The sequence below is a fragment of the Roseburia lenta genome (assembly GCF_014287435.1).
GTDB lineage: Bacteria > Bacillota > Clostridia > Lachnospirales > Lachnospiraceae > Pararoseburia > Pararoseburia lenta.
In genome coordinates this window covers 229,734-460,419 of sequence record NZ_JACOPG010000001.1, presented here as the reverse complement: position 1 = coordinate 460,419, position 230,686 = coordinate 229,734, and the positions used below count along the sequence as shown (strand labels likewise).

Below are 230,686 nucleotides of genomic sequence, written 5' to 3'. Positions count from 1 at the left end.
TTGCCGCTGGAAATACGCGGTGGTAGAGGAACAGCGGCCGGGCGAGTATCTGCCGGTCTATGAGAATGAGAGAGGAACTTATATCTTTAATTCCAAAGATCTTTGCATGATCGAGCATATCCCGGAACTGATTGATGCGGGGATTGATAGTTTTAAGATCGAAGGTCGTATGAAGACAGCCCTTTATGTGGCGACGGTTGCGAGAACCTATCGCAAGGCGATCGACGATTATCTGGAATCCGAGGAAAAATACCATGCCAATATGCCATGGTATCAGGAGCAGATCTCAAATTGTACTTACCGCCAGTTTACCACAGGATTTTTCTTTGGAAAGCCTTCTGAGGAGGCACAGATCTATGATAGCAACACCTACATTAAGGAATATACTTATCTTGGCATTGTTGGGGAATGTAATGCCGAGGGCTTGTATGCAATCGAGCAGCGCAACAAGTTTTCTGTAGGAGAGACTATTGAAATTATGAAGCCAAATGGCGATAATATAGAAGTAGTCGTAAGACGTATTGTAAATGAGGATGGGGAAGATATGCCGAGCGCACCGCATCCAAAACAAAAATTATGGATTGACTTAGGACAGCCGTTAGATCAGTTTGACATCTTAAGGAGAAAAGAGGAGGACTAAGGATTATGGCACAGGAGAAGTATGTAGCATATGTAGGAACTTATACGCATGAGAATAGTATTGGTATTCATGTGTATGACATTGACATGGAAAAGGGAAAACTGACAGAGCGCAGTGTCGCACCGATCAGTAATCCATCCAATATTGCCGTTGCACACAGCGGCAAATATCTGTATTCCATTGAGGATGAGGGTGTTGCTTCCTTTTCTATTGATGAAAATGGGGATCTGACCAAGATCAATCAGGCATGGATCGGTGGCATGCGTGCCTGCTATGTAGAAATCGATTCCAATGACCGCTATCTGTTTTTGGCGGGATTTCATGATGGCAAGGTGACCATGATGCGCCTGAATGAGGATGGAAGCATTGCCGGTATCGCAGATGGTGTCTTTCATCAGGGCGTCGGTAAAAGTTCAGTAGAAAAGCGTATGGATCCGAGAGTGTCCTGCACCAAATTGACACCGGATGAGAAGTATCTTTGTGCAGTAGATTGGGGACTCAACCAGATCAAGATCTATGAGGTTGATTATGAAGAGGGCAAACTGCATTTATATGATATTTTGCGTTTCCCATTCAATAGTGCACCGCGTCGTATCCGTTTTTCCAAGGATGGCAAGTTTGCCTATGTATTGGAAGAGACAACGAATATGGTTGATATATATACCTATGACTTGCGTGAAGGCAAACCGGTATTTGAAAAGATCAAGACGACCTCCGTTCTGGAAAAAGAGGATTCACTGGCATCCGGTTCTGCGCTTGAGTTTGCACCGGATGGTAAGTATCTGTATGTATCTTTGGACGGAGCCAACGAGGTGGTCTGCCTTGCCGTAGGTGAGGATGGTCTGATTTCCATTGAGGAAACGACCAAGATCAGCGGGGATTATCCGAAGTGCATCACTATTTTGCCGGACAATAAGACACTGGTCTCTTTGAACCATGATTCCAATGAAATCCGTACCTTTACCGTAGATCATGAAAAGAAATGTGTTTTGATGAAAAATCCACCCGTTAAGGTAGATAAGCCGAATAGTATAGTGGTACACAAATTAGTATAGTTTTCGTCTGGTTATCCTGTGGAGAGTTCGCTTTTCATGGGATAATCTGGCATTGATAGGAGATAAAAGCGTATGGCTGGATCAAGTTTTGGTGAAGCATTTCGCATCAGCACCTGGGGGGAATCCCATGGCGCGGCACTTGGCGTTGTCGTGGATGGCGTTCCGGCAGGACTGAGGCTGGATACAAACAGAATACAGGAATTTATGGACAGAAGAAAACCGGGACAGTCCAAGTTTACAACGGCGCGAAAGGAAGCAGATGCCATTGAGATCTTATCCGGTGTTTTTGAGGGAAAGACAACAGGAACGCCGATCTCTATGATGGTAAGGAATGCAGACCAACATTCCAAGGATTATTCCAATATTGCGGAGATCTTCAGACCGGGGCATGCGGATTACACTTTTTATGAAAAATATGGAATCCGAGATTATCGCGGCGGCGGCAGATCCAGCGGCAGAGAGACGATTGGCAGGGTCGCGGCAGGGGCGATCGCCATACAGATTTTAGAGGAACTTGGCGTTGAGATGTGCGCATATACAAAGGCAATCGGACCGGTTGCTATCGCTTCTTTTGATGCAGATGAGATCAGAAAAAATCCACTTGCCATGCCGGATGCTGAGGCTGCAAAGAAAGCGCAGGCTTATCTGGAGGATTGCATCGGTAGACAGGATTCAGCAGGCGGTGTGATTGAGTGTCGGGTCAAGGGGATGCCGGCAGGCGTTGGTGAGCCTGTTTTTGATAAGTTAGATGCCTCTTTGGCGAAGGCAATGCTATCCATCGGAGCGGTAAAAGGCTTTGAGATCGGAGATGGTTTTGCGGTTGCAGCAAACAATGGATCTGTCAATAACGATGCTTTTTGTATGCAGGATGGGACTGTTAAAAAGGAGACCAATCATGCAGGCGGCGTGCTCGGTGGCATGAGCGATGGCGATGAGATTATCTTTCGTGTGGCAGTCAAACCGACACCATCGATCAGCCAGCCACAAAAGACCGTGAATGTGCATGGCGAGGAGCAGACAATTGAGATCCATGGCAGACATGATCCTGTCATCGTACCCCGGGCAGTGGTGGTTGTGGAGAGTATGGCAGCGATCACACTTGTCGATGCACTTTTTTCAAATATGAGTGCGCGCATGGATCGTATCGTTGATTTTTATCAGAAAAAATAATTGTTATTATATATAGAAAGAACAGGAAAATGTACAAAGTTTTAAAAACAGAAGGAAGAGCAAAAAGAGCGGTCATGGAGACCGTACATGGAACGATTCAGACACCGGTTTTTATGAATGTAGGAACGGTGGCTGCGATCAAAGGGGCTGTATCCACCGATGATCTGCATGATATCGGTACACAGGTGCAGTTGTCCAATACCTATCATCTGCATGTGAGAACGGGGGATAAGACAATCAAGGAACTTGGTGGTCTGCATAAGTTTATGGTATGGGATCGTCCGATCCTTACCGATTCCGGCGGATTTCAGGTGTTCTCCCTCAGAGGGCTGCGCAAGATCAAGGAAGAAGGTGTTTACTTCCAGTCACATATTGACGGGCATAAGATCTTTATGGGACCGGAAGAAAGTATGCAGATCCAGTCCAATCTGGGATCGACCATCGCCATGGCATTTGATGAGTGCCCAAGCAGTAAGGCAGACCGTAAGTATGTGACCGACTCTGTCAATCGTACCACGCGCTGGCTTGCCAGATGCAAGACAGAGATGGCAAGGCTGAATGGTCTGGAAGATACGATCAATAAGAACCAGTTGCTTTTTGGTATCAATCAGGGGGCGATTTATGAGGATATCCGTATTGAGCATGCCAAACGTATCGCTGAGATGGACTTGGATGGTTATGCCGTTGGTGGACTTGCTGTAGGCGAGAGCCACGAGGAGATGTATCATATCTTAGAGGAGACCGTTCCATATCTGCCGCAGGATAAGCCGACATATCTGATGGGAGTCGGAACTCCGGCGAATATCCTAGAGGGGGTAGAGCGAGGCATTGATTTCTTTGACTGTGTTTACCCTAGCAGAAACGGCAGACATGGTCATGTTTATACCGATCATGGAAAATTAAACCTCTTTAATCAAAAGTATGAAAAGGACATGCGACCGATCGAAGAAGGCTGTGGCTGTCCGGCATGCCGTACCTACTCCCGTGCCTATATCCGTCATCTGCTCAAGGCAAAAGAGATGCTGGGCATGCGTCTTTGCGTATTGCATAACCTGTATTTCTACAATCACATGATGGAAGAGATCAGGGATGCTTTGGATGCCGGAGATTTCGCCGGTTACAAGAAGCGCAAATTAGAGGGCATGGAAGCCGGAGAATAAATATTAAAGTTTTATAAACTGATGGGAAATTATGGACAAAACCTTGCGAAATGTATAGGGATTTAGTACAATAAATAGAGTTTGAGGCATAAAGTCTCATGATTAGGAGGAATTTTTATCATGAATATTTTAATGAGTTCATCAGCAGGCGGTAATGCTTTGATGCCAATCATCTGGATCGTAATCTTATTTGCATTTATGTATTTCTTTATGATCCGTCCACAGCAGAAGGAGACCAAGCAGAAAAATGCTATGATGTCATCCCTTGCTGTAGGAGATACCGTTCTTACCACAAGTGGTTTTTATGGTGTTGTCATCGACATCGCAGAGGATACTGTGATCGTTGAGTTCGGCAGCAACAAGAACTGCCGTATCCCAATGCAGAAGGCTGCTATCTCAGCAGTAGAAAAGCCGGAAGATGCTGTAGAAAAAGAATCTAAATAAGACATTTGTAAAGTATAAAGAGGTCAGGATGAAAAACATCCTGACCTCTTTTTTATGCCTCACTTTTCAATTGGATCAATGAATTTACATAGGTCTGTAAATGATCTAACTGCTGATTGGAAAGTGTCGAGACGAATTCGATTACTTTTTCCATATCTATGCCGGCATTTTTGTCTTCCGTGCCATACAAAAAATAATCTGCGGACTTGTCAAAGCATTTGCAAAGACTTGCCATCGTCAGTATTGACATATTCTTCTTTCCGTTTTCCAAATCGGAAACATAATTGATGGAGAGATCCATCTTTTCTGCAATCTCGGCCTGTGTCAGTCCAATGGACTTTCTACAGGATCGAATACGCTGTCCGATTTCTGTGGCAGATGTCATGTAATTCACAGGTCATTCCCCCTTTACATAAAATTTACTCGGTTCCCCACTTTCGGAAACACTAATGATTTCATACGTTTCCAGAAATTATCTTAATCATATTTTGTAGACCTCTAAATAGGAACAAACTAAGAGAAATACTAAATCGCTAATAGCGAAATAAATATAGACAAAAGGATGATAAAGGGGTATAATGAATATCCGAACAGGCGTATATTATAAGAAACCTTAATGAGTAATGGATAATATTGCCAGTTATGTATGATTGAAAAATTACAACTATAGTGTGAAACGAGAGTTATGAAGTGTATTAGCAAAGATTATGAAAAAGCAGAAAAAATTAAAACTAAACTTAAAAATTTCCTGGGGGTGTACTGAGTGCTCAACCCTTGTTTTATAGATCTTGGAGTTGTGGCGTGCGTAGGAAACTGTGACACGTCATTTGTTATGTATAGAAAGTTATTCAACAGGTAAGAGGAAATGAAGCAGGAAGCAAAGAAAAGAGTCATATATAAAATTGATATTTTTCTCATTGCATTACAGAGCATAGTGGCAGTCCTATTGGGGATACAACTGATCCGTATGTCTATTGTGCCGCCCCTGTATATGGTGCTGTATTTTGCCATCGTATTGGTAGTGGATCTGATGGGGGAGATGTCTTTTACAGGCAGACACGCTGTACGAAAGATATGCGAAATTTTGAGATCATTAAGTTTCGCAGCATGATCATGGGAGCGGAGGAAAAATCCGGACCACAGATTGCCGGCAAAAAGGATGAACGCATGACGCGCGTAGGATATGTCTTGCGTAAATTTAAGATTGATGAATTGCCGCAACTGATCAATATCTTCAGGGGAGATATGAGTTTTGTGGGACCGCGTCCGGAACGACCGGAGATCATTGCAGAGATTGTAGAAGATGTGCCGGAGTACACCTTCCGCGCGACAGTGCCAGCCGGGCTCACAGGCTATGCGCAGGTGCATGGAGATTATCATACAGAATTTTTAGATAAATTAAAATGGGATCTCATGTATATTGAAAATCATTCCCTGATGCTGGATCTCAAGATAATTTTGATGACGGTTCCGGTGGTGTTGCGGGGAAGCGATGATGTGTGATTGATAATAAATGCAAATATATGATATTGATAGAGAACTCACGAAATAGAACAGCCATACCAAATGCCTAGTAGCAGATGGTACGGCTATTCTTGTTTCTTGATCAGATCATTCCGATATTTTTCCTCGATTATAGCACGTTCCCTGAAGTAGCACATATCGTGGATGGTCTGGTCAGAGTTCATGGTTATAGATAGGATGTATGAATTATATCAAAGGATAAAAAAGTACATTTAATTATGTAAGAGGGACTAAAAGATGAAGAATGAAATTGTACTGTTTACAGATGGTGACGTGAATGGAGAATTGAATGAGACTTCTGTCGGTTTTTCCGACAAAAGTACAGGATGGAGAAAAGAGACTTAGTGATGGAATGTTAGTAGCAATTACATTGATGATTGCTGAATCAAAAGCCGAAGAGAAAGATGTGATGGTAAAATTGATAATGAATCTGTTGAAATTATAGAAAATAATCGAAAGAGATCACAAGCAAACCATGAATACCAACCCACGAAAATCCCACAAATATAAACCAACTGCATACCTCATCCTTTCCATCCTCTGGATACTCCTGATTTTTTCCTTCTCGGCGCAGCCGGCGACGGAATCGACCAAGACAAGTCTACGCGTCGGCATGACGGTAGGAAGTGTCTTAGTACCGGATTTTTCTTCCATGTCAGAAATTGACCGGACAAAGTATGCCGAGAGCATCGAGTTCCCGGTGCGAAAGACCGCCCATGCGACGGAGTATGCCATTCTTGGTATTTTACTTACAGCCACTTTGTCATCCTTTGAAAAAAGACATTATGGACTTTGGGGCTGGCTCCTTGGGACAGGCTATGCGGCAACCGATGAGATCCATCAGCTATTTGTCCCGGGACGGAGCGGGCAAGTGACGGATGTCATGTTAGATAGTGCGGGATGTCTGCTGGGATGTTTGTTACTTTGTACCATTTATCATCTTTCCAAACTCCGCAAATTATGATAAAATCATAAGGATTTACAACGTGTGTTCGAAACCATCCACACGTAAAACAAAACTAAGGAGAATTACATATGAAAAAAACAAGTGCGTTACGATTGACCCAGGCCGCAATGATTGCGGCTATTTATGTGGTACTGACTTATTTTATCAGTGCCTTTGGACTCGCAAACGGTGCGATCCAGGTAAGGATCTCAGAGGCTCTGACTATCTTACCGATCTTTACGCCGGCAGCGATTCCGGGACTTTTTGTTGGATGTTTGCTCAGCAACATCTTGACCGGATGCATGGCACTCGACGTGATATTTGGCAGTCTGGCAACCCTGATCGGTGCGATTGGCACTTATCTTTTAAGAAAGACCAAGTTTGCCTTTACCTTGCCGCCGGTGATCGCTAATACCATCATTGTACCGCTCGTACTCCGCAATGTGTACGGCTTAGAGGATGCGGTATGGTATCTGATGCTGACAGTCGGCATTGGTGAAGTGCTTTCTATCTGTGTTCTGGGCATGATCCTAAAGAAAGCCTTATGGAAACATCGCTTCAAGATCTTTAAGACAGAAGAGTAATCCGACACCTGTCTCGTACATGGATTTATAATTAGTAGGAAGGGATAAGAATATGAAAGAAATCTTGGACTTGATCCGAAAAGAAATTACAGATGCTTTCGTGGCGTGTGGCTACGATGAAAAATATGGCAGAGTATCTTTATCAAACAGATCGGATCTGTGTGAATACCAGTGTAATGGTGCTATGGCGGCAGCCAAGGAATACAAGAAGGCGCCGATCGCGATCGCTACAGAGGTCAGTGAGAAACTACAGGATAACCCGATGTTTGAAAGTGTCATCGCCTGCCCACCGGGATTTTTGAATCTTATCCTTGCACCTGGCTATGTGACAGACTATGTCAATGCCATGGCAGAAGATGACAGAAAAGGTGTAGATAAGGTTGCAGAGCCAAAGACCGTGATCGTTGATTACGGCGGACCAAATGTGGCAAAGCCACTGCATGTCGGACATCTTCGTTCTGCCGTGATTGGTGAGAGCGTGAAGCGCATCGGCAAGTTCATGGGTGATAATATGATCGGCGATGTGCATTTAGGAGACTGGGGCTTACAGATGGGACTTATCATCACAGAACTTCGTCTGCGCCAGCCGGATCTTTGCTATTTTGATCCGGATTATACAGGAGAGTATCCGAGCGAACCTCCATTTACGATTAGCGAGTTGGAAGAAATCTATCCGACCGCCAGTGCAAAGTCAAAAGAAGATGCTGCTTACAAAGAGGAAGCCATGACGGCTACCTTTGAATTACAGCAGGGAAATCGCGGATATCAGGCACTTTTAAAACATATTTTAGATGTGTCAGTCAGTGATCTGAAAAAGAATTATGAGAACCTGAATGTGTCCTTTGAGTTGTGGAAAGGGGAATCCGATGCACAGCCATACATTCCTGACATGGTAGAGAAGATGAAAAAAGATGGTTACGCCTATGTCAGTGATGGGGCACTGGTTGTTGATGTTAAGGAAGACACCGATACCAAGGAAATCCCGCCTTGCATGATCTTAAAATCAGACGGGGCATCCCTTTATGATACAACGGATCTTGCTACGTTGATCTGGCGTATGGAAGATTATCATCCGGCGAGTGTGATCTATCTGGCAGACAAGCGTCAGGAGTTACACTTTGTCCAGGTATTCCGCTGTGCAAGAAAGACCGGTATCGTACCGGATACGACAGAACTCAAGTTCATCGGTTTTGGTACCATGAACGGCAAGGACGGCAAGCCTTTCAAGACAAGAGAAGGCGGCGTTATGCGTCTGGAGACTCTGGTTTCTGAGATCAATGAAAAGATGTACGAAAAGATCATGGATAACAAGACCATGGAAGAGGACGAGGCGAGAAAGACAGCCCAGATCGTTGCACTTTCTGCGATCAAGTATGGAGATCTTTCCAACCAGGCGTCTAAGGATTATATTTTCGATATTGACCGCTTTACTTCTTTCGAGGGTAACACAGGTCCATACATCCTTTACACGATCGTTCGTATGAAGTCTATTTTGCACAAGTATGAGGAGAGTGGCAAAAAGGTTGCAGATGCAAAGATCCTGACCGCAGCATCCGAGAGTGAGAAGTCTTTGATGCTGGAACTTGCCAAGTTCAACAGTGCTATGCGTGGAGCATACGAAGAAAATGCACCACACAGGATCTGCGCATACATTTATGATCTTGCCAATGCATTTAATCACTTCTACCATGAGACCAAGATCATGACGGAGGAAGATGAGAAAAAGCAGGCAGGCTACATCCGCTTGTTGGAACTGACCAAGGAAGTCCTTGAAATCTGTATTGATCTGCTGGGATTTTCTGCACCGGAAAGAATGTAAGATGAAATATTATTCACTGAATGAGTACCTGCGCCATACCTTTGGCACAAAGGCATACAAGATCTCTTTGGATGCAGGCTGTTCCTGCCCCAACCGTGACGGACTTTTGGATACCAGAGGCTGTATCTTTTGCTCGGCATCCGGGAGTGGCGATTTCGCAGAGCATCTGGACATGCAAAAGATCCTGCAAAAGACCAGACGGGGAGAGATACTGACAGAGGCAGACCAAAGTGCCTTACGTCAGGCTGTGCAAAAGCAGTTGATCGCAGGCAAAGCGAGAGTGGAAAAAAAGAATAAAGCAGGCAAGTACATTGCCTATTTTCAGGCGTATACAGGCACGTATGCGCCTGTTTCTTATTTGCGCCCGATCTTTGAGGCAGCCATAGAGCCGGAAGATGTACTTGCCCTATCGGTGGCTACCCGGCCGGATTGTCTGGATGATGCGGTGCTGGATCTGTTAGAAGAACTTAATGCGAAAAAGCCGGTATGGGTGGAACTGGGACTGCAGACCATCCACCCGGCGACGGCGGAATACATCCGGCGCGGCTATCCGCTTTCTGTATATGATGCGGCGGTCGGCCGACTAAAAAAGAGAGGATTGGAAGTTATCGTGCATGTGATCTTAGGACTGCCGGGCGAGACCACAGATATGATGAAGGAGACGGTCTCTTATGTGGGAGTGTCTGGCGCTGATGGGATCAAGTTACAGTTACTTCATATATTAAAGGGGACAGATCTGGAAAAAGAATATGAGGCAGGAAGATGCCCGGTCTTTAGCATGGAAGAGTATGTTGGTTTAGTGGCAGATTGTATCAGTCTTTTGCCAAAAGGTATGGTTATCCACCGCATGACAGGCGATGGGGATAAGAAGACCCTGCTTGCACCTTTATGGAGTGCGGACAAGAAGCGCGTATGGAACGCCTTGCAGCGTGAGATCGCCAGCCGCTAGATCTGGCTACCTGTTAGTAAAAAAGACCAAAGGGGACGCTCCTTATGGCAAAAGGAACGTCCCTGACTTTAGACACATGGTGGGATGTGTATAAATTTTATGACACAGACAGACCTTTGTATATGCCAAAATATAAGTAAATATGTGGAAAAAATGAGAAATTTTTGTCAATTTTTTGACGAAAATTTTTTTTGCCCAGACCACCTCTTGTTTCAAGAAAAAAACAATGTGCAATTTGCACAAAAAGAGAGCGGAAAAATCCAAATGACAGGGGAAAGATACATGAAAAATAAGCAGGAAAAAGTCCTTTAAAGCCCGAAAAATCAATGATTGACATTAAATTTTTGCAAGACTAAAATCGTATCGTAAATAAGAAAATTATTACAAATTAAGAAAGGAGGTATACAGATGGATGCTCTGGTAAATGGTCTGATGGAAGAGTTGAATTGTGAGACTGTCTTTACCATTCCTCTCTTTGGTGGAATCCCCATTTATGAGTCTGTAGTCGTTACATGGATCATCATGGCGGCACTGGCGATCGTGTTCTTTCTCTTGGGCAGAAATTTAAGTGTAGAACACCCCGGACGCAGGCAGATCGTAGTGGAGACTGGTGTAAAGTTCTTACATGACTTCTTTGATGAGACCGTAGGAGAGAAGGGAAAAGCATATATTCCGTATCTCTCTGCTGTAGCCATCTACATTGGTGTGGCGAATCTGATAGGACTTCTGGGATTCAAGCCACCAACGAAGGATATGAATGTCACAGCGGCATTGGCACTGATGAGTATCGTATTGATCCAGGCTTCCAGCGTTCGTGCCAAGGGTACGAAAGGTTGGCTGAAAAGTTTTGCCGAACCTATGCCGGTCGTCTTACCGATCAATATCCTGGAACTTTTTATCAAGCCATTGTCCCTATGTATGCGACTGTTTGGTAACGTCTTAGGTTCCTTTGTTATCATGGAACTCTTAAAGATGGTCGTGCCGGCAGTGGTACCGGCAGTGTTTAGCTGCTACTTTGATATTTTTGATGGTCTGATACAAGCGTATGTATTTGTATTCCTGACCGGGTTGTTCATAAAGGAAGCAACCGAATAAACAAAATAAAATTTGAAAGAAAAAGGAGAAAACATTATGTCATCAACATTATTAGTAGCCATTGGAGCAGGTATTGCAGTATTAACAGGTATTGGAGCAGGTCTTGGTATTGGTAAGGCAACATCTTCCGCAGTAGATGCGATCGCAAGACAGCCGGAAGCAGAAAGCAAGATCTCTAAGTCACTTCTTTTAGGATGTGCCCTTGCCGAGGCAACCGCTATTTACGGTTTCGTTATCGCACTTTTGATCATTCTTTTCCTGAAATAATAAAGACGAAAGGAAGGCACAGTTATGCTGAGTATAGATCCATGGAACATCCTGTGGACGGTAGTCAATCTGTTAGTCCTTTATGCTATCTTTAAAAAGTTTTTATATCAGCCGGTCATGAATGTGATCAATGCCAGAGATGAAATGGTCAAGAGCCAGTTCGCAGATGCAAAAAAAGAGCAGGAAGATGCCAAGGCATTGAAGGCTGAATATCAGGATAAGTTGGAGAGTGCAAAGACAGAAGCAGACCAGATTATTCTGGAGGCAAGAGACCGTGCACAAAAGGAGCACGAGAGAACTTTGGAAAAGACCAGAGTTGAGGCAGATGCCATGCTTGAAAAAGCAAAAAGTGATATTGCAAATGAGCAGGAAAAGGCAACGAAGGCAGCGGAAGCAGACATTGCGAAGTTAGCGCTCATTGCAGCAAGAAAAATTGTAAAGACAGGTGATGCTCATGACGCAGGCAGCAGTAAATAATGCAAAAGTTTTGTACCAGTTGTCTGTAGAGCGTGCGGTTGTAGAAAAAACGGATGCACTCATCTTTTTGACACCGGAACTATTAGAGGTTCTGGAAAATCCGACCATTGACGAAAAGAAAAAGCAGGAGATCATCGAACGTGTATGTGCGCTGGAAGAGATCCCGCAGATCATGGTCAATTTCCTGAAAATGATGAGCCATCTGGGAAACTGTGATATGATGCGTCAGATCTTTGATGCTTATTACCAGTATTGGGATGAGCAGAATCACATCATGCGGGTGCAGATCATTTTTGCAGACCAGCCGGATGAGGCGACACGCCATGAGGCAGAACAACTGTTACAAGAGAAGTATCCAGATTATAAAATAGAAATGACGGAGAGTGTCGATGAGTCGCTTTTGGGCGGTTATCTGATCCGCGGCTTCCATGAGGAATTTGACAGAAGTTACGAGGGCAGACTCCGTCAACTAGAAAGAAAATTAACCGGGAGGTGACCCCTGTGGGCGCAATAAGTGCAACAGATATTATCTCCATTATTCAGGAAGAGATCGAAAATGCCAACTGGGATGACGAGAGCAAGGAAACAGGTCAAGTCATCTGGGTAGGCGACGGGATCGCAACGATCTACGGCATTGATCATGCAATGTATGGCGAGATCGTAATCTTTGATAATGGAGTCAAAGGAATGGTTCAGGATATCCGTGCAAATGAGATCGGCGTTATCTTATTTGGCAGAGATACCGGAATCAAAGAAGGAACAAAGGTTGTTAGAACCAAGAAAAAAGCAGGTATTCCTGTAGGCGATGCCTTTATCGGAAGAATCGTCAATGCTTTGGGTGAGCCGATCGACGGAAACGGCGAGATCAAGGCAGATGGCTATCGTCCGATGGAGGAAGATGCACCGGGAATCGTAGACAGAAAGTCCGTTGATACACCAATGGAAACAGGTATTCTTTCCATTGATTCCATGTTCCCGATCGGTCGTGGACAGCGTGAACTTATCATCGGAGACCGTCAGACCGGTAAGACATCTATCGCAACCGATACGATCATCAACCAGAAGGGGAAAGATGTCATCTGTATTTATGTTGCTATCGGTCAGAAAGCATCTACCGTAGCAAAGATCGTATCTACATTGACAAAACATGGTGCTATGGATTATTCCATCGTACTTTCATCTACCGCAAGTGATCCGGCATCTTTGCAGTATGTAGCACCTTATGCCGGAACAGCATTAGCAGAATATTTCATGCATCAGGGCAAAGATGTTCTGATCGTATATGATGATCTTTCCAAGCATGCGGTGGCTTACCGTGCCTTGTCCTTACTTTTGGAGCGTTCTCCGGGACGTGAGGCATATCCGGGTGATGTATTCTACTTACATTCCAGACTTTTGGAGCGAAGCAGTCGTTTGTCAGAGGAACTTGGCGGAGGTTCTATCACAGCACTTCCGATCATCGAGACACAGGCAGGCGATGTATCTGCATACATTCCTACCAACGTTATTTCCATCACTGATGGACAGATCTTTTTGGAGAGTAACCTTTTCAACTCCGGTATGAGACCGGCTGTCAATGTAGGTCTTTCCGTATCCCGTGTTGGTGGTGCTGCACAGACCAAGGCTATGAAGAAGGCATCCGGAAGTATCCGTATCGATCTGGCACAGTATCGTGAAATGGAAGTATTTACCCAGTTTGCATCTGATCTGGATGATGCGACCAAAGCACAACTTACCCATGGTAAGGCTTTGATGGAACTTTTGAAACAGCCACTTTGCCAGCCGCTTTCTCTGCATGAGCAGGTCATGACCTTATGTCTTGCCAACCACGGTTTCTTTGATACCGTAGAGACAAAGCAGGTAAAGCAGTATCAGAAGGATGTTCTTTCCTTTATGGACTTAAAGCATCCTGAGATTGGCGAGGAGATCGAGACAAGCAAAGCCATCAATGAGGAACTGGTAGAGAAGATGCTTGATGCAGCAAAAGAATTTGTAGGATAGTAGGTGTTGTTATGGCAAATACGAAGGAGATACAGGATCGTATCAAAAGTATCAATGATACATTAAAAATCACAAATGCCATGTATATGATATCTTCTTCCAAGTTGAAGAAGGCAAAGAAGATGCTGGCAGATACGGAACCCTATTTCTTTACGTTGCAGTCGGAAATGAGCCGAATCCTGCGACATCTTCCGGACATGGAGGATATCTACTTTAAGTCCAACGAAGATAAGCCGATGGAAGAAAGAAAGGTCGGTTATATCGTTATCACGGCGGATAAGGGTTTGGCAGGTTCCTATAATCACAATGTCTTGAAACTGGCAGAGGAGCATTTGCTTTCGTATCCAAACCACGAACTTTTCGTACTGGGAGAACTGGGACGTCATTATTTTGAACAGCGTGGGATTGAAATTGAAAAGCAGTTCCATTATACCGTGCAAAATCCAACGCTGAACCGTGCGAGAAATATTGCCGAAGAGATCATCGAGATGTATCAGGAAGAAAAGTTGGATGAGGTCTATATCATATACACGACCATGGTCAATGCAGTGCAGGAAGAAACCCAGATCCTGCAGCTTTTACCGCTGAAAAAGACGGACTTTAATATGAAGTTGCCGATCGATATCCCGCATGAGGAACTGGCACTTCGTCCTTCTGCTGAGGCAGTGATGGATCGTATTGTTCCTGACTATGTCGTTGGCTTCGTATATGGTGCGCTGGTAGAGTCCTATTCCTGCGAGCAGAATGCCCGTATGATGGCGATGGAAGCAGCATCTAAGAGTGCAAAGGATATGCTGCATGAATTGGATATCCTTTACAACAGAGCAAGACAGGCTGCAATTACACAAGAAATTACAGAAGTGATCGCTGGTGCAAAGTCACAGAAGCGAAAACGTAAAAAATAAGGGAAAAGCTAAGATTAAGGAGGCTTTTTGATGAAGACAGGAAAAATCGTTCAGGTGATGGGACCTGTTGTCGATGTAGAATTTCAGGATGAAGATCTGCCGGCAATCAGAGACGCACTTGAAGTACAAAATGGTGACAAGAAGTGTGTGATGGAAGTCGCACAGCATATTGGCAATAAAACTGTCCGCTGTATTATGCTAGCATCCAGCGAGGGACTTTCCCGTGATATGGAGGTTATTGCTACAGGCAGTGGCATTAAGACACCGGTTGGCGAGCAGACCTTGGGACGTTTGTTCAATGTCTTGGGCGAGACGATCGACGGTGGCGAGCAGTTAGATGGTGGCGAAAAATGGGAGATCCACAGAGAGCCGCCAACATTTGAAGAACAGAACCCGGCAGAGGAGATCTTAGAGACCGGTATCAAGGTCATTGACCTGCTTGCTCCTTATGCAAAGGGTGGTAAGATCGGTCTGTTCGGTGGCGCCGGTGTAGGTAAGACGGTACTGATCCAGGAGTTGATCAGCAATATCGCAACCGAGCATGGCGGATATTCTATCTTTACCGGTGTTGGAGAGCGTTCCCGTGAAGGTAACGATCTTTGGACAGAAATGAAGGAATCCGGTGTTCTGGAAAAGACAGCCCTAGTGTTCGGACAGATGAACGAACCACCTGGAGCACGTATGAGAGTTGCAGAGACAGGACTTACCATGGCAGAGTATTTCCGTGATGAAAAGCATCAGAATGTGCTTTTGTTCATTGATAATATCTTCCGTTTCACACAGGCTGGATCTGAGGTATCCGCCCTCTTAGGACGTATGCCGTCAGCCGTAGGTTATCAGCCGACATTGGCTACAGAAATGGGTGAATTACAGGAAAGAATCGCCTCTACCAAGAATGGTTCCGTTACATCCGTGCAGGCGGTCTATGTACCGGCAGATGACTTGACAGACCCGGCACCTGCAACTACATTCGCACACTTGGATGCAACGACCGTACTTTCCAGAAAGATCGTAGAGCAAGGTATTTATCCTGCCGTAGATCCATTGGAATCTACCTCTCGTATTCTGGAGCCGGATATTGTCGGTGAGGAGCATTATGAGGTAGCAAGAAAGGTACAGGAGATCTTACAGAAGTACAAGGAATTGCAGGATATCATTGCGATCCTTGGTATGGAAGAACTGGCAGACGAGGATAAACTTACGGTATTCCGTGCCAGAAAGATCCAGAAGTTCTTATCTCAGCCATTCCATGTAGCAGAGAACTTTACCGGTGTCAAGGGTGTTTATGTGCCTTTGAAAGAGACTGTTCGTGGTTTTAAGGCGATCATCGATGGCGAGATGGATGAGTATCCTGAGAATGCATTCTTCAATGTCGGTACGATCGAGGATGTCATTGAGAAAGCAAAGACAATGCAGTAGTTTTTCTGCTGGCAGAAAGGTGAAATGTTATGGCTGCAAGTAATACATTTTATTTAAAGATCATATCTGCAAACCGTGTTTTTTATTCGGGCAGATGCCGCTCTTTGATCGTGCCGGAATATGATGGACAAAAGGAAATCTTAGCCCATCATGAGGACATGGTCATCGCGATCGATGATGGCGAGATGCGTTTTCAGCCGGAGGGCAGTGAGAACTGGGAATATGCAGTTGTCGGCATGGGCTTTGTTGAGATCGTCAACAACCGTGTGACCCTTTTGGTGGAGACAGCAGAAAGACCGGAGGAGATCGATGTGGCAAGAGCCCGAGAAGCCAAGGAAAGAGCTGAGGAGCAACTTCGTCAGAAGCAGAGCATCCATGAGTATTATCACTCACGCGCATCTTTGGCAAGAGCCATGGCTCGTCTGAAAGCGACCGCCGGCAAATAGCATAGCAGATGATTTGAGGGACGTTCCTTTTGACACAAGGAGCGTCCCTTTTGGTTTGCCCATTTCTTAAGAAAATTTAAGAAATAATAAAGGATTTCTATATTTCGTTTGTACTTCTAAAACGTTATAATGAAAAACAAGAATAGGAAATGCGGGGCATTTTCAAAATTAGATTCATACATAAGGAGTGGGCTATGTTAGAGAAAATCAAAAAGCATAAGAAACTAATGATTGCGATTGTAGTGATCGTGATTATTGCCATCGTGATCGGGATTCTTGTGCACCGTATGAGACAGAGTGCCAGTGAGATCACGCAGGTGGACAGTGGCATACAGGCATTTACCCTGCAAAAGCAGGACATGTCAAGTTCCGTAAGTACCAGTGGAACGGTGGAGAGTAGCAACGTGACAGAGGTTACGACAGAGGTTTCCAGTGCCATCAAGGAACTCAACGTATCTCTGGGAGATCATGTGGAAAAGGGACAGGTGCTCTGCACCTTTGATGATGAGCAGATCCGCCAGCAGATTGCAGACTTGGAAAAGCAGAATTCCGCTGCAAAAAAAGCCAGTGACAGCACGAAGCAAAAAGCACAGCGTGCCGTAGAGACCGCGCAGGCACAGGCAAATGCAAAGGCAGCAGCGGTCGCAGTAGCACAAAATGATTATCAGACCATCCAGAATCTTTTGGGCTCATCAGACCAGTCAGCCGAGGAAAAGGCAAGTGCCTTAGCACAGGCACAGGCAAACTTACAAAGTGCCCAGAGTGAATATGATGCCGCACAGTCAGCCGTGGCATCTGCACAGGAGGCTTTGGAGGACGCGGCTGGCACAACAGCAGACACCGGATCCTCCGACCTGACCAAGTTATATCAGCAGTTGAACAATCTGACCGTAGTGGCAGAGCAGTCAGGTGTCATCACCCAGTTAAATGTATCCAAGGGAAGTATTCCGACCAACGGATCTTTGATGCGGATTGAGGATGACAGTTCTTTGATGGTCAATGTCAATATCAAGGAAAAAGACATTTTGAAACTGGCACAGGGTCAGAAGGCATCTATCACTTCGGATGCGATCGGCAGCGATCAGGTCTTTAGCGGTACAGTAGATAAGGTCGTCAATTTTGCCTCCAAGAATGCAGGAAGCGATGGATCTTCATCATCTTCCGGCGGCTACAGTGCGACGATCACGCTGGAGCCTGGAACACCACTTTTACTTGGAATGTCAGTCAATGTGGAGATCATGCTGAATGAAGAAGGAGAGCAGTTGGCGGTTCCTTATGATTCTATCGCAACAGACGATGACGGGAATTCTTATGTATTCGTTGGTAAAGAAGGAAAAGACGGAAAATATAAGATTAAGAAAGTGATCGTGACAACCGGTATCTCCAATGATTATTATACGGCTGTTTCTTCCGATGAACTAAAGGAAGGAGACAGTATTATCAATTATCCATATGATGTATCGGAAGGAGAATCTTATGATCTGTATTTCCCTGAGAAACAGACAGATCTTGGAATGTCCGATGATGGCGCAGTGACGACGTTCTCTACATCAAATTAGAAAGGGGCTGGCGTATTTATGGAAAGAACAAACGTCATTGATATGCAAGGCATCGTGAAACGTTATTATGAGGGGGAGCCCAATGAGTTGGAGATTCTGCATGGGATCGATCTGAAAGTCTTTCAGGGCGAATTTGTATCGATCGTCGGGGAATCCGGTTCCGGTAAATCCACTCTGATGAACATGATCGGTGCTTTGGATCGACCGACGGAAGGACAGTATTTTCTGGGCGGACGGGATATCAGCAAGTTACAGGATGAAGAACTGAGCGATATCCGCAATCAGGAGATCGGCTTTGTCTTTCAGAACTTTTGCCTGATTCCCCGCATGAGCGCGGTGCGCAATGTAGAGATTCCGCTCATGTATGCCAACATGCCGCCAAAGCAGCGCAGAGAGCGTGCGATGGAACTTTTGGCACTGGTTGGTATGGAAGAAAGAGCGGATCACAAACCCAATGAATTGTCCGGTGGACAGAACCAGCGTGTGGCAATCGCACGTGCTATGGCAAATGATCCCCATATACTTTTAGCAGATGAACCGACGGGAGCGCTGGATTCCAAGACCGGACATCTGGTCATGGATATTTTCCATCGTCTGCATGAGGAACAGGATAAGACGATCGTGCTCATCACCCACAGTCAGGAACTGGCACATGAAACAGAGCGGATGATTACGATTTCAGATGGCCGCATTATCGCAGATAAGGAACTGGGAGGTGAGATGGAATGAATATAACAGAAAGTATACGTCTTTCCTTTGAAAGTTTGAAATCCAACAAACTGCGTTCCTTTTTGACTATGCTGGGTATCATTATTGGCATCAGTGCCGTGATTACGATTACAACGATCGGAAACTCTTTGCAAAAAACGATTGCGTCAACGATGCGCGAACTTGGTGGTACGAATCTGATCTATGCATATGTCAATGCGATCACGCCGGAATTTGAAACGGATGCAGAGTGGGAAGCCTGGCAATATCCGGAAATGACGAAAGATGAGCAGTTGACATATGAAAGATTGTCAGAGTTTCAGACGGACTTTGCTGATAGGGTAGAGGCTGTGGTTGTGGAGGAAATGCTGATTTCTGCTGCCAGCAGTACAGGGGATAAGAGCAGTGCGAAAGTATCCGTCAACGGAGTGACACCGGGCTATCTTTCATCCTCCAAGTTGACTTTGATTGCCGGACGTGATATCAGTGACGCGGATAATAAACAGGCAAAAGCAACTGCTCTTGTATCAGATCTCTATGTCAAGTATGCCTGGGGCGGACAGAATCCCATCGGCAGACAGATCTTGGTGCAGTCCGATGAGGATGGTACGGTACAGAAGTTCTACGTTGTTGGCGTTTATCATTATGATGCCAGAAAGCAGGGCAGTGGAATCGATACCAAGACACCGGAAAAGGATACGGTCACGCCTATTTTAGTCCCTTATACCTATGCAGCCCAGACAAATCAGGCGAATGGTATGGAGAATGATCTGCAATCTTTTAATATCATGGCAAAAGATGGTGTAGATGCAACAGCCTTGTCACAGGATATCGCAACTTATTTCGACCAGAAGTATTTCAGCGCCAATGGTACCTTTGAACTGCAATGCTACGACATGGCATCGGAACTGGGACAGATCGATCAGGTCTTAAATGTACTGACGATCGCCATTTCTGTTATCGCTGCCATATCCCTTATCGTTGGCGGTGTCGGTGTTATGAATATCATGCTGGTCAGCGTGGTGGAAAGAACCAGAGAGATCGGTATCCGAAAGGCGCTGGGCGCCAAGAATAAGAGCATCCGCAGACAGTTTATGACGGAAGCGGTCGTGATCTGCCTTATGGGCGGTGTCATTGGTATCGTGATCGGTATTTTAAACGGATTTCTTTTGTCACAGGTGGCAGGTATGCTGGTATCTTCTTACGAGCAGGAATTGGGCAGCATGCTGCATGTGACGGTCAGTCCATCGATCACAGCCATTATCATATCGGTTGTATTCTCTATGCTGATCGGTGTAGTCTTTGGCTATTATCCGGCAAAGAGGGCAGCAAACATGTCGCCGATCGATGCACTCAGATACGAATAAATTTCACAGTGGGGACACTCCTTATGGAAAAAGGAACGTCCCTCATATAAAAAAGGATGTAAGCATTTCGCTTACATCCTTTTTGCTGTATTTGATCGGTTAAAGAAATTATAACTGAGGACCTGCAGAAACAAGTGCCTTACCAGCATCGTTACCTTCATACTTAGCAAAGTTCTTGTTAAATCTTGTAGCAAGGTCTTTTGCCTTTTCTTCCCATTCAGAAGCATCAGCGTATGTGTCTCTAGGATCTAAGATCGCTGGATCAACACCCGGAAGTTCTGTAGGTACTTCAAAGTTGAAGTAAGGAATTGTCTTTGTAGGAGCATCCTTGATGTCACCGTTTAAGATAGCATCGATGATACCACGAGTATCCTTGATAGAGATTCTCTTGCCTGTGCCGTTCCATCCTGTATTTACAAGATAAGCCTTAGCGCCGCTCTTTTCCATCTTCTTAACAAGTTCTTCTGCATACTTGGTTGGGTGTAACTCCAAGAAAGCCTGTCCGAAGCAAGCTGAGAATGTAGGAGTAGGCTCTGTGATACCACGCTCTGTACCGGCAAGTTTTGCAGTAAATCCTGATAAGAAGTAGTACTGTGTCTGCTCCGGAGTCAGGATAGATACTGGAGGAAGTACGCCAAATGCATCTGCTGACAGGAAGATAACATTCTTTGCTGCAGGAGCAGAAGAGATAGGACGTACAATGTTCTCAATGTGGTTGATCGGATAAGAAACACGAGTGTTCTCTGTAACGCTCTTGTCTGCGAAATCGATCTTTCCATCCGCATCCAGTGTTACGTTCTCAAGAAGAGCGTTACGCTTGATCGCATTGTAGATGTCCGGCTCAGATTCCTTGTCGAGGTTGATAACTTTTGCATAGCATCCGCCTTCAAAGTTGAATACACCGTTGTCATCCCAACCGTGCTCATCATCACCGATTAAAAGACGCTTAGGATCGGTAGAAAGTGTTGTCTTACCTGTTCCGGAAAGACCGAAGAAGATAGCAGTGTTTTCACCATTTAAGTCGGTGTTTGCTGAGCAATGCATAGAAGCCATGCCCTTAAGTGGAAGATAGTAGTTCATCATAGAGAACATACCCTTCTTCATTTCTCCGCCGTACCATGTGTTGATGATAACCTGCTCACGGCTTGTGATGTTGAAGGCTACACATGTCTCAGAGTTGAGTCCTAATTCTTTGTAGTTTGTAACCTTAGCCTTAGAAGCGTTGTAAACAACGAAATCAGGCTCGAAGTTTTCTAATTCTTCAGCGGTTGGCTTGATGAACATATTTGTAACAAAGTGAGCCTGCCAAGCAACCTCAACGATGAAACGGATAGCCATACGGGTGTCCTTGTTGGCACCGCAGAATGCATCTACAACAAATAATCTCTTGTTGCAAAGTTCCTTCTTAGCGATATCTTTAACAGCTTCCCATGTCTTTTCATCCATTGGATGGTTGTCGTTCTTGTACTCATCGCTTGTCCACCATACAGTGTCCTTAGAGTTCTCATCAACAACGATATATTTGTCTTTAGGAGAACGTCCGGTGTAAACACCTGTCATTACGTTTACAGCGCCAAGTTCGCTGACCTGACCCTTTTCGTAACCTTCCAATTCCGGCTTGGTCTCTTCTTTGAATAATTCTTCATAAGAAGGGTTGTGAACGATTTCTGTGGTTCCGGAAATACCATACTTGCTTAAATTGATTTCTGCCATTTCTTTTAACCTCTTTTCTGTATGATTTGAAAATAGTAGATGTACTTTGTTAAAAAATAGACATTTCAAAGTACCCTCATCATATTATACAATAATCCCTCACAAAATCAAGAAAAATGCACGTAAAAAACAATCCGTTTTTACGTGAAGATGCTTAAAGAGAATGGAAACCCTTTCCAAATACTTCACTGGTGCTGGAAACAGACATAAATGCCTGCAGATCCTGATCGTGGATGAAATTTCGCAGTTCCACAGCCTGGGTGCGGGAGAGGGAAGTAAAGATGATATATTTTTTTTCATTGGTATAAGCACCGACGCCTTCTGTGATGGTGGCACTGCGGTTGAGTTTAGCGGTGATGAAACTACAGATCGGCTCCTTGTCATCACAGACGATGGTAATGGATTTGCGCAGGTTGATCGTGGTGATGATGTCATCGATCATGAAGGACTTGACGGCAAGACCGACAAAAGAGTAAAGGGCGGTCTTTAGATCAAAGACAAAGCAGGCAACCAGGATCATGACGAGGTCTGTGGCAAAAAGGGCGATACCGATGTCTTTCATATTGGTATACTTTTTCAAAAGCATGGCGATCACATCCGTTCCACCGCTGGAAGCGCCGATATTAAAGAGAAGGGCAGATGCGATGGCGGGAAGGGCAATGGCAAAGATCAGATCCAGCATAGGCTCATTGGATAAGGGCTTTGTCAGAGGCATCCATTTTTCAAAAAAGACCAATAAGACGGATAAGAGCATACTGGCATAGGTCGTCTTTAGGGCAAAGGATTTTCCCAAAAAGATAAAGCCGATGACTAACAGGATGGTATTGGCGATAAAGGTAAAATTGGATGCGCTGATGGGCGTGACCTTGGCGACCACGGTAGCAAAACCTGTGATACCGCCAAAACAGAAATTGTCCGGGAATTTAAAAAAGTAAACGCCGACCGCCATGATAAAGGTACTCAGGGTGATCATGATAAGGCTTTGTATTTTGTGTTTCATGGTAAATCAAGAACTCCTTTTCTATATGTAACGCTTATATTTTATACACTTTTTCATTTTTTTTCCATAGTAGATGTGATAAACTATAGAAAAAAATTGCAGGATACGGGAGGTTTGGATGGAAGAGAGAAAAAACAAAAAGAAAAAGAAGAAAATGTCCTACAAAAAGCGGATCGCGATCATTGTGATCGCCCTCTTAGCAGCGATCACTCTTTTGATCGCCTATCTCTTTCTTGGCAACAGCGGAAAGGATGAAAAAACGGATGCCATGTTAGACGGCTATACGACCATTGCCTTTTTCGGCGTGGACAACCGTTCCAACGGCAATTTTGACAGCGGCAACAGCGATACGATCATGCTTTGCAACATCAATAATTATACCAAGCAGGTGGAACTGGTCTCAGTATATCGCGATACCTTGATGGATGTTGATGGCGAGGAGACCTTCCGCAAATGTAATTATGCTTTCAATCATGGCGGCATTGACAGTGCTCTTGCCATGTTAAACCGCAATCTGGATCTGAACATCACGGATTATGTAGCAGTCGATTTTATGGCGCTGGTAGCCGCGGTCGATGCGGTGGATGGCATTGATATCGAACTGACCGATGCAGAAGCGGAAGCCATGAACGGTGGCTATATCGGAGAAGTCGGAGCCATCGTGGGAAAGGACGCCAATCCGGTCTCTGCCGGAAGCCAGCATTTAGATGGTGTGCAGGCGACAGCATATTGCAGGATCCGTTCTACCGCAGGCGATGACTTTAGGCGTACGGAGCGGCAGCGTACTGTTTTGACCCAGATCATTGCCAAGGCAAAGAGCGCCAGTCCGACACAACTGGCATCTTTGATCACGGGTGTCTTCCCGGATGTCGATACCAGCATAGACATGGATCAACTCCTTTATCTTGCTAAGAATATGATGGATTACGATCTGGGCGAGACCAAGGGATTCCCATTTTCCAAGACTACAGACCGCTTTGGCGACAGCATAGGGGATGCAGTTGTTCCTTGCAGTTTAGAGTCCAATGTCGTGCTACTGCATCAGGAACTTTACGAAGACAGCGAGTATCAGGCACCGGACAGCCTCAAGAAGATCTCTGATGGTCTGATCGACTTTACCGGCTATGGGGCAGGCGACGGAGACGGATCGTGACTTTTGGATTGAAATACAGGGTAGAATGTGATAGAATAAATCGAATTTCATAGAGAAATAATTGGTGCCCTTCCAAGGATCTTTATGCTTGAGAAAGGGTTAAAAGGGAAACAGGTGTGATTCCTGTACGATCTCGTCACTGTGATTAGGGAGTGCGGCTTTTGTTTATGCCACTGATGCCTTGCATTGGGAAGGTAAAAGCCGTGTGATGATCTTTCAGCCAGGAAACCTGCCAGTTGTTTGGTACAGGAGTCATTCCGGATCACGAGTAATTGGTCGTACTGTTTTATGTAACGCAAGCAAGTTGCATATCTTTTTGTGTGCGGATTTATTTGTTTACATAATATTTGATGATTACTCTGTTCTTAATTATTAATAGGACAGAGTTTTTCTTTTAGTGTCGCTTTTTCAGATCTGTATGCCCTGCGTCCTACCTATGGAAAAGCGATAAAAATTAGGAGGAAGACAATGAAGAAAAAAGTAGTATCACTCGTGATGGTATGTATGCTGGCCTTTAGTATGATGACTGGCTGTGGTAACAAAGATACCGCAAAGACAGACAATACCACAAGCGATCAGGAAGCAGCAGATAAGGTTGCAGATCTGATCGATGCCATTTATGTGCAGGAGAGAACAGACAAGACAGACGAGCAGTGCGAGGCTGCCAAGAAGGCATGGGATGCTTTGACAGATGCACAGAAAGAACTTGTCAGTGGTGAGAATGCAGATCCGGATTATTTTGGAAGAGATACCGGGGATGCATCTAAGGATGATCCTTTGAACCAGGATGACATCGGCGCAAATGAAATCCTCGTTGTAAGTTTTGGTACATCCTTTAACGATAGCCGTGTCGCAGACATCGGTGGTGTAGAAAAGGCGATCGCAGAGGCAAATCCGGGCTGGTCAGTAAGACGTGCCTTTACAGCACAGATCATCATCAACCATGTGCAGGCAAGAGATGGCGAAAAGATCGACAATATGGATCAGGCATTAGAGCGTGCTGTAGACAATGGCGTTAAGAACTTAGTTGTTCAGCCGACACACCTTATGCATGGTGCAGAGTATGATGAGTTAGTAGAAGCAGTAAATGAATACAAGGATAAGTTTGATTCCGTAACGGTTGCAGAGCCACTTCTTGGTGAGGTTGGAGAGGATACAGCAACTGTCAATGCTGACAAGAAGGCAGTTGCAGAAGCAATCACAGCAGAGGCTGTAAAGACGGCTGAGTATGATTCTTTAGAGGCTGCAAAGGAAGACGGCGTTGCATTTGTATTTATGGGACATGGTACTTCTCATACAGCAAAGGTCTCTTATTCCCAGATGGCTTCTCAGATGGCAGACCTTGGTTATGATAATGTATTTATCGGAACCGTAGAGGGCGAGCCGGAAGAGACCGCTTGTGAAAGCGTGATCGAGGCTGTAAAGGAAGCAGGTTACAAGAAAGTTATCCTTCGCCCACTGATGGTGGTAGCCGGAGATCATGCAAATAACGATATGGCAGGGGATGATGATGATTCTTGGAAGAGCCAGTTTGAGGCTTCTAAGGCGTTTGATTCTGTAGAATGTCAGATCGCAGGACTGGGTGAGATCGAAGCCATCCAGCAGATCTATGTAGAGCATACTAAAGATGCCGTTACATCTTCAGGTGTAGTAGTTGAGCCAGCAGACAATGCGTCTGCCGGCACATCTGCGCTTGCTGACGGTACTTATCAGGTAAAGTTTACAACCGACAGCAGTATGTTTCATGTAAATGAAGCAAACAATGGTATGGGAGAACTTACCGTAAAAAATGGCAAGATGACCATTCACATTTCTTTGACATCAAAGAAGATTGTCAACCTGTATGAAGGTCTGGCAGCAGATGCCGAAAAAGACAGCAAGAACGTATTGCAGCCAACAAGTGATACCGTTACTTATAGCGACGGATCTACCGAAGAAGTTAATGGATTTGATGTTCCGGTACCATATCTGGACAAGGAATTTGATCTGGCACTTCTTGGAACCAAGGGTACCTGGTACGATCACAAGGTCAGCGTTGCAAGTCCACAGTAGACATTACTTGATATAAGGAAGTAAGACATCATGGAAGTACAGAGAAAACAAGGACATATAAAACAAGGACTGGCAGTCTCTCTCTTATCTGTCTTTTTACTGCTTTCCTTATGGGGATGTGGCACAAAAAAAGACGATAGCCTGGCGGATGGCACTTACAATGTGGAAGTGACATTAGAAGGCGGCACTGGACGGGCAACGGTCGTTTCCCCGACACAGATCACGGTCAAGAACGGTAAGATCACCGCAACGATCATCTGGAGCAGCAGTCATTATGACTATATGCTGGTCGGTGGAGAAAAGTATTTAAACGAGGCGGCAGACGGAGAGGGTTCAACCTTTACGATACCGGTAGACGATCTGGATCAGCCATTATCTGTTGTGGGTGATACGACGGCTATGAGCCAGCCACACGAGATTGAATATACCTTGAATTTTTCGTTAATAGACATTGAAGAATAGGAACCGTTGCAAGATGAGATTGAGATATAAAAGATGGATCAGTTTGCTGCTTGCTGTGGTTATGATGCTGACTCTGGGCGCATGTGGCGTGCAGAGTCAGTCTGATACTACGGACAAGATAGCCTTTGATAGTTTAGAGAAGACAGGTCAGATGACGCTGGCGTATGCGACCCAGTATCAGGTGGAATATTATGGAGATTATTCCCTGATCACCATAGGAGAGGACCAGCACTTTCTGTTGGTGCCGGAGGGCAAAGACCTACCAAAGAATCTGCCGGAAGATGTCGTGGCTTTGCAGCAGCCACTGGATAAGACCTATCTGGTGTCGACCTCGGTCATGGACCTGATCCGTCAGTTAGACTGCATATCTTATATCCGCTTGTCCGGCTCCAAGGCAAAGGACTGGTATATCACAGAGGCAAAAGAGGCGATCGAGGCAGGCAATATGATCTATGCCGGCAAGTACAGTGCCCCGGATTATGAGTGCATCTTAAATGAAGGCTGCAATCTTGCCATCGAAAATACCATGATCTATCACACACCGGAAGTAAAAGAAAAACTGGAAGAACTGGGCATTCCGGTGCTGGTCGAGCGGTCGTCCTATGAAACGCATCCTTTGGGAAGGTTGGAGTGGATCAAACTCTATGGTCTTTTGTTTGATGCTCTGGATGAGGCAAACGCTTATTTTGACAGCCAGGTGGAACAGATCACGCCACTGCTTGATCAGGCAAATACCGGTAAGACAGTCGCCTTTTTCTCGGTCAATTCCAGTGGAGCCATCAATGTCAGAAAGCCCGGAGATTACATTACCCAGATGATCACCATGGCGGGCGGCAATTATGCTTTGGCAGATGTGGTTCCCGAGGAAGAAAATGCACTTTCGACCATGAATATGCAGATGGAAGATTTTTATAATGCCGCACAGAGTGCAGATATTCTGATCTACAACAGTGCGATCGAAGGAGAGATCACAAGCATAGACGAACTTTTGGCAAAAAACAGCCTGTTTGCGCAGTTTGACGCCGTAAAAAAAGGCAATGTCTATTGCACCGGCAAGAACTTTTTCCAAGAGTCGACCGGTATGGCAGAGTTTGTGGAGGACATGCATAATGTCCTTGGGGATGCGGATGCAGACCTGACCTATTTAAAGAAATTGAACTGAGGAAAAGACAGATGAAACGATTTATCGTGACAATGACAGGTCTTATCATAGCCTTGCTTTTGCTGGTGATCTGGAATGTCACTTCCGGCAGTGTGTCGGTGGATGGCATGCAGATGTGGCAGGTATTGCTCCGCCAGACAAGAGAAGGCACCTTTTATCATATTGTGTGGGATATTCGCATGCCCCGCCTTCTGGCGGCTCTCTTTTTGGGAGGAGCCTTGGCGGTATCCGGCTTCCTGCTCCAGACCTTTTTCCAAAATCCTATTGCAGGTCCTTATGTGCTTGGTATTTCTTCCGGAGCGAAAATGTTGGTCGCCGTGGCAATGATCCTGTGTTTGGAAAGAGGCATGCAGATATCCTCCCTTGGCATGGTGGCGGCAGCCTTTATCGGCTCCTTGCTTGCCATGGGCTTTGTCCTGCTCTTATCCATGCGCGTACAGAAGATGTCGCTTTTGGTCGTGTGTGGTATTATGATCGGTTATATCTGTTCCGCTATCACAGACTTTATGGTGACTTTCGCGTCAGATTCCAATATCGTCAACCTCCACAACTGGTCTATGGGCAGTTTTTCCGGTACGGACTGGAAGGATGTAGGCATGATCGTCGTCTTAGTCACACTTACGGTCTTAGCCACCTTTTTTATGGCAAAACCGATCGGAGCTTATCAGATGGGAGAAGCATACGCCAGAAACATGGGCGTCAACATTCGTCTGCTCCGCATCCTTTTGATTCTTTTATCCAGCCTTTTGTCCGGCTGTGTGACAGCCTTTGCGGGACCTATCTCCTTTGTGGGGATTGCCGTTCCGCATCTGGTCAAGCAGGCGATGAAAACGGCAAGACCGCTTTATCTGATCCCGGGTTGTTTTTTGGGAGGAGCGGCCGTGACCCTTTTTTGTGATGGCATTGCCAGAAGCCTGTTCGCCCCGACAGAGATCAGTATCAGTTCGGTGACGGCTGTGCTTTTGGTGCCGGTCGTCATCGTCATGATGGTCAAAAGAGAGGATGCGCGGGCATAGAAACGAGGTATATATGGAAGAAAAAATGCAAGGCATCAGGGCCAGTGATCTGGTTGTCGGTTATGAGGGAAAGAGTGTCTTAAAAGATGTAAACTTTTGGGTGCGCCCGGGACAGATCCTGACTTTGATCGGACCCAATGGATCCGGCAAATCGACCCTTTTAAAAAGTATCACGAGACAATTAAAGACGATCGCAGGTCAGGTCTATCTGGCAGAGGGGACGATGGATGCCTATACAGATGCCGCGCTGGCAAAACAGATGGCCATGGTGACCACAGAGCGGATCTCGCCGGAACTGATGACCTGTCGTGATGTGGTCGCAACCGGACGCTATCCCTATACCGGCAGATTTGGGGTATTGGGAAAGGAAGACGAGGAAAAAGTCCAGAAAGCTTTGGAAAGTCTGCATGCACTTGAGGTGGCAGACCGGCTTTTTGCCAAGGTCAGCGACGGACAAAGACAGCGCGTCATGCTTGCCAGGGCGATCTGTCAGGAACCAAAGATATTGATTTTGGACGAGCCTACGTCTTATCTGGATATGCATTATAAATTAGAGATCCTGCAGTCCATACGAAATATGGTAAAAGAAGAAAACCTGGCGGTCGTTATGTCTTTGCATGAACTGGATCTGGCACAAAAAGTTTCAGATCTGGTTGCCTGTGTGGATGGAGAGACAATAGCAAAGATCGGCAGACCGGAGGAGATCTTTTGCGGAGATACCATTGCATGCCTATATGGGGTCAGCGCTCAGGCTTATGATGTCGTATCCGGCAGTATGTTTTTGCAGAAGGCAAAAGGAGAGCCAAAGGTCTTTGTGATCGGGGGCGGCGGCAGTGGGATTGCAGCCTACTATACCTTACAGCGAGACCAGATCCCCTTTGCGGCAGGCATCTTATCCGAGGGGGATGTCGAGTATAAGGCGGCAAAGGCACTGGCAAGTGCGCTTGTGACAACGCCTGCCTTTTATCCGATCGAGATCCGGCAGATGGCGCAGGCGCGCAAATGGATCGATGACTGCGACTATTGCATCTGTACGCTGGATGCTTTTGGACCACTCAATCAGGCAAATAAGGAGCTGCTTTCCTATGCAAAAGAGCAGGGCAAATGGATCAGAGAGGGAGAAAAACCATGGCAAAAGTAATTATGGTGCAGGGAACCATGTCAAATGCGGGAAAAAGTTTACTGGTCGCAGGGCTTTGCCGTGTCTTTGCCCAGGATGGCTACCGGGTAGCTCCCTTTAAGTCACAGAATATGGCACTCAATTCCTTTATTACCAAGGAGGGACTGGAGATGGGACGCGCCCAGGTCATGCAGGCGGAGGCAGCAGGCATAGAGCCGAGCGTAGACATGAATCCTATCCTCCTAAAGCCGACCAACGACCATGGCTCACAAGTCATCGTGGCGGGAAAAGTCCTTGGCAATATGGAAGCGAGAGACTATTTTTCTTACAAAAAAAATCTGGTGCCGGATATCGTGGCAGCCTTTGGACGTTTGGAAGAAAAGGCGGATATCATCGTGATCGAGGGTGCCGGAAGTCCGGCGGAGATCAATTTGAAAGAAAACGATATCGTCAATATGGGACTGGCACATCTGGTGGATGCTCCGGTACTTTTGGTGGGAGATATCGACCGGGGTGGTGTCTTTGCCCAGTTGCTTGGCACGATGATGCTTTTGACTGAGAAAGAAAAGAAGCGGGTCAAGGGACTGGTCATCAATAAATTTCGCGGGGATGTCACGATTCTGGAGCCGGGCATTACTATGCTGGAAGAAAAAGCAGAAGTGCCGGTGGTCGGTGTCGTTCCTTATATGTCAGTGACCTTGGATGACGAGGACAGCCTTGCAGAGAGCCTTTTACCAAAGGACATGGATCTGATCAATATCGGGGTTGTACGCCTGCCACGCCTGTCCAATTTTACAGATTTTTCAGCCTTAGACCAGATCGCAGGCGTCAGCGTTCATTATGTGCGAGATCCGTATGAGATCGAGAAGATGGATATGGTCATTTTGCCGGGAACCAAGAATACCATGGGAGATCTGGCATGGATGCGGGAAAGCGGCATGGAAAGTGCGGTCAAGAAATTTGCCCAGTACGGACCGGTCTTTGGCATCTGCGGCGGTTATCAGATGCTGGGACAAAGGATCGCTGATCCGGAGGGGATTGAGAATGTCATCAAAGCAGACGGATCAGAAGGACTGCGGGGCTTGGAACTGCTTCCGATGGAGACAGTCTTAAAGCCGGAAAAAGTCCGCACACAGACCAGCGGCAGTATGGAGATCACGGAAGGCGCGCTGGCAGGATTTTCTTCTCACCGGATCCATGGCTATGAGATCCATATGGGAGAGACCATGGCAGTCGATGCCATCAAGCCTTTATGCCATCTGGATCAGAAGAATGATGTGGTCTGCCAGGAAAGAGACGGCGGGCAGAGAGACAATGTCTACGGCACATATGTGCATGGTATTTTTGATGATAAGGATGTGGCATATGATTTGTGCAGGCTTTTGGCAGAGAAAAAGGGATTGACCCTTCAGGCAGAGGCTGACACGGATTATCAGTCATTTAAGGAGAGTCAGTATGATCTGCTGGCAGAGGGCATAAGAAAGAGCATGGATATGGATGCCGTCTATGCCATGTTACAGGATGCCGCTATTTAGAGAGAAAGAAAAGATGCAGACAGAAAAGGTAAGGATCGATGAGGTCTTAGAAAAAGAGTATAAATTGACGTCTTGGGATCATGACATCTTTCATAAGGTCATGGAGCATTGGGATGGCATTGCAAAGCCTTTGGATGGCATGGGACAGTTTGAACCCATGCTTGCAAAGATAGGCGCTATACAAAAGACGCTTGAGCCAAGGTTTGACATGGGACGCTTACTTGTCTTTTGCGCGGATAACGGCGTTGTTGCGGAGGGGATCAGCCAGTCCCCACAGGAAGTGACGGCGACCTGCGCTAAAAATATTGCCGCAGGGCAGACGGCGGTCGGTCGTATGGCAAGCCTTGCGGGCTGTCAGATCCGGGTCTATGATGTTGGGATCAATACAAGGGAGACGCTTTGCAATGTCATTGATGAAAAAGTAGCCCACGGCACAAGAGACTTTTACAAAGAGCCGGCGATGGATGAGACGCAGATGCGGCAGGCTCTGCAATGCGGATTGGATGCGGTCTATGCCTGCAAGTGCGATAATCTTGACTATGTCTGCATCGGGGAAATGGGCATCGGCAATACGACGACTTCCAGTGCGGTCGCAGCCGCCCTTTTACAGAAAAAGGCAGAGGAGGTGACAGGTCGCGGGGCAGGGCTGGATGATGTAAAGTTACAAAAAAAGATCCGGGTCATTCAGGAGACCATCGAAAGATGTGATCTTTATCAGGCGTCTGCTACAGAAGTCTTAGCCAAAGTGGGCGGATTTGACATTGCAGCCATGGCAGGAGCCTGTATGGGGGCAGCCATCTATGAGATCCCGCTGATCTTAGATGGTTTGATCAGCATGGTAGCCGCCCTGGCAGCAGAAAGGTTATTGCCCGGAAGTAAAGACTTTTTGATCGCGTCCCATGCCAGCCGGGAGCCGGCAACGATAGCGCTTATAAAAGAACTTGCCCTGGCACCGGTCATTTATGCGGATATGGCACTGGGAGAGGGCACCGGAGCCATGATGCTGTTACCTATGCTTGCCATGGCAAAGGCGGTCTATGATGAGACTAATTCTTTTTCGGATGCAGGGGTAGAGACCTATCATAGATACGGAGATAAGATATGATCGTATTCGTCATTGGTGGAAGCGGAAGCGGTAAGTCGGCATATGCCGAAAAGCGTCTGCTTGCAATGGAGGCAGAAAAGAAACATTATATTGCGACGATGCGCGTCTTTGACGAAGAAGGGAAAAAGCGTGTAGAAAAGCATCGGACCATGCGCAGGGAAAAGGGCTTTCTTACCATAGAAAAGCCGATAGACTTAGGAGAGATTGCTCTGGATGCGGGGGATGCCTGGATGCTGGAATGTGTCTCCAATCTTCTGGCAAATGAAATGTTTACGGAAGAGGGCATAAGGGATGAAAAAGAAACGGTAGACAAGATTTTAAAGGATATAGGCAGTCTGATAGAGCAGACTGCAGATGGCGTGATCGTCAGCAATAATATCTTTGAAGATGGAGAAAACTATGATGATGCCATGGCATCTTATATCAAGGCACTGGGGGGTATCAATCAGGCATTGGCAGCCATGGCAGATGAAGTCATAGAAGTGGTGGTCGGTATTCCGGTCACATTAAAGAGCCAGCAGGAGGAAAGTGAGGGCGGACAGATATGCGAAAAATAGCAAAAGCCATAGGTGTAGCCTTTTCCATGTATTCCAAGATACCCATGCCGCATTTCGTATGGGCGTCGGAAGATATGCGCTACCATCTGCTCTTTTTTCCTTGGATCGGTGCTGTGATCGGGGGACTGGAGATCGCCTGGTATCATCTGGCAGGCTATCTGGGAGTGGGAAAGATCCTTTCTGTGGCGCTGGCTGTTTTTTTGCCGCTCTTTGTGACCGGGGGCTTTCATATGGATGGCTTTATGGATACCAAGGATGCTCTAAGTTCCTATCAGGGAAAAGAGAAAAAACTGGAGATCTTAAAAGATCCTCATATCGGTGCCTTTGCCGTTATCCACTTGCTATCATATCTCTTGCTTGCCCTTGGATTTGCTTCTGTCATTGAGGGAACAAAGGCTGTGGTCGCAGTCAGTGCTGCCTTTTTTCTCAGCCGATGTCTCAGTGGGCTTTCCGTTATCCATTTTCCGGGAGCAAAAAAGGAGGGCAGCCTTTATACCGAGGCAGATACCTCCGGTGCAAAGGTCGTATCCATCGGGCTGGTGATACAGATGCTTCTTGTCGTGACCGCACTTTTTATCTATAGCGGTATGAATGGCATTTTGGTCACGGCAGCCTGTCTATTGATGTTTTTATATTATTATCTTATGAGCCGTCGACAGTTTGGCGGGATCACGGGAGATCTGGCGGGCTATTTTGTCTGTATGGCAGAATTGTGGTCCGTGATTGTGGTCGGCATCTATCTTGTGTTAAAGTAAAAGGAGAATGCAATGGAAGGAAGGCTGGAACTTGTCATTGGTGGCAGGGCGCAGGGAAAAAGTGCATATGTCAAAAAAAAGTACCCGCACGCCGTCTGTCTGGATGAAAAGGATCTTACAGAGGGTGGCAGACTGCCGGTCGGGGATCAGACGCAGGATATCATCCTATGGGATCATTTTCATCTGTGTGTCAGGAACTGGCAGCAGGCGGGCATGACGATGGATGAGATGCAGGATAGGATAGAGGCGATCTGCAGGGCATGCAGGCATCTTGTCATCATCAGCGATGAGGTGGGAAATGGCATCGTGCCATTGCAAAAAGGAGACCGCGTCTATCGGGATCTGGTCGGAAATCTTTTGATCGGGATTGCAAGTAAAGCAGAAAGGGTGGATAGAATCATATGTCAGATACCACAACAAATCAAGTAGAGATCGTATTGATCCGTCATGGAAAAACAGAAGGAAATAAGGAGAAGCGCTATATCGGCAGGACAGACCAGCCGCTTTCCGAGGAGGGAATCGCCGGTATCAAAGAGAACCTGGGGCGGTATCCATCCGTGGAAAAGGTCTATGCCAGCCCAATGAAGCGCACCAGACAGACCGCAGAACTGATCTATCCGGGACAGGCATCGGAACTCGTTGACGGTCTGCGCGAGATGGATATGGGTGTCTTTGAGGGAAAGAACCATGCCGAATTAAAGAACAGACCATCTTATATTTTATGGGTGGCGACCCGCGGAAAGATCAGCATACCGGGGGGCGAGTCCATGAAGGATTTTGGAAAACGTACCATGGATGCTTTCATACAGGTACTTGGCGATATGCAGGCAGAGGGGATCAAAAGATCGGCAGTCGTGGCTCATGGCGGTACGATCATGTCCATCGTTTCCCAACTGGCTGATGACGACTACTATAAATATATGGTAAACAATGGCGCAGGATTTCGTCTGACGCTGGATGACGACGGCAAACTGCTGGATCTCAAGCCGCTCTTAAAAGAAGATAACTGCATGCAGGATGCCTTAGAGGAGTTGGAAGATTGATCTATCATATGATTGCCTTTGTGGGTGGCTTTTTCCTCGACCTGATCATGGGAGATCCCTACAATTTTCCCCATCCGGTCCGCTGGATCGGCCGCCTGATCTCTGCCATCGAAAAGCATGATCTGGGCGAGGAAGATACCAAGGCTTTATCGGGAGAGCAAAAAAGAAGATGTGGGCGCAGACTGGTCCTACTAGTCTGTGGGACAACTATTCTGGTGACGGCTTTTGTTCTGCTTTTGGCATATGGGATCCATCCTATGGCAGGATGTCTGGTGGAAATGTTTTTGACCTATCAGACATTGGCACTCCGCTGTCTTTGCAAGGAGAGCAAAAAAGTATATATATGCCTGCGGGATAAAACCTTAGAAGATGCCAGATATGCAGTATCTATGATCGTTGGCAGGGATACCCAGAATTTAAGCCCGACCGGGGTTGCCAAGGCTGCCATTGAGACGGTTGCGGAGAATACTTCGGATGGAGAGATCGCACCGATGCTATATCTGGCATTGGGCGGTCCTATTCTGGGACTTACCTACAAGGCAATCAATACTATGGATTCCATGGTGGGCTATAAGAATGACCGCTATTCAGATTTTGGCAGATGCGCAGCAAAACTGGATGATCTGGTCAATTTTCTGCCGGCAAGGATCAGTGCTTTATGCCTCTGGGTGGCATCGGTTTTCTTAGGCAAGGACTATGATGCAAAAAGGGCATGGCGGATCTATCGACGAGACCGTTACCAGCACGCCAGTCCCAATTCGGCACAGACAGAAGCCATGGCAGCGGGATCCCTTGGTATCCGGCTTGCGGGAGACGCTTCTTATTTTGGAAAAATCGTAAATAAGCCAACACTTGGGGATGCGACACGCGCGATCGTCTATGAGGATATTCTGCGCATGAACCGGCTGGCATATGGGGCGGCTGTTTTTTGCCTGCTCCTGTGCCTTGGGATCATGGGACTGATCCTGGCATTTTAAGAACATAGCAGATGATAGGAAGGAACAGCATGCACGGAGGAGATTGTTATCGCAATGAAGTGAATATGGATTTTTCAATCAATGTCAATCCGCTGGGCATACCGGAGGAGATAGCAGATGCCATGCAGCAGTCGCTGACGCAAGCCATGGTCTATCCGGATCCTCAGTGTCAGGCACTGCGTCAGGCAATCGGCAGAGTCTATCAAAAGGACGCAGCATGTATTGTCTGTGGCAATGGGGCATCTGACCTGCTGCTTGCTTTTGCCCGTGCTTTTATGCCAAAGAAGGCACTCCTGCCGGTACCGGGATTTTCGGGCTATGCCTATGCCCTAAAAAGTATTGGATGTCATGTTGCATTATTTGATACCAAAGAGGACGAGGATTTTGCCCTGTCCGAGGCCTTTTTGGATCGCATTAGATCGGAAGCACCGGATCTGGTGATCCTGACCAATCCCGGCAATCCCAGTGGACATCTGCTGTCACAAGAATTTTTAACAAAAGTGGCATGGCTCTGCCGGCACATGAATATTCGGCTTTTGATCGATGAGTGCTTTATCGAACTGACCGGAGAAGGTAAAGACAATTCTTTCTTAAAGGCATCTTCCGGGACAAAGAATATCTTTATTTTACAGGCACTGACAAAGAGCATGGCGATCCCGGGTATCCGTTTGGGCTATCTGTTCTGTCCTAAGGAGCAGGATGCAAAAAAGGTGCAGGAACAGGTGAGTGAATGGAATGTTTCTGTTATTGCGCAGAGGGCGGGCATTGCGGGCATGCAGGTCTTGGCAGATGGAACTTATCTGTCGCAGACAAGGCAACTTCTGGAAAGGGAAAGAGCGTATCTTACGCAGAGTTTGCAGGAAATCGGCGCAAAAGTCTATCCGGGGACAGCCAATTTCCTTTTGTTTTATGAAGACAGCATAGACTGGTATGCCGCCTTATTAAAACAAAAGATACTGATCCGGGATTGCAGTGATTATGCCGGGCTCTCCAAGGGATTTTATCGCATAGCGATCCGCAGGCGGGAAGAAAACCAGGTCCTGGTGGAGACCATGCAGGCAGTCAAAAAGGGAGAGAAAGTCAGATGGAAATAGAAATCGTAAAACCGCAGGAGATCGAGAAGCGGAGTTTTGAGATCATTGAGGAAGAATTGAAGGAGCGGGGAATCGTTCTGCCGGAAAAAGAAGTGCCGATCACCAAACGTGTTATCCATACCAGTGCCGATTTTTCCTATGCCGAGACCATGACCTACTCGCCGGGAGCCATTGAGCAGGCGCTGGAACTGATCAAAGGTGGTGCACATATTGTGACCGATACCAATATGGCTAAGGCTGGCATCAATAAGAAGACTCTGGCTCGTTTGGGCGGACAGGTACACTGCTTTATGGCAGATGAAGCCGTGGCAAAAGAGGCAAAGGAACGCGGCGTGACGCGCGCGGTCGTCAGCATGGAGACGGCGGCAAGACTGCCCGGACCTGTCATTTTTGCTATAGGTAATGCGCCGACGGCATTGATCGAACTGCACGAGATGATTGAGCAGGGAGCCTATGTTCCGGCATTTATCATTGGAGTTCCGGTCGGCTTCGTCAATGTGGAGGCGGCAAAAGAATTGTTCCTTGACGGCGATGTGCCATATATCATTAACCGGGGGCGCAAGGGTGGAAGCAACATTGCGGCTGCCATCTGCAATGCCTTGCTTTATCTGGCAAGCAACAATATCAGAGATTAGAGGGTAGGTCTTTGGAAGAAAAACTGCGAAACGGATTTACAACAGGCTCCTGCGCGGCAGCCGCGGCGAAGGCGGCCTGCTATATGCTTTTGACCGGGAGAAAAAAAGAAAAGATCGATATCATTACGCCAAAGGGCATTACCTTTCATGCGAGTATTGTGGATATTTTGCGCGGTGAGAGGGCAGTGCAGTGTGCAGTCATAAAAGATGGTGGGGATGATCCCGACATTACGACCGGGGCACATGTGGTGGCAAAAGTTTCTTTTTTGGAGGGGCAAGAGGCAAGCACAGGGGGCAGGATACTGATCGATGGCGGGATCGGCGTCGGTCGTGTGACCAAGCCGGGACTGGATCAGCCGGTCGGAAATGCGGCGATCAATCATGTGCCAAGAGAGATGATCGAAAGGGAAATGCGTGAGGTCTGTCATGTTTTGGATTATCACGAAGACCTTGCGGTGGAAATCTCCGTGCCGGAGGGTCAGAAACTGGCAGAATCCACCTTTAATCCCAGACTGGGGATCCTAGGCGGTATATCTATCTTAGGAACCAGCGGTGTCGTAGAGCCTATGAGTGCGCAGGCACTCAAAGACACTATTGCGGTCGAACTGCGGCAGAAAAAGGCTTTGGGACAAAAAGCCGTGGCAGTCTCGCCGGGAAATTACGGTTTGGATTTTATGAAAAAGACCTATGACTATGATCTGGATCGCAGTGTCAAGTGCTCGAATTTTATCGGAGATACTATAGATATGGCAAAGCAGATGGGATTTGAGGCAATGCTTTTGACCGGGCACATCGGCAAACTCATTAAACTTTCCGGCGGCATGATGAATACCCATTCCAAAGAGGGCGACTGTCGTATGGAACTCTTAGCGGCGGCTGCCATTTATGCGGGCTGTCATGCCAAGACGGCAAAAGATCTTCTGGATGCAGTCACGACGGAGGAAGGCGTCAAACTCCTGTCGGAGGCAGGCATCTTGGAGGCGACCATGGAGCGTGCCATGGAGCGGATCTTATTTTACTTGAGAAAGCGTGCCGGTGATGGGATGCAGATCGAATGTATGATGTATGCGACAGATTATGGGCTCTTGGCAGAAAGTCCCGGAGCACAGAGTCTTTTACAGGAACTGAAAGGATAGAAGAATGGTTTATTTTGTGGGAGCAGGATGCGGTGCACCGGACCTGATCACGGTGCGCGGAAAAAATCTATTGGAGCAGGCAGATGTGATCATTTATGCCGGATCGCTTGTAAACCCGGAACTTTTAGGTTATGCCAGAAAAGACGCAAAGGTCTATAACAGCGCCTATATGACTTTAGAGGAAGTGCTTGCCGTGATCGAGGATGCCGAGAAAGAGGGGCTTAACACGGTGCGTCTGCACACCGGAGAACCCAGCATTTACGGCGCTGTGCGGGAGCAGATGGATCGATTGGATGATCTGGGGATTGCCTATGAGTCCTGTCCGGGAGTCAGTGCCTGCTTTGGAGCGGCGGCAGGTCTGAATCTGGAATTTACCCTGCCGGAAGTGTCTCAGACCCTCATTATCACAAGGCAGGAGGGAAAGACAGGCGTGCCGGACAAAGAAAAGATCCGGAGTCTTGCGGCGCATCAGGCGAGCATGGCAATCTATCTGAGTGCCGGTATGTTAGATACTCTGCGGGAAAATCTGATCGCCGGTGGCTATTCTGCAGATACGCCTGCGGCGCTGATCTATAAGGCGACCTGGCCGGAGGAAAGATCTTTTGTCTGTACCGTGGATACCCTGCCACTGGTAGCAAAGGAAAATCATATCTCAAAGACCGCCATGGTATTGGTGGGACAGGTCATTGCACACAGCAATTATGCCAGATCCCGCCTTTATGCGCCGGACTTTGAAACCGAATATCGGAGGAAAAAACAATGATCTTAGGGGTGATGACCTTTTCTAAGCGGGGGCAAAAGACGGCAGAAGATCTTTTTGAAAAATGCAAGGAGATCAGTCCTTTGTATTATGATGGGGATATGCCGCGGGAGGCATGGATCAGGGACAAGTTCTCCTATCACATACCGCTTCTTTTTGTGGGAGCCACGGGGATTGCCGTGCGTCTGATCGCGCCCTTTGTCGAGGATAAATTGCGGGACAGTGCGGTGATCGTCATGGATCAGAGAGGCAGACACGTCATTCCCCTCTTGTCCGGTCATATGGGCGGCGCCAATGAGATCGCGAGGAATTTAGCAGACCGGGTTGGGACAGAGGTTATTTTGACGACGGCGACCGACGTGGAAGATCTCTTTGCCGTGGATGTCTTTGCAAGGAGAAACGGTTTTTGCATTTGTGACCGGGCTGGCATCCGCCGGATCTCCCAAAGGCTGCTGGAAGGTGAAAAAATCCGGCTTGCCATTGATCCTGCGATTACCTTTTTCAAAGAGGATCTGCCGGAAGGGCTGCATCTGGTAGAGGCAAGTGATGGAAATGTTGATCTGTGGATCGGGTGCAATCCCTTGGACCAGGAAACAGACCTGCAACTGATCCATAAACCCTATGTCCTTGGCATGGGCTGTAAGAAGGGAAAGTCTTTTGAAGCCTTGCAGACGTTTGCCTTGGAAGAATTGCAAAAGGAAGGAATTGCCATGGATCAGGTGGCTGCCCTTGCAAGTATTGACTTAAAGCAGGGAGAAATGGGCTTGGAGACCTTGGCTTGTTTTTATCATCTGCCCTTTTATACCTATGGGGCAGATGACTTACAAGAGGTGGAAGGGCAGTTTTCCGAGTCTGCCTTTGTCTCACATGTGACAGGTGTATCCAATGTCTGTGAGCGGGCTGCACTGGCATGTGCAGGGCAGGGGGGACGGCTTTTGGTAAAAAAACAGGCAAAGGATGGTATGACTTTTGCTTTGGCAAAGCAGATCCCGCGGATCCAGACTTGGCAGACGAACGTATCAAAGTAAGAAGAAAGGCAAGACATGAGCGAGAATAAGAAAGTGATCTATATTGTAGGTATGGGACCGGGCAGTATCAGCGGCATGAGTGGTGACGCTGTGGAGGCATTGCACAAGAGCGACATGATTATCGGTTATACGGTCTATGTGGATCTGGTGCGCCAGCATTTCCCAGATAAGGAATTTAAGACGACCCCTATGCGTCAGGAGATCGAACGCTGTCGCATATGTTTCGACTATGCCATGGAAGAAAAGCAGGTAGCTATGATCTGTAGCGGGGATGCCGGTGTCTATGGGATGGCGGCACCTATGTTTGAAATGGCAGAAGGCTATCCTGAGGTTGAACTGGTGGTCATTCCGGGCGTGACAGCGGCAAACAGTGGGGCGGCGGTACTGGGAGCACCCTTAAACCATGACTATTGTGTGATCAGTCTGAGTGATCTTTTAACACCTTGGGAAAAGATCGAGGCAAGACTGGTGGCGGCGATCCAGGGGGATTTTGCCATTGCCATCTACAATCCGTCCAGTCATAAACGGAAAGATTATCTGAAACGTGCCTGCGATATCATGTTGGCGGCTGAAGCCGATCCTATGCGCGCTTGTGGCTATGTAGAAAATATTGGACGTGAGGGATGCCAGAGTCATGTATGTACGCTGGCGGAATTGCGGGAGTGTCAGGTCAATATGTTTACCACAGTCTTTGTGGGAAATGAAAAAACAAGGATAGATGGGGACCATTTGGTCACACCGAGAGGATATAGGCTATGAAGAATGTCTTGATTTTTTCCGGGACAACGGAAGGACGCCGGTTGGCAGAAACTTTAGTGAAAAATGGGATTTTTTGCCATGTCTGTGTGGCGACTGAATATGGTGTACAGGTCATGGAGTCATCGGAACTTATGCAGGTGCATATGGGGCGATTGGATGTCGATGCCATGAAGGAATTATACGCAGACATCAGACCGGATGTGGTGATCGATGCGACCCATCCTTTTGCAAAGATCGTTTCGGAAAACATAAGAGAGAGTCTGCAAAACCGTGGGATTCCTTATGTGCGTCTGGAGCGACGGCTGGATGCGGAGGAAGACTTTGGAAAGGAAGAAGTCTTTGCGGACAGTCAGGCGGTCTGTCAGGCACTGCTTGCTAGGCAAGGGAATATTTTGCTTACGACAGGAAGTAAAGAACTGCATATTTTTTGCCGGGATGAAAGGCTGAGAAAACGTTTGATCGTGCGTGTCCTGCCGGGGATGGAGAGTCTGTCCCTCTGCTATGAGAATGGTCTGGAGGGCAATCAGATCATCGCCATGCAGGGACCTTTTTCCGAGGAGATCAATACTGCCATTTATAGGCAGTACGACATTCGACATATGGTGACAAAGGAGAGTGGCTCTATTGGTGGCATGGAAGAGAAACTTTCGGCTGCTAGAAAAATGGGGATCAGGTCTTATGTGATCGCGCGTCCGAAAACTGATACAGGTAACTGGCAGATCTATGATGAGAAAGAAATCTTAGCAGCCTTGGAAGATTTGCTGGGCTGTAGGCTCCAAGCAGATGATGGTCTGACAGAGGAAAATGAGGCAGAGGTTTTGTCGGAAGCAGATAAGGCATACGGGCAAATGCATGTGGCTCTTGTCGGCATCGGGATGGGGGCAGAAGATTATCTGACCTGTCGCGGAAAAGGTGCGATTTTAAATGCAGATTATATTTTTGGTGCAAGCCGTATAATCGAGCCTTTTTCGGCAGGCGTGGAAAAATATCCTTATTATCTGGCTGCGGATATTGTGCCGAAAATAAAGGAACTTCTTGCAGAAAAAAAGAGGGGAAATATTGCAATCCTATTTTCCGGTGATACCGGATTTTACAGTGGCTGTAAGAAACTCTATGAGGCTTTGCAGAATATAGAGGGGCTTTCTGTGGAGATCATTCCGGGGATTTCCTCTTTGGTCTATCTGGCATCCAAGATCCCGACTTCATGGGAGGATGCCAAGATCATTTCTACCCATGGTGTCGCGGAAGATAAATGGATCAGCCGTCTTTTATGGATCGGTCTGCACGAGAAAAAAGTATTCTTTCTGACTTCGGGACTGGAAGATGTCAGAAAGATCGGAAGCCTTTTTATGCGCTACGCACCGCAGTTAAAGATATATCTGGGCTATCAGTTGTCCTATGCAGAGGAAGATGTCTTATGTCTGACACCGAGAGAGTGTCTGCTTCTGGAAAAAGAGGGACTTTATGTGGGCATGCTTTATAATGATATGCCGCAGACGATCTATTCGGGCGCAGGTCTTTCGGATGAGTGGATGCTGCGTACCAAGGTGCCTATGACAAAGGAGGAGATCCGGCATTTATCCGTGGCAAAATTGCGTCTGACACCGGAGGCAGTCTGCTACGATATCGGTTGTGGCAGTGGCAGCATTTCCGTGGAAATGGCAATGTTGTCGCCGGGGATCCGGGTCTATGCCATAGATTCGGTGGAAGAAGCGGTTGCTTTGACGAGGAAGAATTCGGATCGTTTTGGACTGAAAAACGTGCAGGTGGTGCAGGGTATGGCACCGGAAGGGATGGAGAATTTCCCGGAACCAACCCATGCTTTCATCGGGGGCAGTCGTGGAAATATGGCAGCCATCCTAAAAAACTTGTATGCAAAAAATCCATCTATGCGTGTTGTCATCAATGCTATCAGTCTGGAGACCTTGAGTGAGATTATGGGCTGTCTGAAGACATGGAAAGTGACGGATCTGGACATTACCCAGGTACAGATCAGCAAAGCCAAGACTCTGGGAGACTATCATATGATGATGGGACAGAATCCGGTCACTATAGTATCTTTTCAATTTACGAGTAATTAAAGGATGATTTAATATATGAAAGAAATACAAAACAATCCTCACAATCGTATTATGATCGCAGCCCCACACAGTGGCAGTGGTAAGACCCTGATCACCTGTGGACTTTTGCAGGCGCTTTTGGATAGCGGCAAGAGCGTGGCGGCTTTTAAGTGTGGACCGGATTATATCGATCCCCTGTTTCATGAGCGTGTCTTGGGTGTGCCATCCAAAAATCTGGATCTGTATTTTACGGATGAGAAGACAACACGGGGGCTTTTTCTGGCAGAAAATGAAAGCCAGATCTCTGTGGTGGAAGGTGTCATGGGGCTGTATGACGGACTGGGTGGCATTGAGGAAAGAGCAAGCGCCTATCATCTGGCAAAGGTCTTGCAGACACCCATTATTTTAGTCATTGATGTGCATGGCATGGGGAGGTCTGTTCTGGCAGAAGTGAAGGGGTTTCTGGCAATGGATACAGGCCACCTGATCCAAGGACTCATTTTAAACCGCTGTTCTGTAAACTTTTATGAGCAGTTGAAAGGGATGATTGAAAAAGAAGTGGGGCTGGCGGTATTGGGATACTTCCCTGTGCGGAAAGATCTGCAATTTCAGAGCCGGCACCTGGGCTTACAGTTGCCGGATGAAATCCGGGATCTGCAAGAGGTCTTAGAACGGATTGCAGATCAGATGAAAGAGACGATCGATCTGGAGACGTTACTGGGAATCGCAGGACAAGCCGCTGATCTGGAGGGAGAGAAAATAGGACATATCTGCATGGGAGGACAAGATACTGCTATTCCAAAAGTAAAGATCGGGGTTGCCCGAGACGCGGCGTTTTGTTTTTATTATGCCGACAACCTGCGTTTGTTAGAAGCCGCGGGTGCAGAACTTTGCTATTTTTCTCCAATGGATGATGGGCATCTGCCAAAGGGAATCCAAGGGCTGCTCTTGGGGGGAGGCTACCCGGAACTTTATGCTAAGGAATTATCGGAAAACCTTTCTATGCGTCAGGACATCCGACAGGCAGTGACGCAGGGTATGCCGATTCTGGCAGAATGTGGTGGATTTATGTATCTGCATAAGACATTGGAAACCAAGGAGGGGGAAAGATACAAGATGGTAGGAGTCGTAGACGGCGACTGCCATTATACAGGGCATCTGGTACGGTTTGGCTATGTGGGGATCACAGAAAAAGAGACCAATTTTTTGTCGGAAGCAGACCAGATCCGTGGACATGAATTTCACTATTATGATAGCAGTGATAATGGAAGGGATTGTATAGCAAAAAAACCGGTGGGCGGTCGTTCCTGGGAATGTGTGCATGAAAACCAAAAGCAGTTTTTAGGTTTTGCACATTTGTATTATCCATCTAATCCGGTCTTTGTGCAGCATTTTATAGAAGAGTGTCGAAGGGAAAAAGCATGGCAGGAATATTAGCTGGTGTGGGCGTCGGCCCGGGAGATCCGGAACTGTTAACGATAAAAGCATGTAGGGCATTAAAAGCATGTGATCTTTTGGTTTTGCCAGCAAAGACAAAGGAGAAATGCTATGCCTATCAGATCGCAGTGCAGGCAGTACCACAACTGGCAGAGAAAGCCTGTCTTTATATGGATTTTCCTATGATAAAAGATCAGAAGGCTCTGGATGCACAGATGGATCAAAATACCAAGGAAATTATATCGTGGTTAAAGAAAAATAAAAATATTGTCTTTGTCACGATCGGAGATCCAAGTATTTATGCGACCTATCATTATATCCACAGACGTGTGGTGGCGCAGGGCTATGAGGCGAAGATCATCAGCGGGATTCCTTCTTTTCTGGCAGTGGCGGCAAGACTTGGTATCTCACTGGCAGACCGGGATCAGCAGATCCATGTGATCCCGGGATCCTATGATACGGAAGATGCAAAAGATTATCCGGGTACCCGCATCTATATGAAAGCAGGAAAAAGTCTGGCTCACTTAAAGGCAGGACTGCAAAGAGAAGTGGAAAGCGGGAAAACTCTGGAGGTATATGCCGTGGCAAATTGTGGTATGGAAAACGAAAAGGTCATGATCGGTCTGGATGTCTTGGAGGGGGATGCAGGCTATCTTACCACAGTCATTGTGAAATAGGATGAGATTTTAGCAAAAAAGTGCTACAATACAAGACAGATATATTTTGTGTGGTTTATAGAAATAAACTTTAGATTTAATAAATACGAGGTGAGCATGATGAAAGAAGCATTTGTAGGTGGAGTTCTTTTGGATGGCAGACAGGACATGGCACCACAGAAAGATCGAGTGGTCTTGGTGGAGGATGGCAAGATCACAGGAATTGTAGATAAAGAGGATAAGGAAGCGTATCAGGACTTTCAGATCATTGATCTGCAAGGTGCATATCTTATGCCGGGACTGGTCAATCTGCATGTGCATTTAGCAGGATCAGGTAAACCCAAAAAGAAGCCGATCGACCCGGTCAAATCTGTCAAGCAGATCACATCCTCAGGGCTTATGCGTGCGGTCGGTCATGCTATGGTGGCAAATTTTGCCAAGACCCAACTCTTGAGTGGAACGACGACGATCCGTACCGTGGGAGGTATTGCTGATTTTGATACAAGGATCCGTGATGAGATTAATGCGGGTAAACGTATCGGACCGCGTATTCTTGCCAGTGGTATGGCGATTTCGGTTCCGGGCGGACATATGGCGGGATCGCTGGCATACATAGCGCATAGTGCCGAGGAGGCAAGAGATTATGTGGATGTGATTGCAAAGGATAAACCGGATCTGATCAAACTGATGATCACAGGTGGCGTCATGGATGCAGAAGTGGTCGGAGAACCGGGTGTACTTCGTATGCCACCGGAGTATGTAAAGGCTGCCTGTGACCGGGCACATGAACTGGGCTTTCAGGTGGCTGCCCATGTGGAGAGTCCAAAGGGCGTTGCCGTAGCACTGGAAAACGGTGTGGATTCGATCGAGCATGGGGCAAAACCGGATGCGCACATTGCAGCATTATTTAAAGAAAACGGTGCTTTTCAGGTGGCAACACTTTGTCCGGCTCTGCCATATGGTCTTTTTGATTGCCAGGTATCGCATGCGACCAAGGAACAGAAGGCAAATGGTAAGGTCGTCTTTGACGGTGTCATTGAAATGGCAAAAGAAAATCTGGCACAAGGGGTTCCGGTGGGACTTGGTACGGACACGGCTTGCCCGTTTGTGACCCAGTATGATATGTGGAGAGAACTGGATTTTTATGGAAAATATTGTGGGGTATCCAATGCCTTTGCTCTTTATACCGGAACACTTTTGAATGCGACACTTGCCGGGGTTGGTGATGTCACAGGTTCTATTGAGGTCGGCAAATGTGCAGATATGATCGTGACCAAGGGTAATCCGCTGGAGAATCTTTCTGTTCTGCGTCATGTAGAGATGGTAGTAAAAGATGGCGTTATCTACGACCATCCGCAGGTCAAGAAGATCCCGGAAGTGGAAGTTGAGATGGATAAATTCAATCGGGTAAAGTAAGGAGCAGCCATGCAGTCAGACAGAGAACTAAGAGAGCAATTACGAAATATCGATCACAAGTCCTATCCGCAGTATAAGTCTTTAAAGGGCAGTTATCGATTTCCAAAATACACCTTACATATCGATCATGTGCAGGGCGACCCTTTTGCGGCACCGTCCGATGTGCGTGTGACCATCGATGCAACAAAGGCAGGATTTCCCGATTTTGCCATGAAAGATGGCTTGACGAGAGATCGGCTGGCAGATCTTTTAGTGCGGGAGTTTGCAAGACAGGTCAATGCCTTTTCTTTTAAGGCAAAAGGATCCGGTAAGAGTGGGCTGATCTCGGTTTCTCATCCGGGACAGGAAGTTTTGCGACGGACGGCATGCCAAGTCAGGACCAATGAGATCATCGTGCGCTTTTCCATTGGTTTTCCGGCAAATGGCAGAACTATCAATGCCAGAGAACTGGATAAGATCCTCTTTGATTTTCTGCCGGTCTGCGTGGAAAAGGCTCTGTATTATGAAAATCTGGATGCGACGCGGATAAAAGAAGCGATTGACCTGGCAGAAGACCAGAGAGCAATCCGGCAGCAGTTAAAAGAGAAAGGTCTGGTTGCTTTTGTTGCCAATGGTTCTATTCTGCCAAGAGAAAGCGGAATTTCTTCACGCCCTATGAAGGGGGCTAAAGCATTTGTATCGCCGGAGTCTTTACAGGTCACCTTGGATTTACCACATAAAGGAAAGTTCAAGGGCATGGGCGTGAAAGAGGGAATCACCCTGATCGTCGGTGGCGGTTATCACGGCAAGTCCACTCTGTTAAATGCTTTGGAACTTGGTGTCTACGATCATATTGCAGGCGATGGCAGAGAGTATGTCATTGCAGATGATACGGCGCTCAAATTGTGTGCTGAAGATGGAAGATTCATCAAAAATGTAGATATCTCTATGTTTATCAATGATCTGCCAAATGGCAGGGATACCCATGATTTTTCTACAAAAGACGCCAGCGGCAGTACATCCCAGGCGGCAGGAATCGTAGAAGGAATCGAGGCAGGCAGTCAACTGTTTTTGCTGGATGAAGATACCTCTGCAACGAATTTTATGGTGCGGGATGCTTTTATGCAAAAGGTTGTTAGTCCGGATCAGGAGCCGATCACGCCATTTTTGGCAAGAGCAAGGGAACTCTATGAAAAGATGGATATTTCGACCATTCTGGTTGCCGGGAGTTCGGGAGCATTTTTCCATATTGCGGACACCGTGATCCAGATGGATCAGTATGAGCCGGTGGACATCACCCAAAAGGCAAAAGATTTGTGCAGGGAATTTCCGATAGCAGAGGATGTGGCAAAGCCTTTTGAAAATCCGGTGTTCCATCGTATCATGGAAAAAGATAAAAATGGAGCCGTCAAGCGCAGAGATTATCGGACCGGTGCGATCAAAGATGCCGGCGATCATCTTAAGGTAAAGATATTGGGTGTAGATGGTTTTGCACTGGGAAAACAAAACGTGGATCTGCGTTATTTAGAACAACTGATTGACAGCGAACAGACAGCGGCGCTGGGACAACTCTTAAAATATGCCGTAGAAAATCTGGTGGACGGGAAAAGAAGTATTGCGGATGTCGTGGAATATCTGCAAGTCAAACTGGAGCAGGAGGGCATGCAATTTACCGCAGGGCGCGGTACGCTTTCCGGAGGCTTGGCAATCCCAAGAAAACAGGAGATCTATGCCTGCTTTAACCGTTATCGCATATAGAAATAAATTTTACTCTGGATGAAAAAGCGGGGACTTCTGGGGATAGAATCATCGGATATGATAAAAAATGACATAAATAGGACGCTTTATGATATTTTCACGATAGAAGACAACAGATATAATACTTGTAAGATATGAAAATATACTAGCGTGAAAACAGAGGAAAAGAGGAGCGTCTATGAGAAAAATCGATTTTAACCGGGACTGGACGGTGCAAAAAGAAGGGCAGGAGAGGGTAGAACACGTTAATCTGCCGCATGATGCCATGCTCTATGAAAAAAGGGCGAAAGAAAATAAGACAGCCAGCGCCAGTGCTTATTTTGAGGGTGGCAAGTACATTTATAAGAAGATTTGGGATGTGGATGCCCAGACAGCAGAGCAGACCAATATCTTGGAGTTTGAGGGAGTTTACCAGAATGCGCGCATCAGCCTCAATGGAAAGCAGATCGCGGAAAGACCTTATGGTTATACGAATTTTTATGTAGATCTGACAGATCTTTTGACGGTCGGTCAGAATGAGATTCAGGTGATCGCGGATAATGCAGATGTGCCAAACAGCAGATGGTATTCCGGCAGTGGTATTTATCGCCCGGTGTCACTTTATACGGCGGGATCATCTTATATCAAGCCGGAAGGAATCAAGGTACAGGTATTGGATCAGGAATGTATCTGCCTGCGCCTTGCCTGTGTGGCGGAAAATGCCCAGGCAAAGATCACGATTCTGGATCAAAATGTGGTCGTGACGGATATGGTCGTGGAAGATCTGACACACTTGGAAACCGAGGGTATTACGATCATGATACCGAATGCGAAACCATGGTCTGCCGAAGATCCGCATCTTTACCGGGTAAGAGCAGAACTTGTGCAGGACGGCAGTGTGCTTGATTGTGATGAAAGTCATTTTGGTATGCGTACTCTTGCATGGGGAAAAGAGGGATTTCTTGTAAATGGAAAAGAAGTCCTCTTTCGCGGTGCATGTATCCACCACGACAATGGCGTGCTGGGCGCCTGTGGGTTTGCAGATGCTGAGACCCGGCGTGTGCGCATTTTAAAAGAAGCAGGATTTAATGCCATCCGGTCTGCACACAACCCGATCTCAAAGGCAATGTTAGATGCCTGCGATGTTATGGGTATGTATGTGATGGATGAGACTTTTGATATGTGGCTGATCCACAAAAATCCATATGACTATGCAGGTGATAAATTCAAGGAATGGTGGAAAGCGGATACGGAGGCTATGATCTCCAAAGACTACAACCATCCATCCGTTGTCATGTATTCGATCGGAAATGAGATCACAGAACTCGGTATGGAAGATGGACAGAAGCAGGCGAAAGTCATGGTAGATTTTTGCCATGAAAAAGATAAGACGCGTCCGGTGACCGCAGGTATCAACCTGATGCTTGCTATGATGGCTGGCGGCAAAAAGAGCATTTACGGAACGGATGACAAGGGACAGGTCAAGGACAGTGGAACTGGTGGCATGGATGCTATGCCAACCTCTGATTTCTTTAATCTGCTCATGAATAAGATGGGAAAACTGATGACTAAGGCTGCGTCTTCCAAAAAGGCAAATGCCGTGGCTGTCAAGATGCGTGAGATCTTTGATATTCCGGGATATAATTATGCGACCAGCCGCTATGAAAAAGATGCCAGAGATTGTCCAAATCAAGCAACGACCGGATCCGAGACCCTGCCACAATCTTTGTATGAAAACTGGCAACTGGTAAAGAAATTGCCAACCATGACAGGCGATTTCATGTGGACGGGCTGGGATTATCTGGGCGAGTCCGGTATAGGAACCGTGCGTTATGTTGATAAGAAGACAAAAGAAAACATTGATCCGGGTCTTATTATGACAGGCGGTCCCGGTATCATTGATATCTGCGGAAAGATGCGTCCGGAAGTGGGCTGGGGCAAGATCATCTGGGGCTTGCAGGATGTGCCGACGATTGGGGTAGATCCGCTGACCCATGCAGATCATTTCCAGTCGCTTTCCATGTGGCGTACCACGGATGCCGTGGAGAGTTGGTCCTGGGAAGGCTGTGAAGGAAAGCGCACGATGGCAACCGTCTATTCCGATGCGCCGGTGGTAGAACTTTTGGTAAACGGTCAGAGTCTGGGCAAGAAAAAGACCAAGCAGGATATGGCGAAGTTTAAGAAAGTGACCTATCAAGAGGGGCAGATCGAGGCAGTGGCATACGATGCTTCCGGCAAGGAGACAGGAAGAAGTAAATTGGTCTCTGCCAGCGGAAAGACAAAGATTTCTTTAAGACCGGAATGTCAGAGTCTACGGGCTAACGGGCAGGATCTTTGCTTTTTAAACATTGATCTGGTGGGCGAAAACGGTATTACCAAATCATCTGTCGATCAGGTCTTAAAGGTGGAAGTCACAGGTGCCGGGTGCTTGCAGGGATATGGCTCTGCGAGACCAAATATTGCAGATGATTTTGTGTCCGATCAGCACAAGACTTTCCTTGGCAAATCCCTTGCTGTTATCCGCGCTGGATATGAAACGGGCTGTATTCATGTGAAAGTTTCTGGAGAGGGCTTGGAACCGGTCGAGACGGACATAAGCGTTTCATAAAATAATCCGTTATTTTCTTATAAGAGTATGTTAAAATGACATTAGTTAGCATGTGCCGGCTAATGTCATTTTTAGTTGGCGCGAGAATAGACGAAAGAATATGCCGCTTTACGAGAAGGAGGGGGTAAAATGGGGGCATTACATATCTTACTTATCATTGTGATCGTGCTGGTCGTACTGCTGTTTTTGGTGTCTGTCGGTCTTTGTACCTATGCAGTTTTTCCGAAAAGGTTTGGTCTGGAAGAAACCAGGAAAATTGAACTGGGAAAGCCATATTTAAAGGGGATGGATTTTCCGGCAAAAGAAACCTACACGGTACGGTCTTATGATGATTATGTCTTGCATGCGGAGTATATTGAGACAGACCCGCAGTCGAAAAAATTTGTGATTATCAGTCATGGCTATACTTATACCAGATATGGATCTTATAAGTATGTCTATCTATTCCAGAAGTTGGGATTCAACTGCATTATCTATGATGACAGGGGGCATGGCGAGAACAAGAGGTGTCGCTGCATGTTTGGCATCCGTGAGTCCAAAGATCTTTTAGCAATGATCGATGATACTTACAAGCGGTTTGGGGATGACATTCTTTTGGGGCTGCATGGCGAATCTATGGGCTCAGGGTTGAGTCTTATGGCTTTGCAGTACAAGCCGAAAGTTAAGTTTTTGGTAGCGGACTGCGGTTACGGCAGATTGTTGGAGGTCTTGTGTGGAAAGGTCAAAGAAATCTTTCATTTGCCGGGGTTTTTTGCTTATCCGGCATCCTGGGTGTGCAGGATCTTGTATGGATTTTCTTTGGCAAAAGTCAGTCCGGAGGAGTCCTTGTATGACAATGAGATTCCGGTTTGTTTTATCCATGGGGAAGATGATAATTTCATTCCGTGCAGCCAGAGTCAAAGAATGTATAAGATAAATAAAGGCTATAGTGAACTACATACATTTCCAAAAGCGGATCATGCGCAGTCACTGGATTCCGATGTAGAACGTTATGAGGACATTTTGAGAGATTTTGTAGCAAAGGTATTGTAAGAAAATGGGGGTAAAATGATGAAAGAAGAGAAGGTAAGCGTAAGCAGTAAGTTTTGGTTGTGCAGTGCAGACTGTTTGTGTGGAACACTGTCCGGTCTGATCACAGGGGGAGGCATGACCTATTTTTATACCAAATATCTGGGATTGGATGAGGGACTGGCAAGTATCGTCTGGATGATCTTCGCTGTCTGGAATGCTTTGAATGATCCTTTATTTGGCTATATTTCGGACCGGACGAAATCAAAATTGGGACGACGGATCCCTTATATCCGTTATGGTGCGCTACTCTATGGCGTGATCTTTATCTTAAGTTGGTTCTTGTGGCCTCTGGGCGGCAGCCAGACGGCTCTCTTTGTGCAGATGTTAGTATCACTTTTCTTTTTTGATACGTTTTATACGGCAATCGCAACTTCTTTGTATGTGCTTCCTTATACAATGGCAGAGAGTAATCAGGCAAGGAGTGGGATCTTTGTCTGGAAGATCTTCTTTACGCTCTTGTCGCTGGCAGCACCGCTGGTACTCTTTCCTCTGGTCAGACCGGATGTAGGAGAGAGCGCAAGTCGTTTTCAGACCATTATGATCATGCTTGGCGTGGTTACGACTCTGGTAATCTTTTTTTCCACATTTTTTTATAAAGAAAAATATACGTCTGATGCTGAGGAAGCACCGGGACTCTGGGAGTCTATCTGTCAGTGCTTTAAAAACAGGGCATTTCTGGTGTATGAAGTCATTAGTTTTACGGTTATTTTTGTGCAGACCATTTTGATGCAGGGCGTGGTCTATTATTTTGATGAGTTCACGGTTCCGATGCCTTTGGCTTATGCCAGTCTTGGCGTTGGTGCGGTGTGCGGCATCATTCTTTGGATCAAGAGCATGGGAAAGATCGGTGTTGCCAAGTGTATTATCGTGATGAGTGTTGCCTTTGCGGCAGGTGCAACCTTGGTTATTTTTGCCGGACAATATGTCATTCCTGCCATGATCGCTTTCTTTATTATTGGTTTGGGCTTTTCCGGTGGTATGTATCTGGTGCCGCTGATGAACGGCGAAGTGATTGATTATGATGAAGCCAAGACCGGATTTCGTAGAGAGGGCATGTATGCAGGTGTGAATAGTCTGATCACGAAACCGGCGATCAGTTTTGCAAATGCAGCATTTGTCATGATCATTGGATGGTTTGGCTATGACAATGCCGTCAAGGCAGGGGCGCAGGATGCTATGGCAAAGTTTGGTGTTAAGGTTGCCTGGATGGCGCTGCCGGCATTGCTCTTTATCATTTCTGCCATTGCCATGAAAGCCTATCCGCTGGTGGGCGCGGAATGGAAGAAGTTGAAAGAGGAACTGAGCCGGAAGCATGAAGTGGAGAGGTAAGGATTGATTCTGAACGGCATTTAGGAAAATATTCGCATGAGGAGGATTTTGTCTTGCCATCCTAAACAAATGGGACTACAATCGATACTTTGCATCGGCATAGCATTGTCAAACAGATGTAAACTTCCAATCATACCAACAGATCTGTTTCCGAGAGATTTGGCAGAGATCATCCAAAAGCCATATGCAAGGGTAAAGATAACTTTTGATGTTACTTGTCTGCTTGTTACGGCGTGTCTGACCTATTTTGCACTGGGCAGGATTTTGGGACTTGGTATAGGAACCGTTGCTGCTGCGTTTATCATGGGAAAAGGTGTTGCTATTGCAGGAAGTTTTATCGATAAAAAGATGACTTTCATATCATTTTTACATAAAGCATCAGACAATGATAAAAATACTTTTCATCTGCCATGGCACTCCAGTTTTATGATAATGCATACCTTCGCAGACTGGGACAGAGTACGGCATAATAGGGCGGAAAGCCTTGGAATTACTACGGTTTAGACTACTAAGGCTCATGGCTGGAAGTGGGATAAAGGAAAAGGTGTTGGGAGGATTCCTTAGTAGTAAGGGACTACTAAGGAATAGTATATGAATGTTAATAGCCACAATTGTTTCAAGTCACAGAATTGCGGCTTTTTCATATAGAGTAACTATTATAAAGAGAAGATAGTTTGCTCAAAATCTAATTTTGCTTTATCCTTTAATTCTTTTGCTTCCTCGTAGAATTTATTTGAACCATCTTTTGTAGCGTTATAGAAATTAATTATGGTTTGCTGTTCAGGTATTGAAGGAACTGGAATGCGAATAGCACCAATTTCATCGCTGTTCAGATTATATTGCCCACCACCTTGTCTTCTCATTACTGCAATTTGTTCTCTGACGAGAGGTGTCATAAAAAGAATATTCACATATTCAGGAATAACAATACTTGGTTCAAAACGATAGCGGATTAAATATGAAGCATAGGTATACATTTCTGTTTCATGAAAAACAGCCGACTTCCCTACCAAATCTTTGCTTCCATTTGTTCTTGTAATCAGAAAATCACCATCTTTGAGTAACCATTTATCCGGTTCTTTGCTCGTTCCAACACATTTTTTAGGTAAATACTTTAATTCTGAAAAATCTAAATCTCCATTTATTATATTAGACATTCTCAAAACTGGAATCATGTCTTTTTTTTGTTTTACGGAGGCTTTTACAGATAAACCAAACAAGGATTTTGTTTGTAACTCTGAGATGCTATATTCCGTGAATTTAAAACTGTTGTAAATTCTTTCTAGACGTCCTTCTTTGAGAATATATCCAACTTCCCATCGTCTTGTTGACGAAAAAGGAATAGTTTGCATAATTGAAGAAGATGCTTTAAACTTTAAATCACTTATCTTTAAATCTGACACCCTTGATTGAATATCATAAAGAAGGCTTGCCCCAAAATTATCACCAGCTTGTACATTTTTTTCTGATTCATCTAAGGCATGGTGGTAATCCTTAAGTATTTCTTTTTGCTCAGGCAGAGATGGCAATGGGATTTCAAAGCTTCCAATGAAATCATATCCAGATTCATTTTTGATGCCATTTGCTTTTAATCCAGAAACCATTGATAGAAAAGAATCAGATCGTAATACTCGTAATAAATATTCTGGAATAACTTTGCTTTCGTCAATGGTAAATGTTTGATAATGCGTAGAGCATACGAAATCTCCAATTGTATTTAAGGCAACAGCACCCTGGTGAAAATTGATACTTGATACTAGTAAATCTCCCTGCTTAACTTGCAATAAATCCATCCCTGTTTTATTTTCTTTTCTGAAAACGATAGTACCCGTTTTAAATACTATTTTTGAGACCACAGGCAATTTGCCATCATAGTCTTTTTTCTTAATGCGTCTTTTTATAGGGGATATAAGTGTGCTGATTTTTTCCATTGTGTATTTTGAGTCTAATTCTTTAGAATTAAGATAAAACTCAACATACCATTTATCTAGTTTTCGAAAATGCATTGTTTTCAAAAGAGAAGGTGACTCATCCATTTAAATTCACCTCCCTATTAGCTTCGACTCTATAAAAGCCATCAACTTTTTTTACATATGAAAAATTAACAATCTTAGTATCCCATAACTGTTTATCTGAACAATATTCTCTATACTCAGTAACTAACGTAGGTAGTTGGTTCTCGTCAGATGCAGCTCCCGTAGTTGTGATTCCAGCATCATCTATTTTGGCAATAGGAATTTCATAATCAAATTTCTTCTTTATAACCGGCTTAACTTCTTCTGCGATGATCTTATGAAGTTCTTCAAGTTCCTTTATTGCTTTCTTTCGATTTTCCTTATTGTCTCTTTGCTCCTGTTGAATAGTGACTATTTCTTTTTCAATAGCTGATATGTTAGTATTAGCCTTTTTAGCTTTCTTAAGTCTTTCTCGGGCATCTTTCAAATCATCTTTTAAGGATTCTACAAGTGTATCACATTTTGAAATTTTATTTTCAAGTGCATCTATTTCAGATTGATGAAGTGCAGTAACTTCATTAATTGCCTCCTCCTTGCATTTTGCATACTGCTTCTCTTCTTCAGTAGTAAATTTCTTCATAAACACAAGACTAGGTTTAACTGTTGCTCCTGCAGCGATGAATACGTCTTGTGGGATTGAACAAATAAGAATAATTTTTGCTCTACCTTCAAAATATTCACGTACGGATTGAAGATTTTTATTATTTAATACACCTTCTGGAAGAACCATGCCCATGCGTCCACCTTTTTTTAGGAGTCGTAAGCATCGTTCCATAAATAAAACTTCTGTAAGAGTAGAGGATGAGCCTAAATCATATAAAGAAAGTAAAGATTCTCCTATGTGATCTTCAACTTGTCTTAATGCTTCGTCATAGGCACTACCATATTTTCCTTGATATTTTTTTTTCATTTCTTCGTTAGTAAATTTATCAGCTTCGGATACAAGTTGATTTCTGTCAATGTTCTGGCCGAATGGGGGATTTGTTAGAATTACGTCAAAACGTTCTTCAAAAATACCATTAACATTAAGTAATCCATCGTGATGGTGTACCCCACCATGACCGTCACCGTGCATAATCATATTCATTTTAGAAGTACGTGCCATTCGTGGATTCGCGTCCGTACCATATATGCAGTTCCTTGAAAGTTGATACATTCTGCTTCCTTCAACACTTGTATCGAGTTCAGTATTTAATGCAGCCTGCATATCATCGATAGCTTGGCTAATTTTTATCTGTTCATCTTCAGAAAGACTGTCATAGTCATCGCCTTCCATTTCCATTCTTAGTGCATCTTTATGAAATCGAACGTCTGATTCTATTTTTTCTCTTACATATTCGAAGGCTTTTATAAGAAATCCACCAGAACCGCAGGTGGGGTCACATATAACCTCACCTTCCTGGGGGTCAAGTATTTCTGTCATGAAATCAACTACAGTACGAGGAGTGAAGAATTGTCCCAATTCCCCTCTGAATGTTGTACCGAGAAATTCTTCAAATGCGATACCTTTAACATCGTCTTGAGTATCAGATAAATTAAATGCTTCTAACTTCTCAAGTATTTGAATAAAACTGTTTTCTCTAATATTAATTTCGTCCTTATCATCAAATAACTTATCATCTTTGAAGAACTCTTTTGTTGTTCTAAACAAAAACTGCATATAGGAAAGAGAATATAAATCAGTTCCCTTTAATCCTGGACGTACATTTTTTTCGTGATTTTGAGCAGCATCAATATATTCTTGCTTAGTAAAAACTTTCATACCCTTGTTATCGCGCTCAAATCTAATCTTCATAAAAAGCAGTTTACTTATTTCATCAAATGCTGCTTCAGGGGATAATTTATCGTTATTACGTATAATATTATGGCAAGCACGTAATGTTTTGGTGAATTCATCACGTGTAAATAATTTTGTTTGATTTTTTATCTGCTCAATTCTCACTGCATCGTTAACTTCTTTTGCAGTAGGTATAGCAACAACTTCTTCAAGTTTCTGTGGAAGATAAGCAGGGTCTACATTGAAATACTTTGTTTCTTTTTCATTGGTGGTAACAAAAAAATCCGCATGAGCCCATGATGCATAATTGAATCCTTGGTAATAGTCCTCGACTCTAACTTTAACATTTTCTGCCTTACATTCAACAACAATAAAAGCAGCCTTTCTGTCAATTTTGTCCTGTTCACTTTTCCAAATAACAATATCTGCACGAGCTTTACCTTGACCTCGCTTTGAATTATTTACCTTCAATTCTTGTTCCATTTGTTCAAGCGAATAACCGTACTTATTTGCCAGAATAGTAATATAATATTGGCGAACACGCTCCTCTGGAGTTGAAACATGCCATGCTTTTTTTAAAGGACAGTATATTTTTCCGTCTTTCTCTTGTATTTCTAAATCTGCCATTTTTCTTATCCTCCTTTATCCCCATGGGGGAGTAATTATCTCTGTTATCTTTTGCCCGGAGACCGATGCCACCTCAAACGCATATTTCCGCGAAATTGCATAGGGGGTATTCCGCCAGCCAAGATAAAAGGCTATTTTCTTATAATTCTCTATAACCACATACAAATAACTTATAGAGAATAATGCACATTAATCTGGTCTTGTGTCAGATTGTTTTGATTTTTGTCTCTTTTTCTGTGCCAAATGGGCCTTTTCAGATGCTTTTCGTTCTCGATAGGCTTTCTGCTTTCGAGCATTTCTGACTTTCTGACATTCTTCAGAATCACAAAATTCCTGTCTGTTACTTTTCCTTATTATAAATTTGCCACAGTTACGGCAGCATATCATAATGCCTTCTGGTCTTGAATCATTATTGGCTCTGTTTTCAAGAGTTGGATCTTCTGAAATCATTCTTGCGAGAGTGTACCATGCTATATCAAACACAGAATCAATATCAGCAGAAAATTCGTATTTTCCAGTAGCAGAATTTAGTTTTAATTTCATATTGAATTCCGGAATAAAGTCTGCAAGCGTTTTCCGAAGTTCGTCATAATCATCATAGTGATTATTATTAAAATCAAACGAACCTTCCGGTGGTTGTTCTACAGGATGATCTTCTATGTACTGATTAGTACGCATCATGCTTTCTAACAGTTCTTGCGGGGGGGTTGGTTCACCTACTATATCATCCGGAACTTCGGGAACTGCATGTTTGTATTTCTCAAAATAGGAGTAACCTTCAAAATATTTTCCTTCTCCATAAAGATTATATGCTATATCATCTTCGGCAAAGAGGATTCCTTCAAGTGCAACATAGAATCGGACGGCATTATAAAGCTTTCCTAAATCATCCATAAACCTGTCAATCTTAAAGATGCCATCATGCTCGACCATTTCTGCGTCAATGGTATTGATATCAAAATTTTCTACAAGTTCTGAGTAGATAAAGTCAATACTGTAAGGGTGCATATTTTCCATGCACCATCGGACTATAAGTTGTTCCTTAGGAATCTTGTTCTCAAAACTGTCTATTACCTTTGCAAGATTACACAGGGTTACAAGGATTCCTTTACCTGTCAGAGTATCATTATTAGGAAATATTGGCTCTTGCCCCTTCTTGCATACGGGATAGGCACAGTAATCTTTTCCGTCATAACTGATATCATAACTTGCAAATTTGAATGGGTGGTATATGAGTTGTCCGATACCACCTATTTCTTTTGAACCCAATATGTCGGTTGTCTTATCTGCCTTAGACGGAATATAGTCTCCGTTCCGATTAAATGGCATCTTCTCACCTCACAAACCTATCGTTAATCTGTAACTGTTATCGTTACCGTCAGTTTTTGGACTTCGGTTACATTATATACTAAAATACTCTTGAAAACAACAAAAATCTTTACAAAACAGTACAACAGATTTTTGAAATCGCACCTTGAAAACTTCATCCCGTTCCCACTTCGTAAGTCGGTGCTAACTGCCGGGACTGGTAACCTGCCAAGAGCGGTTGTATCGAAACTGCATTGTGATGAGACGGACACAAAAATAACTAAGATTGGAGGAATCGTAATGGAAAAGACAACCATGAGTGTTCAGGAATTGTCTGCACAGATGGGGATTTCGCTTCCGAAAGCATATGAGCTTGTAAAGGAACCGGGATTTCCAACTATCAGAATCGGAGCAAGAATCTTAATTCCGATTGAAGCCTATAAAGAATGGCTTGTCAGAAGTTCCTTAAATAAATAACAGGAGAATCAAGAAGAAGGAGGTGAACAGGATGGGAGATATGACAGTGGATGAATTAAAGGATAAAAAGCTGTGGTTTTTATGGTCAGCAAAACCCGGCAGGAATGGGAAAGTTACCAAAGTTCCATTCGCAGCAAACGGAGGAGCTACAGGAACAGATGATGCACATAAGGGTACATGGGTATCTTTTGATGATGCAGAATCAGCCAGAAATCAGTTTCAGGCATCGGGGCTTGGCTTGAAGATTCCGAAAGGCTTCTTCTTATTAGATATAGACCATAAGGATATTTCAGATCCATTTGCACGGCTTATGTTATCTCGGTTTTCTTCCTATGCAGAAGTATCTCCAAGTGGCAAAGGGATTCATATTATTGGTCAGTGTGATATTACAAAACTTCCGGTGCATTTTGATGACAGAAGGCAGAAATATGCGGAAGTTTCTAAAGTTTGTGCATGACGATGTGGTGTACTGTAAATACTATGAAGTGGTGTACATACTCTTTCATACGGGAATGCGAATATCGGAATTTTGTGGACTGACACTAAAGGATATTGATTTTGAGAACAGAACTGTGAATATCGACCATCAGTTGCAGAGAACATCAGATATGCGGTATATCGAAGATACGGAGAGACGCCTATGCGTTCCTGGACCATTTAGAGAGCCTTACCGAGGACGAGGACAACCATTTCAGCCGGGCAGATGTAAAAGACGCTCTCCGGGCATTGAAAGGGGACAGAAAAAGGCTGTCAACGATAGCAAGCCGGGAATGGATAGAGGACAACACAAAGGTTACGATACCAGCAAATAAGCGAAATTACAGAAAACAAGAGGCTCATTTATATCTTGCAAGGCGAAAAAAAGAGGATATGAAAGTTATAGGCGAAGTAGTAAAAGAGGGCAGACCAACAGCAGAGCGGACAGTCAGAGAATGGCAGGAGAGCCACCCGACAGGAAAGAAAGCGGACTGCATCCGAGAGACAGGACTTGCAAAGCATACCGTTTATAAGTGGTGGAAAGATATAAACAATGAAAATATATAGGGAAAAAGGAGTTATTTAATAACTCCTTTTTCCCTATTGTCTATTGCTGAAGATTTGAGGAAAAATGAAGGAATTTTGATAAAAAAAGATAATTTATCAAATATATTAAAGCCAAGGTTATTATTCCAATAATGATGCTAATAGGCAATATTTTTTTTATAAATAGTGTTGCAAGAGACGTTCCTAAAAGAAACGCAGATCCATATGGAATAACAATATTCAACATAAAAATTTTATTATGTTTTTTTCGTAAGGTTGATTGATTATGGATTAAAAAACAGAGGCGTTGAGGATATCCTGATTGCATGCGTTGATGGTTTAAATGGATTTCCACAGGCAATCGAGGCTGTTTATCCAAAAACAGAGATTCAGCAGTGTATCATCCATCAGATCCGTAATTCAACGAAGTTTGTTTCATACAAAGACATCAAAAAACTGATGGCTGATCTGAAGCTTGTATATGCAGCTCCGACGGAAGAAACCGCTTTAAATGAACTGGAACTGTTCAAGGATAAATGGGATTCCAAGTACCCAAAAATCTATAAATCCTGGCATGATAATTGGGCAACCCTGTCCACTTATTTCAAATATCCGGAGGCAGTAAGACGGCTGATTTATACCACAAATGCCATTGAAGGATTCAACCGCCAGCTCCGGAAAGTGACTAAAAGCAAGGCGGTATTTCCGTCGGATGACAGCCTTTTGAAAATGCTGTATCTGGCAACCATGGATATCACGAAAAAATGGACCGGACACAGGCAGGACTGGGGACAGATCCATTCCCAGCTTGAAATTTATTTTGAAGAACGTCTGGCAGGGCGGAACCTGTAAAGCAGTCAATTTTAGGCAGGTTTTATTGACATGCCTAAAAACTACTGTATAATGCAGATATGGGCAGAATCCGGAAAATCGGCTCTGCCCATTGTAACTATTCACAAATCTTATATCAGTTTTTAACGTTTACACAAAACTTGAAACGGTCTCTAAAATTTTGTATAATAGGAATTGAAGTTAAATTAGATGCTAAAAATTTGTAATTAAGAAGGAGGGATTCGTCATGTTGGTATTCCAAATGCGTAATGTAGATAAAACATCTACTGTTTTGAAACAGACTAAAAACAGTGATTACGCAGATAAATAAATACGTTAGATTAATTCCTACCAGTGACTAATCTTATGACTTTTTAAACAGATAACTAAAATTACAAACAAATCGTTTAACTTCTGTATTTATTTACAGATGTAATCACTTCAGGAGTGATTACATGAACAAAAATATAAAATATTCTCAAAACTTTTTAACGAGTGAAAAAGTACTCAACCAAATAATAAAACAATTGAATTTAAAAGAAACCGATACCGTTTACGAAATTGGAACAGGTAAAGGGCATTTAACGACGAAACTGGCTAAAATAAGTAAACAGGTAACGTCTATTGAATTAGACAGTCATCTATTCAACTTATCGTCAGAAAAATTAAAACTGAATACTCGTGTCACTTTAATTCACCAAGATATTCTACAGTTTCAATTCCCTAACAAACAGAGGTATAAAATTGTTGGGAATATTCCTTACCATTTAAGCACACAAATTATTAAAAAAGTGGTTTTTGAAAGCCGTGCGTCTGACATCTATCTGATTGTTGAAGAAGGATTCTACAAGCGTACCTTGGATATTCACCGAACACTAGGGTTGCTCTTGCACACTCAAGTCTCGATTCAGCAATTGCTTAAGCTGCCAGCGGAATGCTTTCATCCTAAACCAAAAGTAAACAGTGTCTTAATAAAACTTACCCGCCATACCACAGATGTTCCAGATAAATATTGGAAGCTATATACGTACTTTGTTTCAAAATGGGTCAATCGAGAATATCGTCAACTGTTTACTAAAAATCAATTTCATCAAGCAATGAAACACGCCAAAGTAAACAATTTAAGTACCATTACTTATGAGCAAGTATTGTCTATTTTTAATAGTTATCTATTATTTAACGGGAGGAAATAATTCTATGAGTCGCTTTTGTAAATTTGGAAAGTTACACGTTACTAAAGGGAATGGAGATAAATTATTAGATATAACAGCGACAACTAACCTAACGGAGGCTCAACCGTAAAATGAGAAGAACCCCCAGTAGTGGCTGCTACTGGGGGTTCGTTTTGTGTCTACGTGACACATTATATCTTTTCTTAGCTATTGCCATTATAGCATATGCTCTCAGGCAAATCAAGTTTACGCAATTATTATATTTTTTATACGTATCACTCTATTTTCTCCGCAATTTTTATTTTTGTGTATTTTATACAATTTTTTTTTTTTTAATTATTTATTCAGCATATTGATATTTATATGTTTCCTATCTCCGTCTAACCATTTGCAAATATAGTAGCCAACTACACTTGCCAGTACGGAAACAAGAAAAGATATAATTTCTGACACGTAGACACACCCCCTTTCTGTTGCCAGAATGGGCGCGACAACGCTAGATATTATATCACAGGGGCAGAAATGCCACAAGAAGCCATTTCCCCTTGTTTATCATCAAAGCCATAAGGAAAAGAGTGTCAAGGGCGGTCATAGACCGCAGCGTTTACCCTTGATACTCTTTTTTGTTGGCAATCATGCTGGAGGGGAAAACGGCTGTCCGTCCGTTCCGTTACTTCCCCCTGTGCTTCATTGTCCGTTCCGGCGGAAGAAAGTAAAGGGTGGTCTGCGACCATTTTTTATCTGCTGCATTCGCTGATCGGCAAGCCGAAGCTCATATTGCAGATAAAAAACAAGCCCTTGACTGTCTCCCTCCTACACTTCCAAAGCCGCCCAAGAGGAAGTAAGCTTCACTATATTCTTGGCAGAATATACGTACGAATATATCCGCTTGACAAAAGTGCTACCACCATACTATAATATGTGTAGCGGATATATTGCAAGTTCCCTAAAGTGTTACCACTTTAGAACTTGTGAGGGTGGCAAGCCCCCCTTCAATCCCCCTTGAAGCAGAGCCGAAAGGCTCATAATGTGACGGTGGTAGCACCGAAGAAAGTGAGGTCGCAAATGAAAATCAGCGGAGCAAAAACAATAGCGGAATACAAAGAAATCAGAGCCAAGAAAATTCAGAAATGGATTGATAGCCATTTTGTTGAAGGTTCTGTAAAGTGGGAATTTGACGGAGCAAATGCGATAAAGGTAACGGACAAGACCGGCGATAGCATGTTAGTACAGTTGTCCGAAATTGATTAACAGGAGGGAAACAAAAGTGACAGTAAGAAATTTTTTGAAATTGCATGAGGGCGGTGTGGCTTGCGTATCAATCCAGCAAGAACCATACGACCATGAAAAGCATGGATATGTAAAGACGTACTTCGAGGAAGCAGCACAAGAGGATATTCTTGCATCTGATACATTCAAGAAGATAGCAAACAAGCAAGTAGACCATTTTAATATCATTGGCGGTGGAATGTATAAAGTCGAGTTGTGCATTTATTTGGAGGAAGAATAATGGCGAATAAAAGCAGACCTAAGCAGTTATCATTCCGAGTAAGTGAAGAAGAATACCAGCAGTTACAGGAGAAGATTTCAAAGAGCGGAAAGAACCAGCAGGAGTATATCCTTTCCTGTGTGCTGGAGAAGCAGATTGTGAATACGGACGGTATCAAGGAACTTATCCCGGAACTGAAACGGATAGGGAACAACCTCAACCAAATAGCAAAGCGGTGTAATGAGGGGGGAATGTTGCCGAGTGAAGCGGAAGTGCGGAAGCATGGAGAGGAGCTGAACAAAGTATGGCAGTCATTAAGGCGGTATCTTCAAAGGCGGGCATAGGGCACGCCATAGATTATGTGACGAAAAAAGAAAAGACAGAGGAGAAGCTTGTCAGTGGTCTGCATTGTGAGCCGGAGACAGTCAAGGAAGAAATGCAAGCCACAAAGGAGCTGTGGGGCAAGACAGACGGAAGAACCTATAAGCATTATGTGCAGTCCTACCATGAGGACGAGGAAATAACCCCGGAGCAGGCTCACAAGAACGCTATCGAGCTGGCGGAGCATACAAAGGCATGGAAAGGGCATGAAGTTCTGATAGCCACGCATATAGACAAGGGGCATATACATACGCACTTTATAGTCAATTCCGTAAATTATGAGAACGGTCATAAGCTCCAATGGAGTAAGCACGACCTTAAAGACTTAAAGGAACGGTGCAACGAACAGAGCAGGGAACAGGGCTTGCATGTGCCGGAGAAAGGAAAGACATTTGCTGGAGAAGCCCGGGAAGAAATAGAAACTACAAAGACGGATGCCGGAACAAGAGTATTGCCAATCACAGAGGATGTGGCACAGATGTTTCAGGCAATCATCGAGGACAGAAATGCACCGAAAGTGGAGAAAACCATAGATGGATATAGTGGATTTCTATTTTACGATGATAATGGAATGCCACTTGTTGCAATGCATTGGCAACACCGCTTTAATCGTATGGTCGGCAGATACAATGACATTTACCGAGTACAGATGCCAAATATTACACCTCATGTATGCCGACACACCTATTGTTCGAATATGGCAAAATCGGGAATGAATCCTAAGACGTTGCAGTACCTCATGGGGCATTCGGATATATCAGTCACAATGAATGTGTACACGCATATCGGATTCGATGACGCTGAGGAAGAATTGAAACGAATGGAAGAGTTTAGGAAGGCACAGGCGGAGGTTGAGCAGAAGAAAGAGAAACTAATGTCGCAGAAAATGTTCAAAGTAGTTTAATATGGAAAAGAGATGACGCTCCGGCTTAGGCTGGGGCGCTTTTTGTGGAAAAATAGCAATTTTAATGGTAAAATATATAAAAAAGTATTAAATGGGAGATGTTGCCTTATGAAAGAAGAAATATTTCAAATACATAGATATTCTGTTGGCTACAAGATTGATAAACAACTACTGTTAAGTTTAAAAGATATATTTGAACAATATAGTGAAAAATCGGTTTTGGAAATTCGTGTAGGGTGTAATAACAATGCAAGTTATGTATTCGATAATGTTGATGAGTGTTTTGAGTTTTTTGATAAGAAACCTTATCGGATAATAAAAATGGAAATTTCAGTGATGTTTGGAACGGAATATAATAGTAACCAGATAAAATTATCTTTTGATAATGGAGATAAGCCGTTAACAGAATTGAGATTTCGGTTTGACAACGGAGATGACTATTTATTACTTAAAAACAAGATAGAACTATGTTTAAATAATTTTAAATTGAGTTATCGAATTTTATCTAGATTGCCAATCATGCCTATGCTACTAACAATTGTGTTTATATGTATTTGTGTGTACACGGATATAAAAAACATAATTTTTCCTGGGACTATACAATGGATGATAACTGGTATATGGATAGTGGGAAGTTTCAGCATTGTAGTATTTCCAGTATTTACACGAATTAAAAGAAATTTATTTCCGTGTATCGAATTTAAAATAGGGCAGAATGCACTTATTGAGGAGAAAAATGCTTCTAAAAGAAATTTTATAGTGGGAACAGTTGTTATTGGAACTGTTTTAGGTATTGTAGTGAATTACATAAGCAAATTCATTTTCTAACTGTGTTAGTAGCCCCTTCTTTTTTTACTACCAACTTTACAACTAACACTAACAAGTAGTAAAAACTTGCTCAATTCTGCCCTTATCTGCCGCAATTTGTAACTTTAGAGCAAAACCAAGATTACCACGAAATATTAGGAACTAAGGCATACTAGGACAAAAAGGAGAAACAGATAATGACTCAATACAGTGAAAAATCTTATAAAATGGCATCAGATAACACCAAGTATAATGATGACGGAAAAGCAGTAATATCAGAAAATGATGAGTGGCGTGACGAGAAAGAATGGGATGAAGTATTTGAGCAGATGCAGAAGGAACGGCAAAACCTTTAGTAGTAACTCTTTCCATTTTACTACCAATTTTACTACTAACAGGTAGTAACAACATGCTCAATTCTGCTCTGATTTGCCATAACCTGTAATTTCAGAGCATATCACAATACCCCCGGAAACCCTCGCAAAACAAGGGCATTCCAGGGCAATTCAAGGAGAAACAAAACAATGATAAAAGTACTATTCATCTGCCACGGCAACATCTGCCGCAGCACAATGGCCGAGAGTGTTTTTACCGACATGGTAGACAAGCTTGGCGTAGTATCACAATTTGAAATAGATTCGGCGGCTACCAGCCGAGAAGAGATAGGCAATGCACCACATTATGGTACGCGCGCGAAACTTGCGCAGGTGGGAATCCCAGTTGTGCCCCATCGTGCACGTCAGATGACACAAAAGGATTACGAGTATTATGACTATCTGATTGGAATGGATTCTGCAAATATCCGTAATATGAAGCGGATTGCAGGGAATGCAGTGAACGGTGAAAAAATTTATAAAATGCTTTCTTTTGCAGATTATAAGAATAATCAGTGTTTAAAGGAAGCAAATGATGTGGCAGATCCATGGTATACGGGAGACTTTGAAGCAACATATCGCGATATTGTGGCGGGGTGTGAAGGCCTCTTGGAATATTTAGGGTACAGATAATTCTTTTTTTAGAATCAGACTTTTTCAGTGCCCTTTAAAATCAAGCTTTGTGGATTAAGTTGACCACAGTGGTGTCAGGCACTGTTAATGGCAAAAACGAATCATGTCATCTGTATTGCGGTGCCGAACCAGCCGGCAGGTCTTGACAAAGCGCTTGCGGTTATCGAAGAAAATAATATTTCGATTGAGTACATGTATTCACTCAATTACATTATCGGAAACAAGGCGCTTATGGTGCTGCGGCTGAAATCCGATGAGATGGAAAGAGCGAAAATCGCGGAATTGCTTTGTGAAAATGAGATTGTGATGGTGACACAGAGCGACATCAATAAGTTATAATCCGGACAATGGCGAATCACATGGTTTGCCGGCAGCGGTATTCCTTTGGCGTGCATCCGTATTTTTCTTCAAATTTTTTGAAGAAGAACCCAGTATTCTCATATCCCACGGCAATGCTGATGTCGCAGGTCGGCAGCGTGGTGGTACGCAGCAGCATGGCGGCCTGTGATAACCGCTGGTTCTGGATGAGTTGTTTATATGTATAGTTTGTATGCTTTTTGATATACGAAGAGAGATAGTTCGGATGCATATGGAAGAAAGCCGCGGTCGATTCCAGCGTACAGTCTGCGCAGTTGGTTTCTATATAACGCAGGATGGAGTAAATATGGTTGGAGGAAGAGAGGCTTGCCAGCGCCATGTTGTGCTGGAAGTAATTGATTAACTCGCAAATCAATAAAGTCATCTGTGCGTCAAGGATGGCGACGGACGTAACGGAGGGCGAGTAGAATTCACACAGAAACTGGTTGGCAAATAATGTCAGCCGGTTTCTTTTTTGGGCGGAAAACAGGATATAGTTATCCCGTCGGGACTGGCTGTTGAGCGCCTCAATGAGAAATTGCGTGATAAAATTCTTTTTTGCGTGTTTCTCAAAGAAGTTGTTTAAATATTTTTTGGTAATCAAAAAATTAATCATAATATCTTCTTCATTACATTTTGTCGTGCGGTGAGGCGTATTCGGGCTGATTAAAAGAATCTCTCCGGCAGATAAAGTGAGGGATACGTCATTGAGCGTAAATGTACAGCTACCAGAATAGACATAGCAAAGCTCCAGCCATTTGTGAATATGCAGGGGAACCGTCTCAAAGCGGTCCTGCTTGATGACTGCAAAATTTTGGTAATTGGCCAGAACCTTGTTCTCCGAGAGCGCCATCTGCATACTGAGCGGGGTAGGCGTGAAACAGTAGCAGAGTTCCCCCGACGCCGTAGTGATTGTCTCGATACCGGGATAATCATTGGTAGCTCCCAAGAGATTCTGTTCTTCCTGTGCAGTGTGTTTTCGCAGATAAGTATCCAGTCCGGAATCCGTCAACATTGGTATATCCTCCCATATTTTTAAAAATATTTAAAAATCCGCCTTCATCGGCTACCTTCGCATGTTTTTCAGGTTTCAAAGTCATGGCTTTCATGCAAATGCAAAGGTATGCTCTTTGGCACTTTGCATTTTTATCATTATAGAAAACATTTGCGGATGTATCAATATAAATCTTAAGTTTGGTAGGTAAAATGATTAAATACCGTAAATGATTTTATTTGGGAAATCCATTATACTCAAATTACAGTGGACACAATGAAAAAAGGAAGGAGCTTGGAAAACGGCAATATGAATCAGATTTACGCAGCAAAAACAAATCATATCACGAATCCGGTGGGATTTTTACTGAATCCGGTGGTTTTTTCGTGGAAGGTCAGAGACTGCAGGGGAAAGAACCAGAGATGTGCCAGAATCCTTGTGGCAAAGGATGAAACCTTCGCGGATGTTCTTTGGGACACCGGGGAGGCAAAGCTCGACAGTCTGGCTGTAAAAGCGGAGATGAATCTGGAGCCTTGTACCAGATATTACTGGAAGGTAATCGTTACTACGGACGCAGACGAAGTGCTGGAGTCCGAAGTACAGTTCTTTGAGACGGCAAAGAGGGACGAGCCATGGGCGGGGAAATGGATTACCTGCGACAGCAGGGAGGCGCGCCATCCGATTTTTTCAAAGCAGATCACTCTCCGGAAGAAGGTGAAAAAAGCCCGTCTTTATATCTGTGGACTGGGTCTTTATGAGGCATATTTTACGGATGGAGACAAAGACCAAACAGACATTCCTCAATCCGCAAAAATCGGTGAGGAGTATCTGACCCCGTACTGCAATAACTACAATCAGTGGTTACAGTATCAGACGTATGATGTGACCGCGCAGATGCAGCGCGAAGGTGTGTTGTCCGTTCTTTTGGGGAATGGCTGGTACAAAGGGAGGTTCGGGTTCAATCAGACAGAACAGAAAGGATTTTACGGCGACGAGTGGAAACTGCTGGCAGAGGTGCATCTGGAATATGAGGATGGCACACAAGAGATAATCGGCACGGATGACACATGGGAAGTGACAAGAAGCAATCTGTTTTTTTCCAATATTTATGACGGAGAGAAACGGGATGATACGCTGGAACCTGTCGCACCTGTCAGCGCGCAGCTTGCAGATGCACCGAAGGGTCATCTGACGGAGCGGCTGTCCCTGCCGGTGACAGCGCATGAGCAGTTCACACCGAAGGAACTGATCCACACCCCGAAGGATGAGTGGGTGTTTGACTTGGGACAGGAGATTACCGGGATTTTCAAACTACATGTCCATGAGCCGAAAGGTAAGGAGATCAGAATCCAGACAGGCGAAATCCTGCAGGACGGATGCTTTTATAACGAAAACTTAAGAACCGCTTTATCAGAATATGTGTATATCTCTGACGGAGAAGAAAAAGACATTATCCCACATTTTACATTTTACGGATACCGGTATGTAAAAATCAGCGGGGTAACCAATCTCTCCTGTGAAGATTTTACGGGAATGACACTCTACAGTGATTACGAAGGTACCGGCAGTATACAGACAGGAAATGAACTGGTAAATCAGTTGATTTCCAATGTGGAATGGGGCATGAAGGATAACTTCTTAGATGTGCCGACAGACTGTCCGCAGAGAGATGAGCGCATGGGATGGACAGGCGACACACAGGTGTTTTCGGGTACGGCATGTTATCTGGCGGATACCTATGCATTTTACAGAAAATATCTGTACGATTTGTATAAGGAACAGCTGATTGCCGGAGGGATGGTTCCGGAGGTGGTGCCGACCTTCGGTCCGTCGAAATGTTCCTGTGCATGGGGCGATGCGGCCTGTATCGTTCCGTGGAATGTCTATCTGTTCAGCGGGGATGCTGCCATATTGGAACAGCAGTTTGACAGTATGAAGGCTTGGGTGGACTATATCCGTAAGGTGGACGGAGAGCACCACGGATGGAGACATTCCTTCCATTACGGAGACTGGCTGGCGCTTGACCGGGTGGGAGCCGCGGCGGGAAATGTATACGGAGCGACCGATGAAGGCTATATTGCGGATATTTATTATGCGGCAAGCGCGGAGCTTATAGCGAAGGCAGCGGCGGTTCTCGGGCGAAAGGAAGAGGAAAAACAATATCGGGAAATCGCCGAAAAACAATGGCGTGTGGTAAAAGAAGAATATTTTACCCCGACCGGAAGATGCGCGGTAAAGACACAGACGGGACTTCTGCTGGCTTTGAAATATCATTTGTCAGAGGACGAAGAGCTGACCAGAGAGATGTTAAAGAAACTTTTCCGCGAGAGCAGAAACAAATTGAATACCGGATTTGTGGGAACCTCTCTTTTGTGTAATGTGTTGACCGATAACGGAATGACGGATACCGCCTACCGCCTGCTTTTGAACGAGGAGTATCCGGGGTGGCTGCACGAAGTGAAACTGGGAGCCACCACAGTCTGGGAGCGATGGAATTCACTGGATGAAGACGGTAAGATATCCAGTACCGGAATGAACAGTCTCAACCATTATTCTTACGGGGCGATTCTGGAATGGATGTTCCGCCATGTGGGAGGAATCCATCTTTTGGAAGAATCTCCGGGAGGCAGAAGGGTTGCAATTTGTCCGAATGTCCATTATGACCTGAGACAGGTAAAGACCGTGTATGACTCGGCAAGCGGACGGTATGAGTGCGGCTGGGAAATTATGGAGGATAACAGGATTAGAATCAAAATTACGATTCCGTTTGGTGGAGAAGGCGAGGTGCGATTGCCGCATGCTCCGGAGATTCTGTTTGAAGATAAGACAAATCCACTATTCGCAACAGTGGTGAACGGTATTTGTTATATCACTGCAGGAAACTATGAAGTCGTATATGAGGCAACTGAGAAGTTAAAGAAAATATACAGCGTGGAGTCAAAGCTGGAGGATTTGCTGAACCATCCGCAGATACGGGCATTTTTGTCGACGATGACCGAGGTGGATATGATACCGGATGCGGTCTATGGATTGTCGTTTCGGCAGGTGGCGGAGATGTTTTCCGGACCGATGGATGAAGGACAGGCAGAGATGTTGAATACAGCATTATCACAATTTTAAGGAGGAGAGAACAAATGAGTGGGAAGAGTAAAGAACAAAAGGTTAGTATCGTGGAAAAAATGGGCTTATTCATGGTATGTGCGGGAAATATTCCACTGATGGGATTATTGTCAGGATTCTTTATGATTTACTATACGACTGTGGTTGGTCTGGAACCGGCAGCACTGGCGACCCTGTTTTTAATATCCAAGGTGGTGGATGGAATCAGCGACCCGATTATGGGATATTTGCTGGACAAATTTCCAGTCACAAAAATGGGAAAATTTCGCCCTATGATTATTCTGGGAACAATCATCTGTGTTATAAATTATATTTTACTGTGGTTTGGCGCAGTCTGGATTCCGGTCGGAAAATATGTGATTGTGTATGTGACGTATCTGCTGCTGGGCTGGACGTTTGATATTATGGATATCTCCAAGAACAGTCTGCTCCCGGTCATGAGCGCGGATGACAAGGAGAGAAACAGTTTGTCACTTTTCAACGCGTTGGGAACAATGATAGGTGGCGCGGTACTGGCTGTGGCAGCACCGATTCTTGTGGCGGAAGGAACGTTACAGAACTATTACGTGTTAATTTTCGGTTCCATGGCCATGGTGTTGGTTTTATCTATTGCAGGGGCTCTTTGTGTAAAGGAAAGAGTAGCTTTTGAAGGAAAAAAAGAAGAAAGTTATACATTCAGGGAATTGTTACAGTTTATGCGGTATAAACCTGTCTGGGCAATGTTTGTAATGGCACTGGTAGCCGGGGTGGGCAGTAATATAGCAGGAGGAGCCGGCGCTTATTTTTACACATATATAATGGGTGATATGACGCTTATGTCAGGGGTGTCACTTGTTTCAATGATAACTGCTCTGGTGGGAATTTTCCTTGGACCAATTCTGGCAAACCGGTTTGGAAAGAAAAAGATTTATGTAATGGCAATCGTCGTATCCATCCTGTTTACCGCACTGCGTTTGATTGATGTGAGATCTATGCTTTTGATCTATATTAGTACAGTGGCAGGAGGTGTGGCAGGCGGATGTATAGTACCGCTGACAACCAGTATACAGGCAGATAATACTACTTACGTGCAGTATAAAACCGGAAAACGTGCAGAAGCGGCAATCGCATCGTTTACATCTTTTATTACAAAAGTGGCGCAGGGAATCGGAGGAGCGATTCCGGGGTATGTATTGGCAGCTACAGGTTTTGTTACCGGCTCGGCTGTCCAGCCGGAGAGTATCAATACAGGAATTATCCTCTGCGTACTGATACTTCCGATTATCCTGACTTCCGCAGGGGCGATTCTTTTTGGTACACAGTATACGTTGGATAAAAAAGCAGTAGAGGAAATGAACACGGCAATCGCAGCGCGCAGCAATAAGTAACATATTGAAGGAGAATGCGATGGAACTGACAAGAGATAAGGAGTGAAAGAACATATGAAAATTCTGGCAATGATAATACTCGTGCTGCTCATTTTGGCAGTCGGCTTCGTGGGGTATGTTTATAAGAAAAATGCGATGTTTCTGCCGGCACTGTTTGGCATCGGCGGTTTTCCGAATATAAAAAAGGAAGATTATTATCAGGCAGACGGAACATTCCGGAAAGCGGAAAAAGATGATAAAATGGCATTTTTTATGCAGCATCCGGTGTTTGGCGGCTATAAGCATATGTTTTTTAATGTTGAGGATAACGTGTTAAAAGCGATTGCCCCGGCAAAATATGCAGATTTTCTAAAAGCGCAGGGCAGAAGTGATCAGATGGAAAATGCACTGGAGGCTTTTCATTACCTGACCCGGCTTGTGGAAAGTGGAGAGGCGCAGTTGATTTCCGATATTAACCCGAAGGAAATGATAGAACAGAATCCATATCAGTCTCATTTGACCGGAATGTTTTACAAAGGAAAGCAAGGAAAACCGTTGGCGGTGGTCGTTCCCGGAGGTGGATTTATCAGTAATGTGACGGATTGCGAGGGATATCCCGTGGCAATGAAATTACACAAGTTGGGGTACTCCGTATTGGTAATCAGTTACCCGATTGGCAAACAGCTGGGAGAAACGGAGCAGGAAAAACAGGGGCAGGCAGCGGTCAGGGAGTTGGTGCAGGTAATCCGTTATCTAAAGGAGCATGAGCAGGAACTGTCTGTGGATATGGATGACTATGCGATATTCGGTTTCTCGGCAGGCGGCATGATGACTACGGCATATTCCTTCGCAAATTACGAGGACTGCTGTCACAAAGTAAAACTGCCGAGACCAAAAGTGATTTTCCCGATGTATGGTCTGGACTGGAATGTGAAAGCGCTTGAGCAGGATAAGGGACTGGCGGTATTTTCCATCGCAGGGCGCGAGGACGAATACGGATTCGGAAATGTAGAGAAGAGACTTCCGCAATTGAAATCCGTGTTGGGTGAGGACAATGTGTCTGTACGGATTTACGATAATCTCGGACATGGATTTGGTATTGGTTCCAATACCATAGTACCTCATTGGCTTGAAGAGGCAGTGGAATTCTGGGAGGCACATCGGAAATAATTTTTTCAAGAACAGGAAGAGTGAACTTTGAGAGGTCAAGTGTTTTATAAAATTATAAAACATTTGACCTTTTTAAAAGATGTTGGGGTCAAAAGCCCCCCAACTATGGTGCTCACATTTAGAACAGTGGTTTTTACCATAAGGACATCGCCATAAAAGACAACCACAGGCTTTGTCATAGCCATTGGGAGCCATGCGTTCTCCCTGTTGGCAGATAGGAGTTCCGTCCTTATCAATATGAATGTTATCCGGAATAGATTTCGGGCGACCACACTTAGCGTTAAGGTCAATAAAAGCATGAATATGCCGATCTTTTAACAGGTTATATGTTGGATAGTTATCCATGGCAGAATCAAGGCACATATTTGATATGTGCAGGTCGGGCATGTGTTTTTCAAATTCATGGAAAGCTACCAGAAAACTGACAGAATCATGTCTTTTGGCACTGGTAAACCGCAAAAGGAGTGGAATATCAACGTGTAGTGAATGGTTATGGCAGGACAGCTGAAAGAGGGTATATCCGTAATAGTATTTTTCCATATCGCTGTCCCATCCCCATGAGGCATCGGGGGCTGAAAAATGGCGAGGAACATCCGGGTTGTATGGTTTATCGGGGTCAGGATTTAAACGGTGTCCCCTCGGGGTGGCATGAGTATGGACAGCGGTACCGTCGCCGGAAACCGTAAGGTTTTCAGAAGAAATCAGACCGCATTGAACGGAGGGAAGAACAGCAACGGAATAAAAGAGATGTTGAAGGGTAGCCTCGAAATTAAAATGAATAATTTTTCCGTTAAGCAGGCGGTTTACAAGAACCTCCGTAATTTTAGGCTTTATTTCCTGAGCTTTCCAAAGAGTAAGAGAGGGTGGAGTAAGTCCCATAGAAATGAGCAGAAAAAACAGGATAAAGAAACTCACAATTCACGAGAAATGTCAATAGTTTTTTGAAAAATTGCTGAAAAAATTTAAAATCCTTCTCTGAAAATGGGAGGAAACGAAAAAAGTAACAAGTACAAAAAGAGCGGAGATTCGGGCTTTATGGAGTTTCCGAGACCGTTCTGAAATAGATAAGGAGGGAAAAAACATGGGTAAGTACAAAGGGCTGTTCTGGCCGGCAATCTTAGGCGTCAAGCATATGCCGAAGGTAAAGGAATCGGAGTTTTACAATGACGCGGGAGGGTTCCGCAGGGCTACGATCAATGACAAGATGGCGTTCTTCCTGCAGCATCCCGTATGGGAGGGCAGGCCGGAGCTTTTTATGAAGACCGGGTCGCCAAAGGAAATATATGCCATGTCAGGCATGAGCGTCCATGGTTTGTGCAATCTTATCGGGCAGCCCGCACAGGCGCAGAGCATCGTGGATGGTTTCAACTATGTCGTGGAGCAGAAAGGGCTGAAAAAGGTGCATTTCATCAGCGGGCTTTATGCGGAGGATGAGGTAAGGCGTGATCCCGACAAGGGAAAGGTACAGGGGATCCTGTTCCAGGGGAAGCCAGGGAAGCCCGTGGCTGTGCAGATTGCGGGCGGCGGGTTTGACGGCGTAGCCTCTTATTTGGAGAGCATCCCGGCAGCCATGGAGCTGCACAGGAGGGGATACAGTGTGTTTGTGCTGGTCTACCGTGTGAATGTGGAGCTGCATGAAACCGAACCGCAGGCCAAGGGCGAGGAGGCATCCAAGGATGTGCTGCCGGCGGTAAGGTATCTGATAGGGCATCAGGCAGAGTACGGCTATACGATGGACGGCTTTGGTATGTTCGGGTTCTCCGCTGGAGGCCTGATGACGACAGCCTACGCATTTTCTGATTATAAGGACTGCTGCCATAAACATAATCTGCCAAGGCCCGCCGCCATCTTCCCCATCTATGGCCTGCACTGGGAGCTTAAGGTTCACGAGAAGGACAAGGGGCTTGCTGTATTTTCCAGGGTCGGGCGGGATGACCCTACCGGTTTTGCGGCCGTGGAGAAAATCATCCCGGACATCAGGAAAGCGCTGGGGCAGGAAAATGTCGATATCGTCATGTATGATAAGCTGGGTCATGGCTTTGGCCTGGGGATAGATACTGCGGCAGATGGCTGGCTGCGGGATGCAGTCGCATTCTGGGAGAAGCATCGGAAATGTTGATTTGCTCTTCACGGATTTCAACCTTTCTTTTGCAGATTATAAGAAAAATCAGTGCTTGCAGGAAACAGATGATGTGGCGGGCCCCTGGTATACGGGAGACTTCGAAGCAACATATCGCGATATTGTGGCTGGATGCGAAGGGTTCTTAGAATATTTAGGATACAGATAAAAAGTGCCTGCCTTTTCTGTGTGAGAACAGGAAAGACAGGCATTTTGTGGGTTATTTTAGTAACCCCATTCACCTTCTACAAGGATTACTTTGATTCTGTTTTCGTCGCGACTGTTTCTGGTGATTACAATCTGATTACAGATGCAATCATTAGAAAGGCAGTCACCGCAACTTCCATTTGCGGTACAAGGTGTTTTTTTGTCAAATCGAAGAGCATTTGGTGGGGATGCGATATTTCTTGCGCGCACCATAGCACTATCTAAGTCATGGCAGACCTTGTTCATGCCGGCAATAACAATGACCTGCTTTGGTCCGAAGATAAGTGCAGCAACACGATTTCCTGTGCCATCAATGTTTACGAGTTGTCCATCAAGGGAAATGGCATTTGTACTCATGATAAAATTGTCTGCAGAAAAAGTTTTGCGATAGATTTCATCAATTTCTTCCTGCGAGTTTGCGTTAGCACGGTCATAGACAATCAAATCAGAGCGGTTGGCAATTACTTTGTCCAAACCAATTTCTTTCATGGTCATCGTACCACCCCAGGATACAGAAGAACCTTGTTTCATAAGCGAAGAAGCAAGGCTACATGCCTCTTCTGGTGTTTCACAGTAAAATCCTTCCATATGACGTTTTGCCAGATTTTTAATCAACTGATTGGCTAATATTTTGTGATGTTCTCTCTTTGGATCCATAGAATTACCCTCCATTTTAAAAAAATATTTTGTGGTTTTTGCATAATCTTTTTTTCCACAAAAGGAAAATTTCGACCATTGTACACAAATGGATTTATGCTATAATATATGTTGCTATATTTATAAGCAGAAAGTCAAGAGAAAGAAGGATGAAATTATGACAAAAATTGACATTATTTCTGGATTTTTAGGAGCAGGTAAGACAACATTTATCAAGAAAATGATTGATGAAGTTTACACTGGTGAGAAACTTGTATTAATAGAGAATGAGTTCGGTGAAGTTGGTATTGATGGTGGATTTTTAAAAGATTCCGGTATTGAGATTTCAGAGATGAACTCTGGCTGCATCTGCTGCTCATTGGTAGGAGATTTTGCAAAGAATTTACAGGAAGTTTTAGATAAATTTTCACCAGACCGTATTTTGATAGAGCCATCAGGTGTAGGCAAATTATCAGATGTTATGGCGTCTGTGATTGATTTAGAAAAGACACATGATGTTAAGGTAAACGCACTTGTTACGGTTGTAAATGCATTAAAGGCATCGAAGCAGATGAAAGCCTTTGGCGAATTCTTTAACAACCAGATTGAATATGCAACAACGGTTGTATTGAGCAGAAGTCAGAAGGCTACACCGGAACAGCTGGAGTTTTGCGTAAAACAGATTCAAAAGTTCAATCCAAAAGCTGCGATTATTACAACACCTTGGGATGAAATTCAGGGAAGTCAGATTTTAAAGGTTATCGAAGGACAGGATAATCTTGAAATGAAGACTTTGGCAGAGGCAGCACACGAGGCGCATGAACACGAACATCATCACGAGCATGACCACGAGGAACACGAACACCACCATGATCATGATCACGAAGAACATGAGCATCATCATGATCATGACCACGAAGAACACGAGCATCATCACGACCATGGCGAGGGTTGCACCTGCGGATGTCATGACCACGATCATGAGCATCACCATCATCATGCAGATGATGTATTCACAAGTTGGGGCAAGGAGACACCGCACATCTTTGAACGTGCAACGATCGAGAATGCTCTGAAGGCATTTGCTGAGACAGAAGACTACGGAACCGTCATCCGTTCCAAGGGTATGGTACAGTCTACTGACGGCACATGGATCTACTTTGATCTGGTAGATGGCGAGTACGAACTGCGTACCGGTGAGCCGGATTACACAGGACGTCTGGTAGTTATCGGTACAGATATTGACGAACATCAGTTAGAGGAACTCTTCGGTATCGCCTAAATATGGCGATACCCTATCTTCTGATAGGACATAGAATTATAAGAAAGAGGAAAGATTATGGCAGAAATACCGGTATATTTTTTCACTGGTTTTATGGATAGTGGTAAGACCACTTTGATCCAGGAAACCCTATTTGAAAATGGCTTTGCTGAAGATGATGACCGTATTCTCATCATTGCCTGTGAAGACGGCGATGTGGAGTATGACACCGAAAAGTTAAAGACGATCAACGCATCTGTCGCAACCATTGATACAGAAGCAGAGTTTAATACAGAGCATTTACAGGAAATTGCAGACCAGTACCGTCCGGATGTCGTTTTCGTTGAATACAATGGAACCTGGGGCGTAGGCGAAGTCTATGAGATGGAGCTTCCAAAGAATTGGGTGATCGTGCAGTCCCTCGCTACTGTGGATGCAACGACTTTTGAGATGTATATGGCAAATATGCGTTCCATGATGATGGAACAATTCTTTCAGGCAGAAGTTGTTATCTTCAACCGCTGTGATGACAACACGCCAAAGAGCAAGTTCCGTGGCAATATCAAGGCAGTCAACCGTCCGGCGCAGATCGTTTATGAGAGAGCAGATGGTACGATCGACGATCGTGAGGAAGAACTTCCTTTTGACATCAATGCAGATGTGATCGAGATTTCCGATGCAGATTATGCCCTCTGGTTTATGGACTGCATGGAAAATCCAAAGAAATACGATGGCAAGAAAGTGCATTTCTTAGGTTTGGTCTACAATCCAAAGGATGGTAAGTTAAAGCGCGGCGTTATCGTGCCGGGACGTTTTGCCATGACTTGTTGCGTGGAGGACATTACCTTCCTTGGCATGATGTGCAAGACCGGCATGGAAAATACACCGGAGCATCGCTCCTGGATCGACCTTACCGCACGTATCAAGGTTGAATTTGCAAGAGAATATAAGGGCAAGGGTCCGATCCTTTATCCGATCGAGATGAAACCGGCAGAAAAACCACAGGACGAGTTGGTTTACTTTAGTTAAAGACAGGCTTAACACAGGGTTAACAGAAGAATCGTATTTTATATGCTGTGCATTCCACTTAGGAGGCGAGAAATCCGCTAAGGATTGGCATATCAAATAGAAAATAAGAAAATGGGAGGAAAACTATGTATCCAATCGTAAAAAAAGAAAAACTTGCTGACAAGATTTTCTTGATGGATGTGAAGGCACCGAGAGTGGCAGATAATTGTCTGCCGGGACAGTTCATCATCGCCAAGATCGATGAAGTGGGAGAGAGAATTCCACTGACGATCTGCGATTATGACAGAGAGGCTGGTACGATCACGATCGTATTCCAGACCGTAGGAGCATCCACAGAGAGAATGTCACACCTTGCTGTGGGAGATGCCTTTATGGACTTTGTAGGTCCGCTGGGACAGCCGTCAGAACTGTGTGTAGAGGAGAACCTCGAGGAGACAAAGAAGAAAAAGATCGTCTTTATCGCGGGCGGCGTGGGGACCGCACCGATCTATCCACAGGTAAAATGGCTGAAAGAGCATGGCGTAGAAACGACCGTGATCATGGGATCCCGTACCAAGGATCTTTTGTTCTATGTGGATGAAATGCGTGAAGTTGCCACACAACTTTGTGTTACAACAGATGACGGTTCTTATGGCTTCCATGGAATGGGAACCAATCAGTTGCAGGCATTGGTAGACGAAGGTCAGGAGTTCAACTGGTGTGTAGCCATCGGACCTATGATCATGATGAAATTCGTCTGCAAACTTACCAAAGAACTTGGTATCCCGACGATCGTATCTATGAACCCGATCATGGTAGACGGTACCGGAATGTGCGGTGCTTGTCGTCTGGTTGTTGGAGATCAGGTAAAATTTGCATGTGTGGACGGACCGGAGTTTGACGGTCACTTGGTTGATTTTGATCAGGCTATGTCCAGACAGCAGCAGTATAAGACAGAAGAAGGTCGCGCGATGCTTGCTTTACAGGAAGGTGATACACACCACGGCGGATGCGGACATTGTGGAGGTGACAAGTAATGGGTGATGTTTTAGTAAAAGTTCCGGTCAGTGAGCAGGATCCAAAGGTTCGTGCCACTAACTTTGAAGAAGTATGTTTAGGATACAATAAAGAAGAGGCTATGGAAGAAGCATCCCGTTGCTTGAACTGCAAGAATGCACAGTGTATCAAGGGATGCCCGGTTTCCATTCAGATCCCGGATTTCATCGCAGCTGTAAAAGATGGCGACATCGAAAAGGCATATGAAGTGATCAGCGAGTCTTCTGCACTTCCAGCCGTTTGTGGACGTGTCTGCCCACAGGAGAGCCAGTGTGAAGGCAAGTGTATCCGTGGAATCAAGGGCGAAGCCGTTTCCATCGGAAAACTGGAGCGTTTCACGGCTGACTGGGCAAGAGAAAATGGCATCAAGCCACAGGGCGCTAGCGAAAAGAATGGTCACAAGGTCGCAGTGATCGGCTCCGGTCCTGCAGGACTTACCTGTGCCGGTGATCTGGCAAAACTTGGCTATGATGTTACTATTTTTGAGGCACTGCACGAAGCAGGTGGTGTACTGGTTTACGGTATTCCTGAGTTCCGTCTGCCGAAGAGCAAGGTTGTTGCCGCAGAAGTAGAAAATGTAAAGTCTCTTGGTGTTAAGATTGAGACAAATGTTATCATCGGTCGTTCCGTAACGATTGATGAGTTGATGGAAAAAGAAGGATTTGAGGCAGTCTTTATCGGCTCCGGTGCAGGTCTTCCTAGATTTATGGGAATCCCGGGCGAGCAGGCAAAGGGCGTATTCTCTGCCAATGAATTCCTTACCAGAAATAACCTGATGAAAGCATTTAAGGAAGGTTATGATACACCGATCGCACGCGGCAAGAAAGTCGTTGTTGTCGGTGGTGGTAACGTTGCTATGGATGCTGCAAGAACAGCACTCCGTCTGGGCGCAGAAGTACATATCGTTTACCGTCGTAGTGAAGCAGAACTTCCTGCACGAGTGGAAGAAGTACATCATGCAAAAGAGGAAGGCGTTATCTTTGATCTATTGCAGAATCCGACCGAGATCTTAGTAGATGAAAACGGTTGTGTCAAGGGCGTTCGCGTCATCAAGATGGAACTGGGTGAGCCGGATGAATCCGGAAGAAGAAGACCGGTGGAAATTCCTGGATCTGAGTATGAGATCGAGGCAGATACCGTCATCATGTCACTTGGTACTTCTCCAAATCCACTCATTTCTTCTACGACAAGAGGACTTGATGTGAATAAGAGAGGATGCATCATCTGTGAGGACGATGGCACAACTTCAAAAGAAGCTGTTTACGCAGGCGGTGATGCCGTGACAGGCGCAGCAACAGTTATCCTTGCCATGGGTGCAGGAAAGGCTGCTGCAAAGGGTATTCACGAATACTTCCAGAATAAATAATTTATGAGAACAGAATAAAAGAGAAAGGCGTTTGCATCTTTTGCATTCGCCTTTCTCTTTTTTGCATCATATGAAATAAGTGATCTAACGTAAGAGACAATCCAAAAGCCGGTCGTTATCCGCAGGATCCATAAAGCAGAAGCGGATATACTTGTCATTTAAGAATGGGAAAGTCGAGCAATCCCGGATCATAAGCCCTTCGCGGATGGCGCGGTCAAACAGGATACCGCTGTTTAAGTCTTCATCCATAATGCGCATGAGCATAAAATTCGCAGTCGGCTTGTATGGATGGAAACGCTTGGAATTTAGCATTGTCTGATAACAGCGGGCGCGTTCCGTGCTGATCAGATCTCTGGTCGCCTGTATATATTCGTCATCCTGAAACATGAGTTCCCCGGCGATCGCAGCAAGTGAATTGATCATCCATGGATTTTTGCGCTGGTTCATATTACGGAGCAGGTCTTCGTTGCCGGTAATGGCATAGCCGAGACGAAGACCCGGTGCAGCAAAGAATTTGCTGGTGCCGCGCAGGATGATGATATTGTTGTAGTAGGCAGTCAGTGAGACGGCACTGGTATGAACTACATCTTCAACGAACTCGATATAGGTCTCATCGACCATGACATAGATACCATGCTCCTTGCAGACATCTAGGATGGTACGCATATCATCCAGGGAAATGCAGCTGGAGGTAGGATTGTTTGGATTGCAGAGGATCAAAAGATCAATGGAATCATCCAGTTTTGAGGTAAAGTGGGTGGTATCCAGTTTAAAACCGCTTTCCTCCTTGAGCGGATAGTAGACGGTCGTCCCTCCACCGAGAGAAACTTCTCTTTCATATTCGGAATAGGTAGGTCCTAAGATCATGGCTTTCTTTGGATGCTCGATCTGTATAAAAAGGGAGATCAGTTCGGTAGAGCCGTTGCCGACAATGATGTTTTCTTTTTCTGTGCCGACATAATCTGCCATGCACTGACGCAGGGAAGAATATTCCCGGTCAGGATAGGTCGTGATACAGTCGATATGTTTTGCCAGATGCTCCCGCAACTTCGGTGAGATACCCAGGGGATTGACATTGGCTGAAAAACTTACAATATCTTCCTTGCGGATACCGTAGATCTGCTCTATTTTTTCTAAGTCGCTGCCATGGAAATGGTCTTTATGTGTAAGCATGCTTTCCTCCTGCAAAGGACAAAGTTTATTGCATGTCCTTCTTAAATAGTTTATAATCCATTATAGTCTTTTTGCGTCGAAAATTGCAACCGACAGAAGACAAAACGGCAGGAAAAGGGTGTCATATTTTGCGAAAACGAATCTGGCGGATGTCAGAAGATAAATTTGACAACAGAAGGCCGCAGATAGCATTTTCAGAGGAGACAGTTACCGTGCGTGGCAGGCAGGGAGAACGCTTACAGGGTGAGTTTTTCATGCACTCTACCAATGAGGTCTCTATCCGGGGAATCGTCTATTCTTCCAATCCATATGTGCGCATCGTAAAGCCGCAGTTTGACGGGATGGAAGCAACGATCCGTTTTGAAGTGCTGGGTCAGGATTATCAAGAAGGGGACAGGCTTACCGGTTATTTTACCATTGTATGTAACCAGAGGGAGTGTCGCCTTCCTTTTGATGTGCAATTTGAGGCAGACCGCCTGTATGCATCTACAGGCGAGATCGCAAGTTTATCCGATTTTGCAAGTCTTGCACAGGGACATTGGGCAGAAGCCATGCAGTTGTTTTATTCGCAGGCTTTTGAAAAGTTCATTGCAAGACAGGAAAAGGCAGTCCGCATGGTCTATACCGGCTATCGTAAGGCTTTACCGTCTTCAGCCAATTTAGAAGAATTTTTAGTGGCGGTGGGCTTAAAAGATGCCGTCGATTTTACGGTGCGCGAGCGCAAGGAAGAATTTTACCGCGTGAGCGAAAATCGCAAGGAGACCTTAGTGGTTGCCAAGAATACATGGGGCTATATTGAGATCACAGTGGAGAGTGACAGTCCTTTTGTCACTGTGGAAAAAGATCTGATTACGACAGACTATTTTCTTGGTTCTACCATGCTTCTCAATTATTATATACACAAGAACCGCATGCACGCGGGCATTAACCGTGCGCGGATCACATTCTCCTGCAAGGGAACGGTGCGTGTCATTGACATCATGGCGACCTTTGATCAGGAAGATGAAAAAAAGGAATTTCCATGGCGCAGGGATAAAGAGTGTCTGGCAGATTTGACGGATACCTATAAAGCGTATCGTTTCCGCCAGATCACGACAGGCGAGTGGTGTGATGGCTCGGTACAGATCTTAGATGAACTGTTAGAGCGCCGCCCGAATAATGCATGGTATCGCCTGATGAAGGCGCAGTGCCTGATCGTGGGCAAAAAGCGGCAGGAGGCACTTTGGATCATTTCCGATATGAAGCGGGAGATCGCAGACAAGCAGAGCGTTCTCTGGGCATATCTTTTGTATCTCTGCACCCTGATCGAGCAGGAAAAGTCCTATGTCGACCGCCTGACAAAAGAGATCGAGACTATCTTTCGAGAGCACCCGGAGGATGTCAGACTCTTCTGGTTTTTATCTTTTTTGCGGGAAGAATATATGGAAAATCCGGCGCGGAAACTCAAAGCCATTTTACAATGGATCGAAGCAGATAACGATACACCGTTTTTATATATTGAGGCATATGCCATGTATGTGCAGGATCCTTATCTTTTGCATGCCTTTGATGCGCATGCGACCAAGATCTTATACTGGGCAGCAAGACATGTGACCTTTACCAAAGATGTGGCAATGCAGGTCTTGCATGTGATGGAAAAGGTCAAAGATTTTGATCCGCACATTTTCTTGATCGCACAGAAGGCATACGAGGTGGAGCATAGCGAGGAAGCCTTTTCTGTTCTGGTATCTTATTTGTTGCGCAACCAGATGTTTCAGGAAAAGTATCTGGACTGGTATCGCGAGGCAATCCGTCTGGATCTGCGTCTGAGCGGCTTGTATGAGGCTTATATGCTTTCCATGCCGGACAACAGTACGGAAGAACTGCCGCAGATGGTGACTATGTACTTCCGCTATAGTTGCAATCTGCCATATCAAAAGAAGGCACTTCTTTATGCCAATATCATTTCGGAAAGACGCAAGGCACCGGGGCTTTATGAGCAGTATCTGCGCAACATCGAAACTTTTGCGATCGAGCAGATGAAAGCCAATCGCATGAATGACAATCTGGCGATCATCTATCAGAATGTTCTGGAGATGGGCGTAGTCGATGAGGAGATGGCGCATCTGATCTCGGGCATGGTCTTTATGAAAAAACTGGTCTGCCTTTATCCGGACATCACCCGTGCATTTATCTATCAGGAGCAGTATGAAATGCCGATCGTGATCCCGGTACAAGACCATCAGGCATGTATTCCGATCCTGCCGGGACAGTACCGGTTACTGCTTGAGACGGGGAATGGCACCCTGATCAGCGATCACAAGGCATACACCCTACAAAGGCTTATGTACCCGGAGCGTTTTATCAAGAGGCTGGAACAATTGTCACCGCTTTCCCTTCCTTTTATCCTTGCGGATTTTGCGGAGAAAAAAGAAGCGGAAGACTATACCTTGGATGATGTAAAACGCATGCAGGTATTTTTGGATTCTTCGCTGGTTTCCAAGCGTTATAAACAGGAAAAATACAGTGCATTTATTGGCTTTTTACAGGATCATTGCAGGGAAGAAGTCTTAGAAGAACATTTTGCAAAGCATGTGGACTTTGGGCAGTTGGATGCAAGGACCAGAGGTTTTGTGATCTCCTTATTCATCCAGCGGCAGGACTATGAGAGAGCCTATGCCCTCATGCAGGACTATTACGGATTGCAGGTGGATGACCGCCTGCTCTTACAGATGTGCACCGAAAGGCTGTTGACGACTGAATTTGCAGAAGATGAATTTTTACTTTCTTTGTGTGGCTATTTATTGGGACAGAAGCAGACTTCACCGGCAACGGTATCCTATCTGGCAGAAAACTATGTGGGACCAAGCCCGGATATGATCTATCTCTGGCAGGCGGCAAAAGCAGAAGAAATGTCCGTGGTGGCGCTGGAAGAAAATATTTTATTCCAGACCTTGTATGCGGAAAACTGCATGGAGGAAACGGCGGCTATTTATGATTCCTATCTGGCGCGTGTCAAAGACCGCATGCTGATCGAGGCTTATCTGAATTACTGGGCGCATGCATATATGCTCTCAAAGGAACATGTGCCAGACAAGTTGTTTGACTATCTTTCCTATTATTTTGCAAAAGGCATCGAGTTAAAGGAAAGTTGCAATCTGGCATACATGAAATATCTATCCGGCAAGGATACCTTGGATGAAAAAGAGTTTGCCCTTTTGGATCAACTCTTGCAGTATTACATCTTGCGGAATGTCTATTTCCAGTTCTACAAGAATGTCGATCATAAACTGATCATCAAGTATCATCTGTATGATAAACATTTTGTGGAATACCGGGGCAATCCGGGAGAGCGGATCACCATCACCTATCGTTTTGATGATGGGCAGCCGATCACGGAAGAAATGATCGAGATGTACGAGGGAATCTTCGTCAAGCAGTTCGTTGTCTTTTTCGGAGAGACCATTCATTATGCCCTGTATGCAGATGCGGTAGCAGACCTGCCGGTATGTGCGGATGACCTGACGATTTCCAGTGATCTGCAGGAGGGCAATCTGGATCGCTACGATCTATTGAATGCCATGCAAAATGCCTACCTCTATCATGAAGACGGGCAGTTGTTGGAACTGATGAAGCAGTATCAGGGCTTGGATCAGGTGACAAAGGAACTATTTACGACAGTATAAGAGGCACTTATGGAACAGGAGAATGTGGGCTTGTATCTTGGTATGGATATCAGTGAAAAATATACCATGATCAGCATTTACCAACAGCATATGAAAGAGCCACAGACGATCAGCACGATCATGGGCAGCGAGTCCTATCAGATCCCGACCGCCCTTGCCAAGAAAAAGGGCGTTGGTCAGTGGTTCTTCGGACGCGAAGCAAAAGTGCGTGTTAAATCCGGGGAAGCGCTTGGCGTAGAAGATCTTCTTGATAAGGCGAGAACTGGGGAAGAAGTCTTTTTGGAGCATGAAAAGTACGCGGCGAGTGATCTGCTTGCCATCTTTTTAAAGCGTGTCCTCTCTTTGGCAGGAAGCGCCCAAGCCATGATGCCTTTAACAAAACTTGTCATCTGTCTGGACAAGGTCAGTGTGGAATACATGGAACTCTTTTCGGCTATCATGGTAAAACTGGGGATCGAGACAGACAAACTGCTTCTGATCGACCGCAGGGAAAGTTTTTACTATTATGCACTGAGCCAGGGACCGGAGACCTTTTTACATGATGTAGTCATGTTTGACTATACTGAGTCGGATATGGTGTCCTGCCGCTTGCGGCGTAATATGCATACGACACCTCAGGTCATCAACTTAGATCAGAAAAATCATGGCAAACTCTTAGACCAAAAGGACGGCGAGTTTCAAAAGATCGCCCAGAATGTGATCGACGGACAGGTCGTTTCGGCGGTTTATCTGATCGGAGATGGTTTTGACGGAGACTGGATGAAGGCATCTTTGCAGTATCTTTGCCATACCAGAAAGGTCTTTGTGGGAAAGAATCTTTACTCCAAGGGCGCCTGTTATGCAGGCTTTATCAAGGATGGGAAGCGGGATTGGCCTTTTGTCTATATCGGAGACAATGAACTCAAGTTAAATCTCTACCTCAAGGTCTTGGTGGGCAATGAAATGCAGTTTTTTACTCTGATCACAGCTGGACAGTCCTGGTTTGACGAGGTGGGCGAATGTGAGGTCATTTTGGACGGAACACCGGAGATCGAGGTCTGGATCCAGCGGCCGGAGAGCAGGGAGGCTCACGTAGAACTTTTGGAATTGACGGACATGGTGGAAAGAGAACGCAGGACCAGCAGGCTTCGTATTACGGCAGAACCGATCTCTGACCGTAAGATCAAGATCACGATCCGTGACTTAGGCTTTGGGGAGATCGCACCATCGTCCAACCGTACATGGGAGCATACCGTCTGTCTGGAAGAATAAGGAGGCATCCGATGGGTGAATTGATTTTATGTAGACAATCCATAGCAGCCAATCCTTATTTTATCGAGGATGGCGCGCTGAATGTCTATTCTTTGGAAGAATTGAGTTATTATATTGCACACAATGTTTATCTTTTAAATGCAGAATTTGCATCCAAGGAACTCTGTCTGTGGATCGGCGGGGAACTGGGGGCACGCGATCTGGAAAAGCAGTTATTGGATACCTTATCCAATCAGGCACCGTTGCATATTTTTATCGGACAGATTCTAAATTACAGTGGTTATCTGACCAGTGTGGAGATCCGTGACCTGCTGCAGGCGATAGCGTCTTTTGAGAACAAGAGTCCGACAGAGTGCCAGAAAATGCGGGCAGACCGCCTGATGGAAAAAGATAAGATTGTGGATGCTATTTTTGAATATGAAAAGATGTTAGATGACCCGGCGGTCACACATGGACCGACCGCTTTTGAAGGAGATATCTGGCATAACTTGGGCGTTGCCTACGGAAGGTTGTTTTTCTTTGGCGAGGCATCCCTCTGCTTTGAGGAGGCTTACAAGCGCAACCACAAAACGCAGTCGCTCCGGTCTATGCTGGCGGCACTGCGCTGCAACAAGGATCAGAAGCATTTCGACGAACTGGTAGACAAATACTTTATCCCGCAGGATATGGTAGATGAGATCTGCGAGGAAGTCACCATGCTCAGTACCCTCGAAGAGATCCATGTTTTCGATGAAAAAATACAAAAGGCACTTGCGACCGAAACGGGCAGATCACAGGTGATCGGATCTATTTTGAGCAGTTGGAAAGTCGATTACAATCACTTGTGTCGCATTTAAAAAGACAGCAGTTGGGAGAAAGGCATGTTATTTTTTGGAAAGAAACGAAAAAAAGAACAGGAGATCGATGAGGCTTTTGCCAAGGTATATCAGGAGATCGAGACCATCGACAACTGGAATGATCCCAAGAAGTTGGAACACTACATTTTGGATTCCTGCGAGCAGATCATTGCCTTGACCAAAGAGATCGAGGAAGAAAAGGCAGAATACCGTGTTGTCACTTCCTATCTGACGGATATCCAGACCATTGAGGGGCTGCCGGATGAGACCAGACAGGCAATCCGGGAAGCGGCATCCAATATCGAGCAGTTGAATGCTGCGCGTCAGGCTTATGAGAATGCCTCTTACAATATTTCGGACAGCCAGTTCCTTTTGATGGAGCAGAATGAGGATGATGTACCGCAGACCATCCACCGGATGTTGGAAAACGAGCGTTATCAGGACAAGGTGCGGCGGGACAAAAATATCCTAGAGGCACAGAAGAACCAGTGGGAGATCGAGCGCGAGGACATTACCCAGGAACGCAAGATCATCAAGCGGGCATCTCTCTTAGTATTTTTGCTTTATGCAACGCTTTTGATCCTCTTATTTGTCATACAGTTTGCGACAAAGATGGATATGACGGTTGCCTTTTTGGTACTTTTTATCGTGGGTGCTCTGGGCGGCTTTATCATTTATTTCCGCAGCATTTATCTGCAAAAACAGATGCGGCAGGCGACCCGCAATGAAAATCAGGCGATCAACCTCTTAAATGTCGTATGCATGAAATATGCCAATGTGACAAAAGCGGTGGAATATACAAAGGATAAGTACGGCGTACACAATTCGACCGAACTCAATTACACTTGGGAACAGTATGTGACGGCTGTCAAAGAAAAGGAAAAATTCCTGCGCAACAATGACGATCTGGAATATTTCAACGGCCGCCTCATCCGACTTTTACAAAGGATCGATCTGTATGATCGAAAGATCTGGCTGGATCAGACCAAAGCACTCATAGATGAAGACGAGATGGTGGAGATCAAACACAATCTGGTAAAACGAAGACAAAAGATCAGGGGACACATCGAGGATAACCGGAAGATCGTGCAGAGTGAGAGAAATGAGATTGATCGTCTGATGACGGAACATGAACATTATGTACCGGAGATCATAGAGATCATTTCCTCCGTGGATAAATTGTGCGGTCTGAAGCAGGAGTAGTTTGTGGTTTGGACTGTGGAAAGGAGCGGAGGATGGAAGTCATTCATCTGAAAGCAGGGGAGAATGTAGCAAAGAGAAAAGATAAGGTAAGTGCCTGGTATATCGTACAGGAGGGAAATGTTACCTTACGACACGAATTTGAGGAGACGACACTGGGACCAAATGCTATCATAGGTATTTTGGAGCAGGACTGGTTTATCTGTGACTATTATGCCAGTACGGATGTTACACTTTATGTCTTTCCTTGTGAGGGGGTCAATGATCTCAAGCAGTTTCTGGCGGCAGAGCCAAAGATGCGCAGGATCTTTTTGCGCAGTGCCCTCTTGCAAAGGCACCAGTTGTTCTGTGCCTATGCGGACATGTATCACAAGGTCCGGCAGTTTCAAAATCTTTCGGATACTTTGTATGAGGAGTATGTTTATTTGTGTGCCCGCAGTAAGGTCGAGGCAAAGCAATCTCTGGATGTGGCAAATATCACGCCACTGGAGATGCAGCATAAGGCAGAAAACTGGGAGATCAACAATAGCAACAGCCTGATCCGTGGGGCACTGGATGCATATCTGAACCTTATGGAGACGGACGAGGATCTTTGCATTGGCTCGATCATGGAGGCATCCGCCCAGATGCATCGAATCGCCAGAGGTATCCGGGAGATGACAAATTATCTGCGCAACAACCGGGATGCTCTCTTTAGTCAAGTACGAAGCGATCTTTTTCATGCTTCCCTTTTACTGCAAAGCGGAGTAAAGGCAAGAGGCGGGGATGATGGTGAGATCAAGAAACTGATCGAAAAGCAGTTGGGCTATGCCAAGGAACTGGGCATTTTTCAGGAGGAACTGCTGGTTTCCTGCGCAAAAGAATATGCGTCCAATACAGAAAAAGAGACGGCTGTGGACCAGGAGTGCAAGACAGATCTGGAGTATATCTTGCAGTTTGCCGGATACGAGGGAGACAAGTATCAGGAAATGCAGGAACTCTTTGTGGCATACGAAAAAGTCAAAGATGCAGACAATAAGGATGAGGCAGCCTATCGTCTGCGCAAGCAGGTGGGAAAAGTCTTTTATGAACTGTACTGGGACTGCTTTTTACAGGCAGTGGAGGGCAGGAAAAAGATCACGCCGGTCATGGAGATGTTTTTCAATTTTGCCTATATTGATCAGGGCTTTTTAGGCGAGGACAAGACCAGCGAACTTTACCAGTTGTCAGCCCATCTGGATATGTGTGCTTCCGACCATGTCTTTACCATTTTCCGTTGGCTGCGGGCAGTCTACGAGGGAGAAAAGGAGCCGTCCAAGAACGAGTTTGATATGGACTATACGGCTTATCTCAATGATGGTCTGCGCCGGGGCGAGTGGACAAAAGAGGAAGTGGCAAGGAGAAAGCAGGATCAAAAGGCAAAGGCACGCTATGAACTGGAAAATATGTTTACATCCGTCAACCGTGTGACCTATGGTAATATCACCATGTTCTCACCGGTTCTTTGCGAAAAAGATCTCTTTAACAGCTTAGATAAAATGGTCGTGACGGCAGATCGGATCGAGGATGCCTTTAACACGGTACGAAAGATAGATTATTCCCTCTTTTACCGTCCGATGCTGCCAAGGACCGGGACAAGTGATCTCATCAAAAATGAGATGGTCATGGAGGAGATCCTGCCGGATGTCATCCTCATGCCAAATGCCGGCACCAGAGCCATGATGTGGCAGGAGACGGCAAGTGTCAGGAACGATACACCGGCGCGCTTTATGATACCGATCTTTACCGCAGTGGATCTACAGGAGGCTATCTTAGAAAATTGTGGCAGATACCGCTGGGAGATGTGCCGAAAGATCCAGGGTGTGCGCTGGAATGATATCCGCGAACGGTCGCTGACAAGCGATTACTATGATTATCTGCAGTTCTACCGCAAGAACCGGGAATTGTCCGCAGAGACCAAAGACCAGATCAAGGGGGCTTTGGCCAGGGCAAAGAACAATTTCCGGGAGATCTTTGTCAAGGATTATCAGAACTGGATCAAATATGAGGCAAAGGGCGGCTTCCGTCTCAACCGTTATGTGCGCCAGATCATGTTTACCTATTGTCCGTTTTCCAAGGCATATCGTGCAGACCTAAAGACCAATCCTATGTTTGCGGATGCGATAGGTAAATTGGAAACAAACAATGCCAGAAATTACAAACGCCTGCAAGGCTTATATGAAAAGTATAAACGCGAGGGTGGTACGATCACACCAGAACTCCGTGAAAATCTGAATTTTTATCAGATGTAGAAAAATAGCAGAAAATGAGAAGTCTTATGACAGCAGAAAACCTGTTGTCGTAAGACTTCTTTTAGTGTTCAGGTCATCTTCACATAGCCATCACTTTTCCTTTTTAGAATAAAAGCAGATAAGGAGGTAGGGCATATGATCCAAAAAGTTTTTAACCGTTACGAAAAGAAATATCTGCTGGATCAAAAGACATATGAGGTCTAAAAAAAGGAACTGGATGTCTATATGGCAGAGGATTCTACCTATTTTTTGGAGATCAAGAAAAAATATAACGGACTGGTCAATAAAAGACGGATCCCCTTATCTAGGAAAGAAGCCAAAAAGTATCTGGAAGAAGGAGATGCGCCAAAAGAAACCGGTCAGATCTATTGGGAAGTGGATTACTTTTTTACCCATTATGGGATCCGACCAAAGCGCTATATCGCTTATGACAGGCTGGCAATGTTTGGAAAGGACGACCCGGATTTCCGCGTTACCTTTGATGTGGCAATCCGCAGCCGCACCGATAATCTGACTCTGCAAAGTGACGAGAACACGACACTTTTGCTGACACCGGGCTATTATCTGATGGAAGGAAAGATCTCAGATGCCATGCCAAAATGGTTCGTGGATCTTTTATCCAAATATGGCATTTACAATACATCATTTTCAAAATATGGCATGGACCAGTGGAGAGACTTACACTGTGACTGTGGACGGCACAGAAGACCAGACCTTTACGGTAGATTCTATGGTGATCTCTGCCGGAGGAAGCGTTGGTACCATGGGCTGCGGACCTATGGACGGACAGGATATGAACGGCGATATGGGTGGCGGACCACAGGGTGATATGAGCCAGAATGGCGATATGCCACAGATGGGACAGGGCGGTCCTGCCCAGGGAGGCGGCAATATGCAGCCTCCACAGGATGCCAAGACCAATTAAGAGTCGAAAGACGGATTGAACATATAGTAGTTTTTGGAGTCCAGATGATCGCAGACGATGCGCATGGCTTCACCGAAACGCTGGAAGTGAACGATCTCACGGGCACGCAGGAAGCGGATCGGATCTACAATATCGGGATCTTTTACCATACGAAGAATATTATCATAGGTGGTGCGGGCTTTTTGCTCCGCCGCCATGTCTTCGTATAGATCGGCAATGGTATCGCCGGTCGATTGGAAGGTATCTGCGGAAAATGGTGTGCCGGAGGCAGCCTGCGGATAGACACCTAAGGTATGGTCTACAAAGTATTTATCATAACCGCTGGCCTTGATCTCCTCCGGGGACAGACCGTCAGTCAACTGGTAGACGATGGTGGAGACCATTTCCAGATGGCCGAGTTCTTCTACCGCGATATCAGTCAAAAGCCCCGCAACCTCACGATAAGGCATGGTATATCGCTGGGACAGATAACGGAGGGAGGCTCCGAGTTCGCCGTCGGGACCACCATCTCGCAATAACTTATACTATTGATTATATGTTCAGATGGAGAACGAAATCAAAGGATGTGTTTTGCCGATCAAATACAATCTGGCTAACAATCGTGCGAATAGAATTTCCTTTTTCAATATCTCCTATGTTTTCGTCTTTTAAGGTGGTAACAACATCCTGAATACGAGAGAGCATAAGGGCGTCTAATTCTTCCTTTGCATACTTTTTTATTTGAGAGAGTGAATCAATTTCTAGTTGTATCGTGTTGCGATCATCTTGAATAGATAATTTGTTTTTCTTATATTCATCAATTGTATCAATACCATTTAAATACGCTTCTTTAGCACGACGTTCTCTTTGATCAAGTTTATTGAGTTGATGTTGTAAGAAGTCTATACGCTGTGCATTATCATTCGATTCTGTAGAAATAACAGTATAATACACAATGCCAGTGTCAAGAAATCCCTCTAAACCACTTATGATGTTAGCTTCCATGTTTTTGACAGAGATATAATGAGAATCATGACAGATTCCCTTTGCATATTTCCAACATTGAAATCCATTGGTGCCTTTGGCTGCTGTTAGATTACCGCCACAAGTACTGCATTTTACGAGGCCAGTAAGCCAATGGCGTGTGGTTGAATGATCGCGTGTCTTAAATTCTTTTTTTGTGTTTTGGCGTAATGTTTGCATTTTATTGTAAGTTTCTTCATCCCATAGTGGTTCCCATGTTCCTTTGGCATAGATAACTTCATCTGCTGGTTTAAGAACGCGTTGTCGATCAGAATAATTCCATCGTAAAATACCACAGTAAAAGGGATTTTCAATAATATATAGAATACCGCGGGTATCAAAAGGATTTCCACGTTTCGTTCGATAGCCGTGTTCATTTAAATAATCACTTATTTGTCGTAAGGAATATCCGGATAAATACATATCTTTAATTGTAAGAGGTATTACAGAGGTGGCTGAATCAATTTCTATTGTGCCATCTTGTAAAATATAACCAATAGGCGGAGCGCTTAACGTTTGACCACGTAATGCTTTTTCAGTCATACCTCTAACAACTTCTTCACCAAGACGGATGGAGTAGTATTCATCCATCCATTCAATAATACGCTCAATTAGTGAACCGAAATCTCCTTCAACATTTTCAGAAATGGAAATAACATCTACATTACTTTTCCTTAGTAAAGATTTATAAACGATAGATTCTTCCTGGTTACGAGCAAATCGAGAAAATTTCCATACAATAATTACATCAATAGGATGTTCCTGGGATTTTGCAAGTCCAATCATCTGCTGAAAAGCAGGGCGTTTTGATACCTTACGACCAGAGATACCATTGTCCTGAAATATATATTCTGATGGAATGTAGATATCATTTCTTTCCGCATATTCTTTCAAGAGGCGTAATTGTGCATCCGGAGAAAGTTCTTCCTGGCGTCCAGTTGATACTCTAATATAAATTGCACCTGTTTTTTTCATGGTAAATCCTTTCGCAATATCGCGTAAAATAATATATTAAACCTAGTAAAATTATACATGAGGCATATTAGGGGGTCAAATGATATAATCGCCTATTATATTTGCACTGATAGATATACAGTAAATATAGATATTAGAACGATTGGAAAGATGTGGTTAGTGTGATATACTGATAAACGTTGCCACCCCTATACTGGCAAGGAAAGGGGGGCTGACCTATAGATACACTCTTAGCATTTGTCATTTCTATTATGGCAAGTATAGTTGCCTACTATATTTGCAAATGGTTGGATAGAAATGATTAGGAAGGCAATCAGCCTAGGGCTTAAGCCACCCTGCAAAAAATGGAATAGAAACCCCCACGAGTTCGCACCTCGTGGGGGTTTTGCTGACTTATAGAAGTCACTCTTAACTTTGCCTATTGGCATTATAGCATATGCACATGAAATGTCAAATATGCGAGAAAATCTATTATCATTATTTTTCTTTATCAGTGGCAGTAATGTTCTCTACCAGTTTTTCTAAACAGTCCCAACCATCATCATCTAACTTGGATAAAGCGGAAATAAGACGGCGTTTAAAGTCTGATTCATTAGCTTTATTTTTGAGGACAAAAGGTATAAGTATTTGTCAAACTTCCGAAAAAGATATTATCAGGTAAAGAATTTATGATAGGAGTCTTTATCATTTTCCGTCTATGGATGGTGTACAGAATGGAAGTATATTGGTATTATATATTATAAAGATTTAAAACAATAAATGCATATAGGAGGAAGAGTTATGTATGTTTTCGATTTGATTAAACGATTAGTTCACAAGACCAATATCCCAACACTTATATATTTAGTTATTAATGTGTTCGTGATTACAGGAATTATTGCATTACTATTAATCGGCTTTACAGGAATAACATTTTGGCAGGAATTTGCTTTGGCACTGATTTTGTATATGATTTCACTATTTATTGCAATGTCACCATTTGGAGAGTGGATCTTGCGGTTACAGACAGGTTGCAAAAAAATTAAGCGAGCCGAGCAAAAAGAGTTTATTGAATCGATTTTTCAAGAAGTATATGAAGATGCAAAGAAACTTGATCCGCATATTCCAAATAAAGTTAAATTGTATATTAATGGAGATTCGGAACCGAATGCTTTTGCAACTGGAAGAAAGACAATATGTATTACAGAAGGATTGTTATATATGCCTCAAGATCAGATTAAGGCTACGTTAGGACATGAATTTGGACATTTGGCACACAAAGACACAGATTTGATATTGTTGGTATCAGTGGGAAATTTGATCGTGAGTGCCTTTGTGCTAGGTTTTAAATTGGTGATAGATATTGGTCATATTACAACAAGTATTTTTGCAGCAATTCTTGGCGGGACAGAAGGAGTGATTATGGCAATTTGTAATGCAATATATCATTTCTTTATTACATTATTTGTTACCGGGATTATGTGGTTATGGACTAAAATTGGAATTTGGCTTGTTATGAAGTCAAGTAGATCTAATGAATATGAAGCAGATGAGTTTTCGTATCGTCTGGGATATGGTAATGCATTGTGTGCGATGCTTGATTCACTTGGAGGATCAACTGCGAAAGGGCTATTTGCGAGTTTGGAAAGCAGTCATCCAGATAAGGATGCACGCATTATGCATTTGCAGGAATTAGGTGCGACATATAGAGTGGTATATGGAGCTAAATAGTGAAAAGTGAGTGCCCATTGGTTTTGCCACTATATTTGCAAATGGTTGGATAGAGAGAGGTAGAAGGCAACTAGCTTAGGGCTTAAGCCACCCTGCAAAAAATGGAATAGAAACCCCCACGAGGTGCGAACTCGTGGGGGTTTTGCTGATTTATAGAAGTCACTCATATCTTTTTGCCTATTGGCATTGTAGCATATGCACATGAAATGTCAAATATGCGACAAGATCTATTATCATTATTTTTCTTTATTTGTGGCAGAAATGTTCTCCATCAGTTTTTCTAAATAGTCCCAACCATCAACATCTAACTTGGATAAAGCGGAAATAAAATAGCATCTATTATTCAATGGAAAAGGTTTATTATTCCGACCATTGTGTTATAATTGGCAATGCTACCACCCCTATACAGGTGCAGAAAGGGGGTGCTCTACTTGGATTTATTTACATCATTTTTCTGCTCTGTCTTGGCGGGTGTAGTTGCCTACTACATCTGCAAATGGTTGGACAGAGATAACTAAGCGGTAGCCAGCCTAGGGTATAAGCCACCTTGCCAAAACGGAATAGAAAAACCTCGGAGTTGCAACCTCCGAGGTTTTTTGCGTATCTACTTGGATACTCACATCATTTCTTTGCCTATTGGCATTATAGCATATGCACATGAAATGTCAAATATGCGAGAAAATCTATTATCATTATTTTTCTTTATCTGTGGCAGTAATGTTTTCTACCAGTTTTTCTAAACAGTCCCAACCATCATCATCTAACTTGGATAAAGCGGAAATAAGACGTCGTTTAAAGTCTGATTCATTAGCCTTAATGACTTCATCAAGCATCTGAGAAATCTGTGCATCTTTGTTTTCTTGAAGAAACATATCTCCAGTTCCAGATCGCAGCCATACCTCATTAACTGAAAATTCTTTACATATTAGTTTGAGCTTATTATTTGGAATCCTTTATTATAATCTGATGAATATTTGCCGACTTTTTGATGAGATAATCAGTAGAACAGCATCTCAGATCTAAATCAGTGATAATATCGTATTTTAATTGTACTTGATATAAATCTAATTGCTGTGCATCGGCTACAGAGTTAATAAAAAATGGAGAATCAACCTCATCAAACAGAAAATAACTACCCTGAAGGGCATTGCAATGCTCACAGTGATTTGCAAAATAATAATCGTCGATGGTTTTTGAGTAACTATTATAAAAATGAAATTTTTCTTGTAAATATTTATAGATACCATTTGGAAGATTATCAATAAACGGAACAATGTGAATAGTTCCTGAGTGCCAAGATATTGGCGAGTCGGTATCATATACATTGGGATCAATTACTTCGGCATAATTTTCAATACCAAATCCAATGACACTTGTTGGCTGATTGCATCTGTAGCATGTTTTTGTACCAAATATTAAATAGAAATAGTCCTTAATAATATAGGTTTCTTCTTGTCCTTGAAGTATCCAGGGAATAAATTTCTCGTAATCTTGCTCGTTTTGGACATACCATTTTTTTAAGGTGGGATTCCAATAGGCTCCAAGTTTTTTAACCATATCTTTATCATCGTATGAAGCATTAAGTAGTAATTTCATAATTGTTCTCCTTGTGAACAGATAACATTGTATTTACATCATCTAACCTTACTTTGATGACTTCCTAATTATCTGCAAATTGTTTTGCGCATTTCTGTAAATGTGTTTAGATACCGAGTGTTCGATCTAGTAGTTCTTTAGTAATTTTATAAGAATCCATCTCTTGAGAACGGTATTATTGCGCATTTTGTAACGTGTTTATACGTCTTTTTTCTTCTGAACGTTGACCTCTTAATAGTTTTTTTGCTTCTCCGATGAGAATGTCCTTGCCATCAATATCTAGTTGGTAAAAAGTGTCTAGTAATTTTTTTTCATCTGAGTCTATAGCAGGTTTGAGAGATGAGTATTCGGATGGCTTGATTTTTCTTTCGCCATCTAATAGTACATCTGCACTGATTTTAAAATAATCTATTAAGGATATTAGACAATCAATGGAGGGAAGTCTTTTGTTCGTTTCCCACATGCCGACAAGACCAGGACTTACATGTAATTCTTCTGCCAATTTTTTTTGGCTAATTCCTTTTTCTGTTCTTAATTGTGCTATTACATGACCAATCTGCATATAACGATCTCCCTTCAACAAAATCTTGTAATACAAAACTAACAAAAAAGAACCCCGTTAGACTCTGTTTTTATGTATTTACTCATTATATGTTGACATACTCACTTTTAGTGTGTTATAACACTTACATAGAGTGAGTGTAAAGGAGATGACATATTATGCCTAATAAAAAGAAAACATTGGCGGCATTGCGAAATGAGAAAGAATTATCACAGAAAATGTTTGCCCTTCAAGTTGGTGTTAGTCCAAGTTTGGTTGGTATGTGGGAGACTGGGAAAAGAAATCCATCTTTGCATAATGCTTTAAAAATAGCGTCTTTTTTTGGAATTCCTATAGAACAGATAAAATTTGACAGCCGTTAGTGAAACTAACATACAGTGAATCATTATGTACAACCATTCATACATAAGATGAACGAGAGAGGAGGTACTAGAAATGGCAAGATATCCAAAACAGGCGACTTTTAATTACTGGGTACATGTTGGACCGAGAGTACAGGCCTTACTAGATGAGGGCTGGAATATACGTTTATGGAACTCTTCAGAAGGACTATTGGCAAATTTGAAGGATCTTCCTGAGGATATCCAAAAAGAAGTAGGAGTCGAAGCTTTTGATCGCATATGCAGAGGATTAGGAGGAGTGCCAGTTCCAAGGGAAGATATGGATAAACAATAGGAGAAATATATTCATGTACAAAGAGATAGACCAGGAGTTTATCATACGAACACTGAGAACGTATGATGCTAGAACAATAGAATTGCGTAGGGAAATGTCAACACAATATACCCTTTTAAATACGCAAACACTAGATGATGAATTGCTGCAGGCAACTGCATATCCGATTTATAGCCCATCAGAGGCTAGGCATCAGATGGATAGCGATATTGATGAAATTTACACGAGATACATAGAGTTATCTAAACAGCGTGTGGATGATATAAAGAGCCTGATGCGTGACATTATTGAAGAACAGGAAAGTATGAATCGTATTATGGCAATTTATGAGATTTTAGATGAAAAAGAGCGTTGTGTCTTAGATAGGTTGTATTTACATAGTGCTGCTGAAAAAATACATGACGCCGTACAACAGATGGGGACTGATTACAATCTGCATCCGCAGACGATATACCGGATTCGCAGAAAGACCATGGAAAAAATCATGTCTTTTTATAAAAGTGACCTTACACAGACAGAAATCTTGCATATGAGAACACAGGATGCTGTTTGTCTAACAAATAAAGAAAAATACCGCTGATGGGGAAAGCGGTGTGCGAAATGCACGGAAAGGAGCAATATATGAAAACGATAACTGTATGGAACAGAAAAGGTGGAGTAGGAAAGACTACACTGTCATTTAATTTAGCATCTTGCTTAGCTACGGAGCATCAGAAAAAAGTACTTGGTATTGATTTGGACGAGCAAAAGAATTTTTCTTTGATGCTAGAAAAAGGGACAGGCAGAACGAAAGCAGATATTGTCAAGTTGGCAAAAGATAATTTTAAGGATATGAAAAAGGCTGTGTATAAAGGGAAAAATGTTGATTATATACGTGGCTCTCATGCAAAAGCTTATGTTCAGACAATCAATGGATTATATGAGGGTTTGAAGTCATTAAGAGACTATGATTACGTCATTATTGATTGTCCAGCAAGCTTTTCGCATATTGTTCAGAGTGCAATATATGCTGCAGATTTTGTATTAGTGCCAATTGGATTAGATGCCTTTTCCAAGGATAACCTTAATTTAGTTAGTACTTCAATTGAATCCGTGAGACAAGCCAAGGAATTAAATGAAATGGAAGTTGATGAAGAAGATTTTATGGTAGATATTCCATGGTCTATTGTTGTCAATCGTGTTGCAAATCGTAAAAACCAAAAGGAAACCTTTACAGATCTTGTATATAAGCATGATTATCCGATGCTTGACATTTGCATCAGTGAAACTACGACGGTGGCAACTGCAAATAGTATGAAGAAACCGGTATATTTGCATCGTAGTCATGCAACGGTAGCACAGGATATACGAGATATGGTCGATCTAATCCGGGAGGAGGTAGAGTAAGATGCCAAAATTTGCAGATGTTTTTACGGAACAAAAACCAAGTGAAAAAAGACCGGTGACGCAGAAAATCAAACGGATCCATTACAGTAAGATCATGGAATCAGTGTTTCAATATCGTGATCGTCAGAATGATGTTGTAGAGGCACTGGCTGATCTGATCAAGGCAGATGGTAAAGTCTTAGAACCATGTATTGTGCGAAAAGCCGGTGGAGACACATATGAATTGATTGCCGGACATAAGAGACGGCGTGCATGTGTTTACCTGGCAGAGCAGGAGGGGATGGAACAGTTTGCAATGATTCCATGCATTGAAGAGGATATGACGGATGTAAGGGCTGAATTTGCTGTTTATTCGTCTAATGGTTATGACGAGAAAACACCATATGAGATTATGCGCGAAATAGAGGGTATGAGCCGGCTACTGACAGAGCATCCAGAGGAGTTCCCGGAGTTTGCCGGAAAAGGCAGATTGGTGGAAAAATTGGCGTCACAACTGCAAATGTCAAGATCCGTGGTATCAGATTATAAGAATATATCACGTAACCTAGGCGGAAAAGGGATGGAAGCCTTTAAGGATGGCAGACTGGATAAATCAGCAGCAGTTACACTGGCGTCTATGCCGGAGAAGGAGCAGGACGAGATCATAGAGCAGGGACTGACAAAACGCGAAGAGATCAAGGGATATATGCTGGAGAAGAACCAGGCGCAGGAACCTTCTGCAGAGCAGATCCGACATTTTGCTGCGTATGTAAAATCCATTCTGAAAGATACGGAAGAGGATAAGTGGGCAGAGGCATTACGCCATGCATGTAAAAATGCTTTCGGATCCGGTCGGGAGCCAAAGTATTCCTATAAAGGATCCTACCGGGGTGTAAGTCTTGGCGGGATGAATGAAATCACATGGAAGCGCCTGGTTGCATTAATCAAGGAATGTTGTCCTTATATTCAAGGGAAACAGGTGACGCAGCAAGTCGTTGAACCAACACAGAATGACAATGGTGAGGAAGACCAGTTAGCAGGACAGATGAATGTTGCAGATTATCCAGAAGTTTTGCCGGAGCAGATGAAGCAGGAAAAAGTTTCAAACCCACAACTGGGTATGGAGGTTTTTGTGGAGGAGACACAGGAGAAAATAGAGCGATACTTGAATGAATTAACGCAGGCTTTATCTGCTAAAGAATGGCAACAAATATCATCATTAGGACGCCAGATTTGGATTGATGCAGATAATATCATAAGTGTGCAAAATAAATTTGATATGTAAGGAGGATAAGATTATGAATCAGAGTTGGAAAGAAAGACTGCAGGAACGCTTGCAACGAACAATGGAGGATCGTAAAAGCAGGGTGTTGCTTAAACGCCTTGGCATATGCCTGATTGATGCAGTGGCTTTTATTGTGATAAATGCGTTACATATTCCGGGGATTGTAGGAACTGTTCTTAGAATGACATGTGTGATCATCATGGGGGTTATTCTAATCAGAACCCTGTATAAAAAAGAGGATTGATCCATATATCCTTCCATCCAACTATAAGTTGTGGCTGTCAAAAGGCGTGGAAGGACTCCCGGTTGTGTCAGCCGGGCATATATTGCTTTGTCCTCCGGATATTCCCCAAAGTTTCCGGAGGACGCATAGAAATGAAGTGGTATATGGGGGAATGTTAGATGGTTATACTGCCCTAAGGGGTTTTATGACATTGGGAGAATGCCCAAAATAACTACAAATTGGTTGAAACACCGCTGCATAGTCCTTCTATGCAGAAAAGAAGGAGTTCATGTGGATTTATTTTATATATCACGAAAAATAAGCCATGATGTTGCCTCCGGTTTATACCGGGGGCGGAAAGGGGATATTTATGGATTATCCCAGGGAAAACTAATGTCTTTTTCCTTAGTTATATCGGTAGTCCATTTAGAACTAATATCATTTTTCTCACAATATGCAGCAATAGACTTTCCTAGAAGTTTTTCTGTTTTGGCAAGGTTTTGAACGTGACCATTATGTCTGCCTTTATGTGGTAGCCAGCCACAGAAAATAAATCCTTCTTCTCGCTCTGCTTTTGAAAGAGTATTTTTCCTGAACGGATAAATATATTTTAGAGGAACTGGTGATGGACTGCTCTCGGAAGGAATATTGTTGTCAATTAATGTAAGAAAGGCAAAGGAGGAAAAATGGTGCTCTTTGTAATTCAGATTAAGAATTTGACATAATTTATAATAGTCTTCATCTTTCATCTCTGTAACAAAGCCAGGATAAACATATAAGATAAAAGCAAAATTATATTTTAGTGCTCCTACCATGATTTCAAAAGGATGAGCATCAATGTCAATAATGCAGTCGAATTTTATGTCATTATATACAAAGTCAAATTGTTCCAGACTTTTTCGATTTCTTCTCATGCTGGAGCATATGGGTCTTAAATGAGTGAATTTGTATTGCATAAAGCACCTCCATATCAAGTATGAAAACAAGTATATATTATGATGAAATGTATTGTCCAAGTGAAATTAGAATTGTGTCACATAAATTATGTTTGGATCATTCGTTTGTTCCGGAAGCAACAATGCCTTGTATTCAATGTTTAGATTTACAAAACTTGATGAAAAGCAATCTAATTGATGAACTATATATATGTTTTACCCCACAATCAGCTTTTTTGCAAATTCCTAATGCAGAATTGCAAGAAATTGTAGGATGGCAGAAGGTAAAGCCTAATAATCTCATAATAAAGAATATAAACGAGATTCGTTGAAAAAATATTGACCTATGATTAAGGGTTAAATTTTTAAAATGCAGGAGAAGCTATGGGAGTATTTCGCGTAGAAAAGAACAAAAATTACACAGTGATGTCTAATATGCATTTGCGTGATAAAGAATTATCTTTAAAGGCAAAGGGATTGTTGTCGCTTATGTTGTCTTTGCCAGATGATTGGGATTATACCTTGCGTGGATTGGCTGCAATCAATAAGGAATCAATTAATACAATTTCGGGTATCGTGAATGAATTGATAGAGCATGGTTATATCATTAGACAACAGATCCGGGGGACGGCAGGAAGATTTGGAGATATTGATTATATTATTTTTGAGTCACCGGAGGAATGTGAGCAATACATATTAGAACACGAAGAAAAAAAGGATGCGCAAATGGAAGATATATCACCGTGTCACAAAAATTGTGACACGGTGGAAACACTGATAAATAGCGGACTTGAACCGTGTCACAAAAAACCGTATACGGAAACACGGGATACGGATTCTTGTGACGCTAATAAAATACTAAATAAACAAAATACTAATATATCTAATAATCAATCTATCTATCCGAAAGATGATAAGGCGTATGTTGAATTTTATGAGCATATGGTTGAGAAGGTGAAAGATAGCATTGACTATGATGCCCTTTTATGTGATCGACCGGATGAGATTGGATTGATTGATACGATTGTAGACACCATCATGGATGTTATGTTGATGCCAACGGATTCCGTGATTCATGTCGGATCCAGAGAACGACCGGTCAGTATAGTGCAACTTAGATTTGCCAAACTGACCATGGAGCATGTAGGTTATGTGCTGGATTGTGTCGAAGGAACTACCAGTAAGATTGCAAATATCAGGGCATATTTGCGTACATCACTTTATAATGCACCGGATTCCATGAAGATCTATTATCACAATTGGACGATGCATGATATGGAGCTGGGAGCACAGAAACAAAAACAGGAAACAAAAAGGCATGAACAGCATGAAAATAATGCGCCGACTGCCGGTACTCAGGGAGGATAATGCATATGATGAACGAAAGAAAACCAAGGTTGTTTGTTGACATGGATGGAACATTGGCAGTATTCAATCAGATTGATAAACTCGAAACGTTGTACGAGCAGGGATATTTTGCCAATCTGACACCACAAGTAAATGTAGTGGACGCTGTGCGTATGGTACAGGCAAGAGATGAGATAGAGGTGTTTGTGCTATCTGCAGTTTTGACAGATAGCAAGTATGCGCAGGTAGAAAAGAACGAATGGTTAAATATTTATCTTCCGGAGATTGATGAAAGGCATCGAATATTTGTGCCATGCGGTGAGGATAAGACAATGTATGTTCCGAACAAGATACTGGAAGAGGATGTGTTACTAGATGATTATACAGTCAATTTGAATGCGTGGGAGCCACCGGCAAAGGGGCTGAAATTGTTGAATGGTATCAATGGTACAAAAGGCACCTGGCAAAAAAGCAGGATTTCCATTGAACATTCTGCAGATGAACTGGCAGATATGATTGTGGATTATGTGCTAGAAGGCAAGGCTGTGGAGGATAAACTTCCACAACAACATCGTGATGAACAGAAGATGTCCTACAACAGGTTATCGGAGATTGCGGATGCAGCTATTGATCTATTGTTACAGGAGGAACCAGAATTAAACTTTGCAGCGTTGGATGAGGCGGTTGATCTGAGCATAGATGAGATGTCAAGATGGCATATGCATGATATGTTTGATCTACAAGCAGAACACAGACCAATGATGTAATTGTGCCGATAGTCGGCACGGATTGGAGAACATATGGGAAATACAGAAAAATATAGCCGATGCTTAAAACATATCGTGCCGGCAGAAATGGACAGGTTGACCGGTGAGGCTATTAGGGCAAGAGAGCTGGGACTTACATATGGACAACTGAAAGTTAAGGAAATGGTAGAGGGAAGGAATAAAGTACATATAATTCCGAAAGGATATAGTAAGGCAGGACGCGAGCAATGACATGATTCATTGTGTCAACGAATAAGGTTTTGTTGAAGAAATCAGATGAATTTTGTATAATATAATCAAAGTATAGTTGATTGTACAAGAACAGAGGTGTTGATTTATGTATAATATCAATGAAATAAAAAAAATTACGGAACCTATAGCGAAAACATATGATATAGATAAAGTATGGCTGTTTGGATCCTATGCAAGAGGAGAGCAAACAGAGGAAAGTGATATTGATTTCCGGATTGATCGCGGAAATGTGTGCTCTGGCATACGATTGGGTGCATTTTACGCAGATTTAGAAGATGCATTGAATGCAGAGATTGATGTAGTTACCACGCAAAGTTTATCAGATGAATTTTTGGGGAAAATAGGAAGGGATGAGGTATTGATTTATGCTAAATAGCGAAGTTAGAGATTTGGGGTTGATAAATCACATTAATGATTATTGCGAAGATATTAGTCATACACACGCTAAGTTTGAAGGTTCATACGATACTTTTGTAACAGAATCTACCTACGAAAGAACGATTGCATTTGATGTAATGCAGATTTGCGAGTTGACTAAGAAATTGTCAGATGAATTTAAAAGTCAGTATGACCTGCCATGGCGCGCGATCAGTGGCATGAGAAATATGATAGTTCACGATTATGGTCATATTGATGCGGAAGTATTATGGGAGACATCACACGATGATATAAAGCAAATTGAAAGAGTATGTAATATAGTTCTTGCACCATATACTGAGGATTTAGAACCAGAAATTGATGAGAGAGCACCAAGAATGTAGTGCGCCGACTGTCGGCACAAAGTGATACTAAATACTACTAGATATCAATTATAAGAGATGCTATGCTAAGTGTGACAAAATAAAATAACAAGTAAAACCGTATGTGATTTTTTCACATGCGGTTTTTTTGTTGCCAAAATCAAGGAGGAAACAAGATGACAAAAGGAGAATTTTATCAAACAATCGAACAGTTTATTACTGGTATGCTGCCAGAACAATTTGCCAACTATACACCAGAGTTAGTGTCTGGAATTAACCAGACAGGTGAGTATACCGGCTTGGTACTTCGAACAGAAGAAGAGAATATTGCACCAGTCATTAACCTGGATGAGATGTATGAAAAATACGGTTTGTATGAGGAACTGGAAATGCTGATGGCAGTTGCAAATGATGTGACGGAAATTTATGAAAGTGAGGATAAAATTCGGGTCGAAAATATGAGACAAGATGCTATTCGAGTGAGAGATGATTACGAGTATGCAAAAGGGAAATTGTTTCTTTCCATGGCCTCTATGCCACGAAAAGAGAGTAATCTTTCAGATCTTCATAAACAGGTAGGAGATTTGCAGGTACAGGTACGTATTATGATCGGGCAGATGTGGACGCAAAACGAAGCTGTAAACGCATCTATTGTTGTCAATGAGGAACTTCTGAAGAATTGGGAAAAAGGTTTTGATGAGGTTTATGAAGAAGCGACCAAGAATATGTCAAAAATTTTACCAACTGTTATTGAGCCAATGGATCAGCTGTTAAAAGAAATGTCGCCAGCTGTAAATATGGATTTTGAGAATGATATACCACTGTTAGTTGTAAGGAATCAATCCCAGAATCATGGTGCAGCAAACCTATTTTTGCCAGGGATTATGGATGAATTGGCAGATCGGGTAGGCGGTTCTTATCTAATTATTCCGAGTAGTGTGCATGAGGTATTAATCCTGCCACCGTCAATGATGGAGGATGGACTAAACAAAGACATGGTTACAGATGTAGAAAAAATGATACAAGAAATCAATGAAACATTTGTATCTCCAGAAGACAGATTGTCTGACCATGCCTATTATTACGATGCAGAAAGAAAGGAAATATCCATCGCCTCAGAGGCACTGTTGCATATAGATCATGCTCTTTCTACTACGCAGAAAAAAATGGATGTAGAAAATCAGACACCACAGGTGATGGTGGATGAAGTCGCAAAAAATATTATTGAAGATGTGATACATCCTAACTTTTCATAAAAGAAAATGTGCCGACAGTCGGCACAAAAGGAAGGAGAAATACATTTATGCAGAAATATGGAGGAATCATCTGGCAGGAGAGACTAAAAAATAATATGCAAGCAAATGTCCTGGCAAATATTCTACTTCTGTCAGAGAAAGAACTGGATGAGGTTGAGACAGGAAAAACAGAATTAAGCGATGTGCGTCTTAACATCTGCGCTAATATTTTTCGTATATCCAAAGAGGCAATGATCCAGGGAGTGCGTAAGGATGCACTAAGTGATGATGAAATCCGGGAGCGGTTGCAGGATATCAATAGGCAAATATCAGGTCTGAAGCCAGAGAAGACCTTTGCGGAGCAGATTGATGAAGTAATTGAGGGTAAATATCCGCGTTATGATGCTCTTAAGGTAGGTGATACACCAAAGATATTGCTTGATATAGGGTGTGAGCAACTGCCAATTCTGTATACACAGGGGCATCTAAAGAAAGCATTGGAGGTAAAAGATGAGAAAAAACATGGGTATGGCTTGTCAGTGGATCAAGTGAAAAATATTTATAGCAAAATTGAAAAGCCGGTCATGTTATATGACTCTTTGACGCGAGACGATAGCATTATGATTTTAACAGATGAAATTGATGCTAGTAATAGTCCTGTAATGATTTCAATATGTGCAAATGGAACCGGATCTTATCAGGCTCAGATTGTTTCATCAAATATTGCCACCAGTATTTATGAAAAAAATAATATAGAAAATCTTTTAAAATTAGTGTTGGAACAACAAAAGGTATTGTTTTATGACAAAAATAAGAGCCAAGAATTATTTAGTTTGCTCGGGCTTCAATTCCCTGAAGGCTTTAATAATCTTGACTACGATATTGTTATACGCACTAGTGATCATGTCGTTAAAAATGATATATCTGATGAATATGATATAGCACCTGTAGAAGAAACAGAAAAACAACCAAAAATGCAATAAAAAGTAAAAATGGATGTGCCGACGGTCGGCACAGAAAGGATGAACAATATGTATGAAAATGATAGTAGATATCCATTTGAAGCATTTATAACCAATCTTGGAGAATATGTAGAAGGAAAGTTTAATGGGAAATGGGTAGGATTTCCACTTACCGCAGAGGAAATGCAGCACGTATTAGAGTCGATTGATATTGGAAAAGAAAGAGATGGAGTTGTGTATGAAGAATACTTCATTACGGATTTTGAAGATCATGTCGGAGCTCAGAACATTGGTTATATTGCCGGGGAGTATCCGTCTTTGAATGAGTTGAATTATCTCGCAAAGCAGATTGATGAATTGGATGAAGGGGAACTAAGTGTCTTTATGGCAGTGATGGAAGCAGATGGTTTTTCCAGCATCAAGGATTTAATTAATCTGACCAATAATCTGGATAATTATATCTTACTGTCGGATATAGAGGATGAATATGATTTAGGAAAGGCAGTTGCTGAAAATTATGAGATTCCTGATGGACTGGAAGATTACATTGACTATGAGGGATTGGGGAGAGATGCAAGTTTAAATGACACAGGCTCATTTACAGCCTACGGCTATTTGACCTGTGGCAGTAGTGAAATGACATTGATTTATGATGGTACGTCTGAAAATATTCCGGAGGAGTATAGGGTGGTAGGAAACCGTAAGGAGATTTCAAAAGAGATTCAGACAGAAAACGAAAATGTAATGTCAGAAGATATCATGCTGGACAATCCGGAAGAACATGCGCCGAGAATGTAGCAGAAAAAGTGTGCCGACTGTCGGCACAAGATGTGGAGGAAACGAATATGAGTTTAAATGAAGAAAAAGATCTCTTGAATTCCATAGAAAGAGGTCGTCAACTGGCGCAGCGTATGATTATGGCACCGGCGCTGTATGCAACGATTCTGATTGTACAATTTGTTGCCAGAATGCATAAAGCTAATCTTTTGAAAAAGACGGATTGGGAGAACTTTGATAAGTTTATGAAATTTTGCGACTATAACGTGGAAGTGGCAAACATACCTCTGTCAGAACAGGACATGGCAGAAGTTCGTGAGCGTGTAGATAAAGAATTGGAACGATTTATGAATCAAGGTTCTATTACAGAGGAACATAGGCAACTGAAAGCAAAAGAACTAGTCAAAGAAGGAATCCGAGAGAAACTGGATGATATGGGAATCCATTATTGTATGCTAGAAAATGATTTTGATGTAGACCATATGAAAATTTATTACAAGAAGTCTGATAAGGCACGTATGGAAGATTTTCTTGGAAATTATATTAAGGAACACCTGGTTTCCGGCGAGATGGAAAAGGATGAACTAAAGAGAATGATGGGAGAAAAGACTTCTATCATTTCTGTTCCTGATGCATTGGAAGAAAAACTGCAGGATGCTATGGAGGCAGTGGATGTGTCTTTCGCAAAAATCAAGGATCTTAATCTTGCGGATGGAAAAAAGCAGATGTATATACCTAATCACCAGTTACAGATTGTCAAGCAACTCTATCAGGAAATCAGGGATGGTTTGATTGCAGATGGTATGGATGATCCGGGAGATATGGAAGAAATGACTCAGGAAGAACTGAATGCAACGGCAATTTGTAAGGATGATCAAGATTTTGTAGAACGATGCGACGAGACACATAGGGAAGTCAGTGATTCTTTTATCAATGAAGATAGTAAGACATGGGAAGAAGTGACAGACCGCTATGAACCTTTAGGATCAAGATCATCTGTGGACTATATGAATAACGATGCTTATGAACAGATATCCATTGATGAACAAACGCTAGTAGCACAAAGCGGTGCTACACAGTTCGTGAAAAGCAATGGTGAAGATTCTGTGGCATCTATGATGTTTGCATGCAAGGTTCCAGGAACCGGATATAAAAATTCCCCGACGCAGTTCCTAGTTATTCCAAAGGATCAGGTATTTAAAGACACACATGCTAATAGAACAAGGTATGTTGCGTTTTTGGAGAAAGATAAGAAACAGATGGTGCTAGACGCTGCAGGAAAGCCTATAAAGGGAGATTTGACAAGTGTGGAAAACTTGATGGATAAATTTGATTATCAAAGAAATGCACCTGATCTTGCACCATCAATCGCAACACCAACCATGAAAATATAAATGGATGGAAGCGTGCCGACGGTCGGCACGCTTCCTGATTTCATACAGGAGGAAATATGTTACAGAAAAGAAAAACGCCGGTGGGGCTTTATGTGACCCTTGGAGTTATCCTTATGATTCTGTCATATTACGTCAGTGGGCTGTTTACTTTCGATGATCTTTCCATGAATAACATGCAGGATTATCTTGTTTATATTGCTCTGCATTTCTGGCAGGTGACACGCTGGTATAATGATAAGACGATACCCATTATGGGGCTTGGATTTCTAGGTTGGGTTTTTATTATTTACTATTTTATGCTCTATTACAGAAATTATCAGGAAGGCAGCCACGGAACAGAAGAATGGGCAGATATCAAGGATGTGAACCGTAGACGACGGAGTAAGGTGGAAGACGATAATATGATATTGTCAAAGAATATTGCCGTTGATACTTGTGGAGAAAAGAGTATGTCAAATAATAACACGTTGATTATTGCATCTTCTGGAAAGGGTAAGACAACTGGTTATATGGTGCCAAACATCTTGCGAGCACACGATCATTTCATACCGTTGGATGTCAAACTTGATCTGCAATTTAAGTATGGATTGTATCTGCAGAAAAAAGGCTATACGATAAGAAGTCTGAATATGAAGGAGCCAGATAAGAGTGATCGGTTTAACCCGTTTGTTTATATTTATCGTGATCAGGATCTGATCAGATTAGTCGAAAATATCTACGATTCACTTGATCCGCCGGATGCTATAAAAAATGATCCTTTCTGGGAAGATGGACCTAAACTATATATACAGGCAATATTTTATTATGAATGGTTCTGCGCAAAGGAGGAGGGGAGATATGGCAATATCAATAACATTACGGCACTCTGTAATGAGCAGGTGCAGTTATCGGATCAGCCGCCAAAGAAAAAAGGCGCGCCACCACCTTCCATTTTGGAAGTGAAGATGATGAAAATGCGAGAAAAGTACGGACCAAACCACCCGGCTGTACGAGACTACTTTAAGTTTATAGGTGGTGCTGCAGACACGGTAAAGAGTATCGTTATTATAGTAAACGCAAAATTTAAGTTGTTGGAGTTGCCAGAGTTGAAACGTATTTTTGAAGACGATGATATGCACCTGCAGGATCTGGCATATGGTGTTGGAGGAACGAAGGACCACCCAACCGACAAAAAGGTTGCAATTTTCTTAGGGGCAGATGATACAGACTCTTCCTTAAATTTCGTATTCTCTATTTTCTATACATTGGCTGTCAATACGCTATGTAATATTGCAGATCGTGATTTTAAGAGAAATGGTGGAGCACTCCCAATACCGGTTGGATTTTTGATGGATGAGTTTTATGCCGGTGCCCGACCAGCAGATGCGGAGGTATTGCTTGGAACAATACGAAGCAGAAATATTTACATGGTTCCGGTATTGCAGTCCAAAGCACAATTAATGGTACTTTATCCGAATGATAAATGGAAAATTTTTTTAGATAACTGTGCAGTGATGGCATTTTATGGGGCGGCTCCGGCAGCGGATGAAACGCATGAGTGGATTTCCAAGCTGACAGGCGATATGACCTTTGATACAGCAGTCATGCAAAAGGATCGGACGGATTTTGGAGAAGCCGGTGGCAATCTGATCTCTCCTGCGGCAGTGAAACGTATGCCAAATTCAGATTGTATTATTTTTATGGAAGGAGAGTTCCCAATCTATGATGAAAAAGAAAGACCATGGGAAAATCCGGATTCTCCATATCATCGTGCGATGGAACTGAATAAGGCAAGCGAAGACGGAGGGTATATTCATCCGGTAGAAGTTGTGTGGAACGAAAAGGAATATCGCTATATCACAGTTTTGCCGGATAGTGAGCCAAAAGAATTTGCAGACATTGATAATCCGGAGTTTTTGCATGCGGATCTTAGAGATAAGAATAAGAACACCTTGCAAAAGGCATTAAAACAGCTGGCAGAAAATGATGCGATGGATGATGAAAATGTGCCGACCGTCGGCACAAGAAAGAAACGAGATGTCACAGGTGACTTTATTGATGTCTGGTTGCGCTATTCTAAGGAACTCTCTGATCGGGAAAAACAGATCATATTGAGAGCGTCTGAAAATGGAGTGACAGAGGATAATTTGAAGAGAATGTTTTTGATGGAAGAAAAAGAAATGGAGGAATATGCCACAATCTGTGCCGATGGTCGGCACACAGCAGATATGCAGGAAGGAAGCTAAACTATTGGCCGCTATCAGATGCTACTAAACGCTACCAAATGCTACTAAATGCTACTAGATAATACAAAAATATACTGTTATGCTAAAAGAGACAAAATAGTAACTAAGGAAGTAACCTGTGTAAAGCGCCAGGGTACTTCCTTTTTTTGTGCCGACAGACGGCACAAAAGAAAGTGAGGAGAGGTTATGTCATCAAATGCAAAACAAATATTATCGAGCGTGCTGGGTGCGGTATGTCTGGCTTTTGCGATAGGTCTGACTACAAAACTGTTTCCGGTATATGCAATCGGGAATGCCGACAAGTTGGATTTTGTGATTGCAACGAGATGTTGGAGAAATCTGCAAGCAGGAGACCTTGTCGTAAATGAAAAAGGACAGATGGTTGGCATTACAGAGGACGAGAGTTTGGATGGAAAAGAAATCATCCATAACATCATCAGTACAAGTCCTACAACGGAGCGAGTGCTATTCACAACAGCGGAGGGAGTTTTATGAGAATTTTGCGAAAGGGTATAAAAGTCGTTGCCAAAGTCTGGTGCGTGTGGCTTGTTTGCCTGCTTGTTATCAGCCTTGCTTACCAGATCAAGCACTACGATCATACATCAGATGAAATAGAAAACCCGGTGCAGGTAACAGATGAAAATGTGCCGACAGTCGGTACAGAGACAAAGGAGGTGGATGTATGGATGAAGTAATGCAGTTTTATGTGCAGGGATTGCTAAAATTGCGTGAAAAAGAGCAGGTAATACGAAGGACAAAGGAAGAACAACTTGCCAGAGAAAAGGAGCAGGATAAGACCCTCTGGCTGGCATACCATGATGGGCTTACCGGTCTTTATAACCGTATGGGATTTTCTAAAAGGTGTGAGGAGGAAGGCTTTGAAAAGCCGGATTTTGATATTTCTCATGTATTCTTGCTGGCATTGGATGTTAATGATCTCAAGATTGCAAATGACCATTATGGACATGATGTTGGGGATGAACTCATTCGCCATGTAGCAAAGACCCTGGTAAGTTGTATGGAAACAAAAGACGTTTTTCGGATGGGAGGCGATGAATTCCTGGTCTATTTGCGTGATGTTACGGATGAGGAGGTGGAACGTCGATTGGAAGTATTTCAGAAAACAGTAAGAGACAGTAACGCATCCATCCCTTTTCCCGTTGTTGTCTCCTGCGGTGTTGCCAGAGGACAGCCAACGCAGTCGATGGGCGACCTGCAGCATACGGCAGATCTGTGCATGTATACAGAAAAGCGAAGGATTAAGGAACAGGCATATGTCGTGCAGACTAAAAAGTCAGAAAAGGCATATAGGGCAAAGTCCTATGTCAAACCGGATGGACTTTGGGAGACAGTTGGCAGCGTTTATCTGTTTCTCTTTGTGATCATCCTGGTGCTGATACTGTGACTTTTAAAATAACGTGCCGACTGTCGGCACGATACGGAAAGGGGAAAGTAATGTCTATCGATGGACTTAGGGAATTGGTGCAGACACTTGATAAGGAAACCATGTTGAATTGTCAATGTGTCCGGCTATTGACAGAAGAATACTTAGCGTATGCGGGGCGTGACTCGCCGGAACTGGTGCAGGCGGCATCTATCTGTGATGTAGGAAAGATGTATGTATCGTCCAGGATCCTGCAAAAGGAAAGCGGTCTTAGCCTGGCAGAAATGCAGATCGTAAGACTGCATCCATACATGGGATGGCTTACGGCGAAGGAATATGGTGTGCCTGATGAGGTGGCACAGATCGTTCTTTTCCATCATGGAAGATCGCCTTTGCACTTGCAAGATATTCCTATGGGAAGCGACGAGGTCTTAACGAAGGCAAGAATGATCTATACCTTTGATGCATTTCATGCCATGACATCGGAACGATGTTATAGAAATGCGATGGAACCACGTCTGGCAATGGAGATCATGACAGAAGAATGTCATAGAGAAATGACATTTGATGGCAGTGTCCTGGATTTCTTGAAAAGGCGCTATTGCCTTTAAAGGAGATATGACCGGAGAAATCCGTTCATTTTATAGAAAATGTGCCGACAGTCGGCACAAAAGGAAAGGAGGAGAAATAACAGATGAAGAAAATCTTTGAAAAACTAGGAGATAGCGGAATGATCATTCTTATCATTATTGCATTGGGTGCATTAGCATTGTTTATGATCGGAACCGATAATACCAGCATTGTCGGACAGGCATTTACGCAGTTAATCCAAAAGTTAGTAAATTGGGCTGCGTAGCAACAAGAAGAATAATCCCGGACAGACAAGTTGAATCTGTCCGGGAAATAACAAAAGCGTGCCGACAGTCGGCACAAAGTAGGAGAAAAATATGGAACAAGAAAGTATTATTGCAATCGAAGAATCAGAAGATCTGTATGGTGTGCTATATCCGTATGTCAAGGATGAAAAGATCACGGACATTGATTACAACGGAAAAGATGTGTGGGTGCGTGATTGTAATAACTATAAAAGAAAAATAGATGTAGAGATCACAGATGCATGGGTGGCGCAGTTTACCCAGCGCATTTCCAATTATGTATCAAAGGAACTGAATGTGCAGAACCCGAAACTTGAAGCAGAAACACCAAAATTAAGGCTGTCCATTATCCATGAATCAGCCGCAGTGACCGGCAGATCCATTTGCATTCGTAAGACACCGCCATATGTGCGTATTTCTGTGGGGGATGCCTTAAAAAGTGGTTATGCCGATGCCAAGTGCTTATCACTTTTGTATCACTGCATCAAGGCACATCAGGTCATTATGATCGGTGGAGAACCGGGCGCAGGAAAGACGGAACTTGCAAAGTTCTTATCCCAGTTTATCCCGGCGGAGGAAAGAGTTATTACGATCGAGGACTCATTGGAATGGCACTATCAGGATATCCGTCCGGATGCTGATTGTGTATCTTTGCAGACCGGAAAGTATTTTACGATCGATGATGCCATCACGGCATGCCTCAGGCAGAATCCAAAATGGCTGAATGTGTCAGAATTGCGTGGCGCAGAGGTGCAGCCTTATATGAAAAATATCTCCGGGGGCATGAAAGGAATCACGACCATCCATGTGGATGATGTCAGAAATATACCGGATCGCATGTGCAATATGTGCGATTCTCCGGCAGCCAGAGACCGTATGGAAACAGATGTGTATTCTTATCTGAATGTAGGTGTGTTGGTGTCTCAGAAGCAGGATCCGGATAATCCGGAGAGGAAGGTCAGGTTTATCGATCAGGTAGCCTTTTTCTATCGCATGGGTGACCGGAAATATGTGCATGTGGTATATGAAAATGGCATGCTTGTCACAGAGCAGTTACCGGAAAAGGTGCTTTACCATATGAAAAGAGAAAATATAGGCGATGTCTGGAACACGGATGAGATCCAGAAAAGATCTCAAATGCCGGCAGGGGAATTTTACCAATATGTGCCGACAGTCGGCACGGAAACATCATTCTTTGAAAAACAGCAGCATGTATCGATCGATCCTGTTGTTGCAGATATCATGCATACAAGTTGGAAGGAGGAAACAGAGTGAAGAAAAAAGGATCCTTATATTATCTGCATCCCAGACATATATGCTCGGAAATCGAGGGATATGGATATGAGTACAGTATAGGAAAGGCATTGCGTAATTATGGCATCTATCTGGGATGTGGAGCATTGGCTGGCTGTGCCTTTCGCTTGCAGCCGGTTTATATCATCATCATGTTGCTGCTGGGGATTGTATTTGTCCCTGGCATGGTCTTGAGTACTTATAGAAATAAATCGAACCAGTCGAAGTTCTGGGACGCTGTTTCCTACATGGATCAGATACTGACAGTCTTCCGGGATAAGAAAAGGTATCAGCCATCCTTAGCAGAGATCAAGAGTTCCTTTGCAGAGAGTCCTATGTATGACTGTCTGGATAAGGCAGAGAAACATATGCTCACAAGTACGAGTGCAGATGCCCAACAGGAAGCCTATCAGATGATCGAGACAGATTACGGATGTCTGCGTATGAAGAACATACATAGATATATGGCGAATGTGCAGACCCTAGGTGGTGATGTTACGGATGCCATCAAGATACTGCAGGATGATCTGCGCAACTGGGAACTGCGTCAGCAGGAAGCACAGATGCAGCGTGTTTCTGCGAGAAATGTCGTATATGGCATCCTGGGAGGCTGCGTTTTCTTGGAACTTGTCATCCTATGGGCGTTTTACTTTTATGGCATGGATCTGATGCATGAACCATTGGTGCAGATCTGTGGTGTCATTGAGTGGGTGGCAAGTCTGTTGCTTGTGCGTGCTACGGATCGGAAGGCATCGGTTGATTGGATGGATCGAAAAAACACCCTATCCGATGAGAAGATCTTAGCCAATTATGAACAGGTCGTGCATTTTGATAAGAAAAAAGAAATGGCGACGTCACTTCGTTGGACGGTCATTCCGGCAGTATTTCTAATTATTAGTATTGCAAGACATGCCTCTGTTGCCATCATCGTTATTATGGCAGCACTGACGGTCTTTGTTTTATTTTCATGGAAAGTCGGATATTTGCTGTCTTATCAGGACACCGTCAAGGAAATGCGCAGGGCATTCCCCACGTGGATCTTGGATGTGGCACTCCGGATGCAGACAGACAGTGTGCAGGTTGCCTTGTATGGCTCTTATGAAACAGCACCCACGGTCTTAAAACCGGAACTGGATCTTTTTTATGAAGATTTAAAGAAACACCCAGAGAGTATCGATCCATATCTGAATTTCCTGAAAAACTTTCCAATCCGAGGCGTGGATTCTTTTATGCGAAAAATTTACAGCGTTTATGCTGGAACTAGTGCACAGGAGCAGACAGCAATCATGGATATGGTAGAACGTAATAACTATCTTATGGATGAGGCGGAGAAAGCAAAGAATGAGGAGGCATTACGACCACTAGATGAAATGGGATATCGTGTAATGGGTGTGATTGGAGCCAAGATGATGGTTGAAATGGTGGTTATGTTTATGCAGATGGTGGAAAAAATCACAAACTTTTAGAGATTGCGAAAAGTTGTGCCGACAGTCGGCACGGAAAGGAGTTTTTCAATGGAAACAATTATAAAAGGTTTTTTGGGGTGTTTTCTGTTGTTGCTTTTGACTTTTAGCGGGTATGGACTATTTTCTGCTGCTATTGATGCGCGTAATGCGGACGCTTTCTTGTCAGATTGTGTTACACGTATTGAATCGTCAGATTATGCGCCTAGTGTGATTAATGCTTGTCAGGAGGATGCAAATCAAGCAGGATATGAGCTTAGTGTGACAGGATATAAGGCGCAGGGAAGTAATCGTAATACTTATGGTCAGGCGACACTTTTGTATGAATTTAAAGTACCGCTTTTACAGATTGCAACAGAAAGAACTGTTAAGACGGATCTTAACTAGGAGGTCTTTATGAGGATAATTATTGATCATTTAGGATTTGCTTTTTTTTATGTCCTAACCGGAAGCGCAATCGCAGGACTACTTTGGTGGGTCGTACAGGCAATGTGATAGAAAAATTGTGCCGACAGTCGGCACAGAATGGAGGATGAAAAATGGAAGAGACAACAGAACATGTGGGTCATCTAGCAACAGGAATAGTTGTTGCACTTGCTTTAATGCCTCTGGTAGTGTATTTATTTCAAAATCCTTTGAGTGAAGGCATCGTTAAATTGATGGAATGGGTTATGTAAAGGAGGCTGAAATGGAGAAATTATCTCAAAATTTAGGCAATGCTTTTCTTTATACAATCATAGGTATAGCTTTGTTAACATTGATTTTTGGTGGCATTGTTTTTGGTGGAAAGACAGGGATTCTTCCTATCATGGGACAAACGGTTGCAGAACAAACAAGTAGACAAGAAGTGTCTGATACAAGTCTTACAGAGGTTAAAAGACTGCAGGAAAGAAAACGTCCTGAGGTGGTGGCGCAGGAAACTTTTGCAGGTAATTCTTACAGTGCGGAAGAGTTGTTTAGTGCGACAGATGCAGATGGGCAACGCGCAGACGTGGCGGTTTTAAATGCATTTTATGAAGGTGAAAATGTTACTGCAAGTGTTTTTGATGGTACGAGACTGACATTTGAGCAAAGTGGAACATATCGTTTGAAAGTTCGGGTTACGGATCAGATGGGGGTATCGAATATATGCCAAGTCTATATAACTTGTAATGAATGAAAATAATGTGCCGACAATCGGCACGAAGAAAGGAGAAAAAGCGTGTGAAACAGATTGCATTTGTTTTGTCTGGAGTTGCCATTATTGTCGTGATTATCTTAGGAATACTTACTATGTCGCATCGAACACTAAGAGAAAGCGAGATGGAGAACTCTTTGGCAGATGTTGTGAAAAGTGCTTTGGATGAAGTGGTACAGACGCAGGATTTGGATATTACCAACGAAGATGCATTGATGGCATCTTTTTATGAATCTTTACTGCAAAGGATCAATGCTGGGAAAGAAGGAAACGAGGATCCCAACTTTGATCTGCAGGTTGATATTGCAGGCATTGATACGGAAAAAGGTATCCTGGCAATTCATGTGGAAGAAAAGTATACAAAGCCAAATGGAAAAATTGGAGAGGTAAAATGTGATGCAACGGCAACATTTGATGAAAAGAAAACATCCAAGAGGCATGATGTGACCTTTTATGTAGATGATGCTTTGTGGCTGACTTATGAGATTACAGAGAAAGAGACATTTGTAGAGCCGGAGGCACCATTCAAGGAAGGACAGATATTTGTTGGATGGACGAAAGACCCTGCATCACAGGAGCCAGTAAACTTTCCGGCACATGTGACAGAGGATGAAGTCTACTATGCCATTTTCCGGTAAAGGAAAACGCGTGCCGACGGTCGGCACATTTCTTGATTTTATACAGGAGGAAAAAGAGCATGAAGAAGTTTAATGCAAAAAAAGTAATGGCACAGATGCTTGCGATAGGAGTTGTTTTAACTACCTTGTTTCCGGGAACGGCATATGCTGCCGAAGTCGGAGAACAGGTAAGCGATACAACCGATCAGATTACATCTGTTTTAACTGAAAACAGTGATTTAATCGAACAAGCTGTTATTGAAGCAATACAGGCAAGGGGAGGCGACATTAACGACCAAGCCCTTGTAGATCAAGTTCAAGAAGAGGTAAAAAAGAAAATTGAAAATGGCGAGCTTGAATTAGAAGAGAAGACAGAAGAGGAAACGACTGAAATAACGAAAGACTCTTCCGAGGCTACTACGGAAGACACAAACACCTCATCCGAGAGCGTTAGCGTAACAGACCATACTTCTGCGGATGAAGTCCTTTCGGATGGAGATAACTCTTCTAAGGTAGCTGCTACGAGACTTATCGTTACCTCAGATGTAGAACTTACAGAGTTTTATGGTGCTGTAACGGTAGATCACTATGATAACATCTATGTGCTTGCATATAAGAGTGTAGAAGAAACAGACAGTGCTTATAACTCTTTTGTGGCAAATGGCATTACCGTAGAAAAAGATGCATCTGTAGATGCTATCAAAGAGGATGAAGTGCCAGAAGATAAGGTGGCAAAAGAAGTAACTGATACGGAAGTGACAGATGTTGTAGAAGATACTTCTGCAGAAGCTCAACCTGTTGCAGAGACGGTAGAAGAACATAAAACAATCGTAGCAGTGATTGATACCGGCATCTCAGATGTAACAAATGATGATACATTTAAAGATCGTATCATCGAAGGAACGTCTACGATTTCTGACACTTATGTAGATGATAACGGACATGGAACTGCTATGGCGAAGATTATTGCCGAAGATACAGCAGATGAAAATGTCATGCTTTTACCAATTAAAGCCTTAGATAAAGATGGTAAGGGAACTGTGTTATCTGTAGCCCTTGCAATCAAGTATGCAAAGGAGCATGGAGCAGATGTTATCAATCTTTCTCTTTCTGGTGTCGGACAGTCCAACATCTTAACAAATGCTATCAATGATTGTTATAACAACGGCATTACTGTGGTGACAGCAGCCGGAAATGATAATGCAGATGCAATGGAATACATTCCAGGCAATGTAGATGCAGCTATTAACATTGCCGCAGCGGAAGAGGATGCAGACGGAAAAATTGTATCAGCATCATATACCAATCATGGAGAAAACATTGATTTTGCTGCACTTGGTACATATAAGTTAGTTGTTATAAAAGAAAAAACAACGCTTGAGACAGAGCTGCGAGGAACATCTATTGCTTCGGCTCACGTAGCTGCGTATGTAGCACTGTTAAAGCAAATCAACTCTACTGTTGATGGTGTGGTAAGTCCTGTATCAGAGTCTGATGTCATGGAGTCTTTGATTGCTTCTGCGGATGATTTTGACGGAACCGTTAATCACACATATTTTGGTAACGGATTTCTGGCAAAGGAAAATCTTGTGTTCTTGAAAAGCGATGTAGAAGATCAGGATAAAGAGACGGATGCGGATGAAACCGAAGATGATAGGAACCAGAAAATAGAAGTGGCAACAAAAAAGACAATTTTCATCGACCAAAACCATTGGTGGGGATTTAATGATGATAATAATTGGAGTGCAGGTGGCTTTGATAATGCACATCCGAATGGATCACCGGCTCAAGGACTTAATGTTGCTCTAGCATGGTTTCGTGGAGCAGGATGCGATGAACTAGAAGTTTGTATGATGGGAAATGTTCAGACATACGATAGTGTCTTTGTCCCAATAAATATGAAACTAACGATATATGGGGAAAGTATATTTTCTGCCGGACAAAAAACATGGCAACGTATCGGAAGTGGAGGCGATAGCCCTGTTATTGGTGGTGCAACGAGTGATAATGGTGTTTCGTTCGGATTAGCATATAACGAACATACAAAAATTGAATTGCACACTGTAAATATATGGGATAATACATCAACCGTTGTAAGTTTTGGAGATACTCCGGGTGCTGTATCATCTCCAGATATTTATGCTGAGAGTTGTTCTTTCTTTTCAGAGAATCATTGGTGGAGTGTAGGAACATCTAATGGAACATTTAATAAATGTACCTTTGATAATACATGGGGACACAATCATAATGTTGGTGCTATTGCATCATGGAAATACTTAACTTGTACAAATTGTACATTTAGTGGGAACGGTAGCGTGGCTTTGTCGCGTGCAATTACATACTCCGGATTATTAGGAGGCGGACTGGATTGCCGTGGTTCCATGTATATTGATGGATGTACCATAAATAATTATGGCGGTTGGAATACGGCTATCGGATGCTCTGGTAATGTGACAATTAAAAACACAACGATCAATGTCAATAAGAATACAAGCAGCGAAGATGTTGGTATTATATATGGAGGAGCGCAGTCTGGACAATCCATTACGATTGATAACTGCAATGTCTATAATGCCGGAATGGAAGGCATCAGAATTGATAATAATGATGCCAAGACAAATTTGACTAAAGCATCTATCTCAAATAGTACCATACATGGATGCGACACCGGAATAAAGGTTAATACAGGTACCGCCGCCGTCTCCAACTGCAACATATATTCGAATAAGTATGGCATTTCCAACAATGGCACAGTAACCATGATCTCTGGAGATATCCATAATAACACAAACTATGGAGTGTTTAATTCTAACACCTTTACAATGAATAATGGCTCTATTTATAGCAATAATTACGGTTTTTACAATGAAGGAACAGCATATTTAAGGGGCGGAACAATTTATTCTAATACGCATGATGGTATTAGAAATGCCGGAACCTTTAATATTTCTGGTGGAACGATAAAAAATAATAAATATGGTATTGAAAATGGATTCTATGATGAGGATAGTATACTTAAAAGTGGAACGATGAATATGTCTGGTGGCGTGATTCAATCAAATACACAAGATGGTATTTACAATTATAGTGGAAATGCAACGATCACAGGTGGAACAATTAAGGATAATCAGCGTTACGGTACATATAATAAGGCAACTATGAATTATGCCGGAGGTGCATCCGGAGGAAATGTCGGATATGACGTATATCAGAATGGCAACTATAAGATGTCAGGAAGTGCCAGCACCTATAGTAATGGAGTATATCTGACAAAGGGCAAAATGATAGAGATCACCGGAGCTCTGACCTGCGCGGATGGTGCAATCAAAGTGACAATAGAAAAGCCATATGATGTTGCGGGAAGAATTGTGGCAAGTTGTACCTATGGCATGAATAAAAATAATGCGGATGCTATGTTGAAGAAGTTTACATTAAATACAACAGGTGGCAACAAATATACGCAGGGAAATCGAAAAGCAGTCTTGCGTTCTGCTACAGGAACCAATGGAACTGTAGGAAATATCATACTATCGGAAGAATACTATGTGACCTATGATGGCAACGTGCAAAATGTACATGTGACATTTAAACTTCCGGAACGCCAGACTATTTATTGGAAGGAGGATGTTGATGTGCCGACAGTCGGCACAACGGTCTATTATGATGGCAGAGTATTTCAGACTCTGCGAAATGTTGGTTATAGTAAGACTGCCGATGGCAAAGGTACAAGTTGTAAAATCGGACAGACAATGCATTTTAGTGCCAACGAAGTAACGAAAGACCAGATACTGTATGCTCAATATACAACCGCAGCTGATCTTTCTATCAATGGAAATACCCAGACCGCCGGGGATAATTATGTGATATATGGTTTTGTCAGCAATGAGACCGCCTTGCCAGATAATACATTTGAAAAAATATACAGCGGCATAGAGTACGATGAAAATTTAGAAAAAGATATCCCATACAAGACTATCTATTCTCATCATGGCTGGTCGTATTCTGACCAGGCAATGTATAAAGACAGTGGTGTAGGTAAATGTGGTGAGACTTTTGACTTGACACCGAGAATCCTTGAAATGATCAATAATGGGCAGGAAAGTGTCAGTGAGGAAGGCTATATCAATAACGTTACCCTTTATGCCGTATGGGATGAGCCACCAAAGATTACGGCGAAGAATAAATACTGGAATACAGATGCTATTCGTGCCGGAAAGTTGAATAAGGAAGATTTACTTCGCACTGCATCAGCAAAGGATAAGGAAGATGGAACAGATGTGACACTGGAAGTGGAAGATTTTGACATTGAAAAGTTTCTGCATCTGGGAGAGTACGGCTGGATGTCGGTTCGTTATAAGGCAACGGATGGTGCTGGCAATGTATCATATAAACTGATTAAGGTTGTTGTAGTGCAGTCTGGTATTGTGCAGGGCGAGTTCTACGATCCAAATCCAGCTTATGTACGTATGATTGACCGGGAGAACTATAATAAGAAAAGCCACGAAGAAGGTGGATTGATGGAAGATTCGGTATGGTACACAATTCCAACCTATAAGAAGACAATCTTAGATGCATTTGATCGGTTAGACAACGGAGAAGCTATTGTACGCTATCATTTCTCCTGTAAAGATATCCGAGAAGCCCAGGCATTTGAGACAGAGGCAATGGAAAACGGAACTTATCCGACTGCAGCCCACTGGGAGGCGTGGTTGAAGAAGTTTGAGCATTGCAAGGTGTTTGATACCGGCTATCGAAGCAGCAAAGAGTTGAATAACTCAATTGATCCGGAAGACTATGAGGATTATGAAGAACCAGAAGAATAATACAAAGATAGATTTATAAGAACAGAGAAAGAGCCTATGGCAGAGGGTAAAACCAATGCCATAGGCTTTTTAATATCAAGGAGATTAGAGAGTTCCCCAACCGTATTTAATTGCATCTGCATTCATGCGATCAACATCCCAGCCGTTTGCTAGACACCAGTCATGCATGTTGGTATTCCAAGGTTGCCCTGCATCTAATGCATCGGCTTGCGCCTGCCCATATGCTGCCTGGGCTTGACTGCGATATAACTGTGCATTTGCCTCTTCGTCGGTATGCATGTGAGCATGTTCATTGACGTTGTCATCTTCGCCTTTATAGCCAGTGATGACTGCACCGCATTCCGGACAAGTCCAAGAATAAGGGATACGTGTAGGTGCAGGAGTAGAGGTATTACTATTATGGTTACTGTTGTTAATATTGCCAGAAGAATTGCTGCTACCAGTGTTGCTAGAAGGAGTGTTGTTTTTGTTGTTAGTAGATGCAGTATTAGCATTAGAAGTAGTATTAGTGTTGGCGATTGTGCCATTACTACTAGCGTTGTTATTACTGGTAGACGCATTATTTGTATTCCCATTATTGCCGGCATTTGCAACAGGATTTTCAGTATAAGTAGAACCAGATGTACCTTTATTAGCACTGTCCTTAGTCGAATTTTTATTTGATGCAATGACAACCTTGATAGAAGCTGTTTTGTTAGCATCTACTGTTACATCAGCTGACACGGTAGTGCCTTTACTTTCTACGTAGGATGTATAAGATGATGTGATTTCATTTAACTTATCTGCAGCTTTTTTGTAGTGGCCGGCTTCAAATAAGGTGTTAAACTCCTGAAAGAGAGCAGTTGTGGTTGACTTGAAATTATCATCATAGAATCCTTCATCCGTTGGATAGACTTGGCCAATCTGTGCCAAGGTATTCTGAATGGTTTCGGCGCTGGCTTCGTAGTATTCCTCAATATCTTTTATCGTAGATTTAAGTGCTTTAGCATCCTTTTTGGATAGCTTCTTTAAATTCTTATCTTCGTAGGTAGAAAGATCCTTTTTTAAAGAAACATATGTATCATCATCAAGGATGCAATCCTCGAAATGATTTGCTGCTGTCTGGTATTCTTTATTGTAATTATATGTTTTTTCGCTTTTGGTCGCGTTCTTTGTTGTTCCACATCCAGAAAAAAGCATAATGCCTATCATTGTAAATGTAATAAGTTTAAGTTTGTTTTTCATGTTAGATAACTCCCTTCGTATTGTACCGACGTTAGGTACATATCATGTACCTTTTGATGTGTTTAATATACATCCTAATAGGTGCTTTGTCAACCGGAAGAACAGATGAGACATGCTTTGCACAGGCTATACCCATATTTAACTATGAGAGCAATGTTTTTTTGCAGATTTCATCATATTAGCAATAAAAGGAAAGGATGGGTATGGTCAATGAGAAAAATAAAAGTCAAGATTGGAAAAAGAAAAACCAGGGTAGTAGTGAAAAAGAAGAAGCTAGAAATTAAAATATCATTTGGAGTCGGTAGTGTGATTATATTGTCGCTAATTTATAAGGCGATTAATATTATATTGTTTGCTATAGGTGGATAAAAATTCACTTTTTGTGTTGTATCTTCCGTTATGTGTTATAATCCTTTAGGTGCTACCAAGCGGTAGGCGGTATGCTTTTGTTAAGGAGTTTTAGCCTTTTTCGAATAGAAATCCATAAGTGGAAATCTGACGAATAGGAGAGACGTACATATGTTGACAATCGAAACACTAATGACTGTTATAGGGCTTTGTGCTACATTTTTGGGTCTTGGTTATGCGATTGGTTGCAACACCAAGACAAAAAGATAACCGCCCATGAACCTGCATAGTTTTGGACGGTTATCATAACCAAATAAATTATCAGGCATACCGTCTATCGGTAGCACCTTTTTGTACTTTTATTATACATTGAAAATGGAGATTGTCAAATATTCAATTGTCAAACTCCTAGGAATAGAAAACCCCACGATGGTTCAGAACGTGGGGTTCGTATGTAACTTTGAACTACATAATATTTTCTTTGCCTAATAGTATTATATATCGTATGAATCCAAAAGTCGAATATTCTTAAAAATATAGGAATGGATAAAAACCTACTTTTTGTGTTGTATATTGAGTTATATGCTATAATATTATAGGTGCTACCAAGCGGTAGGCGGTTATGCCCTCATTCAGAGGGACTGTGACCCTCTGTTTACATAATCTGTGTTAGAGCAGAAATAATTGTATCGGAGGATAAACGTAATGACAGTATTTGAAATCATGACACTCATCACATTTATGGGTGGGATTTTTTCTGCTGGCTTTACGGTCGGCAGAATTTTTGAGAAATTCAAAAGTGACCGCCATTAGTCCTGCCAGACTGGCGATCACTCGTCACAATTAATTTAGGGCAACCGTCTATCGGTAGCACCCTTTTGTATCTTTATTATACATCGAAAATGGAGATTGTCAAATATTCAATATTCAATTGTTAAACTCCCGGGAATAGAAAACCCCACGATGGTTCAGATCGTGGGGTTCGTATGTAACGTTGAACTACATAATATTTTCTTTGCCTAATGGAATCATATATTGTATGCATCCAAAAGTCAAATATACGTAAAAATTTAGGGATAGATAAAAACTCACTTTTGGGTGTTGAATGTTCCGTTATGTGTTATAATTCTTTAGGTGCTACCAAGCAAGCGGTAGGCGGTTATGCCCTCTTCATAACTATATAAGAGGGGAAACCCTCTGAATGCAACCTCTCTAATGAGAGAATACATACAAAGGAGGGTGATGCTTATGTCAGTAATTGATTTTATGTCCGTTGTGACATTTGGAATTACTTGTTTTGAGTTAGGCGTTGCCTACGGAAAAACACATAAGAAAAAGAAGTAATCGCCCGTCCAAAGGAATTACTTCTTTTTTTAAACATTCCTAAGGGCATACCGTCTATCGGTAGCACCTTTTTGTATCTTTATTATACATCGAAAATGGAATTTGTCAAACATCCAACGACACCCGGTAGTGTAAATTAACCTAATTGACAAGTTAACCTGTTCGTGCTATTTTTAAAACACAAAAGGTACATGATATGTACCAAAAACATATGGAGAATGATTCATTAGGAGGCGCATATGGAAAGTATATATCAATGTTTAGATCAGGATATAGAATTGACGAAAGAGGATATCTGTAAGACTGTGAAACAGATGCGTAAGGAGATGGGGATGACACAGGCAGAGTTTGGGGCATATTATGGTGTACCAGTACGAACAGTCAAAGCTTGGGAAAAGGGAGAATGTCATATGCCAGCATATACCTTACGACTAATGTTATATCGGGCACGAATGGAGCAGAAGTTTCAGAGGTAGTATAAGCAAAGTGATGGTAATGCTACCAGATGCTACCAAATGCTACTAAATGCTACTAGATATCAGTTATAAGAGATGCTATGTTAAAAGAGACAAAATAGTAATAGGGAAGCACCCTACGTGTAAAAGCGTGGGGCGCTTCCTTTTTTTATGCGCGAAAGGAGGAAGACGTATGGAAGATAAGCGTAACGTCCTGGTCGGCTATGAGATCAAGGATAAGGGAGAAACAATCGTTGTAGAGAATCTCTATCCAAAGAAGAAAAAGAAGGAGAAGTAAAATATGGCAGACAATCAGGAAGAATTAGATGGTCTTGGTAAGGAACTTTTGGATGTAATGGAGCGCTTACAGTCCGCATGGTCTGCACGATCAACGGCATTAGCAGAAAAGGAAATGCAGTTGCAAACGGTACAGAATGAATTAGCCGAACGTGCGCAGAATGTCGTGCGCATGGAAAAATCCATCCGGGAACATATGAAACAAAAGACGGATCTGGAAGAACGGTTATCCAGCGCATCGAGTAAGCAGAATACGGCATTTCTGAAAATGCAGATCATGGAGGGAGAAAAAGCCAATGCAGAAAAGACATTGGCAGATACGGAGCAGCGCTTGCAGGAGGCTCTTTCCAAGATAACCGAACTGGAAGCACAGAACGCAGAGTTGCAGTTGACCAATCAGAAACTGACTGCAGAAAAGATGAAACTATTAAAACTACAGATAAACGGAGGAAATGAAATATGAGAAAGAAAGAAGTAAACCCGGTAGCAGTTGTTGTGCTCGTACTGGTAGGTATTGGAGCACTTATCATATCATTTTTGATCAATAACTTTGTTATCCCAGATACAAAATGGTCGTCACTGTTTTTCTGGATGATTTTTTTGGCAATTGCTGTTCCAGGGGCATTTCTGACTGGAAAATTATTAGGTAACAAAAAAAGAGGAGGCAGAAGATAGGATGAAAAGATTGATAGAAAAAATCAAGAAGCGTGCAGTGACTACAGTGTATATGATTACAGGAGTTTTTTTTCAGACAGCACCGCTTATTTCCAAAGCTGCAGAAAATGCAGGTGCCCAGGCGGTCAATCAGACAATGGGTAATTTTCAATCGATGATTGTCGCCTTGATTTCATCATTTGGCTCTATCATCCTTTTGTGGGGCGTGTTTGAATTTGGTACAGCAATTCAATCTCCAAATGGAACGGAGCAGACCCAGGGATTTAAGAGGATTGTCGGAGGGCTTGTTATGACCATCGCTCCATCCATTGTTGCCGGATTGACAGCATAGCAGAGGGGAGTGGTGGTATGGATCAAATTTTAGGAAATTCTATTGATATTGCCTGGAGCGGAGGCAGTGCCACATGGAATATCCTTATGACAGTGATACAGTCGATTATAACCATGACGCCGCAAGAAATTTTTCCGGATGCATGGCAGGTGACAACAGAAATAATTCTGCCCTGGTTCATAGGAGCCGGGGCAGCCTGCATTAACATGATTTTTATGATCGGCTTTATGAAACAGACGACCAATTTTAGAGAAAATCTGACGTTGGAAGTATTTGTAGAGGGTGGTATACGAATTATTATCGCAAATACACTTTTGATATATAGTCAGACAATCATGGAAGATTTTATAAACCTTGCAACGATGGCAACGAAATTTGTCATGGGTACAGAGCCATTAAAAATCGTCAATCCGACATTAGATGTAGGGACAGTGTTATTTTATTTTGTTCTTGGTATCATTTATTTTATTGCAAGCGCAGTATGTGCTGGAAATAACCTGCTAACAGTGTTAAAGCGTGTGGCATATATTCTGTTTTGCATTATCGCTGTACCGGTGGCTGCAGTTACCTTTGTAGGAGACAGAGAGATGGCAAATACTGGGCGTGCAGCAATAAAAACATTCTTTACGTATTGTTTTCAGATTGTTGTAATAGCCTTTTGGTTGCGTATAGGAACACTTATGGCATCTGGTATTTCTGGTCTCATCATTTCACAAACCAATGATAGCGGTCTGTTTGATGGATTTTATCAGGCTCTTAATAACATGATTTGCATGATTTTTATGACATCACTCATAAAAAATTCAGATGAACTTTTGAGAAAGGCATTTGATCTTAGATAAACTATGTGCCGACCGTCGGCACGGAAAGGAGAACGATGAAACTTAAACTAAATAAGGATTTTTTGCATGAATATAAAAATGATGCATGGAAAGGATTTTCTATTCCTGAAATCGTAAGCATTTGTACAGCACTGGCATGTAATCTTGGATGCACGTATCTGTTGTGGAAATATTTGCATATTGCACCAGATAAAGCGGTATATCTTGGCATTCCGATTATGATACCTCCCCTTGCCATGGGGTTTGTCAAATTTCAGGATAACCTTACGGTAATAGCATATGCAAAAGCTATTTATGATACGTACATGTGTAGAGATTTGTGTTTTGCCGGAGAACAGTACGAAAAGAAACGTATCTTTTTTTTGCAGCATCATGAAGAACGTGCCGACCGTCGGCACAAAAGAAAGGGAGGAAAAAGAAGATGAGACCTTGGTTAAATCCTAGTAAAGCATTTTCTGACAGTGCAAGAAAAACGGATCCATTTGTGAAAGGATTCCCGAAAAATGTCAGAGAAGCCTTTGATATTACAGATGTTAATGCAGAAGGTATCTTTAAGATTGAGAACAGACCGGGGGAAGCTCTATATGATCGTGTTTACGTATTTTCGGATATCAACTATAAGAAAAAGGATAAAAGTGAAAAGAACAGCATTTTGCTGGAACTGATCACATTCTTTAGTTTTATGACGGTGGACTACAAGATCACGATAGCCAGTGAGTATCGTAATATGTATGAGTTCATTTCTAAAATATTTTCAAATAAGAATGCGGGAGAATATCAGAACATCAGTGAAGGCATACGACAGTTGATCACGCAAAAGATCCGGGATGGAAACATGTACGATGTAGAGAAAGTTATGTATCTGACGGTCACCTGCAGGGCAAATCGCTATGAGGAGGCGAGAAATTATTTTAAACTGATGGACACACAGTTGGAAGATCTGTTTACAAAACTGGGAAGTTTACTTCTGCCATTAGATGGATATCAACGGCTAGCCAGTATTAGACGACTGATCTATATGGATGAAGATACGGAGCCGGTGGAGTTCTTTTCGGGAAAAGATACACTTTTGGATGTTTTGCCACATTCTATGGATACGGATAAAAACTTCATGGTCTTAAATGAAAAGTTATATGTCTCGGTCCTATTTGCAAGAAAATATGGATCTTCCATTAACGAGGAGACGGCTATTCATACACTTACGGATGTATCTTATCCTTCACTATTGACGCTTGATTATGCGCCGGTGGAAAAGGAAGTACTGGATGCAAAACTGCAATCAACAAATGCCAATAATGAGCGTGCTATTTCGCAGGAAGTGGATGCGAAGACACAAAAGAATCAGATCGCTACTGGCATTTCTTATGATAAGACGAAAAAGCGTGAGGAGTTGGAAGGATATCTGAATCAGATAGATAATAATGATGAAAGTTGTCTTTTGATGGGGATGCTTATTCTGATCACGGCGCCGACGGAGGATATCTTGGCGGATCGAGTGGATGAGATGATCAGTAAGGGCAGGCGCGAGAAAATCTATCTGGAGACGATGAATTATGTGCAGCGTCATGCATTTAACACCGTGCTGCCGACCGGATGCAGAAGAGTAGCATATATGCGATCTTTTCTGACGTCTTCACTGGTGGGACTGCAGCCTTTTTATGCGGTGGATCTGGTAGAACCGGGAGGACAGTTCTTTGGTCTGAATCAGACGACAAAACATTTGGTGTTTGGTAATCGTAAAAAATTAACCTCACCACATGGTCTTATTGTAGGGCCTACCGGTGCAGGAAAATCTTTCTTTATAAAAATGACAGAGATCGTACAACCATTATTGGAAACAGATGATGATATTATGATGATCGATCCGCAGAATGAGATGGAGTATGTATGTTCTTACTTTGGAGGACAATTTATTGACTTTACCCCCAGATGTCCGATGCATCTGAATCCGATGGAGATATCGGAAGAAGTATGGGAGGGTAATGCGAAAGATCATGAAATGTTTGTTGCTTCGCAAAGTGAATGGGCGTGTTCTCTAATCGAGTCTATGATGTCAAATATTACGTTTACCCAGGAACACAGGTCTGATATTGATCGTGTGGTACGCCAGATATATGAAGAAATATTTGCACAAAAGAAACTGAAAAAGCAGCCGTCAATCGTGGATATTCGTGCAAGAATCCAGGATAAATTACAAAAGGCGGAGTATGAGCAGGATAAGCAGCGACTGCTTAGTATTTATAATTCCATGGAGGAATTTACAGAAGGATCTTATGACATGTTTGCACATGACACCAATGTCGAGATCAATAACAGATTTGTCGTGTTCGGACTAAAGAATATTAAGAAAGACCTTTGGGAAACCATTATGACAACGATAATGCATTATTTATCTATGCGTATGGAATATAACAAGACGCTGCAGAGAGCTACACGTTTTATCGTGGATGAAGGTCAGGTGGTCGCAGACCATGAAGGATCTGCAAAAATCCTATTAAATGCATTTGTTACATTTCGTAAGTTCGGTGGCATTAATACCTTGGCAGTGCAAAATCTGGTACGTGTCTTAGAAAATTCGGATTTGCGTGATATGCTGCAGAACAGTGGTATGAAGGTATTCTTTGACCAGGGAGGTGTTGAAGCTGACAAATTGGCAGAGATACAGAAGCTATCCAGGGTAGAATATCAGTCTCTAGCAAACAAGGGAAAAGGAAATGCTGTTATGGTGTGGAATAATAATGTCATTTTACTGGATTGTAAGATGAACCGGGACAACGTGCTTTATGAACCATTTAATACAGATTTCCATGAGAAAAGTGAACAGAGTAGGGAAATTGAGGAGACTGAACAGCCAACAGGAGAAATCTTTGAACCAGCGGTAGGTATTCGGGAACGAGATAAAGCAAAGATAAGATCGCTTGTAGAAATCGTGGCCGTCTCCAGTGCAGATGTTGCAGGTGCATTAGATATCACAGCAAAAGAGGCGCGTGAACTACTTTTGGAAATGTGTCATGAAGGGATTCTTCTACAAGAGAGTTCTGCAGGTGTAGAGTATTTCAGATTAAAAGAGGAAGATGCATGAAATTAGCATTACAGGATGAGACAGAACTTAACTTGATGGAACCGGAACTTGCTGTTGGCGATGAAATTTTTTCAGATCAGGATCTGGAAAAGGAAGAACCACTTTTATATGATCTGCAGCATATATCCGGCATCGATGCCGTAGAATTAGAAGAAGAAATGCCGGCGATTAAGATGGAGAATCAAATGGATTCCAAAGACTATAAGGTATGGAAAAATCTTCCTGTAGCAGAAAAGAGTCGTTTACTTCGTCAAATCAGGTCAACGGCGGAATATAAGGAATTCATTCAGGCATGTGCCATGCTTGCAGCCACAAAGGGGTATGAGACAGTAAAGAAGCATAAGGCAGGTAGTAAAACGGAATCAGGAAACGGCAAGAACGCATCGTCGGTGGGGAAGGGGACTTCTGAAAATATGCCTGAAAAAATCACATCCATCGAGGATAAGGAAGCCGGTAGTAAAGTGTCTTCCAAAGAGGCAAAAGAGATTGTTGAAAAAAACGGAAAACAGGCGGTAAAAAAAGCCGTCATGGTTGCCGCAGAAACTATTTGGATTGTAAAGGGTGTGAATCAAGCTGCCGTTGGAGCAGGAGGGGAAAATGAATCGGCTATTTTATCCAATGCAAAAGAAAAGTCATTGTTCATAGTCCGGCTGGGTGCGATTGTGATGGCGCAGCTGGGAGTTCCTTTTCTTCTTGTGGCTTTGATTGCGGTTATTATTCTGTCGGTTATATCAGCCGTCGTATGTATTCCTCAACAGTATTCAAAGAATGTCGGGATTATGCCCTATTATGCGCAGGCAGATTATGCAACAACACCGTTTAATGGCGGTACAATCAAGTCAGATGGATGTGGTATTACATCAATGGCAATGGTTGTGTCCCTTTTTAAAAATGAAACAATCACGCCCAATATTCTGGCAGATATGGCAAATCTGGATGCATCCTATAATACCGTAAATTCACATAAGGCAATTAATAAATTTGCTGAATATTATGAACTGGGTGCGGTGGAGGAAATGGCAGGACCGAATAAGAACTGTTGTCGCAAAAAAAAATATGATTTGGAATATATTAAGAAGAAAATACAAGAGGGATCACCGGTGATCGTCAGCGTTAGTGGTGGATATTATAATCCGGCAGGAGGCGGTCATTACATAGCGCTTTACGGTGCCGGATCCAATGGCGTTTTTGTTTATGATCCGGGATCCAGGGCAAAGTACCAGGCAACGATAGACAGTGATGGTGGCGAATGGGGCGTTGTATTTGAAGAGGCAAAACATATCTGGATCTTTCCGGCATATAGCAGTACATATTTAACAGGTGGAACCAATGAGGAATCTGTCTGGCTGAACTTGAAACAGGCAGGATTTTCTGACGCAGCGGCTGCAGGCGTGATCGGAAATATGTATCAGGAATCGTCACATGGTGCTCCGGATCTTCGTCCTTCTGCAGAGTCAAAGGATGGAAGTATTGGATTGCTACAGTGGACGAAAGGGCGCCGAGAGGCGTTAGAATCGCTAGGAAGAAATCGAAATACAGACTGGAAGGATTTATCTGTACAGATTGAATATTTGCTTCAGGAGGCAAATGGCGGCGCACAGTGGAAGTGGACAAGTTATGCAAAAAGTAAATACGATCCTTCGGACAATATTTCGTTTGAAGAGTTCAAACAACTGCAGGATCCACAGAAGGCGGCGGAAGTGTTCCAGGCAAAATTTGTCAGACCTAACTATGAAAAATCAAACCTGTCGTATCGTAAACAAATGGCGCAGAAAGTATTTGAAAAATATACAAACGAAGGAAAGTAGGTGAGCATATGAAGATGAAAGTTCTTCTTATTATAGGTATATGTGTGGGAGCAATTTTTCTCATAAATCTTTTAAATAAAAGAGATACAGTGGAACAAAAACAGGAGGTTATCACGCCGGATATAGATCTATCTGCAGTCTCATCAAAAACAGATTTGGATCCGTTTTTGATCGAAAATGAGATAGATAATTATCTGATGGATCACAATATTTTTTGTGATAATGCGGTTGCCTTGAATTATAAATATGAAGATTTAGATACTGCAGATGTGATATATGACATCTTTTTTCAGTTAGATGATCAGGATAAGACGATCCTTACGCTTGCATATGGAAAGGATGAAAAATCCGGAAAAAGACATGTAGAAATAAAACCATGTATGTATAGCCGTGAGGAAATAAAAGATGAGGTATGGTATGAGGAGGAGAAACAATAATGGAAGAAATGAAAGAGAAAATTATTGAAAAACTGGATGCGGAGTATGAATGTTTTTTTCAGGATATGATGCGCACATCCAAGGAAAATTTATTTGCCAACAGTGGTGAGATTGAGACGAAAAAAGCGATTCAAAATATCTTGCGGAACGAAGTAAAAACGAATCCGAAATTTGATGATACAGCGTTGGTAAAGAAGATGCTTTATACGGATAATCTCATGGAATCCGGCTTTCGTTATGCATCCGATCATCCAGAGTTAAGCATCAAGGACGCAACTCTTAAAATTCTATTTTCGCTATAAAAACCACGTCATAATTTTTATATAGGACAGACAGTTACTGTCAGGATCCGTGCAGGTCCTGGCAGTATTTTTTATGTGAAAATGCTGTGTGTTTGTGTGTGAAAGGGGTCTTAGGGTGCGCCCTAACAAGGTTGCATTTTGTATTACAAAATGCGTATCTTGCAATATTACAAGGGGAAATCTTGCTGTAAACAGGCAGATGTAACAATGCAGAGATAAAAACTGGTTCTAATACGCTAAAATAGTGGCTTTCAGGACGCAACAGAATAGCCTAAAAACTGTAAACAGGTATATAAGGCAAAAAAGTTGTAAACAGATCTGTAAATGCTTCTGTAAACAGGATACGTGCGAAATAGCGATAATAAAGGATAAAACTGTAAACAGAGTTGTAAACAAGGGGCGTAACAGGCGAGAGAAATGCTACTAAATGCTACTGGATTATATAATGAGATACTGTTATGTTAGAAGAGACAAATAAGTAGATAAGAAACCGTGTCACTTAACACATAAAAAGTGTTAGGAGATGCGGTTTTTTTGTACGCAATTTAATTAGGAAAAGGAGATGAATGAAATGTCACATTTGGTTCGCGTATCGGATCAGACTTACGCCAAGATGTGTAAGGAAAAGCCACCGGGTATGACACAGGGGCAATACTTTGATCTGCTTGTGGAAAATCAATCCAGAGCGATGGAAGTACAGAGGGATGTGTCGGAAAAATTGCAAAAGATTTTGGAGATGCTTTCCGAAAAACCTGCATCCGAATTTAATAAAAGTCAAAGTAACGAGAGGCAAAAAAATGAAAACGGAAATGCGGGGGATATGTTTACAGAATTATTTCAAAATGAAAGGAAGAAGGAAGAATGAGTGAAGCAGAAATTTTAAAAAATAAAATCGAAAAGAAAAAAGATGAGATTGAAAATATGAAAACAAAACTGAAAAAGAAAAAATCAGAATTACAATTATTAACAGATCAACTAAATCGGATGATGGAGCAGGAAGAGGTTGCCTTTAATGCAAAAGTAGTTGCAGAAATGGAACAACGTTTTGGAAAATTTGATGAAGAATCTTTTCAAAAATTTTTGAATGAGTTGGACACAAAAGAGGCGTTGCATCACACGGATATTTTCTGAGTTAGTGAGAAAAATTTATGAGAAGAGAGAAGATTGTTCCAGTGCGTTTTACAGAAAATGAATATGAAAAATTGATTGAAATGATTGGTGCTTTAGATGAAAGAAAAAATGTATCTGCCTTTATTCGGGATAAAATTTTTGCAGAACAAAAAGAAAAATCGGAACATCGAGAAATTTTATTTTTGCTTCGTCAGGTGCGAGCAGAAATTGGACATGCGATAAAACTTTATCAAAAGGATTTTCTAACAGAAGCGCAACAGGAAATGGAAAAGTGCAATGAAAAATTGGATGAATTACAAAAGGAGATCATGAATGGCGGTAACTGTTCTTAGACATATGAAAGAGAGCAAAGGAACAAACAAAGCAGCACATTTGCAACATGCGATTCATTATATTATGAATCCGGAAAAAACAGAAGGTGGTCTTTGGACAGGTTCTAACTGTGGAAATAATGAAAAAGAAATCTATCAGACCATGATTGATACAAAAAGTCAGTTTGAAAAAGAATGGGGCAGACAAGGATATCATTTTGTAATCTCGTTTCCACCAGATGAAGATGTGGACGAAAAAATAGTCTATGAATTTGGAAAACAATTTTGTCAGGAATATTTAAAGGATAATTATGAGTATTGTTTCGCAGTGCATAACGATCATGATCATTTGCACTGTCATATTATTTTTAATTCTGTTGATCGGATTGTTGGAAATAAGTATCGATATGTAAATGGAGATTGGGAAAAAAGAATCCAGCCGGTGACGGATCGTTTGTGCAGAGAATATGGACTATCAGAACTGGTTTACGATAAAAGTGAGCGTATCGGAAAATCCTATGTTGAACATATGGCACAAAAAGATGGAAAGATTGTATGGTCGGATATTATCCGGGCGGACATCGATGCCGCTGCATCCAGATCCTATAGTCGGGAAGAATTTATGAGTGAAATGAAAAAGATGGGGTATCAAGTGCGGCAAGGAAATTCTGCAAAGCATGGTTTATACCTGGCATATACGCCACCAGGTTCGAAAAAAGCCAGACGAGATTACAATCTGGGAGTGGGATATCGGCCAGCAGACATTGATCGAAAAATCATGCATCATGAGGAAGAAAAAGCAAGTCAGGTCTATGTTTCTAAAATGGCAGAGATTAAAACAGATAATACCTATCAGGCATTTATGGTCTTGCGTATCAGACAGGCAACTATGTATCAGATATTTCGTCAGGAAGAATTAGATCAGGTTCGTGTGCGCAAGGATTTACTACATATCCATCAGTTGGAGGAGGAATGTGAGTATCTGATGAAGCATCCGATCAAGGGGGAGAAAGATCTGGAAGCACGATTAAAAAAGATAAATGAGACCATACGCACGGAGCAGAACAGACAACAGGCGAATAGTACAGTGTTAGCATCCTTTGCTCCGGAAGAAAGAATACTGATCCAGAGGTATCAGGATCTGCAGGAGCAGGCAAAGAACCAGGAACTTTCTGATGAAGCGTTTGAGGATGTTTTAGAGCAGATCGAGACTATGGAGTTGAAGCATCCGGATGTAGTGGCATATGCAAATGTGCAGTTAGAAACTGTTCCGGATAGTATGCAGATGCAGGCATTAAAGGAAGAACGGCTGATCTTAAAGCGCATACGCAAGGATATAAAAGAGGTTGGAGAATTAAAGGAAGTTGCGCTGCGGCAGGAAAAAGTAGAGAAGCAAGAGATAGTTATTAAATAGGAAGACATGAGGTGATGATATATGCTTACAAAGGAACAGGCACTAGAATTTTCAAAATTGATCTTGGCGGATCAGCCGGAGGCAGACGTAAAGTTTCAATTTTTATCTGATCATACAGATGGTGGGATATATTGGTCATTGCTACGCTGCTTTATTGTAGGGATGGACGTTCAAACAGTTGCCGGATATTTGGAAAAGGGGCAGCCAAAGAATAAGGCAGAGATCGATCAGTGGATGTTGGATGAGCTTGCTGCCAGATTGCGCGATCGGGATCAGGTCTATCAGGCATTGGTCGATCTGCAGGAGAAGGTCAGTAATAATTCCGTAGAACACGAGAAATATGAAAATACGTTGCGTGATTTGAATAAGGCAAAACTAGACTTGAAGAACATGAAACAGACAGTTACGACAAAAGATCAGTTGATACGGCAGCTACAGGATAAAATAAAAAATGTACCGACCGTCGGTACAAAAGAAACAGCTGGAGAAAAGAAGGACAAACAGGTAAATGCGGTAGAAGAACAGAAAACAAGTGTTAATAAGCATATATTGTCCTTAGAGGCATTTAAACATGATGTATTGCTGAACGATACCTACAGTGATGAGCAAAAGGATTACTTGTTATCCTTGCTGGAAAGAGGAGAGAATTATAGCGACATCAATGCTTTAGCAGAGCCGTCCATGAGTACCAATGATATGCGCCGTCTACATGAATTGATGAAACGTCAGCAAACACCGGAAAAGTCTTTGGTAGATAGAATTAGGGAGAGATTACAGAAATTATAGGGACAGAGAGAATGACTTGCTACTACTTGCTGAATTGATTATGAGATGCTATCCTAAATAAAAATGGAGGTATCAGAATGAGTGCAGATGAAGAAAAAGAAATTGACAAAGAGTTTCGTCAAAATAGGTGGCAATTTCTTGCAATAATAATAGCCTATGGTGAATTTGCATTGATATTTTTGTATAGCAAGACAGGATTCCAACCTTTGGAATGGATATGTGAAATTGGATTATTGCTATGTATTATTCCGGCGATATACGCAGTATGGATAATTGTATCAAGTATTTTACAATGGGGAAAACAGGCGATAGAAATACGAATGACATGTAATGACAGATTATTTGACAAGATTGATTATATAGAAAAAAACCGTAATAGCAAAACGAATATGGAAATATTTGCAGTACTCAATTATTACTATCATGAAAGTGATGAGATGCAATCTTTAATTGAAAAAGGCGAAATAGAACGATTATTAACTCGGCAAGATTATTTACAACATAAAATCTATAGTGAAATATCACAGAGCGTTTCTGTAGGTATGAATTTTATATTTTGGGCAATACCAGTTGTATTATCTGGAATGGGACTGGAAAAAGTATTTGACACTTTTTTTACAAATATCACTACGAAAGTGGTTATTGTCTGCATCATAGTTGTAGTATTGGGGTTGATTGTGTTCTACTTCTCTAAACGAGGTCAATTAGGAATATATTCTAAAGAAATAATTGTATATGAATTGGAACTACTAAAACCTATCATAAGACAGATGGAAGATAGTATGCACATAGATCAATCTGGAATAGGATTACGCAATATGCAGCAATTAGTGATCAATACCTTAAAAAAGAAAATAGGATGGATAAAGATATCCTCAAAAAAGAAGGAAATGTCAAAGCAATTAAGGATAATTAGAAATATGAAGTTTGAACAACCACCTTCAAGTATGTATATGTTAATGCATTTTGAGAATAATGAGTCATTTATTTATTACAAACCCATAGTTACCCCTTATAATTATAAGGATGACTATGTTGTCATGTCTGAAATTATAGAGCAGCATAAAAAAGAAATAGAAAAAATGTACAATAAGAAGATCCGAAGTAAGAATATTATAAGTTATTGTGAAACAGACCACCATACTGGCTGATGATGATGGCGGCAGCCTGCGGGTTTGTCTGCTTGATATGAATGGGATATTGTAATCTTTTCTCGTATTGAAACATTAGTTGGCACTCCTTTCCCATGGATTTTTTGACAGTCCCCAAGTCCACATATTCTCAGGATGTGCTGTAGACAGTGTCAGTGGCTCGTAGGCCTCAGCGTATTCTTTTAGGGCCTTTTGATAGAGAGACTGGTAATGGTTAAAATGATCCATTGCCGCCTCGTCGAAAGGATGCGTATCTAAATACTCGGTCAGATCCACGAGCATCATGCTGACCATGTCGATCCAATAGAGCAGTTGTTCCTGACTGCGATTTTGCATCATGAGCGTATTCTCCTTCCGTCAAATGGTTTGTTGAGTTCCGGAAAGATGGTACCGATCTTCAGTGCCTTATCTGGTTCGTACAAGGTGGACAGATATTGCCAGGGAACGTAGCCCATGGCAACAGCGAAGTTCTCCAGACTGCCGGGATGCATCTTTGCACGGCAGGAGGGATGATCTTGATTTTGTCTTTGCTTCATTCGCAAATCCTTTCTGCATGATTCATTCTTTAGCATATGAAATAATTAAGAAAAGGTGCTAGATTGGATCAGAATCATAGCGTGAACTCATACGATAATCCATGGGATGTATGCCAAAGGTACGATGAAACAAGTGATAGAAAAAGTTTGTATTTTCGTAACCGCACGGTAGGGCAATCTGACGTATGGGCATATTGGTTTCAGAAAGATAATGGCGTGCCTGTTCCATGCGCAGTTCCTGCACATAATCTCGAAAAGACAGACCACGGTATTTTTTTAGCAGTTGTGAATGATAGACCGAGAAATAAAACAGCACTTTGCATTGTTTTTGTTGTCCTATCTGTATTCCTATGATCCAAGTACTTATGGAAAGCGAGAGGTCATTAGTTCATGGGGATTTCTTGCAGTCTCAAAGAATTGGAATTTTGATGTAAGAGAAGGGCAGATGGTAGAAGTGCTGGTATTTTCCCAAGCAGAGGAAGTAGAACTGGTATGTAATGGACAAGCGGTTGCCCGAAAAGAGTCGATCGTGCAACACGCAGTCAGAAAATGCTAAATGCTGTATTGTTTGAACTCCCATACCATCTGGGAATACTCACAGCGATCAGTTATAAAGATGGACAGAAAGTATCGGAGAAGATTTCAGCGCAGAGATCCAAGTGCAGATCGGATAAAATAAATTGCAGGTTTTGCCATCTCCTGTTTGACAAAACCTGCCAACTTTCCTATGATGTATTAGATAGAAATTGTTAGATGAGGAAGGTTTTAAAATGAGCAAAGTAAGAACAAGATTTGCACCGAGTCCGACAGGACGCATGCATGTGGGCAATCTTCGTACCGCATTATATGCATATTTGATCGCAAAGCATGAGGGCGGAGATTTTATTCTCCGTATTGAAGATACAGATCAGGAGAGATATGTAGAGGGAGCGGTAGATATCATCTATCGTACCTTGAAAAGTACCGGACTGATCCATGACGAGGGACCGGACAAGGATGGCGGCGTTGGACCATATGTCCAGAGCGAACGTCAGGCACAGGGTATTTATTTAAAGTATGCCAAGGAACTGATCGACAAGGGCGAGGCATATTACTGTTTCTGCGATCAGGAGAGATTAGACAGTTTAAAGCAGACGGTTGCCGGCAAAGAGATCTCCATTTATGACAAGCATTGCCTGTCATTATCAAAGGAAGAGATCGAGGCCAATCTGGCTGCCGGTAAGCCATATGTCATCCGTCAGAACAACCCGAGAACAGGCACAACCACTTTTGAAGATGAGATCTATGGCGACATTACCGTAGACAATGCAGAATTGGACGACATGATCCTGATCAAGTCGGACGGCTATCCAACCTACAATTTTGCCAATGTTGTAGACGATCATCTGATGGGGATCACCCATGTAGTTCGCGGAAATGAGTATTTATCATCTTCTCCGAAGTATAACCGCCTGTATGAGGCATTTGGCTGGGAAGTGCCAATCTATGTGCACTGTCCGCTGATCACCAATGAGGAACATCAGAAACTCAGCAAGCGAAGCGGTCATTCTTCTTATGAGGATCTTTTAGACCAGGGATTTTTGACCGAAGCCATCATCAACTTTGTGGCACTTTTGGGCTGGAGCCCGGTAGACAATCAGGAGATCTTCTCTTTAGAGGAACTGGTAAAGGTATTTGATTATCACCATATGAGCAAGTCCCCGGCTGTTTTTGATACGGTAAAACTGCGCTGGATGAATGGCGAGTATTTGAAAGCCATGGATTTTGACAAGTTCTACGAGATGGCTGAGCCGTATATCCGTCAGGTCATCACCAAGGACTATGATCTTAAGAAGATCGCAGCCATGGTAAAGACAAGGATCGAGGTATTCCCGGATATCGCAGATCATATCGATTTCTTTGAGGCAGTACCGGAATACGATATTTCCATGTACGCTCACAAGAAAATGAAGACAAGCCCGGAATCTTCCCTTACGGTCTTGCAGGAGATCCTTCCGGTATTGGAAGCATTGGATGATTATTCCAATGATGCAATCTATGCATGCATCCGTGATTTCGTAGCGGAGAAGGGCTACAAAAATGGTTATGTATTATGGCCGATCCGTACAGCGGTTTCCGGCAAACAGATGACTCCGGGTGGCGCAACCGAGATCATGGAAGTCATCGGCAAAGAGGAATCATTAGCAAGGATCCGTGTAGCGATCGAAAAGTTGCAGAGAGAAATCTAAAATCTATATAAGGTCTGAGGAAAAGTAAAGAAGAGTAGTAAGGAGTCTATATGCTGAGTCCATCGCAAGAGGAAGCAGTATGTCATGGTAGCGGTCCCTGTCTGACCCTGGCCGGTCCGGGCAGTGGCAAGACCTATGTGCTTACCAGACGTATCCAACATCTTATTACAAAAGGAGGCGTTCCACCGGAACAGATCCTTGTGATCACTTTTACCAAGGCCGCAGCACTGGAAATGAAGGAACGTTTCATAGGATTGATGGGGCAGGAGTACCCGGTCGTCTTTGGAACGTTCCATTCTGTTTTTTACGGCATGCTCAGGCGGGAACCGGGCTTTCGGACATATCGCCTGCTGGATCATAAGAGCAAGCAGGCAATCTTAAAAGAGACGGCTTATGTGGTGAAGATGTCCTGTGCAGAAGACGATCTTTTGCATATGGAACAGGAGATCTCCTATATCAAAAATACCATGGTCGCTTTAGCCGAGTATGCATCCCCCTATTTTCCCAATGAAAAGATCATAAAATTGTATGAACATTATGAAGCGAGAAAAGAGGTTTATCACCTTTTGGATTATGATGACCTTTTGGTAAAGACCAGAGAACTTCTTTACAAAGATCCATCTTTCCTTTCCAAATGGCAGAAGCGTTTTTCCTATCTTTTGCTGGATGAAGTGCAGGATATGAATGCCCTGCAATTTGAGATCATCCGTCTTTTAGCACTGCCGGACAATAACCTTTTTGCTGTCGGGGATGATGACCAGTCCATTTACGGATTTCGCGGTGCCAGACCGGATCTCATGTTTTCTTTTGAAAACTATTATCCGGGGGTAAAGATCTTACAATTACGGGATAATTACCGGTGCAAAGCCCGAATCTTACAGGCATCCCTTGCCCTGATCTCCCACAATGAAATTCGTTTTACAAAAGAGATCCTGGGACAGAAGGAGGAAAAGGGCAATTTAGAGGTCGTGTCGCTTGCGGATAAAAAGGCGGAGACCGCATACCTGGTGCAAATACTAAAGCAGCAGAGAACAGGAGGGAAAAACTGGGAAGATATGGCGGTCTTATATCGCAATCACGCCCAGATTGGATCCGTCATCGAGGCATTGCAGGATGAAAAGATTCCTTTTTATGTCAAGGATGCTGTGCCAAATCCCTACAAGCACTTTGTTATGTTAGACCTGATCGCCTATCTGCGTTTGGGCTCCCCGCTTTTGCACCGCCCGGATCTGTTCCGCATCATGAATCGGCCGGATCGTTTTTTACAGCGGGCAAGTGTGACGCGGGAATGGACGACCTTTGAGGCATGGAAGCATTTTTATCAGGATCAGCCCGGAATGCAGAGGACAATAGAAAAACTGGAAGGGGACATCAACTTCCTGCGCAGCCTGTCCGGTCCGGCGGCGATCACCTTCATCTGCAAAAGGCTGGGCTATGAGGCTTTTCTTAAAAAGCAGGCGAGGGATGATGCGGAATACCAAAAGTGGCAGGAGAGCATTGGACTATTAAAAGAGACAGCAAAAAATGCGAAAACGACCGGGCAGATCATAGAGCAGTGGGAGATAGAAAGAGACGCCATAGACCGCATCAATCAGGAGAAATCTCTGGATAAAGAGGGAAAGGTAGGACTATACACCCTGCACGGAGCCAAGGGCTTAGAGTTTGATACGGTTTTTATTTTAGATTGCAACGAGACCATCCTGCCGTCCAAAAAGGCGGATAGCAGGGAAAAGATCGAGGAGGAGCGCAGACTTTTTTATGTGGGGATGACCCGGGCAAAAGAAAACCTCTATCTGCTTGCCATCCGGCAGGAACAGGGCAAAAAAATGCACCCTTCCCGTTTCCTAAAGGAAATAGAAAAGGTGCAGACATAACTTAGTCCATGTCGTCAAATTCAGCCTCATCTAAGAGTTCGTCGAAGCGTTCTTCCACAGCCTCGTACTCCTCATCAGATTGGATATTTTCTAAGGCAGGTGTACCATCTTCTGCTTCGTGATAACGATAGATATAAACAGTATCGTCTGTGACTTCCTTGCCGTTTTCCTCATAAGGAAGAAGGGCGATGTAATCCTGATCCTTGACATCAAAGATGGTCAGGATCTCACAGGTCACCTCAGAACCGTCATCCATTTCGATGGTCACTACCACATCATCATCATTTTCATCTACCGGAAAAACTTCGTCTTTTGCCATAACCGTCTCCTTTTCTTGTTTTTTGTATGATATCTTATAGAAACAAACAAGATTATACGAAAGGATTTGGAAAAAAGCAACATTTCAAGTATAATGAATAGAGATTTTTGAGAGTTTTAAGCAAGCGTAAGAAGGGGCATATGAAAATAAGAATCGGAGATTTTGAAAGTTATGGTACAAAAGAAACAGCAGACGGCATGATGTTTACCTTTTTTGTAAGAGAGGACCAGCCTTGCGCCATCTGTTTGTATGACCGTAGATCCAAGAAACTGATCCAAACAATAGATTTGTCCGAGGCATATCGGATCGGACAGGTCTATTCGGTAGAGATCTTGGGTAAGCATTGGGAACGCTGCTGTTATCGGATCCGGTGTGGGGAGCACTTTTTTGTTGATGCCTATGCCAGAAGCATTGTAGGGCGTGAAAAGTGGAAGGATGCATCGCGCATCGGAGCAGATGACGGTCTATATGGCGGCTTTGTATCCGGTGGGCAGGAGATTGCAGCACCCCGGCATTTTATTGAGGCGGGGGATATGGTCATGTATAAGTTACATATGCGTGGCTTTACCATGCAGCATGGCTATAAGGCATCCGAAAAGGGCAATGATGCCGGACTGATCGCCGGACTTCCTTATCTGCAGAGACTTGGAGTGACATCCATAGAATTTCAGCCCATCTACGAATTTGAAGAAGTCTTTTGTGAAAAGAAAACGCTTCTGGACGAAAAGGGAATCAGCCACACCCGGTGGCAGACATTGGATAAGACCAATTACTGGGGCTATGGCAATGCTTATTATTTTGCACCAAAGGCATCCTATTTTGGCGGTCGTCATGCCGTAGAGCGGTGCCGGGTTATGATCCAAAAGATCCACGAAGCGGGCATGGAAGTGATTCTGGAAATGGCATTTGCATCAGAGGTTCCCCAGGACATGATGCTGGATTGTCTCTGGTATTGGGTAAGATATTATGGCGCGGATGGTTTCCACCTGCTGGGCTGTAATATCCCGATCAAGCGGATCGCAGGATCCTATCGTTTCCGTCATACCAAGATCTTTTGCGAAAACCTGCCGGAGGAGATCTTGCAGGAACAAAAAGGGAAAAAACACATCTTTTTGTATAAAGATGATTTTCAATATGTAGGCCGTCAATTACAAAATCACATGCAGGGGTCTATGGTGCAGTTTACCAATTATTTGCGCAGACAGAATGTCTCCTATGGATTTGTCAATTATATGGCGAATACGACAGGTTTTACCCTGCTGGATTCCTACAGTTATGGGGAAAAGCACAACCGGGACAACGGCGAGGAAAACCGAGACGGCAACAATTTTAATTGTAGTTTTAATTACGGCGCAGAGGGTGCGACCAAGAACAAACAGATCCAGAAGATGCGCTTCCAACAGGTCAAAAACGGATTATGTATGACCTTTTTATCACAGGCAGTACCGCTTCTTGTGGGCGGGGATGAGTGCCTTAATTCCCAGGAGGGCAATAACAATCCTTATTGTCAGGACAATCGCATTGGCTGGGTACAGTATCAGAACCGGTCTTCGGATGCCAAGGCGTTAGGCATTTTTGTAAAAAATCTGATCGCTTTCCGAAAAGAACACCGCGTGCTGCGACAGGAAAATGCCATGTGTTTTAACGATTACAAGCATCTGGGCATGCCGGATCTGTCTTATCATGGTGCAGAACCATGGCTCATGCAGGTCGGGGATGAGCAAAAAGCCATTGGCATCCTTTATGCCGGAGCCTATGCAGGGGAAGCAGAAGATGTCTATGTGGCATATAATTTTCATTATGAAAGGGCAAGGATCGCCTTGCCGCGTCTGTCGCAGGAAAAACGCTGGATGCAGGTCATGAATACGGCTGATCATATAGGGCAGACCTTTGAGCCGGTCGCTTTAGAGGAGCAGGGACATGTGGAGGTGGCACCGCAATCCATCAGTATTTTGATTTCTTGCGCGGAGCAGGGAAAGGAGTATAATGAAAGCGTTAGAGCACTTTAAGACGATCACCCATCACAGACATCTGGTCATGGGCTATTGTTTTAAATTAGGTTTATATAAACAGGGACTTTTGCATGATCTGTCCAAGTATGCCCCGGTCGAGTTTTTAGTCGGCTGCCGCTACTATCAGGGCGACCGCAGTCCCAACAATGCGGAGCGGGAAGCCACAGGCGTATCGATGGCATGGCTGCATCACAAAGGACGCAACAAACATCATTTTGAATACTGGATCGACTATAGCCTAAATCCCGGGGAAGGCATGGTCGGTATGGAAATGCCGACACAGTATGTCGTTGAGATGTTTGTCGACCGGATTGCTGCCAGCCGCAATTATATGAAAGATGCCTATACGGATGCCAGTGCACTGGAGTATTATAAGAAGGGATGCCATAAATACATCATGCATCCAAAGACAGCGGAATTATTGGAACAACTGCTTGTCATGCTAGCAGAAAAGGGCGAGGAAGAAACATTTTCTTATGTGAGATATCAAGTTTTGCATAATGCATAGATTTTATAGAAAAGAGAGGAAGGACAAAATGGAAAAAGAGAAAAAGGTATTATACAGTGGAATGCAGGCAACAGGAACTTTGACTTTGGGCAACTACTTGGGAGCACTCAAGAACTGGGTCAGCCTTTGCGATGATTACGAATGTTTTTATGGTGTCATGGATCTGCATTCTTTGACGGTACGTCAGAATCCGACAGAATTTCGTCAGAATGCCAGAAAATTATATGCCCTCTATGTGGCAGCCGGTCTTGATCCGGAGAAGAACTGCATCTATTATCAGTCCCATGTGCCGGCACATGCACAGTTGGCATGGGTTCTGGACTGCTTTACCTATATGGGCGAGTTGAACCGTATGACCCAGTTTAAGGATAAGGCAGCCAAACATGCGGACAACATCAATGCCGGACTTTATACCTATCCGGTACTGATGGCAGCAGATATCCTTTTGTATCAGGCAGATGTTGTACCAGTCGGTGTTGATCAGAAACAGCATCTGGAAATCACCAGGGATATTGCAGAACGTTTCAATAATTTATATGGTGAGGTATTTACCATTCCTGAGGCATATTTTGGACAGAACAGTGCCAAGGTCATGAGTTTGCAGGATCCGACCAAGAAGATGTCAAAGTCCGATGAAAATGTCAATGCGACTATTTTGCTTTTGGACGACAAGGACACCATTATCCGAAAGTTCAAACGTGCCGTGACTGATTCAGAGGCAGAAGTCCGCTATGGAGAGGACAAGCCGGGCATCAGCAACCTGATGGAGATCTACGGCTGCATTACCGGAAAGACCTATGACGAGATCAGTGCAGAATTTTCCGGAAAAGGTTATGGAGACTTCAAACTGGCAGTCGGTGAGACGGTTGCAGATGAATTGGCACCACTGCAAAAGCGTTATGAGGAACTCTTAAAGGATAAGGCTTACATTGACGGCTGTATCAAGGAAAATGATGCGAAAGCAGCATATTTTGCCAATAAGACCTTGCGCAAGGTGCATAAAAAGATTGGCTTAACCGGATTGATCCGCTAAATTTTGGAGTGGAAAGGCACTTGCAGGGGGATGCGCACATACAATATAAAAAATGATTTTCTGAGGCGACATGAAAACATTTTTATCCCCCCTGAGCACAGAAGAGGAAGCAAAACTTTTGCGACAGATGGCGGATGGAGATCTGACGGCAAAGTCCAGTCTGATTGAGCACAATATGCGTTTGGTCGCACATGTCGCTAAGAAATACTATGGTTCGGGCGAAGATCCCGAGGATCTGGTATCCATTGGGACGATCGGACTGTTGAAAGCAGTCGATACCTACGATGGGACCAAGGGATACAAACTGGTCACCTATGCAGCAAGGTGCATCGATAATGAGTTGCTGATGTATTTCCGCGGGCGTAAGAAACAGGCAAAGGATGTTTCCCTCTTTGAACCGATCGGAAGCGATAAGGAAGGCAACCAGATCAGTTTGTATGATGTCTTAGAGCAGGAGCCTATGGATATCGCAGCCATGATGGATCAGCAAAATGATCTGCTTCGCCTGCGTGACATCCTGCCACAGGTCTTAAACGCCAGAGAACAGGAGATCATCTGCAAGCGCTATGGCATTGGCAGACTAAGTGCGGCGACGCAAAAAGAGATCGCTGGACAGTTAGGGATTTCCCGTTCTTATGTATCGAGGATAGAAAAAAGAGCCTTGGAAAAATTACGCGGGGCTCTTTTGAAAAATTCATAATTATTTCTTGAAAAAGGTGAAATTTATGTTATGATAATTTCATCTTTTTTCGTTATACCGTGATTCGCGGTGTTTTTCCAAGTGAGAAGAATACAAAGGGAGGAGTCTATGTATAGTGTAGTTCATACGGCTGTTTTGTCCGGCATTGATGCCTGTCTGGTGTCAGTGGAGGCGGATATCAGCAATGGTATGCCCATGTTTGAAATGGTGGGGCTGTTAGCGTCAGAAGTTCGTGAGTCCAAGGAGCGGGTGCGCACCGCCCTGAAAAATTGTCAATACGAACTGCCCATTAAGCGGATCACGGTCAACCTGGCACCGGCAAATATAAGAAAGTCTGGATCCGGATTTGATCTGCCGGTTGCCGTTGCGGTGCTGGCTGCCATGGAGGTATTTCCGACGGACATATTAGAGGATATGTTTTTTGCGGGGGAGATCTCCTTGGAAGGGAGGATCATTGGGATAAATGGAGTTCTTCCCATGGTCATCTGTGCCAAGGAGGCAGGCTTAAAGACCTGTATCGTTGCCAAAGAAAATGTCAAGGAGGCATCCTTGGTGCCGGGCATGCAGGTGATTGGTCTGTCCCATTTGCAGGAGGTATTAGCCTGTCTGCGTGGGGATGCAGAGGTTAGCGTAGATAAGGAAGAAAATAAGGAAGAGATCAAGAAAGAGACTATGGAAAAGGCCTATGATTTTGCCCAGATCCATGGGCAGAGACTCTTAAAAAGAGCCTGCGAGGTTGCCATTTCCGGTATGCACAATATGCTTATGGTAGGACCGCCGGGGGCAGGCAAGACCATGATCGCCAAATGCATCCCGACCATCCTGCCGCCCATGAGTCAGGAAGAACAATTAGAAGTATCCAAGATCTACAGTGTGTGTGGTGCCCTAAAGGGGATGGATCAGCTGATACAAAAACGCCCTTTCCGCAGTCCCCATCATACGATCACGGAACAGGGGCTGATCGGTGGCGGCAGTATGGTGCATCCGGGGGAGATCTCTTTAGCGCATGGCGGTGTCCTTTTTTTAGATGAATTAACAGAGTTTAAAAAGAGTACGCTGGAAGTCCTGCGTCAGCCGCTGGAGGACAAGCAGGTATGTGTGGCGCGCGTCAGCGGAAATTATTGCTTTCCAGCGGATTTTGTCCTTGTGGCAGCCATGAACCCCTGCAACTGCGGTTATTACCCGGATCTGGCAAAATGTCATTGCTCCAGACAATCTTTGTTGCGCTACCATAGCAAACTCAGCCAGCCCCTCTTAGACCGCATCGATCTGTGCGTGGAGGCGGCGGGCGTCGGTTTTCATGATCTGCAAAAAAGCGATCATAGTGAGGAGTCTTCCGCTGCCATACGCCAGAGGGTCTGTCGGATCCATGCCTTACAAAGAGAACGTTTTGCAGGGACAGCCATCCGTTTCAACAGCCAGATCCCGGCAGAAAAGATGGAGGAGTATTGTGTACTGGGCACGGAGGAGGAAGCCTATATGGAACTTGTCTTTGAGCAGTTGGCATTAACGGCAAGAACCTATCACAAACTTCTGCGTGTCGCAAGGACCATAGCGGATATGGAGGGCAGTGAGAAGATCACGGTCAGCCATTTGCAGGAGGCGGTCTGTTATCGTGGAATTCAAAAGAATTATTGGGAGAGTGGGATATGAAATATAAATATTGGTGGATGTGTCTGCAGGGCTTGAGCAACCGGACAAAGCGTAACCTATTAGAAAGATACAAGAGTGCACATGCCATATATGATCTGTCCGAAAAATGCCTGCGCCAGGACGGACTTTTAGACGTCAGGCAGGCGGACATCTTTTTAAGGGAAAGGAAAAAGGCAGATCTTGACACGGCATATCAGACATTTTTACAGACAGGGGCATCTTTTGTGACACTTGAGGACACGGAATATCCCTACTATTTAAAAGAGGTCTTTGATGCGCCCTATGGCATGTATGTCAAGGGACAGATCCCGCAGACAAAAAAGATCGTTGCCATCGTCGGTGCCAGACGTTGTAGTGCCTATGGCAAAAAGATGGCGCAGGAACTGGCGTATCTTTTGGGAAAGCAGGGCTATGTGGTGATCAGCGGTATGGCAAGAGGGATTGATGCCTATGCCCATGAGGGCTGTCTGCAGGCGGGACAAAAGACCATGGCGGTCTTCGGCTGTGGCGTGGATGTGTGTTATCCGACAGAAAACAGAAGCCTGTATGGACGCATCATGGAAAACGGCTGCCTTTTGTCGGAATATGCCATGGGCAGCCAGCCGATCGCCAAGCAGTTCCCGCCGCGCAACCGCCTGATCAGTGGAATCGCAAAATATGTGGTCGTTGTAGAGGCAAAGGAAAAGAGCGGGTCTTTGATCACGACGGATTTTGCCTTGGAACAGGGCAAGGATATCTATGTGATCCCCGGGCGGATCACGGATGTCATGAGTGCTGGATGCAACCGTCTGATCGCACAGGGAGCGGGGATCATCACCTCGCTGAGTGGCTTTATTGAGGAAATCGAGGAGTCACATTTTAGCGATCTGACCTGTGGCAATGCCTTTGAGGCAAATGAAATTATCCTTGAAAAAGATGAATTGTTGGTGTATAGTTGCTTTGATTTCTATCCCAAAAGCATTGAGACGGTGCTTGCGGAGAGTGGATTGGAACTCCTGTATCTATTGTCTGTCATCATGCGCTTGTGTGACAAGAAGATGTTACAGGAATGTTTTAAGAATCAATACGTCCGCTTACGATAGCGGATTACATATAAGGAGAGAGTAATGGCAAAATATCTTGTGATCGTGGAATCACCGGCAAAAGTAAAAACCATCAAGAAATTTTTGGGGAAAAATTATGAGGTCATGGCATCCAATGGACATGTCAGAGATCTTCCAAAGTCACAACTGGGCTTTGACCCGTCCAATGACTATGAACCAAAATACATCACGATCCGAGGAAAAGGGGAACTTTTAGCAGGACTTAGAAAAGAAGCAAAAAAAGCAGACCGCATCTATCTGGCAACTGACCCGGACCGCGAGGGAGAAGCCATTTCTTGGCACTTGACAAAAGCCTTGAAATTAGAGGGCAAAGATGTAGAGCGTATCACCTTTAATGAGATCACAAAGACGGCGGTCAAAAATTCTTTGAAGAATCCGCGTCAGATCGATATGAATCTGGTGGATGCACAGCAGGCAAGAAGAATGTTAGACCGTATGGTGGGCTACAAGATCAGTCCCCTGCTTTGGGCAAAGGTCAAAAGAGGGCTTTCAGCCGGACGTGTGCAGTCGGTAGCACTGCGTATTATCTGCGACCGTGAGGCGGAGATCGAGGCATTTATCCCACAGGAGTATTATACCCTAGATGTCGTTTTGGATAATCTGGATGCCAAGAAGCAATTTGTGGCAAAGTTCTATGGCGACAAGAATGGCAAACTGGATATCGGCGACAAGGCGTCCTTAGACAAGATCATGGACCAACTGCAGTCGGCAAGTTACCGGGTAGAGTCTGTAAAGACGGGCAAGCGAGAGAAAAAGGCACCTCTGCCATTTACGACCTCTACCTTACAGCAGGAGGCTTCCAAGGCACTGAACTTTTCTATCCAGAAGACCATGCGCATCGCCCAGCAGTTATACGAAGGTGTGGACGTCAAGGGCAACGGCACAGTTGGTCTGATCACCTATCTGCGTACGGATTCCACCCGTGTATCGGATGAGGCAAAGAGCGCAGCGGTTGACTTTATCTCACAGAATTATGGAGAGGATTATTTGCAGGAAGGGGCTGCCAAGGCAAAGGCAAACGGGACAAAAGTACAGGATGCCCATGAGGCGATCCGTCCTTCCGATATCACAAGACTGCCGTCCGAGATCAAGGACTCCTTATCCAGAGACCAGTTCCGTCTCTACCAGTTGATCTGGAAGCGTTTTGTGGCAAGCCAGATGAGCAGTGCTGTCTATGAGACTGTCAATGTAAAGATCGCAGCAGGCGATTATCGTTTTACCGTAGCAGATTCCAAGCGCGTTTTTGACGGCTTTATGTTAGTATATACGGCTTCCGATGAGGAGAAGGACGACAAGAAACTCAGTGCGCACGGATTACATGAAGATACAAAATTGGGATTTTCGTCCTTTGAAGAAAAGCAGCATTTTACCCAGCCGGCACCACATTTTACAGAGGCATCGCTGGTACACACCTTAGAGGAACTTGGCATTGGACGACCAAGTACTTATTCGCCGATCATTTCGACCCTTTTGAAGCGTCGCTATATCACAAAGGAAGCAAAGAATATCTTTGTGACAGAACTTGGTGAAGTGGTCAACGGCATTATGAAAGAATCTTTCCCATCCATCGTGGATGAACACTTTACCGCCAATATGGAAGGACTTTTGGATGAGGTAGAAGAGGGAACTGTCAACTGGAAGTCAGTCATCAGCAACTTCTATCCGGATCTGGAGGAAGCTGTTGAGATCGCGGAAAGCCAGTTACAAAAGGTCAAGATCGAGGATGAAGTAACGGATGTTGTCTGCGAGGAATGTGGCAGAAATATGGTTGTAAAATACGGACCGCATGGCAAGTTCTTAGCCTGCCCGGGATTCCCGGATTGCCGCAATACCAAGCCGTATCTGGAAAAGATCGGTGTGGCATGTCCGAAGTGTGGCAAAGACATCGTTATGAAAAAGACCAAAAAGGGAAGAAGATTTTACGGATGTGAGGACAATCCAAACTGTGATTTCATGTCATGGGCACGTCCGGTGGCAAAGCCATGTCCGGAGTGCGGTTCCTATATGGTACGCAAGGGCAGCAAACTCGTATGTGCCAATGAGGAATGTCGGCATGTCGAGACAGCGGATAAAGAAGAGGCTTAATTTAAAATATTCTCTCGTGTGACACAATTCGTATAAGTATATGGAATTTTCAGAATACTCTTGTAATTGTTATGCTATTGTGCTAAAATCTCTTTAGTTATTAGGAAATGTAGTATGTTGCGCGAGGAGGAAGAACATGAGCGTTCAATTATTAGATAAGACGAGGAAGATCGGCAAATTATTGCATAACAACAATTCCTCAAAAGTAGTATTTAACGATATCTGTCAGGTTCTGACCGAGATCCTGGACTCCTGTATTCTGGTTATCAGTAAAAAGGGCAAGGTCTTAGGTGTCAGCCACAGCAAGTCTACACCGGACATCACCGAACTCATTGTTGATGAGGTAGGCGGTTTTATTGATCCGATGTTGAACGAGCGTCTGCTCGGCATCTTATCCACCAAGGAGAATGTCAACTTACAGACTCTGGGCTTTGAGGGGGCAGATATCAATCGTTATTCTGCCATCATCGCACCGCTGGATATTGCGGGTGAGCGATTGGGAACACTTTTTGTATATCGTTATGACAAGCCATATGATATCGACGATATCATTTTATGCGAGTATGGAACGACCGTTGTCGGACTGGAAATGATGCGGTCTGTCAATGAAGAGAATGCAGAGGAGAACCGCAAGATACAGATCGTGAAGTCAGCGATCAGTACGCTTTCATTTTCTGAATTGGAAGCCATCATTCATATCTTTGATGAACTGGAGGGAGAGGAAGGAATCCTGGTAGCCTCCAAGATTGCAGATCGTGTAGGAATCACAAGATCAGTGATTGTCAATGCACTCCGCAAGTTTGAGAGCGCCGGCGTGATCGAATCCCGGTCATCCGGTATGAAGGGAACCTACATCAAGGTATTAAATGATGCTGTGTTTGATGAGTTGGACAAGGTCAGACGCAATAGTTAAACTGCATAGAACAAGGATGGATGATAGTAAAAGGGACTTATGGACGACCGTAGGTTCCTTTTCTTTTTTTACAAATACTTGTGTCGGCCTTTAGAAAATGACACAATATCATGTAAAAAACACTTGTGTTTTCATAGATATAATTTATAATATAATAAGATTAGGCTAAGTATGTACCAAAAGGAGGTAGGAGCATGATCAATTCAAATGCCTTTAGTTATATCAATGTGCTAGATCGGGCAGCAGATGCCAGTTGGACGCGCGAGACGGTGATCGGCAACAATATCGCTAATGTTGACACGCCCGGCTACAAGAGACAGGATGTTGCATTTGAAGATGTCTTAAAGAGAGAACTCAAAAGTTCTAAGTATGATACCCTGCAAAAAGCCGTGGACAATGTGCCCTTAAACAAGTTGGAAGGCAGGACTTATACTGATTATGCGTCTTATTCCTACCGCTTGGATGGCAACAATGTAGATATTGATACAGAAAATGTGGAACTGGCATCGGAACAGTTACGCTATCAGACATTGACGTCTGCGGTCAGCAATGAATTTACCCGCATGAACACGGCAATGCAGACACCATAAGGAGGTAGACCATGGGATTATTTCAATCATTTGACATCTGCGCATCCGGCATGAGTGCACAGCGTTTCCGTATGGATACGATCGCAGAGAATATCGCAAATGTAAATACAACAAGGACCGAGGACGGGACGCCTTACAGGCGTAAGATCGTCACTTTTCAGGAAAAGGAGATCACGCCGTCTTTTTCAGATATCTTATCAGATACCAAGAAGTTTCAGGGCAATGGTGTCAAGGTCGCTTCCGTGACAGAGGATTATGAGACTGATTTTACCATGGAGTATGATCCGTCCCATCCGGATGCGGATGAGAATGGCTATGTCTCTTATCCAAATGTCAATACGGTAACCGAGATGACCAATCTGATCGACAGCAGCCGCGCCTATGAGGCAAACACGACCGCTTTTAATGCCATGAAGTCTATGGTACAGGCGGGACTTAACATCGGTCAGTCATAATGCATTAGGAGAAAACAATGGACGTTACATCAGCAGCAGCCTTAAACGGGCTTTACAAGACAACCAACAATCAATCTTCGGTCCGGCAGGCAAACCAGACTTCGGCTACGGACGGCAGTTTTGACACTATTTTGAGCAATGCCATGAAAATGGTGGATGATACCAACAGTCTGCAGAACAATGCCTCTGCTGAGGCGGTATCCTTTGCTTTGGGAGAATCGGACAATGTGCACGATCTTTTGATCGCAGAGCGGAAGGCGAATCTGGCACTGCAATATACAGTTGCGGTCCGTAACCAGTTCATTTCCGGTTACAATACGATTATGAATATGCAGATCTAAAGAATAGAAGGAAGTAAGTCATGCCTGAGAGAATACAACAGATATTAAATCGAATAGTGGAGTGGTGGAAGAATTTTAGCACCAGACAAAAGGCGCTGATTATCAGTATCGCGGCTGTCGTTGTCGTGGCATTTTCCATCTTGGGATTTGTCATGACAAGACCGACCATGGTCAATCTGATCACTTGTGATTCGGCAAAACAGGCATCTTCTGTCAAGGATCTTTTAGACAGTAACAGTATCACTTATGAAGTTTCGGATGACGGTCTTACCTACACGGTCAAGCAGGAAGACCGTGCCAATGCGACCATCCTCCTGGGAAGCAATGACATCCCATCGGACGGCTACAGCATCAGTGATGCCATCGATGGAAGTTTTAGTACGACTGAGGCGGACAAGAACAAAAAGTACCAGTTATATTTAGAGGAAAAGATGGCGGATGATCTGGAGACCATTTCCAATGTATCCAAGGCATATGTGACCTTGTCCCTGCCATCAGATGACGGCACCATCCTTTCCAAGGATGAGGAGGCATACGCCAGCATCAATCTGCAACTGAGTGATGATATGAGCGAGGAGCAGGCGGCAGGTATCGCCCGTTATGTGGCAACGGCTTTGGGCAACAAGTCGACTGAAAATATCGAGATCATTGATGGAGACGGCAATACGCTTTTCTCCGGCGGAGATGAATCCTCGACTGCGGGAAAGGCATCTTCCAATCTGACAGTCCAGCAAAAGGCAGAAGCCAATGTGACAAGTGCGGTCAAGAGCGTTATCTTGGGTACCAATGTCTATGACAATGTAGAAGTGGGTATGAATCTGGATATGAATTTCGATCAGCAAAAGGTTGAGGACTATCATTACTATGTTGACGACGGACAGACACAGGGCTATCTGGACAGCCGTACCGAGTCTACTTCCGAATCGACCTCGGGTGCCGGCGGTACACCGGGTACCGATACCAATGATGATGATACGACCTATGTCTTGGAAGACGGTACGATTACTTCCTCTACGACTTCGGACATTACAGAGGACTATCTGCCGAGCGAGACGATCACGACAACGGAAAAGGCAGTCGGAACGATCGATCTGGACAATTCTTCCCTGACCGTTGTTGCAACCAACCGGGTGATCTACAACGAGGACAAGTTAAAGGCAGACGGAACGCTTGATAATATGACCTTCGATGAATTTGTGGCACAGAATTCTGACCGTGTAAAGACGGATGTGGATCAGGATTTTTATGATATGGTATCCAAAGCGACCGGTATCTCTACCGACAATATTTCCATTGTTGCCTATGAGATCCCGATGTTCCAGTATTCTGAGGGCAGTGGCAGAGACTGGACGGATTATTTACAGATCATCTTGGCAGTGCTGATCTTTGCAATGCTTGCTTTTGTGGTATTCAGAAGTATGCGCCCACAGCAGGAAGAAGCCCTTGCCGAGGAAGTTACCGTGGAATCTTTATTGGAGGCACAGGAAGACCAGTTGGATGATATCGGTTTCAATGAAAAGTCTGAGGCGAGAGTTCTGATAGAAAAATTTGTAGATGAAAATCCGGAGGCGGTAGCATCCTTGCTCCGCAACTGGTTAAATGATGATTGGGGTTAATTATGGCAAATGAAGAATTATCCGGTGTGCAAAAAGCGGCAATCTTATTGATCACATTAGGACCAGAAAAATCTGCGGACATTTTTAAACATTTAAAAGAAGATGAAATCGAAGAACTTACCTTAGAGATTGCCAATACACAGAGTGTATCTCCAAAATTAAAAGAGGACGTGATCAACGAATTTTATCAGGTCTGTCTGGCACAGCAGTATATCGCAGAAGGTGGTATCGGTTATGCCAAAGAACTTTTGGAGAAGGCACTGGGTGCTGATGAGGCAACACGTGTCATCACCAAGTTGACGGCTTCTTTGCAGGTAAGACCGTTTGAGTTTATACGAAAGACAGAGCCTTCACAGGTGCTCAACTTTATCCAGGATGAACATCCACAGACCATAGCCATGATCTTATCTTACCTGTCACCGGGACAGGCATCCATGATCTTGGGTGCTTTGGATCCGGACAAGCAGGCAGATGTGGCAAAACGTATTGCGACCATGGATCGTACTTCACCGGAAGTCATCAAGGAGGTGGAGCGCGTCTTGGAGCGAAAGTTATCATCCCTCATCAATCAGGATTACACGATCGCGGGTGGCGTGGATGCCATCGTAGCAATCTTAAATACCGTAGACCGTGGTACAGAAAAGCGTATCATGGAGTCCCTCGAGATCGAAGAACCGGAACTTGCCGACGAGATCCGCAAGAAGATGTTTGTATTCGAAGATATCCTGCTTCTGGACGACAGAGCCATTCAGCGTGTTATGCGTGATGTGGATAACAGTGATCTGAGTGTTGCCCTAAAGGGTGCCAACGAAGAAGTGCAGGCTGCAATCTTCAAGAATATGTCTTCACGTATGGCTACCATGATCAAGGAAGATATGGAATTCATGGGTCCTGTCCGTATGAAGGATGTCGAGGAAGCACAGCAGAAGATCGTTGGTATTATCCGCAAGTTAGAGGATTCTGCTGAGATCGTAATCTCCAGAGGTGGAGGTGACGAACTCGTTGTCTAATATATTATATCGTGTGCAGATGGCACCACAGGGAGAACAAAAGACCTGCGTCATCGACTCCAATGAACTGGTCGGAGAAAAGATCGAGGAGAGACGACGCGAAGAAAAAAAACGTCAGATGCAGGCACTGAATTCTGAGGATGCCTTTGTACCTATGGATGGGGAGTCACTGGATGAAGATACAGAATGTCTTGGCCAGCAGATGCCGGAGGAGGCAGAGGAAGCGGAGCCGGAGATAGACTATGTCGCACAGGCAAAAGAAGAGGCGGATGCCATTCTTTCTGAGGCGAGAGAGCAGGCAGATGCTATCCTGGCAGAGGCAGGAGAACAGGCAGATGCCATGCGGTCCCATGCCGAAGCCGAAGGACAAAAAGAGGGCTATGAGCAGGGCTTACAGGAAGCCGCTGCCAGACAGCGGGAATTAGAAAGCCGAATGCAGGCAGAAAAAGAGCAGTTGCAGGCGGACTACGACCAGAAACAAAAGAACATGGAGCACGAGTTGGTGGATGTGGTCTGTGATGTGGTAGAAAAAGTTTTTCTGGTGCAGTTTGGAGATAAAAAAGAGATCATCTGGCATGCCGTCGATCAGGCCCTTGCCAACATAGAAGGCAGTAAGGAGTTTATGATCCGTGTCGGCGAAGCCAATCTGGAATTTTTACGTGCGCATAAAGAGGAGTTACAGGCAAAAGTAGGGCAGGACATGACTTTAGATATTGTCTTAGATCCGCTTTTGGATGAGACGCAATGCATGATCGAGACCGATGGTGGACTTTTTGATTGTGGTATGGATACCCAGATGCGCAATCTGATCAAGGATATAAAATCCCTTAGTTAATGGAGATATAAGGTGGAAATTGATCGTAACAAATATTTAGCACTTACAAATGAAACATATTTTGACTGTCTGGGCCGCGTCACGAAAGTGGTGGGGCTCACAATTGAGTCTGTCGGACCGGATGCTAAGTTGAACGATCTATGCCGTATTTTTGTAGGAGGCGACCGTTCGCAGGCTGTCATGGCACAGGTGGTTGGATTTCGTGATAAGCATCTGCTTCTGACACCCTTTGACAGTGTTGATGGCATCGGTATTGGTGCGGTTGTTGAAAATACCAAGGCACCGCTTTCCATTCCGGTCGGGGACGAACTTCTAGGGCACACCCTAGACGGCATCGGACGACCGACGGATGCAGAGGACCTCCATCTGCCCCAGCATTATCCGGTCGACGCAACGCCGCCGGAGCCTATGAACCGTGAGATCATTTCACAGGTATTGCCGCTGGGCGTAAAGGCAGTGGACGGACTGATCACGGTCGGCAAAGGACAGAGAATCGGTATCTTTGCAGGATCCGGTGTTGGAAAATCTACCCTGATGGGTATGTTTGCACGAAACACCAAGGCAGATATCAATGTGATCGCCCTGATCGGCGAGCGTGGCCGTGAGGTACGTGAGTTCATCGAGAGGGACTTGGGATCGGAAGGCATGAAGCGCAGTGTCGTTGTGGTGGCGACATCAGACAAACCGGCGTCCATCCGTAAATGTGCGGCAAAGACGGCAACAGCGATCGCAGAATATTTCCGCGACCAGGGCAAGGATGTCCTTTTGATGATGGATTCGCTGACCCGTTTTTCCATGGCGCAAAGAGAAATCGGTCTTGCGGCAGGAGAACCGCCGGTAACAAGAGGTTATCCGCCGAGCGTTTATTCGGAGATGCCAAAACTCTTAGAGCGTGCCGGCAATTCCGATAAGGGATCGATCACCGGTCTTTATACGGTGCTTGTTGACGGCGATGATTTCAATGAACCGATTACGGATACGGCGCGTGGTATTTTGGACGGACATATTGTCCTTTCCAGAAAACTGGCACAGAAAAACCATTATCCGGCGATCGATGTCTTAGCAAGCATTTCCCGTGTCATGAGTTCGATTGCGACCAAGGAACATAAGACCATGGCGGGCAAATTAAAGAATGTCATGGCAACCTATCAGGAAGCGGAAGATCTGATTAATATCGGGGCTTACAAGGCAGGATCCAACAACAATATCGATTATGCGATCGAAAAGATAGATCAGGTCAATGCTTTCCTTTGCCAGAGTACAGAGGATAAGTTTGATTTTGACGAGGTAGTTGGCGCACTGGAGCAGATGTTCGGCGAGAGTGCATAGATATAGGAAGTGACGGCAGATGGCAAAATTCAGATATCGCATGCAGAATATTCTGGAAATCAAAGAAAAGATGGAAGAACAGGAAAAAGTGGCTTACGGTATCGCCAATGCAAGGCTTTTGGAGGAACAGGAAAAACTGCAAAAACTTTTTGTCCGCAAAGCCGGTTATGAAGCCAGATTAAAAGAACTAACAAGTGCAAAACTTGACATCGTAGAGATCCAGACCTGTAAGCGGGCAAGCGATTCCGTTAAATCCATGATCCGCGACCAGATGATCGCGGTACACACGGCACAGCGAAATCTGGAGATGGCAAGAAAGCGTTTGAATGAGGTCATGAAAGAGAGAAAGACCCATGAAAACCTCAAGGAAAAAGCATTTGAAGCCTTCAAAGAAGAATTGGCGGCAGAAGAAGGCAAGATGACGGATGAACTGGTAAGTTACACCTATCACAGCAAAGAAGAACAGGAGTAAAAGAATGGCAGACGAAAAGGAAGACAAGAAGGCAAAGAGACAGGCGGCAAAGGAAGCAAAGCGCGCCCGTAAGAAAGAAAAGAAAGAAGAAAACGGCGAAGAGGAAGAAGAAACCTTAGGCGGCAAAGTCCTGATCGGCGTTGTGGCTGTCTTTATCGTATTATTGTGGCTTTTGATCTTGGGATTGCTGGTAAAGATGGATGTCGGCGGTTTTGGCTCGACCGTCTTATATCCGGTTCTAAAGGATGTACCTGTGATCAATAAGATCCTGCCGGATGTGCAGGAATATGCAAAAGAGGACGAGGCCTATGCCTATGATTCTGTTGAGGATGCGGTAAAGCGCATCAAGGAACTGGAAAAGGAACTGGCGGATGTCAAGGCAAGCAAGGATGACTCGGATGCCCATGTGGCAGATTTAGAGGCGCAGTCACAGGAACTGCAGAACTATAAAGAAAACGAAGCCGCTTTTGAAGAAGAAAAAGAAAAATTCTATCAAGAGGTTGTTTTTTCGGACAATGCACCCGATATAAGTGCATATAAGGAATATTATGAGAGTATCGAGCCGGAAAAGGCAGAAGAGATATACAAGCAGGTGGTAGAACAGTTGCAGGAAGATGAACAGATCAAGTCTTATGCATCGACGTATTCTTCCATGAAAGCCAAACAGGCAGCTGCTATTTTTGATACAATGACAGATGATCTGCCATTGGTAGGCAAGATACTTTGGGCTATGGATGCCCAATCCAGAGGTGATATTCTGGGAGCCATGAATGCGGATACGGCTGCGGCTGTGACCAAGTTGATGGAGCCTTAAGAATATATAGTCTCATCTTATGAGACAGGTACATTGATAACTGCATATGGAAGGAGGAAGATGCCATGACAAGCACAGGAATAGCAAATATCCTGATGCCGACGGCTACGGTGGCAAATGCCAAGCAGACGAGTGCAAAAGACACATCCGGTGGAGATTTCCGGCAGATGATGCAGATGCAAAAAAGTTCTGCAATAGCACCACAGGTAGTACAAAGTGCAGGCAATGCCGGTAAGATTGAACGTGCTCCGCAGATGGAAAACAAGCGGTCTGATGTATCACTTGCAAAGCAGGATGATAAAGGCATGGCCCAGACAAAGGACGTCAAAGACAAGACCGATGCTTTTGCAAAGGATGTCAAAGATGCTATCAAGGACGAATTGGATGTGACAGATGAGCAGATTGAAAAAGCCATGGAAGATCTGGGATTACAATTTCTTGATCTGACAGATCAGTCGAATCTGGCTGCATTGGTAACAAAGTTGTCCGGCAGTGAGGATTCCGCAAGTCTTCTTGTAAGCGATGCTTTCCCACAGATCGTTTTAAAAGTGAATGATCTGGCTGGTGGACTGCAGGAAGATCTTGGAATATCTATGGAAGACTTACAGCAGATGGCAGAACTGGTAACGACCGATGTGGAGGAAGCAGGAACGACAGACAATCTGCATGAACCTGCCAAGGCAACAGAGGGGACAGAAGAAACCATGCAAAAGACAGAGGACGTCAAAGATACGGTGGTAGCCGAAGAGGCGACCGAGCAGGTAGAGATCCCGACAGAGGAAACGATCGAACCGACTAAGACGGACGAGACAGACGAACTTGTAACAGCAGGTTCCAAGGATGTGACGACCGAAAAGCAGACCGATCAGGGGCAGGAAGATGCCACAGATCAGGACACAGATGCTTTTTTAAAACAGCAGACAAAAACTGAGATCCATCCGACCCAGGATCTGACACCGATGCAGGCAGAAAGTCCGATTACGGAATTTGCCTCGCACATGGAACCGACCGTAGAACTGCCTACAGGAGAAAGCGTTTCCGTTCAGTCCATCATCGACCAGATCGTTGAGGCAAGCCGCACAACGATGGATGGCGATAAGACGACGGTTGAGATGCTTTTGCACCCGGAGGGGCTGGGAAAGGTCTTGATGGAAGTGACCGAGGAAAATGGTCAGGTCAAGGCTCATATCTACACACAGAATGAGCAGGTCAAGGAAGCCTTGGAAAATCAGATGTTCCAGTTAAAAGAGCAGATGAACCAGTCACAGACCAAGGTACAGTCTGTAGAGATTTCCGTGGGAACCCATGAATTTGAGAGAAATCTGGAAGCCGGTCAGCAGAATCAGGAACAGGGACAGGAAGGACAGAATCAACGTCCGAAAAAGATGAGAAACCTGAATATGAATGATCTGGATGATCTACAGGGACTCATGACACAAGAGGAAGAATTAGTAACAAAGATGATGCGGGATCAGGGTAACACCGTCAATTACACCGCATAGGAATATGAGAAAGGAGGAGATTTATGGCACTTGTACAGGAGATTAAAGATGGTAAAGTGGTCGATAGCAGCGCAAGTCAGTCAAAAAAGACAGACACGGACAGCAAGTCCAACACCTATGACAAGGAGATGTTTTTAAAGTTACTGGTTGCTGAAATGCAGTATCAGGATCCACTGGAACCGACAAGTAATACAGAGTATGTATCCGAACTTGCATCTTTTTCACAGATCGAAGCCGTACAGTCCGTACAGAGTCAGATGTCTACGATCGAGGCAAACTCACTGGTCGGAAAGTATGTTATCTTACTGGATGACGATCAGTACATTTCCGGAAAAGTAGATTATGTGATGACGGAAGACAATAAGATGTTCTTATCTGTGAACAACAAATTATACAGTATCGATAAACTGGATAGTGTTTGCGATGACGATTATTATGAAGGCGTGCTCAGTGCACAGACTTTTGCCGATATGATCAAGAAACTGCCGACGGTCTACACACTTACGACAGCGGATGAGGACAAGATCAAGGAAGCAAGACAGTTCTATGATGCAATGACAGATTCACAGAAATCATTTGTTTCTGCTGACACGGTCAAGTCACTGGAGAAACTGGAAGAACGTTTACGGGCACTCAAAGATGCAGAAGCAGAAGTCGGTAAGGACAGTACAGATGATACGACCACATCCGATGATACAACTACTGCAACAGAGTAAGGAGCGTGATGCAAATGAATCCGATCAACAATTCCTTTACCTCGATCGAGCAGGTCACCGGTCAGTATCTCAAGACGCAGGATAATAAGACAAAAGAAAAGACCACAGGACTTTCCTTTGAAGATGTCTTACGACAGCAGATGGGTGGCACGGCAGAGTCGACATCAGAACTCAAGTTTTCCAAGCATGCCAATATGCGCCTAGAACAAAGAGATATCGCTTTATCCGCAGACCAGAGCCAGCGCTTGGAAGCAGGAGTGGCAAAAGCCAGTGAAAAAGGAATAAAAGAATCCTTGGTTATCGTTGATTCTTTGGCATTTATTGTAAATGTCCCGAATCAGACAGTAGTAACCGCAATGGATCAGACAGAGTCTGACGAAAATGTATTTACAAATATAGACGGAGCTGTAATTATTTAGCCGGACCTTATGGAGGCTAATGCCGTTGACTGACAGATACGGCAACACAGCAATTTAGGAGGTCATTTATTATGATGAGAGCAATGTATTCTGGTGTATCAGGATTAAAAACACACCAGACAAAGATGGATGTTATTGGTAACAACATCTCAAACGTCAACACAGTTGGCTTTAAAGCGTCATCTACGACGTTTGCTGATATTATGTATCAGACAACATCAGGGGCTACGGCAGCCACAGCAACAACGGGTGGAAAAAATGCCATGCAGATAGGTCTTGGTGTATCAACAGCAGCAACAAAGGTCAGCATCACTTCTCCCGGTGCAGCACAATCCACAGGCGATGCCCTGGATATCCGCCTGACCAACGGAAGTTCTACCAATTTCTTTATCGTAAATAATGGAACAGAAAATCTTTTTACAAGAGCAGGATCTTTCTACTTAGATGGTGCGGGAAACCTTGCAATGACATCTACAGGTTATACTGTCATGGGATGGCAGGTTGATCCTCTGACAGGGGATATCCGCAAGGATACTGTATCTGCCCTTCGTATCATGCAGGCAGATAATATGACAAGCGCACCTGAGGCAACAACAAAGGCAAACGTTTCCGGATTGATCGATAAGAACGATACCAACGTGACCAGCGATGCAGGTTATGTCCGTACCTTATCTTTCTTTGATAATCTGGGATATTCTTATACTGCAAAATTTGCATACAAGGCAGTTGATACGGATGCCGGTACATATTCCGTGGAACTGACCAATATTTATGACAGTGATAACAATGATATCCTTGCTGAGTGGCTGGATAAGCAGGGGGTGGACGCAGCCGGCAGTGATGCCCTTGACCAGATCTTCGGTAACGACACCACAGCGGTAAAATCCTTCTCCGTAAGCAAGAATTATACCTTGGACAACTCTACCAATCCGGCAAGCATTACCTATACGGAAAATGGTACGACCTATACCATGGTCACAAGTGCAGACGGCGCACCGGTCACCGTAGGCGGTGAACTGGGCTACAACTTTACGGATGGCGCCGGCAAGCAGACCTTCCGTTCCATTGCAGATATCTATGGTATCGATGCAGATACGGCAGCATCCGGAACACTGGCAGTAGATACGACAACCGGTATGTTGAACCTGACCTATGATACGACAAATTATACTTTGCAGTTTAATACCAGCGACGGAACTTTCCGTTTTATCGATTCCGCAGGAACGACATCTGTTTCATTAAATATGTCACTTCTGGGTGATAACTTTGAGGATATTTCCATTGACTTCAGCCATCTTTTAAACCAGAATCATGGTGGAAGTTCTACAGCAGAGTTTGAAAAAGGCGCTGCAGAAAAGGCAACCGACGGAACCGGAAAGAAACTCGGACAGTTAACAGGAGTATCAATTGATGGAACCGGAAAGATTTATGGTTCTTATGATAACGGTAATACTGTTCTTTTGGGACAGATTCCGGTAGCGCAGTTTGCAAATGCATCCGGTCTGGAAAGTCTTGGTAATAACTGTTATGGAACAACATTAAACTCCGGTGATTTCGATGGTATTGGTGTTGAGGTTACAGCAGATGGCGGCAGCATGACAACAGGACAGTTGGAAATGTCTAATGTTGATCTTTCTGAGCAGTTTACAGATATGATTACGACACAGAGAGGTTTCCAGGCAAATTCACGAATTATTACAACTTCGGATACATTGCTGGAAGAACTGGTTAATCTGAAACGATAATGTATAAAAAATAGCCTGCTATAAAGTGGGCTTTTTTTTATTTAAATTTTCGCAATTTGTGTAGAAATATGATAAATAAATGGAATTACAAGTAGACAAGATAGATAAAATTTAGTAAGATTAAATAAACGTGTAACTATGGGTTTTTGTGTGAAAAACACAAGATATAGTATTTTATATGTAAGGCGGTGAATAGTTTGGATATAGCATCGTTAGTCGGTCTGATCTTAGGCGCGGTCATGGTTGTCTTTGGTATTTTGTCGTCCGGCGGTAATATTGTCGAAGACTTTATGGATCTTCCATCTGTTATTATTACGATTGGTGGTTCCTTAGCGGGTACCCTGGCATCCCATAAGCTGGCGGATTTTATCAGCGGCCTAAAGAGTATTGGACTGGCGATGAAAGAACCATCCGTAGGTGATGCATCGGAAGTCATATCCAATATTATCAATTTATCCAATATATCTCGAAAAGAAGGCCTTCTGGCATTGGAAGAAGCGACACACGATATGGATGATGAATTCTTAAAAAAAGGTATCAATCTGGTTGTTGATGGTACGGATCCGGATCTTGTGCGTGGTATTTTGGAAACAGATTTGATTAATCTGGAAGCAAGACATAAAAAGGTTATTGGTTTCTGGGAGAAATGGGCAGAACTTGGTCCAGCCTGGGGTATGATTGGTACGTTGATTGGTCTGGTAAATATGTTGAAGAACTTAACAGATTCATCTTCAATCGGACCGAATATGGCGGTAGCACTTTTGACAACATTGTATGGTTCCTTGATTGCAAACTGGCTGGCAGGTCCGACAGCAGCAAAGTTAAAAGTGAACAATGATATGGAAATCATGATGCGAGAGATTACCGTAGAAGGTCTTTTATCTATTCAGGCAGGAGAGAACCCTCGTGTTATCGAAGAAAAGCTCAAGTCATTCCTAGCACCATCTGACCGAGATAATGCCGGTAGTGAAGACGGAGGTGAGGCATAGTGGCAAAGCGTAAACAGGAGGATCCACCAAAGGGCTCCCCAGCGTGGATGTCGACCTTTAGTGATCTGATGAACTTGCTGTTATGCTTCTTTGTATTGCTCTTTTCTATGTCAACAGTCGATACAGAAAAGTTTGAAATGGTCGTGCAGTCTTTGCAGAGTACCTTTAGTATTTTACCGTCGGGCGGTTCGACGATCGGAGATGGCGAATTGATATCTTCCGGTGTGAGCATGCTGGAAAAGTTTGATATTTATTTCAATTCATCCTCAGCCCTTCCTAAGGGAGACGAGGAACCGGATGATTCGGTTACGAATCCGGATACGACGGTGACGACAGAAGAAGCGCAGGAGACACTGGAAAATGCCGGGCTTACGGAAAGTGAGCAGATGGCAGAACAGGTCAGCCGTCTTTTGCAATCCTATGGTCTTGAGAATCAGGTGGATGTAGAGTTCAATGAATACTACACGCTGATCAATTTAAACGGAGCCCTGCTCTTTAATTCCGGTGAGGCGACTATCCGGGAGGAAGTTCTTCCGGTCATGGAAAAGATCGCCGTGATCCTTAATAACTACACCAATAATCTGATCGAGATCGAAGGCCACACGGATAATGTGCCACCGGCGGCAGGAGAGCAGTATAGTGACAATGATATCCTTTCCATGTACCGTGCCTTGAATGTGGCAAATTATATCCGGGACAATACGACACTGGATCCGGCACATATCAAGTCATCCGGCAGAGGATCTTACGTGCCGATCGCAGACAATTCGACAGCAGAAGGACGAGCAAAGAACCGAAGGGTAGAGATCAAGATCTACAATTCGCTTAATTCAGAATCTTTAAATAATTAGAGAGGTCAATCATGAAGAAAAATCTTATTACTGTTATTACATTAGCACTCGTGGTTGTCAATTTGGTACTCACCGTGATCCTGACGATCACGATTTTGCCGGAGACACAAAAAGCAAATGAACTGATCACTAAGGTATGCAGCGCCATTGATCTGGATCTGGAGTCCGGCAGTGCGACCAGCAACGCCAATATCCCGATCGACCAGATCGAGGTTTATAATATTGATGATGAACAGACCATCAACCTTAAGCAGGATGGGGACGGCAAGGATCATTTCGCTATGCTCACCGTATCTATCTCCATGGATACCAAGAACAGTGATTATAAGGATCTTAAGCCACAGGTCGAAGAAAAGGTCAATCTGATCAAGGGCGACATCAACAACATTGTTTCACAATATACGATAGACGAGATCAAGAATAATCAGTCAGCAGTTCAGGATGAGATCTTGAAAGATCTTCAAAAGATGTTTGGGTCTGATTTTATTGTAGCGGTAGGATTCCCAACGGCACAATATCAGTAAAAAGGAGAAATTTGCAGTGGGTGGTGAGAATACTTGAGCGATATACTTTCCCAAAATGAAATAGACAACTTATTACAGGCACTGAGCAGTGGTGAAGTAGATGCTGAAGAGATCAAGGCAAGCAGCGAGAAGCAGGTCAAGAACTATGACTTCTCCAGACCATCCAAGTTTTCCAAAGAACATTTACGAACCCTTGAGATTATTTTTGAACATTATGGCAGATTACTGTCTACCAACCTTCCGGTCTACTTGCGCAAGAACATACAGGTAGAGGTGATGAATTCGGAGGCAGTTACCTATATGGAATTTTCCAATTCCCTTTCCAATCCGGTCTTGCTTGGTATTGTCAACTTTGAACCCTTAGAGGGAAATATCATTGTAGAAATGGCATCCAAGTTGGGATATGCGATCGTGGATCGTATGTTAGGAGGCGAGGGAGAACCGCTTGATAAAGTACGAGAGTTTTCCGAGATCGAACTTCTGATCATTGAACGTATCATGACTGCCTGCGTACAGTTATTGCGTGAGCCTTGGACCAATGTTTTGGATGTACATCCGCGCTTGGAGCGTATTGAGACCAACTCCCAGTTTGCGCAGATCATTTCTCCATCGGAAATGATCGCGATTGTGACGATCAGCATCAAGATCGGGGATGTGGAAGGTTTTATGAACATCTGTCTTCCGTATATTACCCTAGAGCCTGTCATGGACAAGTTAAACACCAAGTTCTGGTATTCCAACATGCAGGAGCGGGTGGAGATGGAGTATGCAGACACCATCGAGTCTTTGATCGCAAAAGCGATCGTTCCGGTCAAGGCGATCCTTGGCAAAAGCGTGATCTCCGTTAACGATTTTTCGGGTTTGCAGGTGGGAGACATCATCCGCCTGAATACCAAGGTCAACCAGGAATTGGATGTCTATGTCGGAGATATCAAGAAATTTACTGCACTTCCCGGCGCAGCCGGAGAAGATTATGCAGTTAGAATAACATCAGTCATAAGAGAGGAGCAGGAATAGATGAGTGACGGCGTATTATCCCAGGAAGAGATCAACGCCCTCCTGAGTGGTGGGATACCGGATGCTGACACGTCTGACGCGGCAGCAGGTGAAGAACTCACACCGGATGAAGTTGATACCATTGGTGAGATTGCCAATATCAGCATGGGAACGGCAGCGACAACACTGTTTTCCTTAGTAAATAAAAAAGTCGAAATTTCAACGCCCGTTGTTTCCATGGGAACGTGGGATGAGATTGTAGATAAATATGAAAAACCATGTGTTTTGGTACGAATCGCTTATACCAAAGGATTAGATGGAAGCAATATCTTAGTCTTACGGGAAAATGATGTAAAAATCATTACGGATCTGATGATGGGAGGCGATGGCTCAAACACAGATGGTGAGATTACAGAACTGCATTTGAGTGCAATCAGTGAAGCTATGAACCAGATGATGGGATCTTCTGCAACATCGATGTCATCCATGCTAAATACCATGATTGATATCAGCCCACCATCCTCAACCTTGATGGATCTGCAGGATACAACCGATGGAGGAGAAATCGAAGATTTCCTGGAGGGAAGATTCGTTAAGATTACCTTTAAAATGCTGATTGGTGATTTGGTGGATAGTGAGATTATGCAGTTGTATCCGGTATCACTTGCCAAGGAGATGTGCAGTAACATCATGTCGAATATGGAGAGCGATACGGCATCGACCGTGGATGATGACATGCCGACACCGCAGCCGGAACCGGCATCACAGCCACAGGCGGCACCACAGACCCCACCGCAAGCGCAGGGGCAGATGCAGGAACAAGCCATGCTAGGGCAGACCCCACCGCCGCAACCAATGCCGGATATGGGAACGTCAGGCGGACAGCCATATATGCAACAGCCATATATGCAACAGCCATATATGCAGCAACCATATCCACCACAACAGCAGGTCAATGTGCAGCCTGCACAATTCCAACCTTTTGCCGGCAATTATCAGGCACCATACCAGCCGGAAAATATAGATCTGATCATGGACGTTCCATTGGAAGTGACTGTCGAGTTAGGCAGGACACACAAATCCATTCAGGATATTTTGGATTTTGCACCGGGAACGATCATAGAATTAAACAAGATCGCCGGCGAACCGATCGACGTATTGGTCAATGGTAAATACGTTGCAAAAGGTGAAGTAGTAGTCATTGAAGAATCTTTCGGTATTCGTATTACCGAGATAATGAAATAAGAGATAAAAAGGAGAGTAAGAGATGGCAAAAAATATTTTAATTAGTGATGATGCTGCGTTTATGAGAATGATGATCAAGGATATCTTGACAAAGAATGGTTACAACGTTGTAGGCGAAGCTGAAAACGGTAAGGTAGCAGTTGACAAGTACATGGAGTTGAAGCCGGATCTGGTGCTTATGGATATTACCATGCCGGAGATGGATGGTATCGAATCCTTAAAGGCAATCCGTGCAAAGGATCCAAATGCTTGCGTTATCATGTGTTCTGCAATGGGTCAGCAGGCAATGGTTATCGAGGCAATTCAGTCAGGTGCCAAGGACTTTATCGTAAAGCCGTTCCAGGCAGAGCGTGTTCTTGAAGCCGTAAAGAAGGTTATTGGTTAAGAATGATTTTACTATCATCGACAGGTGAGAATATCTTTCAACTGATCATTGTACTTTTTTGTTTTTTAATCGTTCTGGCATTGACTTACTATGTGACTCGATGGATTGCTGGTTACCAGAAAAGCCAGAGCATCAGCAAGAACCTTTCGGTTGTTGAGACCTTGAAACTGACGACCAATAAGTACATACAGTTGATACAGGCAGGCAAGGACACCTATTATGTCATTGCCATCGGCAAGGACGAGATCACAGTCTTGGGACAACTCAGCGGAGAGCAGTTAAAAGAAATGCCTTCCCAGAATATGACGATCCCGACGGCTAAGGGCGATTTTGCCGATGCCTTACAAAAGTTCAAAGAACATTTACCGAAGAAGTAGACATGAATATGAAAAACAAATTAAAAAAAGGATATTGTATCTTTAGTCTGATCCTGGCAACCTTTGCCATCTGTGTCAGCGTCTGGTATGCCAGTGGCAGTACAGTCTATGCGTCTTCCTACGGAGCAACGGACAATGCACCAAATTCCAGTGACTGGGTCACAGGCAAGGGCGGGGTATCATTGACCCTGGATTCAGATTCCGGATCTTTATCCGCAAATGTGCGTATTTTACTGGTCATAACGATTCTGGCTTTAGCACCGTCCATACTGATCATGTTGACCTCTTTTACCAGGATCATCATTGTCCTGCATTTTGTTCGATCCGCGATCGGTACGCAGACATCGCCACCCAACCAGATTTTGATCGGGCTGGCATTGTTTTTGACATTCTTTATCATGTGGCCGACCTTTACGCAGATCAATGAAAATGCCATTACACCGCTGGACAATGGAGAGATCACACAGGAAGAGGCACTGGATCGTGCCGTGGAGCCGATCCGTAATTTCATGTACGGACAGACGCAGGAAAAGGATCTCAAACTCTTTTGTGAGATCTCAGATACGACCTATGAAGATTATGATGATATCCCATTTGTTGTATTGGTTCCGAGTTTTATCTTAAGCGAACTGCGTACAGCCTTTATTATCGGTGTTGTGATCTATATCCCGTTTATCGTGATCGACATGGTCGTTTCGTCCGTGTTGATGTCCATGGGTATGATGATGCTGCCGCCGACGACCATCTCCCTGCCGTTTAAGATACTTTTATTTGTGCTGGCAGATGGATGGAATCTTGTCATTGGCGGACTGGTCAAGACATTTTACTGATAAATAGAAAGAGAGCGTGATTTTTGTGACAGAAGGACAGGTATTGGATATTGTCAGAGATGCGATCTACAATATCATCATATGTGCGGCACCGCTGCTTTTGATCTCTTTGATCGTCGGTCTGATCGTCAGTATTTTTCAGACCGTTACCTCCATTCAGGAACAGACGCTGACCTTTGTACCAAAGATCGTTGCCGTATTCCTGGGAATGCTGATCTTTGGTGCTTTTATATTGACAACATTGACAGATTACATGACGGAATTGTGGACAAACTTCAGCACGTTTTTAGGCTAGTTTTGGTATGTTACAATATACATTTGATATAAGTACATTTGAATATTTTTTACTGATATTGGTACGGATTTCCTGCTTTGTGTTTGTAGCACCTTTTTTTGGCGCGAAGGAAGTACCGGGGAGGGTAAAGATCGGATTATCTGCATTTGTGGCAATTCTTGTTTTTTATGCCGTCCCGGTAGAACATACAGCATACACCTCGGAAGTCGGTTATGCCATATTGGTGCTCAAAGAGGGAATTACAGGATTGCTGATCGGTTTCGCGGCATATATTTGTAATTCCATTATTTTATTTGCAGGTACGATCATTGATATGGATATCGGGCTTTCCATGGCTATGGTATTTGACCCGACGACAGGCAGCCAGGTCAGTATCACGGGAAATTTATATTCTTACTTTATCCTCTTGCTTTTGATCGTTTCCAATATGCATCAGTATATCCTGCGTGCGCTGATCGATTCGTTTCAGTTGTTTCCGCTGGGAGGAGCACAGTTTCAGATGGACTCCTTGCTTGCCTCCATGGTGCAGTATTGTACGGATCTTTTTGTCATTGGATTTCGTATTGTTTTGCCGGTCTTTGCCTGCATGATGATTCTCAACAGTATCTTGGGTATCATGGCAAAGGTGGCACCACAGATGAATATGTTCGCCGTTGGTGTCCAGTTGAAACTCCTGCTTGGTCTGGCAGTTTTGTTCATCACGACGTTTTTATTACCGGACATTGCCAATTTTATTTTTAAAGAGATCAAAGTCATGACAGTGTCATTTATAGAAGGAATGTATTAACTTGAAGGAAGACAAAGTGTTACTTCTGTCTTATGACCTGCAATGGTTCGCGCAGGACGGACCGGGCGGAGAAAAGACAGAGCCGGCGACTTCAAAAAAATTAAAAGATGCCCGTGAAGAGGGTAAGGTTGCCCGAAGCCAGGAATTAAACTCGGCGGCAATGCTGATCGCTTTATTCCTGTCTCTGCGTATCTTTGTGTCCTATCTGGGTGAGGGCTTTATCAGTGTCTTTCACCTCTTTTATGGGATGATACCGGATGTCGTCGATACCCAGCGGGATGGCATGACTGTACAGGCGGCGAGCGGACTTTTGAACCAGGGCTATCTGCAGCTGCTCCGTCTGGCAGCCCCTTTTTTGGCGGCAGGCCTTGTGGTTGCCATTGTGATCAGTATCGTACAGGTCGGCTGGCAGGTATCGACCAAGCCTTTAGAGCCCAAACTGGATAAGTTTAATCCGGTCAATGGTTTCAAGCGTATTTTTTCCAAAGATTCGCTTTTTAACCTTTTGATGTCCATCCTAAAGATCGTACTGGTCTTTTATGTGGCATATACCTGCATCAAGGGACAGGCAAATAATTTATTCATCTTATACGAGATACCGCTCAACCAGGCGATCTCTTTGATCGGCGATATCATCATAGATACAGGACTCCGTATCAGTCTTTGCTATCTGGTGGTAGGGCTGGCTGATTATATTTACCAGCGCCATCGTTTTAACGAAGACATGAAGATGACCAAACAGGAAGTCAAGGATGAATATAAAAATACCGAAGGTGATCCGCAGATCAAGGGGCAGCAGAGGCAAAGGATGCGTGAAGCATCCCAGCGTCGTATGATGCAGGATGTTCCCAAGGCGGATGTCGTTATCACCAACCCGACCCATATTGCGGTAGCCATCCGCTATGATGCAGAGATTGAAAATGCACCGACGGTGGTCGCAAAAGGTGAGGATTATCTGGCGGCAAAGATCAAAGAAACCGCCAAGGAAAACGGTGTGGAGATCATGGAAAACAAACCGCTTGCCAGAGCGCTTTATGCGACGGTCGAGGTGGGAGAGCAGATTCCACCGGAGTTGTATCAGGCAGTGGCAGAGATCCTTGCGCTGGTTTACAGTAAAAGATAAATAGTTTAAGATAAGATGAGATGAGATATACGATGGAAAGGAGGAAACGGAATGGATCTATCCGGTGTTAAAAAAACCGATATCGGCGTTGCAGCATATCTATTGGCGGCAATTATTTTCTTCATTGTTCCGATTCCTTCTATATTATTGGATGTTATGCTGGCGCTCAATATTTCCGTCGCATTGATCGTTCTGATGAATGTCTTGTTTGTGCGGGAAGTTTTGGATATGTCCTTTTTCCCGACCCTGCTTTTGTTTACGACGATCTTTCGTATTTCCCTAAACGTTTCATCTACCCGTCTGATCCTAAGTACGGGTTCGCCGGGAAATGTCGTTGAGACGTTCGGACAGTTCGTTGGTGGAGGCGATCTGGTGATCGGTGCCATCATCTTTATTGTCCTTATCATTGTGCAGTTCATGGTTATCAATAAGGGTTCTGAACGTGTTGCTGAGGTTTCTGCCAGATTTACGCTGGATGCTATGCCGGGTAAACAGATGGCGATCGATGCAGACTTAAATACCGGAGCCATTACCGAAAAGGAAGCACGCGAGAGAAGACAGAAGTTACAGGATGAATCCTCCTTCTTTGGCTCTATGGATGGTGCGACAAAGTATGTCAAGGGAGATGCGACAGCAGGTCTTTTGATCACTTTTATCAATCTGATCGGAGGAACCTTAATGGGAGTCATGCGAAGTGGTATGGATTTTACGAGTGCCATCCAGCAATATGGTCTGTTGACGATCGGTGACGGACTTTGCTCCCAGATTCCATCGCTTTTGATCTCATTGGCAACCGGTATCTTAGTTACCAAGGGATCCAAAGAAGCCGATTTCAGCGGCGTTTTGATCAAACAGTTATTTGGTATTCCAAAGGTACTTTATATTGTTGGTGCATCTATGATCTTTTTGGGTCTGGTAACACCGCTGAACCCGGTCTTGTTCGGTGCCTTTGGTGCAGCATTTTTGATCTCCGGCTATTCGATCTCCAAGAGTATCGGCGAGGAGAGCATCGAGGAAGAAGTCGCGGCAGAGGAGTCCGAGGCAGAGGAGATCCGCAGACCGGAGAATGTCGTTTCCCTTTTGCAGGTGGATCCGATTGAACTGGAATTTGGCTATGGAATCATACCGCTTGCGGATGTCAATCAGGGCGGGGATCTTCTGGATCGTGTCGTTATGATCCGAAGACAGATCGCGCTGGAACTTGGCACGGTTGTGCCGATCATCCGTCTGCGCGATAACATCCAACTCAATCCGAATCAATATATCATCAAGATTAAAGGTATTCAGGTGGCAGAGGGCGAAATCCTTTTTGACCACTATATGGCGATGAATCCGGGTTTTGTGGAGGAGGAGATCAACGGAATTCCGACTTTTGAGCCGTCCTTCCATCTGCCGGCGATCTGGATCACAGACAGCCAGAGAGAACGTGCGGAAAGTCTGGGCTATACCGTAGTCGATCCGCCGTCTATCATTGCAACACATCTGACAGAGGTGATCCGCAGCCACATCGCAGAACTTTTGAGCCGTCAGGATGTACAGAATCTGGTCAACAATCTCAAAGAGAGCAATCCGGCACTGGTGGACGAACTTACACCAAAACTGCTGGGTCTTGGCGAGATCCAGAAGGTCTTGCAGAATCTCTTAAAAGAGGGGATTTCCATCCGCGACCTGCTTTCTATTTTTGAAGTGCTTGCTGACCATGCAGCGACAACCAGAGATACCGATGTCCTGACAGAATATGTCCGTCAGGGCTTAAAACGTGCAATCTCCAGCCGTTACTTTGTGCCGAATGAAGTGACCTCCTGCATTACGCTGGATCCAAAGGTAGAGCAGGATATCATGGCATCCATCAAGCAGACGGAGCAGGGAGCATATCTGACCTTAGATCCGGAACGCATCCGTGCCATTATGGATTCTTTGCAGGCAGAGATCGCAAAGTTCGAGGAGACCGGCAAGACACCGATTGTTGTGACATCACCAATCGTGCGTATGTATTTTAAGAAAATGACAGAAGATTATGTAAAGGATCTGATCGTGGTTTCATATAATGAGATCGACTCCGATGTTGAATTACAATCAGTGGGGATGGTGACAGGATAAGATGACCATTAAAAAGTTTCAGGGAAAAACAAAAGAAGAAGCGATCGCTCTGGCAAAAGAGGAAATGGGCGCATCGGTTGTGATCATGAATGTAAAGGAAGTGCGGCAAAAGGGCTTTCTTGGCATTTTCAAGGGCAGCATGTACGAGGTGACAGCCGCACTGGAAGATGATGTCATGCCACAGCCTTCCTTTAGCATACCGCCGGCACCGTCAGCCAGACCGGCATCCCATGGCTTTGATGCCGTTGCAGATGAGGAGATCTCCCTACGCGATCTGGAAAGTCAGGAAACGGCTGACAATCGTATGGAGACACCAAAGGCAAGTCTGCGTGCAGCAAAGGCAGAACCGGTTCAAAAAGACTTGTCCGGTGATACCATGGCATTAAAAGAGGCATTTGCCGCTGTCAACGAGGTCATGGAAAAGAACGGACACAAACCGATCGCTCCGCTTCGTGAATCACAGGCGGCGCAAATGGTAGCCGAGCCAAAGGCAGAGGAATTCCGTCCGCTTTCTTCCGTGGAATTTGTAGAAGATTTAGGATCAGAGAGAGACGAGCAGAGCCATCAGTTCTTTAAAGTCTTATATAAGGTTTTATTGGATAATGAAGTGGATGAGATCTACATCAATCAGTTCATGGATGATCTGGATCGTGTGTCCCACAGCACCAACGGGCTGGACTATCTGATCTCCAGTGTCTACCAGAAGATGATCTTAAAGTTGGGACAGCCGGAAGTGATCTCGTTGACCAAGAACAAGCCCAAGGTCGTATTTTTTATCGGACCGACAGGTGTAGGCAAGACAACGACCATTGCTAAGATCGCATCGCGTTTTAAAGTAGAGCAGGAAAAAAAGGTGGCACTTCTTACCGCCGATACCTATCGTATCGCGGCGGCGGAGCAGTTGCGCACCTATGCCAATATCCTGGATACTCCTTTATCCATTATCTATACACCGGAAGATATTGGAAAAGAGATCGAAAAATTTGCAGATTATGATCTGGTACTGGTGGATACCGCAGGATTTTCACACAAGAATGATGGGCAGAGAGAAGATATGAAACGTCTGCTGAAAAATCTTCCGGCACAATACGAAAGACAGATCTATCTGGTCTTAAGTGCGACCACAAAGTACAAAGACCTCATCGAGATCACAGATATCTATGATGAATTCTGCGATTTCCATCTGATCTTTACCAAGTTGGACGAAACCAGTGCATATGGTAATATATTAAATATCAAGTTGCACACGGGAGCGCAGCTTTCCTATGTGACAACAGGCCAGAATGTGCCGGATGACATTGAGGTCGTCGATACACAAAAACTGGTAAAACTCTTGTTGGGAGGCAGATAAATATGGATCAGGCCGAACAATTAAGAAATGTTATCAAACAAAAAAATCAAAATAATATTGGCAATGCCCGCGTGATCACGATCACCAGTGGCAAGGGGGGCGTTGGCAAATCCAATATGGCGGTAAACCTGGCGATTATGTTCCGTAAGATGGGGCAGCGTGTCATTATCCTGGACGCGGATTTTGGACTCGCCAATGTCGAGGTCATGTTTGGAACGGTACCAAAATACAATCTGAGTGATCTGATCTTTGGCGGGAAAAGCATCCGTGAGATCATCACGACAGGACCTATGGATATCGGTTTTATCTCGGGTGGATCCGGCATTGTCGGACTCAACAATCTGACAAAAGAACAGATCTCCTATCTGGTGCACAGCCTGTCGCTTTTAAATGATCTATGTGATGTTTTGATCATAGATACCGGAGCAGGTGTGGCGGACAGTGTCTTGGAGTTTGTGCTTGCTAGTCCGGAAGTGATCCTTGTGACGACACCTGAGCCAAGTTCCATCACTGATTCCTACTCCCTGATGAAGGCACTTTACAAAAATCCAAAGTTTATCCGCAATGGCACCAATGTGCATCTGGTTGCCAATAAGGTAACCTCGGAGGCGGAAGGCAATGCCGTTTATCAGAAATTAAATTCTGTCGTGGAAAAATTTCTGGATGGAAAATTGCATTATCTGGGCATGATACCGGTCGATCCGTCCCTGGAAAAGGCGGTGCGCAACCAAAAGACTGTATCGACGGTCGCGCCAAACGCAAAGTCTACCAAGGCATTTGAGATCATCGCTCAGAATCTTTTGACCGGCGATGACAAGAACCGCTACCGCTGGGGTATCACGCAATTATTTAATAATTTTATGGGGCGTTCTTAAAAGACAGGGAGCGTTCGGGAGTATCATATGAGAATGGAAGACTTAATGCCGGGCTGCAAGGTTGATATCCGCATTACCCAGTTGATGGAAAAAGAGGATGTAGACGCAGCACAGGGCATCTATTATACAAGTATATTTGATGTGACAAAAGACAGCATAGAACTGCAAATGCCTATGGTCGGCGGCAGGCTGCAGCTTTTACCAAAGAACATCCGCTATGAGTTTATCTTCTCCGCACCGATGGGACTTTACAAGGCGCAGGGGACGGTGACAGATCATATCAAAAAACAGCATTTTTATTTGTTAAAGATCGTACTGACCAGTCCTTTGGAAAAATTTCAGCGCCGGGAATACTATCGGATCACCTGTATGGTGCCGATGATCTTTATGGGCGTGACGGAAGAGGCGGCTATGGAGGGCACGATCGATGCCGTGAGAGAAAAAATGGCCGCAGGCAATGAGATGACGATACGCGGCATCGGAACCATCTTAGATATCAGCGGCGGTGGCGCAAGGTTTACATCCAGCAACTCTTTAGCCAATGTAAAATATCTCCTTTTAGAATTCCAGTTGCCGCAGGAGAACAAAAAAACATCTTTGGACATCGATGTGGTTGCAAAAGTGATCGATTCCAAGCAGACAGATGCCAAGGATAAATATACGCATCGTGTGAAATTCTATTTTAAGGATCCACGCATGAAAGAGCAGTTGATCGGCTATGTTTTTCAGGAAGAACGTAGGATCAGAAAGAAGGAACAGGAAATATAATGCAAAAGGTATTGATTGTTGATAACTCTGCACTCATGAGAAGGAAAATCTGTGATATAATCAATACAGACAAAGATTTTCAAGTGTCTGAGATGAGCATGAACACACAAGATGCTTACAACAAAATAGTAGAGAATGCCTATGCGATCGTTGTCATCGGTCTGTCGGCGCGCATGGATGTACTTACCTTTATGCGACAGTTACAGACTTTGGAGAACCGCCCGCGCGTCATCTTTTTGACGTCTTCCATTGCGGAAGATATGCAGACCATCCGTCAGGCGATGAGCCTGGGGGCTTATGATTATGTATATCGGGAGAATCGCCTGCATGGTATGACAGATAAGGTAGCAAGTGAACTCCTTCGTTCACTGCACAATGCATCCCGTGGTCTGCCGGCACCAAAGCATGCACAGCCGGTGGATCCTTATGAGGCTACCAAGCGTGTACGGGAGATGGTCCAGCGCGTATCTCAGAAACTGGATCGCTCCGTAGATACGACAGTGCACCGGGATGTGGACAAGGATGCGACCGCAACATCTTCCGGTATGCGGAAGGATACCCTGATCGCTCTGGCTTGTTCTACAGGAGGTCCGCAGGCATTGCAGGTATTGATTCCTATGCTTCCGGCAGATCTTCCGGTTCCGCTGGTTTTGGTACAGCATATGCCGGCAGGATTTACGGATTCTCTTGCCAGACGACTGGATCAGACAAGTGCCATCCATGTCAAGCAGGCAGAAGATCAGGAGGTACTGAGGGCTGGCTGGGTCTACATTGCACCCGGCGGCAAGCATATGGAGATCGGCAAGGACAGAAGCGGTCGCCCTATGGTAAGCCTCAATGACAAACCGCCGATCGGCAGCCTCAAGCCTTGTGCAGATCTTATGTATGAGTCCCTTTGCCATTCGGATTACAAGGAGATCCTCTGCGTTGTCCTTACAGGCATGGGTGCAGACGGTACCAAGGGGATCCAGATGCTCAAAAAGCACAAGAAGATTTATGTGATTTCAGAAAGTCAGGACACATGTGTTGTCTATGGCATGCCCAGATCCATCGAACAACAGGGTCTGAGTGATAAAGTAGTTCCTATAAACCAAATAGCAGATGCAATTATTAAGAAACTGGGGGATTAAAAGATGGATGTAAGTCAATATCTCGACATTTTTATCGACGAAACAAATGGTCATATTCAAGCACTCAATGACAATATTATGATTCTGGAAAAAGAGCCGGAGAATAAAGACGTCATCAATGAGATTTTCCGTGCAGCACACTCTTTAAAGGGTATGGCTGGAACCATGGGCTTCAAGAAGATGCAGCGACTCACCCATGATATGGAAAATGTATTTCAGGAGATCCGCAATGACAATATCAAGGTCAACAGCAACCTGATCGATATCTTATTCAGTTGTCTGGATGCGATCGAGGAATACCTTGAGACGGTCAAGGCTACTTCGGATGAGGGAGACAACGGCAACGAAGCCCTGATCCAGCAGTTAAATGATTACTTAAACGGCGGTGCCACAGCAGCACCGGCAGAGGAAGCAGTAGAGACCAAGGCTGCACCTGCCAAAGAAGAGGCTGCATCAGATGGACTTTCTCATATGGAAGTGGATGATGTGACCTATAGCAAGATCAAGGAAGCACAGGAATCCGGACTCCATATCTATGAATTTACCGTACATATCCAAAAAGACTGCCTCTTAAAGGCGGCAAGAGCTTTCTTGGTATTTAAGGCAGTAGAGGATTTCGGCGAGATTCTTGCTTACAACCCAAGTTCACAGGATATTGAGGATGAAAAGTTTGATCTGGATTTCAGTCTGGTTGTTGCATCCAGTCAGGAATTACAGCCGATCGTAGATGCGATCAAGGCAGTTTCCGAGATCGAGGGTGTGGATGCCAAGGAGTCCAGCCACGAAGAATTTATGCAGGAAGAAGAACCGGAAGCAGCACCGGAGACCAAGCAGGAAGAGACAAAGACAGAGGGCAAGCCTGCTGAGGCACCGAAGGCAGCCAAGGCAACAAAGACATCTGCCAAGTCTGCTAAGGCAAACAACAACAAGCCGGTGACAGCAAGAACCGTGCGTGTGGATATTGAAAAGTTAGACGCTCTGATGAATCAGGTCAGCGAACTTATCATCGCAAAGAACAGTCTGGTATCTCTGAGTGATTCCGAGCAAAACGGCGAGGGCAACAACCAGTCCTTCCATGATCAGATCGAGTATCTGGAACGTATTACGACCAATCTGCATGAGTCAGTCATGAAAGTGCGAATGGTTCCAATCGAGAGCGTTGTCAACAAGTTCCCTCGTATGATCCGTGATTTGAGCCGTAAACTCAACAAGCCAATGGAACTTTACATGTCCGGTGAAGAGACAGAGTTGGATCGAACCGTAGTCGATCAGATCGGCGATCCTTTGCAGCATTTGCTCCGTAATTCTGCAGATCATGGTATCGAGTCACCGGAAGAAAGAAAGAAGGCAGGCAAGCCTGAGACAGGAAGCATCATCTTAAACGCATTTCAGGAAGGCAACAATGTCATCATTGAGGTTAAGGATGACGGTGCCGGTATTGATACAGAAAAGGTTAAGGAAAAGGCGATCGAAAGAGGTCTTGTCACACCGGAACAGGCAGAAAATCTAACCCAGAAAGAGATCATCGATTTCCTCTTTATGCCAAGTTTTTCTATGGCAAAGAAGATCACAGACATCTCAGGCAGAGGTGTTGGACTGGATGTCGTTAAATCCAATATCGAGGCTTTGGGCGGTGATGTTACGGTCAAGAGTGTCAAGGGAACCGGTACAACCTTTATTGTCCGCCTGCCACTGACACTTGCCATCATCCAGGCACTCATGGTTGAGGTCAGAGACGAGAAGTATGCGATCGCTTTGGGATCTATCCAGAATATCGAGAATATTCCTGTCAGCGATATCAAGTATGTGCAGGCAGAAGAAGTGATCCACTTGAGAGGCATGGTCATTCCATTGATCCGTCTGGATCAGATGTTAGACTCTGCACCATCCGAGGAAGAGCCGGACAACTTGACCGTTGTAATTGTCCGCAAGGGCGACAATTACGCAGGTCTTGTCGTAGATGATCTCATCGGACAGCAGGAAATCGTTATCAAGTCACTTGGCAAATGTATTGACAACAATAAGATCATCAATGGTGCTACCATCCTTGGCGATGGCGAAGTCGCACTGATCATTGATGTAAACGCAATCTTTTAATAGGGGGTAGAAGGACATGAAAGACGAAAACGGATTAGATGTTGTAGAAAAAGAAACTGTACAATATATAGTTGTATCCATCGGAAATGAGCAGTATGGTCTGGATATTTCCTATGTAGATAATATCGTGCGCATGTGCAAGATCACACGTGTGCCAAAGGCTCCGGCACATTATATCGGCGTTATCAACCTGCGTGGTGAGATCGTTCCACTGATGAGTCTGCGTCGCAAGATGAACCTGGAGGATGATGTCTTTACAGACATTACCCGTATCATCATCTTAAAGACAGAGGAGCAGGGACTGGTCGGTATCGTTGTGGATGAGGTCAAGGAAGTCATTGCTCTTGCAGAGGATGAGATCGACCGCAATACACAGAACTCGCAGTCAGACAAGACACAGTACATCAACGGCATTGGAAAGAATGGAGATGAACTGATCTCTATCCTTGAAATCTCATCTATCTTAGATGAAGTAGATGCTTCATAAAGCGGGAGGAATACATGATTAGTTTACAGGAAGTAAATGAAAAATACCGTGATGTCTTAGCAGAGATCGGTAACATCGGTGCAGGCAATGCAACGACCGCTGTTGCTGATATGCTTGGACTTCGTATTGATATGAGTGTTCCACAGGTACAGTTTTTGCCGGTGGAAGAGATCGGAACATCGATCGGAGCAGAGGACGAGGTCATCGTCGGCATCATGCTTGGTGTTGGCAGTGATATTGATGGCAGCATGATGTTTTTGATGGACATGGAGTCTGCACATCATATTGTCAACCGCCTGATGATGCGTCCGGATGATTACATGGAAGATTTTGACGAAATGGATCTGTCCGCAGTCAAAGAAGTCGGTAACATCATAGCAGGATCTTATCTTTCTGCTTTGTCCGGTCTGACCGGGCTTACGATCACACCGACCGTACCTTTCGTAGCGGTGGATATGGCAGCAGCCATCTTGAGTGTGCCAGCCATTCAGTTTGGTATGTTTGGAGACAACGCCCTTATGATTAAGACGGAGTTCAGCGATGAACTGCAGATCAACGGCTATTTCATTTTGATGCCGGAAGAAGAATCCTACGAGAAGATCTTATCTTCACTTGGATTGCCATTATAGGGGGAGTCTATGGGACAAGTTATAAAAGTCGGTATGGCAGATCTGAATATCTGTAAGTCGCCGGATGTGCTTACCACCATTGGACTTGGGTCATGTATCGGGATTGCCCTGTATGACCCGACGACAAAGATCAGTGGACTAGCACATATCATGTTACCGGATAGTACACAGATCAGAAATAATTCCAATATTGCCAAATTTGCCGATACGGGAATACAAAAGTTATACGATGATATGATAAAGGCGGGAGCAAACCGCAGCAAATTAGTAGCCAAGATCGCCGGTGGTGCCAAGATGTTTGAACTCAGCAATGCCAGTTCGCCGGGAACCAATATCGGAGAGAAAAATGCCATTGCATCCAGAGCCAAGTTAAAGGCACTGGGGATTCCGCTGATCGCGGAAGATACCGGATTGAATTTTGGACGGACCGTAGAATTATACAGTGAGACAGGACAGTTCTTGATCAAGTCCGTCGGTAGACAGGAAAAATACATCTGATGGAGGACCTATGAAAACAAAACAGATTCCGATCATTATAACTCTATTAGCGGCTGGAATCACATGTTTGGTTTCTGCCATCCAGGATGTATCCTTTTCTGTTTATACCAAAAGACTGTTCATTGCTGTGATATGTTTTGCATTGATCGGTACAGGGATCAAGGTACTTCTGGATCGTTCCTTCCGTGTCATGGAAGAAGATACAGAGGATAGCGAGTCCGGGGAAGCGGCAGAGGATGATAGCGCAGACTCGGAGGATAAGACAGACCAGGAAGAAGAATAAACGTCGGGGGCAGACACATAGATGAAGACGGTTGACAAAGAGAAGTTGTGGGAAGCTTTTCAAAAAAAGCCCACACCGGAGATAAGAGAGCAGATTATAATCGAATATGCGCCGCTTGTAAAAGTCGTTGCCGGACGTCTTAGCATGTATCTGGGCAATAACGTGGAGTTTGACGATCTGGTCAGTTATGGTGTTTTTGGCTTGATCGATGCGATCGACAAGTTCGATCTTGGCAAGGATGTAAAGTTTGAGACCTATGCCAGCCTGCGTATCCGGGGATCTATCTTAGATCAGATTCGAAAGATGGATTGGATACCGAGAACGGTAAGACAAAAGCAAAAAAAGATCGACGAAGCCGTCAAGGTGGTGGAGATGCGTACCGGAAAGACCGCTACAGATGAGGAGATCGCCGCAGAACTTGGCTTATCCGAGGATGAACTTGTAGACTGGCAGTCACAGTTAAAAGTGACCAATGTGGTGTCTTTGAACGAATTTGTCGAGCAAGGCACAGAACCGGCGATGGATACGCATCGCAATTCGCATTTCATCCAGCCGGAGGAAATGATCTCCAAGCAGGAATTAAAGCAGATGCTTTCTGAGGCATTGGAGACCTTGACAGAAAAAGAACGCAAAGTTGTGTTGATGTATTATTATGAGGATCTTACCTTAAAGGAAATCAGTATGGTACTTGAGGTATCAGAGTCCAGAGTGTCCCAATTACATACAAAAGCGATCGCAAAGCTGCGCAAGCGCATGGGCAATTATCTGGGGATCCTGACAAATATTGAATAGGGGGCTTTTATGGAGCAACGGAATGGGTATTTTAGAATTACTTGGAAAGAGCAATTAGCCGTATGCCATCTCTTTGCGCCAAAAGCAGAAGGTGTGCCAGTTTCTTATAAGGAACTGGCTTCTTTTTTGGACGATCATGGGATCAGCGGCTACAGGGAGCGCGAACTGGCGGAGGCAATCGCTATGGGAAGCGATTGCGTGGTGCCGGTAGGTAGTGGAGACGGACTGGAGTTTGCGGAGACCATGCATATGCATTGCTCTTTGGATAAGATGAAGATCACGGCAACCTTTTATCCGCCGTCACAGGGCGGCGCTTCCTTAAATGAGCAGGATATTCTTGCTTATCTTAAGGGGATGGGGATACGCTTTGGCATCTGTCAGGAAAATATTGCAGATTTTCTGGCAAATCCCATCTATTGCACACAGATCGTGGTCGCAGAGGGCAAGCAGCCGCGCCACGGACATGACGCAAAGATAGAATACTTTTTTAACATCAATCCATCCTTAAAACCAAAGCACAATGAGGATGGCTCGGTCGATTATCATGCCTTAAATACGATCTGTGCGGTCGAAAAGGGAGACAAACTGGCGACACTTCATCCGGTGGACGAGGGCGAGCCGGGCATGGATGTCTTTGGCAAGGCGCTGCCGCCGAGATCGGTCAAAAATAAAGTCTTGGAATACGGAAGAAATATTTCTATCTCCGAGGACGGACTGCATCTGTTTTCCGATGTGACCGGACATGTATCTTTGACGGGCGGCAAGGTCTTTGTATCGGATGTGTATGAAGTGCAGGCGGATGTAGATACCTCTACAGGTGATATCAATTATGCCGGAAGTGTGCATATCCATGGAAGCGTACGTGGTGGATTTGTCGTGACCTCGCGGGGCGATATCGTGGTTGACGGCAGTGTGGAAGATGCCATGTTACAGGCAGGTGGTGACATCATCGTCCAGTGCGGTATCCAGGGGATGCAGCGCGGACTGCTAGAGGCAAAAGGCAATGTCATCACCAAATACATTGAAAACGCCAAGGTCTTTGCCGGTGGTTATGTGGAGACCGGTTCCATTATCTATAGTGAAGTTTCTGCCGGTGAAGATGTCATTGTGGCAGAAAAAAAAGGATTTATCAATGGCGGTGTGATCCGCGCCGGTGGAAAGGTCGAGGCAAACAGCATCGGTTCTTCCATGGGAGCACATACCGTGATCGAGGTCGGTATGCCGCCGGAGAAAAAGGAACGATTCAACCAGTTGCAAAAGGATATTGCAGAAGACAAAAAGACCTTGGAAAAATATCGCCCGGTCATGGAAAAGTACGTTGCCTATGTCAAGACAGGTCAGCCTTTAGATGCAAAACATAAAATCTACTTTACACAGATCCTTGCGACGGTCAATGAAGCCAAGCGGCAACTGGAGGCAAATCAGACAGAATACGAAGCCTTGCAGCGTGAGATGATGACGGGAACGCATGCAAAAGTGGTGGTCAAAAAGGATATTTATCCGGGAACGCAGATCAGCATTTCAGATGCCTCCTGCGTGATGCAGGAAAAACGATCTTTCTGTTGTCTGGAACGCAAAAACGGCGAGATCGTCATCAACAACATGTAATAAGGAGTGATGTCTTATGTCAATTCGACCGGTGGATTTCAACGGAATGATTCAGAATACGCATGAGGTTTCTCAGGCAAAGGCGAATGAAGATAACAAAGCCAATCTGCAACAGCAGAATGTGCAGGTCGCGGTCATGCACGAGGAGCAGAATGCCAGTTCTATGGTGCAACAGATGGAAAAATCCCAGCAGCATGAGTATAATTATGAAGACGGCGAGGGCAATGGCAGAGGCTATGATGCCAAGGGGCGAAAGAGAGCCAGAAAGAAAAAACACATGGATAGCGATGGTGTCGTGCGCATCAAGACGGGACAGCCTTCGTTTGATATCAAGATATAAGGAGCACAGGAAATGACAGGGTTACAGATTGCCATGATCGTGATTGGCATGGTCTGCCTGATCGGTAGTTTTTTTGTTTCGGAAAAGTTATCGAAAGCAGATCTGGAAGAAATGAAGAAAATGAGCGAGCAGGAGATCAAAGTGATCTTGGATGCCAGAATGCAGGACGCTTCGGCACAGATCGATGAAAAGATCCAGGATAAGGTCGAGGATGCCGTGGCACAGATCGAGCGTGGCGGAGAAAAGGAGACCAATGAAAAGATCTTAGCCATCAGCGAGTATTCGGATACGGTGCTTACATCCATGAACAAGTCGCATGATGAGATCGTCTTTTTGTACGATATGCTAAATGACAAGCAGGAGCGGGTGACAGAACTCATGAAGGAACTGACCCTGATGCAGTCTGCGGTCGCACAGATGGAGGAGACACTGGATGACAAGTTGCAGGTGACCGGTGTTTCTATGGACGCGGAGGCAGAGACCTTAGAGGAAGAAATGGCGTCGCAGGAAGAAAAGCAGACTTCTTTAGAAGATGCTTTCCGTTCACAGGTAGTCACAGAGGATGAAAAAGAACAGACGACGGAACCCAAGAAGAATGCACAGATCCTTTCTATGTATAAAGAAGGCATGAGTGAGGTGGAGATCGCCAAGCAGTTGGGCAGAGGTCTGGGCGAGGTCAAACTGGTCTTGGGATTGTTTGGTGAGGAGCAGGCACATGAGGTTTAAATATTATTTACGGGGAGCCGGAATTGGCGTGATCCTGACGACCCTGATCTTTACGATCGCATTTGCCGTTTATAAGCCGACGCTTTCGGATGATGAGATCATGCAAAAGGCAGAGGCACTGGGCATGGAAATGCCGGCGGATGATAGCGACAGTGCAGATAAAAAAGATACAAAGACAGCAAAGGATCAAAAGGATGATGCCGATGCAAGTGACAGCAATACGGATGATGCAACGACATCAGAAGATGGCGGTCAAAAGAATGTCATAGAATTTACGATCGCATCCGGCGATACATCGGCTACGATCGCACAGCATTTGCAGGAGGTAGGACTTGTCGATAATGCCAAGTCGTTTGATCTCTATCTTTCAGACCAGGATCTGGACAATCAACTTTTGCCGGGGACCTATCAGATCCCGGAGGGAGCCACTTTTCTTGAGATCGGAGAATTGCTGACGACCAAGCAGGCACAGTAGAAAAAGTCCTTGCAATGCCATGGGGGCTGTGATATAATTGTCAACGGCTCAAAATTAATCACACATAAGGATTGGTAGATCGGTGCCCAAAATACGGGTCTTTTACCAAGATGAATTATGTGGAAGTAAATAACCAGGAGGTAAGAAAATGAGTGTTATTTCAATGAAGCAGTTATTAGAGGCAGGTGTTCATTTCGGACATCAGACAAGAAGATGGAACCCTAAAATGGCTCCTTACATCTACACAGAGAGAAATGGTATCTATATCATTGACTTGCAGAAGTCTGTAGGTAAAGTAGATGAAGCTTACGATGCAGTATTTGATATTGCAGAGCAGGGTGGAACAATTCTTTTTGTTGGTACAAAGAAGCAGGCACAGGATGCGATCAAGCAGGAGGCTGAGCGTTGCGGTATGTACTATGTAAACGAGAGATGGCTTGGAGGTATGCTTACAAACTTCAAGACAATCGAGAGCAGAATTGCTAGATTAAAAGAGATCGAAGCAATGGCTGAAGATGGAACATTTGATGTTCTTCCTAAGAAGGAAGTTACAAACCTCAAGAAGGAATTAGAGAAGTTACAGAAGAACCTTGGTGGTATCAAGGATATGGGAAGAATCCCAGATGCTATCTTTATCGTAGACCCTAAGAAGGAAAGAATCTGCGTACAGGAAGCACATGCACTTGGTATTCCACTTATCGGTATTGCAGATACAAACTGTGATCCGGATGAACTTGATTATGTGATCCCGGGTAACGACGATGCTATCCGTGCCGTAAAACTTATCGTTGGTAAGATGGCTGATGCTGTTATCGAAGCAAAGCAGGGAACTGTTGATGTAGATAACGCAGAAGAAGTAGAAGAGAACGAAGAAGCATAATTTTATTATTTGGAGGACATGACAATGGCTATTACAGCAGCTATGGTTAAGGAACTGCGCGAACTTACAGGCGCAGGTATGATGGATTGTAAGAAGGCACTTGGCGAGACTGATGGCGACATGGACGCTGCAGTAGAGTACCTTGCAAAGAAAGGTCTTGCAAAGGCTGAGAAGAAGGCTGGTCGTATCGCAGCAGAAGGTATCGTTGCATTAAAGGTATCTGATGATGCAAAGAAGGCAGTCGCCGTAGAAGTAAACTCTGAGACAGACTTCGTTGCTAAGAACGAGAAGTTCCAGAACTATGTAGCACAGGTTGCTGCGCAGGCAATGGATACAAAGGCTACAGATATCGAAGGATTTCTGGCTGAGACATGGTCTCTTGATACAACAAAGACTGTAAACGAAGAACTTGCAAGCCAGATTGCTGTTATCGGCGAGAACTTAAAGATTCGTCGTTTCGCTCAGGTAGAAGAGAACAACGGTTTTGTTGCTGACTATGTTCACATGGGTGGTAAGATTGGTGTTCTTGTTGACGTTGAGACAGACGTTATCAACGATGCTGTAAAGGAAATGGCTAGAAATCTTGCTATGCAGGTTGCAGCATTAAATCCTAAGTACACAGACAGATCTGAAGTAAGTGATGAATATCTTGCTCACGAAGAAGAGATCCTTCGTGCACAGATCGCTAACGATCCTAAGGAGTCTCAGAAGCCTGAGAAGGTTATCGAAGGCATGATCAAGGGACGTATCAACAAGGAATTAAAAGAAGTTGTACTTCTTGATCAGGTATATGTTAAGGCTGAAGATGGCAAGCAGATCGTTTCTAAGTATGTAGATGAAGTTGCTAAGGCTAACAACGCTAACATCAAGATCAAAGGATTTGTTCGTTTCGAGACAGGCGAAGGAATCGAGAAGAAGGAAGAAGATTTTGCTGCAGAAGTTGCTGCACAGATGAACGCATAATCGGATCTTTTCTTAAATATTGAAATGATTTTAACCCTTACGAATGGTGGTGACACGGTTCGTAGGGGTTATTTTTTGTTGTTAAATATTCAGAAAATAATATTGAACAGAGCATACTTTTGCCATGCAAAGAAAATATCATAAAGAAGATATATGGAAAATATCTGAAAAATAGTACTTACAAAATTTTTGGCAGATATGGTACAAAGCGAGCATGATCCTTCTATTTTGTGCTATAATAAAATAATTATTGCAGACATAAGATAAGCAAGGAGGAAAAACACATGCCGGTGTTTGATTTTGTAGATAAACCAAAGGAAGACAAAAAGAGCCAATGTACCTATACGGTCTTTTCATCCAATGAACCGTACGCGGATGAAAAGCATCCGATCCTGATCCTCGATCATAGCAGACAGGAGTGGAAGCATCATTCCAACGGTACGTTTCTGAACCAGAATACGCAGACAGCCTTTGCCTTTGATGTGGATGGGATGACGATAAATGCCGATATTCTGCGCGTGGATGCCCGTTTTGTAAGCCTTTTAAAATGGCTGGGAGAAAACCACATTCAGGTGCAGTTATCGGGAGTCAATACGACCGAGGGCTATGCAGTTTACCGCATTCGCGAAATGGCTTTTGGTGGTGGCACCAAGTTATCTGCGGAGGACGGTTTTTTACAGTTTATGATGGAGAGGCTTTTTGCAAGTCAGGCACCGGTAGATCTGACTGAGGATGATGAGAAGGATGAGTCCGGGGATGATATGAAACTGACCAGCATCCAGAGCATCACGGATTTTATGACCTGTGCGGGCAAGACTCTGCCGGATCATATCCGGCTTTGGGCAAGGAGAAATCTGGCAGTTGCCAAATCCCATGAAGTCTCACCCGAGGAGCGCAGACACGCGCAGCGCGCTCTTTCCATTATGATGAATATTCAATGGAAGAACCAATATTTTGAAGCCATCGATCCGGTAGAAGCCAGACGTATTCTGGATGAAGAATTGTATGGGATGGAGCGGGTAAAACAAAGAATTATCGAGACGATCATCCAGATCAACCGTACCCATACACTGCCTGCCTATGGGTTGCTTCTGATCGGACCGGCAGGTACGGGAAAATCCCAGATCGCCTATGCTGTGGCAAGGATCCTTCGCATGCCTTGGACGACACTGGATATGTCTTCCATCAATGATCCGGAGCAGTTGACCGGAAGTTCCCGCATTTATGCCAACGCAAAACCGGGTATCATCATGGATGCTTTTTCCATGGCAGGAGAATCCAATCTGGTCTTTATCATCAACGAGTTGGATAAGGCGGCATCCGGCAAGGGCAACGGCAATCCGGCAGATGTGCTTTTGACCCTTTTGGATAATCTGGGCTTTACCGACAATTACATGGAATGTATGATCCCGACCAATGGCGTCTATCCGATCGCAACGGCAAACGACAAAGATCAGATCAGTGCACCATTGATGTCGCGCTTTGCCGTGATCGAGATCCCGGACTATACCGACGAAGAAAAGAAGATCATTTTCTCACGTTTTGCACTGCCAAAAGTATTAAAGCGTATCGGCATGCGGCAGGAGGAATGTGTCTTGTCTGAGGAAGCACTGGATAAGGTGATCGAACTTTACGCCAATACCTCAGGTATTCGTGATCTGGAACAGGCGGCAGAACATATCGCCGCAAATGCCCTGTATCAGATTGAGGTGGATCAGAAGAAGCAGGTCGTCTTTGACCCGCTTATGATCGAAAAATTATTAGGTTAGGAATAAGAAAAGATGGATAGATTTTCTGCAATCGTTACCCGGATGGATGATGCCATCTGGAGTATGCTTTTGGTGGCACTGTGTCTGGGCGTGGGGCTCTTTTTATCATTGCGCATGCGTTTTCCACAACTGCGCCTTTTAAAAGAGATGGGCCGTGTCCTTAAAAACGGCGAGGAAGACGGAAATGGCATCACGCCTTTTCAGGCATTTGCAACCACTGTTGGAGCAAGAGTAGGGATGGGAAATATTGCCGGTGTTGCATCGGCAATTTTTTATGGCGGTCCGGGCGCGATCTTCTGGATGTGGATCATTGCCATTATCGGCGCGGCATCTGCATTTACGGAATCGACGCTGGCGCAGGCATATAAAGTGCGCCATGCCGGTGGTGAGTTTGTCGGCGGTCCGGCATATTACATAGAACGTGGCTTAAAATGCAAGCCTTATGCCATTCTTTTTGCCGTGGTCGCATTCTTGGGACCGGGCGTTTTGATGCCGGGAGTCCAGATCAACTCTTTGGTAACGGTTTTTGAGGAGGCTTTTTCGGTTGATAAAGTCATTGTCGGTGTCATCTGCTGTATTGTGCTTGCGATTGTTGTCTTTGGCAGTATCAAGCGCATTGCAAGGATCGCAGAACTTTTGGCACCCCTGATGTGCGCCATCTATATGGGGCTTGCCATTGTCATTCTGGGCATGAATATCACAAGGGTTCCGGCAACCTTTGCTATGATCTTTCAGTCAGCCTTTGGTTTACAGCCTTTGTTTGGCGGTATCCTGGGATCAGCTATTGCCTGGGGCGTCAAGCGCGGCATTTATTCCAATGAGGCGGGTATGGGCTGTGGCGCCATCGTATCGGCAGCGGCAGAGTGTTCCCACCCGGCAAAGCAGGGATTGGTGCAGGCATTTTCCATCTATGTAGATACCCTTCTGGTCGGTACATCTACGGCACTGATCATCCTTTTGACCGGTACTTATGATGTGACGGACGGCGCGGGAAACCTGCTCTTAGACCAGACCGGAGGCATAGAGGCTGGAATCAAGTGGACCCAGCACGCCCTGATGTCTTCTTATGGTTCCTGGAGCGGTAAACTTTTAGCGGTTATTATCGTTTTGTTTGTCTTTACCTCCATGACAGGCTATTGTTACCAGGCTGAGGCGAATATCCGTTATCTGACCGGGGGCAACGAGCGTGCCATCACCTTATGCCGCATGATCTTTGTGCTGGCATCCTTTATGGGCTGTCTGGTCAGCGCAGATGCCATGTGGGCGTTGGGAGATATCGGTTATGGACTGATGGCATGGGCAAATATCATTGCCATTTTATTGTTATCCAAACAGGCTTCTGCCATTTTAAAAGATTACGAAGTGCAAAAAAAAGAGAAAAAGCGCCCGGTATTTGACCCGGCAAAATTTGGTATTTCCGATGACAGCGGGGCATGGGCGAAAGAAAAGTAGGAAAAAAGATGAATTTTTTTGTAGTTTTACAACAGATGCTGGCATTGTTTGCCATGATCTTTATCGGATTTTATGCATATAAGGTGCACTGGGTGACGCAGGATACGTCCGACCGTTTGTCAAAGTTACTGGTCAACATCCTAAATCCTGCACTCTTGATCAATGGCGTCTTAGATAAGACAGTCGTGGCAAAAAAAGACCTCTTGCTGGAAAATCTTTTCTATATCTTCCTTTATTTTGTGCTTTTGATCGGACTTTCTTTTCCAATCGCTAAAGTCTTGCGGGTGGGGAAGATGGAAAATCGTTACCAGTTGATGCTGATCTTTTCTAATGTAGGATTTATGGGCATTCCGGTGTTACGTTCCATTTTTGGAAATGGCTGTGTGATCTATATTACCTTTTATATCCTGATCTATAATATTTTAATCTATACGCTGGGGATCGCCTTTGCCCAGAGAAGTCTGCCAAAAGAGGAGCGGAAAAATGCAGTCAAAGAGATGATCAATCCGGGGACGGTCTCTGCTGTTTTTGCCATACTGATTTTTGTATTCCATCCAAACATCCCGCAGGGAGCCGTGACCTTCTTTGATTATGTCGGCAATGCCGTGATTCCGTTTTCCATGATCATCATTGGCATATCCATTGCGCAGATGCCTTGGAAAGAGATCTTCGGGCATGTAAAACTTTATATTTTTAGTGCTATCAAACTTTTGGTCATCCCAATTCTTTGTGCCATTCTGCTGCGCCCACTCAAGAGGGATACCATGCTCTTTGTTATCTTTATCCTTATGCTTGCCATGCCGTCGGGCAGTATTATTGCCATGATCGTCCGGGAATATGGCGGAAAGACAGAAGAAGAGGACATATGCAGCAAGGGCGTTTTGATGACGACACTTTTTTCCATCATTACCATTCCAATCGTGGTGCTTTTTCTTTAAAAGATCAAAAAATATCGGTCAGTTCTCAAATGAGATGCGACTGATATTTTTTTAATTGTCGAAAATAGACGAAAAATGTAGAAATTATGCAGAATCAGTATATACATCCTGGAAAATTATGATAGAATAAACGTGAAATATTATATATTTTTACGGAGGAAGTCTCTATGAAGTTTAAGAAGATCGGGACAAAAATGTTAGTTGTTATTTTGCCGGTTGTGATTCTGGCAATGCTTCTTTTGACAGCCGTCATCGGTTTTTCCAGTCGTGATATCATAAACGACCAGATCGACAGCAGGATGCAGGAGGAGTTGTCTGCGCAGAGCGGCGTCATGGGCGAAGATCTGCACACAGTTTCTTCTATGGCACAGTCGATCTCTCGTGTGGTAGCGACTACCTACCAGACGACATCGATGGATACCTATGAGAAGATGTTAGGAGAACTGATCCAGGACAATGATATGGTATCCGGCAGTGGACTCTGGTTTGAGCCTTATGCTTATCAGGCAGATGCTGAGTATATGGGACCTTATGTATATAAGGATGGCGACCAGTTGGCGACGACCTATGATTACAGCAATGCGGAATACAATTATTTCGCCCAGGAATATTACGAACTTGCCAAGGCGTCTACCGAACCGGTATTTACCGATCCTTATTATGATGAAACTTCTGATAGTATTATGTCGACCTGTGCGATGCCGATCTTAGTCAATGATCAGTTTATCGGCTGTGTGACCGTAGATATCCAGTTGGATGCGATCACGACATTGGTTGACAATATAAAAGTAGGCGATGCAGGCAGGGGCATGCTCCTTACCGCAGAGGGTGTCTATATCGGCGGTGCAGCGGGTGACAAGATTCAGAATAGCGTTGTGATCACAGAGGACAAGGATGCGCCGGCACTGGCAAAGGCAGCAGAAAAGATCTTAGCCGGTGATAGTGGAGAGACAAGTTATAAAGGCAGTGACGGACAGATCAATCTGTATTATTCCCGTGTGGATGCTACAGGATGGATACTGATTATCACTATGCCGAACTCTGAACTGACCCAGCCGATCATGCAACTTTTGGCAAAACTGTTTGGTATCTGTATTGTTGCCCTGATCGTGGTAGCCCTGGTTATTATTTTCAGTGTTAATTCCATTTCCAAGGGACTGAACCGTGTCAAAGCCTTTGCGGGATCTTTGGCAGAAGGTGACTTTACCGTGGATCCGATACAGGTAAAGACCCAGGATGAACTTGGCGTCATGGGCGGCTCTTTGAATGCCATGTATGACAGCAACAAAGACGTAATCAGCAATATTGCGGAGCATGCGACAGATATTGACGAAGCAAGTACGAAATTGCGTAGTGCTACGACTGAATTATCCGAGAACTTTGCAGAGATCAAGAAGAATATAGAAGAAGTCAACAATGCGATGATGACGACCAGTGCTGCGACAGAGGAAGTCAATGCTTCTACCGAAGAAGTGCTTTCTAATGTCAATCTTTTGACCGAAGAGACGCAGAACAGTACGGCAATGGCACAGGAGATCCGTGGACGTGCCAAAGAGGTCGGCGAGACCAGCCGCAAGTCCTTTGAGTCAGCAAGCACATTGGCAAAGCAATTTGAAGAACGTCTGGCTGAGAGTATTGAGAATGCAAAGGTTGTCAGCAGTATCGAGGAAATGGCAAATGTCATTTCTGAAATTGCAGAGCAGATCAACCTCTTATCCTTAAATGCATCTATTGAAGCAGCCCGCGCCGGAGAGGCAGGTAAGGGATTTGCCGTCGTTGCATCAGAGATCGGATCTTTGGCAACCAGCACGGCAGAGGCTGTCGGACAGATCCAGAATACGATCTCACAGGTACAGAATGCCTTTGATTCCCTGACCAATGATGCACAAAATATGCTGGGCTTTGTGGTAAATGATGTTACACCGGATTACAGCAATTTTGTAGAGGTGGCAAAGCAATACGGCGAGGATGCAGCATCCATCGAACGTACGGCAGAAAATATCTCCAATATGTCAGACAATATCAAGCAGATCATGCAGGAGGTCACTGCCGCAGTACAGAGCATAGCAGAAGCGACGCAGGATACCACAGAGGTCAGCGGCAATATGACGGAAAAGGTTGTAGTTGTGGCAGATCATGTGGACAATGTTTCTGAGATGGCAGAGAAAGAGGATGTCATCGCAAGAGAACTGACTGGCGTAGTTAGCAGGTTCAAACTGGAAGAAAAAGAAGACGGAGAAAACTAATATGAGCGAACAGGAACATAAAGTCCTGAAAGAGCAAAGGAATCGCAGAAAGCGTGTGCAACATATCAGAATAGGGATCATTACCGTGATCTCTGTCTGGATGATCCTTTCGATCGTGATCACCTGTATTCTTTGCGCCAAGGTTGTATCACTGCAAAAGCAGATCAACATCCTGACCGGGGACTACGATTCGTCCACGGCAGTATCAGCCAAGGTCAACCAGAGTGCATCGGATACGGCAGATATAAAACTGACCCAGAATACATCAGACAAAGAAAATTTGGCGACTGCAGAAGATCTGCATAAGGTCTATCTGACCTTTGATGACGGACCAAGTGATAATACCAATGCAATTTTGGATGTTCTGGATGACTATAACGTCAAGGCAACCTTTTTTGTGACAGGCAAAGAAGACGAGGCATCAAAGGCAGCCTACAAGCGTATCGTAGACGAGGGACATACGATCGCTATGCATTCTTATTCACACAAATACAGTGATATTTATGCATCCAAGGAGGCCTTTCAAAATGACTTTGAGCGCATACAGAATCTGATCTATGACACGACTGGAGTGGAGTGCAGATATTACAGATTTCCGGGTGGCAGCAGCAATAAAGTCAGCAATACCGATATGTCAGAATTTATTTCTTATCTGAATGATCAGGGGATTACTTATTTCGACTGGAATGTTTCCAGCGGTGATGCAACATCACATGCATTTACTGCAGATGAATTAGTTGAAAATGTCATGTCGGATGTGGTAAAATACAAAACGTCGGTTGTTTTATTACATGATGCAACAGCAAAGACAACAACGGTACAGGCTTTACCGGCAATGATTGAGGCATTACAGCAATCCGGAGCCATGCTTTTACCGATTGATGAGGATACAACGGTCATACAACATGTCAGTATCCAACAATAATATACGGAGGAATGAAAATGGGATTTTTCAAGGATTTTAAGGATGACTTTTCAGAGGCAGTCAACGATCTTGTCCCTGGAGCAGAGGAATTAGATACAGAAGACACTGCAACAGATACATTGGATGAAGAGATCGATGTGCAATCCGAATTGTCAAAACTGGACGGTTTATTGGAGCAGGTTACAAAGAGAGTAGACGGCACACCGGAAGAGGCGGCACCGGCTACAGCAAAACAAGAAAACACAGTGGAGGATACAGTGACAATGGAAACAAGAGAAGTAGTAAATGAGCCAGTTCGCGAGGTGGCACCAGCAGTCAATGTGACACCAAATCCGGTCGTAGCACCGAGCACACCTGTTGATGATGAGACAGCAGTGATCACCGCAGGCATGACCATCAAGGGTGATATCGAGTCTACCGGTTCTGTAGATGTCAAGGGTGGCATCGAAGGCAACATTACCTGCAACGGCAAGTTGGTTGTTACCGGTGTCGTTCATGGAAACAGCACATCTTCTGAGTTCTTTGCAGATGCAGCCAAGATCGAGGGAGAGGTCAATACATCCGGTACAGCCAAGATCGGTGTTGGTTCTGTTATCATTGGCAATATCACAGCAACATCAGCCGTTATCGCCGGAGCCGTAAAGGGTGATATCGATGTGCAGGGACCGGTTGTTGTAGATACTTCCGCAGTTGTTATGGGTAATATCAAGTCACGTTCTGTTCAGATCAACAATGGTGCTGTTATCGAAGGTTTCTGTTCACAGTGCTATGCAGATGTTGATGTAGAAGGCTTGTTTGCATAAGAGATAAGAAGGTAGAACGATGAAGAGAGTTTTATTAAAATTAAGTGGCGAAGCCTTAGCAGGTGAGAAGAAGACTGGATTTGATGAGGCAACCTGTATTCAGGTGGCCAAGCAGGTCAAGCAGTTGGTAGATGCCGGTACAGAAGTCGGTATCGTGATCGGTGGCGGTAATTTCTGGCGTGGACGTACTTCAGAGACGATCGACCGTACCAAGGCAGACCAGATCGGTATGCTTGCAACGATCATGAACTGTATCTATGTATCTGAGATCTTCCGTTATGTTGGGATGGATACCGAGGTACTGACACCATTTACCTGTGGTGCTTTTACAACCTTGTTTTCTAAGGATGCAGCCAATGCATGCTTCAAAGCAGGAAAGGTAGCATTTTTTGCAGGTGGTACGGGACATCCGTATTTCTCTACAGATACAGCGACCGTTTTGCGTGCGATCGAGATCGAGGCAGATGTGATCCTGCTTGCAAAGGCAGTGGATGGTGTGTATGACAGTGATCCAAAGACCAATCCAAATGCCAAGCGTTATGATGTCCTGCCGATTCAGGATGTGATCGACCAGAAACTTGCAGTGGTAGATCTGACGGCTTCTATCATGTGTATGGAAAATAAAATGCCAATGTATGTTTTTGCATTACAGGACGAAAATAGTATTGTAAAAGCAATCTCAGGCGACTTTAACGGCACAAAAGTGACCGTATAATGGAGGATAATGATGGACGAAAAATTAAAAGTATTTGAAGATAAGATGCAAAAGTCTTACAACAATCTGCTTGAGGAGTACACCACCATTCGTGCTGGTAGAGCCAATCCTCATGTTTTAGACAAGGTCGTAGTTGACTATTACGGTGCACCAACACCATTACAGCAGGTGGCAAATATCAGTGTGCCGGAAGCACGTATGATCCAGATCCAGCCTTGGGAGTCTTCTTTGTTAAAGGATATTGAGAAGGCGATCTTAGTTGCAGATCTTGGACTGAACCCGACCAACGATGGTAAGGTCATCCGTCTGGTATTCCCGGAACTGACAGAGGAACGTCGTAAGGAATTGGCAAAGGATGTCAAGAAGCATGGCGAAAATGCCAAGGTTGCTATCCGCAATATCCGTAGAGATGCAAATGATTCCTTTAAGAAATATGGCAAGGAAGCAGATGTGTCTGAAGATGAAGTAAAAGAATTGGAAAATCAGGCACAAAAGCTTACAGACAAGTATATTGCTGAAGTGGACAAGGCCATTGAGGCTAAGACACAGGAGATCTTAACGGTATAGTCTTTTGACGAAAAGGGGACACTTGCGTAAGTGTCCTTTTTTTACAAGCAGAAAGGAGACAATATGAGTGTTCCAAGACATGTTGCCATTATTTTAGATGGAAATGGCAGATGGGCAAAGGCGAAAGGTCTGCCGAGGACGGCAGGACACACCGCAGGAGCAAAAAATGTAGAGGTTGTCTGCGAGGAAGCATACAATATGGGAATCGAGTACCTGACTCTCTATGCGTTTTCGACAGAGAACTGGAACCGCTCCAAGGAAGAGGTTACAGCCCTGATGAATCTGCTGAACCAGTATTTGAAGAACTGTTTAAAGACAGCAAAGAAGAATAATATGCGTATCCGCGTGATCGGGGATATTTCAAGACTCGATCCATCCATGCAGGAAAAGATCTGCCTTTTGGAAAAAGAATCCGCATCCTATACCGGACTCAACCTGACCATCGCTATCAATTACGGTAGCCGGGATGAGATCGTCCGTGGCATCAAGCGGATGTATCAGGATGTAGAAGAACATAAATTAGATGCTGATGCCATTAGTGAGGATACTGTCAGCAAATATCTGGATACCGCGGACCTGCCGGACCCGGATCTGATGATCCGCACCAGTGGAGAGCAGCGCTTATCCAATTACTTATTGTGGCAGTTAGCGTATGCAGAATTCTATTTTACTCCGGTCGCATGGCCGGATTTCCATGGAGAGGAATTAAGAAAAGCTGTGGAAGCATATGAAAATAGAGATCGAAGATATGGAAAGGTTTAAGAGGTTTTACAATGTTTAAGACTAGATTGATCAGTGGTATCGTATTGGTTGCGATCGCCCTGGTAGTAATTATCACAGGGGGCAATGTCCTGCTTTCTGTTATGGGGATCATTTCCCTCATTGGTATGTTTGAGTTATACCGTGTATTTCAAATGGAAAAGTCATTGGCGGCAGTCGTTGGCTATCTGGCAGCCATTGCTTTTTATCTGAATTTATATTTTGGCTTTTTTACGGATCCTATGATCTTGCCTATGCTGTTTTTGATCCTGCTTTTGGCGGTCTATGTGTTCTCTTACCCCAAATATAAGGCAGATCAGATCATGGCTTGTTTTTTCGCCCTGTTTTATGTGGCAATGATGCTTTCCTTTATTTACCAGACCAGAATGTTGGACGGTGGAGAGTATCTGGTATGGCTGATCTTTCTCTGTTCCTGGGGAAGTGATACCTGTGCTTACTGTGTGGGTATGCTTTTCGGAAAACACAAGATGTCACCGGTCTTAAGCCCGAAGAAATCTGTAGAAGGTGCCGTGGGCGGTGTGGTTGGAGCCGCACTTTTAACTGCACTTTATGTATCGATCTTCCGCAGCCAACTCGGCATTACGATGACAGAAGTCTGGCTCTTGGCAGGCGTTTCTGCCATTGGAGCGTTGATCTCTATGGTGGGAGATCTGGCGGCTTCTGCGATCAAACGTAATTACGATATCAAGGACTATGGAAAACTGATCCCGGGACATGGCGGTATTTTGGATCGTTTTGACAGCGTGATCATTACCGCACCGATCATATTCTTTTTAGCATCAAGAGTTTTGTAGGAGAAGATAAGATGAAAAATATTGCAATTCTTGGTTCCACGGGTTCGATCGGAACTCAGACACTGGATATTGTAGATCAAAATAAAGAAGACTTACAGGTGGTAGCCCTTGCGGCTGGCAGCAATATTACTTTACTTGAAAAGCAGGCGAGAAAGTATCGGCCGACTTTGGTTGCGGTCTGGGACCAGGCGTGTGCCAAAGAATTAAAAGAAAATTTAAAGGACACAGAGATCTCTGTTGTATCCGGCATGGACGGACTTTTGGCAGTAGCGACTCATCCGGCATCCGAGATCTTAGTGACGGCTATCGTTGGCATGCTTGGCATCCGTCCGACGATCGCGGCGATCGAGGCAGGAAAGGATATTGCACTTGCCAATAAAGAGACCCTGGTAACGGCTGGTCATATTATTATGCCTTTGGCAAAAAAATGCGGAGTATCTATTTTGCCGGTCGACAGTGAACACAGTGCCATTTTCCAGTCTTTGCAGGGCAATGCACACAATAAGATCAAAAAGATCTTACTGACAGCATCCGGCGGGCCTTTCCGTGGAAAGACATACGAGGAATTGGAACATGTGACATTAGAAGATGCCCTAAAGCACCCGAATTGGAGCATGGGAAAGAAGATCACCATTGATTCTGCAACCATGGTCAACAAGGGACTGGAGGTCATGGAGGCAAAGTGGCTCTTTGGTGTAAAGCCTTCCCAGATCGAGGTCGTCGTACATCCGCAGAGTATTTTACATTCCGCAGTCATGTATGAAGATGGTGCTGTGATCGGACAGATGGGAACACCGGATATGCGACTTCCAATTCTTTATGCATTATTTTATCCAAATCGTCGTATGCTTTATGCAGAGGAACTGGATCTTTTCAAGGTAGGCAGTCTGACTTTTGAAAGACCGGATCGCGAGACATTTTATGGTCTGTCCCTTGCATATGATGCATTAGATGCCGGCGGCAATGTGCCGACTGTCTTTAATGCGGCAAATGAGCGTGCGGTAGCCAAGTTCCTGGACGGCAAGATCTCCTTTATCGAGATACCGGAGATCATTGCAGCCAGCATGGAAGAAATTTACTACAAGGAAGATCCGACCTTGGAGGAGATCTTAGATACAGAAGCAGCAACCTATGAATATATAGAGAGTCGGTGGTAAATTGAGTATTATTCTTGCAATTATCATTTTTAGTTTTATCATAATATTTCATGAATTGGGGCATTTTCTGGTTGCCAAGAAATGCGATGTCAAGGTCAATGAATTCTGTCTGGGACTTGGACCGACACTCCTTCATTTTACCAAGGGAGAGACAACATACTCCTTAAAACTTCTGCCTTTTGGCGGAGCCTGTATGATGGAGGGTGAGGACGAGGACAGTCAGGATGACCGTGCTTTTAACCATAAGCCCCTTTGGCAGAGGGCGGCGATCGTAGCGGCAGGACCTTTCTTTAACTTTATTCTGGCATATGTTCTGTCTGTTATTTTGATCGGGGCTATCGGCTATGATGTGCCGAAACTTGCCGGTGTCATGGAAGGCTCATCCGCAGAAGAAGAGGGACTTGCGGCTGGAGATACCATTCTTGCGCTGGACGGTTACCGTGTTCATTTCTATCAGGAGATCAGTGTTTATTCCTTTTTTCATCCGGGAAAGACCATGGATGTGACTTATGAAAGAGACGGTAAGGAATATAGTGTTCAGGTAACTCCGCAGTATAACGAGGAAGCGGGCAGATACCTCTTGGGCTTACAGGGGGACTACACCAGGATCAAGGGCAACATACCGACGACACTTGCCTATGGATTTTACGAGATGAAATACCAGATCTATGCGACTTTTGAAAGTCTGAAAATGCTGGTGACAGGGCAGTTATCTGTAAATGATATGTCCGGTCCGGTTGGGATCGTCAAGACGATCGGCGATACCTATGACGAGTCCGTATCTTCCGGTGCTTTTTATGTTGCCATGAATATGATCAATATTGCCATCCTCTTATCCGCCAATCTGGGCGTGATGAACCTTCTCCCGATCCCGGCACTGGATGGCGGACGGCTTCTCTTCTTTTTGATCGAGGCTATCCGGGGCAGGCAGATGAATGAGGAGATCGAGGGAAGGATCCATCTAGTCGGCTTTATGCTGCTTATGGTATTGATGGTCGTCGTCATGTTTAACGATATTCAGAAATTGTTCGTCTAGGAGGTTTTTGCTATGGAGCGAAAGATAACAAAAGAGATCCATATTGGAGATCGTGTGATCGGTGGAGGCAATCCGATCCTGATCCAGTCTATGACCAATACAAAAACAGAAGATGTCGATGCAACAGTCGCACAGATCCGGCAGTTGACACAGGCGGGCTGTGATATTATCCGTTGTGCTGTTCCGACTATGGAAGCGGCATGTGCTTTGGAAGAAATAAAAAAGCAGGTGGAGATCCCGGTCGTTGCAGACATTCATTTTGACTATCGTCTTGCGATCGCAGCCATGGAGCATGGTGCGGACAAGATCCGTATCAATCCAGGCAACATAGGGTCACTGGATCGTATCAAGGCAGTCGTGGATGTGGCAAAAGAGCGCAACATCCCGATTCGTGTTGGGGTAAACAGTGGTTCCCTGGAAAAAGAACTGGTAGAAAAATACCACGGCGTTACGGCGGAAGGCATTGTGGAGAGCGCACTGGATAAGGTGCATATCATCGAGGATCTGGGCTATGATAATCTGGTCATCAGCATCAAATCATCTGATGTTCTCATGTGTGTCAAGGCACATGAACTGATCTCCAGCCAGACGGATTATCCGCTCCATGTCGGTATCACGGAATCGGGGACACTGACCAGTGGCAACATCAAGTCATCGATCGGTCTGGGACTGATCTTACACCAGGGCATTGGCGATACCATCCGCGTTTCTCTGACCGGAGATCCGATCGAGGAGATCAAGTCTGCCAAGTTGATCCTGCGCACTCTGGGGCTGCGCAAGGGCGGCATTGAGGTCGTATCCTGTCCGACTTGTGGACGTACACAGATCGATCTGATCGGACTGGCGAACCGCGTAGAAAATCTTGTGGCAGGTTATCCTTTGGATATCAAGGTTGCCGTCATGGGCTGTGTGGTCAACGGACCGGGCGAGGCAAAAGAGGCAGACCTTGGTGTTGCGGGTGGCATTGGCGAAGGTCTTTTGATCAAACATGGTCAGGTAGTCAAGAAAATGCCGGAAGAAGAATTACTCCCGGCATTAAAATACGAATTAGATCATTGGGGCGAGTAGCCCCTTAGTTGGAGTGAAGCAGATTGGATAAAAGTTTTCAGGAAGTTTTTCCATCCTTACAATTAGATAATGACTTAATGCAGATCATGCAGGGAGCAATGATTCAGAAGGTAAGTACGAACCGGGACAGAAGTGCCATTCGTATTTACCTTCATTGTGATTCCCTTGTTCCCAAGCGCCGTATCTGGAAGATGGAAGATGCGATCAAGAAACAGTGCTTTGCAAAAGAAAATGTAACGATACATATCATAGAGTCTTTTTCATTATCTGCATTATATACGCCGGAAAAATTATACGATATTTATAAGGACAGTATTTTAGAGGAGATCAATGCCTATAGTGCCCTTTTATTTGGCGTATTCAAAAAAGCGGATTTTACCTTTTCAGAGGATCATCTTCTGGTCACTCTGGAAGATACGGTCATCGCACATGGCTATGAGCAGGAACTGCACGATATCTTAGATAAGATCTTTTGTCAGCGCTGCGGGCAGAAACTCATCATTGATTTTTCCTATAAAGAACCGGTTGCAAGCAAGTATCGTGAAAATTCACAGATACTGATCGACAACCAGATCGCGGAGATTACAAGACAAAACCGCATGCGCCAGCAGCAGAAGGAACTGCTGAATGCAGAGGAGGGCGAGCAGGATACCGGCAGCGAGAAGCCAGCCAAGCCTGCCGGCAAAGATGTCGGAAACGAAAAGAAGTCCTTTGGCAAAGGCGGTGGCAGACGCGGTGGCTTTGCAGCGAAAAAATCCAACAATCCGGATGTTATTTATGGACGTGAATTTGATGATGAACCGATTCCAATTCAGGAGATTTCCGGTGAGATCGGCGAGGTAACCATCCGCGGACAGATCATCAGTTTTGAAAGTCGAGAGATCCGCAATGAGCGTACGATTTTAATGTTTGCCATCACGGACTTTACGGATACGATCGTCAGCAAGATCTTTGTGTCAAATGATCAGGTGGACGAAGTCTGTCAGGGAATCAAGAACGGTGCTTTTATCAAGTTAAAAGGCGCACCGATGATCGATAAATTTGACCATGACCTTACCATGAGTTCGGTCTTTGGCATTATGCGTATCCCGGACTTTACGACTTCCCGTCATGATCATGCCCCGGATAAGCGTGTAGAGTTACACTGCCATACCAAGATGAGTGATATGGATGGGGTATCGGATGTCAAGGATATCATCAAGCGGGCAGCCGGTTGGGGACATCAGGCGATCGCAATTACCGACCATGGAGCCGTACAGGCTTTCCCGGATGCAGACCATACCGTGCATGATCTGGATACGGACTTCAAGGTGATCTATGGCTGTGAGATCTATCTGGTGGATGATACCAAGGGTATTGTGACGGATTCCAAGAACCAGAGTCTGGATGATACCTATGTGGTCTTTGACTTGGAGACGACAGGATTTCATGCAAAAAATAATAACATCATAGAGATCGGAGCGGTCAAGGTCGTTGGCGGGCAGATCACGGAACGTTTTTCCGAGTTTGTCAATCCGAAAGAACCAATTCCTTTCCGTATTACCGAACTGACCAGCATCCGTGATGAGGATGTCATTGATGCGGAGGATATTACAAAGATCCTGCCACGTTTTATGGATTTTTGCAAGGGTGCTATCATGGTTGCCCATAATGCAGACTTTGATATGAGTTTTATCAAGGCAAATTGCGAACGACTGGGACTGCCCTGTGACTTTACCTATGTGGATACGGTGGCTCTGGCGCGTTATCTGCTTCCGTCACTCAGCAAGTTCAAACTGGACAATGTGGCAAAGGCAGTGGGTGTATCTTTGGAACACCATCATAGGGCAGTAGATGATGCGGGCTGTACCGCAGAGATCTACGTCAAGTTCTTGGAAATGTTAAAAGACCGTGGCTTTGAGACACTGGATGATGTCAACAAGGACGGTATGGCATCTGATGAGACCATCCGCAAGATGCCGTCTTACCACTGTATCGTCTTAGCAAAAAATGACATTGGACGTATCAATCTCTATCGTTTGATCTCCATGTCACACTTACAGTATTATTACAGAAGACCAAAGATCCCAAAGAGCCAGTTGCAGAAATATCGGGAGGGTCTGATCATCGGCTCGGCATGTGAGGCGGGAGAATTATACCGCGCCATCCTAAACAGCCGACCGGAAGAAGAGATCACGCGTATCGTGAATTTTTACGATTATCTGGAGATCCAGCCGCTCGGAAACAATGCCTTTATGCTCCGTAAGGATGACGGACTGATCAAGAGCGAAGAAGACCTGCGCAATATCAACCGCAGGATTGTCTCCTTAGGAGAAATCTTTAAAAAGCCGGTTGTTGCGACCTGTGATGTGCATTTTCTGGATCCGCAGGATGAAGTATATCGCCGTATCATTATGGCGGGCAAGGGCTTTTCGGATGCCGACGATCAGGCACCTTTGTATCTGCGTACTACCGAGGAGATGTTGGAGGAGTTTTCCTATCTTGGTTCTGCCAAGGCGGAGGAAGTCGTTATCACCAACACCAACCGGATCGCCGATATGTGTGAGCCGATCTCGCCGGTGCGACCGGACAAATGTCCACCGGTCATTGAAAACTCAGACGGCATGCTGAGAAAGATCTGCTATGATAGGGCGCATGCGCTCTATGGCGATGATCTGCCGCCTGTCGTAGAAGAGAGACTGGAAAGAGAACTCAAATCCATCATCGGCAATGGTTATGCCGTGATGTATATCATCGCACAGAAACTGGTGTGGAAGTCCAATGAGGACGGCTATCTGGTAGGTTCCCGTGGATCGGTAGGATCTTCCTTTGTCGCCACCATGGCAGGTATTACCGAGGTAAATCCGCTCAGTCCGCATTATCTATGTGAATATTGTCATTTTGTTGATTTTGATTCCGAAGAGGTCAAGGCTTATTCCGGGCGTGCAGGTTGTGATATGCCGGACCGCAAGTGTCCGGTCTGTGGCAAGGATCTGAAAAAAGAGGGATTTGATATTCCGTTTGAAACTTTCCTGGGATTCAAGGGAAATAAGGAGCCGGATATCGATCTGAACTTCTCCGGGGATTATCAGTCAAAGGCGCATAAATACACCGAGGTTATCTTTGGGGAAGGCCAGACCTTTAAGGCGGGTACGATCGGTACGCTTGCTGATAAGACCGCTTTTGGCTACATCAAGAATTATTATGAAGAACGTGGCATACACAAGAGAAATTGTGAGATCGACCGTATCGTACAGGGTTGTGTGGGCGTGCGAAGAACGACCGGACAGCATCCGGGCGGTATCATCGTACTTCCGGTAGGAGAGGACATTTTTTCCTTTACACCGGTCCAGCACCCGGCAAACGATATGACATCCGACATCATTACGACCCACTTTGATTATCACTCCATCGATGCCAACCTTTTGAAGCTGGATATTCTGGGACACGATGATCCGACTATGATCCGTATGTTGGAAGATCTGACCGGACTGCATGCGCAGGAGATTCCGCTGGATGATAAGACGGTCATGTCACTCTTTAAAAATACCTCAGCCCTTGGGGTCACACCGGAGGAGTTGAACGGCTGTCCGATGGGAACGCTGGGTATCCCTGAGTTTGGTACCGATTTTGCCATGGGGATGCTCCGGGATGCAAAGCCGCAGGAGTTTACGGATCTGATCCGTATTTCCGGCTTGTCCCATGGTACGGACGTATGGCTGGGTAATGCCCAGACTTTGATCGAAAATGGTACGGCTACGATTTCTACCTGTATCTGTACGCGTGATGATATCATGACCTATTTGATCCATATGGGACTGGATAGTGCGGAAGCCTTTGATATCATGGAAAAGACCAGAAAGGGTATCATTGCCAAGGGCAAATGCAAGCAGTGGCCGGAGTGGAAACAGGATATGCTGGATCATGGCGTGCCGGAATGGTACACCTGGTCCTGTGAAAAGATCAAATATATGTTCCCGAAGGCACATGCGGCGGCATACGTTATGATGGCATGGCGTATCGCCTATTGTAAGGTCTTTTATCCCCTGGCTTACTACGCGGCATTCTTTAGTATCCGCGCGACATCCTTCAGTTATGAACTCATGTGTCAGGGTAAGGATAAACTGGAATTTTATATTGCAGAATACAAGAAAAAAGACAAGTTGTCGGCAAAAGAAGAAGGAACTCTCCGTGATATGCGTATCGTACAGGAAATGTATGCGCGAGGTTTTGAATTTTTACCACTGGATCTGTATAAGTCAGATGCCAGATATTTCCAGATCGTCGACGGTAAATTATTACCGCCTTTCAACTCGATCGACGGCATGGGAGACAAGGCGGCAGAGTCGCTTGCCATTGCAGCCAGTGGCGGCAAGTTCTTATCCAAGGATGACCTGCGGGAGCGTGGCAAGGTAAGTAAATCGATCATTGAACTTTTATCCGATCTGGATATTATTTCGGATCTGCCGGAATCCAACCAGTTATCCTTCTTCGACTTTACGGCGTAGGATGAAGCAGTTTGGGAAATTCCACGGATTTTCCTATTTATAAAAAGAGATGATTATGAGAGGAATTACATGAAAGATTTAAGTGAGATCCGATGTGATATTGACGCGATTGACCGTCAGATCGTATCGTTGTATGAACAGAGAATGGGACTTGCTGCGGAAGTGGCAGAATACAAGATCGCCAACCATAAAAATGTCTATGACAAGGCACGCGAGGATGACAAATTAAAGACCTTGGCGGGGCTGGTGCCGGATGAATTTTTAAAGCAGGGCGTGGTCGAACTTTTTGAACAGATCATGTCGACCAGCCGCAAAAAGCAATACCAGATGTTAGCGGAAGCAGGACAGATCGAGCCGTTGGGATTTCGGGCGATCGATGCTCTGGATGCCAAGGATAAGCGGATCGTTTATCAGGGAGTCGAAGGGGCTTATGCCCAGATGGCAATGCAACAGTTCTTTGGCAAGGAATGTCCGGGTGAGGCAGTAGCGACCTGGCGGGATGCTATGGAGGCGATCCAGAGCGGATGCGTGGATTATGCGGTCCTGCCGATCGAAAACTCATCCGCCGGTATTGTGGCGGAAAATTATGATCTTTTGATGGAATATGACGTGACGATCGTGGGCGAGCAGATCATTAAGATCGACCATGCACTCTTAGGTGTCAAGGGGGCAAAGATCGAGGATATTACCGTGGTATATTCCCATCCACAAGCCCTGATGCAGTGTGCGGACTATCTGGATGACCATGCAAAAATGGAGCGCAAGGCATTGAAGAATACAGCCCTTGCAGCCCAGAAGGTCAAAGAGGACGGTCTGAAAAACCAGGCTGCCATTGCAGGCATACATAATGCCGGTATTTATGATCTGGATGTTTTAGACCAAGCCATTCAGGATAATAAAGAAAATGAGACACGCTTTATCATTGTGGCAAAGGATAAGACCTATCTGCAATCTGCGGATAAGGTCAGCCTGTGCTTTGCACTCCCGGATGATGAGGCTGGTGCCTTGTATCGCATCATGTCACATTTTATCTTTAATGGGATCAACCTGACCCGTATCGAATCCCGTCCGAGCAAGGGCGGCTCCTGGGGCTACCAATTCTTTATCGATTTTGAGGGGAATCTGAGACAGGAAGCGGTCGTCAATGCTCTGCGAGGCTTAAAGGAGGAGACATCTTCTTTCCGCATTTTGGGGAATTACCAGTCTTTTGCAAAGGAAAATTAGATTTTTCAAAAATTTTATGGGGATTTTACATGGATATGTTAAGGTGGAGATTATGTAAAGGGGGATATTATGAAGTTATATGCATCGATCTATATTGGATCTTATGAGATTATTCTAAAAGTATTTCAGATCACACAAAAGAAACGCTTGAAGGAACTGGATTGCCTGCGTACGCCGATCGATACGGCACAGGATATCTATGCCAGCGGTCAGTTGAAAAAGGAGACTGTAGATAGGATCTGCAATGTGCTGGAAGATATGAAACGCACCCTTGCCCTGTATCGGCTGACGGAGGACTATCAGATCTATGCCGGCTCTACCTTTACGGCGGCAGGCAACCGCCTCTTTGCCATGGAACAGATCAAACTGCGCACCGGTATGAAGGTGCTGGCGCTCAGCAATTCCGAGCATAGGTTTATGAGTTATCGCGCGGTGGCATCCCAGGATAATTTTGATGCCATGGTATCGGAGAGTGCAGCAATCGTGGATATCGGCGGTGCCAGTTTACAGATCACCCTCTTTTATCATGGAAAGGTCAGAACGACACAGCATATCGGTTTGGGAACGGTCATCATGAGCGAGAATATGAAACGTTTATCCTATATGACCAACCATAAAGAGCAGATCGCTCAGATGATGTATAAGGAACTGGATGCCTTTGTCACCATGCATATGCAGGATGTCAAGTTAAAATATTTGATCATCTTAGGCGACCATGTATCGACTTTGATGGAACGCGCCGTAGATGATGCGACCAGGGAACCGATCAGGATGGAGCATTACATGGAACTTCTGGAGAATATGCGGGATAAGACCTTGCAGAGCATCATCCGGGAATTTGATGTCTTAAACGATCATGAGGAACTGATCGAACCCTTTTTGATGCTGCATCATGCCATTGCAGAAAAACTGCCGGCAAAATATGTCTATGTGCCGGGCGTATCTGTCAATGACGGTATGGCATATCACTATTTTGCACCAAAACATTATCTGCAGGTAGAACATGACTTTGACCAGGATATCATCTCTGCGGCATGGTCGATCGCCAAGCGCTACGGCAGTTACCAGCCGCACTTAAAGGCACTGGATAAGATCTCGACCCAGATCTTTGATGCGACAAAGAAGTTTCACGGGCTGGATAAAAGGCAAAGATTATTGATGCGTCTGGTCGCGATCTTGCATGACTGTGGAAAATACATCAGTATCTCGGATGCGTCCGATTGTTCCTATATCATTATCATGTCATCGGAGATCCTGGGTCTATCCCACAAGGAACGTGAGATGGTTGCTACGGTCGTATCTTTGAACCGTAAAAGTCTGGAATCTTATGACAGCATGGCGGATCGTTTTAGCGTGGATGAGTATATGACGATCGTCAAACTGCTTGCTATCTTAAAAGTGGCTAATGCGCTCGACCGCAGCCACAGGCAGAAGTTCAAGAACATCAAGATGGCGGTGCGGGGCAATCGTTTGCACATCACCATTGAGGCGACGGATTCCATCGCATTGGAAAAAGGCATGTTTGAAGAAAAGGCAGACTTCTTTGAAAGTGTATTTTCCATCCGTCCGATCTTGCGGGAATTGCGCGTGTTTGAATAGAGGGGGATCAAAAAATGAGCAAGGCAGAAGAATTCAAAAATCCAAAATATTATGATAACCGAGAATTGAGTTGGATCAAATTTGAGCACCGTGTACTAAACGAGGCAAAGGATAAGGAGATACCGATTCTGGATCGCCTGAAATTTGTCAGCATCACATCTTCCAATCTGGATGAGTTCTTTATGGTACGTGTTGCTTCCTTAAAGGACATGGAGCATGCAGGCTATACCAAAAAAGATATTGCCGGCATGGATCCAACGGAACAGTTGTGTGCAATAGGAAAGGAAGTCCATGCGCTTGTTGAAAAGCAGTACAACACCTACAATCGTTCCCTAATGCCGATTCTGCGCAAGGAGGGCATTCGGATCATAGGCGCTTATGAGGAACTCAACGAAAAGCAGGCAACCTATGTAGATAAATACTTTATGGAGCATGTCTATCCGGTGCTGACCCCTATGGCGGTAGATGCTTCCCGACCTTTTCCTCTGGTGCGCAACAAGTCCTTAAATATTGCGGCACTCATCAAGTCCAAGCATCCAAATTCAAAATTACAGCAGGGAAGTAAGCAGGAACTGGAATTTGCTACCGTGCAGGTGCCGTCTGTTCTGCCACGACTGGTGCCGATCCCGGGCGAGGACGACCGTTATACTTTTACACTCTTGGAACAGATCATAGAAAAGAATATGGCACAACTCTTTTTGAACTATGACCTTGTGTGTGCCTATCCTTATCGTATCATGCGAAATGCCGATCTGTCCTTTGATGAGGATGAGGCGAGCGATCTTTTAAAAGAGATCCAGAAGCAGCTTGTCAAAAGGCAGTGGGGTGAGGTGATCCGTCTGGAGATCGAACATAAGGCGGATAAACGCCTTTTGCAGGTCTTAAAAGAACAACTGGCTGTTAGCGGTAAGGATGTCTATGAGATCGCAGGACCTTTGGATCTTACCTTCTTGATGAAGATGTATGGGCTGTCCGGCTGTGATGATCTGCGGGAGAAACTTTTTGTACCGCAGAAAAATCCAAGAATCCTTCCTGGAGAGAGCATTTTTGATGAGATCAAAAAAGGAGATATTTTCCTGACCCATCCCTATGAGACCTTTGATCCGGTCGTTGATTTTATCAAGCAGGCAGCAGTTGACCCGGATGTACTTGCCATCAAACAGACCCTGTATCGTGTCAGTGGCAATTCACCGATCATCGCAGCGCTTGCCAAGGCGGCGGAAAACGGAAAGCAGGTCACGGTCTTGGTAGAATTAAAGGCACGTTTTGACGAGGAAAACAATATTGTCTGGGCACAAAAGTTAGAGAAGGCGGGCTGTCATGTTATCTATGGACTGGTGGGCTTAAAGACCCATTGTAAGATCGCACTGGTCGTCCGCAGGGAAGAGGATGCCATCACACGTTATGTGCATCTTGGTACCGGCAATTACAATGACTCGACCGCCAAACTTTACACAGATTGCGGTATCTTTACCTGCAATGAAAATTATGGAGAAGACGCAACGGCTGTCTTTAACATGTTATCCGGTTATTCGGAGCCGGCAAGATGGAATAAACTGGTCGTGGCACCGATCTGGCTGCGTGACCGCTTTATCGCCCTGATCGATCGGGAGATCGCTCATGCCAAGGAAGGAAAAGAGGCATATATCGTTGCCAAGATGAATTCCTTGTGCGACCGGCAGATCATTGAAAAATTATACGAGGCATCCTCTGTCGGTGTAGAGATCTACCTGGTGATCCGCGGAATCTGCTGCCTTCGTACCGGGATACCGGGCGTAAGCGAACATATCCATGTGACCTCGATCGTGGGGACTTTTTTGGAACATAGCCGTATCTTTTATTTCTATAATAATGGACAGGAAGATATATATATGGGAAGTGCGGACTGGATGCCTAGAAATCTGGATCGGCGTGTGGAGATCGTATTCCCGGTGGAAGATGATGTGATCAAGGATCGGATCAAGCATATCTTAGATGTTCTCCTGCGCGATAATTTAAAGGCATATGCCATGCTTTCGGATGGCACTTATGCAAAGATGAGCCGACGCGGCAAACAGGCGATCGGCGCCCAGATGACATTCTGTCGTGAGGCAATGGAAGGAGCGAAGGAGGAGACCACAGTTTGGAAAGGCAGACGCTTTATACCGATCTGGGCCTTTGATGAAGAAGAACATGAAGCCTAAGATTTTATTGTTAGATTTAAATTGTACAAAATTGTCCGAAAAACACAATATATAGTGCTTTTGCCTTGCACAAGGTACAAAAGCATGGTATGGTATATACAAGTATTGAAGAGGATACTTAGGAACCACTTAAAATATGCACCGAGGAGGGGATCAAAGCAATCGGTTTAGATGAGTATTTTAAGGTATCGGCGGTAGTCGAGTATTCCGGTTCCGAAGATTCCGGACAAGGACGACTGATATGGCATACTAGAAGAAGGGAGTCTTCTGGTGAATTCGGAAACATATTCAGAGTCGCCTGTGATGAATTAAAACAAGAGACAGGCAAGGTCTAAGGACAAGGGGGAAGACGGCAGGATTTCTGTCGTTTTCCTTTTGTGCGAATTTAGCAGAAAAATCCGAAAAAAGTATTGACGCCCCATAGAATCTGTGATAAAGTACCAATGTTGTGAAAACAAAGTAGAGTATCCACTCTCACCTGAGCACAGAGGTGACTCAGCGTTTATATTCCGACTTTTTGAAGTGTTGTGAGTTTGATTGTGGATAGTCTGTCTATCCACTTTTTTTATTTTAATCTGGAGGTATAAGACCATTAGCGATTTAATGATTAACGAGCAGATCAGAGACAGAGAAATTCGTCTGATTGGTTCAAACGGAGAACAGCTTGGCATTATGTCAGCAAGAGAAGCAATGAAATTGGCAGAGGAAGCAGAACTTGATCTTGTCAAGATTGCCCCGAATGCTAAGCCACCGGTATGCAAGATCATTGATTACGGTAAGTATCGTTACGAACTTGCACGCAAGGAAAAAGAAGCGAAGAAGAAGCAGAAGACAGTTGAAGTCAAAGAGATCCGCCTGTCACCGAATATTGATACCAACGATCTGAACACAAAGGTCAATGCAGCCAAGAAGTTCCTTTCCAAGGGCAATAAGGTAAAGATCACACTTCGTTTCCGTGGTCGTGAGATGGCGCATATCGCACAGAGTAAACATATCTTAGATGACTTTGCAAAGGAAGTCGAAGATATGGCAGTAGTGGAGAAAGCACCAAAGCAAGAAGGCAGAAGCATCAGCATGGTGTTGGCAGAAAAGAGATAATTTAAGGAGGAAAATAACATGCCAAAAATTAAGACAAAAAGAGCAGCTGCAAAGCGTTTTTCTACAACAGGAACAGGAAAGTTAAAGAGAAATAAAGCTTACAAGAGCCATATCTTAACCAAGAAGACAACTAAGAGAAAGAGAAATCTTAGAAAAGCAGCAATGACAGATGCTACAAATGTTAAGAATATGAAGAAGGTTTTACCTTACTGCTAATAAATAGGTTAAGGAGGATATCAAAATGGCAAGAATTAAAGGCGGAATGAACGCTAAGAAGAAGCATAATAGAGTATTAAAGATGGCAAAGGGCTACAGAGGTGCTAGATCTAAGCAGTATCGTGTAGCAAAGCAGTCAGTAATGAGAGCACTTACAAGTTCTTATGCTGGTAGAAAGCAGAGAAAGAGACAGATGCGTCAGCTCTGGATCGCTCGTATCAACGCAGCAGCAAGAATCCATGGTCTTTCATACAGCAAGTTCATGTATGGACTGAAACTTGCAGGTGTTGAAATGAACCGCAAGATGTTAGCAGAGATGGCTGTAAATGACGCCGCAGCATTTGCTGAATTAGTTGAATTGGCAAAGACAAAGGTTGCCTAAAGATAATGCAGGACTCCGAACGTATTCGGAGTCCTTTTTTGTCAATTTTTTAACCAAATAAAGGTTTTTTTATAAAGGCACTTATGCTATAATGCCCTTTGGTGAGTGAAGAATATTTTAATTAGGAGGAATGACAGATGGCAATTTTAGTTACCGGTGGTGCAGGCTACATTGGAAGTCATACTTGTGTAGAACTTTTGCAGGCAGGATATGACGTGGTTGTTTTGGATAACTTATCCAATGCCAGTGAAAAGTCATTGGATCGTGTTAAGGCGATCACAGGCAAAGAGGTTACTTTCTACAAGGGAGACATCTTGGATCGTGACATCTTAAATGAGATCATGGACAAGGAGCAGATCGACTCATGTATTCATTTTGCCGGCTTAAAGGCGGTAGGTGAATCTGTTGAGAAGCCTTGGGAATATTATAACAACAATATCGCAGGAACATTAACACTGGTGGATGTGATGAGACAGCATGGCGTAAAGAACATCATCTTTTCATCATCTGCAACAGTTTACGGCAATCCTGCACAGATCCCGATCACAGAGGAGTGCCCAAAGGGACAGTGTACCAACCCATACGGATGGACAAAGTCTATGTTGGAGCAGATCCTTACCGATATGCAAAAGGCAGATCCGGAGTGGAATGTGATCTTACTTCGTTATTTTAATCCGATCGGTGCGCATCCAAGCGGAACCATGGGTGAAAATCCAAACGGTATCCCGAACAACCTCATGCCATATATCACACAGGTGGCAGTTGGTAAGTTGAAAGAACTTGGCGTTTTTGGTAACGACTATGATACACCGGATGGTACCGGTGTCAGAGACTACATCCATGTAGTCGATCTTGCGATCGGTCATGTCAAGGCATTAAAGAAGATCGAGGAGAATGCCGGACTTTGTATCTACAATCTGGGTACGGGTGTCGGCTATAGCGTTCTGGATATTGTAAAGAACTTTGAGGAGGCGACCGGCGTCAAGATCCCTTATGTGATCAAGCCGAGAAGAGCCGGCGATATCGCAACCTGTTATTCCGATGCGACCAAGGCAAAGGAAGAACTTGGATGGACTGCAAAGTATGGTATCAAGGAAATGTGTGCAGACTCCTGGAGATGGCAGAAGAACAATCCAAACGGCTATGAAGACTAAGAATTTTCTTGAATTTCAATTTTTTCAAAAAAATTGAAAAAAGTACTTGACGAGGAAGAGTATTTGATATATCATTGTCTTGTTGTCGCGATGCGGTAACAAGACATCATGGTTCGTTGGTCAAGCGGTTAAGACGCCGCCCTCTCACGGCGGAATCAGGGGTTCGATTCCCCTACGAACTGTTGAGCGCAAGTAGATATGTTGCTAGAATTGAGAGTGGACATTTTGTCCACTCTCAATTTTTTAAAAAAAGAAAGGTGGTGGACACATGTCACAAAGGGAGCAGTACGAAAAGAAGACAGAAGAATTGATCCTTCCGATTCTGGACGAAAAAGGCTTTGAATTGGTGGACGTGGAATATGTCAAGGAAGGTCAGGATTATTTCCTTCGGGCATATATTGACAAACCGGGAGGTATTACCATTGATGACTGCGTTGCGGTCAGCAGAGAGATGAATGTCCTGCTGGATGAACTGGATTATGTAGAGGGGGCCTATACCTTTGAGGTGAGTTCACCGGGATTGGGACGACCGCTCAAGAAAGCGCGGGATTTTGAACGCAGTCTGGGACAGGAAGTAGAGATCCGCACTTATAAAGCAATCGACGGTTCCAAAGAATTCTACGGTATCCTGCATGCCTATGATGATGATAGTGTCACTGTCTTATCCGAAGACGATGAAGAAGTTACATTTAATAAGTCAGACATTGCATTGATCCGTCTGGCATTTGATTTTTAGCGTACTATAACAAGAATTTTAGGAGGATGAACAAGAAATGAAGAACAATGAATTGTTAGAAGCGTTAAATGTGTTGGAGGCTGAAAAGAATATCAGCAAAGATGTCCTTTTGGAAGCGATCGAGAATTCGCTTCAGGTTGCCTGCAAAAATCATTTTGGAAAGAATGATAACATTACCGTGAACATCAATCCGGAAACATGTGAATATCATGTTTTAGCAGCCAAGACGGTTGTAGAAGATGTGGAAGATCCGGTAGAGCAGATCAGTTTGGAGGACGCACAGGCGATGGACGGATCTTACACTATCGGCGATGTGGTCAATGTTGAGATCAAGTCAACCAACTTTGGACGTATCGCAGCACAGAGTGCAAAGAACACGATCTTACAGAAGATCCGTGAAGAAGAAAGAAAGATGGTATTTGACGAGTATTATCAGTTGGAAAGAACGGTTGTGACCGGTATCGTACAGCGTTACATCGGCAAGAACATCAGTGTAAATCTTGGTAAGACCGATGCTTTCTTGGCAGAGAATGAGCAGGTCAGAGGTGAGCACTTTGAGCCGACAGAGCGTATCAAGGTATTGATCTTAGAAGTAAAGGATACGACAAGAGGACCGAAGGTCTTAGTTTCCAGAACCCACCCGGAACTGGTAAAGCGTCTGTTTGAAGAGGAAGTCGCAGAAGTACGTGACGGCGTTGTAGAGATCAAGGCGATCGCGCGTGAAGCAGGCAGCAGAACAAAGATGGCTGTATGGGCAGAGGATGAAAATGTGGATCCGGTTGGCGCATGTGTCGGTATGAACGGCAGCCGTGTCAATGCGATCGTAGATGAACTCCGCGGAGAAAAGATCGACATCATCGAATGGAATGAAAATCCGGCTATGCTCATTGAGCATGCCTTAAGTCCGGCAAAGGTCATTTCTGTTATCGCAGATGCAGATGAAAAGACAGCAAAAGTTGTTGTTCCGGATTATCAGTTGTCACTTGCCATTGGTAAGGAGGGACAGAATGCAAGACTTGCAGCCCGTCTGACAGGATTTAAGATCGACATCAAGAGCGAGACGCAGGCAAGAGAAGCAGGCGATTTCCTGGATTATGAAAACGAGTATGATGATGAGTATTATGACGACGATGAATACTATGATGATGAGTATGACGAGTCTGAAGATGATTATGTAGAAGATGACTACGATGATGATGCAGCATCAGAAAGTGAAGAATAAAATGAATGGCAAAAAAATTCCACAGCGCAAGTGTGTGGGATGTAATGAAATGAAAGACAAATCCCTTTTAGTCCGCGTGGTAAAGACACCGGAGGATACCTTTCTTGTGGATGCCAGCGGCAGAGCCAATGGCAGAGGGGCTTACATTTGTAAAGACATCGAATGTTTTCACAAGGCGATGAAGAATAAGGGATTGGAACGTTCATTGAAGTGTAAGATACCAGAAGATATTGTAAAACGATTGGAAGAGGAGATGATCTAAATGCAGGATAAGGCTTTGGCGATGCTTGGTATGGCAACAAAAGCGGGAAAAGTAGTCAGCGGAGAATTTTCCGTGGAAAAGGCTGTCAAAGAAGGCAAGGCATGGCTGGTGCTGGTTGCAGAAGATGCATCTGACAATACCAAAAAGAGTTTTACGAACATGTGTGAATTTTATGAGTGCGACCTTGTTTTTTATGGCAAAAAAGAGAATCTGGGGCATGCAATCGGCAAAGAGTTCCGGGCATCCGTTGCGATCACAGATGAAAATCTGGCACAGGCTGTAAAAAAGAAAATCACACTGGTATAACAACTGAATAATGGAGGATATAGTATGGCAAAAGTTAGAGTATATGAATTAGCAAAACAGTTAGGTGTAGAAACAAAAGAAGTTGTTGCAACACTTGCTGCAAACGGAATAGAAGTAAAGAGCCAAAACAGCATTGAGGATGCTGCGATCGCGATCGTAGAAAAGAAGTTTAAAAAGGCAGAACCGGTCAAAAAAGAAGTAAAAGAAGCACCGGAGAAGAAGACAGAAGCAAAGAAAGAGGCAGTGGTAAAAGAAGAACCTGCAAAAGAAGGGGCAAAGACCGGGGAAAAGAAGGCAGAGCATAAGGAAGAAAATGCACGTCCGAAGAAGAAATCAAGCATTTCCGCTGTCTTTAATGCCCAGTACAGCAAGCAGCAGAGACCTCGCCGTGATGGTGACCGTCCGAGAAGAAGACCGGATGGTGACAGACAAAATGGCAATCGTGGTGACCGTTCCGGTTCCGGACGTCCGGCACAGGGAAGAATCACAATCCGTCCGGAGAGTGAGCGTACCGTCAGACCTTCCCACCGCGTACAGGAGGAGAAGGAACGTCAGGAGAGATTGGAGCGCAAGGAGCGTCAGGACAGACAGGAACGCCAGGACAGACGTGAGAATGGCAACCGTGGTGACAGACCAAACGGTAATCGTCCGATCCGTCCACGCCAAATGTCAGAAAATGACCGTCCGAGCAGCCGCGTAAACGCAGGCGACAACCGCAGACCGCGCAATAACGACGGCAATCGTGGCAACAGACCAAACGGCAACCGTCCAAACGGTGGTGGATTTGCCGGTGACAACCGCAGAAACAATGCTGCTCCGGCTGCGCCAGCTGCAGATATGAATGCAAAGGGAAGCCGCGACAACAACCGCAACAATAAAAAGAAACATGAGCACGATCAGTTTGGCTCTAAGAAGCAGGAACGCTATGTAAACTTGGAGAAGAACGGTGGCAAGAAGAAGAATAAGGCGCCACAGCCAAAGCCGGCAGAAAAGGATCCGAACGAGATCATTACACTGACCCTGCCTGAGCATATTACGATCAAGGAATTGGCTGACAAGATGAAAGTGCAGGCATCTGTGATCGTTAAGAAACTCTTTATGAAGGGCATCATGGTTACCGTAAACCAGGATATCGACTACGAGCAGGCAGAAGAGATCGCACTTGAGTTCAACTGCATCTGTGAGCCGGAAGTCAAGGTAGATGTGATCGAGGAACTTCTTCGCGAGGATGAAGAGTCAGAAGAAGATATGGTTGCCCGTCCACCGGTTGTCTGCGTTATGGGACACGTTGACCATGGTAAGACATCCCTTTTGGATGCTATCCGTGACACTAAGGTGACAGACCGCGAGGCAGGCGGTATCACACAGCACATTGGTGCTTACATGGTATCAGTCAATGGACAGAAGATCACCTTCTTAGATACACCGGGACATGAGGCATTTACCGCTATGCGTATGCGTGGTGCCAATTCTACCGATATTGCAATTCTAGTTGTTGCAGCCGATGATGGCGTTATGCCACAGACGGTTGAGGCGATCAACCATGCAAAGGCAGCAGGCATTGAGATCATCGTTGCGATCAACAAGATCGATAAGCCAAACGCAAATGTAGAACGTGTAAAGCAGGAATTATCCGAGTATGAACTGATCCCGGAAGATTGGGGCGGAAGTACCATCTTCGTACCGGTATCTGCACATACACACGAAGGTATCGATGAATTACTGGAAATGATCCTTTTGACCGCAGAAGTCTTGGAATTAAAGGCAAATCCAAAGCGTACGGCAAGAGGTCTTGTCATTGAGGCACAGTTGGATAAGGGCCGCGGTGCAGTTGCAACCGTTTTGGTACAGAAGGGTACCCTGCATGTGGGAGATCCGATCGCAGCCGGAAGTTCTTATGGTAAAGTCCGTGCCATGATCGATGAAAACGGACGCAGAGTCAAGGTAGCAACACCATCTACACCGGTAGAGATCTTAGGACTGAGTGATGTACCGAATGCAGGTGAGATCTTTGTTTCCATGGATTCTGAAAAAGAAGCAAGAAACTTTGCGGAGACATTTATTTCCGAGAGTAAGAATAAGTTAATTGAAGATACTAAGACCAGAATGTCATTAGACGATCTCTTCTCACAGATCCAGTCCGGTAATGTGAAGGAACTCAATATCATCGTCAAGGCAGACGTACAGGGTTCTGTCGAGGCAGTGAAGCAGTCTCTGGTAAAACTTTCCAACGACGAAGTTGTGGTTAAGATCATTCATGGCGGTGTTGGTGCCATCAATGAAAGTGATGTTATCTTAGCATCTGCATCCAATGCCATCATCATCGGTTTTAACGTCAGACCGGATGCCATGGCTAAGGCTACCGCGGACAGAGAAGGCGTAGACGTCAGACTTTACAAGGTCATCTACAATGCCATCGAGGATGTGGAAGCAGCCATGAAGGGTATGCTGGATCCTGTTTATGAGGAAAAGGTTATCGGTCATGCACAGGTACGTCAGATCTTCAAGGCATCTGATGTCGGAAATATCGCCGGATCTTATGTCTTGGACGGTTACTTCCAGCGTGGATGTAAAGTCCGCGTATCCCGTGAGGGCGAGCAGATCTTTGAAGGTGATCTGGCATCACTCAAGCGTTTCAAGGATGACGTGAAGGAAGTTAAGGCAGGATTTGAATGTGGTCTTGTATTAGACGGATTTAATGACATCGCTGAAGATGATGTGATCGAAGCATATATTATGGTAGAAGTACCGAGGTAGGATATGAAAAAAAGAAGTATTAAAAATACAAGGATCAACGAGGAGGTTCACCGCGAATTGAGCAACATCATCCGCGGTGAGATCAAGGATCCGCGTGTCAGTTCCCTTTGCAGTGTTGTGGCTGTAGAGGTGGCACCGGATTTAAAGACGGCAAAAGCCTATATCAGTGTCTTGGGCGATGAAAAAGCTCAGGCTGATACGATGGAGGGCTTGCGCAGTTCTGCGGGCTATATCCGCAAACTCTTGGCATCCAATATCAATTTGCGCAATACACCGGAGATTCAGTTTATTTTGGATCAGTCGATTGAATATGGCGTCAGAATGTCAAAGATGATCGATGATCTGAATCAGGGCAACTAAGGAGGATCTTATGCAATTAGATCAGGAACTGCAAAATGTATCAAGTGTGGCGATCGCCGGACATATCCGCCCGGATGGAGATTGCGTGGGCTCCTGCCTGGCAACCTACAATTACATCACCACCTATTACCCACAAGTTAAGGTCTGTGTGTTCTTAGAGCCGATCCCAAGGATCTTTCAGTTTTTACAGGGCGCAGACAAGATCTTGGAGGCAAAGGATAGCGAGGAGTCGTTTGACCTTTGCATTGTCTTAGATTGTGGGGATGCGACAAGACTTGGGGATGCGGTCAAATTTTTTGAGACAGCAAAAAGGACGATCTGCATTGACCACCATGTCAGTAATCAGGCATTTGCGGATAAGAATAAGATCGTGGCAGATGCATCTTCTGCCAGTGAACTTGTCTACGATAGCATGGATCCGGCTAAGATCACAAAGGAGATCGCTGAGTGCATATACACAGGCATGATCCATGATACCGGTGTCTTTCAGTATTCCTGTACTTCCAGTCATACCATGGAAGTTGCGGGGTGTCTGATGGACCTGGGGATAGATTATCCGACCATCGTAGATAAGACTTTTTATGAAAAGACCTTTGCCCAGAACAAGATCTTAGGGCAGGCACTCTTAAAGAGCCGGCTCTATGAAGATGCAGAGTGTATCGCTTCTGTGATCACACAGGAGGAAATGGCAGAATTTTCAGTCCTGCCAAAGCATTTGGACGGCATTGTCAGCCAACTCCGTATGACAAAGGAAGCCGAGGTGGCGATCTTTCTTTACGGTCTGGAACCGGGGGCTTATAAGGTCAGCACACGCTGCAAGGGAGACCGGGTCGACCTGTCACAGATCGCTATGAAATACCATGGCGGCGGACATAAAAAGGCCGCAGGCTTTACAGTCGAAGGGGATGATCCATGGGCATTGATCGATGGTATCGTGACGGATGTCAAGGAACAGTTAGCACAATAGGTAGCATATGAAAAGTGGAATTATAAACGTTTACAAGGAAGCCGGGTATACTTCGTTCGATGTGGTCGCGAAGATGCGCGGCATCCTTGGTATAAAAAAGATAGGGCATACCGGTACGCTGGATCCGGATGCCACAGGGGTGCTTCCGGTCTGTATCGGAAAGGCGACCAAGGTCTGTGATCTTTTGACAGACAAGGACAAGACCTATGAGGCGGTCATGCGGCTGGGGGTCGTTACCGATACGCAGGATATGACAGGGCAGGTCTTAGAGGAGCATGCTGTTACTGTGACAGAGGATGCGGTCCGGCGGGCAGTCGGGCAGTTTGTGGGGCAGATCGAGCAAGTTCCGCCTATGTACTCGGCTCTTAAAGTAGGAGGACAGAAACTCTGTAATCTGGCGAGAAAAGGGATCGAGGTGGAGAGAAAGCCCCGACCGGTCACCATTTATGAGATCCGAATAAAAAATATTGCACTGCCTCTGGTTACCATGGAAGTGCATTGTTCCAAGGGAACTTATATCCGTACCCTTTGTCAGGATATCGGACAGGCTTTGGGATGCGGAGGCTGTATGGAGAGTCTGGTGCGTACGCAGGTGGCTTCTTTTGCCGTGGCAGACAGTCTGACCTTAGCCCAGATCGAGGAAGCCAAAAAGGAAGACCGGCTGGATCAGATCCTGCTGCCGATCGATCAGGTCTTTTCTGCTTATCCCAAGGTATATGCATCAGAGGAAGCAGATAAGAGACTGGTAAACGGCAACGCGATCGAGCAGATGCAGGCAAGGGCAGACGAGGCGATCGATGAGGGAGATCTGGTACGCATATATCTGTCAGATGGCAGATTTGTTGGGATATATCACTTAAATGAGCATCAGTTCAAACTAAAAAAGATGTTTTTGGAGACGACATGAAGATAATTACTTCGCTGGTAAATGAGACGATTTCAGAAAATACAGCCGTCACGGTAGGTAAGTTTGACGGTATACATAAGGGGCATGAACTTTTAACGGAAAAACTGCGTGGGCAAAAAGAAAAGGGGTTGGCATCCTGTGTCCTGACTTTTGATGTATCACCGCGGATCCGTCTGAAAAAGGATATGACCAAACTCTTGATTACAAATGCAGAGCGGGCACATATTCTGGAAGAAGAAAAAATCGATTATCTGGCGCAGTGTTCTTTTGAAAAGGAGATCATGCAGTTGGAACCGGAAGAATTTATCCGCCTATTGGTTGAGAATTTTCACATGAAATACTTAGTCTGCGGCACCGACTTTTCCTTTGGCAGGATGGGACGGGGCAATGCCAAGATGCTGGAGGAACTTTCCAAGACCTATGGTTTTACCTTGGAGGTCGTGGAAAAACTGCAAAAGGATCACAGGGATATCAGTTCTACCTATGTCCGTGAAGAGATCGCTGCTGGTAATATAGAAAAGGGCAACGAACTTCTGGGCTATGAATACTTTGTCTGGGGCGAGATCGTGCATGGCTATCATCTGGGAAGCAAGATGGGGATGCCGACGATCAATCTGATCCCGCCGGAGGACAAGTTACTGCCGAAAAACGGCGTTTATGTGACCAAGATCGAGATCGAGCATCATATATATCACGGTGTGACCAATGTTGGTGTCAAGCCGACGGTGACCGGGGAAAATCAAATGGGGATCGAGACACATATTTTGGATTTTGATCAGGATGTCTATGAAAAGGACGCGCGTGTGGTATTTCTTTCCCATATCCGTGATGAAAAGAAGTTCGACTCCGTAGAGGAACTCTTTGCACAGATGGAGAGGGATAAGAAAACGGCACTTTCTTACTTTAATCATTAGTTTGTTACATAATTGTTACAAATTTGTTGACAGATGAAATATGTCTTGCTATAATGCAAAAAGACAGCAGTGTTTGCTGCTGTTTTTTTAGTGGAAATTTTGGGAAATTCAGATTGGATTTGGGAGGACATTGTGAAGAATCGATTGATTAGTGCAATTTCGGTGGCATGTGCAGGATGCCTTATATTTTCTTTTTGCTATAGCAGCAAACAGATGCAGTCGCAGGGATTGACTGCAGGTATCGTGGCATCTGCTGCAGTCAATGTAGAGGAAGCGGCAGCCATGCCGCAGGTATCGGATGCGGATGTGGAGACCACCGGTACGGCACAGTTAGATACCTTTGGCTATGCTAATTTAGGACTAGCCAATGTAGAGGGCAATATCAATATCAGAGAAGCAGCCTCAACCGATGCTTCTATGGTAGGCAAGTTACCGGAAAACGCCGGATGTGAGATCTTAGGCACAGAGGGAGACTGGACACATATTTCTTCCGGTGAGGTAGAAGGCTATGTCTTATCCGAATATCTTCTGACCGGTGATGCAGCGATCACCAAGGCAAACGAGGTGGCACGTTATACTGCCACAGTCAATACTGACTCTTTGCGTGTACGCTTAGAGCCAAATACCACATCTGAGATCTTAGCGACCATGCCGGAGGGCGAGGAGTTAGAGATCGTATCGGAGACCGATGGATGGGTGCAGGTCAATATTGATGGCGAATATGGCTATGTCAGCGGTGACTATGTGACATGTGCAACGACTCTTGCAGATGCCATGACTATGTCAGAGGCAAGATACGGACAGGGTGTATCGGATGTCCGTGTGGATCTTGTCAACTATGCGACCCAGTTTGTAGGCAATCCTTATGTCTGGGGCGGCACCAGCCTGACCAATGGTGCGGATTGTTCCGGTTTTGTCCTTTCCATTTTTGCAAAATACGGTTACAGTCTGCCACATTCTTCCCGTGCACAGGCAAATTACGGTACCAGAGTCAGCACTTCCGAATTGATGCCGGGAGATCTGATATTTTACGGCAGTGGCAAGAGTATCAGCCATGTGGCTATTTATATCGGCGGCGGACAGATCGTGCATGCCAGCACCGAACGTACCGGTATCATTATTTCCAGTGCCTTCAACAGATCACCGATCTGCTGCACAAGATTGTTAGATTGATACAATAAATATCTTTACAGGATATACAACCTGTGTTATACTCTTTTGGTATGATTTTACCCGTATTCGGTATTTGGAAACTCCGACCTTATGCTGAGTACAGGCGTATGAAATTTTAGGAGGTAGAAACATGATTTCAAAGGAAAAGAAAACAGCAATTATGGAAGAATACGCTAGAACACCTGGTGATACAGGTTCACCGGAAGTTCAGGTAGCAGTTCTTACAGCAAGAATCCAGGAGTTGACCGAGCATTTAAAGGAAAACCCAAAGGATCACCATTCTAGACGTGGTATGTTAAAGATGATCGGTAAGAGACGTAATCTCTTAGCATATCTTAAGGACGTTGATATCGAGAGATATCGTTCTTTGATCGAGCGTTTAGGTTTAAGAAAATAATTTGCTTGCATGGGCGGGGTAGTTTTCTATTCCGCCCAATTTTTCGTATGGGATTGCCCATAAGTTACCGGTTATCAGACAGGAGGATGATCCGAGACCACTGATAAGTGTCAGGCTGGCTTGGGATTTATCAGTAGTTTCGGGTTTCTGTCTTAACAAATATAATATAAGGAGATAAGAAATGACAAAGACATTTACAATGGAACTTGCAGGAAGAACCCTGCGTGTTGATGTTGGTCGTGTGGCAGCACAGGCAAATGGTGCAGCATTCATCCAGTATGGTGAGACAACCGTACTTTCAACGGCTACAGCATCAGAGAAGCCAAGAGAAGGTATTGATTTCTTCCCACTGAGTGTGGAATTTGAAGAAAAATTATATTCCGTAGGAAAGATCCCTGGTGGATTTAATAAGAGAGAGGGCAAGGCATCTGAGAATTCTGTGCTTACCGCACGTGTGATCGACCGTCCGATGCGTCCGCTTTTCCCAAAGGATTACCGCAATGACGTTACTTTGAACAACATGGTCATGAGTGTTGACCCGGAGGCTCGTCCGGAACTTGTTGCCATGCTTGGTGCAGCAATTTCAACCTGTATTTCCGATATCCCATTTGACGGACCTTGTGCTATGACACAGGTAGGTATGGTCGATGGCGAGTTCATCATCAACCCATCACAGGCACAGTGGGACAACGGAGATCTGAAACTGACCGTTGCATCTACAGCACAGAAGGTCATCATGATCGAAGCCGGTGCCAATGAGATCCCGGAAGACAAGATGATCGAGGCTATCTACAAGGCACATGATGTCAACCAGACCATCATCGCATTTATCAACCGGATGGTTGCTGAAGTTGGTAAGCCAAAACATTCTTACACCTCTTGTGCCATTCCGGAAGAGATGTTCGCAGAAATGCGCAAGATCGTGACACCGGAAGAAATGGAAGAGGCTGTATTTACAGACCAGAAGCAGGTACGTGAGGAGAATATCCGTCAGGTTACCGAGAAATTTGAAGAAGCATTTGCAGATAAAGAAGATTGGCTGGAAGTCTTAGGTGAGGCTGTATATCAGTATCAGAAGAAGACTGTCCGCAAGATGATCTTGAAGGATCACAAGCGTCCGGATGGCAGACGTATCGACCAGATCCGTCCACTTTCCGCAGAAGTAGATCTGATCCCTAGAGTACATGGATCTGCTATGTTCACACGTGGACAAACACAGATCTGTGACGTTGTTACTTTAGCGCCGCTTTCTGAAGTTCAGAAGGTTGACGGTTTGGATGAGAACATTACCGTAAAGCGTTACATGCATCATTACAACTTCCCGTCATACTCTGTCGGCGAGACAAAGCCATCCCGTGGACCGGGACGTCGTGAGATCGGGCATGGAGCATTGGCTGAAAGAGCCTTGATCCCGGTACTTCCTTCTACAGAGGAGTTCCCATATGCGATCCGTGCGGTCTCTGAGACATTTGAGTCCAATGGTTCTACATCTATGGCATCTACCTGTGCATCTTGTATGGCACTTATGGCAGCCGGTGTACCGATCAAGAAGATGGTTGCAGGTATTTCCTGTGGTCTTGTTACAGGAGAGACAGATGATGATTATATCGTACTT

At 44.2% G+C, this 230,686-nt stretch carries 229 protein-coding genes, 1 tRNA gene, 4 pseudogenes and 1 riboswitch (2 of these 235 only partly in view); of the genes and pseudogenes, 212 read left to right on the top strand and 22 right to left on the bottom strand.

Annotated elements, in window-relative coordinates; genetic code table 11:
* From H8R94_RS02330 to yajC, 5 genes are all read left to right on the top strand, one after another.
* Window positions 1-640, top strand: partial view of a peptidase U32 family protein gene (locus H8R94_RS02330; RefSeq protein ID WP_178009853.1) — the 3' portion only. Its footprint begins 590 nt before the window's first position; 640 of the gene's 1,230 nt are visible here — the last part of the coding sequence; its start codon lies beyond the left edge, outside the window; the stop codon is at window positions 638-640.
* Window positions 641-645: 5 nt separating this feature from the next.
* Window positions 646-1,695: a lactonase family protein gene (locus H8R94_RS02325; protein WP_186853760.1), complete on the top strand. Its 1,050-nt coding sequence runs from the start codon at window positions 646-648 to the stop codon at window positions 1,693-1,695.
* Window positions 1,696-1,767: 72 nt separating this feature from the next.
* Window positions 1,768-2,865, top strand: coding sequence for a chorismate synthase (gene aroC, locus H8R94_RS02320; RefSeq protein WP_186853759.1), 1,098 nt, complete (start codon window positions 1,768-1,770; stop codon window positions 2,863-2,865).
* A gap of 29 nt (window positions 2,866-2,894) precedes the next feature.
* The gene (gene tgt / locus H8R94_RS02315) at window positions 2,895-4,025 is read left to right on the top strand and encodes a tRNA guanosine(34) transglycosylase Tgt (protein ID WP_118534662.1); all 1,131 of its coding nucleotides are present in this window, start codon (window positions 2,895-2,897) and stop codon (window positions 4,023-4,025) included.
* A 120-nt stretch (window positions 4,026-4,145) separates the two neighbouring features.
* Window positions 4,146-4,469, top strand: coding sequence for a preprotein translocase subunit YajC (yajC, locus tag H8R94_RS02310; RefSeq protein ID WP_118280970.1), 324 nt, complete (start codon window positions 4,146-4,148; stop codon window positions 4,467-4,469).
* Between the two features lie 52 nt (window positions 4,470-4,521).
* Here the strand turns inward: yajC and H8R94_RS02305 are convergent, their stop codons facing one another.
* Window positions 4,522-4,854 carry a helix-turn-helix domain-containing protein gene (locus H8R94_RS02305; protein ID WP_243069537.1) on the bottom strand — a complete coding sequence of 111 codons (333 nt, stop codon included), beginning with the start codon at window positions 4,852-4,854 and terminating at the stop codon, window positions 4,522-4,524.
* Between the two features lie 536 nt (window positions 4,855-5,390).
* On the opposite strand from H8R94_RS02305, the gene H8R94_RS02300 reads away from it, so the two are divergent.
* From H8R94_RS02300 to H8R94_RS02215, 17 genes are all read left to right on the top strand, one after another.
* Window positions 5,391-5,972, top strand: a complete 582-nt coding sequence (locus H8R94_RS02300; RefSeq protein WP_186853951.1) for a sugar transferase — start codon at window positions 5,391-5,393, stop codon at window positions 5,970-5,972.
* Window positions 5,973-6,468: 496 nt separating this feature from the next.
* Entirely contained in the window at window positions 6,469-6,957 is a 489-nt protein-coding gene (locus H8R94_RS02290) for a VanZ family protein (protein ID WP_186853758.1), read from the top strand.
* 71 nt (window positions 6,958-7,028) lie between these two features.
* Window positions 7,029-7,523 (top strand): QueT transporter family protein, encoded by a 495-nt coding sequence (locus H8R94_RS02285; RefSeq protein ID WP_118280974.1) that lies wholly within the window; start codon window positions 7,029-7,031, stop codon window positions 7,521-7,523.
* 52 nt (window positions 7,524-7,575) lie between these two features.
* Window positions 7,576-9,342, top strand: coding sequence for an arginine--tRNA ligase (argS, locus tag H8R94_RS02280; RefSeq protein WP_186853757.1), 1,767 nt, complete (start codon window positions 7,576-7,578; stop codon window positions 9,340-9,342).
* Window position 9,343: 1 nt separating this feature from the next.
* On the top strand, window positions 9,344-10,291 hold the full coding sequence (locus H8R94_RS02275) for a TIGR01212 family radical SAM protein (RefSeq protein WP_186853756.1): 948 nt from the start codon (window positions 9,344-9,346) through the stop codon (window positions 10,289-10,291).
* A gap of 99 nt (window positions 10,292-10,390) precedes the next feature.
* Window positions 10,391-10,603, top strand: a complete 213-nt coding sequence (locus H8R94_RS02270; protein ID WP_186853755.1) for a hypothetical protein — start codon at window positions 10,391-10,393, stop codon at window positions 10,601-10,603.
* 96 nt (window positions 10,604-10,699) lie between these two features.
* A complete protein-coding gene (locus tag H8R94_RS02265; RefSeq protein ID WP_118280978.1) occupies window positions 10,700-11,386 on the top strand; it encodes a F0F1 ATP synthase subunit A in 687 nt (228 codons plus the stop codon).
* A gap of 36 nt (window positions 11,387-11,422) precedes the next feature.
* Window positions 11,423-11,653 carry an ATP synthase F0 subunit C gene (gene atpE / locus H8R94_RS02260; protein ID WP_012743658.1) on the top strand — a complete coding sequence of 77 codons (231 nt, stop codon included), beginning with the start codon at window positions 11,423-11,425 and terminating at the stop codon, window positions 11,651-11,653.
* Between the two features lie 24 nt (window positions 11,654-11,677).
* The gene (gene atpF / locus H8R94_RS02255; protein WP_118280979.1) at window positions 11,678-12,130 is read left to right on the top strand and encodes a F0F1 ATP synthase subunit B; all 453 of its coding nucleotides are present in this window, start codon (window positions 11,678-11,680) and stop codon (window positions 12,128-12,130) included.
* On the top strand, window positions 12,108-12,626 hold the full coding sequence (gene atpH, locus H8R94_RS02250) for an ATP synthase F1 subunit delta (protein ID WP_118534670.1): 519 nt from the start codon (window positions 12,108-12,110) through the stop codon (window positions 12,624-12,626). Before atpF ends, atpH begins: the two co-directional genes overlap by 23 nt.
* Complete coding sequence (atpA, locus tag H8R94_RS02245) at window positions 12,623-14,131, top strand: F0F1 ATP synthase subunit alpha (RefSeq protein WP_456300139.1); 1,509 nt, start codon at window positions 12,623-12,625, stop codon at window positions 14,129-14,131. The genes atpH and atpA overlap by 4 nt, the downstream gene beginning before the upstream one ends.
* Before the next feature lie 11 nt (window positions 14,132-14,142).
* A complete protein-coding gene (gene atpG / locus H8R94_RS02240) occupies window positions 14,143-15,036 on the top strand; it encodes an ATP synthase F1 subunit gamma (protein WP_186853754.1) in 894 nt (297 codons plus the stop codon).
* Window positions 15,037-15,066: 30 nt separating this feature from the next.
* Window positions 15,067-16,455 (top strand): F0F1 ATP synthase subunit beta, encoded by a 1,389-nt coding sequence (gene atpD, locus H8R94_RS02235; protein ID WP_118280983.1) that lies wholly within the window; start codon window positions 15,067-15,069, stop codon window positions 16,453-16,455.
* A 29-nt stretch (window positions 16,456-16,484) separates the two neighbouring features.
* Window positions 16,485-16,901 (top strand): ATP synthase F1 subunit epsilon, encoded by a 417-nt coding sequence (atpC, locus tag H8R94_RS02230; RefSeq protein WP_118280984.1) that lies wholly within the window; start codon window positions 16,485-16,487, stop codon window positions 16,899-16,901.
* A 194-nt stretch (window positions 16,902-17,095) separates the two neighbouring features.
* Complete coding sequence (locus H8R94_RS02225) at window positions 17,096-18,460, top strand: efflux RND transporter periplasmic adaptor subunit (RefSeq protein WP_186853753.1); 1,365 nt, start codon at window positions 17,096-17,098, stop codon at window positions 18,458-18,460.
* Window positions 18,461-18,478: 18 nt separating this feature from the next.
* On the top strand, window positions 18,479-19,189 hold the full coding sequence (locus H8R94_RS02220) for an ABC transporter ATP-binding protein (protein WP_279220138.1): 711 nt from the start codon (window positions 18,479-18,481) through the stop codon (window positions 19,187-19,189).
* A complete protein-coding gene (locus tag H8R94_RS02215; RefSeq protein ID WP_186853752.1) occupies window positions 19,186-20,535 on the top strand; it encodes an ABC transporter permease in 1,350 nt (449 codons plus the stop codon). Before H8R94_RS02220 ends, H8R94_RS02215 begins: the two co-directional genes overlap by 4 nt.
* A gap of 108 nt (window positions 20,536-20,643) precedes the next feature.
* Here H8R94_RS02215 and pckA read toward each other — a convergent pair whose 3' ends face one another.
* Together pckA and H8R94_RS02205 are read right to left on the bottom strand one after the other, a co-directional pair.
* Window positions 20,644-22,248: a phosphoenolpyruvate carboxykinase (ATP) gene (pckA, locus tag H8R94_RS02210; protein WP_118534673.1), complete on the bottom strand. Its 1,605-nt coding sequence runs from the start codon at window positions 22,246-22,248 to the stop codon at window positions 20,644-20,646.
* 154 nt (window positions 22,249-22,402) lie between these two features.
* Complete coding sequence (locus H8R94_RS02205) at window positions 22,403-23,248, bottom strand: YitT family protein (protein ID WP_186853751.1); 846 nt, start codon at window positions 23,246-23,248, stop codon at window positions 22,403-22,405.
* Window positions 23,249-23,366: 118 nt separating this feature from the next.
* On the opposite strand from H8R94_RS02205, the gene H8R94_RS02200 reads away from it, so the two are divergent.
* The 28 genes and pseudogenes from H8R94_RS02200 (at window position 23,367) to H8R94_RS12325 (ending at window position 54,394) form a co-directional block, all read left to right on the top strand.
* Window positions 23,367-24,401 carry an LCP family protein gene (locus tag H8R94_RS02200; protein ID WP_118534675.1) on the top strand — a complete coding sequence of 345 codons (1,035 nt, stop codon included), beginning with the start codon at window positions 23,367-23,369 and terminating at the stop codon, window positions 24,399-24,401.
* A gap of 45 nt (window positions 24,402-24,446) precedes the next feature.
* A riboswitch (cobalamin riboswitch) is annotated at window positions 24,447-24,652 on the top strand.
* A 217-nt stretch (window positions 24,653-24,869) separates the two neighbouring features.
* Window positions 24,870-26,036 (top strand): annotated as a pseudogene (locus H8R94_RS02195) (sirohydrochlorin cobaltochelatase); the annotation flags it as partial.
* Window positions 26,037-26,483: 447 nt separating this feature from the next.
* Window positions 26,484-26,915 (top strand): hypothetical protein, encoded by a 432-nt coding sequence (locus H8R94_RS02190; protein WP_118280991.1) that lies wholly within the window; start codon window positions 26,484-26,486, stop codon window positions 26,913-26,915.
* Window positions 26,916-26,928: 13 nt separating this feature from the next.
* The gene (locus tag H8R94_RS02185; protein WP_186853749.1) at window positions 26,929-28,077 is read left to right on the top strand and encodes an ABC transporter substrate-binding protein; all 1,149 of its coding nucleotides are present in this window, start codon (window positions 26,929-26,931) and stop codon (window positions 28,075-28,077) included.
* An 11-nt stretch (window positions 28,078-28,088) separates the two neighbouring features.
* Window positions 28,089-29,093: a FecCD family ABC transporter permease gene (locus H8R94_RS02180; protein ID WP_186853748.1), complete on the top strand. Its 1,005-nt coding sequence runs from the start codon at window positions 28,089-28,091 to the stop codon at window positions 29,091-29,093.
* Window positions 29,094-29,106: 13 nt separating this feature from the next.
* Window positions 29,107-30,234, top strand: a complete 1,128-nt coding sequence (locus H8R94_RS02175; protein ID WP_243069518.1) for an ABC transporter ATP-binding protein — start codon at window positions 29,107-29,109, stop codon at window positions 30,232-30,234.
* Window positions 30,222-31,748, top strand: coding sequence for a cobyric acid synthase (locus tag H8R94_RS02170; protein WP_118534677.1), 1,527 nt, complete (start codon window positions 30,222-30,224; stop codon window positions 31,746-31,748). The genes H8R94_RS02175 and H8R94_RS02170 overlap by 13 nt, the downstream gene beginning before the upstream one ends.
* Before the next feature lie 13 nt (window positions 31,749-31,761).
* On the top strand, window positions 31,762-32,853 hold the full coding sequence (gene cobT, locus H8R94_RS02165) for a nicotinate-nucleotide--dimethylbenzimidazole phosphoribosyltransferase (protein ID WP_186853747.1): 1,092 nt from the start codon (window positions 31,762-31,764) through the stop codon (window positions 32,851-32,853).
* Window positions 32,850-33,410, top strand: a complete 561-nt coding sequence (locus tag H8R94_RS02160; RefSeq protein ID WP_186853746.1) for a bifunctional adenosylcobinamide kinase/adenosylcobinamide-phosphate guanylyltransferase — start codon at window positions 32,850-32,852, stop codon at window positions 33,408-33,410. Before cobT ends, H8R94_RS02160 begins: the two co-directional genes overlap by 4 nt.
* Window positions 33,398-34,165, top strand: coding sequence for an adenosylcobinamide-GDP ribazoletransferase (locus tag H8R94_RS02155; RefSeq protein ID WP_118534679.1), 768 nt, complete (start codon window positions 33,398-33,400; stop codon window positions 34,163-34,165). The genes H8R94_RS02160 and H8R94_RS02155 overlap by 13 nt, the downstream gene beginning before the upstream one ends.
* A gap of 12 nt (window positions 34,166-34,177) precedes the next feature.
* Window positions 34,178-34,594, top strand: coding sequence for a bifunctional adenosylcobinamide kinase/adenosylcobinamide-phosphate guanylyltransferase (locus H8R94_RS02150; RefSeq protein WP_178009442.1), 417 nt, complete (start codon window positions 34,178-34,180; stop codon window positions 34,592-34,594).
* Window positions 34,567-35,208, top strand: a complete 642-nt coding sequence (locus H8R94_RS02145) for a histidine phosphatase family protein (protein ID WP_186853745.1) — start codon at window positions 34,567-34,569, stop codon at window positions 35,206-35,208. Before H8R94_RS02150 ends, H8R94_RS02145 begins: the two co-directional genes overlap by 28 nt.
* On the top strand, window positions 35,205-36,185 hold the full coding sequence (gene cbiB, locus H8R94_RS02140; RefSeq protein ID WP_118281000.1) for an adenosylcobinamide-phosphate synthase CbiB: 981 nt from the start codon (window positions 35,205-35,207) through the stop codon (window positions 36,183-36,185). Before H8R94_RS02145 ends, cbiB begins: the two co-directional genes overlap by 4 nt.
* Before the next feature lie 29 nt (window positions 36,186-36,214).
* The gene (locus H8R94_RS02135) at window positions 36,215-37,279 is read left to right on the top strand and encodes a pyridoxal phosphate-dependent aminotransferase (RefSeq protein ID WP_186853744.1); all 1,065 of its coding nucleotides are present in this window, start codon (window positions 36,215-36,217) and stop codon (window positions 37,277-37,279) included.
* Window positions 37,270-37,914 (top strand): precorrin-8X methylmutase, encoded by a 645-nt coding sequence (locus H8R94_RS02130; RefSeq protein WP_118281002.1) that lies wholly within the window; start codon window positions 37,270-37,272, stop codon window positions 37,912-37,914. Before H8R94_RS02135 ends, H8R94_RS02130 begins: the two co-directional genes overlap by 10 nt.
* Window positions 37,915-37,937: 23 nt before the next feature.
* On the top strand, window positions 37,938-39,050 hold the full coding sequence (gene cbiD, locus H8R94_RS02125) for a cobalt-precorrin-5B (C(1))-methyltransferase CbiD (RefSeq protein ID WP_186853950.1): 1,113 nt from the start codon (window positions 37,938-37,940) through the stop codon (window positions 39,048-39,050).
* A gap of 4 nt (window positions 39,051-39,054) precedes the next feature.
* The gene (gene cobM, locus H8R94_RS02120; protein ID WP_118534683.1) at window positions 39,055-39,813 is read left to right on the top strand and encodes a precorrin-4 C(11)-methyltransferase; all 759 of its coding nucleotides are present in this window, start codon (window positions 39,055-39,057) and stop codon (window positions 39,811-39,813) included.
* Complete coding sequence (locus H8R94_RS02115) at window positions 39,810-40,838, top strand: cobalt-precorrin 5A hydrolase (protein WP_186853743.1); 1,029 nt, start codon at window positions 39,810-39,812, stop codon at window positions 40,836-40,838. The genes cobM and H8R94_RS02115 overlap by 4 nt, the downstream gene beginning before the upstream one ends.
* Window positions 40,839-40,853: 15 nt before the next feature.
* Complete coding sequence (gene cobJ / locus H8R94_RS02110) at window positions 40,854-41,597, top strand: precorrin-3B C(17)-methyltransferase (RefSeq protein WP_186853742.1); 744 nt, start codon at window positions 40,854-40,856, stop codon at window positions 41,595-41,597.
* Complete coding sequence (cobK, locus tag H8R94_RS02105; RefSeq protein ID WP_186853741.1) at window positions 41,594-43,678, top strand: precorrin-6A reductase; 2,085 nt, start codon at window positions 41,594-41,596, stop codon at window positions 43,676-43,678. The genes cobJ and cobK overlap by 4 nt, the downstream gene beginning before the upstream one ends.
* Window positions 43,679-43,693: 15 nt before the next feature.
* On the top strand, window positions 43,694-45,094 hold the full coding sequence (locus H8R94_RS02100) for a cobyrinate a,c-diamide synthase (protein ID WP_186853740.1): 1,401 nt from the start codon (window positions 43,694-43,696) through the stop codon (window positions 45,092-45,094).
* On the top strand, window positions 45,079-45,771 hold the full coding sequence (cobI, locus tag H8R94_RS02095) for a precorrin-2 C(20)-methyltransferase (RefSeq protein ID WP_186853739.1): 693 nt from the start codon (window positions 45,079-45,081) through the stop codon (window positions 45,769-45,771). The genes H8R94_RS02100 and cobI overlap by 16 nt, the downstream gene beginning before the upstream one ends.
* A gap of 96 nt (window positions 45,772-45,867) precedes the next feature.
* Entirely contained in the window at window positions 45,868-47,166 is a 1,299-nt protein-coding gene (locus H8R94_RS02090; RefSeq protein ID WP_243238433.1) for an amidohydrolase family protein, read from the top strand.
* A 9-nt stretch (window positions 47,167-47,175) separates the two neighbouring features.
* The gene (locus H8R94_RS02085) at window positions 47,176-48,903 is read left to right on the top strand and encodes an ABC-ATPase domain-containing protein (RefSeq protein WP_186853738.1); all 1,728 of its coding nucleotides are present in this window, start codon (window positions 47,176-47,178) and stop codon (window positions 48,901-48,903) included.
* 178 nt (window positions 48,904-49,081) lie between these two features.
* Entirely contained in the window at window positions 49,082-51,490 is a 2,409-nt protein-coding gene (locus H8R94_RS02080; protein WP_186853737.1) for a glycoside hydrolase family 2 TIM barrel-domain containing protein, read from the top strand.
* 129 nt (window positions 51,491-51,619) lie between these two features.
* The gene (locus H8R94_RS02075; RefSeq protein WP_186853736.1) at window positions 51,620-52,522 is read left to right on the top strand and encodes an alpha/beta hydrolase; all 903 of its coding nucleotides are present in this window, start codon (window positions 51,620-51,622) and stop codon (window positions 52,520-52,522) included.
* Window positions 52,523-52,540: 18 nt separating this feature from the next.
* Entirely contained in the window at window positions 52,541-53,890 is a 1,350-nt protein-coding gene (locus H8R94_RS02070) for an MFS transporter (protein WP_158573028.1), read from the top strand.
* A 36-nt stretch (window positions 53,891-53,926) separates the two neighbouring features.
* Window positions 53,927-54,394, top strand: coding sequence for a DUF6198 family protein (locus H8R94_RS12325; protein WP_330592960.1), 468 nt, complete (start codon window positions 53,927-53,929; stop codon window positions 54,392-54,394).
* A gap of 152 nt (window positions 54,395-54,546) precedes the next feature.
* Here the strand turns inward: H8R94_RS12325 and H8R94_RS02060 are convergent, their stop codons facing one another.
* From H8R94_RS02060 to H8R94_RS02050, 3 genes are all read right to left on the bottom strand, one after another.
* Window positions 54,547-55,926 (bottom strand): restriction endonuclease subunit S, encoded by a 1,380-nt coding sequence (locus H8R94_RS02060; RefSeq protein ID WP_186853735.1) that lies wholly within the window; start codon window positions 55,924-55,926, stop codon window positions 54,547-54,549.
* Window positions 55,919-58,309 carry an N-6 DNA methylase gene (locus H8R94_RS02055; RefSeq protein WP_186853734.1) on the bottom strand — a complete coding sequence of 797 codons (2,391 nt, stop codon included), beginning with the start codon at window positions 58,307-58,309 and terminating at the stop codon, window positions 55,919-55,921. Before H8R94_RS02055 ends, H8R94_RS02060 begins: the two co-directional genes overlap by 8 nt.
* A 189-nt stretch (window positions 58,310-58,498) precedes the next feature.
* Window positions 58,499-59,638, bottom strand: a complete 1,140-nt coding sequence (locus H8R94_RS02050; RefSeq protein WP_186853733.1) for a hypothetical protein — start codon at window positions 59,636-59,638, stop codon at window positions 58,499-58,501.
* Between the two features lie 279 nt (window positions 59,639-59,917).
* On the opposite strand from H8R94_RS02050, the gene H8R94_RS02045 reads away from it, so the two are divergent.
* The 15 genes and pseudogenes from H8R94_RS02045 to H8R94_RS01965 all read left to right on the top strand — a co-directional run bounded on the left by H8R94_RS02045 (window position 59,918) and on the right by H8R94_RS01965 (window position 68,047).
* On the top strand, window positions 59,918-60,094 hold the full coding sequence (locus H8R94_RS02045) for an excisionase family DNA-binding protein (RefSeq protein ID WP_186853732.1): 177 nt from the start codon (window positions 59,918-59,920) through the stop codon (window positions 60,092-60,094).
* A gap of 31 nt (window positions 60,095-60,125) precedes the next feature.
* Complete coding sequence (locus H8R94_RS02040) at window positions 60,126-60,551, top strand: hypothetical protein (RefSeq protein WP_186853731.1); 426 nt, start codon at window positions 60,126-60,128, stop codon at window positions 60,549-60,551.
* Window positions 60,523-60,729 (top strand): annotated as a pseudogene (locus H8R94_RS12410) (tyrosine-type recombinase/integrase); the annotation flags it as partial. The gene H8R94_RS02040 and the pseudogene H8R94_RS12410, both read left to right, overlap by 29 nt.
* Before the next feature lie 235 nt (window positions 60,730-60,964).
* A complete protein-coding gene (locus tag H8R94_RS12105) occupies window positions 60,965-61,138 on the top strand; it encodes a hypothetical protein (protein ID WP_243238432.1) in 174 nt (57 codons plus the stop codon).
* A gap of 270 nt (window positions 61,139-61,408) precedes the next feature.
* Window positions 61,409-61,969: pseudogene (locus H8R94_RS02025) on the top strand (IS256 family transposase); the annotation flags it as partial.
* A 226-nt stretch (window positions 61,970-62,195) separates the two neighbouring features.
* The gene (locus tag H8R94_RS02020) at window positions 62,196-62,279 is read left to right on the top strand and encodes a 23S rRNA methyltransferase attenuation leader peptide (RefSeq protein WP_001814874.1); all 84 of its coding nucleotides are present in this window, start codon (window positions 62,196-62,198) and stop codon (window positions 62,277-62,279) included.
* Between the two features lie 124 nt (window positions 62,280-62,403).
* Window positions 62,404-63,141 carry a 23S rRNA (adenine(2058)-N(6))-methyltransferase Erm(B) gene (erm(B), locus tag H8R94_RS02015; protein WP_001038795.1) on the top strand — a complete coding sequence of 246 codons (738 nt, stop codon included), beginning with the start codon at window positions 62,404-62,406 and terminating at the stop codon, window positions 63,139-63,141.
* Window positions 63,142-64,185: 1,044 nt separating this feature from the next.
* Window positions 64,186-64,371, top strand: a complete 186-nt coding sequence (locus H8R94_RS02005; protein WP_055228720.1) for a hypothetical protein — start codon at window positions 64,186-64,188, stop codon at window positions 64,369-64,371.
* Window positions 64,372-64,387: 16 nt separating this feature from the next.
* The gene (locus H8R94_RS02000; protein WP_055228721.1) at window positions 64,388-64,630 is read left to right on the top strand and encodes a hypothetical protein; all 243 of its coding nucleotides are present in this window, start codon (window positions 64,388-64,390) and stop codon (window positions 64,628-64,630) included.
* Window positions 64,630-64,953: a MobC family plasmid mobilization relaxosome protein gene (locus H8R94_RS01995; RefSeq protein WP_055228723.1), complete on the top strand. Its 324-nt coding sequence runs from the start codon at window positions 64,630-64,632 to the stop codon at window positions 64,951-64,953. Before H8R94_RS02000 ends, H8R94_RS01995 begins: the two co-directional genes overlap by 1 nt.
* On the top strand, window positions 64,914-65,894 hold the full coding sequence (locus H8R94_RS12100; RefSeq protein WP_243238431.1) for a relaxase/mobilization nuclease domain-containing protein: 981 nt from the start codon (window positions 64,914-64,916) through the stop codon (window positions 65,892-65,894). The genes H8R94_RS01995 and H8R94_RS12100 overlap by 40 nt, the downstream gene beginning before the upstream one ends.
* Window positions 65,895-66,002: 108 nt before the next feature.
* The gene (locus H8R94_RS01980; RefSeq protein ID WP_186853730.1) at window positions 66,003-66,722 is read left to right on the top strand and encodes a hypothetical protein; all 720 of its coding nucleotides are present in this window, start codon (window positions 66,003-66,005) and stop codon (window positions 66,720-66,722) included.
* A gap of 176 nt (window positions 66,723-66,898) precedes the next feature.
* Window positions 66,899-67,057, top strand: coding sequence for a hypothetical protein (locus tag H8R94_RS01975; protein ID WP_182397037.1), 159 nt, complete (start codon window positions 66,899-66,901; stop codon window positions 67,055-67,057).
* Between the two features lie 168 nt (window positions 67,058-67,225).
* Window positions 67,226-67,708, top strand: a complete 483-nt coding sequence (locus tag H8R94_RS01970) for a low molecular weight protein-tyrosine-phosphatase (RefSeq protein ID WP_186853729.1) — start codon at window positions 67,226-67,228, stop codon at window positions 67,706-67,708.
* A gap of 87 nt (window positions 67,709-67,795) precedes the next feature.
* Entirely contained in the window at window positions 67,796-68,047 is a 252-nt protein-coding gene (locus tag H8R94_RS01965) for an ACT domain-containing protein (protein WP_118281031.1), read from the top strand.
* A gap of 16 nt (window positions 68,048-68,063) precedes the next feature.
* On the opposite strand, the gene H8R94_RS01960 is transcribed toward H8R94_RS01965, so the two are convergent.
* Window positions 68,064-69,080, bottom strand: a complete 1,017-nt coding sequence (locus tag H8R94_RS01960; protein WP_186853728.1) for an AraC family transcriptional regulator — start codon at window positions 69,078-69,080, stop codon at window positions 68,064-68,066.
* A gap of 288 nt (window positions 69,081-69,368) precedes the next feature.
* On the opposite strand from H8R94_RS01960, the gene H8R94_RS01955 reads away from it, so the two are divergent.
* The 3 genes from H8R94_RS01955 to H8R94_RS01945 are packed head-to-tail and all read left to right on the top strand — an operon-like array spanning window position 69,369 to window position 74,695.
* Window positions 69,369-72,179: an alpha-L-rhamnosidase gene (locus H8R94_RS01955; protein WP_186853727.1), complete on the top strand. Its 2,811-nt coding sequence runs from the start codon at window positions 69,369-69,371 to the stop codon at window positions 72,177-72,179.
* Between the two features lie 14 nt (window positions 72,180-72,193).
* Complete coding sequence (locus H8R94_RS01950; RefSeq protein WP_118281033.1) at window positions 72,194-73,546, top strand: MFS transporter; 1,353 nt, start codon at window positions 72,194-72,196, stop codon at window positions 73,544-73,546.
* Window positions 73,547-73,600: 54 nt separating this feature from the next.
* Window positions 73,601-74,695, top strand: a complete 1,095-nt coding sequence (locus H8R94_RS01945; RefSeq protein WP_118281034.1) for an alpha/beta hydrolase — start codon at window positions 73,601-73,603, stop codon at window positions 74,693-74,695.
* A 72-nt stretch (window positions 74,696-74,767) separates the two neighbouring features.
* Here the strand turns inward: H8R94_RS01945 and H8R94_RS01940 are convergent, their stop codons facing one another.
* Window positions 74,768-75,610 carry a hypothetical protein gene (locus tag H8R94_RS01940; protein ID WP_243238430.1) on the bottom strand — a complete coding sequence of 281 codons (843 nt, stop codon included), beginning with the start codon at window positions 75,608-75,610 and terminating at the stop codon, window positions 74,768-74,770.
* A 166-nt stretch (window positions 75,611-75,776) separates the two neighbouring features.
* On the opposite strand from H8R94_RS01940, the gene H8R94_RS01935 reads away from it, so the two are divergent.
* Window positions 75,777-76,814, top strand: coding sequence for an alpha/beta hydrolase (locus H8R94_RS01935; protein ID WP_118281035.1), 1,038 nt, complete (start codon window positions 75,777-75,779; stop codon window positions 76,812-76,814).
* A 225-nt stretch (window positions 76,815-77,039) separates the two neighbouring features.
* Here H8R94_RS01935 and H8R94_RS01930 read toward each other — a convergent pair whose 3' ends face one another.
* The gene (locus H8R94_RS01930; RefSeq protein WP_118281036.1) at window positions 77,040-77,678 is read right to left on the bottom strand and encodes a lactate utilization protein; all 639 of its coding nucleotides are present in this window, start codon (window positions 77,676-77,678) and stop codon (window positions 77,040-77,042) included.
* 157 nt (window positions 77,679-77,835) lie between these two features.
* Here H8R94_RS01930 and H8R94_RS01925 point away from each other — a divergent pair, with 157 nt between their 5' ends.
* The 4 genes from H8R94_RS01925 (at window position 77,836) to gltA (ending at window position 82,348) form a co-directional block, all read left to right on the top strand.
* Window positions 77,836-78,939: a CobW family GTP-binding protein gene (locus H8R94_RS01925; protein ID WP_186853726.1), complete on the top strand. Its 1,104-nt coding sequence runs from the start codon at window positions 77,836-77,838 to the stop codon at window positions 78,937-78,939.
* Window positions 78,940-78,993: 54 nt separating this feature from the next.
* Window positions 78,994-79,947, top strand: a complete 954-nt coding sequence (locus tag H8R94_RS01920; RefSeq protein WP_118281037.1) for a TIGR03943 family putative permease subunit — start codon at window positions 78,994-78,996, stop codon at window positions 79,945-79,947.
* Between the two features lie 125 nt (window positions 79,948-80,072).
* On the top strand, window positions 80,073-80,963 hold the full coding sequence (locus H8R94_RS01915) for a sulfide/dihydroorotate dehydrogenase-like FAD/NAD-binding protein (protein WP_118281038.1): 891 nt from the start codon (window positions 80,073-80,075) through the stop codon (window positions 80,961-80,963).
* On the top strand, window positions 80,963-82,348 hold the full coding sequence (gene gltA, locus H8R94_RS01910; protein ID WP_186853724.1) for an NADPH-dependent glutamate synthase: 1,386 nt from the start codon (window positions 80,963-80,965) through the stop codon (window positions 82,346-82,348). The genes H8R94_RS01915 and gltA overlap by 1 nt, the downstream gene beginning before the upstream one ends.
* Window positions 82,349-82,432: 84 nt before the next feature.
* Here the strand turns inward: gltA and H8R94_RS01905 are convergent, their stop codons facing one another.
* The gene (locus H8R94_RS01905) at window positions 82,433-83,521 is read right to left on the bottom strand and encodes a pyridoxal phosphate-dependent aminotransferase (protein WP_186853723.1); all 1,089 of its coding nucleotides are present in this window, start codon (window positions 83,519-83,521) and stop codon (window positions 82,433-82,435) included.
* A gap of 128 nt (window positions 83,522-83,649) precedes the next feature.
* Between H8R94_RS01905 and H8R94_RS01900 the strand changes: the two genes are divergently transcribed.
* The 7 genes from H8R94_RS01900 to H8R94_RS12245 all read left to right on the top strand — a co-directional run bounded on the left by H8R94_RS01900 (window position 83,650) and on the right by H8R94_RS12245 (window position 93,668).
* Window positions 83,650-87,186 (top strand): DUF5717 family protein, encoded by a 3,537-nt coding sequence (locus H8R94_RS01900; RefSeq protein ID WP_186853722.1) that lies wholly within the window; start codon window positions 83,650-83,652, stop codon window positions 87,184-87,186.
* A gap of 9 nt (window positions 87,187-87,195) precedes the next feature.
* Window positions 87,196-88,437 carry a DUF5716 family protein gene (locus H8R94_RS01895; RefSeq protein ID WP_186853721.1) on the top strand — a complete coding sequence of 414 codons (1,242 nt, stop codon included), beginning with the start codon at window positions 87,196-87,198 and terminating at the stop codon, window positions 88,435-88,437.
* Between the two features lie 11 nt (window positions 88,438-88,448).
* Window positions 88,449-89,273, top strand: coding sequence for a hypothetical protein (locus H8R94_RS01890; protein ID WP_118281043.1), 825 nt, complete (start codon window positions 88,449-88,451; stop codon window positions 89,271-89,273).
* Between the two features lie 24 nt (window positions 89,274-89,297).
* Window positions 89,298-90,476, top strand: a complete 1,179-nt coding sequence (locus tag H8R94_RS01885; protein WP_118281044.1) for a hypothetical protein — start codon at window positions 89,298-89,300, stop codon at window positions 90,474-90,476.
* Window positions 90,477-90,508: 32 nt separating this feature from the next.
* Complete coding sequence (locus tag H8R94_RS01880) at window positions 90,509-92,743, top strand: cyclic nucleotide-binding domain-containing protein (protein ID WP_118281045.1); 2,235 nt, start codon at window positions 90,509-90,511, stop codon at window positions 92,741-92,743.
* A gap of 225 nt (window positions 92,744-92,968) precedes the next feature.
* A complete protein-coding gene (locus H8R94_RS01875) occupies window positions 92,969-93,571 on the top strand; it encodes a VTC domain-containing protein (RefSeq protein WP_186853720.1) in 603 nt (200 codons plus the stop codon).
* On the top strand, window positions 93,537-93,668 hold the full coding sequence (locus H8R94_RS12245; protein ID WP_279286805.1) for a hypothetical protein: 132 nt from the start codon (window positions 93,537-93,539) through the stop codon (window positions 93,666-93,668). The genes H8R94_RS01875 and H8R94_RS12245 overlap by 35 nt, the downstream gene beginning before the upstream one ends.
* Here the strand turns inward: H8R94_RS12245 and H8R94_RS01870 are convergent.
* Complete coding sequence (locus H8R94_RS01870) at window positions 93,665-94,183, bottom strand: manganese catalase family protein (RefSeq protein WP_186853719.1); 519 nt, start codon at window positions 94,181-94,183, stop codon at window positions 93,665-93,667. The two genes, H8R94_RS12245 and H8R94_RS01870, sit on opposite strands and share 4 nt — an antisense overlap.
* A 16-nt stretch (window positions 94,184-94,199) precedes the next feature.
* Window positions 94,200-95,645, bottom strand: coding sequence for a recombinase family protein (locus H8R94_RS01865; RefSeq protein WP_186853718.1), 1,446 nt, complete (start codon window positions 95,643-95,645; stop codon window positions 94,200-94,202).
* 780 nt (window positions 95,646-96,425) lie between these two features.
* Here H8R94_RS01865 and H8R94_RS01860 point away from each other — a divergent pair.
* Entirely contained in the window at window positions 96,426-97,355 is a 930-nt protein-coding gene (locus H8R94_RS01860) for a M48 family metalloprotease (protein WP_186853717.1), read from the top strand.
* 692 nt (window positions 97,356-98,047) lie between these two features.
* Here H8R94_RS01860 and H8R94_RS01855 read toward each other — a convergent pair.
* The 3 genes from H8R94_RS01855 to H8R94_RS01845 all read right to left on the bottom strand — a co-directional run bounded on the left by H8R94_RS01855 (window position 98,048) and on the right by H8R94_RS01845 (window position 99,513).
* Window positions 98,048-98,227 carry a hypothetical protein gene (locus H8R94_RS01855; RefSeq protein ID WP_186853716.1) on the bottom strand — a complete coding sequence of 60 codons (180 nt, stop codon included), beginning with the start codon at window positions 98,225-98,227 and terminating at the stop codon, window positions 98,048-98,050.
* A gap of 67 nt (window positions 98,228-98,294) precedes the next feature.
* Window positions 98,295-98,951: a DUF5710 domain-containing protein gene (locus tag H8R94_RS01850; protein ID WP_186853715.1), complete on the bottom strand. Its 657-nt coding sequence runs from the start codon at window positions 98,949-98,951 to the stop codon at window positions 98,295-98,297.
* A 175-nt stretch (window positions 98,952-99,126) separates the two neighbouring features.
* On the bottom strand, window positions 99,127-99,513 hold the full coding sequence (locus H8R94_RS01845; protein WP_186853714.1) for a helix-turn-helix domain-containing protein: 387 nt from the start codon (window positions 99,511-99,513) through the stop codon (window positions 99,127-99,129).
* A gap of 158 nt (window positions 99,514-99,671) precedes the next feature.
* Between H8R94_RS01845 and H8R94_RS01840 the strand changes: the two genes are divergently transcribed.
* The 6 genes from H8R94_RS01840 (at window position 99,672) to H8R94_RS01815 (ending at window position 103,082) form a co-directional block, all read left to right on the top strand.
* A complete protein-coding gene (locus H8R94_RS01840) occupies window positions 99,672-99,875 on the top strand; it encodes a helix-turn-helix transcriptional regulator (RefSeq protein ID WP_186853713.1) in 204 nt (67 codons plus the stop codon).
* A 73-nt stretch (window positions 99,876-99,948) separates the two neighbouring features.
* The gene (locus tag H8R94_RS01835) at window positions 99,949-100,188 is read left to right on the top strand and encodes a hypothetical protein (RefSeq protein WP_186853712.1); all 240 of its coding nucleotides are present in this window, start codon (window positions 99,949-99,951) and stop codon (window positions 100,186-100,188) included.
* Between the two features lie 13 nt (window positions 100,189-100,201).
* Window positions 100,202-100,768, top strand: a complete 567-nt coding sequence (locus tag H8R94_RS01830; RefSeq protein ID WP_186853711.1) for a hypothetical protein — start codon at window positions 100,202-100,204, stop codon at window positions 100,766-100,768.
* Between the two features lie 41 nt (window positions 100,769-100,809).
* Complete coding sequence (locus tag H8R94_RS01825; RefSeq protein ID WP_186853710.1) at window positions 100,810-101,574, top strand: ParA family protein; 765 nt, start codon at window positions 100,810-100,812, stop codon at window positions 101,572-101,574.
* A 1-nt stretch (window position 101,575) separates the two neighbouring features.
* Entirely contained in the window at window positions 101,576-102,838 is a 1,263-nt protein-coding gene (locus tag H8R94_RS01820; RefSeq protein WP_186853709.1) for a ParB/RepB/Spo0J family partition protein, read from the top strand.
* Window positions 102,839-102,851: 13 nt separating this feature from the next.
* Window positions 102,852-103,082, top strand: coding sequence for a hypothetical protein (locus tag H8R94_RS01815; RefSeq protein WP_186853708.1), 231 nt, complete (start codon window positions 102,852-102,854; stop codon window positions 103,080-103,082).
* Window positions 103,083-103,429: 347 nt separating this feature from the next.
* Here H8R94_RS01815 and H8R94_RS01810 read toward each other — a convergent pair whose 3' ends face one another.
* Window positions 103,430-104,017 (bottom strand): DUF6037 family protein, encoded by a 588-nt coding sequence (locus H8R94_RS01810; RefSeq protein ID WP_186853707.1) that lies wholly within the window; start codon window positions 104,015-104,017, stop codon window positions 103,430-103,432.
* A 363-nt stretch (window positions 104,018-104,380) separates the two neighbouring features.
* Between H8R94_RS01810 and H8R94_RS01805 the strand changes: the two genes are divergently transcribed.
* The 22 genes from H8R94_RS01805 (at window position 104,381) to H8R94_RS01705 (ending at window position 125,327) form a co-directional block, all read left to right on the top strand.
* Entirely contained in the window at window positions 104,381-105,364 is a 984-nt protein-coding gene (locus H8R94_RS01805) for a DUF6017 domain-containing protein (RefSeq protein WP_186853706.1), read from the top strand.
* A 5-nt stretch (window positions 105,365-105,369) separates the two neighbouring features.
* Window positions 105,370-106,110, top strand: coding sequence for an HAD family hydrolase (locus H8R94_RS01800; protein ID WP_186853705.1), 741 nt, complete (start codon window positions 105,370-105,372; stop codon window positions 106,108-106,110).
* A gap of 33 nt (window positions 106,111-106,143) precedes the next feature.
* Entirely contained in the window at window positions 106,144-106,341 is a 198-nt protein-coding gene (locus H8R94_RS01795) for a hypothetical protein (RefSeq protein WP_186853704.1), read from the top strand.
* Window positions 106,342-106,447: 106 nt separating this feature from the next.
* On the top strand, window positions 106,448-106,738 hold the full coding sequence (locus tag H8R94_RS01790; protein ID WP_186853703.1) for a nucleotidyltransferase family protein: 291 nt from the start codon (window positions 106,448-106,450) through the stop codon (window positions 106,736-106,738).
* Entirely contained in the window at window positions 106,728-107,123 is a 396-nt protein-coding gene (locus H8R94_RS01785) for a HepT-like ribonuclease domain-containing protein (protein WP_186853702.1), read from the top strand. Before H8R94_RS01790 ends, H8R94_RS01785 begins: the two co-directional genes overlap by 11 nt.
* Window positions 107,124-107,278: 155 nt before the next feature.
* Window positions 107,279-108,358, top strand: coding sequence for a DUF5688 family protein (locus H8R94_RS01780; protein ID WP_186853701.1), 1,080 nt, complete (start codon window positions 107,279-107,281; stop codon window positions 108,356-108,358).
* Between the two features lie 47 nt (window positions 108,359-108,405).
* A complete protein-coding gene (locus H8R94_RS01775) occupies window positions 108,406-109,320 on the top strand; it encodes a MuF-C-terminal domain-containing protein (RefSeq protein ID WP_186853700.1) in 915 nt (304 codons plus the stop codon).
* A 48-nt stretch (window positions 109,321-109,368) separates the two neighbouring features.
* The gene (locus H8R94_RS01770) at window positions 109,369-110,097 is read left to right on the top strand and encodes an antirestriction protein ArdA (protein ID WP_186853699.1); all 729 of its coding nucleotides are present in this window, start codon (window positions 109,369-109,371) and stop codon (window positions 110,095-110,097) included.
* A gap of 47 nt (window positions 110,098-110,144) precedes the next feature.
* Window positions 110,145-111,470, top strand: coding sequence for a hypothetical protein (locus H8R94_RS01765; protein WP_186853698.1), 1,326 nt, complete (start codon window positions 110,145-110,147; stop codon window positions 111,468-111,470).
* Window positions 111,471-111,526: 56 nt separating this feature from the next.
* Entirely contained in the window at window positions 111,527-113,695 is a 2,169-nt protein-coding gene (locus tag H8R94_RS01760) for a VirD4-like conjugal transfer protein, CD1115 family (protein ID WP_186853697.1), read from the top strand.
* A 186-nt stretch (window positions 113,696-113,881) separates the two neighbouring features.
* A complete protein-coding gene (locus tag H8R94_RS01755) occupies window positions 113,882-114,190 on the top strand; it encodes a hypothetical protein (RefSeq protein WP_186853696.1) in 309 nt (102 codons plus the stop codon).
* On the top strand, window positions 114,187-114,390 hold the full coding sequence (locus H8R94_RS01750; RefSeq protein ID WP_186853695.1) for a hypothetical protein: 204 nt from the start codon (window positions 114,187-114,189) through the stop codon (window positions 114,388-114,390). Before H8R94_RS01755 ends, H8R94_RS01750 begins: the two co-directional genes overlap by 4 nt.
* Window positions 114,378-115,100, top strand: coding sequence for a GGDEF domain-containing protein (locus H8R94_RS01745; protein WP_186853694.1), 723 nt, complete (start codon window positions 114,378-114,380; stop codon window positions 115,098-115,100). Before H8R94_RS01750 ends, H8R94_RS01745 begins: the two co-directional genes overlap by 13 nt.
* Window positions 115,101-115,150: 50 nt before the next feature.
* Window positions 115,151-115,690, top strand: a complete 540-nt coding sequence (locus tag H8R94_RS01740; RefSeq protein ID WP_186853693.1) for an HD-GYP domain-containing protein — start codon at window positions 115,151-115,153, stop codon at window positions 115,688-115,690.
* A 119-nt stretch (window positions 115,691-115,809) separates the two neighbouring features.
* Window positions 115,810-115,935 carry a hypothetical protein gene (locus H8R94_RS12240; protein WP_279286804.1) on the top strand — a complete coding sequence of 42 codons (126 nt, stop codon included), beginning with the start codon at window positions 115,810-115,812 and terminating at the stop codon, window positions 115,933-115,935.
* A gap of 91 nt (window positions 115,936-116,026) precedes the next feature.
* On the top strand, window positions 116,027-117,229 hold the full coding sequence (locus tag H8R94_RS01735) for an ATPase, T2SS/T4P/T4SS family (RefSeq protein ID WP_186853692.1): 1,203 nt from the start codon (window positions 116,027-116,029) through the stop codon (window positions 117,227-117,229).
* Window positions 117,226-118,713 carry a hypothetical protein gene (locus tag H8R94_RS01730; protein WP_186853691.1) on the top strand — a complete coding sequence of 496 codons (1,488 nt, stop codon included), beginning with the start codon at window positions 117,226-117,228 and terminating at the stop codon, window positions 118,711-118,713. The genes H8R94_RS01735 and H8R94_RS01730 overlap by 4 nt, the downstream gene beginning before the upstream one ends.
* A 48-nt stretch (window positions 118,714-118,761) precedes the next feature.
* The gene (locus H8R94_RS01725; protein WP_186853690.1) at window positions 118,762-119,097 is read left to right on the top strand and encodes a hypothetical protein; all 336 of its coding nucleotides are present in this window, start codon (window positions 118,762-118,764) and stop codon (window positions 119,095-119,097) included.
* A gap of 152 nt (window positions 119,098-119,249) precedes the next feature.
* The gene (locus H8R94_RS01720) at window positions 119,250-119,387 is read left to right on the top strand and encodes a hypothetical protein (protein WP_186853689.1); all 138 of its coding nucleotides are present in this window, start codon (window positions 119,250-119,252) and stop codon (window positions 119,385-119,387) included.
* An 11-nt stretch (window positions 119,388-119,398) separates the two neighbouring features.
* Window positions 119,399-119,869 (top strand): hypothetical protein, encoded by a 471-nt coding sequence (locus H8R94_RS01715; protein ID WP_186853688.1) that lies wholly within the window; start codon window positions 119,399-119,401, stop codon window positions 119,867-119,869.
* A gap of 44 nt (window positions 119,870-119,913) precedes the next feature.
* Window positions 119,914-120,525, top strand: coding sequence for an InlB B-repeat-containing protein (locus tag H8R94_RS01710; protein ID WP_186853687.1), 612 nt, complete (start codon window positions 119,914-119,916; stop codon window positions 120,523-120,525).
* 59 nt (window positions 120,526-120,584) lie between these two features.
* Window positions 120,585-125,327: a S8 family serine peptidase gene (locus H8R94_RS01705; RefSeq protein WP_186853686.1), complete on the top strand. Its 4,743-nt coding sequence runs from the start codon at window positions 120,585-120,587 to the stop codon at window positions 125,325-125,327.
* 84 nt (window positions 125,328-125,411) lie between these two features.
* Here the strand turns inward: H8R94_RS01705 and H8R94_RS01700 are convergent, their stop codons facing one another.
* The gene (locus H8R94_RS01700) at window positions 125,412-126,551 is read right to left on the bottom strand and encodes a hypothetical protein (protein WP_186853685.1); all 1,140 of its coding nucleotides are present in this window, start codon (window positions 126,549-126,551) and stop codon (window positions 125,412-125,414) included.
* 210 nt (window positions 126,552-126,761) lie between these two features.
* Between H8R94_RS01700 and H8R94_RS01695 the strand changes: the two genes are divergently transcribed.
* The 17 genes from H8R94_RS01695 (at window position 126,762) to H8R94_RS01615 (ending at window position 141,265) form a co-directional block, all read left to right on the top strand.
* Window positions 126,762-126,920 carry a hypothetical protein gene (locus H8R94_RS01695; RefSeq protein ID WP_186853684.1) on the top strand — a complete coding sequence of 53 codons (159 nt, stop codon included), beginning with the start codon at window positions 126,762-126,764 and terminating at the stop codon, window positions 126,918-126,920.
* Between the two features lie 1,562 nt (window positions 126,921-128,482).
* Window positions 128,483-128,719, top strand: coding sequence for a helix-turn-helix domain-containing protein (locus H8R94_RS01690; RefSeq protein ID WP_186853683.1), 237 nt, complete (start codon window positions 128,483-128,485; stop codon window positions 128,717-128,719).
* Between the two features lie 280 nt (window positions 128,720-128,999).
* The gene (locus H8R94_RS01685; protein ID WP_186853682.1) at window positions 129,000-129,458 is read left to right on the top strand and encodes a hypothetical protein; all 459 of its coding nucleotides are present in this window, start codon (window positions 129,000-129,002) and stop codon (window positions 129,456-129,458) included.
* On the top strand, window positions 129,455-129,670 hold the full coding sequence (locus H8R94_RS01680) for a hypothetical protein (protein ID WP_186853681.1): 216 nt from the start codon (window positions 129,455-129,457) through the stop codon (window positions 129,668-129,670). The genes H8R94_RS01685 and H8R94_RS01680 overlap by 4 nt, the downstream gene beginning before the upstream one ends.
* Before the next feature lies 1 nt (window position 129,671).
* The gene (locus H8R94_RS01675; RefSeq protein WP_186853680.1) at window positions 129,672-130,001 is read left to right on the top strand and encodes a hypothetical protein; all 330 of its coding nucleotides are present in this window, start codon (window positions 129,672-129,674) and stop codon (window positions 129,999-130,001) included.
* Between the two features lie 17 nt (window positions 130,002-130,018).
* Window positions 130,019-130,843 carry a hypothetical protein gene (locus H8R94_RS01670; RefSeq protein WP_186853679.1) on the top strand — a complete coding sequence of 275 codons (825 nt, stop codon included), beginning with the start codon at window positions 130,019-130,021 and terminating at the stop codon, window positions 130,841-130,843.
* Window positions 130,844-130,878: 35 nt separating this feature from the next.
* Window positions 130,879-131,268, top strand: coding sequence for a PrgI family protein (locus H8R94_RS01665; protein WP_186853678.1), 390 nt, complete (start codon window positions 130,879-130,881; stop codon window positions 131,266-131,268).
* Window positions 131,265-133,925, top strand: a complete 2,661-nt coding sequence (locus tag H8R94_RS01660) for a VirB4-like conjugal transfer ATPase, CD1110 family (protein ID WP_186853677.1) — start codon at window positions 131,265-131,267, stop codon at window positions 133,923-133,925. The genes H8R94_RS01665 and H8R94_RS01660 overlap by 4 nt, the downstream gene beginning before the upstream one ends.
* Window positions 133,922-135,733: a phage tail tip lysozyme gene (locus H8R94_RS01655; RefSeq protein ID WP_186853676.1), complete on the top strand. Its 1,812-nt coding sequence runs from the start codon at window positions 133,922-133,924 to the stop codon at window positions 135,731-135,733. The genes H8R94_RS01660 and H8R94_RS01655 overlap by 4 nt, the downstream gene beginning before the upstream one ends.
* Window positions 135,734-135,822: 89 nt before the next feature.
* On the top strand, window positions 135,823-136,170 hold the full coding sequence (locus H8R94_RS01650) for a hypothetical protein (protein WP_186853675.1): 348 nt from the start codon (window positions 135,823-135,825) through the stop codon (window positions 136,168-136,170).
* Window positions 136,170-136,472 carry a hypothetical protein gene (locus H8R94_RS01645; RefSeq protein WP_186853674.1) on the top strand — a complete coding sequence of 101 codons (303 nt, stop codon included), beginning with the start codon at window positions 136,170-136,172 and terminating at the stop codon, window positions 136,470-136,472. Before H8R94_RS01650 ends, H8R94_RS01645 begins: the two co-directional genes overlap by 1 nt.
* A gap of 571 nt (window positions 136,473-137,043) precedes the next feature.
* Window positions 137,044-137,337: a hypothetical protein gene (locus H8R94_RS01640; protein ID WP_186853673.1), complete on the top strand. Its 294-nt coding sequence runs from the start codon at window positions 137,044-137,046 to the stop codon at window positions 137,335-137,337.
* Complete coding sequence (locus H8R94_RS01635) at window positions 137,334-137,603, top strand: hypothetical protein (protein ID WP_186853672.1); 270 nt, start codon at window positions 137,334-137,336, stop codon at window positions 137,601-137,603. The genes H8R94_RS01640 and H8R94_RS01635 overlap by 4 nt, the downstream gene beginning before the upstream one ends.
* Window positions 137,604-137,620: 17 nt before the next feature.
* Window positions 137,621-137,935 carry a hypothetical protein gene (locus H8R94_RS01630; protein ID WP_186853671.1) on the top strand — a complete coding sequence of 105 codons (315 nt, stop codon included), beginning with the start codon at window positions 137,621-137,623 and terminating at the stop codon, window positions 137,933-137,935.
* Window positions 137,916-139,328, top strand: a complete 1,413-nt coding sequence (locus tag H8R94_RS01625) for a relaxase/mobilization nuclease domain-containing protein (protein WP_186853670.1) — start codon at window positions 137,916-137,918, stop codon at window positions 139,326-139,328. Before H8R94_RS01630 ends, H8R94_RS01625 begins: the two co-directional genes overlap by 20 nt.
* A gap of 21 nt (window positions 139,329-139,349) precedes the next feature.
* A complete protein-coding gene (locus tag H8R94_RS01620; protein WP_186853669.1) occupies window positions 139,350-140,114 on the top strand; it encodes a hypothetical protein in 765 nt (254 codons plus the stop codon).
* A 77-nt stretch (window positions 140,115-140,191) separates the two neighbouring features.
* Window positions 140,192-141,265, top strand: a complete 1,074-nt coding sequence (locus H8R94_RS01615; RefSeq protein ID WP_186853668.1) for a hypothetical protein — start codon at window positions 140,192-140,194, stop codon at window positions 141,263-141,265.
* Here H8R94_RS01615 and H8R94_RS01610 read toward each other — a convergent pair.
* The 4 genes and pseudogenes from H8R94_RS01610 to H8R94_RS01595 all read right to left on the bottom strand — a co-directional run.
* A pseudogene (locus H8R94_RS01610) lies at window positions 141,249-141,341 on the bottom strand (manganese catalase family protein); the annotation flags it as partial. The gene H8R94_RS01615 and the pseudogene H8R94_RS01610 overlap by 17 nt on opposite strands.
* Window positions 141,341-141,604: a spore coat protein CotJB gene (locus H8R94_RS01605; protein WP_243098633.1), complete on the bottom strand. Its 264-nt coding sequence runs from the start codon at window positions 141,602-141,604 to the stop codon at window positions 141,341-141,343. The gene H8R94_RS01605 and the pseudogene H8R94_RS01610, both read right to left, overlap by 1 nt.
* Window positions 141,601-141,801 carry a spore coat associated protein CotJA gene (locus tag H8R94_RS01600; protein ID WP_186853666.1) on the bottom strand — a complete coding sequence of 67 codons (201 nt, stop codon included), beginning with the start codon at window positions 141,799-141,801 and terminating at the stop codon, window positions 141,601-141,603. Before H8R94_RS01600 ends, H8R94_RS01605 begins: the two co-directional genes overlap by 4 nt.
* Before the next feature lie 58 nt (window positions 141,802-141,859).
* Window positions 141,860-142,117: a helix-turn-helix transcriptional regulator gene (locus tag H8R94_RS01595; RefSeq protein ID WP_186853665.1), complete on the bottom strand. Its 258-nt coding sequence runs from the start codon at window positions 142,115-142,117 to the stop codon at window positions 141,860-141,862.
* On the opposite strand from H8R94_RS01595, the gene H8R94_RS01590 reads away from it, so the two are divergent.
* From H8R94_RS01590 to H8R94_RS01580, 3 genes are all read left to right on the top strand, one after another.
* On the top strand, window positions 142,091-142,357 hold the full coding sequence (locus H8R94_RS01590; protein WP_186853664.1) for a DUF4982 domain-containing protein: 267 nt from the start codon (window positions 142,091-142,093) through the stop codon (window positions 142,355-142,357). The genes H8R94_RS01595 and H8R94_RS01590 overlap by 27 nt on opposite strands.
* Window positions 142,358-142,571: 214 nt before the next feature.
* Window positions 142,572-144,029, top strand: a complete 1,458-nt coding sequence (gltX, locus tag H8R94_RS01585; RefSeq protein ID WP_118281050.1) for a glutamate--tRNA ligase — start codon at window positions 142,572-142,574, stop codon at window positions 144,027-144,029.
* Between the two features lie 50 nt (window positions 144,030-144,079).
* Window positions 144,080-145,903, top strand: a complete 1,824-nt coding sequence (locus tag H8R94_RS01580; protein ID WP_186853663.1) for an ATP-dependent helicase — start codon at window positions 144,080-144,082, stop codon at window positions 145,901-145,903.
* Window position 145,904: 1 nt separating this feature from the next.
* Here the strand turns inward: H8R94_RS01580 and H8R94_RS01575 are convergent, their stop codons facing one another.
* The gene (locus H8R94_RS01575) at window positions 145,905-146,222 is read right to left on the bottom strand and encodes a DUF1292 domain-containing protein (protein ID WP_118281052.1); all 318 of its coding nucleotides are present in this window, start codon (window positions 146,220-146,222) and stop codon (window positions 145,905-145,907) included.
* A gap of 140 nt (window positions 146,223-146,362) precedes the next feature.
* Between H8R94_RS01575 and H8R94_RS01570 the strand changes: the two genes are divergently transcribed.
* The 83 genes from H8R94_RS01570 to H8R94_RS01160 form a co-directional block, all read left to right on the top strand.
* A complete protein-coding gene (locus tag H8R94_RS01570) occupies window positions 146,363-148,231 on the top strand; it encodes an alpha-amylase family glycosyl hydrolase (protein WP_186853662.1) in 1,869 nt (622 codons plus the stop codon).
* On the top strand, window positions 148,209-148,742 hold the full coding sequence (locus H8R94_RS01565) for a DUF5662 family protein (protein ID WP_186853661.1): 534 nt from the start codon (window positions 148,209-148,211) through the stop codon (window positions 148,740-148,742). The genes H8R94_RS01570 and H8R94_RS01565 overlap by 23 nt, the downstream gene beginning before the upstream one ends.
* 28 nt (window positions 148,743-148,770) lie before the next feature.
* Entirely contained in the window at window positions 148,771-149,775 is a 1,005-nt protein-coding gene (gene trpS, locus H8R94_RS01560; protein WP_118281055.1) for a tryptophan--tRNA ligase, read from the top strand.
* A 70-nt stretch (window positions 149,776-149,845) separates the two neighbouring features.
* Entirely contained in the window at window positions 149,846-150,475 is a 630-nt protein-coding gene (gene sigK, locus H8R94_RS01555) for an RNA polymerase sporulation sigma factor SigK (RefSeq protein WP_186853660.1), read from the top strand.
* A 108-nt stretch (window positions 150,476-150,583) separates the two neighbouring features.
* The gene (locus tag H8R94_RS01550; protein ID WP_186853659.1) at window positions 150,584-152,128 is read left to right on the top strand and encodes a YifB family Mg chelatase-like AAA ATPase; all 1,545 of its coding nucleotides are present in this window, start codon (window positions 150,584-150,586) and stop codon (window positions 152,126-152,128) included.
* Window positions 152,125-153,210, top strand: coding sequence for a DNA-processing protein DprA (gene dprA, locus H8R94_RS01545; RefSeq protein WP_186853658.1), 1,086 nt, complete (start codon window positions 152,125-152,127; stop codon window positions 153,208-153,210). The genes H8R94_RS01550 and dprA overlap by 4 nt, the downstream gene beginning before the upstream one ends.
* 24 nt (window positions 153,211-153,234) lie before the next feature.
* The gene (gene topA / locus H8R94_RS01540) at window positions 153,235-155,316 is read left to right on the top strand and encodes a type I DNA topoisomerase (RefSeq protein WP_186853657.1); all 2,082 of its coding nucleotides are present in this window, start codon (window positions 153,235-153,237) and stop codon (window positions 155,314-155,316) included.
* A gap of 136 nt (window positions 155,317-155,452) precedes the next feature.
* Window positions 155,453-156,229, top strand: a complete 777-nt coding sequence (gene codY / locus H8R94_RS01535; RefSeq protein ID WP_118281060.1) for a GTP-sensing pleiotropic transcriptional regulator CodY — start codon at window positions 155,453-155,455, stop codon at window positions 156,227-156,229.
* Window positions 156,230-156,423: 194 nt separating this feature from the next.
* Window positions 156,424-156,819: a flagellar basal body rod protein FlgB gene (flgB, locus tag H8R94_RS01530; RefSeq protein WP_186853656.1), complete on the top strand. Its 396-nt coding sequence runs from the start codon at window positions 156,424-156,426 to the stop codon at window positions 156,817-156,819.
* Between the two features lie 11 nt (window positions 156,820-156,830).
* Window positions 156,831-157,274: a flagellar basal body rod protein FlgC gene (flgC, locus tag H8R94_RS01525; protein ID WP_118281062.1), complete on the top strand. Its 444-nt coding sequence runs from the start codon at window positions 156,831-156,833 to the stop codon at window positions 157,272-157,274.
* 17 nt (window positions 157,275-157,291) lie between these two features.
* Window positions 157,292-157,615, top strand: coding sequence for a flagellar hook-basal body complex protein FliE (gene fliE / locus H8R94_RS01520; RefSeq protein WP_118281063.1), 324 nt, complete (start codon window positions 157,292-157,294; stop codon window positions 157,613-157,615).
* 20 nt (window positions 157,616-157,635) lie between these two features.
* Window positions 157,636-159,231, top strand: a complete 1,596-nt coding sequence (locus H8R94_RS01515; protein ID WP_186853655.1) for a flagellar M-ring protein FliF C-terminal domain-containing protein — start codon at window positions 157,636-157,638, stop codon at window positions 159,229-159,231.
* Window positions 159,232-159,233: 2 nt separating this feature from the next.
* Entirely contained in the window at window positions 159,234-160,241 is a 1,008-nt protein-coding gene (gene fliG / locus H8R94_RS01510) for a flagellar motor switch protein FliG (protein WP_118281065.1), read from the top strand.
* A complete protein-coding gene (locus H8R94_RS01505; RefSeq protein ID WP_243238428.1) occupies window positions 160,234-161,076 on the top strand; it encodes a FliH/SctL family protein in 843 nt (280 codons plus the stop codon). The genes fliG and H8R94_RS01505 overlap by 8 nt, the downstream gene beginning before the upstream one ends.
* Before the next feature lie 18 nt (window positions 161,077-161,094).
* Window positions 161,095-162,405, top strand: coding sequence for a flagellar protein export ATPase FliI (fliI, locus tag H8R94_RS01500; protein WP_408638999.1), 1,311 nt, complete (start codon window positions 161,095-161,097; stop codon window positions 162,403-162,405).
* A gap of 19 nt (window positions 162,406-162,424) precedes the next feature.
* Window positions 162,425-162,877 (top strand): flagellar export protein FliJ, encoded by a 453-nt coding sequence (fliJ, locus tag H8R94_RS01495; protein WP_118281067.1) that lies wholly within the window; start codon window positions 162,425-162,427, stop codon window positions 162,875-162,877.
* 4 nt (window positions 162,878-162,881) lie between these two features.
* Window positions 162,882-163,691, top strand: coding sequence for a MotE family protein (locus tag H8R94_RS01490; protein WP_118281068.1), 810 nt, complete (start codon window positions 162,882-162,884; stop codon window positions 163,689-163,691).
* 65 nt (window positions 163,692-163,756) lie between these two features.
* The gene (locus tag H8R94_RS01485; RefSeq protein WP_186853653.1) at window positions 163,757-165,193 is read left to right on the top strand and encodes a flagellar hook-length control protein FliK; all 1,437 of its coding nucleotides are present in this window, start codon (window positions 163,757-163,759) and stop codon (window positions 165,191-165,193) included.
* A gap of 23 nt (window positions 165,194-165,216) precedes the next feature.
* The gene (locus H8R94_RS01480) at window positions 165,217-165,909 is read left to right on the top strand and encodes a flagellar hook assembly protein FlgD (protein WP_118534721.1); all 693 of its coding nucleotides are present in this window, start codon (window positions 165,217-165,219) and stop codon (window positions 165,907-165,909) included.
* A 14-nt stretch (window positions 165,910-165,923) separates the two neighbouring features.
* The gene (locus H8R94_RS01475; protein ID WP_118281071.1) at window positions 165,924-166,328 is read left to right on the top strand and encodes a TIGR02530 family flagellar biosynthesis protein; all 405 of its coding nucleotides are present in this window, start codon (window positions 165,924-165,926) and stop codon (window positions 166,326-166,328) included.
* A gap of 71 nt (window positions 166,329-166,399) precedes the next feature.
* Window positions 166,400-168,073 carry a flagellar hook protein FlgE gene (locus H8R94_RS01470; protein WP_186853652.1) on the top strand — a complete coding sequence of 558 codons (1,674 nt, stop codon included), beginning with the start codon at window positions 166,400-166,402 and terminating at the stop codon, window positions 168,071-168,073.
* Window positions 168,074-168,270: 197 nt separating this feature from the next.
* Window positions 168,271-169,062: a motility protein A gene (locus H8R94_RS01465; RefSeq protein WP_186853651.1), complete on the top strand. Its 792-nt coding sequence runs from the start codon at window positions 168,271-168,273 to the stop codon at window positions 169,060-169,062.
* Window positions 169,062-169,913 carry an OmpA/MotB family protein gene (locus tag H8R94_RS01460; protein WP_118534723.1) on the top strand — a complete coding sequence of 284 codons (852 nt, stop codon included), beginning with the start codon at window positions 169,062-169,064 and terminating at the stop codon, window positions 169,911-169,913. The genes H8R94_RS01465 and H8R94_RS01460 overlap by 1 nt, the downstream gene beginning before the upstream one ends.
* An 11-nt stretch (window positions 169,914-169,924) precedes the next feature.
* On the top strand, window positions 169,925-170,437 hold the full coding sequence (locus H8R94_RS01455; protein WP_118281075.1) for a flagellar basal body-associated FliL family protein: 513 nt from the start codon (window positions 169,925-169,927) through the stop codon (window positions 170,435-170,437).
* Window positions 170,438-170,470: 33 nt separating this feature from the next.
* A complete protein-coding gene (fliM, locus tag H8R94_RS01450; protein WP_186853650.1) occupies window positions 170,471-171,454 on the top strand; it encodes a flagellar motor switch protein FliM in 984 nt (327 codons plus the stop codon).
* Window positions 171,455-172,678 (top strand): flagellar motor switch phosphatase FliY, encoded by a 1,224-nt coding sequence (gene fliY, locus H8R94_RS01445; RefSeq protein ID WP_118281077.1) that lies wholly within the window; start codon window positions 171,455-171,457, stop codon window positions 172,676-172,678.
* A 22-nt stretch (window positions 172,679-172,700) separates the two neighbouring features.
* The gene (locus H8R94_RS01440) at window positions 172,701-173,063 is read left to right on the top strand and encodes a response regulator (protein ID WP_186853649.1); all 363 of its coding nucleotides are present in this window, start codon (window positions 172,701-172,703) and stop codon (window positions 173,061-173,063) included.
* Between the two features lie 2 nt (window positions 173,064-173,065).
* Window positions 173,066-173,440 carry a flagellar biosynthetic protein FliO gene (locus H8R94_RS01435; RefSeq protein ID WP_118281079.1) on the top strand — a complete coding sequence of 125 codons (375 nt, stop codon included), beginning with the start codon at window positions 173,066-173,068 and terminating at the stop codon, window positions 173,438-173,440.
* An 8-nt stretch (window positions 173,441-173,448) separates the two neighbouring features.
* Entirely contained in the window at window positions 173,449-174,270 is an 822-nt protein-coding gene (gene fliP / locus H8R94_RS01430; RefSeq protein ID WP_186853648.1) for a flagellar type III secretion system pore protein FliP, read from the top strand.
* A gap of 25 nt (window positions 174,271-174,295) precedes the next feature.
* A complete protein-coding gene (gene fliQ / locus H8R94_RS01425) occupies window positions 174,296-174,565 on the top strand; it encodes a flagellar biosynthesis protein FliQ (protein WP_118281366.1) in 270 nt (89 codons plus the stop codon).
* A 7-nt stretch (window positions 174,566-174,572) separates the two neighbouring features.
* Window positions 174,573-175,352 carry a flagellar biosynthetic protein FliR gene (gene fliR, locus H8R94_RS01420; protein ID WP_118534727.1) on the top strand — a complete coding sequence of 260 codons (780 nt, stop codon included), beginning with the start codon at window positions 174,573-174,575 and terminating at the stop codon, window positions 175,350-175,352.
* A 1-nt stretch (window position 175,353) separates the two neighbouring features.
* On the top strand, window positions 175,354-176,475 hold the full coding sequence (gene flhB / locus H8R94_RS01415; RefSeq protein ID WP_243069523.1) for a flagellar biosynthesis protein FlhB: 1,122 nt from the start codon (window positions 175,354-175,356) through the stop codon (window positions 176,473-176,475).
* Window positions 176,476-176,526: 51 nt separating this feature from the next.
* Window positions 176,527-178,575, top strand: coding sequence for a flagellar biosynthesis protein FlhA (flhA, locus tag H8R94_RS01410; RefSeq protein WP_118281082.1), 2,049 nt, complete (start codon window positions 176,527-176,529; stop codon window positions 178,573-178,575).
* Between the two features lies 1 nt (window position 178,576).
* Entirely contained in the window at window positions 178,577-179,926 is a 1,350-nt protein-coding gene (gene flhF, locus H8R94_RS01405) for a flagellar biosynthesis protein FlhF (RefSeq protein ID WP_178010456.1), read from the top strand.
* Between the two features lie 2 nt (window positions 179,927-179,928).
* On the top strand, window positions 179,929-180,801 hold the full coding sequence (locus H8R94_RS01400; protein ID WP_118281084.1) for a MinD/ParA family protein: 873 nt from the start codon (window positions 179,929-179,931) through the stop codon (window positions 180,799-180,801).
* A gap of 27 nt (window positions 180,802-180,828) precedes the next feature.
* Window positions 180,829-181,569: a flagellar brake protein gene (locus H8R94_RS01395; RefSeq protein ID WP_118534730.1), complete on the top strand. Its 741-nt coding sequence runs from the start codon at window positions 180,829-180,831 to the stop codon at window positions 181,567-181,569.
* The gene (gene cheB / locus H8R94_RS01390) at window positions 181,569-182,699 is read left to right on the top strand and encodes a chemotaxis-specific protein-glutamate methyltransferase CheB (protein WP_186853647.1); all 1,131 of its coding nucleotides are present in this window, start codon (window positions 181,569-181,571) and stop codon (window positions 182,697-182,699) included. Before H8R94_RS01395 ends, cheB begins: the two co-directional genes overlap by 1 nt.
* Window positions 182,700-182,702: 3 nt before the next feature.
* Window positions 182,703-184,796: a chemotaxis protein CheA gene (locus H8R94_RS01385; protein ID WP_118281087.1), complete on the top strand. Its 2,094-nt coding sequence runs from the start codon at window positions 182,703-182,705 to the stop codon at window positions 184,794-184,796.
* A 16-nt stretch (window positions 184,797-184,812) separates the two neighbouring features.
* Window positions 184,813-185,283, top strand: a complete 471-nt coding sequence (locus H8R94_RS01380; protein ID WP_118281088.1) for a chemotaxis protein CheW — start codon at window positions 184,813-184,815, stop codon at window positions 185,281-185,283.
* Window positions 185,284-185,297: 14 nt separating this feature from the next.
* Window positions 185,298-185,912, top strand: a complete 615-nt coding sequence (locus tag H8R94_RS01375; RefSeq protein WP_118281089.1) for a chemotaxis protein CheC — start codon at window positions 185,298-185,300, stop codon at window positions 185,910-185,912.
* Window positions 185,913-185,921: 9 nt separating this feature from the next.
* The gene (locus H8R94_RS01370; protein WP_118281090.1) at window positions 185,922-186,410 is read left to right on the top strand and encodes a chemotaxis protein CheD; all 489 of its coding nucleotides are present in this window, start codon (window positions 185,922-185,924) and stop codon (window positions 186,408-186,410) included.
* Between the two features lie 10 nt (window positions 186,411-186,420).
* Window positions 186,421-186,693, top strand: coding sequence for a hypothetical protein (locus tag H8R94_RS01365; RefSeq protein ID WP_118281091.1), 273 nt, complete (start codon window positions 186,421-186,423; stop codon window positions 186,691-186,693).
* Between the two features lie 21 nt (window positions 186,694-186,714).
* Window positions 186,715-187,485 (top strand): FliA/WhiG family RNA polymerase sigma factor, encoded by a 771-nt coding sequence (locus H8R94_RS01360; RefSeq protein ID WP_118534733.1) that lies wholly within the window; start codon window positions 186,715-186,717, stop codon window positions 187,483-187,485.
* A 9-nt stretch (window positions 187,486-187,494) separates the two neighbouring features.
* Entirely contained in the window at window positions 187,495-189,093 is a 1,599-nt protein-coding gene (locus H8R94_RS01355; protein ID WP_118534734.1) for a FapA family protein, read from the top strand.
* A 16-nt stretch (window positions 189,094-189,109) separates the two neighbouring features.
* A complete protein-coding gene (locus tag H8R94_RS01350; protein WP_118281094.1) occupies window positions 189,110-189,433 on the top strand; it encodes a hypothetical protein in 324 nt (107 codons plus the stop codon).
* 12 nt (window positions 189,434-189,445) lie between these two features.
* Entirely contained in the window at window positions 189,446-190,159 is a 714-nt protein-coding gene (locus H8R94_RS01345) for a DUF6115 domain-containing protein (protein ID WP_118281095.1), read from the top strand.
* On the top strand, window positions 190,149-190,634 hold the full coding sequence (locus H8R94_RS01340) for an MltG/YceG/YrrL family protein (RefSeq protein ID WP_118281096.1): 486 nt from the start codon (window positions 190,149-190,151) through the stop codon (window positions 190,632-190,634). Before H8R94_RS01345 ends, H8R94_RS01340 begins: the two co-directional genes overlap by 11 nt.
* Before the next feature lie 148 nt (window positions 190,635-190,782).
* Window positions 190,783-191,514 carry a 30S ribosomal protein S2 gene (gene rpsB / locus H8R94_RS01335; protein ID WP_118281097.1) on the top strand — a complete coding sequence of 244 codons (732 nt, stop codon included), beginning with the start codon at window positions 190,783-190,785 and terminating at the stop codon, window positions 191,512-191,514.
* A gap of 24 nt (window positions 191,515-191,538) precedes the next feature.
* A complete protein-coding gene (tsf, locus tag H8R94_RS01330) occupies window positions 191,539-192,477 on the top strand; it encodes a translation elongation factor Ts (RefSeq protein WP_118281098.1) in 939 nt (312 codons plus the stop codon).
* A gap of 284 nt (window positions 192,478-192,761) precedes the next feature.
* Window positions 192,762-194,246: an AAA family ATPase gene (locus H8R94_RS01325; protein WP_186853646.1), complete on the top strand. Its 1,485-nt coding sequence runs from the start codon at window positions 192,762-192,764 to the stop codon at window positions 194,244-194,246.
* Between the two features lie 12 nt (window positions 194,247-194,258).
* Entirely contained in the window at window positions 194,259-195,698 is a 1,440-nt protein-coding gene (locus H8R94_RS01320; RefSeq protein ID WP_186853645.1) for an alanine/glycine:cation symporter family protein, read from the top strand.
* Window positions 195,699-195,706: 8 nt separating this feature from the next.
* Window positions 195,707-196,636 (top strand): AEC family transporter, encoded by a 930-nt coding sequence (locus tag H8R94_RS01315; RefSeq protein WP_186853644.1) that lies wholly within the window; start codon window positions 195,707-195,709, stop codon window positions 196,634-196,636.
* Between the two features lie 167 nt (window positions 196,637-196,803).
* Entirely contained in the window at window positions 196,804-198,882 is a 2,079-nt protein-coding gene (locus tag H8R94_RS01310) for a methyl-accepting chemotaxis protein (RefSeq protein WP_186853643.1), read from the top strand.
* Window position 198,883: 1 nt separating this feature from the next.
* Window positions 198,884-199,807, top strand: a complete 924-nt coding sequence (locus tag H8R94_RS01305; RefSeq protein ID WP_118534739.1) for a polysaccharide deacetylase family protein — start codon at window positions 198,884-198,886, stop codon at window positions 199,805-199,807.
* A gap of 17 nt (window positions 199,808-199,824) precedes the next feature.
* Window positions 199,825-200,610, top strand: coding sequence for a polymer-forming cytoskeletal protein (locus H8R94_RS01300; protein ID WP_118281104.1), 786 nt, complete (start codon window positions 199,825-199,827; stop codon window positions 200,608-200,610).
* 19 nt (window positions 200,611-200,629) lie between these two features.
* A complete protein-coding gene (gene pyrH / locus H8R94_RS01295; RefSeq protein WP_186853642.1) occupies window positions 200,630-201,325 on the top strand; it encodes a UMP kinase in 696 nt (231 codons plus the stop codon).
* A 12-nt stretch (window positions 201,326-201,337) separates the two neighbouring features.
* Window positions 201,338-201,892: a ribosome recycling factor gene (frr, locus tag H8R94_RS01290; RefSeq protein WP_118534741.1), complete on the top strand. Its 555-nt coding sequence runs from the start codon at window positions 201,338-201,340 to the stop codon at window positions 201,890-201,892.
* A 30-nt stretch (window positions 201,893-201,922) separates the two neighbouring features.
* Window positions 201,923-202,654 carry an isoprenyl transferase gene (locus H8R94_RS01285; protein WP_256386587.1) on the top strand — a complete coding sequence of 244 codons (732 nt, stop codon included), beginning with the start codon at window positions 201,923-201,925 and terminating at the stop codon, window positions 202,652-202,654.
* Between the two features lie 11 nt (window positions 202,655-202,665).
* Window positions 202,666-203,466, top strand: a complete 801-nt coding sequence (locus H8R94_RS01280) for a phosphatidate cytidylyltransferase (RefSeq protein ID WP_118281108.1) — start codon at window positions 202,666-202,668, stop codon at window positions 203,464-203,466.
* Between the two features lie 11 nt (window positions 203,467-203,477).
* Window positions 203,478-204,623, top strand: a complete 1,146-nt coding sequence (dxr, locus tag H8R94_RS01275; RefSeq protein WP_118534743.1) for a 1-deoxy-D-xylulose-5-phosphate reductoisomerase — start codon at window positions 203,478-203,480, stop codon at window positions 204,621-204,623.
* 1 nt (window position 204,624) lies between these two features.
* The gene (gene rseP, locus H8R94_RS01270; protein ID WP_118281110.1) at window positions 204,625-205,659 is read left to right on the top strand and encodes an RIP metalloprotease RseP; all 1,035 of its coding nucleotides are present in this window, start codon (window positions 204,625-204,627) and stop codon (window positions 205,657-205,659) included.
* A gap of 12 nt (window positions 205,660-205,671) precedes the next feature.
* Window positions 205,672-206,727, top strand: a complete 1,056-nt coding sequence (gene ispG, locus H8R94_RS01265) for a flavodoxin-dependent (E)-4-hydroxy-3-methylbut-2-enyl-diphosphate synthase (RefSeq protein WP_178009595.1) — start codon at window positions 205,672-205,674, stop codon at window positions 206,725-206,727.
* Between the two features lie 23 nt (window positions 206,728-206,750).
* Window positions 206,751-211,214, top strand: coding sequence for a PolC-type DNA polymerase III (locus H8R94_RS01260; RefSeq protein WP_186853641.1), 4,464 nt, complete (start codon window positions 206,751-206,753; stop codon window positions 211,212-211,214).
* Window positions 211,215-211,283: 69 nt separating this feature from the next.
* On the top strand, window positions 211,284-212,438 hold the full coding sequence (gene pheA, locus H8R94_RS01255) for a prephenate dehydratase (RefSeq protein WP_186853640.1): 1,155 nt from the start codon (window positions 211,284-211,286) through the stop codon (window positions 212,436-212,438).
* Between the two features lie 69 nt (window positions 212,439-212,507).
* On the top strand, window positions 212,508-214,037 hold the full coding sequence (locus tag H8R94_RS01250) for a Ppx/GppA phosphatase family protein (RefSeq protein WP_186853639.1): 1,530 nt from the start codon (window positions 212,508-212,510) through the stop codon (window positions 214,035-214,037).
* Between the two features lie 14 nt (window positions 214,038-214,051).
* Window positions 214,052-216,220 carry an RNA degradosome polyphosphate kinase gene (locus H8R94_RS01245; protein WP_118534745.1) on the top strand — a complete coding sequence of 723 codons (2,169 nt, stop codon included), beginning with the start codon at window positions 214,052-214,054 and terminating at the stop codon, window positions 216,218-216,220.
* Window positions 216,221-216,823: 603 nt separating this feature from the next.
* The gene (gene infC, locus H8R94_RS01240; RefSeq protein WP_118281116.1) at window positions 216,824-217,318 is read left to right on the top strand and encodes a translation initiation factor IF-3; all 495 of its coding nucleotides are present in this window, start codon (window positions 216,824-216,826) and stop codon (window positions 217,316-217,318) included.
* Window positions 217,319-217,336: 18 nt separating this feature from the next.
* The gene (rpmI, locus tag H8R94_RS01235) at window positions 217,337-217,534 is read left to right on the top strand and encodes a 50S ribosomal protein L35 (protein WP_118281117.1); all 198 of its coding nucleotides are present in this window, start codon (window positions 217,337-217,339) and stop codon (window positions 217,532-217,534) included.
* A gap of 25 nt (window positions 217,535-217,559) precedes the next feature.
* Window positions 217,560-217,916: a 50S ribosomal protein L20 gene (rplT, locus tag H8R94_RS01230; protein ID WP_118281118.1), complete on the top strand. Its 357-nt coding sequence runs from the start codon at window positions 217,560-217,562 to the stop codon at window positions 217,914-217,916.
* A gap of 137 nt (window positions 217,917-218,053) precedes the next feature.
* Complete coding sequence (gene galE / locus H8R94_RS01225; protein ID WP_118534747.1) at window positions 218,054-219,070, top strand: UDP-glucose 4-epimerase GalE; 1,017 nt, start codon at window positions 218,054-218,056, stop codon at window positions 219,068-219,070.
* Window positions 219,071-219,180: 110 nt separating this feature from the next.
* Window positions 219,181-219,252, top strand: a tRNA-Glu gene (locus tag H8R94_RS01220).
* 86 nt (window positions 219,253-219,338) lie between these two features.
* Window positions 219,339-219,806: a ribosome maturation factor RimP gene (locus tag H8R94_RS01215; RefSeq protein ID WP_118281120.1), complete on the top strand. Its 468-nt coding sequence runs from the start codon at window positions 219,339-219,341 to the stop codon at window positions 219,804-219,806.
* Window positions 219,807-219,843: 37 nt separating this feature from the next.
* Window positions 219,844-221,028, top strand: a complete 1,185-nt coding sequence (gene nusA / locus H8R94_RS01210; RefSeq protein WP_186853638.1) for a transcription termination factor NusA — start codon at window positions 219,844-219,846, stop codon at window positions 221,026-221,028.
* Between the two features lies 1 nt (window position 221,029).
* The gene (gene rnpM, locus H8R94_RS01205; protein ID WP_118281368.1) at window positions 221,030-221,290 is read left to right on the top strand and encodes an RNase P modulator RnpM; all 261 of its coding nucleotides are present in this window, start codon (window positions 221,030-221,032) and stop codon (window positions 221,288-221,290) included.
* Window positions 221,291-221,596 carry a L7Ae/L30e/S12e/Gadd45 family ribosomal protein gene (locus tag H8R94_RS01200; protein WP_118281122.1) on the top strand — a complete coding sequence of 102 codons (306 nt, stop codon included), beginning with the start codon at window positions 221,291-221,293 and terminating at the stop codon, window positions 221,594-221,596.
* A gap of 24 nt (window positions 221,597-221,620) precedes the next feature.
* Window positions 221,621-224,353: a translation initiation factor IF-2 gene (gene infB, locus H8R94_RS01195; protein ID WP_186853637.1), complete on the top strand. Its 2,733-nt coding sequence runs from the start codon at window positions 221,621-221,623 to the stop codon at window positions 224,351-224,353.
* Window positions 224,354-224,356: 3 nt separating this feature from the next.
* On the top strand, window positions 224,357-224,713 hold the full coding sequence (gene rbfA, locus H8R94_RS01190; protein WP_118281124.1) for a 30S ribosome-binding factor RbfA: 357 nt from the start codon (window positions 224,357-224,359) through the stop codon (window positions 224,711-224,713).
* 10 nt (window positions 224,714-224,723) lie between these two features.
* Entirely contained in the window at window positions 224,724-225,680 is a 957-nt protein-coding gene (locus H8R94_RS01185) for a DHH family phosphoesterase (protein WP_178010874.1), read from the top strand.
* Window positions 225,681-225,687: 7 nt separating this feature from the next.
* Window positions 225,688-226,587, top strand: coding sequence for a tRNA pseudouridine(55) synthase TruB (gene truB, locus H8R94_RS01180; RefSeq protein WP_186853636.1), 900 nt, complete (start codon window positions 225,688-225,690; stop codon window positions 226,585-226,587).
* Complete coding sequence (locus H8R94_RS01175) at window positions 226,584-227,501, top strand: bifunctional riboflavin kinase/FAD synthetase (protein ID WP_178010870.1); 918 nt, start codon at window positions 226,584-226,586, stop codon at window positions 227,499-227,501. The genes truB and H8R94_RS01175 overlap by 4 nt, the downstream gene beginning before the upstream one ends.
* A 132-nt stretch (window positions 227,502-227,633) precedes the next feature.
* Entirely contained in the window at window positions 227,634-228,674 is a 1,041-nt protein-coding gene (locus H8R94_RS01170; RefSeq protein ID WP_330592953.1) for a C40 family peptidase, read from the top strand.
* A gap of 130 nt (window positions 228,675-228,804) precedes the next feature.
* Window positions 228,805-229,071, top strand: a complete 267-nt coding sequence (gene rpsO / locus H8R94_RS01165) for a 30S ribosomal protein S15 (protein WP_118281128.1) — start codon at window positions 228,805-228,807, stop codon at window positions 229,069-229,071.
* 181 nt (window positions 229,072-229,252) lie between these two features.
* Window positions 229,253-230,686, top strand: partial view of a polyribonucleotide nucleotidyltransferase gene (locus tag H8R94_RS01160; RefSeq protein WP_186853635.1) — the 5' portion only. Its footprint extends 651 nt past the window's final position; 1,434 of the gene's 2,085 nt are visible here — the first part of the coding sequence; its start codon is at window positions 229,253-229,255; the stop codon falls past the right edge of the window.

What these genes read in the sequence shown, in the direction of transcription:
- H8R94_RS02325 (WP_186853760.1), top strand. Translation starts at nt 646, where the DNA reads ATGGCACAGGAGAAGTATGTAGCATATGTAGGAACTTATACGCATGAG.
- aroC (WP_186853759.1), top strand. Translation starts at nt 1,768, where the DNA reads ATGGCTGGATCAAGTTTTGGTGAAGCATTTCGCATCAGCACCTGGGGG.
- tgt (WP_118534662.1), top strand. Translation starts at nt 2,895, where the DNA reads ATGTACAAAGTTTTAAAAACAGAAGGAAGAGCAAAAAGAGCGGTCATG.
- yajC (WP_118280970.1), top strand. Translation starts at nt 4,146, where the DNA reads ATGAATATTTTAATGAGTTCATCAGCAGGCGGTAATGCTTTGATGCCA.
- H8R94_RS02305 (WP_243069537.1), bottom strand. Translation starts at nt 4,854, where the DNA reads ATGACATCTGCCACAGAAATCGGACAGCGTATTCGATCCTGTAGAAAG.
- H8R94_RS02290 (WP_186853758.1), top strand. Translation starts at nt 6,469, where the DNA reads ATGAATACCAACCCACGAAAATCCCACAAATATAAACCAACTGCATAC.
- H8R94_RS02285 (WP_118280974.1), top strand. Translation starts at nt 7,029, where the DNA reads ATGAAAAAAACAAGTGCGTTACGATTGACCCAGGCCGCAATGATTGCG.
- argS (WP_186853757.1), top strand. Translation starts at nt 7,576, where the DNA reads ATGAAAGAAATCTTGGACTTGATCCGAAAAGAAATTACAGATGCTTTC.
- H8R94_RS02275 (WP_186853756.1), top strand. Translation starts at nt 9,344, where the DNA reads ATGAAATATTATTCACTGAATGAGTACCTGCGCCATACCTTTGGCACA.
- H8R94_RS02270 (WP_186853755.1), top strand. Translation starts at nt 10,391, where the DNA reads ATGACACAGACAGACCTTTGTATATGCCAAAATATAAGTAAATATGTG.
- H8R94_RS02265 (WP_118280978.1), top strand. Translation starts at nt 10,700, where the DNA reads ATGGATGCTCTGGTAAATGGTCTGATGGAAGAGTTGAATTGTGAGACT.
- atpE (WP_012743658.1), top strand. Translation starts at nt 11,423, where the DNA reads ATGTCATCAACATTATTAGTAGCCATTGGAGCAGGTATTGCAGTATTA.
- atpF (WP_118280979.1), top strand. Translation starts at nt 11,678, where the DNA reads ATGCTGAGTATAGATCCATGGAACATCCTGTGGACGGTAGTCAATCTG.
- atpH (WP_118534670.1), top strand. Translation starts at nt 12,108, where the DNA reads ATGACGCAGGCAGCAGTAAATAATGCAAAAGTTTTGTACCAGTTGTCT.
- atpG (WP_186853754.1), top strand. Translation starts at nt 14,143, where the DNA reads ATGGCAAATACGAAGGAGATACAGGATCGTATCAAAAGTATCAATGAT.
- atpD (WP_118280983.1), top strand. Translation starts at nt 15,067, where the DNA reads ATGAAGACAGGAAAAATCGTTCAGGTGATGGGACCTGTTGTCGATGTA.
- atpC (WP_118280984.1), top strand. Translation starts at nt 16,485, where the DNA reads ATGGCTGCAAGTAATACATTTTATTTAAAGATCATATCTGCAAACCGT.
- H8R94_RS02225 (WP_186853753.1), top strand. Translation starts at nt 17,096, where the DNA reads ATGTTAGAGAAAATCAAAAAGCATAAGAAACTAATGATTGCGATTGTA.
- H8R94_RS02220 (WP_279220138.1), top strand. Translation starts at nt 18,479, where the DNA reads ATGGAAAGAACAAACGTCATTGATATGCAAGGCATCGTGAAACGTTAT.
- H8R94_RS02215 (WP_186853752.1), top strand. Translation starts at nt 19,186, where the DNA reads ATGAATATAACAGAAAGTATACGTCTTTCCTTTGAAAGTTTGAAATCC.
- pckA (WP_118534673.1), bottom strand. Translation starts at nt 22,248, where the DNA reads ATGGCAGAAATCAATTTAAGCAAGTATGGTATTTCCGGAACCACAGAA.
- H8R94_RS02205 (WP_186853751.1), bottom strand. Translation starts at nt 23,248, where the DNA reads ATGAAACACAAAATACAAAGCCTTATCATGATCACCCTGAGTACCTTT.
- H8R94_RS02200 (WP_118534675.1), top strand. Translation starts at nt 23,367, where the DNA reads ATGGAAGAGAGAAAAAACAAAAAGAAAAAGAAGAAAATGTCCTACAAA.
- H8R94_RS02190 (WP_118280991.1), top strand. Translation starts at nt 26,484, where the DNA reads ATGGAAGTACAGAGAAAACAAGGACATATAAAACAAGGACTGGCAGTC.
- H8R94_RS02185 (WP_186853749.1), top strand. Translation starts at nt 26,929, where the DNA reads ATGAGATTGAGATATAAAAGATGGATCAGTTTGCTGCTTGCTGTGGTT.
- H8R94_RS02180 (WP_186853748.1), top strand. Translation starts at nt 28,089, where the DNA reads ATGAAACGATTTATCGTGACAATGACAGGTCTTATCATAGCCTTGCTT.
- H8R94_RS02175 (WP_243069518.1), top strand. Translation starts at nt 29,107, where the DNA reads ATGGAAGAAAAAATGCAAGGCATCAGGGCCAGTGATCTGGTTGTCGGT.
- H8R94_RS02170 (WP_118534677.1), top strand. Translation starts at nt 30,222, where the DNA reads ATGGCAAAAGTAATTATGGTGCAGGGAACCATGTCAAATGCGGGAAAA.
- cobT (WP_186853747.1), top strand. Translation starts at nt 31,762, where the DNA reads ATGCAGACAGAAAAGGTAAGGATCGATGAGGTCTTAGAAAAAGAGTAT.
- H8R94_RS02160 (WP_186853746.1), top strand. Translation starts at nt 32,850, where the DNA reads ATGATCGTATTCGTCATTGGTGGAAGCGGAAGCGGTAAGTCGGCATAT.
- H8R94_RS02155 (WP_118534679.1), top strand. Translation starts at nt 33,398, where the DNA reads ATGCGAAAAATAGCAAAAGCCATAGGTGTAGCCTTTTCCATGTATTCC.
- H8R94_RS02150 (WP_178009442.1), top strand. Translation starts at nt 34,178, where the DNA reads ATGGAAGGAAGGCTGGAACTTGTCATTGGTGGCAGGGCGCAGGGAAAA.
- H8R94_RS02145 (WP_186853745.1), top strand. Translation starts at nt 34,567, where the DNA reads ATGTCAGATACCACAACAAATCAAGTAGAGATCGTATTGATCCGTCAT.
- H8R94_RS02135 (WP_186853744.1), top strand. Translation starts at nt 36,215, where the DNA reads ATGCACGGAGGAGATTGTTATCGCAATGAAGTGAATATGGATTTTTCA.
- H8R94_RS02130 (WP_118281002.1), top strand. Translation starts at nt 37,270, where the DNA reads ATGGAAATAGAAATCGTAAAACCGCAGGAGATCGAGAAGCGGAGTTTT.
- cobM (WP_118534683.1), top strand. Translation starts at nt 39,055, where the DNA reads ATGGTTTATTTTGTGGGAGCAGGATGCGGTGCACCGGACCTGATCACG.
- H8R94_RS02115 (WP_186853743.1), top strand. Translation starts at nt 39,810, where the DNA reads ATGATCTTAGGGGTGATGACCTTTTCTAAGCGGGGGCAAAAGACGGCA.
- cobJ (WP_186853742.1), top strand. Translation starts at nt 40,854, where the DNA reads ATGAGCGAGAATAAGAAAGTGATCTATATTGTAGGTATGGGACCGGGC.
- cobK (WP_186853741.1), top strand. Translation starts at nt 41,594, where the DNA reads ATGAAGAATGTCTTGATTTTTTCCGGGACAACGGAAGGACGCCGGTTG.
- H8R94_RS02100 (WP_186853740.1), top strand. Translation starts at nt 43,694, where the DNA reads ATGAAAGAAATACAAAACAATCCTCACAATCGTATTATGATCGCAGCC.
- cobI (WP_186853739.1), top strand. Translation starts at nt 45,079, where the DNA reads ATGGCAGGAATATTAGCTGGTGTGGGCGTCGGCCCGGGAGATCCGGAA.
- H8R94_RS02090 (WP_243238433.1), top strand. Translation starts at nt 45,868, where the DNA reads ATGATGAAAGAAGCATTTGTAGGTGGAGTTCTTTTGGATGGCAGACAG.
- H8R94_RS02085 (WP_186853738.1), top strand. Translation starts at nt 47,176, where the DNA reads ATGCAGTCAGACAGAGAACTAAGAGAGCAATTACGAAATATCGATCAC.
- H8R94_RS02080 (WP_186853737.1), top strand. Translation starts at nt 49,082, where the DNA reads ATGAGAAAAATCGATTTTAACCGGGACTGGACGGTGCAAAAAGAAGGG.
- H8R94_RS02075 (WP_186853736.1), top strand. Translation starts at nt 51,620, where the DNA reads ATGGGGGCATTACATATCTTACTTATCATTGTGATCGTGCTGGTCGTA.
- H8R94_RS02070 (WP_158573028.1), top strand. Translation starts at nt 52,541, where the DNA reads ATGAAAGAAGAGAAGGTAAGCGTAAGCAGTAAGTTTTGGTTGTGCAGT.
- H8R94_RS12325 (WP_330592960.1), top strand. Translation starts at nt 53,927, where the DNA reads ATGAGGAGGATTTTGTCTTGCCATCCTAAACAAATGGGACTACAATCG.
- H8R94_RS02060 (WP_186853735.1), bottom strand. Translation starts at nt 55,926, where the DNA reads ATGGATGAGTCACCTTCTCTTTTGAAAACAATGCATTTTCGAAAACTA.
- H8R94_RS02055 (WP_186853734.1), bottom strand. Translation starts at nt 58,309, where the DNA reads ATGGCAGATTTAGAAATACAAGAGAAAGACGGAAAAATATACTGTCCT.
- H8R94_RS02050 (WP_186853733.1), bottom strand. Translation starts at nt 59,638, where the DNA reads ATGCCATTTAATCGGAACGGAGACTATATTCCGTCTAAGGCAGATAAG.
- H8R94_RS02045 (WP_186853732.1), top strand. Translation starts at nt 59,918, where the DNA reads ATGGAAAAGACAACCATGAGTGTTCAGGAATTGTCTGCACAGATGGGG.
- H8R94_RS02040 (WP_186853731.1), top strand. Translation starts at nt 60,126, where the DNA reads ATGGGAGATATGACAGTGGATGAATTAAAGGATAAAAAGCTGTGGTTT.
- H8R94_RS12105 (WP_243238432.1), top strand. Translation starts at nt 60,965, where the DNA reads ATGAAAGTTATAGGCGAAGTAGTAAAAGAGGGCAGACCAACAGCAGAG.
- H8R94_RS02020 (WP_001814874.1), top strand. Translation starts at nt 62,196, where the DNA reads ATGTTGGTATTCCAAATGCGTAATGTAGATAAAACATCTACTGTTTTG.
- H8R94_RS02005 (WP_055228720.1), top strand. Translation starts at nt 64,186, where the DNA reads ATGAAAATCAGCGGAGCAAAAACAATAGCGGAATACAAAGAAATCAGA.
- H8R94_RS01995 (WP_055228723.1), top strand. Translation starts at nt 64,630, where the DNA reads ATGGCGAATAAAAGCAGACCTAAGCAGTTATCATTCCGAGTAAGTGAA.
- H8R94_RS12100 (WP_243238431.1), top strand. Translation starts at nt 64,914, where the DNA reads ATGGCAGTCATTAAGGCGGTATCTTCAAAGGCGGGCATAGGGCACGCC.
- H8R94_RS01980 (WP_186853730.1), top strand. Translation starts at nt 66,003, where the DNA reads ATGAAAGAAGAAATATTTCAAATACATAGATATTCTGTTGGCTACAAG.
- H8R94_RS01975 (WP_182397037.1), top strand. Translation starts at nt 66,899, where the DNA reads ATGACTCAATACAGTGAAAAATCTTATAAAATGGCATCAGATAACACC.
- H8R94_RS01970 (WP_186853729.1), top strand. Translation starts at nt 67,226, where the DNA reads ATGATAAAAGTACTATTCATCTGCCACGGCAACATCTGCCGCAGCACA.
- H8R94_RS01965 (WP_118281031.1), top strand. Translation starts at nt 67,796, where the DNA reads ATGGCAAAAACGAATCATGTCATCTGTATTGCGGTGCCGAACCAGCCG.
- H8R94_RS01960 (WP_186853728.1), bottom strand. Translation starts at nt 69,080, where the DNA reads ATGTTGACGGATTCCGGACTGGATACTTATCTGCGAAAACACACTGCA.
- H8R94_RS01955 (WP_186853727.1), top strand. Translation starts at nt 69,369, where the DNA reads ATGAATCAGATTTACGCAGCAAAAACAAATCATATCACGAATCCGGTG.
- H8R94_RS01950 (WP_118281033.1), top strand. Translation starts at nt 72,194, where the DNA reads ATGAGTGGGAAGAGTAAAGAACAAAAGGTTAGTATCGTGGAAAAAATG.
- H8R94_RS01945 (WP_118281034.1), top strand. Translation starts at nt 73,601, where the DNA reads ATGAAAATTCTGGCAATGATAATACTCGTGCTGCTCATTTTGGCAGTC.
- H8R94_RS01935 (WP_118281035.1), top strand. Translation starts at nt 75,777, where the DNA reads ATGGGTAAGTACAAAGGGCTGTTCTGGCCGGCAATCTTAGGCGTCAAG.
- H8R94_RS01930 (WP_118281036.1), bottom strand. Translation starts at nt 77,678, where the DNA reads ATGGATCCAAAGAGAGAACATCACAAAATATTAGCCAATCAGTTGATT.
- H8R94_RS01925 (WP_186853726.1), top strand. Translation starts at nt 77,836, where the DNA reads ATGACAAAAATTGACATTATTTCTGGATTTTTAGGAGCAGGTAAGACA.
- H8R94_RS01915 (WP_118281038.1), top strand. Translation starts at nt 80,073, where the DNA reads ATGTATCCAATCGTAAAAAAAGAAAAACTTGCTGACAAGATTTTCTTG.
- gltA (WP_186853724.1), top strand. Translation starts at nt 80,963, where the DNA reads ATGGGTGATGTTTTAGTAAAAGTTCCGGTCAGTGAGCAGGATCCAAAG.
- H8R94_RS01905 (WP_186853723.1), bottom strand. Translation starts at nt 83,521, where the DNA reads ATGCTTACACATAAAGACCATTTCCATGGCAGCGACTTAGAAAAAATA.
- H8R94_RS01895 (WP_186853721.1), top strand. Translation starts at nt 87,196, where the DNA reads ATGGAACAGGAGAATGTGGGCTTGTATCTTGGTATGGATATCAGTGAA.
- H8R94_RS01890 (WP_118281043.1), top strand. Translation starts at nt 88,449, where the DNA reads ATGGGTGAATTGATTTTATGTAGACAATCCATAGCAGCCAATCCTTAT.
- H8R94_RS01885 (WP_118281044.1), top strand. Translation starts at nt 89,298, where the DNA reads ATGTTATTTTTTGGAAAGAAACGAAAAAAAGAACAGGAGATCGATGAG.
- H8R94_RS01880 (WP_118281045.1), top strand. Translation starts at nt 90,509, where the DNA reads ATGGAAGTCATTCATCTGAAAGCAGGGGAGAATGTAGCAAAGAGAAAA.
- H8R94_RS01875 (WP_186853720.1), top strand. Translation starts at nt 92,969, where the DNA reads ATGGCAGAGGATTCTACCTATTTTTTGGAGATCAAGAAAAAATATAAC.
- H8R94_RS12245 (WP_279286805.1), top strand. Translation starts at nt 93,537, where the DNA reads ATGAACGGCGATATGGGTGGCGGACCACAGGGTGATATGAGCCAGAAT.
- H8R94_RS01865 (WP_186853718.1), bottom strand. Translation starts at nt 95,645, where the DNA reads ATGAAAAAAACAGGTGCAATTTATATTAGAGTATCAACTGGACGCCAG.
- H8R94_RS01860 (WP_186853717.1), top strand. Translation starts at nt 96,426, where the DNA reads ATGTATGTTTTCGATTTGATTAAACGATTAGTTCACAAGACCAATATC.
- H8R94_RS01855 (WP_186853716.1), bottom strand. Translation starts at nt 98,227, where the DNA reads ATGTTTCTTCAAGAAAACAAAGATGCACAGATTTCTCAGATGCTTGAT.
- H8R94_RS01850 (WP_186853715.1), bottom strand. Translation starts at nt 98,951, where the DNA reads ATGAAATTACTACTTAATGCTTCATACGATGATAAAGATATGGTTAAA.
- H8R94_RS01845 (WP_186853714.1), bottom strand. Translation starts at nt 99,513, where the DNA reads ATGCAGATTGGTCATGTAATAGCACAATTAAGAACAGAAAAAGGAATT.
- H8R94_RS01840 (WP_186853713.1), top strand. Translation starts at nt 99,672, where the DNA reads ATGCCTAATAAAAAGAAAACATTGGCGGCATTGCGAAATGAGAAAGAA.
- H8R94_RS01835 (WP_186853712.1), top strand. Translation starts at nt 99,949, where the DNA reads ATGGCAAGATATCCAAAACAGGCGACTTTTAATTACTGGGTACATGTT.
- H8R94_RS01830 (WP_186853711.1), top strand. Translation starts at nt 100,202, where the DNA reads ATGTACAAAGAGATAGACCAGGAGTTTATCATACGAACACTGAGAACG.
- H8R94_RS01825 (WP_186853710.1), top strand. Translation starts at nt 100,810, where the DNA reads ATGAAAACGATAACTGTATGGAACAGAAAAGGTGGAGTAGGAAAGACT.
- H8R94_RS01820 (WP_186853709.1), top strand. Translation starts at nt 101,576, where the DNA reads ATGCCAAAATTTGCAGATGTTTTTACGGAACAAAAACCAAGTGAAAAA.
- H8R94_RS01815 (WP_186853708.1), top strand. Translation starts at nt 102,852, where the DNA reads ATGAATCAGAGTTGGAAAGAAAGACTGCAGGAACGCTTGCAACGAACA.
- H8R94_RS01810 (WP_186853707.1), bottom strand. Translation starts at nt 104,017, where the DNA reads ATGCAATACAAATTCACTCATTTAAGACCCATATGCTCCAGCATGAGA.
- H8R94_RS01805 (WP_186853706.1), top strand. Translation starts at nt 104,381, where the DNA reads ATGGGAGTATTTCGCGTAGAAAAGAACAAAAATTACACAGTGATGTCT.
- H8R94_RS01800 (WP_186853705.1), top strand. Translation starts at nt 105,370, where the DNA reads ATGATGAACGAAAGAAAACCAAGGTTGTTTGTTGACATGGATGGAACA.
- H8R94_RS01795 (WP_186853704.1), top strand. Translation starts at nt 106,144, where the DNA reads ATGGGAAATACAGAAAAATATAGCCGATGCTTAAAACATATCGTGCCG.
- H8R94_RS01790 (WP_186853703.1), top strand. Translation starts at nt 106,448, where the DNA reads ATGTATAATATCAATGAAATAAAAAAAATTACGGAACCTATAGCGAAA.
- H8R94_RS01785 (WP_186853702.1), top strand. Translation starts at nt 106,728, where the DNA reads ATGCTAAATAGCGAAGTTAGAGATTTGGGGTTGATAAATCACATTAAT.
- H8R94_RS01780 (WP_186853701.1), top strand. Translation starts at nt 107,279, where the DNA reads ATGACAAAAGGAGAATTTTATCAAACAATCGAACAGTTTATTACTGGT.
- H8R94_RS01775 (WP_186853700.1), top strand. Translation starts at nt 108,406, where the DNA reads ATGCAGAAATATGGAGGAATCATCTGGCAGGAGAGACTAAAAAATAAT.
- H8R94_RS01770 (WP_186853699.1), top strand. Translation starts at nt 109,369, where the DNA reads ATGTATGAAAATGATAGTAGATATCCATTTGAAGCATTTATAACCAAT.
- H8R94_RS01765 (WP_186853698.1), top strand. Translation starts at nt 110,145, where the DNA reads ATGAGTTTAAATGAAGAAAAAGATCTCTTGAATTCCATAGAAAGAGGT.
- H8R94_RS01760 (WP_186853697.1), top strand. Translation starts at nt 111,527, where the DNA reads ATGTTACAGAAAAGAAAAACGCCGGTGGGGCTTTATGTGACCCTTGGA.
- H8R94_RS01755 (WP_186853696.1), top strand. Translation starts at nt 113,882, where the DNA reads ATGTCATCAAATGCAAAACAAATATTATCGAGCGTGCTGGGTGCGGTA.
- H8R94_RS01750 (WP_186853695.1), top strand. Translation starts at nt 114,187, where the DNA reads ATGAGAATTTTGCGAAAGGGTATAAAAGTCGTTGCCAAAGTCTGGTGC.
- H8R94_RS01745 (WP_186853694.1), top strand. Translation starts at nt 114,378, where the DNA reads ATGGATGAAGTAATGCAGTTTTATGTGCAGGGATTGCTAAAATTGCGT.
- H8R94_RS01740 (WP_186853693.1), top strand. Translation starts at nt 115,151, where the DNA reads ATGTCTATCGATGGACTTAGGGAATTGGTGCAGACACTTGATAAGGAA.
- H8R94_RS12240 (WP_279286804.1), top strand. Translation starts at nt 115,810, where the DNA reads ATGATCATTCTTATCATTATTGCATTGGGTGCATTAGCATTGTTTATG.
- H8R94_RS01735 (WP_186853692.1), top strand. Translation starts at nt 116,027, where the DNA reads ATGGAACAAGAAAGTATTATTGCAATCGAAGAATCAGAAGATCTGTAT.
- H8R94_RS01725 (WP_186853690.1), top strand. Translation starts at nt 118,762, where the DNA reads ATGGAAACAATTATAAAAGGTTTTTTGGGGTGTTTTCTGTTGTTGCTT.
- H8R94_RS01720 (WP_186853689.1), top strand. Translation starts at nt 119,250, where the DNA reads ATGGAAGAGACAACAGAACATGTGGGTCATCTAGCAACAGGAATAGTT.
- H8R94_RS01715 (WP_186853688.1), top strand. Translation starts at nt 119,399, where the DNA reads ATGGAGAAATTATCTCAAAATTTAGGCAATGCTTTTCTTTATACAATC.
- H8R94_RS01705 (WP_186853686.1), top strand. Translation starts at nt 120,585, where the DNA reads ATGAAGAAGTTTAATGCAAAAAAAGTAATGGCACAGATGCTTGCGATA.
- H8R94_RS01700 (WP_186853685.1), bottom strand. Translation starts at nt 126,551, where the DNA reads ATGAAAAACAAACTTAAACTTATTACATTTACAATGATAGGCATTATG.
- H8R94_RS01695 (WP_186853684.1), top strand. Translation starts at nt 126,762, where the DNA reads ATGAGAAAAATAAAAGTCAAGATTGGAAAAAGAAAAACCAGGGTAGTA.
- H8R94_RS01690 (WP_186853683.1), top strand. Translation starts at nt 128,483, where the DNA reads ATGGAAAGTATATATCAATGTTTAGATCAGGATATAGAATTGACGAAA.
- H8R94_RS01685 (WP_186853682.1), top strand. Translation starts at nt 129,000, where the DNA reads ATGGCAGACAATCAGGAAGAATTAGATGGTCTTGGTAAGGAACTTTTG.
- H8R94_RS01680 (WP_186853681.1), top strand. Translation starts at nt 129,455, where the DNA reads ATGAGAAAGAAAGAAGTAAACCCGGTAGCAGTTGTTGTGCTCGTACTG.
- H8R94_RS01675 (WP_186853680.1), top strand. Translation starts at nt 129,672, where the DNA reads ATGAAAAGATTGATAGAAAAAATCAAGAAGCGTGCAGTGACTACAGTG.
- H8R94_RS01670 (WP_186853679.1), top strand. Translation starts at nt 130,019, where the DNA reads ATGGATCAAATTTTAGGAAATTCTATTGATATTGCCTGGAGCGGAGGC.
- H8R94_RS01665 (WP_186853678.1), top strand. Translation starts at nt 130,879, where the DNA reads ATGAAACTTAAACTAAATAAGGATTTTTTGCATGAATATAAAAATGAT.
- H8R94_RS01660 (WP_186853677.1), top strand. Translation starts at nt 131,265, where the DNA reads ATGAGACCTTGGTTAAATCCTAGTAAAGCATTTTCTGACAGTGCAAGA.
- H8R94_RS01655 (WP_186853676.1), top strand. Translation starts at nt 133,922, where the DNA reads ATGAAATTAGCATTACAGGATGAGACAGAACTTAACTTGATGGAACCG.
- H8R94_RS01645 (WP_186853674.1), top strand. Translation starts at nt 136,170, where the DNA reads ATGGAAGAAATGAAAGAGAAAATTATTGAAAAACTGGATGCGGAGTAT.
- H8R94_RS01640 (WP_186853673.1), top strand. Translation starts at nt 137,044, where the DNA reads ATGTCACATTTGGTTCGCGTATCGGATCAGACTTACGCCAAGATGTGT.
- H8R94_RS01635 (WP_186853672.1), top strand. Translation starts at nt 137,334, where the DNA reads ATGAGTGAAGCAGAAATTTTAAAAAATAAAATCGAAAAGAAAAAAGAT.
- H8R94_RS01630 (WP_186853671.1), top strand. Translation starts at nt 137,621, where the DNA reads ATGAGAAGAGAGAAGATTGTTCCAGTGCGTTTTACAGAAAATGAATAT.
- H8R94_RS01625 (WP_186853670.1), top strand. Translation starts at nt 137,916, where the DNA reads ATGGCGGTAACTGTTCTTAGACATATGAAAGAGAGCAAAGGAACAAAC.
- H8R94_RS01620 (WP_186853669.1), top strand. Translation starts at nt 139,350, where the DNA reads ATGCTTACAAAGGAACAGGCACTAGAATTTTCAAAATTGATCTTGGCG.
- H8R94_RS01615 (WP_186853668.1), top strand. Translation starts at nt 140,192, where the DNA reads ATGAGTGCAGATGAAGAAAAAGAAATTGACAAAGAGTTTCGTCAAAAT.
- H8R94_RS01605 (WP_243098633.1), bottom strand. Translation starts at nt 141,604, where the DNA reads ATGATGCAAAATCGCAGTCAGGAACAACTGCTCTATTGGATCGACATG.
- H8R94_RS01600 (WP_186853666.1), bottom strand. Translation starts at nt 141,801, where the DNA reads ATGAAGCAAAGACAAAATCAAGATCATCCCTCCTGCCGTGCAAAGATG.
- H8R94_RS01590 (WP_186853664.1), top strand. Translation starts at nt 142,091, where the DNA reads ATGATAGACCGAGAAATAAAACAGCACTTTGCATTGTTTTTGTTGTCC.
- gltX (WP_118281050.1), top strand. Translation starts at nt 142,572, where the DNA reads ATGAGCAAAGTAAGAACAAGATTTGCACCGAGTCCGACAGGACGCATG.
- H8R94_RS01580 (WP_186853663.1), top strand. Translation starts at nt 144,080, where the DNA reads ATGCTGAGTCCATCGCAAGAGGAAGCAGTATGTCATGGTAGCGGTCCC.
- H8R94_RS01575 (WP_118281052.1), bottom strand. Translation starts at nt 146,222, where the DNA reads ATGGCAAAAGACGAAGTTTTTCCGGTAGATGAAAATGATGATGATGTG.
- H8R94_RS01570 (WP_186853662.1), top strand. Translation starts at nt 146,363, where the DNA reads ATGAAAATAAGAATCGGAGATTTTGAAAGTTATGGTACAAAAGAAACA.
- H8R94_RS01565 (WP_186853661.1), top strand. Translation starts at nt 148,209, where the DNA reads ATGAAAGCGTTAGAGCACTTTAAGACGATCACCCATCACAGACATCTG.
- trpS (WP_118281055.1), top strand. Translation starts at nt 148,771, where the DNA reads ATGGAAAAAGAGAAAAAGGTATTATACAGTGGAATGCAGGCAACAGGA.
- sigK (WP_186853660.1), top strand. Translation starts at nt 149,846, where the DNA reads ATGAAAACATTTTTATCCCCCCTGAGCACAGAAGAGGAAGCAAAACTT.
- H8R94_RS01550 (WP_186853659.1), top strand. Translation starts at nt 150,584, where the DNA reads ATGTATAGTGTAGTTCATACGGCTGTTTTGTCCGGCATTGATGCCTGT.
- dprA (WP_186853658.1), top strand. Translation starts at nt 152,125, where the DNA reads ATGAAATATAAATATTGGTGGATGTGTCTGCAGGGCTTGAGCAACCGG.
- topA (WP_186853657.1), top strand. Translation starts at nt 153,235, where the DNA reads ATGGCAAAATATCTTGTGATCGTGGAATCACCGGCAAAAGTAAAAACC.
- codY (WP_118281060.1), top strand. Translation starts at nt 155,453, where the DNA reads ATGAGCGTTCAATTATTAGATAAGACGAGGAAGATCGGCAAATTATTG.
- flgB (WP_186853656.1), top strand. Translation starts at nt 156,424, where the DNA reads ATGATCAATTCAAATGCCTTTAGTTATATCAATGTGCTAGATCGGGCA.
- flgC (WP_118281062.1), top strand. Translation starts at nt 156,831, where the DNA reads ATGGGATTATTTCAATCATTTGACATCTGCGCATCCGGCATGAGTGCA.
- fliE (WP_118281063.1), top strand. Translation starts at nt 157,292, where the DNA reads ATGGACGTTACATCAGCAGCAGCCTTAAACGGGCTTTACAAGACAACC.
- H8R94_RS01515 (WP_186853655.1), top strand. Translation starts at nt 157,636, where the DNA reads ATGCCTGAGAGAATACAACAGATATTAAATCGAATAGTGGAGTGGTGG.
- fliG (WP_118281065.1), top strand. Translation starts at nt 159,234, where the DNA reads ATGGCAAATGAAGAATTATCCGGTGTGCAAAAAGCGGCAATCTTATTG.
- fliJ (WP_118281067.1), top strand. Translation starts at nt 162,425, where the DNA reads ATGGCAAAATTCAGATATCGCATGCAGAATATTCTGGAAATCAAAGAA.
- H8R94_RS01490 (WP_118281068.1), top strand. Translation starts at nt 162,882, where the DNA reads ATGGCAGACGAAAAGGAAGACAAGAAGGCAAAGAGACAGGCGGCAAAG.
- H8R94_RS01485 (WP_186853653.1), top strand. Translation starts at nt 163,757, where the DNA reads ATGACAAGCACAGGAATAGCAAATATCCTGATGCCGACGGCTACGGTG.
- H8R94_RS01480 (WP_118534721.1), top strand. Translation starts at nt 165,217, where the DNA reads ATGGCACTTGTACAGGAGATTAAAGATGGTAAAGTGGTCGATAGCAGC.
- H8R94_RS01475 (WP_118281071.1), top strand. Translation starts at nt 165,924, where the DNA reads ATGAATCCGATCAACAATTCCTTTACCTCGATCGAGCAGGTCACCGGT.
- H8R94_RS01470 (WP_186853652.1), top strand. Translation starts at nt 166,400, where the DNA reads ATGATGAGAGCAATGTATTCTGGTGTATCAGGATTAAAAACACACCAG.
- H8R94_RS01455 (WP_118281075.1), top strand. Translation starts at nt 169,925, where the DNA reads ATGAAGAAAAATCTTATTACTGTTATTACATTAGCACTCGTGGTTGTC.
- fliY (WP_118281077.1), top strand. Translation starts at nt 171,455, where the DNA reads ATGAGTGACGGCGTATTATCCCAGGAAGAGATCAACGCCCTCCTGAGT.
- H8R94_RS01440 (WP_186853649.1), top strand. Translation starts at nt 172,701, where the DNA reads ATGGCAAAAAATATTTTAATTAGTGATGATGCTGCGTTTATGAGAATG.
- H8R94_RS01435 (WP_118281079.1), top strand. Translation starts at nt 173,066, where the DNA reads ATGATTTTACTATCATCGACAGGTGAGAATATCTTTCAACTGATCATT.
- fliP (WP_186853648.1), top strand. Translation starts at nt 173,449, where the DNA reads ATGAAAAACAAATTAAAAAAAGGATATTGTATCTTTAGTCTGATCCTG.
- fliR (WP_118534727.1), top strand. Translation starts at nt 174,573, where the DNA reads ATGTTACAATATACATTTGATATAAGTACATTTGAATATTTTTTACTG.
- flhA (WP_118281082.1), top strand. Translation starts at nt 176,527, where the DNA reads ATGGATCTATCCGGTGTTAAAAAAACCGATATCGGCGTTGCAGCATAT.
- flhF (WP_178010456.1), top strand. Translation starts at nt 178,577, where the DNA reads ATGACCATTAAAAAGTTTCAGGGAAAAACAAAAGAAGAAGCGATCGCT.
- H8R94_RS01400 (WP_118281084.1), top strand. Translation starts at nt 179,929, where the DNA reads ATGGATCAGGCCGAACAATTAAGAAATGTTATCAAACAAAAAAATCAA.
- H8R94_RS01395 (WP_118534730.1), top strand. Translation starts at nt 180,829, where the DNA reads ATGAGAATGGAAGACTTAATGCCGGGCTGCAAGGTTGATATCCGCATT.
- cheB (WP_186853647.1), top strand. Translation starts at nt 181,569, where the DNA reads ATGCAAAAGGTATTGATTGTTGATAACTCTGCACTCATGAGAAGGAAA.
- H8R94_RS01385 (WP_118281087.1), top strand. Translation starts at nt 182,703, where the DNA reads ATGGATGTAAGTCAATATCTCGACATTTTTATCGACGAAACAAATGGT.
- H8R94_RS01380 (WP_118281088.1), top strand. Translation starts at nt 184,813, where the DNA reads ATGAAAGACGAAAACGGATTAGATGTTGTAGAAAAAGAAACTGTACAA.
- H8R94_RS01375 (WP_118281089.1), top strand. Translation starts at nt 185,298, where the DNA reads ATGATTAGTTTACAGGAAGTAAATGAAAAATACCGTGATGTCTTAGCA.
- H8R94_RS01370 (WP_118281090.1), top strand. Translation starts at nt 185,922, where the DNA reads ATGGGACAAGTTATAAAAGTCGGTATGGCAGATCTGAATATCTGTAAG.
- H8R94_RS01365 (WP_118281091.1), top strand. Translation starts at nt 186,421, where the DNA reads ATGAAAACAAAACAGATTCCGATCATTATAACTCTATTAGCGGCTGGA.
- H8R94_RS01360 (WP_118534733.1), top strand. Translation starts at nt 186,715, where the DNA reads ATGAAGACGGTTGACAAAGAGAAGTTGTGGGAAGCTTTTCAAAAAAAG.
- H8R94_RS01355 (WP_118534734.1), top strand. Translation starts at nt 187,495, where the DNA reads ATGGAGCAACGGAATGGGTATTTTAGAATTACTTGGAAAGAGCAATTA.
- H8R94_RS01350 (WP_118281094.1), top strand. Translation starts at nt 189,110, where the DNA reads ATGTCAATTCGACCGGTGGATTTCAACGGAATGATTCAGAATACGCAT.
- H8R94_RS01345 (WP_118281095.1), top strand. Translation starts at nt 189,446, where the DNA reads ATGACAGGGTTACAGATTGCCATGATCGTGATTGGCATGGTCTGCCTG.
- H8R94_RS01340 (WP_118281096.1), top strand. Translation starts at nt 190,149, where the DNA reads ATGAGGTTTAAATATTATTTACGGGGAGCCGGAATTGGCGTGATCCTG.
- rpsB (WP_118281097.1), top strand. Translation starts at nt 190,783, where the DNA reads ATGAGTGTTATTTCAATGAAGCAGTTATTAGAGGCAGGTGTTCATTTC.
- tsf (WP_118281098.1), top strand. Translation starts at nt 191,539, where the DNA reads ATGGCTATTACAGCAGCTATGGTTAAGGAACTGCGCGAACTTACAGGC.
- H8R94_RS01325 (WP_186853646.1), top strand. Translation starts at nt 192,762, where the DNA reads ATGCCGGTGTTTGATTTTGTAGATAAACCAAAGGAAGACAAAAAGAGC.
- H8R94_RS01320 (WP_186853645.1), top strand. Translation starts at nt 194,259, where the DNA reads ATGGATAGATTTTCTGCAATCGTTACCCGGATGGATGATGCCATCTGG.
- H8R94_RS01315 (WP_186853644.1), top strand. Translation starts at nt 195,707, where the DNA reads ATGAATTTTTTTGTAGTTTTACAACAGATGCTGGCATTGTTTGCCATG.
- H8R94_RS01310 (WP_186853643.1), top strand. Translation starts at nt 196,804, where the DNA reads ATGAAGTTTAAGAAGATCGGGACAAAAATGTTAGTTGTTATTTTGCCG.
- H8R94_RS01305 (WP_118534739.1), top strand. Translation starts at nt 198,884, where the DNA reads ATGAGCGAACAGGAACATAAAGTCCTGAAAGAGCAAAGGAATCGCAGA.
- H8R94_RS01300 (WP_118281104.1), top strand. Translation starts at nt 199,825, where the DNA reads ATGGGATTTTTCAAGGATTTTAAGGATGACTTTTCAGAGGCAGTCAAC.
- pyrH (WP_186853642.1), top strand. Translation starts at nt 200,630, where the DNA reads ATGAAGAGAGTTTTATTAAAATTAAGTGGCGAAGCCTTAGCAGGTGAG.
- frr (WP_118534741.1), top strand. Translation starts at nt 201,338, where the DNA reads ATGGACGAAAAATTAAAAGTATTTGAAGATAAGATGCAAAAGTCTTAC.
- H8R94_RS01280 (WP_118281108.1), top strand. Translation starts at nt 202,666, where the DNA reads ATGTTTAAGACTAGATTGATCAGTGGTATCGTATTGGTTGCGATCGCC.
- dxr (WP_118534743.1), top strand. Translation starts at nt 203,478, where the DNA reads ATGAAAAATATTGCAATTCTTGGTTCCACGGGTTCGATCGGAACTCAG.
- ispG (WP_178009595.1), top strand. Translation starts at nt 205,672, where the DNA reads ATGGAGCGAAAGATAACAAAAGAGATCCATATTGGAGATCGTGTGATC.
- pheA (WP_186853640.1), top strand. Translation starts at nt 211,284, where the DNA reads ATGAAAGATTTAAGTGAGATCCGATGTGATATTGACGCGATTGACCGT.
- H8R94_RS01250 (WP_186853639.1), top strand. Translation starts at nt 212,508, where the DNA reads ATGAAGTTATATGCATCGATCTATATTGGATCTTATGAGATTATTCTA.
- H8R94_RS01245 (WP_118534745.1), top strand. Translation starts at nt 214,052, where the DNA reads ATGAGCAAGGCAGAAGAATTCAAAAATCCAAAATATTATGATAACCGA.
- infC (WP_118281116.1), top strand. Translation starts at nt 216,824, where the DNA reads ATGATTAACGAGCAGATCAGAGACAGAGAAATTCGTCTGATTGGTTCA.
- rpmI (WP_118281117.1), top strand. Translation starts at nt 217,337, where the DNA reads ATGCCAAAAATTAAGACAAAAAGAGCAGCTGCAAAGCGTTTTTCTACA.
- rplT (WP_118281118.1), top strand. Translation starts at nt 217,560, where the DNA reads ATGGCAAGAATTAAAGGCGGAATGAACGCTAAGAAGAAGCATAATAGA.
- galE (WP_118534747.1), top strand. Translation starts at nt 218,054, where the DNA reads ATGGCAATTTTAGTTACCGGTGGTGCAGGCTACATTGGAAGTCATACT.
- H8R94_RS01215 (WP_118281120.1), top strand. Translation starts at nt 219,339, where the DNA reads ATGTCACAAAGGGAGCAGTACGAAAAGAAGACAGAAGAATTGATCCTT.
- nusA (WP_186853638.1), top strand. Translation starts at nt 219,844, where the DNA reads ATGAAGAACAATGAATTGTTAGAAGCGTTAAATGTGTTGGAGGCTGAA.
- rnpM (WP_118281368.1), top strand. Translation starts at nt 221,030, where the DNA reads ATGAATGGCAAAAAAATTCCACAGCGCAAGTGTGTGGGATGTAATGAA.
- H8R94_RS01200 (WP_118281122.1), top strand. Translation starts at nt 221,291, where the DNA reads ATGCAGGATAAGGCTTTGGCGATGCTTGGTATGGCAACAAAAGCGGGA.
- infB (WP_186853637.1), top strand. Translation starts at nt 221,621, where the DNA reads ATGGCAAAAGTTAGAGTATATGAATTAGCAAAACAGTTAGGTGTAGAA.
- rbfA (WP_118281124.1), top strand. Translation starts at nt 224,357, where the DNA reads ATGAAAAAAAGAAGTATTAAAAATACAAGGATCAACGAGGAGGTTCAC.
- H8R94_RS01185 (WP_178010874.1), top strand. Translation starts at nt 224,724, where the DNA reads ATGCAATTAGATCAGGAACTGCAAAATGTATCAAGTGTGGCGATCGCC.
- truB (WP_186853636.1), top strand. Translation starts at nt 225,688, where the DNA reads ATGAAAAGTGGAATTATAAACGTTTACAAGGAAGCCGGGTATACTTCG.
- H8R94_RS01175 (WP_178010870.1), top strand. Translation starts at nt 226,584, where the DNA reads ATGAAGATAATTACTTCGCTGGTAAATGAGACGATTTCAGAAAATACA.
- rpsO (WP_118281128.1), top strand. Translation starts at nt 228,805, where the DNA reads ATGATTTCAAAGGAAAAGAAAACAGCAATTATGGAAGAATACGCTAGA.